This is a genomic window from Pseudomonas sp. TREG-RG-20F-10-E-6-01 (assembly GCF_022662455.1).
Taxonomy (GTDB): Bacteria; Pseudomonadota; Gammaproteobacteria; order Pseudomonadales; family Pseudomonadaceae; genus Aquipseudomonas.
This window is the reverse complement of sequence record NZ_JAKNQP010000002.1, coordinates 110,555-339,993: the sequence shown is the minus strand read 5'-3', so window position 1 is coordinate 339,993 and position 229,439 is coordinate 110,555. Positions and strand designations below refer to the sequence as shown.

Below are 229,439 nucleotides of genomic sequence, written 5' to 3'. Positions count from 1 at the left end.
ACAGCGCCAAGGAAGACGACCAGGCCATGACCCGCGTTCTGGCGATGAGCTGATTGGCGCGTTACTGACCGACTACTAATTTTGCAGCGCAGCGCCAACAAACAGGCGCACGAAGGAGAACAGCATGCTTCCGGCTCTATGGGTTGCCAAAACCGGTTTGTCCGCCCAGGACACCAACCTGACCACCATTTCCAACAACTTGGCGAACGTGTCGACCACGGGCTTCAAACGTGACCGCGCCGAGTTCCAGGACTTGCTCTATCAGATCAAGAAGCAGCCGGGCGCCCAATCGACCCAGGACAGCGAATTGCCGTCGGGCCTGCAACTGGGTACCGGTGTGCAGATCGTTGGCACGCAGAAGAACTTCAGCGCCGGTAACCTGCAGCAAACCGGTCAGCCATTGGACATGGCCATCAACGGGCGCGGCTTCTTCCAGATCCTGCAACCCGATGGCACCACGTCCTACACCCGTGACGGCACGTTCCACCTTGACTCCAATGGCCAGATCGTCACGGCCAACGGTTTCGCCCTGGAGCCGGCTGTTGTGGTTCCCGCGGACGCCAAGACCTTTACCGTCGGCAACGACGGCACCGTGTCGATCACCGTGGCCGGCAACCCGGCGTCGCAAGTGATCGGCAACCTGCAAACCGCCGACTTCATCAACCCGGCCGGCCTGCAAGCGATGGGTAACAACCTGTTCCTGGAAACCGCCTCCAGCGGCGCGCCGCAAATCGGCACCCCTGGCCTGAACGGGTTTGGCACCACGCTGCAAAGCACCCTGGAAACTTCCAACGTCAGCACGGTTGAGGAGATGGTCAACATGATCACCACTCAGCGCGCCTACGAGATGAACTCCAAGGTGATTTCCACCGCCGACCAGATGCTTTCGTTCGTAACGCAGAATCTGTAATCAAGTCTATGGGGCGCCATCGACGGCGCCTGCAACACCGTGAGGTAAGGGTCATGAATCGCTATGTTTCTGTTCTGGCATTGAGTGGGATCGCCGTGCTCGCGGGCTGTGTCGCCCCGACGCCAAAACCCAATGACCCGTACTACGCGCCGGTGTTGCCGCGCACGCCGTTGCCGGCGGCGGCCAACAATGGCTCGATCTACCAGGCCGGTTTCGAACAGAACCTGTACAGCGACCGCAAGGCGTTCCGCGTGGGTGACATCATCACCATCACCCTGAACGAGAAAACCCAGGCCAGCAAAAACGCCAACTCGCAGATCGGCAAGACCAGCAAGACCAGCATTGGCCTGACGTCGCTGTTCGGTGGCGTGCCCAACACCAATAACCCGCTGGGCAGCGGTGACCTGAGCCTGGACGCCGGCTATAGCGGCGACCGCGCCACCAACGGCAAGAGTGCGGCGGGGCAGGGCAACAGCCTGACCGGTTCGATCACCGTGACCGTCGCCGATGTACTGCCCAACGGCATCATCGCCGTACGCGGTGAAAAGTGGATGACTCTCAACACCGGCGACGAGCTGGTGCGCATTGCGGGCATGGTCCGCGCCGATGATATTTCCACCGACAACACCGTGCCGTCGACGCGGATTGCCGATGCGCGCATTACCTACTCGGGTACGGGTTCGTTTGCTGATGCGAGTCAGCCGGGCTGGTTCGACCGTTTCTTCCTTAGCCCGCTGTTCCCTTTCTAGGTGGCCACTTTGAAACTCAAACAGCTGATGGCTGCCGCGTTGTTGCTGGCCTTGAGCACAGGGGCCTTTGCTGAGCGGTTGAAAGACATCGCCAGTATTTCCGGCGTGCGCTCCAACCAACTGATCGGCTACGGCCTGGTGGTGGGGCTTAACGGCACGGGTGACCAGACCACCCAAACCCCGTTCACCCTGCAGACCTTCAACAACATGCTCTCGCAGTTTGGCATCAAGGTGCCGGCGGGTTCGGGCAACGTGCAACTGAAAAACGTTGCGGCCGTGTCCATCAGTGCCGATCTGCCGGCGTTCGCCAAGCCGGGTCAGGTGGTGGACATCACCGTCTCGTCCATCGGTAACTCCAAAAGCCTGCGCGGCGGCACGTTGCTGATGACGCCGCTCAAGGGTATCGACGGCAATGTCTACGCCATCGCCCAGGGCAACCTGGTGGTCGGTGGTTTTGACGCCGAGGGCCGTGACGGTTCGAAGATCACCGTTAACGTGCCGTCTGCCGGACGAATTCCAGGTGGCGCCATGGTGGAACGCACCGTGCCCAGCGGCTTCAACCAGGGCAACAGCCTGACCTTGAACCTCAACCGTTCGGACTTCACCACCGCCAAGCGCGTGGTCGACAAGATCAACGACATGCTCGGCCCTGGCGTCGCCCAGGCCATTGACGGCGGCTCGATCCGCGTCACCGCGCCACTGGACCCAAGCCAGCGCGTCGATTACCTGTCGATCCTGGAAAACCTTGAGGTCGATCCAGGCCAGGCGGTGGCCAAGGTCATCATCAATTCGCGTACCGGCACGATCGTGATCGGTCAGAACGTCAAGGTATCGCCGGCGGCCGTGACCCACGGCAGCCTGACCGTGACCATCACCGAAGACCCGATCGTCAGTCAGCCTGGGCCCTTGTCCAATGGCCAGACGGCGGTGGTGCCGCGGTCGCGGGTGAATGCTCAGCAAGAAGCCAAGCCGATGTTCAAGTTCGGCCCCGGCACCACGCTGGACGAGATTGTCCGCGCGGTGAACCAGGTGGGCGCAGCCCCAGGCGACTTGATGGCGATCCTCGAAGCGCTGAAACAGGCCGGCGCCTTGCAAGCCGACCTGATAGTGATCTGAGCCATGGTCATGGATATGCGCCAGAGCGGGATCAGCAGCACGGCGGATTCGGGGTCTTACTCCGACCTGAACCGGCTTAACCAGCTCAAGGTCGGCGCCGACAAGAACAGCGAAGGCAACATGCGCAAAGTCGCGCAGGAGTTCGAGTCGCTGTTTCTCAGCGAGATGCTCAAGTCCATGCGCTCGGCCACGGAAGCGCTGGGCAAGGACAACCCGCTGAATACGCCGGCGGCCAAGCAATACCAGGAAATGTACGACCAGCAGTTGGCGGTTTCGATGTCCCGCGAAGGCGGTGGTATTGGCCTGGCCGACGTGCTGATGCGCCAGATGCAGAAGAACAAGCCGGTGGACGCCCAGGCGGCCACGTTGCAGGGCCCGGAGGCGGCGCAAGCGCCGGCGAAGAAGGTCGATGTGCCGACTGAAATCGCCGCAGGCACCCAGGCCGCAGGGCCGTTGGGCCGCTCCAACGGTCAGCGTCCGCTGTGGGCTTATCGCGTGGCCGTGCCTGAAGGCGCGAGCACGCACGCCAACGACATGGAGCTGATGAACCAGCGCCGTATCGCCTTGCCGAGCAAGCTGACTGACCGTCTGTTGGCCGGTATCGTGCCGAACGCGCCGGTCGCCATCGATGCCAAGAGCGCGCCGCTGCGTAACAGCGCCGCCGCCGACAACGTGGTCAACAGCAGCGCGCGCAGCATTGCCGTACCGAGCGGGCGCATGCAGGTGTATGGCCGCGCCATCGCTCAGCCACCGCTGGCGCCGGCGAAGAAAGCCTTCAGCTCGCAGGATGAATTTGTCGCCACCATGCTGCCGATGGCCAAGGCGGCCGCCGCGCGCATCGGTGTCGATCCCAAGTACCTGGTGGCCCAGGCCGCGCTGGAAACCGGTTGGGGCAAATCAGTGATGCGCGCCGAGGACGGCAGCAGCAGTCACAACCTGTTCGGCATCAAGGCCGGGCAGAGTTGGCAGGGCGGCCAGGCGCGTGCAATTACCAGCGAGTTTCGTGATGGGTCGATGGTCAAGGAAACGGCGCAGTTCCGTTCCTACAACTCCTATCAGGACAGCTTCCACGATCTGGTGACATTGCTGCAAAGCAATGATCGCTATAAAGAAGTTGTGAAATCAGCCGACAACCCGGAACAGTTTGTGCGCGAGTTGCAAAAAGCCGGATATGCAACCGACCCGGACTACGCCAGCAAGATTTCGCAGATCGCCAAAACGATGAACAGTTACCAGGATTACGCTGCCGCGGGCGCCTCCACTCATTTATAAGGTCTGAATCATGAGTTTGCTCAATATCGGGATGTCGGGGCTCAACGCCGCTCAAGGATCGTTGTCGGTCCTGAGTAACAACATTGCCAACGTCAACACCCCGGGATACTCGCGTCAGCAGACCACCCAGAACGCCAGCGCCAGCAATCAGTACGGTGGCGTGTACATCGGCAGCGGCACGACCCTGGCGGATGTGCGCCGCATCTATAACGATTTCTTGGGCGCCGCTTACCAGAGCAGCACGGCCCTCAACAGCGACGCCACCGCCTACGCGGGCCAGGCGGCTGCGATTGACAAGACCCTGTCTGACAAGTCCACCGGCATGTCTGCCGTGCTCAGCGCGTTTTTCGCGTCCCTGCAGACCGCGGCAGCGACCCCCAGCGACGTGTCCGCGCGCCAGCTGCTGGTGACCAGCGCCCAGACCTTGAGCGACCGCTTCAACGCGATCTCCACCCAACTGACCCAGCAAAAAGAAAGCATCAACAGTCAGCTGAGCACCATGAGTGATCAGGTCAATAAGCTGACGTCGTCGATTGCCTCGCTGAACACGCAAATTTCAACCGCCCAGGGCTCGTCGACCAGTGCGCCGGCCAACCTGCTGGATGCGCGTAACGAGGCAGTGCGTTCGCTCAACGAGCTGATCGGCGTAACGGCCACCGAGAAGAACGGCCAGTTCAGCATCACCACCGGCACCGGCCAGTCGCTGGTCGAAGGCGGTGTGGCCAACACGATTTCGGCGGTGCCGAGCAAAACCGACAACAGCCAGTACACCATTCAGCTCAACATGGGCGACACGCCGATGGACATCGGCAACGTGGTGTCCGGCGGCAGCATCGGCGGCCTGTTGCGTTATCGCAGTGATGCGCTGATGCCGGCCATCAATGACCTGGGCCGCATTGCCATTGCCACCGCTGACAGCGTCAACAGCCAGTTGGGCCAGGGCCTGGACCTGAACAGCGATTTCGGTTCTTCGTTGTTCAGCGACATCAACAGCGCCGCGGCCATCACCCAGCGTAGCCAGGCAGCCTCGGGCAACAGCGCAGGCTCGGGCAACCTGAATGTGACGATTGCCGACAGCAGCAAGCTCTCGACCTTCGACTACAAAGTCACCTTCACCAGCGGCAACCAGTACAACGTGGTGCGCTCCGACGGCAAAGCCATGGGCTCGTTCGACACCACCACCACGCCGCCGCCCGTGATCGACGGCTTCACCCTGGCACTGGATGGCAAGGGGCCGATGGCTGCCGGTGACAGCTTCAAGGTCAGCCCGACGGCGACCGGGGCCAGCAACATCAGTGTCGACCTCAAGGACCCGAACAAGCTCGCGTTCGCGGCACCACTGGCCGGTAATTCCAGCACTACCAACACCGGCACCGGCACGTTCACACCACCGACATTGACGCTGCCGATCGATATCAATGGTGGCGCCGCCAGCGCGCAATTGCGCACCGGGATCGAAAACTCGATGCCAGTGAAGATGGTGTTTGGCAAGCCTGCGGCAGACGGCACCCAGTCCTACACAGTGAGCGATGCCCAGGGCAACTCGATCGGCACCGGCAGCATCATTCCGGGCCAGGGCAACAAGGTCTCTATCAGTGTGCCAATGCGTGATGCCAGCGGTACGTTGATTCCAGGCAAGAGCTTCAGTTTCGACACCACGGTGGCGGGCGCACCCGCCAACGGCGACAGCACGACCTTTTCGTTCAACAGCGGCGCCACTTCCGATGGCCGCAACGCTCAGCAATTGCTGGGTTTGCAGACCAAGGCGACGGTCGGCGCGGTGGATGGCAATGCGGGCGTGAGCTTGGTCAGCGCCAACAGCCGGCTGGTGTCCCAAGTCGGTTCCAAGGCTGCCCAGGCCAACACCGACAGCACCGCCACCGGCGCATTGCTGGCCGCGAACAAGGCGGCCAGCGACTCCGTGTCCCAGGTCAACCTGGACGAGGAGGCGGGCGACATGATCAAGTTCCAGCAGTACTACACCGCGTCGTCGCAGATCATCAAGGCCGCGCAAGAAACCTTCAGCACACTGATCAACGCCCTTTAAAGGAGTCTGGAACGATGCGTATCTCTACACAGCAGTATTTCGACACCAGCTCCGCCAAATATCAGGATAACTATTCGGGTGTGGTGAAGGCTCAGGACCAGGCCAGCTCCGGCGTGCGCGTGCAGACCGCTTCGGATGATCCGGTAGCCGCCGCGCAATTGCTGATGCTGCAACAGCAGAAAGATATGCTGGGCCAGTACAACGGCAACATCACCAGCCTGCAAAACTCGCTGACCAACGAGGAAAGCGTGTTGTCGAGCATCAACACGGCCATGCAAACCGCCAGCGGCCTGGCGTTGCAGGCGGGTAACCTCAAGCTCAGCAATGACGACCGCAAGGCTATCGCCGCTCAGGTCGGCGCGCTCGAAGACCAGGTGTTGGGTTTGCTCAACACCAAGGATTCCAGCGGCAACTACATGTTTTCCGGGGCCAAGACCGACACGCCGCCCTACAGCCGTAACAACGATGGCACCTACACCTACCAGGGTGATGAGACGCCGCTGAGCCTGCAAGTGTCGAGCAACTTGACGGTTGCCGCGGGCGATACCGGCAAGACGCTGCTGGAAAGCTCCGGCAACACCGGTCGCACTCAGGCGACGATTTTGCCGCCGGCGGTCAACGACGGCAAAATCGCGATTTCGGCGGGCCTGGTCACCTCGGGCACCGCTTACACGAAGAATTTTGCCGATGGCCAGCCGTACAAGCTGACCTTCTCCAGCAGTACCCAATACAGCGTGACCGACAAGGACGGCAACGACGTTACGTCCGAGATCTCCGGTAACGGCACATTTGATTCCACCAAGGAAGGCGCGTCCAGCGTCAACCTGCGCGGGGTCAAGTTCGACATCAGCCTGAACCTTGGGTCTGATGTGGCCTCGGGCGCGCCGTCTGACGCGCTGGTGGCGGGCAAGGCCTTTACGCTGGAGAGCAAGCCGGACACGTTCAGCAGTTCGCGTACAGCCAGTAATCCGTCTACGGCGCAGTTGACCGGTGGCCGGGTCACCGACCAGGCAGCCTACGCCAGCACCTTTCCGAACTCGGGCGCGGTGATCAAGTTCACCAGCGGCAATGACTATGAGGTGTACGCCCAGCCGTACTCGGCTAACAGCAAGTCGATTGCCACGGGCACCATGGCGACCGGCGCGACGTCGATCACGGCTGCCGGGGTGACCTTCGATGTAAGCGGCGCGCCGGGGGCGGGTGATCAGTTTTCGGTGAATGCCACCAGCAACAAGAACATGAACGCCCTGGACACGCTGGGCCAACTGCGCAAGGCGCTGGAAACCCCGGCAGATGGCGACCCGGTGGCCATGAACAATCTCAAGGACGTGATCAATACCTCCATCGGTAACCTGGCCAACGCTTCGGCGCAGATCGACCAGGTGCGTGGCTCGATTGGTGCCCGCCAGAACGCCCTGGATATCCAGAGCCAGGAAAACACCAGCCTGGGGCTGGCCAACACCTCCACCATGTCATCGCTGGCGAACGTTGACATGGGCCAGGCGGCCATTGACCTGACATTGCAGCAGACCATGCTGCAGGCTTCGCAGCTGGCGTTTGTGAAGATCTCCCAGTTGAGCCTGTTCAGCCGCATGTAACCGGCGAGCGTACAAGCGGCCCACCCTGGCAACAGGGTGGGCCGTTGTCGTTTCTGGGGCCGAGAATGTTGCAGGGTTTTGCACAAAGCGCACAAAATTGAGTGACCTGTGAGTCATAAAGCGCATCTTCACTGTATCGTGTGAAAAGGATAAGTCGTCGCAGGGTCTTTGCGCGGGGGCTTTCAGCGATATTTTTACGGGGTTATCCCCTTTATTGTCAGCGCTCCCGGCGTAGCCCGAGGGGTGTTATCCAGCTATTTAGTATTGGGAAGCCACAATGATTGGCATAAAAAGCATCGCCAGTTACGTGCCGGCAGACGGGGTCGATAACTACGCCCAGGGCGCCAAATTCGCCAAGGATGAGGACTTCATCATTGGCAAGATCGGTTCGGCGTTCCTGCCGCGCAAGGATGCTGCGCAGGAAACCTCCGACCTGTGCGTCGAGGCGGTCAACGCCTTGTTTGCCAACAACCCTGATTTGAAGCGCGAGTCGATCGACGCGCTGATCGTCGTGACCCAAAACGGCGATGAGGAAGGCTTGCCCCACACGGCCGCCATCGTCCAGGACAAACTGGGCCTGCCGACCCATGTGGCGGCGTTTGATATCTCGCTGGGTTGCTCGGGCTATGTCTACGGCATCTACGCGATGAAAGGCTTCATGGAAGCCACCGGCCTGAAAAACGGCCTGCTGATCACCGCCGACCCGTATTCCAAGATCGTTGACCCGGAAGACCGCAACACCACCATGCTCTTCGGCGATGCCGCCACTGCCACCTGGATGGGTGAAGATGCCCCGTGGTTGCTCGGCAAGTCGAAGTTCGGTACTGACGGTTCCGGCGCGCCGCACCTGAAGGTCAGCGATGGCGTGTTTTTCATGAATGGCCGCCAGGTGTTCAACTTTGCCCTGCTCAAAGTGCCGGCGCATCTGCATGAGCTGCTCAACGAATCGCAGCTCAAGGCTGACGAAATCGATGCCTTCTGCATTCACCAGGGCAGTGCGGCGATTGTCGACGCCGTGGCGCGGCGTTTTGAAGACGCCCCGGTGGAGAAATTCATCAAGGACATGGTCGAGACCGGCAATACCGTGTCTTCCAGCATTCCGCTGCTGCTTGAAAAGCACATGATGGACGGCGACTGGAAGCGTGTCGCAATCAGCGGATTTGGGGTTGGCTTGTCGTGGGGTTCAGCGATTCTCTATCGTCCGTGATGCCCTGATAGCGCTGCACACAAAAACGCCCAGGCTTGTAAAAGCCTGGGCGTTTTTTATTTGGCGCCAGAAAACCCAGCATTTGCGGGCGTTTGGGCTATCGTAAATGCTTGAATTACAAAGGATGGCCCGTTGCTAGTAAAAAAAATCAAAAAAGTCCTCAAGCAACCTGCATTCACGACGATAACTATTACGAAGGTTCTCTAGGCCACACCCGGCGGTTGCCAGGGCCGGAAGCCGCAGTACACCACCCACGAGGATTTCGTCATGGCTTTAACAGTAAACACTAACCTTGCTTCGTTGAACGTTCAGAACAACCTGAACAAGGCTTCCGGCGCCCTGCAAACTTCCATGCAGCGTCTGTCCTCCGGCCTGCGTATCAACAGCGCCAAAGACGACGCGGCCGGCCTGCAAATCTCCAACCGTCTGACCAGCCAGATCAACGGCCTGGGCGTTGCAATCAAAAACGCCAACGACGGTAGCTCGATTGCTCAGACCGCTGAAGGCGCAATGCAGCAGTCCACCAACATCCTGCAAAGCATGCGTACCCTGGCTCTGCAATCTGCCAACGGCTCGCCAAGCGCTGAAGACCGTAAGTCGAACCAGGCTCAATACGCAGCGCTGACTGCTGAATTGACCCGTATCGCTACCACCACTACCTTCGGTGGCAAGAACCTGCTGGACGGTTCTTTCGGTACTACTTCGTTCCAGGTCGGCGCCAACGCCAACCAGACCATCGACATGAGCATCGGTAACGTTGCAGCCAACAACATTGGTTCGCAGCAGCTGAAAACTCAAGGCGTAGCGCCAAGTGCAACCGGCGTTGCCGGCGGCGCAATCACCGTTACCGGTGGCGGCCAGTCGACCAACCTGACCATCGCTGCCGGCGCTTCCGCCAAGCAGATCGCTGCTCAAATGAACGGCGCTGTCGGCGGCCTGGCTGCTACTGCCAGCACCGTTGCCCAGTTCTCCGTTGACTCCACTGCCATTGCTGCTGCCAGCCCTGCCAGCGCCAACTTCACCCTGAAAGTCGGCAGCGGTACTGCTGTCCAGTTCACTGGCGTGACCAGCACTTCGGACCTGGCTGACCAGCTGAAGTCCAACGCTGCCAAACTGGGCATCACCGTTAACTACGATTCGACCACCAACGCTCTGTCGGTCAAGTCCGATACCGGTGAGAACCTGACCTTCAACGCTGGCGATGCCGGTGCTGTTGCAGGCGTCAAGGTTGCTACTCAGGACGGCAGCGGTGCATTCGGCACAGCCGTTGCACTGGACGCTGGCCCGATCGTCGCTACTGGCGCAGTGTCGCTGAACTCCTCCAGCAGCTACTCGCTGAGCGGCGCCGGTGTGACCGGTCTGTTCGCAGCTACTGGTACTGCTGCCAACTCCACCAAAACCACCGTCAACAACACTGACATCACCACTGCTGCCAACGCACAGAACTCGATCGACGTGATCACCCAGGCGATCTCGGACATCGACTCCCAGCGTGCCGGTCTCGGTGCTGTACAAAACCGTTTCGACAACACCGTTGCCAACCTGCAGAGCATCTCGGACAACTCCAGCGCCGCTCGCGGTCAGATCCAGGACGTTGACTACGCTGCAGAAACTGCTCAGCTGACCAAGCAACAAACCCTGCAACAGGCTTCCACTGCGATCCTGTCCCAGGCCAACCAACTGCCTTCCGCTGTACTGAAGCTGCTTCAGTAATAGCCATCGGTAGATGAATGACGGAAGGGCGCGTTTACGTGCCCTTTTGTCTTTTGCGTGATGAGGAGATTGGGCATGGACATGAGCGTGAAGTTGAACCTGTCTTATCCGGCAGTGGCGCCACAGAGCGCTCCTGCTCCCGTGAACAACGACCCGCAGAAAACCAAGGTTGATCCTTTGGCTGCCACGGTCCAACCCAAGCAGGGCTCGAAGCCGTCCGACCTTGAACAGGCGGTCACGGATATTCGCAAATTCGTCCAGGCTGCCCAGCGCAACCTGGACTTTTCCATTGATGACTCCACCCATCAGGTAGTCGTCAAGGTCATAGCGACCGAAAGCGGCGAGGTCATTCGTCAGATCCCATCGGAAACGGCATTGAAACTCGCACAAAGCCTTCATGACGCCAGCAGCGTATTGTTTGACGCCAAAGTCTGAGCTGGCATGAATTTTGTTGCTGTAGCTGCTTTAGGCGTCGTCCGTCAATAAAGCGCCAGCCCCGGATCAGGAGAAGAATCATGGGTGATATATCAGTTAGCGGCCCCGTTACGGGCATTGATACCCAGCAGATCGTGACGGCATTGGTGAACGCGGAACAGGCGCCGAAGCAATCGCAGATCAACAAGCAGACGCAAACGTCGACTGCCCAGCTGTCCTCGATCGGCAAGATTCAAGCCGCGCTGGATGCCTTCCGTGGTGCCATGGACAACATGACCAAGGACGCCAGTATCGGCGGCCTGACGGCGACGACGTCGGATGCCAACGTGTCCACCGTGACCTTGGGTGCCGGTGCCTCTGCGGGCAGTTATCAGCTGATCGTCAACCAGTTGGCGACCGCCTCGAAGGTTGCTACTCAGAATTATTCAACCGGCGCGAAAACCGTCGTCAATACCGGCACCACCGCGACGACCCTGGAAATTTCCCAGTCTGGTCAGAGTTACGGGGTCAGTGTTCCGCCAGGCGCGACGCTGCAACAAGTGCGTGACTCGATCAACGCGCAATACAGCAGTGTTGGCCTGAGTGCCAACATCCTGACTGACGCCACCGGTTCTCGCCTGGTCATGACCTCGACCAATACCGGCGCCGGCACGGACATTACCCTGGGGGGTAACTCCGGCCTGGAAGCGGGTTCGTCGGTTGTGGGTGATCCACCGCAAAACGCTAAATACACCATTGACGGCACGGCTCAGGAATCCAAGAGCAATACCCTGACCGAGGCGATCAGTGGTGTGAGCATCAAGTTGACGGCGGTGTCGCCTCTGCCTGCCGGGGTCACGGGGACGCTCCCTGACGGCGTTACGCGCGTGTCATCGACCATCACGGTCACCCGCAGCAACGACACCCTCAAAAGTTCGGTGAAGGGTTTTGTCGACACCTACAACGCGTTGATGACGGCCATGAACACCGAGACCGCGGTCACCACCAACGCGGACGGTTCCACCACGCGCGCTGCGCTGACAGGCGATGCCACCATGCGCTCCCTGCAGACCGCGTTGCGTAGCGAGCTGAACGCAATGACGGGCACGGGCACGTTGAAGTCCCTGGCGCAATTTGGCGTGAACACGGACTCCGGCACCGGCAAGTTGAGTATCGACGACAAGGTGTTCGGTGCAGCGATTGCCACCAACCCCACCGACATCGGCGGCATTTTCAACGGTGACAATGGCTTGCTGGCGCGCATGAAAAGCGCGACCGACAGCTATGCACTGAGCAACACCGGCGTGCTGGCCACGCGTTCGTCGACGCTGTCGGACGATCTCAAGGACCTGCAGAACCAGCAGGACACCCTGACCGCGCGTATGGCTGCCCTGAAGACCAGCCTGACCGCCAAGTACACGACGATGAACAACCTGGTGGCCCAGCTCACCAGTCAGCGTTCCAGTGTCATGAGCACGCTCAACGCGCTGAACAAGACGTCTTCGGACAGTTGATCCCGATGAAGCCGCCCGCTGGTGATTACCGCCATCGGGCGCCGCCTTCAGCCGACTTGCGGTTAAAGTTTTTTGCGACCCAGTCGACATATTAGTCAGAGCCCATCCTATTTAGCTGTTGCCTGTCACGAGGTAGAAACATGAATCCCATGAGAGCCCTTCGCCAATACCAGAAGGTCAATTCCCATGCCCAGATCTCCGAAGCCAGCCCGCACCGTCTGGTCCAGATGCTGATGGAAGGCGCGTTGGATCGCATGGCTCAGGCCAAAGGCGCCATGGCTCGTGGTGATATCGCGCAAAAAGGTTTGCTGCTGGGCAAGGCGATCGACATCCTGATCGGCTTGCGTGATGGCCTTAATCCGGAAAAAACCGATGATCCGGCCGCGTTGCAGCAGTTGGACAATCTGTATGCCTACATGACCACGCGCCTGCTGGAAGCCAACAGCAAGAGCGATGTCGCCATGATCGACGAAGTAGCCGGCCTGATGATTACGCTCAAGGAAGGCTGGGACGGTATTGCAACACTGTAGGCCTGTTGGCCTGAGGATGATGTCATGAGCCACGCCCTGCAACGGATTGACGAGACCCGCGAAGCCTTGGTTGACGCACTGGCCCACCGTAACTGGGACGCTATCGGCGAACTGGATATGGGGTGTCGTGCGGTGATCGATGAGGCGCTCAACAATGCGCCGGTGGACGAGGATGCCCTGCGGGAAAAGCTGCAAAGCTTGCTGGCGGTGTATCAGCAGTTGCTTGAGGTGACGACTGGCGAACGCCAGGCGATTTTCGAAGAGATGTCGCAGATCAACCGAGCGGAAAGCGCGTCAAAGGTTTACCATCTGTTCGGCTGAATGGGCTCAGTTAATCCGAACGGCGCGTCATATATTTGACTGTGCCAGCATTTTTGACTTAACTAGTGCTGTTTTCAGATTTCAGACGTCTAGTAGGGTAAGAAATCTTACAAACGTCTAGATTGCCCTCACTCTGGGGCAGAGCGTTTTACTAGGGAAGTTGCTATTGCATGTGGCGTGAAACCAAAATTCTGCTGATTGATGACGATAGCGTCCGCCGCCGCGATTTAGCGGTAATTTTGAATTTTCTTGGTGAAGAAAATTTGCCCTGCGGTAGCCATGACTGGCAGCAGGCGGTCAGCTCTTTGTCGTCGAGCCGCGAAGTCATCTGTGTGTTGATCGGGACGGTCAACGCTCCTGGCGCAGTTCTGGGCTTGTTAAAGACACTGTCTACCTGGGATGAGTTCCTTCCGGTGTTGCTGATGGGCGATATTTCTTCCGTGGACCTTCCGGAAGACCAGCGCCGCCGCGTGCTTTCCACCCTGGAAATGCCGCCCAGCTACAGCAAATTGCTCGACTCCCTGCACCGTGCCCAGGTCTACCGCGAGATGTATGACCAGGCCCGCGAGCGCGGTCGTCATCGCGAACCCAACCTGTTTCGCAGCCTCGTCGGCACCAGCCGTGCGATCCAGCACGTGCGCCAGATGATGCAGCAAGTGGCCGATACCGACGCCAGCGTATTGATCCTCGGCGAGTCCGGTACCGGCAAGGAAGTGGTCGCACGCAACCTGCACTACCACTCCAAGCGCCGCGACGGGCCTTTCGTGCCGGTCAACTGCGGGGCGATCCCGGCAGAGTTGCTCGAAAGCGAACTGTTCGGCCACGAGAAGGGCGCCTTTACCGGGGCGATCACCAGCCGTGCCGGGCGTTTCGAATTGGCCAATGGCGGCACCCTGTTTCTGGACGAAATCGGCGACATGCCGCTGCCGATGCAGGTCAAGCTGTTGCGCGTGTTGCAGGAGCGCACCTTCGAGCGCGTGGGCAGCAACAAGACCCAGAGCGTCGATGTGCGCATCATCGCGGCCACGCACAAAAACCTCGAAAGCATGATCGAGGTCGGCAGCTTCCGCGAAGACCTGTACTACCGCCTCAACGTATTCCCTATCGAGATGGCCCCGCTGCGTGAGCGCGTGGAAGACATCCCGCTGCTGATGAACGAACTGATCTCGCGCATGGAACACGAAAAGCGCGGCTCGATTCGCTTCAACTCCGCCGCGATCATGTCCCTGTGCCGTCACGGCTGGCCGGGCAACGTCCGTGAGCTGGCCAACCTGGTCGAGCGCATGGCCATCATGCACCCGTACGGTGTGATTGGCGTGGTCGAGCTGCCGAAGAAATTCCGCTACGTCGACGACGAAGACGAGCAGCTGGTAGACAGCCTGCGCAGTGACCTGGAAGAGCGCGTGGCCATCAACGGCCATACGCCGGACTTCGGTTCCACCGCCATGCTGCCGCCCGAAGGCCTGGACTTGAAGGACTACCTCGGTAGCCTCGAACAAGGCCTGATCCAGCAGGCGCTGGACGATGCCAATGGCATTGTTGCGCGCGCCGCTGAGCGCCTGCGCATCCGTCGCACCACCTTGGTGGAGAAGATGCGCAAGTACGGCATGAGCCGTCGCGAAGGTGACGAACAGGCGGATGATTGACGCCTGTTTTTTAACTGACTGATAGATAGGTCTATTTTTTTCGGCACGGGTATTGCTACAGCCCTCGCAACGTTCCGTTTAACTGACGGTCAGCCAGCGAGAGAGCATGATGCCCCACGCCGCCAAACTTTCTACAGCCCCTGCTATTCCTGGGCTGGTTCCGTGCGCAGAGCCGCTGACCCGGCAGGGTCTTGAACAGGCGTTCTCGCAGTTCAACCAGATGTCGAGCCAACTGACCGACTCCTACAGTCTGCTGGAAGCGCGGGTTTCCGAGCTTAAAGGCGAGCTGGCAGTGGTCAGCGCCCAGCGCATGCAAGAGCTGGCCGAGAAAGAGCGTCTGGCCAACCGTCTGCAAAACCTCCTCGACCTGTTGCCCGGCGGCGTAATCGTCATCGATGAAATGGGCCGTGTCCGCGAAGCCAACCCGGCCGCGCGTGACTTGCTGGGCGAGCCGCTGGAAGGCGAGCTGTGGCGCCAGGTGATTACACGCTGCTTTGCGCCGCGCGAAGACGACGGCCATGAAATCTCCCTCAAAGACGGTCGGCGTCTGTCCATCGCCACCCGTTCCCTGGACGCCGAGCCCGGCCAGTTGGTGTTGCTCAACGACCTGACTGAAACCCGTCACTTGCAAGACCAGTTGGCGCGCCATGAGCGTTTGTCGTCGCTGGGGCGGATGGTCGCTTCGTTGGCGCATCAGATCCGCACGCCGTTGTCGGCCGCGTTGATCTACGCCAGTCATTTGACTGATGAGCAATTGCCAGCCGCCACCCACCAGCGATTTGCCGGTCGCCTCAAGGAACGCCTGCATGAATTGGAGCACCAGGTGCGCGACATGCTGGTGTTTGCCCGCGGCGAATTGCCGCTGACCGACCGCGTCACGCCATCCGCGCTGATGCAGTCGCTGCAAGCGGCAGCCGCCACGCATATCCAGGACGTCAACGTGCGCTGGCAGTGCGACAGCCACTTGGGCGAGTTGTTGTGCAACCGTGACACCCTGGTCGGCGCGTTGCTCAACCTGATCGAAAACGCCACCCAGGCCAGCGGCCCGGGTGCGCGGCTCAAAGTGCACCTCTACACCCGCGACCAAACCCTGCGCCTGTGCATCAGCGACAGCGGCAGCGGCATCGACCCGGTCGTGCTGCAGCGCCTGGGCGAACCGTTTTTTACCACCAAGACCAACGGCACGGGCCTGGGCCTGACCGTGGTCAAGGCAGTGGCGCGTGCACATCAGGGAGAATTGCAGCTGCACTCCCGGTTGGGGCGTGGCACCTGTGCATTGATGACCTTGCCGCTGTTTTCCAGCGCGGCAAGCGCGGAGTAAAAGGACTATGGCTATCAAGGTTTTATTGGTCGAAGACGATCGCGCCCTGCGTGAAGCATTGGCTGACACGCTGCTGTTGGCGGGCCATGACTACCGGGCGGTCGGTTCTGCCGAGGATGCCTTGGAGGCCGTTGAGCAAGAGTCCTTCAGCCTGGTGGTCAGTGACGTAAACATGCCCGGCATGGACGGCCACCAGTTGCTCGGCCTGTTGCGCGCGCGCCAGCCGCAACTGCCGGTGTTGCTGATGACAGCCCATGGCGCTGTCGAGCGGGCGGTGGACGCCATGCGCCAGGGGGCGGCGGATTACCTGGTCAAACCCTTCGAGCCCAAGGCGCTGATCGAGCTGGTCGCCCGGCATGCGCTGGGCGTGGTGTCGAATGCCGAGGGTGAAGGCCCGATTGCCTTCGAGCCGGCCAGCGCTCAGTTGCTGGAGCTGGCAGCCCGGGTGGCGCGCAGCGATTCAACCGTGTTGATTTCCGGCGAGTCCGGCACCGGTAAAGAGGTGTTGGCGCGTTACATTCACCAGCAGTCGGGCCGCGCCAAACAACCGTTTATTGCGATCAACTGCGCGGCGATTCCCGACAACATGCTCGAAGCCACGCTGTTCGGCCATGAAAAGGGCTCGTTCACCGGCGCCATTGCCGCGCAGGCCGGCAAGTTCGAACAGGCCGACGGCGGCACCATCCTGCTCGACGAAATTTCGGAAATGCCCCTGGGCCTGCAAGCCAAGCTGCTGCGGGTGCTGCAGGAGCGGGAGGTGGAGCGCGTCGGCGCGCGCAAGCCCATCCAGCTGGACATTCGCGTGGTCGCCACCACCAACCGCGACCTGGCGGGCGAAGTGGCGGCGGGGCGCTTTCGTGAAGACTTGTTCTATCGGCTCTCGGTGTTCCCGCTGGCCTGGCGCCCGCTGCGTGAGCGCCCGGCGGACATCATTCCGCTGGCCGAGCGCCTGTTGAACAACCACGTCAAAAAAATGAAGCATGCCCAGGCGCGGCTGTCGGCCGAGGCCCAGGCCTGCCTGATCAGCTACCCATGGCCCGGCAATGTGCGGGAACTGGACAATGCCATCCAGCGCGCGCTGATTTTGCAGCAGGGCGGGTTGATCCAGCCGCAGGACTTCTGCCTGGCCATGGGCAGTGGCGCGGCGCCGTTGCCGAGCCTGGCGCCGGCACCGGTGGTCGTGGCCGACGCCGAGTCTGGCGGCGCCCTGGGCGACGACCTGCGTCGCCGCGAATTCCAGATGATCATCGACACCCTGCGTGCCGAGCGCGGCCGCCGCAAGGAAGCCGCCGAGCGCCTGGGCATCAGCCCGCGCACCTTGCGCTACAAGCTGGCGCAGATGCGCGACGCGGGGATGGATGTCGAAGCCTACCTGTTCGCGACCTGACAAATCGCCGTCTTGGAAATACTCAGGCTGACAGGGTTTGTCGCCTTTTCTTACGAATAGCCACGGAGCTGGCACCCTTGTTGCTACCACCCCTAGTAACCGCTGCGTAGTGTCAAAAAATTGCGGGTCGTCGGAGAGAGAAGGTCATGAGCCAGGGTATTGAGTTCAATCGGTTGATGTTGGATATGCGCTCCATGCAAATGGATGCCATGGCTCAACCGAAATCCGTCGCGCCTGCGCCGGAATTGGGCCAAAGCAGTTTTGCCGACATGCTCGGTCAGGCAATCAACAAAGTCAGTGATACCCAGCAAGCCTCTAATCAGTTGGCTACCGCCTTCGAGATCGGCAAAAGCGGCGTGGACCTCACCGATGTGATGGTCGCTTCGCAAAAGGCCAGCGTTTCCTTTCAGGCCTTGACCCAAGTGCGTAACAAGTTGGTTCAGGCTTATCAAGACATCATGCAGATGCCGGTTTAAGGACGAGATTTAAGTCATGGCAGAAGCAGTCGTGGACAACGTACCCGCCAAGGCAGACGGCAAGCCGCCGCTGTTTGGCCTGTCGTTCCTGGAAAACCTTTCCGAAATGACCATGTTGCGTCAGGTGGGCCTGATGGTCGGCCTGGCTGCCAGCGTGGCGATTGGTTTTGCCGTGGTGCTGTGGTCGCAGCAACCTGATTACCGCCCGCTGTACGGCAGCCTGGCCGGGATGGATTCCAAGCAGATCATGGAAACCCTGGCCGCCGCCGACATCGCCTACACCGTGGAGCCCAATTCCGGGGCCTTGCTGGTCAAGGCCGATGACGTGGCGCGTGCGCGCATGAAGCTGGCGGCCGCCGGCGTCACGCCGTCCGACAGCAATATCGGTTTTGAAATTCTCGACAAGGACCAGGGCCTGGGCACCAGCCAGTTCATGGAGGCCACGCGCTACCGTCGTGGCCTGGAAGGCGAACTGGCACGCACCATCTCAAGCTTGAATAACGTCAAGGGCGCCCGCGTGCACCTGGCGATTCCGAAAAGCTCGGTGTTCGTGCGCGACGAGCGCAAGCCAAGCGCCTCGGTATTGGTCGAATTGTTTTCCGGCCGCTCCCTGGAGCCTGGCCAGGTCCTGGCGATCATCAACCTGGTGGCCACCAGCGTTCCTGAATTGAGCAAGTCGCAAATCACCGTGGTGGACCAGAAGGGCAACCTGCTGTCCGACCAGGCCGAGAACTCCGCGCTGACCCAGGCCGGCAAGCAGTTCGACTACAGCCGCCGCATGGAAAGCATGCTCACTCAGCGTGTGCACAACATTCTGCAGCCGGTGCTGGGCAACGACCGCTATAAAGCTGAAGTGTCTGCCGACGTGGACTTCAGTGCTGTCGAGTCGACCTCCGAGCAGTTCAACCCGGACCAGCCGGCGCTGCGCAGCGAGCAATCGACCAGCGAACAACGCACCGCCAGCAATGGCCCGCAAGGTGTGCCGGGTGCCCTGAGCAACCAGCCACCGGCCCCGGCCACTGCACCGCAAACCACCGGTGGCGCCGCCGCGACAGCGGGCGCGATTCAGCCTGGTCAGCCACTGTTGGACGCCAACGGCCAGCAGATCATGGACCCGGCCACCGGCCAGCCGATGCTCGCGCCGTACCCGGCGGACAAGCGTAACCAGTCGACCAAGAACTTCGAACTCGACCGTTCCATCAGCCACACCAAGCAGCAGCAGGGCAAGATCAATCGCCTGTCGGTGTCGGTAGTGGTCGATGATCAGGTCAAGGTCAACCCGGCTGACGGCGCCGTCACCCGTGCGCCTTGGAGCACCGATGAATTGGCCCGTTTCACGCGCCTGGTGCAGGACGCCGTCGGCTTCGACGCCAGCCGTGGTGACAGCGTCAGCGTGATCAACATGCCGTTCTCCGCTGAGCGCGCCGAAGTGATCGCCGACCCGGCGTTCTATACGCAGCCGTGGTTCTGGGACATCGTTAAACAAGTGCTGGGTGTGTTGTTCATTCTGGTGCTGGTGTTTGGCGTGTTGCGCCCGGTGCTCAACAATATTACGGGCAACGGCAAAAAACAGCTGGCGTTGGCCGGTGGCGACGTCGAGTTGGGTGGCATGGGCGGCCTGGACGGCGAACTGGCCAACGACCGCGTCAGCCTCGGCGGCCCGCAAAGTATCCTGTTGCCAAGCCCGAGCGAAGGCTATGACGCTCAGCTGAATGCAATCAAGAGTCTGGTAGCAGAAGACCCGGGCCGTGTGGCCCAGGTCGTGAAAGAGTGGATCAACGCAGATGAGTGATAATCGAGCCGCTGTTGCCAAGCTCACCAAGGTCGACAAAGCCGCAGTCCTGTTGCTGTCCCTGGGTGAAACCGACGCTGCCCAAGTGCTGCGCCACATGGGGCCTAAAGAGGTCCAGCGCGTGGGCGTGGCCATGGCGCAGATGCGCAATGTGCACCGCGAGCAAGTCGAGCAGGTGATGAGTGAGTTCGTCGAGATCGTCGGCGACCAGACCAGCCTGGGCGTCGGCTCCGACAGCTATATCCGCAAGATGCTCACCTCGGCACTCGGTGAAGACAAGGCCAATGGCCTGATCGACCGCATCCTGCTGGGTGGTAACACCAGTGGCTTGGACAGCCTCAAGTGGATGGAGCCGCGCGCGGTGGCCGACGTGATCCGCTACGAGCACCCGCAGATCCAGGCAATCGTCGTCGCTTACCTCGACCCGGACCAGGCCGGTGAAGTGCTCGGCCACTTCGACCATAAAGTACGCCTGGATATCATCCTGCGCGTGTCGTCGCTGAACACCGTGCAGCCGGCAGCCCTGAAAGAACTCAACACAATTCTGGAAAAGCAGTTCTCTGGCAACTCGAACGCTTCGCGCACCACCTTGGGCGGCATCAAGCGTGCGGCCGACATCATGAACTTCCTCGACAGCTCGGTCGAAGGCCAGTTGATGGACTCGATCCGCGAGATCGACGACACCCTGTCCGGCCAGATCGAAGACCTCATGTTCGTGTTCAACAACCTCTCCGATGTCGATGACCGTGGCATCCAGGCGTTGCTGCGCGAAGTCTCCTCCGACGTGCTGGTGCTGGCCCTCAAGGGTTCGGACGAAAACGTCAAAGAGAAGATTTTCAAGAACATGTCCAAGCGTGCTTCCGAGTTGTTGCGCGACGACCTCGAAGCCAAAGGCCCGGTGCGCGTCAGCGACGTCGAAACCGCGCAGAAAGAAATCCTCACCATTGCCCGCCGTATGGCCGAAGCCGGAGAAATCGTTCTCGGTGGGAAGGGCGGCGAAGAAATGATCTAAGGCGCGTCCCATGTCGAACAAAGATGAGACGCCCAGCGATCTGATTCGCGCGCGGGATGTCGGCGGGTTCGACATCTGGTCGCTGCCCAGCTTCGATCCGCATGTGCCGGAACCTGAACCGGAGCCGGTGGTTGAAACGCCGGCCGAAATGGAAGAAGTGCCGCTCGATGAAGTCCAGCCACTGACCCTTGAAGAATTGGAAGCCATCCGCCAGGAGGCCTACAACGAGGGCTTCGCGGCGGGTGAAAAAGACGGTTTTCGTAGCACCACCCTCAAAGTTCGCCAAGAGGCCGAGGAGGCGCTGAGCGTCAAGCTGGCCAGCCTTGAGCGCTTGATGGGCAACCTGTTCGACCCGATCGCCGAACAGGATTCGCAGCTGGAAAAATCCATGGTCGGGCTGGTCGAGCACATCGCGCGCCAAGTGATCCAGCGCGAGCTGGTGCTCGATTCCAGCCACATCGAAAGCGTGATGCGCGAAGCCCTCAAGCTGCTGCCATTGGGCGTCGGCAATGTGCGGCTGTACATCAACCCGCAGGATTTCGAACAGGTCAAAGCCCTGCGCGAGCGCCATGAAGAAACCTGGCGCATCGTCGAGGACGCGGCGCTGCTGCCCGGTGGCTGCCGCGTCGAAACCGAGCACAGCCGCATCGATGCCACGGTGGAAACCCGCATCAGCCAGATCATGGCGAAAATGTTCGATCAATTGCATGAACAGTCCCTGCACCCGGCCGAGCCTGATATGAGTGTGGACCTGGACGCCGCCGATGCGCCTTGAACGCACCAGCTTCGCCAAGCGCCTGAGCGGCTACGCCGAGGCCACTGAGTTGCCCGGCCAGCCGATCCTCGAAGGGCGCCTGCTGCGCATGGTCGGCCTGACCCTCGAAGCCGAAGGCCTGCGTGCCGCCATGGGCAGCCGCTGCCTGGTGATCAACGACGACAGCTACCACCCGGTGCAGGTCGAAGCCGAAGTGATGGGCTTTTCCGGCAGCAAGATTTTCCTGATGCCGGTCGGCAGCCTGGCGGGCATCGCCCCCGGTGCGCGCGTGGTGCCACTGGCCGATACCGGCCGCCTGCCGATGGGCATGAGCATGCTCGGCCGCGTGCTCGACGGCGCCGGTCGCGCGTTGGACGGCAAGGGCGGCATGAAGGCCGAAGACTGGGTGCCGATGGACGGCCCGACCATTAACCCGCTCAACCGCAACCCGATCAGCGTGCCGCTGGACGTGGGCATTCGCAGCATCAACGGTTTATTGACGGTCGGCCGCGGCCAGCGTCTGGGCCTGTTTGCCGGTACCGGCGTGGGTAAGTCGGTGTTGCTTGGCATGATGACGCGCTTTACCGAGGCCGACATCATCGTGGTCGGGCTGATCGGTGAGCGGGGCCGTGAAGTGAAGGAATTCATCGAGCACAGCCTCGGTGAAGAAGGCCTCAAGCGTTCGGTGGTCGTCGCATCCCCGGCCGATGATGCGCCGCTGATGCGTTTGCGCGCGGCCATGTACTGCACGCGCATCGCCGAATATTTTCGCGACAAGGGCAAGAACGTCCTGTTGCTGATGGACTCGCTCACGCGTTTCGCCCAGGCCCAGCGGGAAATCGCCCTGGCCATCGGCGAACCGCCGGCCACCAAAGGCTACCCGCCTTCAGTGTTCGCCAAGCTGCCCAAGCTGGTTGAGCGTGCCGGTAATGCCGAGGCCGGCGGCGGTTCGATCACGGCGTTCTACACCGTGCTGTCCGAAGGCGATGACCAGCAAGACCCGATTGCCGACTCGGCGCGTGGCGTGCTCGACGGTCACATCGTGCTGTCGCGGCGTTTGGCCGAAGAAGGGCACTACCCGGCCATCGATATCGAAGCGTCGATCAGCCGGGTGATGCCGGCGGTGGTCACGCCGGAGCACATGGCCCGCGCCCAGCATTTCAAGCAACTGTGGTCGCGCTATCAGCAGAGCCGCGACTTGATCAGCGTGGGTGCCTACGTGGCCGGCGGTGATCGCGAAACCGACCTGGCGATTGCCCTGCAACCGCAGCTGGTGACCTACCTGCGCCAGGGCCTCAACGACAAGATCAGCATGGGCGAAAGCGAAGCGCATCTGGGCTCGATCTTCGCCCCGGCGCCAGGCGGTTAAGCCATGGCCAGCACCCGTTCCTCGCGCCTGGCCCCAGTGGTGGACATGGCGGAGAAGGCCGAAAAAACCGCCGCGCAACGCCTGGGCTACTTTCAGGGGCAGGTGCGCCTGGCGGAAAGCAAGCTCGGCGACCTGGAGCGCTTTCGCGGCGAATACCAGCAGCAATGGATCGAGCGCGGCAGCAAGGGTGTTTCCGGCCAATGGCTGATGGGTTACCAGGGCTTCCTCAACCAGTTGGAAACCGCCGTAGGCCAACAGCGCCAGAGCCTGGCCTGGCACCAGAACAACCTCGATAAAGCCCGCGAGGCGTGGCAGGCGGCGTTTGCCCGGGTCGAAGGTTTGCGCAAGCTGGTGCAGCGCTACATCGATGAAGCGCGGGCGATTGAAGACAAGCGCGAACAAAAGCTGCTCGACGAGCTGTCACAGCGACTACCGCGCCAATCACAGTACTAACGGCCACCACCGGCCCACTGTGGGAGCCGGGCTTGCCCGCGAGGCAGGCACCGAGGTGGATCAGGCATACCGCAGTGATGCTATCGCAGGCAAGCCAGCCCCCCCACATTTGATTGGCTGTGTTGCCCATACCCCGATCACCTGCTAAACCTTGTTGCACATTGCCAATGACAAGGAAGCAGTCGCATGTCAGTCGTGTCAGAAGTATCCCTGGATGGGAAAAAATTGACGATTACCGTCAAAGGGCGATTCGATTTCGGTAGCCATCAGGCCTTTCGTGATGCCTACGAGCGGTTCTACAAGGTGCCCGAGGTCTACGTGGTGGACCTCAAAGACACCACCTACATGGACAGCTCGGCCCTGGGCATGTTGCTGCTGTTGCGTGACCATGCCGGTGGCGACAATGCCGAAGTCCAGGTGATCAACAGCAACTCCGATGTGCGCAAGATCCTCGCCATTTCCAACTTTGACAAACTGTTCGATCTCAGTTGAGCAGCCTGGCCCCGGTCCTTGAACCGCTGACGATCCTGATCGCCGAAGACAGCGCCGCCGATTTGCTGTTGCTGTCGACCATCATTCGGCGTCAGGGGCACCAAGTACTTACCGCCACCAACGGCGCGCAGGCGGTCGAGGTGTTTACCCGCGAGCGCCCGCAACTGGTGTTGATGGACGCGCTGATGCCGGTGATGGACGGCTTTGAAGCCGCGCGGCGCATCAAGCAGCTCGCCGGTGAGGCGCTGGTTCCGATCATCTTTCTGACCTCGCTGCGCGAAAGCGAGGCGCTGGCCCAGTGCCTGGACGCGGGCGGCGATGACTTCCTCCCCAAGCCCTACAACCAGTTGATCCTGGCGGCGAAAATCAACGCCATGGACCGCCTGCGCCGGCTGCAGGCCACGGTCTTGCAGCAGCGTGACCTGATCGCCAGGCACCACGACTACCTGCTGCACGAGCAGCGCGCGGCCAAGGCAGTGTTCGATAAGGTGGCGCATTCGGGCTGTATCAATGCGGCGCCGAACATTCGTTACCTGCAATCGCCCTATGCCCTGTTCAATGGCGACCTGCTGCTGGCGGCGTACACACCCTCCGGCGACATGCATGTTTTGCTCGGCGACTTCACCGGCCATGGCCTGCCGGCCGCCGTGGGGGCCATGCCCCTGGCGGAAGTGTTCTACGGCATGACCGCCAAGGGCTACGGCCTGGCGCAGACCCTGCGCGAGATGAACGCCAAGCTCAAACGCATCCTGCCGGTGGACATGTTCTGCTGCGCCACGCTGATGTGCCTGAGCGCTCAGCGGCGCGTGGTGGAGGTGTGGAACGGCGGGATGCCCGAAGGCTATGTGCATGAAGTCGCCACGGGCAAGCGCACGCCATTGGTGTCGCGGCACCTGCCACTGGGTGTGTTGTCGGCGCAGGCGTTCGATGACGGCACCGAGGTCTGGCCCATGGCGCTGGGCGACCGGGTGTTTTTGCTCTCCGACGGTGTGCTCGACACGGCTGACGCCAATGACCAGCTGTTCGGCGCCGAGCGCTTGCAGCAGGTGTTCGCGGCCAACCGCGAGCCCGACCGGTTATTCGAAGACATCGAGCGGGCGCTGGCGGCGTTTCGTGGCCAGGCGCGCGATGACGTCAGCATGGTGGAAATCACCCTGCAGGCCGGCCAGCCGTTGCGCGCGGCCGAGCCCGTCTACGCCGACAGCGGGCAGTCGTGCCCGCTGGATTGGTCGGTGAGTTTCGAATTCCGTGCGCAGACCCTCAAAAGCTACAACCCGTTACCGTATCTGCTGCAGTTGCTGCTGGAGATTCAGGGGCTGCGGGGGCAGAGCGGGGCACTTTACAGTGTGATGGCCGAGTTGTATTCCAACGCGCTGGAGCATGGTGTGCTGGGGTTGGATTCGCGCCTCAAGCGTGATGCCCAGGGGTTCGCCGACTACTACCGCCAGCGCAATGAGCGGCTGGGGCAGTTGAACAGCGGTTACGTGCGGGTGCATGTGCAGGTGGTGCCGACCGCCACGGGCGGCAACATGACGCTGCGCATTGAGGACAGCGGCCCGGGGTTTGACGTGGAGCAGGTGCTGGCGCGGCCGATGGATGTCGACCGTCTGTCTGGCCGCGGCTTGAGCCTGGTGCGCCAGTTGAGCAGCGATGTACGCTGGTCCGATGGCGGGCGCAGTGTGTGCGTGGAGTTTTGCTGGGGGGCTCTGGCATAATCCGCCGATTCTTGATCAAGGAGCGAACAAGTGGCTGAGATTCATCTGGACCCCGATGTGTTGTCGGGTTTGCAGGAAGTGATGGAAGGCGAGTACCCGAAACTGCTGGATACCTTCCTTGACGATTCGCAGAAGCGCGTCGAAGCGTTGCGCAAGGCTCGCGACGATGCCAAGGCGCTGGGACGGATCGCGCATAGCTTCAAGGGCAGCAGCGGTAACCTGGGGGCGGTGCGGTTGGCAGAACTTTGCCGCCGGCTCGAAGACGGCTCTGCGCAGCTGACACGCGTGGACCTGGATGAACTGGTCGACGAAATCGACCAGGAATTCGCGCTGGTTCGGCCGTTGTACGAACACGAGCGTCAGCGTTTTCAGCTGTGATTGAGGGCTCGAGGTAAACCTGGCCCAACTCTTGCTCTACCTCTGGATACTGCATCCCCGATCCCAGTGCAGTGGAGACCCTTACCTATGCCAGTCGCCCCCAATTCGCTTCTTCAGGCTGCCGCTGCGGCCAAGCCTCAAGCGCCGGCCGCCACCCCCTCGGTAGCGGCTGCGGACCCACGAGGCAAGGGCCCTGGCTTCGCGCAAGTGTTTGCAAACCAAAGCCCGAAACCGACGCTCAAGAGCGACGAGGCCTCGGCCAAAGTCACGCGTGACAAGCCCTCGGACACCCCCTCCAAGCCGGCTGCAGGCGACGATAAGCCTGCCGCCAGCAAGCCGGCCGTTGCCGATAGCGGCAATCCCTTGCCTGCCAAGCCGCCGGCTAAATCCGACGACAGCGCCAGCAATGACGACGACAAAACCGCCGACCCGGCGGTGGCGCAGCAGCCTCCGGTTGATCCCGTGGTTGACCCGGCAGTGGTTGCCGCGGTCACACCGGTCCCCGTGCCCGTCCCGGTAGAAACGCCGGCACCTGTAGCCGCCAAAGACGACAAGGCCCAGCCAGTCGTCGCGCCCGCTGTGGCTGCCACCGATGACGCCAAGCAGCCGGCGTTCGACCCGCAAGCGGATCCGCTGGACTCGATGCCCGCCGTGCGCCTGGCGATGGAGCAGGGCGGTCACGTTTCGGCCAGTAGCCAGACGCCGCAGAAAGCCGCACCGACCACCACGCAGGATCAGCCGACCGCTGCGCAAAGCTTTGCTGCGGGCCTGGCGACTATGGTCGATCAGCAAACCACCAAGGACAGCACCGACCAGGGCGGCGACAAAGCCTTCAGCGGGCTGATCGAAGGTGGCCTCAAGGATTTGAAAGACGCCAGCAGCGACACCCGCGTGGATGATTTCGCCAACCGCCTCGCCGCATTGACCCAGGCCGCCACGCCGAAAACCGCGAATGCCTTGCCACCGGTTGCGAATGCGCCGCTGGCCATGCACCAGAGCGGCTGGACCGAGGAAGTGGTCAACCGCGTGATGTACCTGTCCAGTGCCAACCTCAAGTCGGCAGAAATTCAATTGCAGCCGGCAGAGTTGGGGCGCCTGGACATCAAGGTCAACATGACCGCGGACCAGCAGGCCCAAGTCACGTTCATGAGCGGTCACGCCGTGGTGCGTGAAGCACTGGAAACCCAGTCCGGCCGTCTGCGGGAGATGTTTGCCCAGCAAGGCATGGGGCAGGTCGACGTCAACGTCTCCGACCAGTCGCGTGGGTGGCAGGGCCAGGGCCAGGGCCAGGATCAACAGCAGCAGAACCAGGCGCGCGGCGTGAGTGGCAGCGGCGGGCGGGGTGATGGCGGGGATGCCGGTGATCACGCTGAGGTGGCGGCAGCGGTCGCGCCCGTGACCCAGACAGTGATCGGCTCCAGCGCCGTTGATTACTACGCCTGACACCTGTTGAAACCCGGTCAATGTGGGAGCTGGCTTGCCTGCGATGGCGGTGTATCAGTCACACAGATGTGAGCTGAGCCACCGCCATCGCAGGCAAGCCAGCTCCCACATTTGATATGTGGTGTTCGCGCTTACCGGGTTACCAGACAACTCTGGCATAACACTTGCTCTTGCCTTTCCGTAGATCTATGAATTCCAGAATAGTGACGGATTATTGGCATGGCGAAGAGCGACGACGCAGCAACTCCCCCCGCAGGCAAAGGCAAAGGCAAGCTTAAGCTTATCCTGCTGATCGTGCTGGGCCTGCTCCTGGCCATCGGCGCCTCGATTGGCGGCACCTGGTTCATCATGCACAGCAGTGCAAGCAAACCGGCACCCGCCGCCGAAACCGCCAGTAACGTCAAGCAACCGGCAATCTTCGAACCGATGCTGCCGGCCTTTGTGGCCAACTTCAATCAGAACGGCCGTCAACGCTACCTGCAGGTGAGCATCACCTTGCTGGCGCGTAACCAGGCGGACCTGGATGCGCTCAAAGTGCACATGCCGGTGATCCGCAACAACCTGGTGATGCTGTTCTCCGGGCAGAGCTTCGACAGCCTGGCCACGCCGGTAGGCCAGGAAATGCTGCGCCAGAAGGTCACTGCCAGCGTGCAGGAAGTGGCCCAGAAAGAGCTTGGCAAAGTCGTGGTCGAGCAGGCGCTCTTCACTAACTTCGTATTGCAGTAGGATCACGACATGGCCGTGCAAGACCTGCTGTCCCAGGATGAAATCGACGCGCTGTTGCATGGCGTCGACGATGGTCTGGTACAGACCGAAATGGCTGCCGAACCCGGCAGCGTCAAAAGTTATGACCTCACCAGCCAAGATCGCATCGTCCGTGGACGCATGCCGACGCTGGAAATGATCAACGAACGTTTCGCCCGCTACACCCGTATCAGCATGTTCAACATGCTGCGCCGTTCGGCGGACGTGGCGGTGGGCGGCGTGCAGGTGATGAAGTTCGGCGAGTACGTGCACTCGCTGTACGTGCCCACCAGCCTCAACCTGGTCAAGATCAAGCCATTGCGCGGCACCGCGCTGTTCATCCTCGACGCCAAGCTGGTGTTCAAGCTGGTGGACAACTTCTTCGGCGGCGACGGCCGTCACGCCAAGATCGAAGGCCGTGAATTCACCCCGACCGAACTGCGCGTGGTGCGCATGGTGCTTGAGCAGGCCTTCATCGACTTGAAGGAAGCCTGGCAGGCGATCATGGAAGTCAACTTCGAGTACATCAACTCGGAAGTGAACCCGGCCATGGCCAACATCGTCGGCCCCAGCGAAGCCATTGTGGTCTCCACCTTCCACATCGAACTCGATGGCGGTGGCGGCGACCTGCACGTGACCATGCCGTACTCGATGATCGAGCCGGTGCGCGAAATGCTCGACGCCGGTTTCCAGTCCGACCTGGACGACCAGGACGAGCGCTGGGTCAAGGCCCTGCGCGAAGACCTACTGGACGTCGACGTACCGCTGAGCGCCACCGTGGCCCGTCGCCAGCTGCGTCTGCGCGATATTTTGCACATGCAGCCGGGGGACGTGATTCCCGTGGAATTGCCGGAAGAACTGATCATGCGTGCCAACGGCGTGCCGTCGTTCAAGGTCAAGCTGGGTTCGCACAAAGGCAACCTGGCGTTGCAAGTGATCGAACCGATCAACCGCCGCTGATCACCAATTATTTTTGCTTCGCCGAGGACATGTAATGGCTACCGAACACGAAAACACTTCCGCCGAAGACCAGGCCCTGGCTGACGAGTGGGCTGCAGCGCTGGAAGAAACCGGCGATGTCGGCCAGGACGACATCGACGCGCTGCTGGCCGCCGACGCCGCCACCGCGCCGGCCGGCAAGCGCCTGCCAATGGAAGAATTCGGCAGCGTGCCGAAGAACAACGACCCGGTGACCCTCGACGGCCCGAACCTGGATGTGATCCTCGACATCCCGGTGTCGATTTCCATGGAAGTGGGCAGCACCGAAATCAACATCCGCAACCTGTTGCAGCTCAACCAGGGTTCGGTGATCGAACTCGACCGCCTGGCCGGCGAGCCGCTGGACGTGCTGGTCAACGGCACCCTGATCGCCCATGGCGAGGTGGTGGTGGTCAACGAGAAGTTCGGCATCCGCCTGACGGACGTGATCAGCCCAAGCGAACGCATCAAGAAGTTGCGCTGATATGAAGTATTCGATGGCGGGACTGTTTCTGGCGCTGCCATTGAGCGCCCTGGCGGCTGAGCCGGTTGCGCAAGCGGCGGCTGCGGCGCCCGTGGTCAGCAGCGGCATCGGCGGGCAATTGACCCAGCTGGTGCTGGGCCTGTTGCTGGTGGTCGGTCTGATTTTCGTGCTGGCCTGGTTGATGCGCCGCGTGCAGCGCATCGGCCCGGGCAATGGCCAGGTCATCGAGATGATCGGCTCGCGCGCCCTCGGCCCGCGTGATCGTCTGGTGCTGGTGCAAGTCGGCGAAGAGCAGATTCTGCTCGGCATCACGCCCGGCCGTATCACCCCGCTGCATGTGCTCAAGTCGCCGGTGGAAGTGGCCAGGACCGAGGCCGCCACGCCAGAATTCGCCCAGCGCCTGATGGAGTTGCTGGGCAAGGATCAGAAGGATAAGAAGTAATGCGCGTTTTATTGACGCTCATGCTGTTGCTGGCCGCGCCGCTGGCGTTTGCGGCCGACCCGTTGTCGATCCCGGCGATCACGCTGGGCACCAACGCCGCCGGCGCCCAGGAATACTCGGTCAGCCTGCAGATCCTGCTGATCATGACCGCGCTGAGTTTTATCCCGGCGTTTGTCATGCTGATGACCAGCTTTACGCGGATCATCATCGTCTTTTCGATTTTGCGTCAGGCCCTGGGCCTGCAGCAGACGCCGTCGAACCAGATCCTCACCGGCATGGCGCTGTTCTTGACGCTGTTCATCATGGCGCCGGTGTTCGACAAGGTGAACCAGCAAGCCCTGCAACCCTATCTGGCGGAAAAACTCAGTGCCCAGGATGCGATCGACAAGGCCCAGGGCCCGATCAAGGACTTCATGCTGTCGCAAACCCGCTCCAGCGACCTTGAGCTGTTCATGCGCTTGTCCAAGCGCACCGACATCGCCACGCCCGATCAGGCGCCGCTGACCATTCTGGTACCAGCCTTCGTCACCTCCGAATTGAAGACCGCGTTCCAGATCGGCTTCATGATCTTCATCCCGTTCCTGATCATCGACCTGGTGGTGGCGAGCGTGCTGATGGCCATGGGCATGATGATGCTCTCGCCACTGATTATTTCGTTGCCGTTCAAGATCATGCTGTTTGTGCTGGTGGACGGCTGGGCGCTGATTATCGGCACGCTGGCCAGCAGTTTCGGCGGAGTGTAGCGCCATGACCCCAGAAGTAGCGGTCGACCTGTTCCGTGAAGCGCTGTGGCTGACCACCATGATGGTTGCCGTGCTGGTGGTGCCGAGCCTGTTGGTCGGCCTGCTGGTGGCGATGTTCCAGGCGGCGACGCAGATCAACGAACAGACCTTGAGCTTCCTCCCGCGGTTGCTGGTGATGCTAATCACCTTGATCGTCGCCGGCCCGTGGCTGGTGCAAACTTTCATGGAATACATCCTGCAGCTGTACGGCAGTATTCCGCAGTTGATCGGCTGACCCCATGCAATCTGTGCTGGCACTGACCGACACCCAGATCAGCACCTGGGTGGCGTCTTTCATCTTGCCGATGTTCCGCGTCACGGCGGTGCTGATGACCATGCCGGTGTTCGGCACCACCCTGGTTCCGCGGCGTATCCGCCTGTATTTCGCCTTTGCCATTACCGTCGTGATCGTGCCCGGCCTGCCGCCGATGCCGCCGGTGAACGCGCTGGACCTGAGTGCCTTGCTGCTGATCGCCGAGCAAATATTGATTGGCGCGCTGCTGGGCTTTTCGCTGACATTGTTCTTCCAGGCGTTTGTGATCGCCGGGCAAATCATTTCGATCCAGATGGGCATGGGCTTTGCGTCCATGGTCGACCCCACCAACGGCGTGTCGGTGGCGGTGATCGGGCAATTCCTGACCATGCTGGTGACCTTGCTGTTTCTGGCCATGAACGGCCACCTGGTGGTGTTTGAGGTCATGACCGAAAGCTTCACCACCTTGCCGGTGGGCTCGGGGTTGGTGGTCAGTCACTTCTGGGAACTGGTGGGGCGCCTGAGCTGGGTGTTGGGCGCGTCGCTGTTGCTGGTGTTGCCGGCGATCACCGCGCTGCTGGTGGTCAATATCGCGTTCGGCGTGATGACGCGCGCGGCGCCGCAACTGAACATTTTCTCGATTGGTTTCCCGCTGACCCTGGTGTTGGGCATGGGGATTTTCTGGATCGGCATGGCCGACATTCTCAATCAGTATCAACCGCTGGCGACCGACGCCTTGCAGTTCTTACGTGATCTGGCACGGGCGCGTTGAGCCATGGCCGAGAGCGAGAGTGGTCAGGACAAAACAGAAGACCCCACGGACAAACGCAAAAAGGATTCCAGGGAAAAGGGTGAGATTGCCCGCTCCAAAGAACTCAATACCCTCGCCGTCATGCTGGCCGGCGCCGGTGGCCTGCTGATTTACGGCGGCGGTCTGGCGCTGGACATGATGGAGTTGATGAAACTCAACTTCTCGCTGCCGCGCGAAGTGCTGCTCAGCCCCGGCGCCATGGGCCAGTACCTGCTGCACTCGGGCAAAATCGCGATCCTGGCGGTGCAGCCGGTGCTTATCACCTTGTTGCTGGCCGCGTTGATCGGCCCGGTGTCCCTGGGCGGCTGGCTGTTTGCCGCTGGCAGCATGGCGCCCAAGTTCAGCCGGATGAACCCCGCGGCTGGGCTCAAGCGTATGTTTTCCAGCAAGGCGCTGGTGGAACTGCTCAAGGCGTTGGCGAAGTTCATCCTGATCCTGTTTGTGGCGCTGACGGTGTTGTCGTCCGACATCGACGACTTGCTGCGCATCGCCCATGAGCCGCTGGAGTCGGCGATCATCCACAGCGTGCAGGTGGTGGGCTGGAGCGCGCTGTGGATGGCCTGCGGGTTGATCATCATCGCCGCCGTGGATGCGCCGATCCAGCTGTGGGAAAGCCACAAGAAGCTGCTGATGACCAAGCAGGAAGTGCGCGACGAGCACAAAGACCAGGAAGGTCGCCCCGAGGTCAAGCAGCGCATTCGCCAGCTGCAGCGCGAAATGTCCCAGCGCAAGATGATGGCGGCAGTGCCGGATGCCGACGTGGTCATCACCAACCCGACTCACTACGCCGTGGCCCTCAAGTACGACCCGGAGAAGGGCGGCGCGCCGATGCTGTTGGCCAAGGGCAGCGACTTTACCGCGCTGAAAATCCGCGAAATCGCCGTGGCCAACGACATTCTGTTGCTGGAGTCGCCGGAGTTGGCGCGGTCGATCTTCTACTCCACCGACCTCGACCAGGAAATCCCGGCGGGCTTGTACCTGGCCGTGGCGCAGGTGTTGGCCTATGTCTATCAGATCCGCCAATACCGCGCGGGCAAGGGCAAGCGGCCTGAGCCGCTCAAGGATCTGCCGATTCCGCCGGATTTGCGCCGCGATTCCTGATCCTGAATTGGTCGCGAGCTGGTTCTTGTGGTGAGCGGGCTTGCCCCGCGTTGGGCTGCGCAGCAGCCCCAATAGGCCCACCGCGTTCTCTCAGACCCACCGCAGCGTTCGGTTTTAGGGCCGCTTCGCAGCCCAGCGCGGGGCAAGCCCGCTCGCCACAAAATCTTCTGCTCGCCACGGTACTTGCGCCGGCCCGTCCGCTACCACTCGTCGTTAACCCCTGTCTACCTGTCAACTCTGACAGTAGCCAGCGCCGCCTGCTCGCGGTTCCATGGCAGCACACTGCACACAGGTCGTCGTAGAGATGCAGAGGGAGCGGTAATGGAAGCGGTAACGGGCACGATCAAATCCTATAGCCGGAAAACCGGGGAAGGCTTGATTGCACTGGATGGCGGCGATGAGCCGGTGCAGGTGGATCTCAAAAGTTCGTGCGGGGTTTGGTTGAAAACGGGCCTGCGCGTGCAATTCGCGAGGATCCATCGGCCCAAGGGCATCTTCGCGTCGCATATCAAGATTATCTAGCGACCCGTGCGGGTCATGGAACCCGATGTAAGGAGAGCGGCAATGGCAACAGGCACAGTGAAGTGGTTTAACGCGGAGAAGGGGTTTGGTTTCATTACTCAGGATGGGGGCGGGTCTGACGTGTTCGTTCACTTTTCAGCCATCGTCAGTGAAGGGTTCAAGACCCTTGAAGAAGGTAAAAAAGTAAAGTTCGACGTCGCTCAGGGCGCGAAAGGGCCACAGGCCGAAAAGGTCGAAGTTCTCTAGGCAGTTTATTGCTCGCCCCTGCGCAAGAGCGCAGGGGCGAGCAGTGCAGTCCAGCACGCGCTCGGCCCTTAACCGTCCGACCTCATTCAACTGCGCAATACCCGGCGCGCCTTCTCGTTGTGACCCTTCCAGACCAAAAGCGAAATCGCAGGGGCAACCCCAAATATTGTCGGAATTGCCTCGTTAGCAGCAGAGGCACACAGATCCAACTGTGGGAGCGGGCTTGCTCGCGAAAGCGGTGGTTCAGCTGGACTATCGCTGACTGACACACCGCCTTCGCGAGCAAGCCCGCTCCCACAGTTGAACCGATTTACACCCGGTAGGCGCGGTCGTTTGTTCGGTGATCTGAGCCTCAATGCAAAAGTTGGAAGGCTTCTTGCAATACCGCCTCCAGGACGCGCTTCAGCGTCAAAACTTTGCTTCAAGGAACACGAGGAATACCGGTGGTAGATCGCTCTCAAATGCTCAACACGGCCCGTGGCACCCTGACTGATCTGTCGCGGGGCAACCTGGGTGTGCCGTTGTTGTTGCTGGTGATGCTGGCAATGATGATGTTGCCGATGCCGCCGTTCCTGCTCGACGTGTTTTTTACCTTCAACATTGCCCTGTCCGTCGTCGTGCTGCTGGTCTGCGTGTACGCCCTGCGGCCGCTGGATTTCGCGGTATTCCCCACCATCCTGCTGATCGCGACCCTGCTGCGCCTGGCGCTGAACGTGGCGTCCACGCGGGTGGTGATGCTCCACGGCCAGGACGGCCACGCCGCCGCCGGTAAGGTGATCCAGGCGTTCGGTGAAGTGGTGATCGGCGGTAACTACGTGGTCGGTATCGTGGTGTTCGCGATCCTGATGATCATCAACTTCGTGGTGGTGACCAAGGGCGCCGGGCGGATCTCCGAGGTGAGCGCGCGCTTTACCCTCGACGCCATGCCCGGCAAACAAATGGCGATCGACGCCGACCTCAACGCCGGCCTGATCGACCAGGGCCAGGCCAAGGCCCGCCGTCTGGAAGTGGCCCAGGAAGCCGAGTTCTACGGTTCCATGGACGGTGCGAGCAAGTTCGTGCGCGGTGACGCCATCGCCGGCCTGTTGATTCTGTTCATCAACCTGATCGGCGGCATGGCGGTTGGTATCTTCCAGCACGGCATGACCTTCGGCGATGCGGGCAAGGTCTACGCCTTGCTGACCATCGGTGACGGTTTAGTGGCGCAATTGCCATCACTGTTGTTATCCACAGCCGCCGCGATCATGGTGACCCGTGCTTCGGGCTCCGAAGACATGGGCAAGCAGATCAGCCGCCAGATGTTTGCCTCGCCCAAGGCGCTGGCCGTGGCCGCCGGCATCATGGCGATCATGGGCATCGTGCCGGGCATGCCGCACATCTCGTTCCTGAGCATGGCGGCCATGGCCGCCGGCGGTGCGTACCTGTTCTGGCGCAAGCAAAACCAGGTCAAGGTCCTGGCCCAGCAGGAAATCGCCCGCCAGCAGGACCTGCTGCCGTCGCCGGCTCGTGCCCAGGAAACCAAGGAGCTTGGCTGGGATGACGTGACCCCGATCGACATGATCGGCCTGGAAGTCGGCTACCGCCTGATTCCGCTGGTGGACCGCAACCAGGGCGGCCAATTGCTGGCGCGGATCAAGGGCGTGCGCAAGAAGCTGTCCCAGGACCTGGGCTTCCTGATGCCGACCGTGCACATCCGCGACAACCTCGACCTGGCCCCCAGCGCCTACCGCCTGACCCTGATGGGCGTGATCCTCGCCGAAGCCGAGATTTACCCCGACCGCGAACTGGCGATCAACCCCGGCCAGGTGTTCGGCACGCTCAACGGCATAACCGCCAAAGATCCGGCTTTTGGCCTGGAAGCGGTGTGGATCGAAGTCAGCCAGCGCAGCCAGGCGCAATCGCTGGGTTACACCGTGGTAGACGCCAGTACGGTGGTCGCCACGCACCTCAATCAGATCCTGTACAAGCACTCCCACGAGCTGATCGGCCACGAGGAAGTCCAGCAATTGATGGGTTTGCTGGCCAAGGCCTCGCCAAAACTGGCCGAAGAACTGGTGCCGGGCGTGCTCTCGCTGTCGCAATTGCTCAAGGTGTTGCAGGCCTTGCTCGCCGAACAGGTGCCGGTGCGCGACATTCGCAGCATCGCCGAGGCCATCGCGAACAACGCCGCCAAGAGTCAAGATACCGCCGCGCTGGTGGCGGCGGTGCGGGTCGGATTGTCCCGTGCAATCGTGCAAAGCATTGTAGGGATTGAGTCTGAGCTGCCTGTGATCACCTTGGAGCCAAGGTTGGAACAAATATTGCTCAATAGTATTCAGAAGGCGGGACAAGGCCAGGAAGAGGGCGTTCTGCTGGAGCCAAGCATGGCGGAAAAACTGCAGCGTTCTTTGATTGAGGCCGCGCAGCGCCAGGAAATGGCGGGTCACCCGGTAATTCTGCTGGTGGCGGGCCCGGTCCGCGCGATGTTGTCGCGGTTTGGACGTCTGGCAGTGCCGAATTTGCACGTTTTGGCTTATCAGGAAATTCCTGACAACAAGCAAGTGACTATTGTCGCGACAGTAGGGCCCAACGGCTGAGGTAGTGGGTTATGCAAGTTAAGCGTTTTTTCGCCGCCGATATGCGTCAGGCCATGAAACTGGTACGTGATGAGCTGGGCGCCGATGCCGCGATTATCGGAAACCGTCGTATTGCCGGCGGTGTCGAGCTGACGGCTGCCCTGGATTACACCCCCTCGGCGCTGGCGCCGCGTGTGCCGAACATGGAGCTCGAAGACGAGCTGCGCAAGACGGCCTCGCGGATTGTCTCGGCCCAGGCTGAATTGAGCATGCGTGGCGACAGCGATGCCAGCACCAACCGCCAGTTGTTCGCCGGCCTGCCGCTGACCGCTGCCGAGCCGCTGGTTGAACCGACATTCAAAGAACCGCCACGTCCTGCAGCGCCGGCCCCGGCTGCCGCAGTTGACCAGCGCGTGTTCGACTCGATGCGCTTTGAGCTCAACGGCCTGCGTGAGCTGCTCGAAGTGCAGTTGGGCTCGCTGGCGTGGAACCAGTTGCAAGGCAGCAAACCGCAACAAGCCAACCTGTGGCGTCGCCTGCAACGCATCGGCCTGTCTGGCCCGTTGTCCCGCGACCTGCTGGCGCTGACCGCCGAAGTTGAAGAACCACGCCAGGCCTGGCGCATGTTGCTGGCGCACTTGGCACGCATGATCGTCACCCCGGAAATCGAACCCCTGGAAGAGGGCGGTGTGATTGCCATGGTCGGCCCAGCCGGCATGGGCAAGACCACCACCCTGGCCAAACTGGCAGCGCGTTATGTGCTCAAGTACGGCGCGCAGAATATCGCGCTGGTGAGCATGGACAGCTACCGCATTGGCGCCCAGGAGCAGCTCAAGACCCTGGGCCGCATCCTCAATGTGACGGTGACCCACGTTGACCCGGGCCAGTCGCTGGCCAACGCCCTCGACCCGCTGCTGCGCAAGCGCGTGGTGCTGATCGACACCGCTGGCCTGCAAGCCAGTGACCCGGCGCTGCGCATGCAGCTCGAAAGCCTGGCCGGGCGTGGCATCAAGTCAAAAAATTACCTGGTGCTTGCAACCACCAGCCAGAAACAGGTTCTTACCGCTGCATATCACAGCTACAAGCGTTGCGGCCTGGCCGGTTGCATCCTCACCAAGCTCGATGAAACCGCGAGCCTGGGTGAAGTGCTGAGCCTGGCCATCAGTCATGAATTACCGGTCGCCTACCTGACCGACGGGCCGCGGATCCCGGATGATCTCCATCTGCCGCGCCGTCATCAGTTGGTCAGCCGTGCCGTCAGCGTGCAAATGCAAGAAGAGCCTAGCGAGGAAGCGATGGCCGATATGTTCGCCGACCTTTACCACAACCCCGCCAAGCGGGTCGGTTAAGGCCAGGATGAACACCATGAAATGTATCTACATCGATGGTCTGCAAGCGATTCACGCGGCCAAGCCATGTAGCCTGCGTCTAAGCAAGACAAGGTAAAGAAATAAAATGGGCAGCATGCATCCCGTACAGGTGATCGCGGTGACCGGCGGCAAAGGTGGCGTCGGGAAAACTAACGTGTCAGTGAATTTGTCCCTGGCCCTGGCAGAGCTTGGCCGTCGCGTCATGCTGCTGGATGCTGACCTGGGCCTGGCGAACGTCGACGTTCTGCTGGGGCTGACACCCAAACACACCCTTGCCGATGTGATCGAGGGCCGCTGCGAGCTGCGCGATGTGCTGCTGCAAGGCCCCGGTGGCATTCGCATCGTGCCGGCCGCCTCGGGCACCCAGAGTATGGTGCACCTGAGCCCGGCGCAGCACGCCGGCCTGATCCAGGCGTTCAGCGATATCGGCGACAACCTCGACGTGCTGGTGATCGACACCGCCGCCGGCATCGGCGAGTCCGTGGTCAGCTTCGTGCGCGCCGCCCAGGAAGTGCTGCTGGTGGTCTGCGACGAACCCACCTCGATCACCGACGCCTACGCCCTGATCAAACTGCTTAACCGTGACTACGGCATGAACCGCTTCCGCGTGCTGGCCAACATGGCCCAAAGCCCGCAGGAAGGACGCAACCTGTTCGCCAAGTTGACCAAGGTCACGGATCGCTTCCTGGATGTCGCCTTACAATACGTAGGCGCAGTTCCCTATGACGAGTGTGTACGCAAGGCTGTGCAAAAGCAGCGTGCGGTCTACGAAGCGTTCCCTCGTTCGAAGTGCGCACTGGCGTTCAAGGCTATTGCCCAGAAGGTCGATACTTGGCCGTTGCCCGCCAACCCTCGGGGGCATCTGGAGTTTTTCGTCGAGCGATTGGTGCATCAGACGAGCGCGGGACCTGTGCTATGACATCCAGCGGCTACAACCTTTACAAAAAGTCGGCGCGTGACAGCCAGGGCGAATTGATCGAGCGCTATGCGCCCCTGGTCAAGCGCATTGCCTATCACTTGCTGGCACGCCTGCCGGCCAGCGTACAGGTCGAAGACCTGATCCAGGCCGGCATGATCGGTCTGCTCGAAGTGTCGACCAAATACGACGCGAGCAAAGGCGCGAGTTTCGAGACGTATGCGGGTATCCGTATCCGTGGCGCGATGCTCGATGAGGTGCGTAAAGGGGATTGGGCGCCGCGCTCGGTACACCGCAACACGCGAATGGTCAGTGACGCAATTCGCGCAATTGAAGCAAAAACCGGTCGTGACGCTAAAGATCATGAAGTTGCGGCCGAACTCCAATTGAGTCTCGACGATTACTACGGGATTTTGAACGATACCTTGGGCAGCCGCCTGTTCAGTTTCGACGACCTGTTGCAGGACGGCGAACACGAAGGGCTGCACGAGGACGGCGCGAGTGCTCATCTCGAACCGTCACGCGACCTGGAGGACGAACGTTTCCAGGGCGCGCTGGCGGAAGCGATTGCCAATTTGCCGGAGCGTGAGCGACTGGTGTTGGCGCTGTACTACGACGAAGAGCTGAACCTCAAGGAAATCGGTGAGGTCCTGGGGGTCAGCGAATCGCGTGTCAGCCAGTTGCACAGCCAGTGCGCAGCCCGCTTGCGGGGGCGATTGGGAGAGTGGCGCGCGCGCTGACAGGCAGTGTGGGGACACTGCAGACGCTACCGCGAAGGCTTCATGCCTTCGCGGGTTCGTACCGTGGTGCCCTGGGCAGTCCTTTTTGTGTAACGCCTGTTGATTGAAATGGCGCGTCCAGGTGCTGGGCGCGTTTAAGACTGCTTGGAGGTCGAATTGGACAAGAACATGAAAATCCTCATCGTTGATGACTTCTCAACGATGCGGCGGATCATAAAAAACCTGTTGCGTGACCTTGGGTTCACCAACACGGTCGAGGCGGATGACGGCATTACGGCGATTCCGATCCTCAACAGCGGGAGCATCGACTTTCTGGTAACCGACTGGAACATGCCGGGCATGACCGGTATCGACCTGCTGCGTCACGTGCGCGCCGATGAAAAACTGCGCAGCCTGCCTGTGTTGATGGTGACCGCCGAAGCCAAGCGTGAACAGATCATCGAAGCCGCCCAAGCCGGGGTAAACGGCTACGTGGTCAAGCCATTCACTGCACTGGCCTTGAAAGAGAAGATTGAAAAAATCTTCGAACGCATCGGTCATTGATGCTGCCACGGGGGCGCTATGGAGCATAAAGAAACGTCGCAGGGAGACTTTGAGTCGACCCTGAAAAAGCATGCTCACCAGTTGGTCGAAAGCCTTGAAAAAGGCCACTTCGGCGACGCGGTGCAGTTGATCCATGAGCTTAACCAGACCCGTGACCGCGGCCTGTATCAGGAAGTGGGCAAGCTCACGCGCGAGCTGCACAGTGCGATCGTCAATTTTCAGATTGACCCGCACATGCCCCAGGCCGAAGAAATTTCGCAAATCACCGATGCCACCGAACGCCTGTCCTATGTGGTCAGGCTGACTGAGGCGGCTGCCAACCGCACCATGGACCTGGTGGAAAACGCCACGCCGCTGGTCAATGGCATGGCCACCGACGCTCAGGCGCTCAGCGTTGACTGGGGCCGCTTCATGCGTCGTGAAGTGGGGGCTGAAGAGTTTCGTGAATTGGCGCGTCGGGTTGACGCTTTTCTGTCACGCAGCGAGCAGGAAAACCGCACGGTTTCCAGCAACCTCAATGACATTCTGCTGGCCCAGGATTACCAGGACCTCACCGGTCAGGTGATCAAGCGCGTGACCCAATTGGTCACCGAAGTGGAAAGCAACCTGCTCAAACTGGTGCTCATGGCCGGCCAGGTAGACCGTTTTGCCGGTATCGAACATGACCGCGAAGCGATCCTCTCGGAAAAAGATCCAAAAAAACATCTCGCCAAGGGTGAAGGTCCGCAGATTCATGCCGATAAACGTGAAGACGTTATGTCAGGTCAGGATGACGTAGATGACCTGTTATCCAGTTTAGGCTTCTAAGGAGCACCCACATGAGCTTCGGCGCCGATGAAGAAATCCTTCAGGATTTCCTTGTAGAGGCCGGCGAAATTTTAGAGCAACTGTCCGAGCAACTGGTCGAGCTGGAAAGCCGACCGGATGATGCGAACCTGCTCAATGCAATTTTTCGCGGTTTTCACACTGTAAAAGGGGGCGCCGGCTTCCTCCAGCTCCATGAGCTGGTGGAGTGCTGTCACATCGCCGAGAACGTGTTCGACATCCTGCGCAAGGGTGAGCGGCACGTCGACTCGGAACTGATGGACGTGATTCTCGAAGCACTGGATGCGGTCAACGGCATGTTCAGCGAAGTGCGCGAACGTGCACCGATCACTGCGGCCACGCCGGAACTGCTGGCCGCCCTGGCACGCCTGGCAGAACCGGCCACGTCGGCGGCACCTGTGGCAGCGGCGCCTGAGCCGGTTGTCGAGGCTGAGCCGGATGTGACCGACAGCGAGTTCGAGCAGTTGCTCAACTCCCTCAGTGCGGTGAAAGCCGAAGCTGAAGCACCGCAAGCGCCCACTGCGCCTGCAGCGCCGACCAGCGAAGACATTACCGACGCCGAGTTCGAATCGCTGCTCGACCAATTGCATGGCAAAGGCCAGTTCGCCGCCGACGCCGTGGCACCTGCCGCTGCGCCGCAGGCCCCGGCGGCGTCTGCCAACACCGACATTACCGACGACGAATTCGAAGCGTTGCTCGACCAGTTGCATGGCAAAGGCACCTTTGCGGCCGAAGCCTTGCCGGAAGTCGCCGCCACCGCCGCCGCGCCTGCCGCCACGGCAGAACCGGCAGAGCCGGCTGGCGACGGGCTGATCTCCGATCACGAATTCGAAGCCTTGCTGGATGAATTGCACGGCAAAGGCAAGTTCACCGAAGTGGCCCCGGCCGCCGCGGCGACCGCCACCCCGGTAGCGGCGAAACCCGCGCCAGCCAAAGCCGCCGCACCGGCCGCCGCCAAACCCGCTCCAGCCGCCCCGGCGCCTGCACGGGCTGGTGCGGCGCCGGTGGCCGAGAAGCCTGCCAGTGAAGCCGAAACCACCGTACGGGTTGATACCGCACGCCTGGACGACATCATGAACATGGTCGGCGAACTGGTGCTGGTGCGTAACCGTCTGGTGCGCCTGGGCCTGAACAGCGGTGATGAAGCCATGCAGAAGGCCGTGTCGAACCTCGACGTGGTCACCGCTGACTTGCAGACCGCCGTGATGAAAACGCGGATGCAGCCGATCAAGAAAGTCTTCGGTCGCTTCCCGCGCCTGGTTCGCGACCTGGCGCGCCAGCTCAAGAAAGAAATCAACCTGGAACTGGTGGGTGAAGAAACCGACCTCGACAAAAACCTGGTCGAGGCCCTGGCCGACCCGCTGGTCCACTTGGTGCGCAACGCCGTCGACCACGGCGTCGAAACCCCGGAAGAACGCGAAGCCTCGGGCAAGTCCCGCAACGGCAAGGTGATCCTGGCGGCCGAGCAAGAAGGCGACCATATCCTGCTGTCGATCACCGATGACGGCAAAGGCATGGACCCGACGATTCTGCGCAATATCGCGGTCAAGCGTGGCGTGATGGACAAGGACGCCGCCGACCGCCTGACCGACACCGAGTGCTACAACCTGATCTTCGCCCCGGGCTTCTCGACCAAGACCGAGATTTCCGACGTGTCTGGCCGTGGCGTGGGTATGGACGTGGTGAAGACCAAGATCAGCCAGCTCAATGGCTCGATCAACATTTACTCGACCAAGGGCCAAGGCTCGAAAATCGTCATCAAGGTGCCGTTGACCCTGGCGATCATGCCGACCCTGATGGTGATGCTGGGCAACCAGGCGTTCGCCTTCCCGCTGGTCAACGTCAACGAGATCTTCCACCTCGACCTGTCGCGCACCAACGTGGTGGACGGCCAGGAAGTGGTGATCGTGCGCGACAAGGCGTTGCCCCTGTTCTACCTCAAGCGCTGGCTGGTGGCTTCGGCCAAGCATGAAGAGCAGCGCGAAGGCCATGTGGTGATCTTGTCCGTGGGCACCCAGCGTATCGGCTTTGTGGTCGATCAACTGGTTGGCCAGGAAGAAGTGGTCATCAAGCCGTTGGGCAAAATGCTGCAGGGAACCCCGGGCATGTCGGGTGCGACCATCACCGGTGACGGTCGGATCGCGCTGATTCTCGATGTTCCGAGCATGCTCAAGCGTTACGCCGCACGGCGTATTTGATTCTGGTGGGGCTTGGGCGGTAATGCCCGCCCCGCCTAACGGAGTGTTTATGGCAGTCAAGGTCCTGGTGGTGGACGATTCGGGTTTCTTCCGCCGCCGCGTCTCGGAAATTCTTTCCGCCGATCCAACGATCCAGGTGGTCGGCACGGCCACCAACGGCAAAGAAGCGATTGATCAAGCCATTGCGTTGAAGCCGGACGTGATCACCATGGACTACGAGATGCCGATGATGGATGGCATCACGGCTGTTCGGCACATCATGCAGCGCTGCCCGACTCCGGTGTTGATGTTCTCCTCGCTCACGCACGAAGGCGCCCGGGTCACCCTGGATGCGCTGGACGCGGGTGCCGTGGACTTCCTGCCGAAGAATTTCGAAGACATCTCGCGCAACCCCGAGAAGGTCAAGCAGATGCTGTGCGAGAAGGTGCACAGCATTTCGCGCAGTAACCGTCGCAGCCTGTCCAGTGCGCCGGCGCCGGCCCCGGTGGCAGCGCCTGCTGCGCCGACGTCGTCGTTTGCGCGCCCGGCACCTGCGCCCGTGGCACGTCCTGCGGCGGCGCCGGTACGCGCCGCTGCTCCGAGCGCGCATTCGCCTGCGCCCAAGCGCAAAGCCTACAAGCTTGTCGCTATCGGCACCTCTACCGGCGGCCCGGTGGCCTTGCAGCGGGTATTGACCCAACTGCCGGCCAACTTCCCTGCGCCGATTGTGCTGATCCAGCACATGCCCGCGGCCTTTACCAAAGCGTTCGCCGAGCGCCTGGACAAGCTGTGCCGCATCAGCGTCAAGGAAGCCGAGGATGGCGACATCCTGCGTCCTGGCCTGGCGCTGCTGGCCCCGGGCGGCAAGCAGATGATGGTCGATGGCCGTGGCGCGATCAAAATCCTGCCGGGCGACGAGCGCCTCAACTACAAGCCGTGCGTGGACATCACCTTCGGTTCGGCGGCCAAGTCCTACGGCGACAAAGTTCTGGCGGTGGTGCTCACCGGCATGGGCGCCGACGGCCGTGAAGGCGCGCGCCTGCTCAAGCAGGGCGGCAGCGCCATTTGGGCCCAGGACGAAGCCAGCTGCGTGATCTATGGCATGCCCATGGCCATCGTCAAGGCTGACCTGGCCGACGCTGTCTACAGCCTGGACGACATCGGCAAGCATCTGGTGGAGGCCTGCCTCTGATGGATGTCTTGAGCCTGATTGGCATCACCATGGCGTTTGTCGCGATTATCGGCGGCAACTACCTTGAAGGCGGCCACCTTGGCGCCTTGGCCAACGGCCCGGCGGCACTGATCGTAATCGGCGGCACCGTGGGCGCCGCGTTGCTGCAATCGCCCCTGAGTTCGTTCAAGCGCGCCATGCAGATTCTGGTGTGGATCATTTTCCCGCCACGCGTCGACCTGCCAGGCGGCATCGACCGCGTGGTCAACTGGAGCCTCACCGCCCGCAAGGAAGGCCTGCTGGGCCTGGAAGGCGTGGCCGATGCCGAGCCCGACAGCTACGCGCGCAAAGGCCTGCAATTGCTGGTGGACGGCGCCGAACCGGAGGCGATCCGCAGCATCCTCGAGGTGGATTTCTACACCCAGGAAAGCCGCGACATCAACGCCGCCAAAGTCTTTGAAAGCATGGGCGGCTACGCGCCGACCATCGGCATCATCGGTGCGGTGATGGGCTTGATCCACGTGATGGGCAACCTGGCCGACCCGTCGCAGCTGGGCAGCGGCATTGCCGTGGCGTTTGTCGCCACCATCTACGGCGTGGCGAGTGCCAACCTGGTGTTGCTGCCGGTGGCGAGCAAGCTCAAGTCGATTGCCATGCGCCAGTCGCGTTACCGCGAAATGTTGCTGGAAGGCATCTTGTCGATTGCCGAGGGTGAAAACCCGCGCTCCATCGAATTGAAGCTCCAGGGCTTCATGGATTGATGGGCATGCTTTGTGTAGGAGGGAGTTTGTGAGCCGTCGCCGCCGCGAGCCTGAAGAGCACGTCAACCATGAACGCTGGCTGGTGTCCTACGCCGACTTCATTACCTTGCTGTTCGCGTTTTTTGTGGTGATGTACTCCATCTCGTCGATCAACGAAGGCAAGTACAAAGTCATTTCCCAGGCGCTGATCGGCGTGTTCAACGACGCCGACCGTGCCCTCAAGCCGATCCCCATTGGCGAAGAGCGGCCCAAGACCGTGACCCCGGCCAAGCCGCTGGTCAACGACAGCGACGAAACCGCCGCCGGCATCGGTGGCACCAGCGACCCGCTCAAAAGCATTGCCGATGACATCAGCGCTGCGTTTGGCGACCTGATCAAATCCAACCAGATGACTGTGCGCGGCAACGAGTTGTGGGTGGAAATCGAACTGAACTCCAGCCTGCTGTTCGCCAGCGCCGATGCGATGCCGAGCGATCAGGCGTTCACCATCATCGACAAGGTGGCGGCGATCCTCAAACCGTTTGAAAACCCGATCCACGTGGAAGGCTTTACCGACAATTTCCCGATTGCGACTGCGCAGTATCCGACCAACTGGGAACTGTCGTCGGCGCGCGCCGCAAGCATCGTGCGCATGCTCGCAATGCAGGGCGTGAACCCTGGTCGGCTGGCGTCGGTGGGCTACGGCGAATTCCAGCCGGTGGCCAATAACGCCACCGCCGAAGGCCGCGCGCGCAACCGTCGCGTGGTGCTGGTGGTGTCGCGCAACCTGGATGTACGCCGCAGCCTGACCGGCACCGGCACGGCCAATGCAACACCGGATGCGGCACTGAAGCGGGCTGGCACACAAACTGCTACGCCAACCGTTAAGCCGTCGGTTCGTCAGAACGCCGTCAATTCTCCGTCACCGGCTCAATAACTTATGCAATGTCTCGGTCGCGCCATCGCCTGCCGGGAGGAACCAACCGAATGAGAGTCTGGGCAGTTGCCAATCAAAAGGGTGGAGTCGGCAAGACCACCACCTCCATCGCTTTAGCCGGCTTGCTGGCCGAGGCGGGCAAGCGTGTGGTCGTGGTCGACCTCGACCCGCATGGCTCGATGACCAGCTATTTCGGCTACGACCCGGATGCGCTGGAACACAGCTGCTACGACCTGTTCCTGCACAAAGGCAGCGTGCCTGCCGACTTGCCGGGGCAATTGCTGCTGCCCACCAGTAACGAAAGCATTTCCCTGCTGCCCTCCAGCACTGCGCTGGCGACCCTGGAGCGTCAGTCGCCGGGGCAGAGCGGTTTGGGCCTGGTGATCGCCAAGACCCTGGCGCAGCTGTGGCAGGACTTCGACTACGCGATCATCGACAGCCCGCCGCTGCTGGGCGTGCTGATGGTCAACGCCTTGGCGGCCAGCCAGCAGTTGGTGATCCCGGTGCAGACCGAGCACCTGGCGGTCAAAGGTCTGGAGCGCATGGTCAGCACGCTGGCGATGATTAACCGTTCGCGCAAGCAGGCGCTGCCGTTCAGCATCGTGCCGACGTTGTTCGACCGTCGTACCCAGGCGTCCCTTGGCACCTTGCGGGTATTGCGCGATGCCTACCCGGACACCATCTGGAATGGCTACATCCCGGTCGACACGCGCCTGCGTGACGCCAGCCGCGCAGGCCTGACGCCTTCGCAGTTCGATGGCAAAAGCCGTGGCGTACTGGCGTACCGCGCGTTGCTCAAGCATTTGCTGTCGCAACAGCTTGTGGCGCAGGTGGCGTGATGAACCGTCCCGTTGAATTCAAGACCCGGCCGCAACTGGCGCTGGAATCCTACCTGGATGCCCTGCTGCAGGAGTCGACCGAAGAGGAGCTGCCGGAACCGATTCTGCTGCTTGAACCGGTTGTAGAGGCCGAAAGCACGCTGGATGAGTTCCAGTTGGCAGTGCTCGAAGAACAAGCCCGCGATGCGCACCTCGTGCCGGTGGTTGAGCCGATAGCGCCGATTGCGCCGACGGTCGTGGCGCCCGTGGTGGTCGAGCCGGTGGTGGAAGTCCACCTGCCGCCGAGCATCACGCCGCCGCCAGTCACCGCGGATGGTCGCCCGGCGTGGGCCGCCGAGCCGTTCGAATGCCTGTTGTTCGACGTCGCCGGGTTGACCCTGGCGGTGCCGCTGGTGTGCCTGGGCTCGATCTATTCGCTGGAAGGTCAGGAGCTGACGCCGCTGTTCGGGCAACCGGAGTGGTTTCTCGGCATCCTGCCAAGCCAGGCCGGCAACCTCAAGGTGCTGGACACCGCACGCTGGGTCATGCCCGACCGTTACCGCGATGACTTCCGCCAGGGTTTGCAGTACGTGATTTCGGTTCAGGGCTACGAGTGGGGGCTGGCGGTGCATCAAGTCAGCCGCTCGTTGCGCCTGGACCCCAATGAAATCAAATGGCGCAGCCACCGGGGCCAACGGCCGTGGTTGGCCGGCACCGTGATTGAACACATGTGCGCGTTGCTCGATGTCGCCGAGCTGGCTGAGTTGATCGCCAGCGGCGCGGTAAAAGCGATGCCACAGAACAAACGCAGTTGATTGAACAATAAGGCCCGCATGCAAGTGCGGTCAGCGAAGTACATACGCCGTGAAAACGGTATTTGAAGGGGTCCGAGGAATGAACAAGTCAGCATCCGCACAAGGTTTGGTCGATGATCCAATCCTGCAATGGGTAACCTTCAAACTGGACAACGAGTCCTACGGCATCAACGTGATGCGCGTGCAGGAAGTGTTGCGCTACACCGAGATCGCGCCGGTACCGGGTGCGCCGAGCTACGTGCTGGGCATCATCAACCTGCGCGGCAACGTGGTGACCGTGATCGACACCCGCCAGCGTTTTGGCCTGGTGCCGACCGAGGTTAACGACAACACGCGTATCGTCATCATCGAAGCCGACAAGCAGGTGGTCGGGATCATGGTCGACAGCGTGGCCGAAGTGGTTTACCTGCGCCAATCGGAAGTGGAAACCGCGCCGAACGTGGGCAACGAAGAATCGGCCAAGTTCATCCAGGGCGTGTGCAACAAGAACGGCGAACTGCTGATTCTGGTTGAGCTGGACAAGATGATGAGCGAAGAAGAATGGCAGGACCTGGAGAACATCTGATTGTTTTTTGAAGCGGCGGTGATTGTCCTGGCCCTGTTGTGGGCCGGGACCGTGGCGTTCCTGCTGCGCTATATGCGCCAGCAACGCGAATTGGCCCAGCAACAGGCCGAGCGCGATGCCGTGCGTGACCGGCGCATTCTTGACCTGGTCAAGCGCGTGGATCACTTCCAGCAGACTGCGGTAAAGGTCGGGGACGAGGTGCATGAACTGCGCGCGATTCTCGGGCCGCTGCCGGACAAGCTGGCGCAGATCGAACAACGCGACCCTTCGAGCCTGTCGTTCGCCCAGGCGGCGAAGCTGGTGGGCATGGGCGCGACCGTGGATGAGCTGACGCAGTCGTGTGGCTTGACCCAGGCTGAAGCGCAATTGATGAGTAAGTTGCACAAAAGCTGACGTAGGGTGCTGCACCTGTCCGACGTTGCGGGCTGGCTTTCCTGTGGGAGCTGGCTTGCCTGCGATGCGGACACCTCGGTACACCGGGCGCACTCGATAGGTGCCGCCTGACATTTGCGCCGCGGCCTGGGACGGATTACAGGGTGCAGGCGAGCATTTACGCCGACTGTTCAATCCAGCTGCATGAGCTGTCTGCCGACGGCAAGCGATGGGATGGCGTAGATCCTGTGCCCAACGGCAAGGTATCGATGTGCAAGGCGATGGATAACTTCCAGGCGACCAATAAATTTGCGTCCCCGATGGCTTTTTTCTCTCCGGCCAATGTCCACATCCTTCAAGCACCTTTGAACCCAGGAGAATCCCCGCATGACCACCCCCAAGGCACTGTTGATCCTGCACGGCAAGCAAGCCCTCAACGAGGATGTGCGCGCCGCCGTGCAGGCCCGTCGTGAGCAGGGCTGGGAGCTGGCGGTGCGGGTCACTTGGGAGGGCGGCGACGCCCAGCGCATCGTCAATGAGGCCCTGGCCGACGGCTATACCCACTTGATCGCCGGCGGCGGCGACGGCACTTTGCGTGATGTGGCCGAAGCCATGGCGCTGGCCAAGACCGACGCCAGCCTGGTGCTGATGCCGTTGGGCACCGCCAATGATTTTGCCCGCGCCGCCGGCGTTCCGCTGCAGCCTGCGCACGCGCTGGCGCTGCTGGACGTACCGCCCAGGGCCATCGACCTCGGCCAGGCCGGCGGGCAAATGTTCCTCAATATGGCCACCGGCGGGTTTGGCAGCCAGGTCACGGCCAATACCTCCGAAGACCTGAAAAAAGTCCTCGGCGGCGCGGCCTACTTGTTCACCGGGTTGACGCGTTTCAGTGAACTGAAGGCCGCCTATGGCGAGCTGGAAGGGCCGGGCTTCCATTGGAAGGGCGACCTGCTCGCGCTGGGGATCGGCAACGGTCGCCAGGCGGGCGGCGGCCATGTGCTTTGCCCTGGCGCGTTGGCCGACGACGGCTTGCTGGATATCAGCATTCTGCCGGCACCTCAGGAGGTGGTTGGCACGCTGATGACCCTGATGAGCGACGGCTGGGGCCTGGACAACATGTTTGTGCGCGCGCGCCTGCCGTGGGTCGAGATCAAGGTGGCCGAAGGGCTGTACATCAACCTGGACGGTGAACCGTTAAAAGGCGATGACCTGCGGTTCTCTGCACTGCCCAAGGCCTTGCGTGTGCACCTGCCGCTGAATTCGCCGCTAATCGTCCAGGCTGATGATCTGCTCGCGAACGGCGAATAGCACCAGGCCCGCCACGTCGAATATCTGCAGGCGCTTCATGATTTGCGAGCGATGCGCCTCCACGGTCTTGATGCTCAGGCCCAGGCCGTGGGCGATCTCCCGGGTGGATTTGCCGCGCACGATCAGGCGCAGGATTTCCAGCTGGCGCGCCGTGAGGTTGTGGCTGTGGGCGACGGGGGACGTCGGCCCCTGGCTGCGGATCAGCGCCTGATTGATCACGGTGTGGGCAATCGCCGGGCTCAGGTAGCGTTCGTTGTTGCGCAGGGCGAGCAGGGCGTGTTCCAGCTCGTTGGCGGTGGTGTCCTTGAGCAGGTAGCCATGGGCGCCGGACTCCAGCGCCCGCATGATCAGCTCCGGGTCGGTGTGCATCGACAGGATCAGCACTTTGCTTTTGGGGTAGGCCGCCTTGAGTTGCTGCAATGCGTCCAGGCCGCCGACGTGCTTCATCGACAGGTCCAGCAGCACGATATCCGGCTGCAGTGCGCTGAATTTTTCCAGTAACTGCGCACCATCATTGGCTTCACCGATCACGGTGTAGCCGGGAATATCCTGGATCAGCGCGCGTACGCCGGCCCGAATCAGTGCGTGGTCATCCACCAGAAGTAAATTGCAGGTCACTCGAGAACCTTAGGGGAACTGGCCCGTTCGAGGGCGCGCGGCGCCCAGGGGAAAAGTGCGTCGATCCGGGTCCCTTTGCCAGGCTGGCTGTTGACGGACAAAGTGCCCCCTAACTGATCTATCCGCTCGGACATGCCGGCCATGCCCCGTTGGCCTTCCAGGCCGGGGTTGATGGCAGGCGAGAAGCCCTGGCCGTCATCGCAGATCATCAGCGACAGGCCTTCGGGCAGGCGTTGCAGGCGCACCAGCAAGTTGTGCGCCTGGGCATGGCGAAGCATGTTGGTCACCGCTTCCTGGGTGATCCGAAAGGCCGCCACGGCCATCTCTTCGGGAATACCGGTCAGCCGTTGCTGGCATTCCAGGCTCCAGTGCACCGGGGTGTTTTCCAGGGTCTTGAGCAGGTGCGCGCGCAGGCTGGCTTCCAACCCCAGGCTGGCCAGCTGCCTGGGGTTAAGAATGGCCGAGACGTCGCGCACTTTGGCCAGGGTTTCATTCAAGGTGTTGCACAGCACCGTGCACTGGCTTTGCAGGTCTGGCGGCAAGCGGCGCTTGAGCCATTCGCTTTGCAGCTTGGCGGCAGTGAGCAACTGGCCGATATCGTCATGCAATTCGCGGCTGAGGCGATGCCGTTCGTTTTCCTGTACTTGCAGCAAGCGATCGGCCAATTCCTGCGGCTGGAATTTTATCGATTTGCGCGAGCGCCACTGTTGCACGCCCACCACCAGCAACGTGGCCAGGTTGAGCAAAGGGATCAATAACGGCAACGGCGCGGAACGGGCATAGGCCCACAGGCTGACCAGCAATGAGCAAAGGCACAGGGCGAGAACGATGCGGCGGGCATTGCTGCGGGACACGGATCTTGCGATGAGTGACTTTAAGCTGGCGTACATAGCGGATGGAGCCAATGAAGGTTCGCTGCGGGAAGACCGGTCACGGCGGCTGACGGGGCTTTGTTTGATATGCGGTGCCGAAACATCTTTTATACATCATGAAGTTGATTCACTTCGAGCGGGGCATAGTACCACCACTATTACCGTTGGTCGCCTGGCGACTCGCCTGAGGGGTTAACAACCACGCATAAATACTCAGGGCCCTAGTCTGCGCGTTAGAGGGTCCCGGAGTTGAAACAGCAGGCCGTAGTATTAATGAAGTGGGTGTGCAGAGTTATAGCGCTGATGGCTAATTGATATGTTGCTGTCGTTATTAGATAACTCACTGATTAAATACGACCTCTCACCCCTTCATGAGGTGTGATGTAAGCGTTGCTGCGGTTTATAACCGAAGTTTTTTTGCGGGATCTGCAAGGTGACTGTCGCAATCAATTTAGTTTGCTCGCTTTCATCCAGGGCCAGTTCGCCGGTGCGGGTGTCGATCAACTCCAGTTGCCAGGCCAGTAATGTCAGGCAGTCATGCAAGGCCTTCAGCGCCTGGTCATGCAGTTCCATGGGGCAGGCGGCATTGGCAATCAGGTTTTGAATATGCCGAGAGAATTCGCTGATCGCCTGCAGGGCCAGGCCTTCGGCCTTTTCAGCCAGCTTGCTCAAACTGATTTTCATGCAGTCGATGGCATCGCTGTCGTTGCGAATCAGGTGCAAGTGGTTCAAGCACTCTTGCGACTTGGCCAGGAGCATCTCGGCCTCAAGCAAGAATTCGGGAAGTGCAGTTTGCCATTCGTTTGCGTTATTCATCATGCATGTCTCCGCAACATAAGCTCGGGTGATGAGATGCCGCACCGGGTGAATGGCGTAAACCTACCGCTGAAATATGACTGAAATCTGTAGCCCGCTTCCGAAATTCGAGTAGGACCGTTATTAGAATGATCACGGTCGCCGTGAGTGGCCCTGGTCATTCGGGTCGCTTGCACAACTTTGGATGCCGCCACGGCAATCTCTGAAAGACCCGTGGGCCGAGGGCTTGGGATGGCAAACAAAAGCCTGACTCCATTCATGCAATGAGAATGGCGTCACATTAATGGCTATTAGATATCGCGAATATCAGGTTGGGCCTGATTGTGTATAGGGGATTCCCTTACGCAGCGGAACCTCACGTCGATTTGAAGGTCGCGCGACGTTGCTGCAGTGCCATTTGAAGAGGCCGTTGCAGTAAACCATGATGTCAGTGTGACATCAATGAATTTACGTGGCATTTTACCGGGGTCAAGCTCTGGCGATCGCCGCCGATAACGAGCATAGACGCAAGCATGCTCGCGAAGAATTCAAAGACGGCGCGTTGGTCGGCAGGGTCGCGATACCCGACCCGCTGAACCGGCCGCACACACACCACATCAGGAGCTTTTAATGGCCGGCATTCTCGACACGGTAGATCAACGCACGCAACTGGTGGGTGAGAATCGCCTGGAGATTCTCATGTTTCGCCTGGCCGGGCGGCAGCTGTTCGCGATCAACGTGTTCAAGGTGCAGGAAGTCCTGCAGTTGCCCAAGCTGACCCTGATGCCCCAGCGTCATCCGTTTGTGTGTGGCGTGGTCAACCTGCGCGGCCAGACCCTGCCGGTGATCGACCTGTCGCAGGCGATTGGCATGCGTCCGCTGGTGCCGGGGCCCAACAGCACGATTATCGTCACCGAGTACAACCGCTCGGTGCAGGCGTTCCTGGTGGGCGGTGTGGACCGCATCGTCAACATGAACTGGGAAGCCATCCTGCCGCCACCGGCCAGCGCCGGTCGCCAGCATTACCTCACCGCCATCAGCAAGGTCGATGACCAGTTGGTGGAAATCATCGACGTGGAAAAAGTCCTCGCCGAAATCGTGCCGTACAACGCCAAGGTCTCCCGCGAGAAACTCGAAGACCCGGTGCTGGAGCGCGCCCGTGGCCGCGAAGTGCTGCTGGTGGACGACTCCAATGTGGCCCTGTCGCAACTGCGCGACACCCTTGGCCAGCTTGGGGTGAAAATGCACATCGCCAGTGATGGCCTCAAGGCGCTGAACATGCTCAAGGGCTGGGCCGACAGCGGCCAGGTGATGACCGACAAACTGCTGATGATCTTTACCGACGCCGAGATGCCGGAGATGGACGGCTACCGCCTGACCACTGAAATCCGCAACGATCCGCGCCTGCGTGGGCTTTACGTGGTGCTGCACACCTCGCTGTCGGGCAGTTTCAACGACTCGATGGTGAAAAAAGTCGGTTGCGATAACTTCCTGTCCAAATTCCAGCCCGACAAGCTGGTGGATGTGGTGCGCCAACGCCTGATGCTGGATGAAGTGCCGGCCTGATTGTCTTTAAGGGGAAGCTGTAGTTGGGCGAGTTGGCTCTTTGTGGCGAGCGGGCTTGCCCTGCGTTGGGCTGCGCAGCGGCCCCGTAAGGACGCTGCGGTGTCTCAGTAGAACTGCGGTGTCTGGTTGTGGGGCTGCTTCGCAGCCCAACGCGGGGCAAGCCCGCTCGCCACAGTAAGCCCGCTCGCCATAATAATTCTGCTGCCACGCTGAGTCTGCGCGTTGCACCTGCTTGTTGGCTGTGGGGGCGTCGTCCTTTGATTCCGGGGGCTGCCTGCTATAGGGTGGCGCTTTGTCCCCTCAGGAACGCAGGCTCATGCTTCGTCTCAGCGCGTTGTACCGTTATCCCTTGAAGTCCGGCAAGGCCGAAGCCTTGCAGCAGGTCGGTCTGGATCAACTTGGGCTGGACGGGGATCGACGCTGGATGTTGGTGGACGCAGCCAGCGGGCGATTTCTGACGCAGCGGGCGGTGGCGAAGATGAGCCAGTTGTCGGCGTTGTGGAACAGCGCCGGTGGCTTGACCCTGAGCACGCCAGGCATGGCGCCGCTGGAGGTGGCCTTGCCCGGCGGCGACGCCGAACTGCGCGGGGTGACGATCTGGCGCGATACCCTGCGTGTGCCGGATGCCGGCGATGCGGCGGCGGCTTGGGTCAGTGACTTTATCGGCAAAGCCACGCGGCTGGTGCAGATGCCACTGGCCCGTGCACGCAGCACCGAGGCCGGTTTCGGCAAAGATAACGACCAAGTGGCGTTTGCCGACGGGTACCCGCTGTTGTTGATCGGTCAGGCGTCCGTGGACGACCTTTCCCGGCAGGTCGGCCGGCCTATGGAAATGCTGCGTTTTCGTCCCAATCTGGTGATCGAAGGCAGTCAAGCGTACACCGAAGACGGCTGGAAACGCCTGCGTATCGGCGACGTTGAGTTCCGAGTGGTCAAGCCCTGCGCACGTTGCATCCTCACCACGATCGACCCGGCGACCGGCGAACGCAGCGCCGATCGCGAACCCTTCGCCACGCTCGATGCCTATCGCAAGACGGAACACGGCGCCCTGTTCGGCCAGAACCTGGTCAACGATGACTTGGGCCGTCTGGAAGTGGGCATGCCGGTGACCGTCATCGAGTAACACGTTCGCGCATAAAAAATGCCCGTCTCCTGCGAGACGGGCATTTTTTTGACCGGTGCAACCCTTAGCCGCGGTATTCGCACAGGTAAGCAGTGTCTACCGCGACCTTCAGCTGGAACTTGCTGTTGGCCGGTACGTTGAACTGGCTGCCGGCAGCGAAGGTTTCCCAGTCGGCGTCGGGCAGTTTCACGGTCAGGGCGCCGGACACCACGTGCATGATTTCACGCTGGGCGGTGCCGAATTCGTATTCACCCGGTGCCATTACGCCGATGGTCGCCGGACCTTCTGCGGTGCCGAAAGCGATCGACTTGACGGTGCCGTCGAAGTATTCGTTGACTTTGAACATGGGTGAATCCTCGAAAAGTGGATTAAGGCTTGTTGCTCTGTATGGACGTGCGCTTGTCGGCGATGAGGCCCTTGGGCCTGGCTTCGCTCAGGCGCACGCCATCACCGGCACGCCGGCTCCTACAGAACAGCAGGATATTGGAAAAGGCCGGCCAGTATGCCCAAGCCTTTGCGCGCTGCCTAGACCGGCAAAATCAATGGCAGCAGGCGCGCGGTGTTGCGCGCATCTTCCAGCGCCCGGTGTTGCTGACCCTGAAACTGCATCCCCGCCAATTGCAGCGCGCCGTTGAGACCCAGCGGCTTATCCAGGCGCCGGGCCTTGGCAAAGCGCTGCTTGAGGTTCACATGCGGCGTTTGTGCGAGCGCGCTGGCCAGGCCATGGCGTTGCCATTCGAGTTCAAGCTGCTTGCGATCGTAGTCGCCCCAACTGGCCCAGCCTTCCAGGCGCGTGTGATGTTGGCCCAGCCAGCGTTCGAAGAGTGGCCACACGTCGGTCATCGGCGCAGCGGCGTCGATGTTGGCCTGGGTGATGTGGGTGAGCTGTCGGCAGAACGGCGTCAGCAACGGCCGACGCAGCGGCCGCACAAAGCGCTGGAAGTGATCCAGTTCACGGCCTTGGCGGTTTACCAGGCTCGCGCCGATCTCGATGACTTCCATCTCCGTCACGGGCCAGCCGCCTTCATCCGTTGTGGCTTCAAGGTCAATAATCAGCCAATGAGGCATCGCGCAGGTTCCCGTACTCGTCCCTTCCTGATGGGGATAGAGCGTAGCCGGGCCTTGTAGTTCCGCCTAGGGCTTTTCGATCTCCAGTAAAACCTGGCGGTTGCGCACCTGAGCGCCTGCAATCACCTGCACGCTTTTGATCACGCCGTCGATGCCGGCCGTCAGCGGATGCTCCATCTTCATCGCTTCGAGCACCAGCAGCAGCTGGCCCTGGCTGACACGCTGACCGGCGCTGACCCGAATATCGACAATGGCACCGTCCATCGGCGCCTTGACGGTGCCGCTGCCGGCATCGGCCTGGCGGCTGGCGACCTGCTGGGTACGGTTGATCACCCGCACGCCGGGCAGCCAGAGCTGGGTATCGTCGAGGTGATAGGCGACGCGGCGGCGCACGCCGTTGATCTCCAGCGTGGCCCGACGGCCGTCGGTACTGAGGTTGCGAATGTCGATGCCGTTGGCCTGCAGGTGATTGGCGTGCAAAACGCTCACGGCGACCTCGCGGGGTGCGTCGTTAATATCCAGCCGATAAGTCCAAGGCACGCTGGCGTTGTTGCGCCAGCCCGTTAAACCTGGGGGGTGGGTACCGGCGCTGTGTTGATAAAACAGCGCGGCGGCCAGGGCGATCTGTTCATCCGTGGCTGCCTGGCGGGGAATTTCGCTGAAGTGCGCGGCGATGAATCCGGTGCTGAAATCGCCGGCGATAAAGTCCGGGTGTTCAAGCAGATCGGCGAGCAATCGCTGGTTGGTCGTTACGCCCAGCAATACCGTGTCTTGGACTGCTCGCAGCAATTTGCGCCGGGCTTCTTCACGGGTGGCGCCGTGCGCGATGATCTTGCCGAGCATGGCGTCGTAGAACGGGCTGATGCGCTGGCCTTCGAGTACGCCGTGGTCGGTCCGCACGCCGACGGCAGGCTCCCAGCGCAGCACGTCACCGGTTTGCGGCACAAAGCCCTGGGCCGGGTCTTCGGCGTACAGGCGCACTTCCAGGGCGTGGCCGCTCAGGGTTACGTCGGCCTGTGTGAGTGGCAGCGGTTCACCGGCGGCGATTTGCAGTTGCCAGGCCACCAGGTCGAGGCCGGTGATCAGCTCGGTAACGGGGTGCTCCACTTGCAGGCGCGTGTTCATTTCCAGGAAATAGAATTGGCCGTCGCGGTCGAGCAGGAATTCCACGGTACCGGCGCCCACGTAATTGACCGCCCGCCCGGCCTTCAGGGCAGCTTCGCCCATGGCGTGGCGCAGCTGCGGAGTCATCACGGGGCAGGGGGCTTCCTCGATGACTTTCTGGTGGCGGCGCTGGATCGAGCAATCGCGTTCGCCCAGGTAGATGAGCTGGCCGTGGCTGTCGCCGAACAGTTGAATTTCGACATGGCGCGGGTCGATCAGCGCGCGCTCGAGGATCAGTTCGTCGCTGCCGAAGGCGTTCATCGCTTCCGAGCGGGCGGTGCGCAGTGCGTCGAGCAGTTGGCTGGCGTCGTGCACCAGGCGCATGCCGCGCCCGCCGCCGCCGGCGCTGGCCTTGATCATCAGGGGGTAGCCAATGCGCTTGGCTTGCTCTTGCAGGCTGGCGTCGTCTTGGCGGTTGCCTTGGTAACCGGGTATGCACGGCACGCCGGCCTCGAGCATGGCCAGTTTGGACAGGCGCTTGCTGCCCATCAGTTCGATGGCCTCAACGCTTGGGCCGATGAAGGTGATGTTCGCGTGTTGGCAGGCGCGGGCGAAGTCGGCGTTTTCGGAGAGAAAGCCATAGCCGGGGTGGATGGCGTCGGCGCCAGTGATGTTGGCTGCGTTGAGAATGGCGGCGATGTTGAGGTACGACTGCTGGACGGGCGCCGGGCCGATGTTGACGGCTTCGTCGGCCATCTGCACGTGCAGGGCCTGGGCGTCGGCATCGCTGTAGACCGCCACGGTGCGGTAGCCCAGGGCCTGGGCGGTGCGCTGGATGCGACAGGCAATTTCGCCGCGGTTGGCGATCAGGATTTTGCTGAATGGCGGCATTGGTTTATCCCTAGGTAATCGGGTGTTTGTTCTGGCCCCATCGCAGGCAAGCCAGCTCCCACCTTGAAAGGCGTTTCAACGGTGGGAGCTGGGTTGCCTGCGATGGCGTCATTTGCACCAACCTGGCTTACGCTTCTGCACAAAAGCCTGCGTCCCCTCTATTCCTTCCACGCCCGTCACCGCCTCGGCAAACCACTGCGCCCCGCGATCCAGCACCGCCTCAAGCGGCTCGTCGGCACTGGCCAGCAACAGCGCTTTAGTCCGCGCATTCGCGCCCGGCGCACACTGCAGCACGTGTCCCAACACTTCATCCAGGCGCTGCGCCAATGCCTGCGCATCGCTCTCGGCAAAATGCACCACGCCCAAGCGCTGCGCCTCAAGCCCATCAAACCGCGCCGCGGTCAGCGCCAGCCGGCGCGCCTGGGTCAGGCCAATCCGCTTGACCACAAACGGCGCAATCTGCGCTGGCAACAAGCCTAAGCTGGTTTCCGGCAAGCCGAATCGCGCCTGGTGATCGGCGATCGCAATGTCACTCACACACGCCAGCCCAAACCCGCCCCCCAGCACGGCGCCTTGCAGCACCACGATCACCACTTGCGGCACCGCCTCAACTTCTTGCAGCAAGGTGCCAAACGCGCGGTTCAGCGCCTGCAACTGCGCCGTGCCGCCGGCGGTGACCATGTCTTTCACATCCGCCCCCGCGCAGAAATGCCCGCCCGCGCCGCTGATCACCAGCGCGCGCACCTGGCTGTCGAGCTGCGCCAACACCGCCCGCAGTTCGTTGACCATCTCCAGGCTCATGGCATTGCGATGCGCCGGGCGATTGAGGGTGATGTGCAGCACGCCGTTATGCGGTTCGAGCAGCAGGGTATTCATGATTTTTTCCCAGGCAGGGTGCCCATCAGTTTGCAGATGATGCCCAGCATGATTTCGTCAGCGCCGCCGCCAATCGACACCAGCCGCACGTCGCGGTAGGCGCGGGCCACCGGGTTGTCCCACATAAAACCCATGCCGCCCCAGTATTGCAGGCAGCTGTCGCTGACCTCGCGGCCCAGGCGCCCGGCCTTGAGCTTGGCCATGGACGCCAGGCGGGTCACTTCCTGGCCTTTGATGTACTGCTCGGTGGCCTGGTAGACCAGCGCGCGCAGGCATTCGATTTCAGTGGCCAGTTCGGCCAGGCGAAAGTGAATGACCTGGTTGTCGATCAGCGCTTTGCCGAAGGTCTGGCGTTCTTTGCAGTACTCAATGGTGCTGTCGATGCAGTATTCCAGGCCCTTGATCATGTTGGCCGCGCCAAACAGGCGTTCTTCCTGGAACTGCAGCATTTGCATCATGAAGCCCGCCCCTTCGTGGCCGATGCGATTGCGCTGCGGCACGCGCACACCGTCGAAGAACACCTGGGCAGTCTCGGAGCTGTGCATGCCGAGTTTTTCCAGCGGTGGGCTGACGCTGATGCCCGGCGTGTTCATCGGCACCATGATCAGCGACTTGTTGATGTGCGGCTTGTCGTCGGAGGTGTTGGCCAGCAGGCAAATGAAGTCGGCGCTGGGCGAGTTGGTGATCCACATTTTGCTGCCGTTGATCACGTAGTCGTCGCCGTCTTTGCGTGCATGGGTTTTCAGCCCGGCGACATCGGAACCGGCGCCGGTTTCCGAGACGCCGATGCAGCCGACCTGCTCGCCGCTGATGGCCGGGCGCAGGAACTCGTCGCGCAGTTCATCGCTGCCAAAGCGGGCGAGGGCGGGGGTGCACATGTCGGTCTGCACGCCGATGGACATCGGGATGCCGCCGCAGCGGATGGTGCCGAACTCTTCCGCCGCAACAATGGAGTAACTGTAATCCAGGCCCATGCCGCCGAATGACTCCGGCTTGGAAATGCCCAGCAGGCCGAGGTCACCGGCCTTGCGAAAGATCTCGTGAATGGGGAAGCGCCCGGCTTTTTCCCATTCGTCCACATGCGGGTTGATCTCGTGATCGACGAAGGCGCGCACGGTGCGGCGCAGTTCCTGATGTTCCTGGGTAAAAATCATTGTTGTTGTTCTCCTTTAGAAACGCGCCACACCGAAACTGTTGGGCTGCAACTGCCGCCTCTGGGCCTCATGGCAAATATCCAGCAGGTAACCCAGCAGCGTGCGGGTATCGCGTGGGTCGATCAGCCCGTCGTCCCACAGATTCGCGCTGCCATAGAGCGCGGTGGACTGGCTGTCGAGCTTCTGCGCGGTGACCTGTTCGAGCATGTCCAGCACCTTGGGGTCGGGCACCAAACCCTCCTTCAATTGCTTGGCCTCGGTGACGATGCGCAGCACTTTGCCCGCCTGCGCGCCGCCCATCACCGCCGTGCGGCTGTTGGGCCAGGCGAAGATAAAGCGCGGGTCCAGGCCGCGGCCGCACATGGCGTAGTTGCCGGCGCCGTAGGAGCCGCCGACCACCACCGTGAGTTTAGGCACCCGCGCATTGGCCACTGCCTGAATCATCTTCGCGCCGTGCTTGATCACGCCGTGTTGCTCTGACTCGGTGCCCACCATGAAACCGGTGGTGTTGTGCAGGAACAGCAGCGGCGTGCGGCTCTGGTCGCACAGCTGGATAAATTGCGCGGCCTTGCTCGCGCCTTTGGGCGTGATCGGGCCGTTATTGCCGATCACGCCGACGGCGCGGCCCTGGATGTGCAAATGGCCGCAGACGGTGTGGGCGTCGAACTCGCCCTTGAATTCGAGGAAGTTGGAACCGTCGGCCAGGCGCGCGAGGATTTCGCGCACGTCGTAGGGTTTTTTCGGGTCGTCGGGGATCAGCCCCAGCAGCTCTTCGATGGGGTACAGCGGTTCTGTGTAACTGCGTGTTGGCGCACGCGGCAGGCGCTCATCCCAAGGCAACAGGCTGACGATTTCGCGCACGATGCGCACGCCGTCCGCGTCGTTTTCGGCCAGGTATTCGGCGGTGCCGGCGGTTTGCGCGTGCATCTGGGCGCCGCCGAGTTCCTCATCGGTGGCCACTTCGCCGGTGGCGGCCTTGAGCAGCGGCGGTCCGGCGAGAAACAGCTTGGCCTTGCCGCGCACCACCACCACGTAATCCGACAGCCCCGGCTGATATGCACCGCCGGCCGTGGCCGAGCCGTGCACCACGGTGATTTGCGGCAGGCCCATGGCCGACATGCGCGCCTGGTTGGCAAAGCTGCGGGCGCCCTCGACGAAAATCTCGGCGGCGTAGTTGAGGTTGGCACCGCCGCTTTCGGCAAGCGTCACCACCGGCAGTTTGTTTTCCATGGCGATCTGTTGCAGGCGCAGGGATTTTTTCAGCCCCGTGGGGGAAATGGTGCCGCCCTTGATTGCGCTGTTGTTGGCCACCACCAACATGCGCACGCCACTGACGTAGCCGATGCCGGCGATCAAACCGCCGCCGGCCGCGCTGCCGTCTTTGTCGTCGTGAAGTTTGTAGCCGGCCAGGCTGGCCAGTTCCAGGAACGGTGCGCCGGGGTCCAGCAGCAGGTTGAGGCGCTCGCGGGGCAGCAGTTGGCCGCGCGTGTCGAACTTGGCTTTGGCTTCCTGCGCCTGGCTGAGCAGGGCGTGCTCCAGTTGGCGCAACTGCGCGATGGCGGCCAGCATCGCCTCGCGGTTTTGCGCGAACTGCGGGCTATGGGCGTCGATCAAGCTTTCAATCACCGGCATGGTTTAGTGCTCCGCCTTGAGCACATCGGGCAGGTAGGCGCGGTGGAAACCATTGAACGGCTCGCTCGGCGGTTGCGCCTTGGGCAGCGGCCAGGCGCGGCTGCCCAGGCTGGCGGCGCCGTCGATGCGCAAGGTGCTGCCGCTGATGAACGCGGCGGCGGGGCTGAGCAGGAACACGATGGCCGCGCTGACCTCCGATTCGGTGCCGATCCGCTTGAGCGGCACGTGCTCGCGCAGGGTCGGGATCACCGCCTTGAAGGCGCCTTCGTAGGTGTCCATGCCGCTGGAGGCAATCCAGCCCGGCGCCACGGCGTTGACGCGCACCCCGGCGTAGCCCCATTCGAACGCAGCGGTTTTGGTGAAGTTGTCCATGCCCGACCTGGCTGCGCCCGAGTGGCCCATGCCGGGCATGCCGCCCCACATGTCGGCGAGCATGTTGACGACGGCGCCGCCGTGCTTGCTCATGGATTGATTGAACACTTCCCGCGCCATCAGGAAACCGCCGACCAGGTTGGTGCGCAGCACGGTTTCAAAGCCCTTTTGATTGATCGAGGCCAGGGGCGACGGGTATTGGCCGCCAGCGTTGTTCACCAGCCCGTGAATCGGCCCGTGTGCGTGGATAATCTGCGTGACCAGCGCCTTCACCGCGTCTTCATCGCGAATATCGCAAGCCTGCCAATGGGCCGTGCCGCCGTCTTCGGCAATTTCCGCGGCCACCGTTTGCAGTTTTTCCGGTTTGCGCCCCACCAGAATCACTTGAGCGCCCAGGGCCGCGAGTTCATGCGCGGTGCAGCGGCCAATGCCACTGCCGCCACCGGTGACGATCACGGTTTGCCCGTGGAACAGGTCGGCTTTGAAGATTGAGTCGAAGGCCACGGCAACGCTCCTTTTATTTGAGTTGATCGGCGATGTGTTGCGGCACGGCGATGGGAATTTCCAGCAATTGCTGGGCGAAGGCTTTGCCCTGCGGGTCGATGCGCAGGCTGGCGATACCGCCGCCGCCCAAGGCGTTTTCCAGCAGGAAATTCAGGCTGTGGCTGCCGGGCAAGTACCAGCGTTCGACGCGGCCGTGGAAGGGGTCGAGCACGTGGCTCATCCAGTCGACGATCACTTGCGGGGTCAGCACTTCGGCGATCCACGGCAAGTAGTCGGGATGGCGGGCGATCACGCCGATATTGCTGTGGTTGCCCTTGTCGCCGGAGCGCGCGACGGCCAGTTTCACCAGCGGCACGCTGGCGTCGGCGCGGCCCTGGGGCTTGGGCGGGTCGATCGGCTCAGCCGGGGTGACCAGTGGCGCAGAGGCGGGCAGTTCAATGGCGTGGCGCTGGCCTTGGAAGTCGATCACCAGCTCGCAGGATGATTTATCGATCAGGAACGAAAACAGCCGAATCAATGGGTACACCGTCGGCCGCCCACCAACAATTCCGGTTAACCCCGGCGCCATGCCGGTGGCTGCCTGGGCGATCTCGCGGGCGAACAGCACCAGCGCCTGTTTGCTCGGGTGCCGCACTGCCAGCTTGACCACCACTTCGCGGCAATCCTGACGCTGGGCGTGCGCGCCGTAGGTGGCTTCGCTGCCGAGCAGTTCGATGTTGACCTCGGTGTAAGGCGCCCAGCCGCGCTGGCTGAACAGTTCCGAAGTCTTGTTGATGAGCGCCTGGCTGACACGCTCGGCCTTGGCCACCGCGTCGATCCCGGCGATCAGGCAGCTGGCGGTGCAACGAAAACCGTCCGGGTAGGTGGCGCTGACTTTGTACTGATCGGTGGGCGGCAAACCTTTGGCGCCGTGCAGGCGCACTTGGTTTTTGCCTTGCTGCTGCAGTTTGACCTGGCTGAAATCGCAGATCACATCGGGCAGCAGGTAGGCGCGCGGGTCGCCGATTTCATACAGCAACTGTTCGGCCACGCTGAGTTCGCTGATCAGCCCGCCCGTGCCGTCGACTTTATTGACGGTGAACTGGCCGTCGGCGCTGACCTCGACGATGGGAAAACCAATGTGCTCGTAGTCCGGCACGTCACGCCAATCGGTGAAGTTGCCGCCCGTGCATTGCGCGCCGCATTCGATGATGTGCCCGGCGAGGGCAGCTTGGGCGAGGCGGTCATAGTCCTGCCATGACCAGTTGAATTCGTGCACCAATGCGGCGCTGACCACGGCGCTGTCGACCACGCGGCCGGTGATCACGATGTCGGCGCCCAGCGCAAGTGCCTGGGCAATGCCCGGCGCGCCGAGGTAGGCGTTGGCCGACACGCACATCGGCGGCAGCGGCGCGCCGTTGAACATATCGCTGACGCCGTGCAGGTGCTTGAGCTGCGGTTGCAGGTCATCGCCCAGCAGCACGGCGATTTTCAGCGGGATTTGCGCCTTGTCGCAGGCCGCTTGCAGGGCGGCGGCGCACGCTTGCGGGTTGATCCCGCCGGCATTGCTGATCACGCGGATGCCCTGGCGCTGGATGTCGCCCAGCAGCGGCGTGAGCACTTCGACGAAATCCGTGGCGTAGCCGGCCTGAGGGTCTTTCATCCGTGCGCCGGCAAGGATCGACAGGGTGACTTCCGCCAAATAGTCGAACACCAGGTAATCCAGCGCGCCGCCGTGTACCAGCTGGGCGGCGGCGGTGCAGGTGTCACCCCAGAAGGCGCTGGCGCAGCCGATACGTACCGTCTTGCTCATGAGAAATCCGTCCTCGAATGGCTGGCGTCGAGACTACCAAGCAAGCGCTTGGTTTGTAAACTCTGTACACAAGTTTTGCCCAAGCGCTTGCTTGGGTGGCGGCCACGGCCTAAATTGCCGCCCACGACGTCAGCACACGTGAAGGAGAGAGGCATGGATGAGCAAAAAGCCCTGAGGGTGATGCGCACCATGGTCGATGCCGGCCAATTGACCGACCCCGACAGTGCCCGGGGCAAATTGCTGCAAACTGCAGCTCACCTGTTTCGCAACAAAGGCTTTGAGCGCACCACCGTGCGTGACCTGGCCAGCGCGGTGGGCATTCAGTCCGGCAGCATCTTTCATCACTTCAAGAGCAAGGACGAGATCCTGCGTGCGGTGATGGAGGAAACCATCCACTACAACACCGCGATGATGCGCGCCTCACTTGAGGAAGCGAACAGCGTGCGTGAACGCGTGTTGGCGCTGATTCGCTGTGAGTTGCAGTCGATCATGGGCGGCAGCGGCGAGGCCATGGCGGTGCTGGTCTACGAATGGCGTTCGCTGTCGGCCGATGGCCAGGCTCAGGTGCTGGCGCTGCGGGATGTGTACGAAGACATCTGGTTGCAGGTGCTGGGCGAGGCCAAGGCCGCCGGATACATCAGGGGCGATGTATTTATCACCCGGCGTTTCCTCACCGGCGCGTTGTCCTGGACCACCACGTGGTTCCGCGCCCAAGGCAGCCTGACCCTGGAGCAATTGGCCGACGAAGCCCTACTGATGGTGCTGAAGGCCGATTGAGGCGCAAGCCATTAATTTGCCGATGGAAAGTTGTCTCACCTGACAAAAACGCCTAGCTTATCGCCATCAGAGTATTAAACGGTGTGTGCCTCAATGTTTTCGCCATGGCGGCTGGCTGCAGGACTAACTTTATGGGCACTGGGCACAGCGGGGTGGATGCCGGCTTCGGCTGCGCAATTGGTGAGGATCGGCGCCGCGCATTTTCCGCCCTACACCGTACGCCCCGAGCAAGGCGCCGACACCGGTTTACTGCCGCAACTGGTCGAGGCGCTGAACGCCTCGCAAACCGACTACCAGTTTGTACTGGTGCCGACGTCGATCCCACGGCGTTTTCGCGATTTCGAGCAAGGCCGGGTCGACATGGCGATCTTCGAAAACCCCGACTGGGGCTGGCAGAACATTGACCACACTGCCGTGGACATGGGGCTTGAGGACGCGGAAATTTTCGTCGCCCAGCGTGAGCCCGGTCGCGATCAGCGTTATTTCGCCGACCTCAACGGCAAGCGTCTGGCCGTGTTCAGCGGTTATCACTACGCCTTTGCCAACTTCAACCCCGACCCCAAGTACATGACCGAGCATTTCAACGCCACGTTGACCTATTCCCATGACAGCAACTTGCTGATGGTGGCGCGCGGGCGTGCGGACATTGCGCTGGTCACGCGTTCGTACTTGAGTGATTTCATGGTGCGCAACGCGGACATGGCCGGGCAGTTCCTGGTCTCGGAGCGGATTGACCAGGTGTACCACCACTACGCGTTGCTGCGGCCACAGGCACCGATTACCGGAGCGGCGTTTGCCGAGATGCTCAAGCGCCTGCGCGATAACGGGCAGCTGTTGAAGATCTTCGAGCCGTATCGCATTGATGTGACAGCGGTGCACTGACCGCGGATCAGGCCTGTTGTGGCGAGCAGGCTTGCCCTGCGTTGGGCTGCGAAGCGGCCCCAATAAAGCCACCGCATGTTTTCAGTCAGACCGCAGTGTCTGTTTTCAGGGCTGCTGCGCAGCCCGACGCGGGGCAAGCCCGCTCGCCACAGCAACCCTGCCCACCACAACAAGCCCTTTCCCCACACTCAGACTCGCCGTGCAAACGTATCGCTGTGGCTGCCCGACACTTTGCGGCAATGCACCAGCGCATCACGAATCATGAAGTTCACCAGGGTCGGCGAGACGCCGAGTTCCTTGGCGATGTCCTTTTGCGGCACGCCGTGCAGGCGATACATCTCGAACGCGTAACGGGTGCGTTGGGGCAATTGCGTCAGGGCGTCGGCGATGTTTTCCAGGGTGTTGAAGTTGATGTGCGAGGTTTCCGGTGAAGCGCCGTGAATGACCACATTCAAGCCTTCCTCTTCGGTTCCGGAGTATTTGAGTTCCAGTGCCTGCTTGCGATAGTGATCGATCGCCAGGTTGCGCACGATCTGGAACAGATAACTCAGTTGGGCCTTGAACGATGAGGTGATCGTCGGCGCCGATTGCAGTCGGAAGTAGGCGTCCTGCACCACGTCTTCGGCGCGCGAGCGGCAGCCGGTAATGCGTGCCGCGATCTTCACCAGAATCAAACGATTGTCGACGAATGCCTGGAGAAGCGGTGAGTCGCACCTGCCTGTGAATACTTGTTCCGTCATGGAAATCACCTTGTCGCAAAAGAGGTTAGGGGAGGGCGTCCGTGCTGAGGCCTCCTACACATCGGGCAACAAATTATGCTTAATGATAATGATTGTCAAATGAGAAGACGAACTAATCTTATGCCTTCCTGAAAGGTGTGAACCAGGTCTCGCGCTTGCCCGCAGACTAATTATTTGCCGGCACCGTCCGTTCTCATGGGTGACAGGTCCGTTAACAAACGGCCAAGGATCAGCGCCCGCAGGAGGACGACATGGGTTTGTACGGTGCATACAGCGTGTTTCAGTTTGGAGCCTTTAGCCTATCGGGCGCCCTCAGCCTGATGAGAGCGCTCAGCCGATGAGTGCCGCCACGCGACTGCGCCTGTTTTGCCTGCCCTATTCGGGGGCCAGCGCCATGGTCTATGCGCGTTGGCGTCGGGCTCTGCCGGATTGGTTGCAAGTGTGCCCACTGGAATTGCCGGGGCGCGGCATGCGCATGGATGAGCCGTTGCAGCGCGACATCAAGGCCTTGGCAGCGCAGCTGGCGGATGAAATCAGCCGCGACCTGAACGGCCCGTATGCCCTGTTCGGCCACAGCCTCGGCGGCCTGCTCGCCTTCGAATTGGCCCACGCCCTGCGCGAGCGCGGTGCGCCTGAGCCGCTGGCGTTGTTTGCCTCTGGCACCGCCGGCCCGGCGCGTCGTGATGTGAGCGACTACGCCATTGAAAAGACTGACCAACAACTGATCGCCCGCCTGCGCGAATTGCAGGGCACCGCCGAAGAGGCCCTGGCCAACCCCGAATTGATGCAGTTGATGCTGCCGATCCTGCGCGCCGACTTCCTGCTCTGCGGCAGCTTCACCTACGGCCAGCGCGAACCGCTGGGCATGCCGATCCACGTGTTTGGCGGCAAGCAAGACAGCGTGCGCGCCGACCAGTTGCTTGACTGGCAGGCCGACGCCGCCAGCGGCTTTTCCCTGGACATGTTCGACGGCCACCACTTCTTTCTCGTGCAGCACGAAAGCGCCGTGCTGCGTTGCCTGCGGCGCTACGCCGACGAGCACCTCGCACGCTGGCGCAGTGACGCGGCGCGGCAGCTGGCCGCCGTCTGAACGCTCTCTATTTCTCGATTTTCCCGTAAGCCGATTTCAGGCAGGAACCCCATGATGGACGCCTTCGAACTTCCCCGCACTCTGGTCCAGTCCCTTCAACGTCGCGCCGCACAGACCCCAGACCAGGTGGCGCTGCGCTTCCTCGCCGACTCTGCCGAGCAAAACGTTGTGCTCAGCTACCGTGACCTGGACCTGCGCGCCCGCGCCATCGCCGCCGCCTTGCAGGCCAATGCGGCGTTGGGCGAGCGCGCGGTGCTGTTGTTCCCCAGCGGCCCGGACTACGTCGCGGCGTTCTTTGGCTGCCTGTACGCCGGGGTCATCGCAGTGCCGGCGTATCCGCCAGAGTCCACGCGCCGGCATCATCAGGAGCGCCTGCTGTCGATCATCAGTGACGCCGAACCGCGCTTGCTGCTGACGATTGCCAGTCTCGGCGACGGCCTGGCGCAGATCGAAAACGCACCCCCGGTGCTGAGCGTCGACACCCTGGATGCACAGCTCGCCGAGCGCTGGGTCGAACCCGAACTGCACGCCGACGACATCGCCTTCCTGCAATACACCTCCGGCTCCACCGCATTGCCCAAAGGCGTGCAAGTCAGCCACGGCAACCTGGTGGCCAACGAAGTGCTGATCCGCCGTGGTTTTGGCATCGACCTCAACCCGGATGACGTGATCGTCAGCTGGCTGCCGCTGTACCACGACATGGGCCTGATCGGCGGCCTGCTGCAACCGATCTTCAGCGGTGTGCCGTGCGTATTGATGTCGCCGGCGTACTTCCTTGGCCGGCCGCTGCGCTGGCTGGAGGCGATCAGTGAATACCGCGGCACCATCAGCGGTGGGCCGGACTTCGCCTACCGCCTGTGCAGCGAGCGGGTCAGCGAATCAGCCCTGGAGCGCCTCGACTTGAGCACCTGGCGCGTGGCCTATTCGGGCTCTGAACCGATCCGCCTCGACACCCTGGAGCGCTTCGCCGAGAAGTTTGCGACGTGTGGCTTCACCCCGAACAATTTCTTCGCCTCCTACGGCCTGGCCGAGGCGACCCTGTTCGTCGCTGGCGGCACCCGCGGCCACGGCATCCCGGCCTTGCGCCTGGATGAACAGGCGTTGGCCGCCAACCGCGCCGAACCGGGGCAGGGCAACGCGATCATGAGTTGCGGCACCAGCCAGCCGGAGCACGCGGTGTTGATCGCCGACCCGCACACGCTGAGCGAACTGCCGGATAACCACGTCGGCGAACTGTGGGCCAGCGGCCCGAGCATCGCCCACGGCTACTGGCGCAACCCGCAAGCGTCGGCCAAGACGTTTGTACAGCACGCCGGCCGCACCTGGCTGCGCACCGGCGACCTGGGTTTTATCCGCGAGGGCCAGGTGTACATCACCGGTCGCCTGAAAGACCTGCTGATCGTGCGCGGCCATAACCTGTATCCCCAGGACATCGAACAAACCATCGAGCGCGAAGTGGAAGTGGTGCGCAAGGGCCGCGTTGCCGCTTTTGCAGTGAATGACCAGGGCCTGGAAGGCATCGGCATCGCCGCCGAAATCAGCCGCAGCGTGCAGAAAATCCTGCCGCCCGAGGCGCTGATCAAAGCCATCCGCCAAGCCGTGGCCGAGGCGTATCAAGAAGCCCCGAGCGTGGTGGTGCTGCTCAACCCCGGCGCCTTGCCGAAGACCTCCAGCGGTAAGGTGCAGCGCTCGGCCTGTGCCCTTCGCCACGCCGATGGCAGCCTCGACAGCTACGCGCAGTTCCCCGACCTGCAAGCGCAAGCGAGCGATGCGGCGTTGGAATCCGATCTGCAAAACCAGATCGCCGCCATCTGGTGCGAGCAGTTGCAGGTCGCAACCGTTGCGGCCGATGACCACTTTTTCCTGCTCGGCGGTAACTCCATCACCGCCACCCAAGTGGTCGCCCGCCTGCGCGAAACCCTGGGGCTGGAGCTGAACCTGCGCATGCTGTTCGAAGCGCCGACCCTGGCGAGCTTTGCCGCAAGCGTTGCGCAATTGCAGCAGGACGGCGGCGTTGCTCAAGGCGCGATTCATGCCTTGTCGCGCCAGGACGACCTGCCGCAATCGCTGGCGCAAAACCGCCTGTGGATCACCTGGCAACTTGACCCGCAGAGCAGCGCCTACACCATCCCCGGCGCCTTGCGTTTGCGCGGCGAGTTGGACGAAGACGCGGTGCGCGCCAGCTTCCAGCACTTGATCGAGCGTCACGAAGCCCTGCGCACGCGCTTCTACGAGCGCGACGGCCAGGCCTTCCAGCGTGTGCAGGCAAGCGCCGAATTCGACCTGCAAATTATCGACCTCAGCGACCTGCCGGGCGCCGAGCGTGAGGCACGCGCGCAGCAGATCCGCGAAGACGAAGCGCGCACCCAGTTCGACCTGGAAAAAGGCCCGCTGCTGTGGGTGACCCTGGTGCGCCTGGACGATGAAGACCACCAATTGCTGGTGACGCTGCACCACATCATTGCCGACGGTTGGTCGCTGAATATCCTCATCGACGAATTCTCGCGCCTGTATGCCGCCGCGACGCAAGGCCAGCCCCTGGCGTTGCCGCCACTGGCCCTGCAATACGCCGACTACGGCAGTTGGCAGCGCCAATGGCTGGCCGAAGGCGAAGGCCAGCGGCAACTGGCGTACTGGAAAACCCAGCTGGGCGAGGAACATCCGAGCCTGAGCCTGGCCACCGACCATCCGCGCTCGGCGCAACAACGCCACAGCGCGTCGCGCCATAGCGTGCGCCTGGAGGCCGGCCTCAGTGCAGCGATTCGCAAGACCGCCCAAGACAACCAAGCCACCCCGTTCATGCTGCTGCTGGCGGCGTTCCAAAGCCTGCTCTACCGCTACAGCGGCCAGCGCGATATCCGCATCGGCGTGCCGAATGCCAACCGCCCGCGCCAGGAAACCCAAGGCCTGATCGGCTTCTTCATCAACACCCTGGTGCTGCGCGCCGAGCTGGATGGCCGTCTGCCGTTCGATCAATTGTTGGCGGCCACCCGTCAGGCTGCGTTGGGCGCCCAGGCGCATCAGGACCTGCCGTTCGAGCAACTGCTGGAAGCCTTCCCGCACGCCCGCGAACAGGGCCTGTTCCAGGTCATGTTCAACCACCAGCAACGCGACCTGAGTGCCTTGCGCCGCCTGCCGGGCATGCTCGCCGATGAGTTGCCGTGGCACAGCCGCGAGGCCAAGTTCGACCTGCAACTGCACAGCGAAGAAGACCGCAACGGGCGCCTGAGCCTGTCGTTCGACTACGCCGACGAATTGTTCGACAGCGCAACCATTCAGCGTCTCGCCGAGCACTTCATCAACTTGCTACACGCCGTGTGCGAGCAACCGCAACAGGCCATCGGCGACTTGCCGTTGATGCACGCCGACGAACAACAGCCGTGGAGTGAAGCGCCGTGCACGCCGGCGCAGCAGTGGCTGCCCGAGCTGCTCAGCCAACACACCGCGGACAACACCGCGCTGGTCTGGCAGGACGGCAACCTGACCTTCGCCCAACTGCACACCCAGGCCAACCGCCTGGCCCATTACCTGCGTGACAAGGGCGTTGGCCCGGATGTGTGCGTGGCCATCGCCGCCGAACGCTCGCCGCAACTGTTGATCGGCTTGCTGGCGATCATCAAGGCCGGTGGCGCCTATGTGCCGCTCGACCCGGATTACCCCGCCGACCGCCTGGCCTACATGCTCCAGGACAGCGGGGTGCACCTGCTGTTGACCCAAACCTCACTGCTCGATCTGCTACCGGCACCCGAAGGCGTGTGCGTGATCGCCATGGACAGCCTGCACCTCGACAGCTGGCCGACCCAAGCACCGGGTTTGCACCTGCATGGCGACAACCTCGCCTACGTGATTTACACCTCCGGCTCCACCGGCCAGCCCAAGGGCGTGGGCAATACCCATGCGGCGCTGGCCGAGCGTTTGCAGTGGATGCAAGCCACGTATCAACTCAACGACACCGATGTGCTGATGCAAAAAGCACCGATCAGTTTCGACGTGTCGGTGTGGGAGTGCTTCTGGCCATTGATCACCGGTTGCCGCCTGGTGCTGGCAGGCCCCGGCGAGCATCGCGACCCGCACCGCATTGCGCAGTTGGTGCAGGAACACGGCGTAACCACCCTGCACTTTGTGCCGCCGCTGTTGCAGCTGTTTATCGATGAGCCGCGGGTGGCCGAATGCACCAGCCTGCGCCGCCTGTTCTCCGGCGGTGAAGCCTTGCCCGCCGAACTGCGCAACCGCGTCTTGGCACAGTTGCCGGCGGTGCAATTGCACAACCGTTATGGCCCGACGGAAACCGCGATCAACGTCACCCACTGGCAGTGCCAGGCCGAAGACGGCGAGCGCTCGCCGATTGGCCGGCCGCTGGGCAATGTGATCTGTCGCGTGCTGGACGAACACCTCAACCCATTGCCGGCCGGTGTGCCGGGCGAATTGTGCATCGGCGGCATCGGCCTGGCGCGCGGTTACCTCGGCCGCGCCGGGCTGACCGCCGAACGTTTCGTCGCCGACCCCTTGGGCGAGGCGGGCACACGCCTGTACCGCACCGGTGACCGTGTGCGCTGGAGCGCTGACGGCGTACTCGACTACCTCGGCCGGCTCGATCAGCAGGTCAAACTGCGTGGCTTTCGCGTGGAACCGGAAGAAATCGAAGCACGCCTGTTGGCCATGGACGGCATCGCCCAAGCCGTGGTGCTGGTGCGTGACCAGCAACTGATCGGCTACTACACCGCCAGCACCGCGCTGGACGAGCAGCAGGTAAAAAGCGCCCTGGCCGCCGAGCTGCCGGAATACATGGTGCCCGCGCAACTGCTGCGTCTGGAGGCGATGCCGCTGAGCCCCAGCGGCAAACTGGACCGCCGTGCCTTGCCGGCGCCGGTGTGGCAAACCCGTGAACACATCGAACCCCAAACTCCGTTGCAGCAGCAGATTGCCGCGATCTGGCGCGAAGTCCTCGGCCTGCCTCGCATTGGCCTGGGCGACGACTTCTTCGCCCTCGGTGGCCACTCGTTGCTGGCCACGCAAATCATCTCGCGCACCCGCCAGGCCTGCGACGTCGAGCTGCCGCTGCGCACCTTGTTCGAAGCCAGCGAGCTGGGCGCGTTTGCCGAGCAAGTCGAGCTGATCCAGGCCTCGGGCCAGCGCAACCAGCAAACCGCTATCGCCAAGGTCGACCGCAGCGCGCCGGTGCCGCTGTCCTATTCCCAGCAGCGCATGTGGTTCCTCTGGCAGATGGAGCCGGACAGCCCGGCCTATAACGTCGGCGGCATGGCGCGCCTGCGTGGCGTGCTGGACGTGGGGCGTTTTGAGGCAGCGTTGCAAGCCTTGATCATGCGTCACGAAACCCTGCGCACCACCTTCCCGAGCCTCGACGGCGTGGCCCAGCAAAAGGTCGCGCCGCAAACCGGACTGCGCATGGACTGGCAGGATTTCTCGGCGCTCACTGAAGCCGAGCGTCAGCTGCGCCTGCAACAACTGGCCGACCACGAAGCCCATACACCTTTCAACCTGGAAACCGGGCCATTGCTGCGCGCGTGCCTGGTCAAGGCCGGCGAGCAGGAACACTACCTGGTGCTGACCCTGCACCACATCGTCACCGAAGGCTGGGCGATGGACATCTTCGCGCGTGAACTCAGCGCGCTGTACGAGGCTTTTATCGACGAGCGCGATTCGCCGCTGGCGCCGTTGCCGGTGCAGTACCTCGACTACAGCGTGTGGCAGCGCCAATGGCTGGAGTCCGGCGAGCGTCAGCGCCAACTCGACTACTGGATCGGGCAGCTTGGGCATGAGCATCCACTGCTCGAACTGCCCGGCGACCGCCCGCGTCCGCCGGTGCAAAGCCATCAGGGCGAGCTGTACCGCTTTGACCTGAGCGATGAACTGGCCGCCCGCGTGCGCGCCTTCAATGCCGAACGCGGCCTGACCCTGTTCATGACCATGACCGCCACCCTGGCCGTGTTGCTCTACCGCTACAGCGGCCAGACCGACCTGCGCATCGGCGCGCCGGTGGCCAACCGCATTCGCCCTGAAAGCGAGGGCCTGATCGGCGCATTCCTCAACACCCAGGTGCTGCGTTGCCAGCTCACTGGGCAGATGAAGGTGGGCGAGTTGTTCGAGCAGGTGCGCCACACCGTGATTGAAGGCCAGTCCCATCAGGACCTGCCGTTCGATCATTTGGTGGAAGCCCTGCAACCCCCACGCAGCGCGGCCTACAACCCGCTGTTCCAGGTGATGTGCAACGTGCAGCGCTGGGAATTTCAGCAGAGCCGCCAACTGGCTGGCATGACCGTCGAGTACCTGGCCAACGACGCGCGTGCGACCAAGTTCGACCTCAACCTGGAAGTCACCGACCTCGACCACCGCCTGGGTTGCTGCCTGACCTACAGCACCGACCTGTTCGACGAACCGCGTATTGCGCGCATGGCTGAGCATTGGCGCAACTTGCTGGAGGCACTGATCGCCAACCCGCAGCAGCGCCTCAGCGAATTGCCGTTGCTGACCGCCGTCGAGCAGCGCGCGTTGCAGGACAGCCTCGGTATGGAAGCGGGCGAGCATCGCCTCGATCAGTGCATTCATCAGTTGTTCAGTCAGCAGGCGAGCAAGCGTGCCGATGCGCCGGCACTGACCTTTGCCGGTGAAACCCTTACCTACCGCGAACTGGACGACCGCGCCAACCGCCTGGCGTGGATGCTGCGCGAGCGCGGCGTGGGCCCACAGGTGCGCGTCGGCCTGGCGTTGCCGCGTTCTCTGGAAATGGTGATTGGCTTGTTGGCGATTCTCAAGGCCGGTGGCGCCTATGTGCCGCTCGACCCGGAATACCCGCTGGACCGCTTGCACTACATGATCGAAGACAGCGGCATAGGCCTGCTGCTCAGTGACGCGGCACTGTTCGAAGCCCTCGGTGAACTGCCGGCGACGGTGGCGTGCTGGTGCCTGGAAGATGACCTGCCGATGCTCGCCAATTACCCGGCCGACGAGCTGCCCTTTATCAGCTTGCCGCAACATCAGGCGTACTTGATCTACACCTCAGGTTCCACCGGCAAGCCCAAAGGCGTGGTGGTGTCCCACGGTGAAATCGCCATGCATTGCCAGGCGGTGATCAAGCGCTTTGGCATGCGTGCGGACGATTGCGAACTGCACTTTTATTCGATCAATTTCGACGCCGCCACCGAGCGTTTGCTGGTGCCGCTGCTCAGCGGCGCGCAGGTGGTGTTGCGCGCCCAGGGCCAGTGGGATGCCGAAGAAATCTGCGCGCTGATTCGCACCCATCGCATCAATATCCTCGGCTTCACCCCAAGCTATGGCAGCCAGTTGGCGCAGTGGCTGGCGACTCAGCAGCAAACCTTGCCGGTGCGCATGTGCATCACCGGCGGTGAGGCGCTGACCGGCGAACACTTGCAGCGTATCCGCGCAGCGTTTCAGCCCGAGGTGTTTTTCAACGCCTACGGCCCGACTGAAACCGTGGTCATGCCGCTGGCCAGTCTGGCGCCCGAGCACGTGGAGGAGGGCGCTGGCAGCGTGCCGATCGGCAGCATCATTGGCGACCGCGTGGCCTACATTCTCGACGCCGACCTGGCGCTGGTGCCGCAAGGTGCGACCGGCGAGTTGTATGTCGGCGGGGCCGGTCTGGCCCAGGGTTACCACCAGCGCCCGGGCATGACCGCAGAGCGTTTTGTCGCCGACCCGTTTGCTACCAATGGCGGGCGTTTGTACCGCACCGGCGACCTGGTCCGCCAACGCGCCGATGGCCTGGTGGAGTACCTGGGCCGTATCGACCATCAGGTGAAAATTCGCGGTTTCCGCATTGAACTGGGTGAAATCGAAACCCGCCTGCTGGAACACCCAGCGGTGCGTGAGGCGGTGGTGCTGGCGCTGGATTCGCCGAGTGGCAAACAGTTGGTGGCTTATCTGGTCAGCGACGCCGACCACGGCACACTGCGCGACGCGCTCAAGGCACACCTTAAGGCGCAACTGCCGGACTACATGGTGCCTGCGCACCTGATCGTGCTGGACAGCATGCCGCTGACCGCCAACGGCAAGCTCGACCGCCGCGCCTTGCCGCAACCGGACCCGGAGGCGAACCGCCAAGACTACGTGGCGCCACGCAACGAACTGGAGCACACCCTGGCCGCGATCTGGTGCGCCGTATTGAACGTGCAGCAGGTCGGCATGGACGATAATTTCTTTGAACTGGGCGGCGACTCGATTCTGTCGATCCAGGTGGTCAGCCGTGCGCGGCAGGCCGGGATTCACTTCAGCCCGCGCGACCTGTTCCAGCATCAAACCGTGCAAACCCTGGCGGCCGTGGCCACGCGGTCCGAGCGGGTCAGCGCCGAACAAGGGGTGCTGACGGGCAGCTCGGGCCTGACGCCGATCCAGCATTGGTTCTTCGATACGGCGATTCCGAATCGTCAGCACTGGAACCAGGCGTTGCTGCTCAAACCGCTGCAACTGCTCGACCCTCATCGCCTGGAGCAAGCGCTGCTGGCCGTGCTGGAACACCACGACGCCCTGCGCCTGAGCTTTACGCCGCGCGACGCCCAATGGCACGCCGAGCACTTGGCCGTGCCGCACGGCGGCGTGCTGATGCAGGCGCAAGTGCGCGATATGGCGCAGTGCACCGCGCTGTTCACCGATACCCAACGCAGCCTCGACCTCGAACACGGTCCGCTGCTGCGCGCCTTGCTGGTGGATGGCCCGCAGGGTCAGCAACGCCTGCTGATCGCGATTCATCACCTGGTGGTGGATGGCGTGTCGTGGCGCGTATTGCTTGAGGACATGCAAACGGTCTACCGCCAACTGAGCGACGGCCAATCGGTCAGCCTGCCGGCCAAGACCAGCGCCTTGCGTGATTGGGCTGCGCGTTTGCAGGCCTATGCGAGCAGTGAATCCCTGCGTGAAGAGTTGAGCCTTTGGCAAGACCGGTTGGCCGGTGCTGCGGCGGTATTGCCGGTGGATCGCCCACACGGTTCGCTGCTCACTCGGGATGCCGACACAGTCAGCGTGCGCCTGGACGCGCAACACACCCGCCAGTTGCTGCAACAGGCGCCAAGCGCCTATCGCACTCAGGTCAACGACCTGCTGCTGACGGCGTTGGCCCGTGTGCTGTGCCGCTGGAGTGGTCACGATTCAGCGCTGGTCCAGCTGGAAGGCCATGGCCGTGAAACCTTGTTTGATGACATCGACCTGACCCGCAGCGTCGGCTGGTTTACCAGCGCTTACCCATTGCGCTTGACCCCGCAAGTTGAGCAGGGCGCGTCGATCAAGGCGATCAAAGAGCAACTGCGCGGCGTGCCGCACAAAGGTTTGGGCTATGGCGTGCTGCGTTACCTGGCGGACGATCTGTGCAAGCAGACCATGGCCGCACTGCCAAGCGCCGACATCACCTTCAACTACCTCGGCCAGTTCGACCAGAGCTTCGGCGCCGATGCGCTGTTCCACCCGCTGGATGAGCCAGCCGGCCTGGCGCATGACCCGCAGGCGCCGTTGCCCAATGAGCTGAGCGTCGACAGCCAGGTGTACGGCGGCGAACTGGTGCTGCGCTGGACCTTCAGCCGCGAGCGCCACGATCAACAGACCATCCGCGAACTGGCCGAGGCCTACCTGGGCGAACTGCAAAGCCTGATCGCGCATTGCCTGAGCGACGCTGCCGGCGGCCTCACGCCGTCGGACTTCCCGCTGGCGCACCTGACCCAGCCACAACTCGACAGCCTGCCGGTGCCGGCCAGCGCCATCGAAGACGTGTACCCGCTGACGCCGATGCAGGAAGGCCTGCTGCTGCACACTTTGCTGGAACCGGGCACGGGCCTCTACTACATGCAGGACCGCTACCGCATCAACAGCGCGCTCGACCCGCAGCGGTTTGCCCAAGCCTGGCAGGCGGTGATCGCCCGTCACGAAGCCTTGCGCGCGTCGTTCTGCTGGAACGTCGGCGAAGACATGCTGCAAGTGATCCACAAGCCGGGCAGCACGCCGATCGAGTACCTGGACTGGAGCGCCGAACCGGAAAGTGAACAGGAACCCCGCCTGCAAGCCTTGCTCAAGGCCGAGCGTGAAGCCGGTTTCGATCTGCTTAACCAGGCGCCGTTTCACCTGCGCCTGATCCGCGTCGGTGAAGCGCGCTACTGGTTCATGATGAGCAACCACCACATCCTCATCGATGCCTGGTGCCGTTCGCTGTTGATGAATGACTTCTTTGAGATCTACATGGCCCTGGGCGAAGGCCGCGAAGCACAGTTGGCCACACCGCCGCGCTACCGCGATTACATTGCCTGGCTGCAACGCCAGAACCTCGCCGAAGCACGCCAGTGGTGGCAGCACAACCTGCAAGGTTTCGAGCGCACCACACCGATCCCGAGCGACCGGCCGTTCCTGCGTGAACATGCGGGCCATAGCGGCGGCATGGTGGTGGGCGACTGCTACACCCGCCTTGAGGCACGCGACGGTGCGCAACTGCGTGAACTGGCGCAGGCCCATCAACTGACCGTCAACACCTTCGCCCAGGCGGCATGGGCGTTGGTGCTGCGTCGCTTGAGCGGCGAGCGTGACGTGTTGTTCGGCGTTACCGTGGCCGGGCGCCCGGTGGACATGCCCGAGATGCAACGCACTGTCGGCCTGTTCATCAACAGCATCGCGCTGCGGGTGAAACTGCCTGAAGACGGTCAGCGCTGCAGCGTGCGCCAGTGGTTGAGCGGCTTGCTTGACAGCAACATGCAGCTGCGCGAGTACGAGTACCTGCCGCTGGTGACCATTCAGGAACACAGCGAATTGCCCAAGGGACAACCGCTGTTCGACAGCCTGTTCGTGTTCGAGAACGCGCCGGTGGAGGTCTCGGTGCTGGACCACGCGCAAAGCCTGAACGCCACCTCGGATTCCGGCCGCACCCACACCAATTTCCCGTTGACCGCGGTGTGCTACCCGGGCGATGACCTCGGTTTGCACCTGTCCTACGACCAGCGTTACTTCGACGAAAGCACCGTGCAGGGCATGCTCGGCGAGTTCAAGCGCCTGCTGCTGGCGCTGGTGCAGGGTTTCCATGGCGACATGGCCGACCTGCCGTTGATTGGCGCGCAGGAACGTGAATTCCTGCTCGACGGCTGCAACCAGAGCGAGCACGTCTACCCGTTGGAGCGCAGCTATGTCGAGCTGTTCGAGGCGCAGGTGGCCGAGCATCCCCAGCGCATCGCCGCCAGCTGCCTCGACCAGCAATGGAGTTACGACGAATTGAATCGGCGCAGCAACGGTTTGGGTCACGCGCTGATCGCAGCAGGCGTTGGCCTGGACCAGCCGGTGGCATTGCTGGCCGAGCGCAACCTCGACTTGCTGGGCATGATCATCGGCAGCTTCAAGGCCGGCGCCGGTTATCTGCCGCTGGACCCAGGCCTGCCAAGCCAGCGCCTGAGCCGGATTATCGACTTGAGCCGCACGCCGTTGCTGGTGTGCACCGAGGCGTGTCGCGAGCAGGCGATTGAATTGCTGGAAGGTACCGACTGCCAACTGTTGGTCTGGGAGGAAGTGCCGGGCCGTGGGGAAAATCCAGGTGTCTACAGCGGCCCGGACAACCTCGCCTACGTGATCTACACCTCGGGCTCCACCGGCCTGCCCAAAGGCGTGATGGTCGAACAGCGCGGCATGCTGAATAACCAGTTGAGCAAAGTGCCTTATCTGGACCTGAGCCCGGCGGATGTAATCGCCCAAACTGCGTCGCAAAGTTTCGATATTTCCGTGTGGCAATTCCTCGCTGCGCCGCTGTTTGGCGCGCGGGTGGATATTGTGCCGAACACCCTTGCCCATGATCCGCAAGGTTTGCTGGCGCATGTGCAGGCCCAGGGCATTACTGTGCTGGAAAGCGTGCCGTCCCTGATCCAGGGCATGCTCGCCCAGGAACGCATGAGCCTGGACGGCCTGCGCTGGATGCTGCCGACGGGCGAAGCGATGCCGCCGGAGCTGGCGCATCAGTGGTTGCTGCGGTATCCAGACATTGGCCTGGTCAACGCTTATGGCCCGGCGGAATGTTCGGATGACGTGGCGTTCTTCCGCGTCGATCTGGCGTCAACCCAAGGCACTTATTTGCCGATTGGCACCCCGACCGACAACAACCGGTTGTATGTGCTCGATGGCGCACTGGCGTTGGTGCCCCAGGGCGCGGTTGGCGAGCTGTGTGTGGCGGGGACTGGTGTGGGCCGTGGTTACGTCAGCGATCCGTTGCGCACGGCGCAGGTGTTTGTGCCCAACCCGTTTGGCGCACCCGGCGAGCGTCTCTACCGCACCGGCGACCTGGCACGTCGGCGCAGCGATGGCGTGTTGGAATATGTGGGGCGTATCGACCACCAGGTGAAGATTCGCGGCTATCGCATCGAGCTGGGTGAAATCGAAGCGCGCCTGCATGAACAGCCGCAGGTGCGTGACGCCGCGGTGGGTGTACAAGAGGGCGTCAACGGCAAGCACTTGGTGGGTTACCTGGTGGCGGCGGATGAACGCCTCAACCCGAGCGAGCGCCTGGACCGCATCAAGCAACGCCTGCGCGCAGAGCTGCCGGAATACATGGTGCCACTGCACTGGTTATGGCTCGAGCGCCTGCCGCTGAACGCCAACGGCAAACTCGACCGCAAGGCCCTGCCGTCGCTGGAGATCGGCCAGTCGCACAGCCAGGACTACCTGGCGCCGCGCAACGAACTGGAAACGACGTTGGCGGCTATCTGGGCCGAGGTACTGAAAGTCGACAGGGTGGGCGTACAGGACAACTTCTTCGAGCTGGGCGGGCATTCGTTGCTGGCCACACAGATTGCCTCCCGCGTGCAGAAAACCCTGCAACGCGATGTGCCACTGCGGGCGATGTTCGAGTGCAGCACGGTGGCGGAGTTGGCCGAGTACATCGAGGGTTTGGCGGTGAATGAAATCAGCGCCGAGAAGGTCGATCGGTTGAGTGATTTGATGGCGGAGTTGGAGGGGCTTTAAGGAAAACTGGAACAACTGGCGGTGAGAGAAATTGTGCTTATTTCCGCCTTTGTTTGTAGGATATCGACCTCGAGTGGCGTAGGTGGTTTCCATAATGCTGTTTTTATATACAGTGTTTTAAGGGCTGTTGCCTGATGGGAAGCAAATGAGTGAAAAACGGGCCTGTGGCAAAAAAAGGCAACTCCGTTAGGTTGAGGTTCTCTCCTTCAGGAAGGGAGAGTTCTTAATCACTATCAATGGAGTCACACATGAATAAACCACAAACCCAGACACCTCTTCGCCATGGTCGTGTCACGTCCCCTTCCAGCCGTGGCGCAGTCGCCGTGGATCTCGGCCTGCTGGCTACCTGGCAGGTCAATGAAATGGAGGGCGGCAAGAACTTTCCGGCACTGATTGCCGGTCCGTTCCCGGCGCCTTATCAAACCGACAGTGACAGCGTCACCCCACCCGCCGACGGCTTCATCCTCAGCGGCGGCAAGACCGATGCCCGTGACTGCATCAACTTCACCAACGAGGAAATGGCCAAGAAACTCAACCGTGCTTTCACCTGGCCGCTGCTCAATGTCGACCCGGGTCAGACCTTCAAGGTCACCTGGGAATACACCGCGCCGCACACCACCCGTGGCTATCGCTGGCTGATCACCAAGGATGGCTGGGATCCGAAACAGCGCATCACCCGTGCACAGCTGGAAACCCAGCCGTTCGCCGAAGACTTCTATACCCAGGTGCCGTACTTCAGCCATGCAGGTGAACTGAAGGCCAAGGTCAATCACGAAGTGAAACTGCCGGCCAACAAAAAGGGCAAGCATGTGATCGTATTGATGTGGATCGTCGCCAACACCGGCAACGCCTTCTATCAAGCCTTCGACGTGGACTTCAAATAAGCCCGCGCCGTTAAACCCATACGTTCTGAAGGATTAGAACATGACAAATATTGACTTCACCTCACTGAAATCGCCGCTGAACGATGTCGCTTCGCTGATGCCGAGCATTGCCGGCAAAAAGATCCTCATGGGCTTCTGGCACAACTGGCCTGCCGGCGCGAGCGACGGTTACCAGCGTGGCCAATTCGCCAATATGAACCTGGCGGACGTGCCGAAGGATTACAACGTGGTGGCCGTGGCCTTCATGAAAGGCAACGGTATCCCAACGTTCAAGCCGTACAACCTTTCCGACGCCGAGTTCCGCCGTCAGGTGGGCGTGCTAAACAGCCAGGGCAGGGCGGTGCTGATTTCCCTTGGCGGCGCCGATGCGCACATCGAGCTGCATAAAGGCAACGAACAGCCACTGGCCAACGAGATTATCCGCCTGGTGGAAACCTATGGCTTTGATGGCCTGGACATCGATCTTGAACAGAGCGCGATTGATTTCGCCGACAACAAGACTGTCCTGCCCGCCGCGTTGAAACTGGTCAAGGACCATTACGCCGGTGAAGGCAAACACTTCATTATCAGCATGGCGCCGGAGTTTCCTTACCTGACCACCGCCGGCAAATACGTCGGTTACATCCAGGCGCTGGAAGGCTATTACGACTTCATTGCCCCGCAGTATTACAACCAGGGGGGCGACGGGATCTGGGTGCAGGAGGCCAACAACGGCAACGGTGCCTGGATTGCCCAGAACAACGACGCGATGAAAGAGGATTTCCTGTTTTACCTGACCGAAAGTCTGGTGAGCGGAACGCGAGGGTTTACCAAAATCCCGGCGGACAAGTTCGTCATTGGTCTGCCGGCCAACGTCGACGCAGCCGCCACCGGTTATGTGATCAACCCCGCAGCCGTGACCAATGCATTCAAGCGTTTGGACGCCAAAGGGTTGTCGATCAAGGGCCTGATGACATGGTCGGTGAATTGGGACAACGGGATCAGCAAAGACCACGTGCCCTACAACTGGGAATTCAGCCGCCGCTATGGGCCGTTGATCACAGGCACTCATCTGTCTGGCCTCGGTGAGGATGAGGCGGATCTCGACGTCGCCAATCGGCAGTAGCGCAAAGAGACATCGGGCAGACGTGCCTGATCTCAAACAGCTATGTTTATGAGCTGATCGTTGGCTTTATCAAATAGAATCCGATGCCCTCTTTGGGCATCGGATTTTCTGCGTCAGGCTCAAGTTTTCATCCGGTTTTTATGAACTTGCTTTGCTCGTTTTCTGTTGCGCAAGCCCGAAACAGTCTTAGGGAAACGTCGATTACTTGGGTCCCAGAATCTTCGCCAGCTTGTCCGGCGACGGCGCGCCTTGCTGTTGCTGCAACCCGCCCTTGTCATCCAGATAGAAAATCGCCGGCGTCGCCGACAATTCCAGCTCTTCCATCAACTTCATGTTGGCATCGAGCTTGGCTTCGATGTCCGCCGGGATCTTGTCCAGCGCCTGCAATTTGCTGCCTTTGCCGGCGGCTTCGTGTTCTTCCAGGGCTTTTTGCGGGTCTTTGGCGGCGAACAGCGCAGCCGACTTGCCTGGGCTGTCCTCGCGGATAATGCCCACCATGATATGGCGCAACTGCACCTTGCCGGCTTTTACCCACGGCCGTGCCTGTTCCCAGAACATGTTGCAGTACGGGCAGTTGGGGTCGCTGAACAGGTAGACGATACGTGGCGCGTTTTTATCGCCGTCCTGAATCCAGTTGCTGTGTTCCATCTTGGCCCAGACCTCCTTGGCCATCGGCGCATACACCAGTTTTTCCAGGGGCGCGCTGCTCAGGTCTTTACCTTCGGCGTCGTACAGGTTGCCGGCAATCACACTTTTGCCGTCGGCGGTCAGGTACAGCGCCATGCCACGGTTCTGGTACTGCGCGGCGTAGCCGGTGAGGCCGCTGGGCGCATCGAACTTGCCGAGGATCTTGGCGCCTTTGGCTTCGATCTGTTTGATCGGTGCCGGCCAGTCTTCGGCCTGGGCCAGGGTGGCCGCGAGCGTCAGCGGCAGCAGGGTCAGCAGGTGGCGGAGGCTTGGCATGTCGGTTTCCTTTCAGGGGCGGTGTCGAAGGGTTCCATGGCACGGGCCAGGCTGGCTTGGGACAGCTCACCGAGGTGGCTGTTGATCAGGCGCCCATCGGCTTGGTAGAACAGCGTGGTCGGCAAGGCCATGGAGCCCACGGCCTGGCCGAGTCGGCCGCTGGCGTCAAACAATACGTTATCGAGGGTCAGGCCTTGGGTCGCGAGGAAGGTGCTGACGCTTTGCATGCTTTCGGCCTGGTTGACGAACAGGAAGGTCACGTCGGGGCGCTGGTGCTGGGCGCGCTCCAGTACCGGCATTTCCCGGCGGCACGGTGGGCACCAGGTGGCCCAGAGGTTGATCACCAGCGGGCCGCCTTTGTAGTCGGCCAGTTGCACCACGTCGCCATTGGCGTTGCGCAAGGTGATGTCCGGCAGTTGCGCGCCTTTGTCGTACAGGCTCAGCGATAAACTGGTCAGGCCCCAGAACACCAAGCCCGTGACCACCCCGGCGCTCAACGGTTTGCGCAGGGCAGGGCGGCGCCAGCCGTACAACAGTGCGCCGAGTACCAGTGCAATCACGCCGGGCCAGGCGAGGAAACCGCCGTCGCGCAGGTCGACCATCTGCAGGGGATCGCGGCTGTAATCGCTCCAGTACATCACGACAAAGCTGACGCGCGCGGCCAACATGCCCAACAGGAACAGGGTGAACAGCACCGATTCGGGGTTTTCGCCGCCACGTTTGGCCACCCGCCAGCCCACCAGGGTGGCGAGAATCAACGCGCTGATCAGCAGGATGTGATTCAGGGCGATGGCGAAGGTGCCGATGGTCAGGGTCAGCATCAGCGTGCGTCTCGGGTTTGCGTCCAGCGTTGCAGGAAGGCGGCGGCATCCACTTCGCCGGTGATGCGTTGGGCGCGACGTTCTTCACCGTTGGGGCCGATCCACACAAAGCTCGGTGGCCCCGGCACCTTGTAGCGACCCAGCAGCTCACGGCTGGCAGCGTTGTCGGCGGTGACGTCGAGGCGCAGCAGGCGCACATCTTTAAGGGCGTCCATCACCTCCGATTTGCCGAATACCTGTTTTTCCATGATCTTGCACGACACGCACCAGTCGGCGTAGTAATCCACCAGCACCCATTGGCCCTGGGCCTTGGCACTGTCGAGCTGGGTTTGCAGCACGGCCGGGTCATTGATGGTCATGAACGCGTCATGGGCGCTCGGTGCGGCGGCAGCCCGCGAGCCACCGTAGACTTTCAGCGGTTGCCAGAGGTCGTCGCTGCCACCGGCCGCGCCCACCACCAGTACTGCGCCCCACAGGCCCAGCACCAGGGAGCCTGCGCCAAACACTTTGGCCGCCAGCCCGTATTCGCGCGCCAGGCCCCAGCCGCAGTAAGCCATCACCAGGGCCAATACGCCCCACAGGCCGAGCCACAGGCTTTCGCCGACCACCGGGCGAATCATCAGCACTGCGGTGCCCAGGAACAGGAAGCCGAAGACGCCCTTGAGCACGTTCATCCAGGTGCCCGGTTTCGGCAGGAAGCGGTTGCCCACCGTCACCAGCAGCAACAGCGGGATGCCGATGCCGATGCCCATGGCGAAGAGAATCAAGCCACCGTGCAGCGCATTGCCGCTCTGGGCGATATACAGCAGCGCGCCGGCCAGTGGCGCAGTCATGCACGGCCCCACCAGCAAGCCGGAGAGCGCACCGAGCACGCCGGCGCCTACCAGGCTGCCGCCGCTTTGCTGACGGCTGACGTTGTCCAGGCGATCACGCAGGAAGGCCGGCAATTGCAGTTCAAAGAAACCAAACATTGGCAGGGCGAGGATCACAAACAGCGCGGCGAAACTGCCAAGAATCCACGGCGTTTGCAGCCATGCTGCGAGGTTGCCGCCGAGCAGCGCGGCCAGTACGCCCAGCGCTGCATATACCAGCGCCATGCATATCACGTAGCTGCTGGCCAGGGCGAAACCACGACGCGGGCTCGCGCCACTGCCGACCACCAGGCCTGCGAGAATCGGCAGCATCGGCAGCGAACACGGGGCAAATGCCAGCAGCAGGCCCAGACCAAAGAACACCAGCAGGCTCCAGCCCAGGCTGCGCTGTTGCAGGCCGCTGGCCAGGCTCTGGTCCTGGGCTTGTGCGGTGGCGGCGACGGCGGGGTTGCCGCCCAGGTCCACGGTGATCGACTGCGGCGGGTAGCACAGGCCGGCATCGGCACAACCCTGCCAGCCGAGTTTGACCTGGCCGGTAGCGCCGGCCGGAATCTTCACTTCCAGGCCCTGGCGATACACTTGCTGCTCACCGAAGAACTCGTCGCTGTGGGCTTCACCCTGCGGCAATACCGGCTTTTCGGCCAGGCCGTCGAACTTCATGCGTTGCTGGTACAGGTAGTAACCGTCGGCAATCTGCCAATACAGCTGGGTCTCGCCAGACTCCAGGCGTTCGGAGGTAAAGGTGAAGGCTTTGCCCACCGGGAGGAAATCGGGTTTGCTTTCAAAAGGGTTGCCCGGCGCGGCCTGGGCGAATCCCGCGAACATTACCAGTAGAAAGGTAAACAGATGCCGCATGGTCAAGCCTTAGTTTGGTGCAAGTTAGGGACACAATGTGTGGCGTTGATTAACCGATGATTAACCGGGGGCTATTCTAAAGTGAAGGGCGTGTCTGAGCGCGCCTCTTTTCACGGCATAATCGGCGCTTAATCCGCTGCACCTTTAATTCTCCCCATCTTTCATGAAGGGTTCACCATGCACGTATTGGTCTGTGAAGACGACGAACTGATCGCCAGCGGCATCGTGGCCGGCCTCGGCGCTCAGGGCTTTACCGTCGAACGCGTGGCCACGGCCGCGGCTGCACGGGCGATGCTCAAGGCGGCCACGTTCGACATCATGGTGCTCGACCTCGGTTTGCCCGACGAAGACGGCCTCAAGCTGCTGCAACAACAGCGCAGCCAGGGACTGGAGATTCCGGTGCTGATTCTGACGGCGCGCGATTCTGTGACCAACCGTGTCGACGGCCTGCAAGCCGGTGCCGACGATTACCTGCTCAAGCCCTTCGACCTGCGCGAGCTTGCCGCCCGCCTGCAAACCCTGCTGCGGCGGGTGGCGGGGCGCCGGGTCAACCTGATCGAACACGGCCGCCTCGCCTACGACCCCAGCAGCCGGGAAACCTTCCTGGGCGGCGAGCCGGTGGATCTTTCCCGTCGCGAACAAGCGTTGTTGCAGGCCTTGTTGCATAACAAAGGCCGGGTGCTGTCCAGCGAACAACTCAAGGACAGCGTCTACGGTTTCAACGACGAACTGGAAAGCAACGCCCTCAACGTGCATATCCATCACCTGCGGCGCAAATTGGGCAACGGCATCGTCGAGACCGTGCGCGGCCTCGGTTATCGCCTGGGCACGGCCGATGGTGGCGTGGCCGATGATGGAGAACACGCCTCGTGATGAGCCTGCGCCTGCGCCTGACATTCAAGCTGGGCGCTGCTTTCGTGCTGATCTGGCTGCTGGCGGCGGCCTGGATGCTCAACGATCTGCGCAACCAGATGATGTTCTCCCTCGACCAGCGTCTGGTGGCGTCGGCGCGCATGGTCGCGGGGCTGACCGAGCAGATGCCGGGCCTGGCCAGCGTGAGCGGCGGTACGCACCTGCGCACCGAGCAACTGAATGTGCCGGGTGGCATGGCCTGCCAGGTCAGCTCCCTGCGTGGGGAAATTCTGGCGCGCAGCCACATGACCCCGGATGAAGGCCTGGAGTCGCGCAAGAGTGGCTTTCGCGATCAAGTCATCGACGGCGTCGGCTGGCGCAGTTTCACCCTGTCCCGGGGTGACTTGTTGATCACCACGGCCGACCGCCAGGTGGAGCGCGAGGCGCTGAACCTGTCGATTCTGCTGGCGGCTTCGGTGCCGGTCGGCGTGGCCTTGCTGGGTTGCCTGTGCCTGCTGTGGCTGGGCATCGGCCAGAGCCTGCTGCCGCTCAACCGCATGCGTGACGCGTTGATGCGCCGCAGCGCCGATTCGCTCGAACCCTTGCAGATTCACCCTCTGCCCAGCGAGCTTAAACCGCTGCTCGACACCCAGAACCAACTGTTGCAACGCATCGCCAAGACCATCGAGCGTGAGCGCCGCCTCACCGGTGATGCCGCGCATGAGTTGCGCAGCCCGCTGACGGCGATCAAGACCCACCTGCAAGTGGCGCGCATGACCGACGGCGCCGCGCGCGACCAGTCCCTGGCCCACGCCGAGGAGGGCGCTGACCGCCTGCATCGCACCCTTGAGCAATTGCTGCTGTTGGCGCGGGTGGAAGGCAGCCTGTCGTTCGATGACGGCCTGCAATCGAGCGCCGAACAGGTCGCGCGGCTGGCGATCCAGGATGCCAACGCCGGCGACAACCGGCGTATCGACCTGATCCTTTCGGCCAACCTCACCGATACGCCGGTGGAAATGCCGGTGGCCCTGGCGGTCGCGGCCTTGCGCAACCTGCTGGATAACGCGCTGCGCCATACGCCGGGTGATACCCGGGTGGAGCTGAGTGTGTTCACCACTGCCGACACGGTGGTGTTCCGCGTGCGTGATCATGGCAAGCAGATTTCCAGTGAGGACCTGCAATACCTGACCCAACGCTTCTGGCGCAATGGCAGCAGCGAGGGCTGTGGGCTGGGTCTGGCGATTGTGCAGGCGATCGTGCAGCGCTGCTCCTGCTCGCTGAAATTCGACAGTCAGGCAGATGGCTTGCGGGTCGATCTGGGGATGCCGTTGCGGCGCTGAGCACTTTTCTTCAAGCACCAAATAGTTACCGCCCGCCTGACATTCTTCCCTTCAGGATGGCGGTAATTTTTTTGCGCTTGAGCGGGCTGAATGACTCGGCCTGTACTGAAAAGGACGGTTCTTATGTTGGTGGTCGATAGCAGTTTCCCCGCCAGGGGTTTCAATGAACGTAACGCTGAGCCCGTGCGGCAGGTGGTTTTGCATTACACCGCGGCGCCTTTTGCTTCATCCCTGCGTACGCTCACGCAAGAGGGTGTCAGCGCTCACTACTTGCTGCCCGATCCGGATGACCCTGGCTACCGCGCCACCGGCCATGACGAATTGCGCGTGTTTCGGCTGGTGGACGAGGATAAGCGTGCGTGGCATGCCGGGGTCAGTCATTGGGGTGGGCGGGATGATCTCAATAGCCGGTCGATTGGTGTCGAGATTGTTAATTTGGCGCGGGATGAGGGCGGCGTGTTTACGTTTCCAGCGTATGGCGAAGAACAGATTGATGTGTTGATTGCGTTGGTTCGCGATGTGCTTGGGCGCTATCCGCAGATTGGGCCTGCCGATGTGCTTGGGCATTCGGATGTTGCCTATTGGCGCAAGAGCGATCCGGGGCCTCGGTTGCCTTGGCGGTGTTTGTTCGAGGCAGGGGTTGGGGCCTGGTTTGATGAGGCGACGCGGGGCATGTATCAGCGGCGGTTTTGTCTTGGGTTGCCGCCGGAGGTTGAGGTAGAGCGGGCGTTTCAGCGGTATGGGTATAAGCCGGCCCAGAATCGCCGGGCGTTTGAGCTGCGGACGCGGGCGTTTCAGATGCACTTTCGGAGTCGGGATTATGGTGGGGTTTTGGATGGGGAGACGTGTGCGATTTTGTATGCGTTGAATGATCGGTATCGGGGGATTTGAGCGCTTTATTTGGGGGGGCATATCCGTTGCTGCGGTAACGGCCACTGGCGGTTCCGCTCTTACAGCGGGTCACTTTTGGCAAACGCCCGGAATGCCGGCCCAGCCAAAAGTAACCAAAAGGTCTTTGCCCCACCACTCGGTGCCTCGCTTAGGCTCGGCATGCCTGCGTTCGGCCAGCGTGGTTGACGGGGCCTGTCAGATCAAAAGCAAAAGCACGGCGGCCTGGTGCCGACCTGAGTGGTAGAAGCAAAAGCACAGCAACACACCTCTATCTGATGCACAGAGATCCAAATGTGGGAGCGAGTACAGACCACCAGCACCGCACTGCTTTGCTTTTCTGTGGGAGCTGGCTTGCCTGCGATGCAGGCACCTCGGTCCATCAGGTACACCGGGTTGATGCCATCGCAGGCAAGCCAGCTCCCACCTTTGATTGAGTCCCAGCTTCCAGAATCAGGCCGCCTCGCTTTCGCTTTTGATCTAACCACTAGGCCGCCGTAAGGGCGAAACCCCTGCCCGCCATCACCAAAAAACCGGATATGCCCCACCTCAAAAAACCACAACAAGCCTAAATCCCCCACCGCCTGGTGCGTCTCCAGAACATGAAATCCGCGCGCGCGCGGATCGCCAGTTTGGTCACCCCACCCGCGTATTGAGGGATCGAGAGATGTCAGTCGCTACCAGCCGTATCGGAGACGCCCCGGTGCACGCCAGCCCGGCGTGCGCAGAAACACTCTACCAATTTGAAGAAACCCCGATACTGGCCCGCCAACGCCAGCAGGAATCCAACGCCCGCAGCTATCCTCGGCGTATCCCCCTGGCGCTCAAGCGTGCCAAGGGCATCTATGTGGAAGACGTTGAAGGCCGTCGTTTCATCGACTGCCTGGCCGGCGCTGGCACCCTGGCGTTGGGCCACAACCACCCGGTGGTGATCGAAGCCATTCAGCAGGTTCTGAGCGACGAACTGCCGCTGCACACCCTCGACCTGACCACTCCGGTGAAAGACCAGTTCGTGCAGGACCTGTTCGGCCTGCTGCCGACCGCACTGGCACGTGAAGCGAAAATTCAGTTCTGCGGCCCCACCGGCACCGATGCCGTCGAAGCCGCACTGAAGCTGGTGCGCACCGCCACCGGGCGCAGCACCGTGTTGTCTTTCCAGGGCGGTTATCACGGCATGAGCCAAGGCGCGCTGAGCCTGATGGGCAGCCTGGGGCCGAAAAAGCCCTTGGGTGCTTTGCTCGGCAATGGCGTGCAATTTCTGCCTTACCCTTACGACTACCGTTGCCCCTTCGGCCTGGGCGGCGCCGAAGGCGTGCGGGTCAACCTGCATTACCTGGAAAACCTGCTCAATGACCCGGAAGCCGGCGTGTTGTTGCCGGCGGCAGTGATTGTCGAAGTGGTGCAGGGCGAAGGTGGCGTGATCCCGGCCGATCTCGACTGGCTGCGCGGCCTGCGCCGCATCACCGAGCAAGCCGGTGTGGCGCTGATCGTCGATGAGATCCAGAGCGGCTTCGGGCGCACCGGCAAGATGTTTGCCTTCGAGCACGCCGGCATCATCCCGGATGTGGTGGTGATGTCCAAAGCCATCGGCGGCAGCTTGCCGCTGGCGGTGGTGGTGTATCGCGACTGGCTCGACACTTGGTTGCCGGGCGCACATGCCGGAACATTCCGTGGCAACCAGATGGCGATGGCGGCGGGCTCGGCGGTGATGCGCTACCTCAAGCAACACGACCTGGCCGGCCACGCCGCCGTCATGGGCGAACGCCTTGGCGAGCACCTGCGCATTCTGCAGCGCGACTTCCCGCAGTTGGGGGATATTCGTGGACGTGGGCTGATGCTCGGCGTGGAACTGGTCGACCCGAGCGGCGCCGTCGATATCCAGGGCCATCCGCCTGTACATCGCCAACTGGCGCCGCTGGTGCAGCGCGAATGCCTCAAGCGTGGCCTGATTCTGGAGCTGGGCGGCCGGCACGGCAGTGTGGTGCGCTTCCTGCCGCCGCTGGTGATCACCGCTGCCGAAATCGACCGCGTTGCCGAGATCTTCGGCCGCGCCCTGGCGGCAGCGGTCGCCAACCTCTAATTTTTCGCACGCTTGGTACGTTTCTACAGATATCAGCGCTGCGCGTGGTGCGCAGCCAGTTCTATGAGCGATGGAGAACAGCAATGACCTCAGTATTTGACCGCGACGACATCCTGTTTCAGGTAGTGGTCAACCACGAAGAGCAGTATTCCATCTGGCCCGACTACAAGGCCGTGCCGGAAGGCTGGCGCACCGTGGGCAAGAGCGGCATGAAAAAAGACTGCCTGGCTTACATCGAGGAAGTCTGGACCGACATGCGCCCGCTGAGCCTGCGCCAGAAGATGGATGGCGCTACGCTGGCGGGCTGACACGCTGCAATCCAATGTGGGAGCGGGCTTGCTCGCGAATGCGGTGTATCAGCTAGCCCATTCAGTGACTGGCGTACCGCATTCGCGAGCAAGCCCGCTCCCACATACAGCCTTACTGCGGCGTATGGGTGTACAGATAATCCGTCGCCAACGAAGCCAGCGTCCGCACGCCCACCACCAGCGCCGACTCATCCACAAAGAAGCCCGGATTATGATTCGGCGCCGCTTTGCTCATGTCCTGATCCCTTGGCGTCACCCCCAGAAACACAAACAACCCCGGCGCTTGCTTGGCATAGAACGAAAAGTCCTCCGCGCCGCCCACCAATGGGGCCTGCACCACATCATCCTTGGCCGCCCAGCGCAGGCTAGGCAGCATGCTCTCGGTCAGCGCCGGGTTATTGATGGTCGGGTCGTACTTCTCGATGATCGTGACTTCGGCCTTGGCGCCGCCACTCTCGGCGATTTTCTCTACCGTCTGGCGCACGTCGGCGTGCAGCTTCTGACGAATGCCGTAGTCGTAGGAGCGAATGGTGCCGCTCATGTCCACCGACTCGGGAATGATGTTGTAGCGCGTGCCGCCGTTGATGGTGCCAATGCTCACCACCGATGGAAATGACGAGATGTCGGTGCGACGGCTGACCACGGTTTGCAGGCCGACAATGGTCTGCGCGCCGACGGTGATCGGGTCGATGCCGTCCCAAGGGCGGCCGGCGTGGGTCTGTTTGCCAAGGATCTTGATGCGCAGGTCATCGGAGCTGGCCAGGGTCGGGCCCGGGCGGTAGGCGATTTGCCCGGCAGGCACGCCGGCCCACACATGCAGGCCGAATACGGCGTCGGGCTTGGGCGCTTGCATCACGCCTTCCTGAACCATCATCTTCGCGCCCCAGGTGTTTTTGCCGTCGGGGATAAAGTCACTCGGGCCTTCTTCGGCCGGCTGGAAGTAAAACACCACCGTGCCCGGCAGACGGTCGCGCATGCCGGTGAGAATCTTCGCCGTGCTCAGCAGGATCGCGGTGTGGGCGTCGTGGCCGCAGGCGTGCATCACGTCGACTTCCTTGCCCAGGTAGGTGCCCTTGGCTGTGGAGGCGAACGGCAAGTCCGAGACTTCCTTGACCGGTAACGCATCCATGTCCGCGCGCAGGGCCACGGTGGGGCCGGGCAGTGCACCTTTGAGAACGGCGACGACGCCGGTGCGGGCCACGCCGGTTTTCACCTCAAGGCCCAGGTCGCGCAGTTGCCTGGCAACCAGTTCGGCCGTGCGCGTTTCGGTGTTGCCCAGTTCGGGGTGGGCGTGGATATCGCGGCGGGTTTCCAGTAACGCCGGTTCAAGGATTTTTGCCTGCGCGGCGATTTCCTCCCGGGCGCTCTCCTGGCCGCTGCTGGCGGCAATCACTGCACTGCTGGCTAGCCCGCAGAGCATTCCGAAAACCCATGGGTGTGTCAGACCGTTCAAACGCATAAGTACCTCTCCCTCTTTATTGTTGTGGTTCTTTCTCCTGCACGGTGCCGGCAGTGACCACCTGCACACTCAAGCGCGGCGTCGCCAGGTCGAGTCCGGCTTCATCCAGCTGACGCTTGAGCGCCAGGTTGAACGCCCGCGACACTTCCCACTGCTTGATCGGCGCGGTCTTGAACCGCGCCCGCAGGATCGCACTGCCGGACTCAAAGCTTTCCACGCCCTGAATCTCCAGCGGCGACCAGATGTTGCGGCGTTGCAGTGGGTCGTTGCGCATTTTCTGGCCGACGTCGCGCATCAACTTGATCGCGTCGTCGATTTCCATGTTGTAGGGGATCGCCACGCGGAAGATCGCGTAGCCAAATTCCCGCGAGTAGTTCTTGATGCTCTTGATCTCGCTGAACGGAATGGTGTGCACAATGCCGTCGATGTCACGCAGGCGCACGGTGCGGATGGTCAGGCCTTCGACCGTGCCGAGGTGGCCGCCGACGTCCACGTAGTCGTCGATGGCCAGCGAGTCTTCGATGATGATGAACAGGCCGGTGATCAAGTCCGCCACCAGCGACTGTGCACCAAAACCGATGGCAATACCGATCACACCGGCACCGGCCAGCAGCGGCGTAACGTTCATGCCCATGTTCGCCAGCGCCACGATGGCGGCGATGATGAAAATGGTCACAAACAGCACGTTGCGGATCAACGGCATCATCGTCTGCGCACGCGCGTTCGCGAGGCCTTTGCGCGAGCGGGTCAGGGCGTGGTGGATGGCGGTGTCGCTGAGGATCCAGATCAGCCAGGCAAACAACAGCGTGCCGCCAAGGCCAAACAGCTTGACGCTGATTTCATGGCCGTCGCCTTCGGTAAAGCGAATCATCGACAGGCCCCATACGCGCAGGCCGAGTTCGATAAACACCAGCCACACCACTAAGTGAGCCAGGGTATACACGAAGCTTTTCAGGCGATCGGAGTACAGCGCGTGGCGCTTGTGCCCGCGTTGTGGCTTGAGCGCATGGCGGCGCACCAGGCCGTTGATGACCATGCACAACACCAGCAACACCGTGCACAGCAATGACTGGCGCAAGGCGGTGCTGGTGTCGCCGGCGGACAGGAAGGTGGCGAACAGTGAAATGCCCACCAGCAACAATGCCGGCAAGTACCAGAAGGTGCCGATGATCGACAGGGTATCGGTGAGGGCACGGCGCGTAAGGCGCCGCGACAGCGGCTGGTTGCGGATCAGGTGCGCGATCGGCCGGCGAAAACGCAGGATAAACACGCCGGTGGACAGCGCCGCCATCACATTGGCGACCGTCGCCGCCGTGTGGGCCAGATGCTGGCCCAGGGCCGTTACCAGCCGTGGGTCGCTCAGGGCTTCGCCAAAGGCGGCGAAACTGCCGATCCACCACAATGGACGGAAGGCTTGGTGACGCAGGATATACAGCGCCCGGTGGCGGTGCGGGCCGTCGAGTACGGAGAAGGCAATCACGCAGATGGCCGAGAAGCAGGTGCCGACCACCAACGCGTAAGCCAGCACCATCGCCAGGGATTTGCCCAGCGAAGAAGGCAGGGCGTAACTCAGGTACACCGTGATCACCAGCGCGATCAGCCACGGCCCCAACTTGCGCAGGGCGAAGCGCAGCATGTCCCAGGTGCGCGGGTGTTGCGGCAGTTCTTCGGGCAGGCCGAAACGTTCGCGTAGACGGTGGCTGAGCCAGATCAGCGCGGCGGCCAGCAGGCTCCACACGGCCAGGATCACGGCAAAACCGAAGATGATCGGCAGCCATTCACTGGCGGGCAGCATCAGGGCGCCCAGTTCATCCTTGGCCAGTTCGACTTCGTTGGACCAGCGTTGCACCGGGCTGTCGGCGCCGGAGAACTGCTGTTCGAGGTCGGACAGCGTGCTGCCGATCAACCCGAGCACGCCTTGTTCGGCAGCGGGTTGGGCTTTTTGCGTGGCTTCGCGCAGTTTCTTCAGGTCGCTCAACAGCTGTGTGCGCTGCTGGTCGTTTTCGAGGGTCTTGATCACCTCGTCCAGCGACTGCCCCAGCGGCACATCGGCCTGGGGTTGGGTCTTGTTGGCGCTGCCGAGCAGGCCGGGCAAGCTCACGGCTTGGGCAGGCGCTATCGGCAGCAACATCAGCAGGGCAATCAAGCAGTAGCAGGGCAGAGCAAAAAGACGCGAGAGCACGAGGCGGTCAACCTTGAAAACGACGAATTGACCGAGTGTACGAGGCCGTTATGCCCAATGCGAGTGCATTTGTCATTCCGCCAGTTTGGCGAGGATCTTGTAAACCACGGTGCCGAGGATCAGCAGCATGCCAATCCACATGCCAAACACGCCGACCGGCTTGTCGCGAAAGTTGAAGCCGACGGCCAGCAGGATCATGCCGATGAGGATCGGGATGAGCATGGCGTGGAAGGAGGACATGGAGATCATGGGGCGACGGCCTTGTCGGAGTGGGAATACTGACAAGTCTAGGTCGGATTATGGAAAGTGCAGATGATGCAGGTCATGTGTACCCACAACTGAATGTGGGAGGGGGCTTGCCCCCGAATATGCGGTGTCAGTGACTGAATCTGCCCACTGATGGACCGCCTTCGCGGGCAAGCCCGCTCCCACATTTGACTGTATTTACAGATCAAGTGGGGCGCGGGTTGCCTGCGATGGTCGCGCCCTGACATCAGGGCAGATCGTGGCTCGCGTAAAACGCACCGAGTACCTTCACCAAATGCGCCAGGTCGTGGCTGCCGCACAGCTCACGGATCGAGTGCATGGCAAACGTCGGCAGGCCGATGTCCACCGTGCGCACGCCCAGGTGGCTGGCGGTGATCGGGCCGATGGTCGAGCCGCAGCCCATGTCGCTGCGCACCACGAAGCTCTGCACCGGCACTTCCTGGGCCATGCACAGGTGGCGGAAGAAGCCGGCGGTTTCGCTGTTGGTGGCGTAGCGCTGGTTGCTGTTGACCTTGATCACCGGGCCCGCGTTGAGTTTCGGGCCGTGGTTGGCGTCGTGTTTCTCGGCATAGTTGGGGTGCACGCCGTGAGCATTGTCCGCCGACACCAAGAGTGATTTCTGAATGGTGCGTACGAATTCATCACCCTCAGGCAACAGGCGGCGCAATGTCTGTTCCAGCATCGGGCCATCGGCACCGCACGCCGAGCAGGAGCCGACTTCTTCATGGTCGTTGCACACCAGCACACAGGTTTCGTCGGTTTCGCTGGTGAGCAAGGCTTGCAGGCCGGCGTAGCACGACAGCAGGTTGTCCAGGCGCGCACCGGCGATGAAGTCACCATTGAGGCCAATCACCGCGGCGCTTTGGGTGTCGTAGAAGCTCAACTCGTAGTCGAGCACCACGTCGGCGTTCAAACCATGTTCACGCGCCAGTTGCTCGGTGAGCACGGCGCGAAAGTCCACGCGTTCGTCACCGGCAAATTGCGCGAGGATCGGCGGCAGCTCGGTCTGCGCATTGATCGCCCAGCCCTGGTTGGCTTCACGGTTCAGGTGAATGGCCAGGTTGGGGATGATCGCGATGGGCAGCTTGAAGTCGATCAGTTGGCTTTCGACTTTGCCGTCACGGCGGAAGGTCACGCGGCCGGCCAGCGACAGGTCGCGGTCGAACCACGGCGCCAGCAGCGCGCCGCCGTAGACTTCCACGCCCAACTGCCAGAAGCCCTGGCGTTGCAGCTCCGGCTGGGGCTTGACGCGCAGGCACGGGCTGTCGGTGTGGGCGCCGACCAGGCGAATCCCGCCTTGCAGCGGCGAGTGGCGGCCGAGCTTGAAGGCGATGATCGACGAATCGTTACGGGTCACGTAGTAACGACCGTTGGCCTCGGTGGTCCAGGTTTCGCGCTCGTCGAGACGCTGGTAACCGGCCGCTTCCAGGCGCTGGGCGAGGGCGGCAGTGGCATGAAAAGGAGTAGGGGAGGCCTTGAGGAAGTCGATCAGGCCTTGATTCAACGCTTCGCGCATAAATAGCTCCAGACAGCAATGCGCGGAGTTTACCGTTCGATGGCAAGAAGTGCACAGAACAAATGTGGGAGCGGGCTTGCTCGCGAATGCGGTGGATCAGCCAGCCTATCTATGACTGACACACCGCATTCGCGAGCAAGCCCGCTCCCACATTTTTGATCTCATTGCCCACTCAGAACGGCGCAGGGCACTCGAAGCGCAGCCGCTCGCCGCTTTGCGGGTGGGTGAAGCTCAGCATGCTCGCGTGCAGGCACAGGCGTGGCCAGGCGGCCAGGGCTTGTTCATGGGCGTACAGGCCGTCACCCAACAGTGGATGCCCGATTGACAGCATGTGCACGCGCAATTGATGCGAACGCCCGGTGATCGGTGTCAGCTCGACGCGACACCAGTCGCCGCAACGCTCCAATACCTTCCAGAAGGTCAGCGCGTGTTTGCCGAACTCGTGGTCGACCACATGGCGTGGCTTGGTCGGCGGGTCGTAGCGCAGGGGCAGGTCGATGCTGCCGCTGTCCAGTGCCGGCTGGCCCCACGCCAGGGCGGTGTAGGCTTTTTCGGTTTCGCGGTCGTGAAACTGGCGCGACAGCTCGCGGTGGCTATCGGCGTCCCGCGCAAGCAGGATGATCCCTGAGGTTTCCCAGTCCAGGCGATGGACTATGCGGGCTTCGGGGTAGCCGTTTTCCTGCAGGCGGGTGATCAGGCAGTCCTTGTTGTCATCGGCGCGGCCGGGCACCGAGAGCAGCAGGGTCGGCTTGTTCACCACCAGGACAGCGTCGTCCTGGTGCAGGATATGGATAGTGGACAGCGGCATTAAACAGCCTCGTAACAAACACCAACGGCGGCTCGCCCACCCGGTTCCCCAACAGGGATCAAGGTGACCGAGCCGCCGTGGCGGCCGCCTTTTCGATTAACGATCAGGCAGGGTGATATTGAGTTCCAGAATCGAGCAGCTGCCGTCGTTTTCCAGGGCGACATGCACGTCATCGTTGCCGATATTGACGTACTTGCGGATCACCTCGACCAGTTCCTTCTGCAAGGCTGGCAGGTAGTCCGGGGTACTGCGTTGGCCGCGTTCGTGCGCCACGATGATCTGTAGACGCTCTTTCGCTACCGACGCGGTACTTGGCTTTTTGTTGGCGCGAAAGAAGTCGAGAAATTTCATTGTTTAGTTGCCTCCAAAGATACGCTCGAAGAATCCCTTCTTCTTAACATCGAGGAAGCGATGTTCCACGGTCTTGCCCAGCAAGCGATCAACGGCATCGCTGTACGCCTGGCCGGCGTCGCTCTGGTCGTCAAGAATCACCGGAACGCCCTGGTTGGAAGCCTTCAGGACGGCCTGGGATTCCGGGATCACGCCCAGCAGGGTCACTGCGAGGATTTCCTTCACGTCTTCAACGCCAAGCATTTCGCCGTTGCTGACGCGCTCAGGGTTGTAGCGGGTGAGCAGCAAGTGCTCCTTGATCGGGTCCTGGCCTTCTTCGGCGCGCTTGGACTTGCTGGCCAACAGGCCCAGCATGCGGTCCGAGTCACGTACCGAGGAGACTTCCGGGTTGGTCACCACGATGGCTTCATCGGCGAAGTACATTGCCAGGTGAGCACCGGTTTCGATACCGGCCGGCGAGTCACACACCACGTATTCGAAGGTTTCTTTCAGCTCGGCGAGAACTTTGCCTACGCCTTCTTTGGTCAGCGCGTCTTTGTCGCGGGTCTGGCTGGCGGCCAGTACGTACAGGTTCTCAAGGCGCTTGTCCTTGATCAGGGCCTGTTGCAGGTTGGCTTCGCCGTTCACCACGTTGACGAAGTCGTACACCACGCGGCGTTCGCAGCCCATGATCAGGTCGAGGTTACGCAAACCGACGTCGAAGTCGACGATGACTGTCTTGTGGCCGCGCAAAGCGAGGCCGGTACCGATAGCGGCGCTGGTGGTGGTCTTACCCACACCACCCTTGCCGGATGTAACCACGAGAATCTTGGCCAAGGTGTTTCACCCCTAAGGAAAAAGGACTTTTCAGCCCCTGAAAAACATCTCTTGGAACTCGCTGCAGGCGGACAGCCTTTGTAGGAAAAGATGTGGTTTCCCAAGGGGAAACGCCAACTTCGAATATTCCTACGTAAATCTTGCCGGTTTCGCTGTGCTATCAGAGTCTAGAGATGCTTGGAAAATGCGGCAGTATCCGTTAAAGACGGATGATGTTCAACACATCGCCCGACAGGCTGACTTGTACCCCGGCCCCCCACAGCGGATCACGGCGCAAATCTTCTGAAACCTTGTACTGGCCTGCGATGGACACTAGCTCAGCGGTCAACTGCTGGCAAAAAATACGGGCCTTGGTATCACCCTTGATGCCGGCGAGGGCACGTCCGCGCATCGGGCCGTATACATGGATGTTGCCATCGGCAAGAAGTTCCGCACCCGGACTGACGGGAGCGATCACCACCAGGTCGCCGCCCTGGGCGTAAATCTGCTGCCCGCCGCGTACGGGGGAGGTGATGATCTTTGTAGGCTTGACGGTGGGCTCCGGCGGTTTCTCCGGTTTTTTCTTCACTTCACCTTCGCTCGGGTCCAGCGGTCGCTCGCGGGCACCCGACGGTGGCAGTACTGGCAGTTCAATAGCGATTGCCGCAGCGATGTCTTCAATACGGCTGGCGCGAATCGCCAGGGTGCGCAAACCATGCGAGCGGCAAACGCGCATCAGCCCGGGCAAATCAATCGCGCCCTGGCCGGCCGGGAGTTTGTCCAGGGCCAACACCAGCGGGGCATTGTTGAAGAAGTTCGGCGCCAGGGCGACCTTGGCGGCCAGTTGGCGGTCCAGGGCATCGAGGTCATTGCGGGCCAGTTCCAGCACGGTGATGGCGAGCATGCTGCCTTTCAGCTGGAACACGGGATCTTGGTCTAGCGGTTCGGTTTGGCTCATGGTCGGCAAAAGCGGCTTGTCACGAAAAGTGTCGAGACTTATAACGAGAACATCCACGGGCCGCAAGCCGAGTCGAACGTTGTAGAATGCGCGGCCCTGTCTCTACCGGAATCTGTAATGGATCGCCCGCGTTTTCGAGCTGTATTTTTTCACCCGCGTTTTTGGCTGCTATGGCTGGGACTCGGCCTGCTGTGGCTGATCACCCAGTTGCCATACCGTGCGTTGTTGACCATTGGTCGTTTATTAGGCGCGGGCATGTACCGCGTGGCTGGCGAGCGCCGCCGAATCGCCGCGCGCAACCTGGAACTGTGCTTCCCGGAAAAATCCGCCAAAGCGCGCAAGAAGCTGCTCAAGGAAAATTTCGCTTCCACCGGCATCGCGTTTTTCGAGATGGCCATGAGCTGGTGGTGGTCGCGTCAACGCCTGGCACGCCTGGCCCATGTCGAAGGGCTGGAGCACCTCAAGCAGGCGCAGCTCGATGGCAAGGGTGTCATTCTTATGGCCCTGCACTTCACCACGTTGGAAATCGGCGCGGCGCTGCTCGGCCAGAAACACACCATCGATGGCATGTACCGCGAGCACGGCAACCCGCTGTTCGACTTCGTTCAGCGCCGTGGCCGCGAGCGGCATAACCTCGATTCCCTAGCGGTAGAGCGCGAAGACGTGCGCGGCATGCTCAAGTTGCTGCGCGCCGGCCGCGCCATCTGGTACGCACCGGACCAGGACTACGGCGCCAAGCAAAGTATCTTTGTGCCGCTGTTCGGCATTCAGGCCGCCACCGTCACCGCCACCAGCAAATTTGCCCGCTTGGGCAAGGCGCTGGTGGTGCCGTTCACCCAGGAACGCCTGGCCGATGGCAGTGGTTACCGCCTGGTGATCCACCCGCCGTTGACCGACTTCCCGGGCGAAACCGATGAGGTCGACTGCCTGCGCATCAACCAGTGGGTCGAGGCGTCGGTTCGCGAATGCCCGGAGCAATACCTGTGGACCCATCGGCGTTTCAAGAGCCGGCCACCGGGTGAGCCCAAGCTGTACGAAAAACGCCGTCGATAACGTTTCTGCCCCACATGGAGTGATGCGATGCGCCCAACTGAACCGGTCACAGGCTTGATTCTTTCCGGCGGCGGGGCGCGAGCGGCGTATCAGGTGGGGGTCTTGGCAGCGATTGCCGAATTGCTGCCGCCAGGGGCGCCCAATCCTTTTCCGGTGATCGTCGGCACGTCAGCGGGGGCGATCAATGCGGTGAGTCTTGCCAGCGGCGCGACTGATTTCACTGCTGCCATCGAGCGCCTCACGGCGTTCTGGCAAGGCTTTCGCAGCCATCGGGTGCTGCGCAGCGACTGGCCTGGAGTTATCCGCCAGGCCAGTCGTTTCTTGATCCACAGCTTGCTCGGCCTGGGGGCTCAGGTGCCGGTCGCGTTGCTCGACAGCACACCGCTGCGCGCATTGCTCAAAGACAAGCTGCACCTGGACGGCATCGATGCGGCCATCCGTAACAACCACCTGCACGCGGTCGCGGTCACGGCTTTCGGCTATGAGTCCGGGCAGGCAGTGACGTTTTATCAGGGCGGCGGCACTATCGATGCGTGGCTGCGCCATCGGCGTATTGGCATGCCCACCCAACTGACGGTTGAACACTTGCTGGCCAGTTCGGCGATCCCCTTGCTGTTTGCTCCGGTCAAACTTGGCCAGGAGTATTTCGGCGATGGCGCGGTGCGCCAATCCGCGCCGATCAGCCCGGCCTTGCACCTGGGCGCCAGTCGGGTGCTGGTGGTGGGCGTGAGTGGCAATCCGCGCGGCAATGAGCCTTCCACACAACGCACCTACACCGGCCAGGAACCCACCCTGGCGCAGATCGGCGGGCACATGCTCAACAGCACGTTCATCGACAGCCTGGAGAGTGATATCGAATTGCTCGAGCGTCTGAACCAGTTCAGCCACGTGTTGCCGGCGGATGCGGCGATCCAGGGCCTGGCCCCGGTGGAGGTGTTGGTGATTGCGCCGAGCCAGCCGATTGATGAAATCGCCGCGCGGCATCGCCAGGAGTTGCCCGCAGCGTTGCGCCTGTTTTTGCGCGGGCCGGGCGCGACCAAAACCAGCGGGGCCGGGGTGCTGAGTTACTTGCTGTTCGAGGCGGGGTATTGCAGCGAGTTGATTGAGTTGGGCAGGAAGGATGCGTTGGCCAAGCGCGAGGAATTGTCCAGATTTCTTGGGCTGACGGTGAACTAAATGTGGGAGCGGGCTTGCTCGCGAAGGCGGTGGATCAGTCAGCAGATTCAGTGACTGACACACCGCATTCGCGAGCAAGCCCGCTCCCACATTTGTTTTGCAGTGTTATTTAGAAATGGTACTTGACCAGGAAGCTCGCCGTGTCCTGGTTGGTCTTGAACGCGCCGGAATCTTCAATCCCGTACTTGTTCTTCCAGTAGTCGTATTCAAAACCCACATACAACTGCTTCTCGCCCCAGTGCAGCGCCTTGCCCAAGTCATATTTAACCTGCGGGTTGAAGTGCAGGTTGGCGTGGTAAGTGCCACGGGCGTTCTTGTCGTTGTCCACGACCCAGTCCATGAAACCGTCGATCAACACGTTGGAGTTGCCCACGGGGATGGTGTAAGACCAGACCGGGGTGATTTGCCATACGCCGTCACCCGGCCGATTGCCTTCGGTCTGGCGCTCATAGAAGTTCAGCTGGAAGTAGTCGAAACCCGGGATGTTCAAGTCAAAACCCGGGCCCAACAGGTACGACTCGTTATCGCCTTCGCCGAACTCGTAAGTGAAGGCCAGCAATACATCTTTGATCGGGCCGAATGACAAGTCTTTGTCGAAAATCTTGCCGAACGACAAACGCGGGCTGAACTCGCCGTAGTAGGTACTTGGGCCGACGTTGCCGTCTTCCTTGCCGTTGTAAAAGATGCGGTCGACGAAAAAGAAGTTGTCGCCGTACTTCCAGGCATCGGCATGTTCAAACGTGACGGTCTGCTGAATCTGCGGGTTGACGGTGAAGTTCTTGCCCCATAGATACGTCAGGCTGTTGTTTTGCCACTGCAACAGATCGCCCGCGACGGCTTGGCCACCGGCCAGCAGGGATCCTGCCAGCATCAGGCCTTTCAACATAGGTTTCATTCGGTTGCTCCCGAGTCAAAGTTTTATGGTTGTTTTTCTACGCAGGCGCTCTGGTGTGGCGCCTTTTGGTTCGCTGAAAAAATCGTCTGTATGGTCAGCTTTAATGCTTTTAGCAAGAGCTGCGCCAAGGTGTTCAAAAAGCCAAAAAATCCCCGTCGGCTGCACAAACTGCAGTCGAATTCAGGGGGCTTTTGCGCACTTTGGCAGCCACTGCGGGGTCGGAATAAGTTGGCCCTGCAGTCAGCTTTTACATTCGCTTTTTTTTTTGAGTCGATTCGAGCGGGCGCGGAGAATACTGGCTCCCAGGCCTTGGCTCAAGTGCGCTGTTAGAGAGCGCGAGGGGCAAGAATAGGGCGCGGCGGGTGGCCGGCCCTGGGTGGATGGCGTGCATGTGCGTGTTTCCTGTTGTTTATTATTTTTGTTGTTTTTAAAAACAGGTGGAATCAGTGCGTGTGGGCGACAACGGGGCGTTCAGCACCTCCCAGAATGTTGAACAGCACATTCAGCGACAACGCGCTGAGGGTGGCCATGGCAATTCCGCTGTGGGTAATCGGGCTCATCCATAAGGGCAATTGCGCGAAGAACTCCGGACGCACCACCGGGATCAGGCCCATGCCGATGCTCACCGCCACCAGCAACTGGTTGCGCCGGTCGGCGATATCGGCCTCCTGCAGGATCTTGATCCCGGTCGCCGCGACCATGCCGAACATGGCAATTGCCGCGCCGCCGAGTACCGCCGGTGGAATCGAGGCCACCAGAAAGGCGGCTTTGGGCAACAGGCTGAGCACAATCAAAAACGCGCCGGCCATGATCGTCACCGAGCGGCAACGCACCCCCGTCATCTGCACCAGGCCAATGTTCTGCGCGAACGAGGAATGGGTAAACGTATTGAAGAAGCCGGCAAAAAACGATGCGCCGGCATCACACAGCAGGCCACGGCGCAGCATCTTTGGGGAGACGTCCTGGCCGGTGATTTTGCCCAGGGCGAGGAACATGCCGGTGGACTCGACGAAGATGATGACCACCACCAGGCACATCGACAGGATCGGCGCCAACTCGAACCTGGGCATGCCGAAATGCAGTGGCGTCACCACCTGCACCCACGGCGCCTGCGCCAGGCCGCTGAGGTCAACCATGCCAAGCATGCCGCACAGGCCATAGCCGAGCGCCATGCCGATCAGCACCGAGATGTTCACCCAGAAGCCGCGCATGAAACGGTTGATCAGCAGGATGGTGCCCAGTACCAGTGCGGCAATCGCCAGGTAGACCGGCGAGCCGAACGTGGCGGCGGCGCTGCCTCCACCGGCCCAGTTCACGGCCACCGGAAACAGCGACAGGCCGATGGCGGTGATCACGGTGCCGGTCACCAACGGCGGGAAAAAACGCACTACCTTGGACATGAACGGCGCGATCAGCAGGCCGAAGAACCCGGCGGCGATGGTTGCGCCGAAGATCCCCTGCAAGCCGATACCGGGCATGCCGGCCATCGCCACCATGCTGCCGACGGCGGCAAAACTGGCGCCCATCATCACCGGCATGCGGATGCCCACCGGGCCGATGCCGAACGACTGCACCATGGTGGCGATACCGGCTACCAGCAGGTCGGCGTTGATCAGAAAGGCGATTTCTTCACGGCTCAAACCGGCGGCTTGGCCAATGATCAGGGGCACGGCGACGGCGCCGCCGTACATCAGCAAGACGTGTTGCAGGCCTACCAGAATCAGTTGCAAGAGGGGCAGCCGCACCATGGCGGGCGCGGCAGGAGTCTGCGGTTCTAACTGGGACATGCAACACCTCGAATCTTTTTATTTTTGTGTTGTTTGGCATTCAATTGCCGGGTGGAACTCGATCTTCAAAACGACGCCGATCCCAATTGTGAGAGCTGGCTTGCCTGCGATGGCGGTGGGTCATCCCACCCTTTCGGTGCCTGATACACCGCTATCGCAGGCAAGCCAGCTCCCACATGGGTTCTGTATGAATCAGTTAATTGGTGCGGGCTCCTTGATTGATCCAGGTGCCGATCAGGTCGCGCTCCTGCTGAGTCATCTGGGTGATGTTGCCCAGCGGCATGATCTGGCTGGCCACGGCCTGCGCCTGAATGCGCGGAGCCAATTGCTGGATCTGCTGCGGCGTATCAAACATCACGCCCGCCGGCGCGGTACTGAACAGGGGGCTGGTCGGCTTGGCCGAATGGCACACGGCGCAGCGTTCCTGAATCACCCCATGCACCTTGTCAAAATCAATCGATGCCTGGGCCGGTGCTGCTTCGGCGGGGGCCGGTGCGGGTGCCGCTGGCGCAGCCGGTTTGAGCCCGCCACCCAGTGCCGTTTCCGGCAGCGGCTGGTACTCGATGGCAGCCGGAGCCTTGGCCACATCTGGAGCCGTCGACACCGGTTTCGGACCGGTCACGTACGCCAGGCAAATCATCGCCAGTGCGCCAACCGGCAAGGTCCACGCGTACTTCTGGCTGTTATGACGGGTGTTGAAGTAGTGCCGTACCAACACGGCTGCCACCGCAATACCGGCCAGGATCAGCCAGTTGTATTGGCTGCCGTAGGTGCTCGGGAAGTGGTTGCTGATCATGATGAACAGCACCGGCAGGGTGAAGTAGTTGTTGTGCCGTGAGCGCAGCAAGCCTTTGGCGGGCAGCGCCGGGTCCGGCGTGCGGTTCTCGGCAATGGCCGCTACCAGTGCACGCTGGGCGGGCATGATGATGCGGAACACGTTGCCGACCATGATGGTGCCGATCACCGCACCCACATGCAGGTAGGCACCACGCCCGCTGAACACTTTGCTGAAGCCGTACGCGGCAGCAATCAACAGCACGAACAGGATCAAACCGAGCAGGGCAGGGCGTTTGCCCAGGGCCGAGTCGCACAGAAAGGAGTAGATGAACCAGCCGGCCAGCAGCGAGCCGAGGCCCAGCAACACACCTTCCGGACCACTGAGGCTGCTGCCCGGGGCCAGCAGGTACAAGGTCGGGTTGGCGTAGAACACCACGCACAGCAGCGCGATGCCGGACATCCAGGTGAAATAGGCTTCCCATTTGAACCAGTGCAGGTTGTCCGGCATGGTCGGCGGGGCCAGTTTGTATTTTTCCAGGTGGTAGATACCGCCACCGTGGATCGCCCACAAGTCACCGGCCAGGCCGTCCTTGGGGTTGACGCGATTGAGGTTGTTTTCCAGCCAGACGAAGTAGAACGAAGCGCCGATCCAGGCGACGCCGGTGATCATGTGAACCCAGCGCACGCTCAGGTTCAGCCATTCCATCAAATGTGCTTCCACAGTCTTTACCTCTCGCCTGTCACTCTGTTGTCGAGTGATCAGACCTTCTCTTATTGGTGGGGGGCGAGGATCAACCGCTCATCCTCTTTGAAAAAATGCTCATCGCAGTTATTGCCTGTGCCACTGCGATCAACCACCAGGAAGTCATCCCGCTTTTCGATCGTCAGCACCGGGTGGTGCCAGACGCCGCGATGGTAATTAATGCCCTGCCTGCCGTTGGTGACGAAGGCGCGGACCAAGCCCGATACAGGTGCATCGCCAAGTGGCGCGACCACGATCAGAAAGGGGTTGCCGAGCAGCGGAATGAAAGCCTGGCTGCCCAGCGGGTGTCTCTCCAGCATGCACACGGTCAGCGGCATGTCCTGCGCGTCGGCGCGGAAGATGCTGATGATCGCGTTGTCTTCAGGCTGCGCGGTTTCTACCGTTGCCAGCTTGTGAAAGCGCATGGTCGACCCGTTGTTGATCATGAAGTGATCGCTGCCGTCGGTTTCGATAACGTCTCCGAAAGGGGCGAAGGCTTCTTTGGTCAGGGGTTCGATCACTAGTGTGCGCATGGCTGTCTCTTATCCGAGGTCTGTGTTGTTTGTTCTATTGCTATCGCGGGCAAGCCCGGCTCCCACATTTTGATTTGCGAATACATTCAAATGTGGGAGCTGGCTTGCCTGCGATGGGCTCACCGCTTATTTAGCTACTTTGCCCAAGACCCGCAGGCGGCTCACGCCACCATCGGGGAACACATTCAGGCGGATGTGAGTGATCGGGCCCAGCGCCTTGATCTGCTCGGCGAAGGTGTGTTCGGCGTGCATTTCCAGTTTCTGCGCCGGCAGCAGTTCGCGCCAGAACAGCGATTGGGTTTCGATCTGGCTGTCGGTGCCGCCTTTGACGAACGCGCCCTGGATGGAGCACGTGTCCGGGTAGTTGCCCTTGAAGTGCAGGGTGTCGACGATGATTTTCTCGATCTCGCCCGGGTGACCCAGCGCGACGATCACCCAGTCATTGCCTGGCGTACGACGACGTGCGGTTTCCCAGCCGTCGCCCATGTTGATGCCACGGCCCGGGTTGAGGATGTTGCTCATGCGGCCGAAGTGTTCATCGGAGCAGGCCAGCGCGCGACCACCGTTCAAGGCGGCGGCCAGGTCGACTTGTTCGTTGTCGCCCACCGACGACCAGTCGCGGAACGGCACGCCATACACGCGCAGACGGGCTACGCCGCCATCCGGGTAGATGTTGAAACGCAGGTGGCTGAACGCCTGGTCGTTGCTGATTTCGTGGTAGTGGTGGCTGTTGCCTTGCAGCTCGACGGCCGACAGCACCTCCACCCACTGGGTGTTTTCATCAGGATCGCCCGAGGCCAGGAAGCACGCCTCCAGGGACGCCGACGGCGGGAAGTTGCCGGTGAAGAATGAAGTGTCGATGTCCACGCCCTTGATCGAGCCGGGTACGCCCAGGCGGATCACCGCGCTGTCGTAGCCTTCGAAGCGCTTGCGGCGCGACTCCCAGCCGTCCATCCACTTGCCGTTGTCATCGAAAACGCCCTCCTTCCACACGGCGGGTGTCGGCTGGAACAGGCGGTTGGCGTCAGCGAACCAGTCATCGGTCACCGAAAGGATCTTGGTGCCCAGACGGGCGTCGGCCAAGTTGACGAACTTCTCGAAAGGTACGGCGTAAGCTTTCATTCTTCTTGTCTGCCTTAAATAAAGTGGCTTGGGATGCTCGCCAGGCCCTGGGCGTCATGAGCGCTCGGGCCAGGTCTGCTAAAGGGTCAGTAATCGGAACAACGCGATTTTGTTGATCTCGGCCAGGGCGCATTTGAACTCGGCTTCCACCGAATTGTGAATGCGCGTTTCGAACGCGGCGAGGATTTGGTGCCGGTTGCTGCCTTTTACCGCCATGATGAAGGGAAACTTGAACTTGGCCTTGTAGGCATCGTTCAGCTCGGTGAAGCGAGAAAACTCCTCGCTCGAGCATTGGTGAATACCGGCGCCAGCCTGTTCATTCGTGCTGGCTTCGGTCAACTGGCCCTGGACGGCAGCTTTGCCCGCCAGGTCCGGGTGAGCGTTGATCAGGGCCAGCTGGCTGGCATGATCGGCGCTCAACAGGATGTCGCTCATGCGCTGGTGCAGGGTTTCGATCTGGTCGATCGATGCGTCCTGGCCCAGGTCGAAGGCCTTTTCGGCCACCCATGGCGAATGTTCGTAGATGTCGGCGAAGGCTGTCACGAATGCATCGCGGCTCAGGCTCGACGGTTTCAAGGTTTGGAACGCAGTCATTTCGCCGCTCCCGTGTACGGGTGGGTTTCGTGCCAGTGGCGGGCAATGTCGACGCGGCGGGTGAACCAGACGTGTTCATGGCCCTTGGCGTATTCGATAAAACGCTTGAGGGCGGCGAGGCGCGCCGGGCGGCCGATCAGGCGGCAATGCAGGCCGATGGAAAGCATCTTCGGTGCGTCAGCGCCTTCGGCATACAGCACGTCGAAGGCATCCTTGAGGTACTCGAAAAAGTCATCGCCCTTGTTGAAACCCTGCACCTGGGTAAAACGCATGTCGTTGGTGTCCAGGGTGTAAGGGATCACCAGGTGCGGCTTGCCGGTGGGGTTGTTGGGTTCCCAGTAGGGCAGGTCGTCGTCATAGGTGTCGCAGTCGTACAGAAAGCCGCCTTCCTCCATCACCAGCCGCCGGGTGTTGGGGCCGGTGCGACCGGTGTACCAGCCCAACGGGCGCTCGCCGGTCAGCTCGGTGAGGATGCGGATGGCTTCGAGCATGTGCTCGCGCTCCTGGGCCTCGTCCATGTACTGGTAGTCGATCCAGCGATAGCCGTGGCTGCAGATCTCATGGCCGGCGGCGACCATCGCGCGGATCACATCCGGGTGGCGCTGGGCGGCCATGGCCACGGCGAAGATGGTCAGCGGGATATCGAATTCTTTGAACAATTTGAGGATGCGCCACACGCCAGCACGGCTGCCGTATTCATACAGCGACTCCATGCTCATGTTGCGCTCGCCTTGCAGCGGTTGGGCCGAGACCATCTCCGAAAGGAATGCCTCGGACTCTTTGTCGCCGTGCAATATGTTGCGCTCGCCGCCTTCTTCGTAGTTGAGTACGAAAGACAGCGCGATGCGTGCCTTGCCCGGCCAGTGGGGGTGAGGAGGGTTACTGCCGTAACCGATCAGGTCGCGTGGGTAGTCAGCGCTCACTGCAGTCTTCCTTCTTGTTCGTCGTAGTAGCGATGAGTGATTGTATACAACTTATCGCCGACTTTGTAAGCCCGCATTTCTGCATTTTTTCTCAACGGCGCGCACTCAAGCTACTGCAAGAAACCTGCCTGACTGGTCAGCTAAACGCTAAAAAGTTTTTCGCGGATGTCCAGCGGTAGGCGCTGGCTGGCCGACGATCGCCTCAGTGGGTTTTATCAGGTGCACCGCGGTGGTCGGCGAACCGGTGGCTGCGAGGTGCGGGATATTTGTTGAATTTATTGTGTACAATTTTTTTAGAAAGTGTCTTAATCAGCCATCGCCGGCTTTTTCACTGCCCTGAAAGAGTGCGGATCACTTTTCTACTGCCTACGGGAGGCGCAAAGACGCCATGGGACGCTTGACCACACACGTTTTGGACGCCGCACATGGCTGCCCCGGCAGCGCGATCAAGGTTGAACTGTACCGCGTCGAAGGCGCGCAACTGGAACTGGTCGCCACCGCCGTGACCAACAGCGACGGCCGTTGCGACGCGCCGTTGCTGCAAGGTGATGATTACCGCAGCGGTGTGTACCAGGTGCAATTCAGTGCCGGCGATTATTACCGGGCCCGCGGTGTGCAGCTTCCCGAGCCGGCTTTCCTGGATGTGGTGGTGCTGCGTTTTGGCATCAGCGCCGAACAGGACCATTACCATGTGCCCCTGCTGATTTCGCCTTACAGCTACTCCACCTATCGCGGTAGCTGAGCGTCACCTCGCTTCACACCCCCAAAGCTCTTCGTTGGTTTTTCGCCCGCCCACACTGCGGGCTTTTTTTTGCCTGTTGCGCGTTCAACTATCTAGCACCTCTTGAGTGTCGGTGATGCCTAGGCTGGGTGTTTTCCTCAGAAGAAAACACCCATGGCCTCGTCCCCAGATCACCCAGGCGTTTTGCCCCCTTTCAGTTCCGTGCCCGAAGACGTTGACGCTGTCGTCGCTGCCCAAGCCGATTTGCAGGCCATTCGAGATCAACTGACCCGGCGGATCAACCGGTTTACCCATCCCAGCCGCCTGATCAATCAGCTCGCTCTTGCCGATTGGCGCTGCGGCGAATCGGTACGCGCACTGGCACAGCTGATAGGGCGCTCGCCCTAAATCCTGCGAGTGATCCGTGCTCAACTGCGCAAAGCATTTGAGATGGAACCGGACACTCTGCTGTTTACCGAGACCAAGCGCCCAGGCGCACCGCAGATCATCAACAGCTTGAACGAGCGGGCCCTGTCGCTGCTGGCACGGCCCTCGGTGCCTATCAATGTCAATCAATTCACCACGCTCAGCATAAAAGGGCAGCCAAGCCGTCGGTTGCCCTATACCCCTTTGCAAGCCTTGCAGCGCGTCATTGCGATGCGGCTTTTTGAGCGGCTGGTGCAGGCGGCAGACCACTATTGGGACACCTTGGCGCGGGGCTCATGGCTCACACGCCGCGAGCGCTGGGTTGAGCTGCACACTGAACTGTTCGCTGACCGGGCCTTCATGGCACGGCAACTGGATGAGCTGTCACCGGCGGGCATGAGCCTGGTGCAGGCCGTGATCGATGCCCCGACCGCGACGGCACGCCAACGTGCAGGCGGGGATTGGGCCAGCGTACGGGTGGGCCTGCTGATGTGGCCCGGAACACCCGCGGTGGTGATGCCAGGCGTATTGCACTTTTATCGTGAGGGTGATCCCGCGCAGGCGCCGCAGGTGGTGTACCTGCCGGGTGTGGCCCGCACGTTCTACGAGTACCCGTCTTTTGCCGCCCTGCAGGAAGGCCTGTTGCCGCTGGACCGAGCGCAGCTGGACATGCTCTGGCAGGGGTTGGTGGCAAGTCGTCGCACTGGGTTATGCCCGCCCGCGCAGTTGTCTGCGGCGGGCGGTTTTGTGCGCGGCCTGGAGGTGCTCGACGACGCGTTGGCGCTGAGCGCGCAAGCGTTGTTGCGCGGGCAATGGAATACCGAATTGGCGTGTGCCGTGAGGGTCGATCCTCCCTTTGTTGCTGCACAACCGCCTCGGCCGGTGGCTGTCGCCGCGTTACTCGCGCAGGTGGAAGGGGCGCGAGAGCAGTGGGTTGGCAGCGCTCGGCTTGGCGCTCTTGCTGACCCGCTGCTCAAATGGGACCAGCAACGACGCAGCGCAGAAATAATCTTTGCCAGTACCTCACCCGGCTTGGCCTTGCGCACTGCGCAGCAGCAGGTCAAGCGTTACGAAAAAGGTCTGCTGGCCTTGCTGGATCCGTATGAGCCCGGCATCGAGACCCTCGCTTATCAGCAATTCACAGCGCTGAAGGCGCAGCTCGCGGCCCATGCCCAGGCGCTGAATTCGTTGCTGCAGGGTGCAGAGCACCGGCTGCTCGATCTGAAGTTCTGGACCGAGCGCCCCGGTGGCGCGCAAACGCCCAGGCGTACTTCGTTGTTCATGCATGCCCAAGCCGAGGCACTGCGCTGCGAGGTTCAGCTGCAACACCGTCTCAAACTGCTGGGCACGGCCCACCGCGACCTGATTATCGACGTGCTGGACCCGCCTTCGCCCGCGGCGCGGCCGGGCAGCCAAACCCAGGTGCTTTCAATCGCCGTGGGCAGTGAGCCCGATGCTTTTTATCCCCTGCATAATGTGTGGCTGGTGACCACCGCGGCCGCGCTGAGGGTGCCGGCCCGCCAGCTTCCGGTGGTGTTCTACGCCTTTGGGGAAGAGGGCGGGGTGCTGGGTTTTGCCGGGCTGGATGCCTTGACCCGAAGCGTCAAGGCGAGCCTCGGCAGCCGGGACGGCTCGGTGCTGTGGGGCGGTATCGAGCATGACAAGCGCAGCGATTTGCGCGCACATGCGCTGCGTGAAACCTTGGCTGTGCGCTACGTCCCCATCGACGGCAAGCCTGCATTGGCCGCGTTGAAAAAACTGCTCGGTTGCTACGATCGCCTGCACAAAAGCACTGAAGACATCACGCGTATATTCAGCGAAGTGACGCAGGTCGGGCTCAGTCGCGCGCTGCTGCTGGCGGGGCTGGCGCAACAGCTCAAGGTTCCGGCCAATAGTGCCCTGAGCCAGGCTCAGGCGAACATCGAGTTACTGCGCAAGGCCGCGTCTGAAGCGCAAAAAATGCCGGCGGGCTGGGTGGGCGCCACGCGTGCCCAGCGTAAACGCTTCAAACGTTCGCAGCGTTTTTACCTCAGCAGCGCCTTCGCCTTCCAGACGCGGCTTGAGCAGCACCTGCCCGATTTGGACACGTTTGCCCGCCGTGCCTTGACGGCCCGTTTGCAGCAGGACGGCGTCCCTGCGTCGTGGCTGATCGACCAGCCCTTTATTGAGATGCCTGATGATGTTCATGGCCAATTTTGTGGGTGGGCGAGCGGCTGCACTGTCGGTGATCGCACCATCGTCCTCACCCCGACCGCTACGCGTACCTCCTTCAGTCTGCTGCAACTGGCGCTGCACAACCTCGACCCGCTGGCGCCCTGGACGCAATGGCGATTGAACCGCGCCCGCTTTCTGCAACCTGAATGGCGACACCGGCTCAATGCCGGGTATTTGATCCAGATGGTCGCTTCGCTGGATATCGGCGGGCGGTACGACGCATTGATCAACCGCGCTTTTTATCCGCCTGCCGGCACCGATCGCGCCCTCAGCGAAGGACGCATTTCGCCCTTATTGAATCGCGCGTTGCACGCAGGCGTTGACCACCACCTGTTCCTGGCGCGGCAAGGCGGGCTGTCGGCGAACGCGCAAAGTGTGTTTAGCACCGCCATGGCGGCCCGCATGCCGCCAGACCTGCTGAACAACCCGCATGAGTTGCAACTGCACGTGGTGCACCTGGTGGGCCATACGATGCAGCACGACCGCTATGTCGCAGGCATTGTGGTGGTGCACGACAAGCGCTCCGGGTGTTGCGTGGTCTACTGGCCCGATGCCCCGCAAGCCTGGGTTCTCACCGAGTACAGCGACCTGCAACAGGCCCTTGCTGCATTGAACCGTATCGGCGCATCGGCCGATAACGCCAAAGTGCTCGCGCGACAGGTCGCACCTGGCTGGGCATTTGAGGCAATCACCCACCATCCGGACCGCGCCGATAGCCCAGGTCACCTGTTCAGCACGCTTGATCTGCCGCCTGCATTTTTTATGGTGAAGGGGATTTGGCGGGGGCTTGGCTTTATTCGCTCCTTTAACATCAAGCACCTGGAGCCGACGGCGTTGCTGGATGAGATCCAGGCCCTCACCCTTGAGCAGATTGCCAGTGATCCGCAGGGCTGGCTGGCGATTGTCGCCACCTCTCACAGCGACGCCGGGGCATTGCTCTACCACGCCAGCGTGCTCGAGCTGCAGCGCCGCACTCAAGCCGCCAGCCATTCTGGCAAGGCGCTGCAGGCCTACCGCGCGCGCCGCCTTGGTGAGCAAAGCGAGACACGTACGCGGGCGCTGGTGGGTTTTTTCTGCCCGATGTACGGGGTTTTCAATCAATTCCATGAACTGCTGCTTATGGCGCGGCGTTATCACCGCTTTGGCGACGCTCACACGGCGGTCGATGTGGGTTTTATGAGCGCGTTTCTGGCGATCGATTTGTTACTTAACTTTATTCCCGGCCCCGCCAGGGTGCCGGTTGCGGCGGCTCGTATGGCGCGGCCCGCCGCGCGGGCTGTGCTGGGGCGTATCCATCGTCTGCGCATGAGGGCCAGCGGGCTTGACCGCCTGGCGCCGCCGCCGGTGGCTCAACTCAAGGACCTGGAGCGTTTCAAAATCAAGGGGGTGCCTCAAGGGGCTGTGGCGTTGAAAGGTGTTGGTGAAAAAGGCGTGTATGTCAAAGATGGCGAGCTGTTCGTGGCGGATGACTCACACCATTACCCGCTTTATCGGCGCGGCAACGAACACGCGTTGCGCCTGAAAAACCGGCAGGCGCCTGGGCAAGACGAACTGATAGTGAACGTGCACCAGCCCGGGGAGTGGTTACTGGGCGCGGATGCGCCTCAGCCGGTGGCGGGGACGAGTTCGACGCTGCTCAGCCCGTGGCGTGCGCCAGTGCAGGCCCCCCCGGACTGGCAGCCACCGACGGTGCGCGCCGCCACGCACAACCGCATCTATCGGTCACCGGCGCCGGACCCCTATTGGTTCGAATGGCGTGTTCCGGATGCGACGGGGCAGGTGTCCGGCCTCTCGGCGTTCGGCACGTTTCATGTGCACATGGAGCCGCCGGGATTTCCCTACGATGCCGTCTACATCGGGCCCCGGTATGACAGCCTCGCCGCTTCGGGGGCGGGTTATTACAGAGTGCTTCACCAGGGCGACAATGCGCCCTGGAATGGCATCGCGTTTATCACCCGCAATGAGCCGCTGGTCTCGCTTGCCCGTGTTGATATTGAACGTTGGACGAGCACTGCGATGGGGGGACAGCCCATTCCGATATCACGCGGCGTATCGGGTGAGTGGCAGGTGCATGCACCGTTGTTTGACCGGCCACTGGAGCAGTCCGTGGGGCAGGCGTTCCCCAGCATGACCCGCCGCAGCCAGGCATTGGCAGCCGCAAGGCTGATTGAACTGGCCGATTCTTCGCGCTCGGCGACGGCCACGCACCTGCTCAATATCCGCTCGACGCTGGACAATTGGCTGATGTCGACTCCCAACGGGCCGGGTCAGACAGATGATTTGCTGAGAATGTTACGGCCCACTGAAAGGACGGGCAGGGCGCTGCACATCGGTTACGAGGGCAAGGCCCCCGGTTTCACGCGTGTCGACTTCCGGGCCGTCGGGTTAGACCCTGCGTTGCAATCCGGCGGTGGTGAGGTCAAGCCTCAGCGGATCATCGCGCAGCGCGCCGCAGTCAAGCACGCGCTGGAGCAGCAAGGGTTCAACGTGCAGGAACTGCAGCTCAGGCACGGGCGCAAGCCCACGCATGAGTTGATCGCGACCCATCCTTCTTCCCCTTCAAACACGCTGTACTACGTGTCCATCCATTGGATCGAGAGAGGCACGGTGAGGCTGGAAACCCGGCTGACGGACCGGTGGTTTGACGCCGCAATCAATACGCATCCCCGGTCGGTTGCGTTGATGGGCGTCAAGAGCGCCATGAACGAAAATCGCCTGGCTCGGATCGTTGCCGGCATTCAATGGCCTACGACGCAGGCGGCCCGCCCGAGCGTCTACTTTGTCAAAGTGAGCCCGTCCTCGCCTTGATCAGCGACACCATGCCCGCGGCGCCGAACAGTGCGGCGCTGACGCGATTGAACCAGCTCTGGCCACTGCCGCTGCGCAGGTAGCGCGCTGCCCCATGGGCGCCCAGGCCGTAGGCCAGCTTGCACAGCAAGTCGAGTACGGTCCAGGTGGCAATCATGATCAGTAATTGCGGCAGGAACGCGTGCTCGCTGCTGAGAAACTGCGGCAAGAAGGCGGCAAAGAACAGGATGTCCTTGGGGTTGCTGGCGCCCAGCACAAATGCGCGACCGAACAAGGCGCGAAAACGCGGTGTGGCCACGGCCTGGGGCACCACGGCGCCCTGGGCCGGTTGGCGCGATTGCTGCCAGCTCTGCCAGGCGAGGTAAAACAGGTACAGCGCACCGACGACCTTCAGGGCGCTGAACAACTGCTCCGAGGCCAGCAGCAATGCGCCCAGCCCCAATGCCGAGGCACTCAACAGGCAGATCGAGGCGAACACGCCGCCCAGAAACGCCGGGTAGGAACGGCGCAGGCCGTAGTTCAGGCTGTTGCTGATCATCAACAGCGACAGCGGGCCGGGGATCAGGATCACGATCAATGCAGCGCCACTGAACAGCAGCCAGGTTTCCAGGGTCATTTATAGTCCTCCATTCGTACAAAAGCCCCACCCGAAGGTGAGGCGGTTTTCGGCCGTTTCCTGCGAACTACAGGAAGATGAACTTCGCGATGAAAATCGCGCACAGCACCCACAGGCTGATGGAAATCTCGCGGTACTTGCCGGTGCCGGCCTTGAGCGCCACATACGTGATGAAGCCCAGGGCGATGCCGTCGGCAACCGAGAACGTCAGCGGCATCATGATCGCGGTCACGATGGCCGGGATGCTGTCGGTGGCCTCATCCCAATTGATATGGGCCATGCTCGCCATCATCAGCATTGCTACGTAAATCAGCGCACCGGCGGTGGCATAGGCAGGAATCATGCCCGCCAAGGGCGCGAAAAACATTGCTGCCACAAACAGCACGCCCACGGTCACGGCGGTCAACCCGGTGCGACCGCCCGCGGCGACACCGGCGGCACTTTCTACATAACTGGTCACCGGCGGCACACCGACCATGGCGCCAAACACGCTGGAGGCACTGTCGGCTTTCAGCGCGCGGGACAGGTTATGAATCTTGCCATCGGCGCCCACCAGCCCGGCGCGTTGCGCAACGCCCATCAGTGTACCGGCAGTGTCGAACATGTGTACAAAAAGAAACGCAAATACAACGCTGATCATGCTGACATTGAATACACCCTTCACGTCCATGGCCATCCAGGTCGGCGCCAGGCTGGGCGGGGTGGAGAGAATGCCGTTGTAGTGCACCAGGTCCAGGCTCCAACCGGCCAGGGTGACCGCGATGATGCTGATGAGGATTGCGCCGAACACCCGGTGATAGCTGAGGATCGCGATCAGCAAAAAGCACACCGCCGCCAGCAGGGGCGCAGGCTCGTGCAGCGACCCCAGCTTGATCAGCGTGGCCGGGCTGTCGACGATGATGCCGGCGGTTTTCAGGCCGATCACCCCCAGAAACAGGCCGACACCCGCGCCCATGGCGTGGCGCAGGCTGACGGGAATACTGTTGAGCAGCCACTCACGTACACGGGACAGGGTCAGGCCCATGAACAACACCCCGGAAACAAACACCGCGCCCAGCGCCGTTTCCCAGTGATAGCCCATGGTGCCGACCACGGTGTAGGTGAAAAACGCGTTCAAGCCCATGCCGGGCGCCAGGCCCACGGGCCAGTTGGCGTAAAGGCCCATCAGCAGGCAACCGAGCGCAGCGGCGATGCACGTGGCGACAAACGCCGCACCGTGATCTATGCCCGCATCGGCCATGATGTTCGGGTTGACGAAGATGATGTAGGCCATGGTGATGAACGTGGTGAGGCCGGCGATCAGTTCGGTCTTCACTGTGGTGCCATGCAAACGCAGTTTGAACAGGCGTTCCAGCCAACCGCCTTGCGGCGCGGAGAGGTCCAGCGTTGGGGCTTCGGATTTGCGGCTTTCCACAGCGAGTACTCCTCAAGAGTTTTATTGTTATTTCCAGCGCCGGTCACAGGTGTGGGCAACAGCGCTTTGAGGTACTGGCGGGTTTTTGTTGACCAATAGGTCAGGAACTCGCACGAAGCGAATTATGCTTTTGTATACAAATAAAGCAAATAATGTTTTCGATTATGTGTTCGAAACAAGATGAAAGGCTAATTCACGGCACTCAGCGCCTGATTCACCGCCAGCCATCCCGCCACCGCGTCTTCGCCGGCTTCGCTGAAGGCGCGCTGCAGCAGCTTCACCTGTTCGCGGCGCAGGGACTGCTCGAAACGCTGGCCCTCGTCGCTCAATTCCAACAGGCGTTTACGCTTGTCGGTCTCGGACGCCACGCTGTTTACCAAGTGCATTTCCTGCAGCTGTCGCAACGGTATGTTCAACGCCTGCTTGCTCACGCCGAGCAACTCCAGCAGTTGCTTCACGCTCAAGGCGGGGTAGCGCGCGATAAAAAACACGATGCGCTGGTGCACACGGCTCAGGCCTCGGCGTTCGAGCATCTCGTCGGCCTTGGCGGTAAAGGCCTGGTAGCCGAAAAAGAACGCTTCCATGGCTTGTTGCTGGCTGCTCTGGGTTTTAAGGTCAAGCATATTGACGTATCTACTCAAGTCGGCGTAATTTCGGTCAAGCAGTTTGACGTATTTTCCATGCGCTTTGCCACCGGTGACCTTATGGCCTTCTCTGAACGTGTTACGCGCCTCAAAAGCTCCTTGATCCGTGAAATCCTTGCCGCAGCCCAGCGCCCGGAAGTGATGTCGTTCGCCGGCGGCCTGCCGGCCGAAGCCATGCTGCCGGCACTGAACTGGGACGGCATGCCGCTCACCCTCGGCCAATATGGCATGAGCGAAGGCGAACCGCAGTTGCGCGAAATGCTCGCCGCCCAGGCCCGCGCGTTGGGCGTACCGTGCCAGGCGAGCCAGGTGCTGGTGGTCAGCGGGTCCCAGCAAACCCTGGACCTGGCAGCCAAACTGTATATCGACAAGGGCACCAAGGTTCTGCTGGAAGGCCCGACTTACCTGGCGGCGTTGCAGATCTTCCAACTGTTCGGCGCCGATTGCCTGACTGTGCAACTGGAGGCCGACGGTCCCAACCTCGCCACCTTGCGCAGCCTCCTTGAACACCATCGCCCGGCGTTCATCTACCTGATCCCGACGTTCCAGAACCCTTCGGCCGTACGCTACAGCGAGGCCAAGCGCGCGGCCGTCGCCGCTTTGCTCGATGAGTTCGGCGTCACCCTGATCGAAGACGAACCCTACCGCGAACTGAGCTTCGACGGCGCCAGTGCACAGCCCATCGCCGGCCGCCTGAAAAAAGCCAGCTGGATCTACACCGGCACCGTCTCCAAGACCCTGCTGCCGGGCCTGCGCATCGGCTACCTGATCGCCAGCCCGGATCTGTTCCCGCATTTGCTCAAGCTCAAGCAATCGGCGGACCTGCACACCAACCGCGTCGGCCAGTGGCAGGCCATGCAGTGGATCGGCACCCAGAAATACCAGCAGCACCTGGCGCAACTGCGCCGCTTTTACCGCGAGCGCCGCGACGCATTTCAGGCCGCGCTGGAGCGTCATTTTGGCGATCTGGCTGACTGGCAGACGCCTGAGGGCGGATTATTCTTCTGGCTGACCTTGAAACAACCGCTCGACACCCGCACCTTGTTGGCGCAAGCATTGGATCAGGACGTCGCGTTCATGCCCGGTGAACCGTTCTTTTCCGAGCCCGATCAACACCTCGGCTCGTTGCGCCTCAATTTCAGCCATATCGACCCGGCCCGTCTGGACGAAGGTCTCAAGCGCCTGGCCGCGGTGGTCCGTCAAGCACAGCACGCGCAAGCGGCATAAGGGGAGCCCCATGTACAAGGTTTATGGCGATTACAAGTCGGGCAACTGTTACAAGGTCAAATTGATGCTCAATCTGTTGGGCATCGAGTACCAATGGATCGATGTCGATATTCTCAAGGGCGACACCCAGACCGCCGAATTCCTGGCCAAGAACCCCAACGGCAAGATCCCGGTGCTGGAACTGGAAGATGGCACCTGCCTGTGGGAGTCCAACGCGATCCTGAACTTCCTGGCGGACGGCAGCGAGTTTCTGCCGGCTGAGCCACGCCTGCGTACCCAAGTGCTGCAATGGCAGTTTTTCGAGCAATACAGCCATGAGCCCTATATCGCGGTGGCGCGGTTTATCCAGTTCTACCTGAACATGCCGCAAGACCGACTGGAGGAATACAAAAACACCCATAAGGGCGGCTACAAGGCGTTGAGGGTGATGGAGCGTCAGTTGCAAGCCACGCCCTACCTGGTAGGCGAGCAATATTCGATTGCCGATATCGCGCTGTACGCCTACACCCACGTGGCTCATGAAGGGGGTTTTGACCTGACGCCGTACCCGGCGGTGCAGGCGTGGCTCAAGCGTGTGGCCAGCCATCCCAAACATGTGGCGATGCTGGACTGAACACAGGTCCAAACGTGGGGGCGGGCTTGCTCGCCAAGGGTGGGCAGTCACTGATGATTCGACTGATCCACCGCTTTCGCGAGCAAGCCCGCTCCCACCTTTAGCTGTCTGTTGTGGCAGACAGTTGATCCTTCAGCAATTCAAGACAGCGCTGCGCCGCCGGGCTCAAACCCGTGCAGCCGCCGATTCCGGCAACTGCCTGGGCTTGGCCTTGTTGGATATCGAATTGGCAACGCCGAACTAATGTGGGAGCTGGCTTGCCTGCGATAGCGTCACCTCGGTGTCACTGATAAATCGAGGTGTCTGCATCGCAGGCAAGCCCGCTCCCACACTGACAGCGGTGTTTATCAGACTGCGGCGAACCGCTTGTCGAGGTACTCAATGATCACCTTGGAGTCATACATCCAAGTGGTCTGGCCATTTTCTTCAATGCGCAGGCACGGCACTTTGATCTTGCCGCCTTGCTCCAGCAGGGTCTGGCGATCTTGCGCATTGTTCTTCGCGTCCTTCAACGCCACCGGCACATTCAGACGGTGCAACGTACGACGGGTCTTCACGCAGAACGGGCAGGCGTGGAACTGATACAGGGTCAGGTCCTTGGCCGCAGCGTTCACCTGCGCCTGTTGTTCGGCGGGGCGCTGCTTTTTGCGTGGGCGGGTAATGAAGTCGCCCGCGATGATGACGTGGCCGAGGCCCACTCGAAGTGCTTTGACGAACATGGCTGAAAACCTCTTGCCCATGAAGAAGGGGCCGCAGCTTACCTGAAATTTGTAGGCGAAAAAAAACCGGCGATGAACGCCGGTTTTTTCCTGCACAGCCTGTTACTTGATCAGGCTGAGAAACTCGCTGCGCGTGGCCGCGTTTTCGCGGAACTCACCCAGCATCACCGAGGTGATCATCGAAGAATTCTGTTTCTCTACACCGCGCATCATCATGCACATGTGCTTGGCTTCGATCACCACGGCCACGCCCAGCGCGCCGGTGACTTGCATCACGGCATCGGCGATCTGGCGGCTGAGGTTTTCCTGGATCTGCAGGCGGCGCGCATACATGTCGACAATCCGCGCCACTTTCGACAGGCCCAGCACTTTGCCGCTCGGGATATACGCGACGTGAGCCTTACCGATAAACGGCAGCAGGTGGTGTTCGCACAGCGAGTACAGCTCGATGTCCTTGACCAGCACCATTTCGCTGTTGTCGGAGCTGAACAAGGCACCGTTGGTGACTTCTTCGAGTGTCTGTTCATAGCCGCGGCAAAGGTACTGCATCGCCTTGGCGGCACGCTTTGGCGTGTCGAGCAGGCCCTCGCGGGAAACGTCCTCGCCGAGTTGGCCGAGGATCGCGGTGTAATTCTGTTCCAGGGACATGAAACTACCTGTGGGATTTTCGCAAAGCGCAAGGTTACGGTGGCGGACACATCGCTGCAAGCCTGTCGATGGCACTTGTTACTCGTCGCGCCCCTCCATCATGGTGCGCTTGAGCATCACATACACCGCGCCCGCGCCGCCGTGGCGGGCCTGGCAAGAGGTAAAACCGAGCACTTGGGCATGCTGGCGCAGCCAAGTGTTGACGTGGCTCTTGATCATCGGCCGCTTGCCATCCAACCGCACGGCCTTGCCGTGGGTGACGCGCACGCAGCGGATTTCGAATTTGGTCGCTTCGGCCAGGAAGGCCCAGAGGGTTTCGCGGGCTTTTTCGACGTTCATGCCGTGCAGGTCAAGGCTGCCCTCTAACGGGATCTGGCCGATCTTGAGCTTGCGCATCTGGCTTTCCTGCACGCCGTCGCGGGCCCACATCAACTCGTCTTCGGGGCCTACGTCGATTACGAACTGGTCCGACAGGCCATCCACGGTGGTGGCATCGGTGCGCACGGTCGCGGCCTGGCGCAGCGTGGCGATCTGCGCCCGGTCGGTCTTGGGTTTGCCGGTGTCGGCACGGTCGTGCTTGATCGGCTTGACGCCGCGCAGCTCGTTTTTGAACAGGGAAAAATCGTCGTCTTGCATGTCAGCCTCCGCGAAGGGCGGGCAGTTTACCTAAATCGCGGCGGCCGGGGCGCAGGAAACGCTATCCAAGCGCCATCAGTCGTGCTTTTTCATCAGGTGTGAGGCGATGTTCAGCGACAGCGGCTGGCGCATCCGCCGACGGCTGCGACGCCATAACCAGACGCCCAGCCAGAGCACCAACAGGCCGATCACCAACAAAATTGCCGAGCCGCCCGGGCTGGCATTCAGTTCGCCGAGTGCCGGCGAATGACCAAACAAACCGGCGCCACCGGCACCAGCCAGCAGCAAACCTACAATGGCCAGCAGCGCGGCAAAGCCGGCCACCAGGCGCAGACGCCAGTTGCTCGGGCCCTTGGGGCGCAAGCGACGAGCGTCAAAACCATCGGATATCTTCATTCCGACCTTTCCTCCAGGGTATCGGCCCTTCGACCGGAAGATACACAGGTTGTTCCTGTACCAGAGGCAATTGCAGAAAATGAAAAGGTTTTGCGGATGAGCGGGGCAATAAACACGCCGCGCCGCTCATCAGAAGGTCAATCAGGTCAGATCTTTGGTCAACGCGAGGGTCGCGAAGTTATCGGCCATGATGGCCATTTCGGTCTGTTGCACATGTTCAGCGCTAAGGATGCCGCCTTTGTAAGGCAGGTCGCGCGTGGCGCAGGCGTCTTCCACCAGGGTGCAGCGAAAGCCCAGGTTCTTGGCGGCGCGCACGGTTGTGCTGACGCTGGAATGGCTCATGAAGCCACAGACGATAAGGTCCAGAGAGCCGAGATCCTGCAGGTGTTTTTCCAGCCCGGTGCCGTGAAACGCGCTCGGCAGCAGTTTGCCGATGATGGTTTCGTCACCGAGTGGTTCCAGGCCGGGAATGAATTCACCGCGCTCGCCCTGCGGGTCGAACAGGCCACCGACGGTGCCAAGGTGACGTACATGCACGATCGGACGCCCGGCATTGCGCGCGGCAGCAACCAACTGCTTGATGTTTTCGACCGCCGCGTCCATGCCCGAGAGGGCGAGTGGACCGCTGAGGTATTCCTTTTGGGCGTCGATGATCACGAGGGTCGCATGGTTCAGGTTGGCTGCTGCGTAACCGCGACCGCTGAGTTGAAACATCGTCTTTGGAACGGACATTCTGGGGCTCCTGTGAGGGGGGCTTTTGTGACATTGTCCACTGGCTGAGCGGTTCTGTGAATCGCTACCATCGTAAGGTACGCCGTTGTTGACGTGCAGCCATGTCAAGTGGGCGGCTTGTTTAAGCCCGCGATGGCAAATTGGATGAAATCCGACGGATGGCGAAGGGGTTTCGTACATCGTCGGTACAGGCGAAGGCTGTTAGAATCGCCAGTCGTTTTTTCCAGGAGCTTGTCCCCGTGATCACATCCCGCCTGCGCACACTGCGCGACCATATCCGTTGGGCTGTCAGCCGTTTCCATGGGGAAGACCTGTTTTTCGGCCATGGTACCGACAATGCCTGGGACGAAGCCCGGCAATTGGTGCTCGGTGCCTTGCACCTGCCTTGGGAAATTGCCGACAGCTACCTGGACTGCAACCTGGAAGAAGAGGAAATTTCCCACGTTCAGCGCTTGCTGCACCGCCGTATCCATGAGCGTGTACCCACCGCTTACCTGTTGAAGGAAGCCTGGTTCTGCGGCATGTCGTTTATCGTCGACGAGCGTGTGCTGATCCCGCGTTCACCGATTGGCGAACTGATCGAAAACCGCTTCGAACCCTGGCTGGCCCAGCCACCGGCGCGCATTCTCGACCTGTGCACCGGCTCCGGTTGCATTGGTATCGCGTGCGCCTACGAGTTCCAGGACGCCGAAGTGGTGCTGGGCGACCTGTCCTTCGAAGCGCTGGAGGTGGCCAACCAGAACATCGAGCGCCATGGCGTCGACGAGCGCGTCTACACCGTGCAGGGCGACGGCTTCGACGGTTTGCCGGGTCAGCGGTTTGATCTGATCGTGTCCAACCCGCCGTACGTGGATGCCGAAGACTTCGCCGACATGCCTGACGAATACCAGCACGAGCCGGAGTTGGGCCTGGCCTGCGGCGATGATGGCTTGAACCTGGTGCGCCGGATGTTGGCTGAGGCCGCAGACCACCTCACCGAGAAAGGCTTGTTGATTGTCGAGGTTGGCAACAGCCAGGTGCACGTTGAGGCGCTATACCCGGAAGTCGACTTTGCCTGGCTGGAGTTCCAGCGCGGCGGGCATGGTGTGTTCATGCTGACGGCCGAGCAGTGCCGCGCGCATCAAGCGGTATTTGCTGCTCGGGTTTAAACCCACCCAACTGTAGAAACCGACCCTGAATGTGGGAGCGGGCTTGCCCGCGAAAGCGGTGTATCAGTCACTGATAAGTTGACTGTCATACCGCTTTCGCGAGCAAGCCCGCTCCCACATTTCAATTGCGTTCCAACGTGCTACCGGTGCGTGGCAATCCAGATCAGCAACCCCGCCTGAAACACCGTAAACGCCACCAAACAGGTGATGGTAAAGCGCAGCCCGCTGTCCTCACGCTTGAACTTGGTGACCTTTTCCTCTTCTTTGCGCAGTTTCACTTCTTGCTCGGCCAGGTTCTGCTCGGCCTGTTGCAGCATCTGCGCGGCTTCGAGGATTTCCACGAACTGCACCTTCTCGGTGTTCCAGCTGTCCAGCACGTCGCTGACCTTGCCCGGCTGCACGTTGCCTTTGAGGTGTTGCACATCGGCGTAGGCCACATCAAAGCCCTGGATACGCAGGAAGTGATCGCGACGCAGGCGCGTGGCTTCGTTCAGCGCGTCTTTATTGGCCAGGTCTACGCCGTCGACGCGGTAGTGTGACCACTTCTTTTTCGCCCACGCCGCGCCTTGAGCGACGAGGAAGCGGCCGATCCCGCGGTTGGCCGGTTCGATTTCCAGGCTGTTGCCCGGGCCGAAGTGCACGCGGTGCTTATCGTGATCGACCCAGATATCCAAGTGGTTCTGCTCGCGGCGCACTCGCTGGCCTGGCAACTGGATGACCATGCGCAACAGGCTGTGGTGTTTGTCATTGCGTTCGGCATAGCCGAACTGCACGAACCGCAACGGCCGCGCGCCGGTGGCACGGTCGGTGGCCAGGGGCGCCAGGCGCAGCATCTTGAAATGTTCGGCCTGCACGTCCGCCCACGGCAGGGCCGCTGCCTCGACGGCCTCGGTTTTTTCAGCCGCGGTGTCGGCAATAGGTTCTGGTGTAGCTTCTGTGGTTGTCATGCGGCGCGATCCTGTCCAAGCCCTGCAGGTCGACAGTCTTTTTACTGTCGACCCTGGGCTTATCGGCCGTTTTTCTCAGGACTGGAGGTAAATAGTCGCTTAACGGGGTTGAAGTCCGTCGATAAAGCGCACGATGCGCTCACCCAGCTCGGCGGCAAGCGGCAGTTTCGGGTCGTTGTAGGAGGCCAGTTGCTCTTTCACGTCCTTGGGCACAATGCGCATGACATGGTTCATGCCTTCGATCACCGTCAAGTGCGCGTCGGGCTTGGCGTTTTTCAGTTGCCGGGCATCTGCGACGCCCACCTGAATATCGTTGGTGCCCTGGATGATCAAGGCCGGCATGGTCAGCTTGGCGAACGCGGCTGACGGGTCGGCGCGAAACAGGCTGATCAGATAAGGCTGCACGCTGGGTCGGAAAATACCTTCCAGCGGGCCGGGCACATCGGCATCCACTTGGCCGGCCTTGAGGTGGTCGAGGATCTCGTTGCTGCGCAGCAACAGGGCAGGGGGCAGGTGATCGGCCAACTGCTGGCGGATCACCTGATCCACCGGCCGCGCACTGCCAGACAGAGAAATAACGCCGGCCGGATTCAGTTGCGGTGCGGCGAGCGCGGCAACCAGCGCGCCCTCGCTGTGGCCCAGGACGATCAGCGGGCCCATGCGGCTGTCGGCCTTGAGCAGCTTGCCCCAGGCCACGGCATCGGATACGTAGGCGTCCAGGGTCAGGTTGCGTTCATCCGGCGTGGCCGCCAGGCTGGCGGCCACGCCGCGCTTGTCGTAGCGCACGCTGGCAATGTTGTGTCGGGCAAGCACCCAGGCCAGGCGCTTGAGGCTGTCGTTGCGTGCGCCGTCGGCACTGTTGCCGTTACGGTCGGTAGGCCCTGAGCCGGCAATGATCAACACCACCGGCACTGGTTTGTCGGATTGGGGCAGTAAAAGCGAGCCAAACAGCTCGCCGTTGCCGGTGTCCAGGCTGATCGGCCGTTGCAGCACGACAGGGGAGGCGGCGAAGCCCAGGCTGGAAAACAGGGTGAGGGTTAAAAGCAGAACTCGCAGCATCATCGCGCCATCATCAGGAAGGTGCCGGTTGGACCAACGTCTACCGGTAAGGTTTCGAGGATGAACTAGTCGGTTAGCCTGCGTATACTGGCCGCCTTAAGTTATTACGGTTGACTTGATTCAACTGATTTCACGGAGCGCCCTGCATGTCCGGCAATACCTTCGGCAAGCTGTTCACTGTCACCACCGCGGGCGAAAGCCATGGCCCGGCATTGGTCGCCATTGTCGACGGCTGCCCGCCAGGCCTCGAGCTGTCTCTGGACGACCTGCAGCGCGAGCTCGACCGCCGCAAGCCCGGCACCAGCCGCCACACCACCCAGCGCCAGGAGCCCGACGAAGTCGAAATCCTCTCCGGCGTGTTCGAAGGCCGCACCACCGGTTGCGCCATCGGCCTGCTGATTCGCAACACCGACCAGAAGTCCAAGGACTATTCGGCGATCAAGGACCTGTTCCGCCCGGCCCACGCCGACTACACCTACCATCACAAATACGGCGAACGCGACTACCGTGGCGGTGGCCGCAGCTCGGCGCGCGAAACCGCGATGCGCGTGGCTGCCGGTGCCATCGCCAAGAAATACCTGGCCACTCAGGGCATCGTGATCCGCGGCTACATGAGCCAGCTGGGTCCGATCGAGATCCCGTTCAAGACCTGGGACAGCGTCGACGACAACGCTTTCTTCAGCCCCGACCCGGACAAAGTGCCGGAACTGGAAGCCTACATGGACCAGTTGCGCCGCGACCAGGACTCCGTCGGCGCGAAGATCACCGTGGTTGCCGAAGGCGTCAAACCTGGCTTGGGCGAGCCGATCTTCGACCGCCTCGACGCCGAGCTGGCCCATGCGCTGATGAGCATCAACGCGGTGAAGGGCGTGGAAATCGGCGCCGGTTTCGCCTGTGTGTCCCAGCGCGGCACCGAGCACCGCGATGAGCTGACCCCGCAGGGTTTCCTCAGCAACAACGCGGGCGGCATCCTCGGCGGTATTTCCTCGGGCCAACCGATCGTTGCGCACCTGGCCCTCAAGGCCACATCGAGCATCACCACGCCAGGCCGCTCGATTGATGTGCACGGCAACCCGGTGGATGTGATCACCAAGGGCCGCCATGACCCATGCGTCGGCATCCGTGCCACGCCGATTGCCGAAGCCATGATGGCCATCGTGTTGATGGACCACCTGCTGCGCAACCGCGGGCAAAATGCCGATGTGCACGTGAATACGCCGGTGCTGGGCCAGCTGTGACAGCCGGTGGCGGGCGGGCTTGCTCAGGCAGGTCCGCGAAGCGGCCCCGTGCATGGTGAGCCCGACCCTCCCGTACTGGCGCCTGTCCAGCTTCTACCTGTTCTACTTCGCCCTGCTCGGGGCAACGGCGCCGTTCCTGGCCCTGTACTTCGATCATCTTGGGTTCTCCAGCGCACGCATTGGTGAGTTGGTGGCTATCCCCATGCTGATGCGCTGCGTGGCGCCCAACCTGTGGGGCTGGCTCGGCGATTACACCGGGCGGCGCCTGGCCATCGTCCGGTTTGGCGCGGTGTGTACGCTGGCCAGCTTTTCATTGATTTTCTTCAGCAAGACCTACGCCTGGCTCGCGCTGGTGATGGCCCTGCATGCGTTCTTCTGGCACGCCGTGTTGCCGCAGTTTGAAGTGATCACCCTGGCCCACCTGCAAAAGCAGACCTCGCGCTACAGCCAGATCCGCCTGTGGGGCTCGATTGGTTTCATCCTCACCGTGGTGATCATGGGCCGCCTGTTCGACTGGCTGAGCCTGGACATTTACCCGGTGGTGGTCGTGGTGATCATGGCCGGCATCATCGGTGCCAGCCTGTGGGTACCGAATGCGCAACCCGCGATCCACGACAATCGCCTGGCCGGTGACGGTTTTCTCAAGCAATTGCGCAGCCCTGGGGTGCTGGCGTTTTATGCCTGCGTGGCGCTGATGCAAATGAGCCACGGCCCGTATTACACCTTTCTCACCCTGCACCTCGAACATCTGGGCTACAGCCGTGGCGTGATCGGCATGCTCTGGGCCTTGGGCGTGGTCGCAGAAGTGCTGATGTTTCTGGCCATGAGCCGCATCCTCACGCGCTTTTCGGTGCGACGGGTGCTGCTGGCAAGTTTCCTGTTGGCGGCCGTGCGCTGGTTGTTGCTGGGCTCATTCGCCGAATTTTTCTGGGTGCTGCTGCTTGCGCAAGTGATGCACGCGGCCACCTTTGGCAGTTTTCACGCGGCGGCGATTGCCTTTGTGCAACGCAGCTTCGGCGCTCGCCAGCAAGGCCAGGGCCAGGCGCTGTATGCCGCACTGGCCGGCACTGGCGGCGCATTGGGCGCGCTGTATGCCGGTTATAGCTGGAACCTGTTGGGGCCGACCCTGACCTTCAGCATCGCCAGTGTTGCGGCCCTGGCCGCCGCCCTAATCATTGGCTTTCGATTGCAAGAGCCGAATAAAGGAACCGTGCAATGAGTTATGTCGCTGTTTACCCGCTCGCCACACCCGATACCCCGAACAAGGTGTTGACCCACTTCGACGATATCGTCTCGACCCTGGTTGAGCACGGCGTGGGTTTTGACCGCTGGCAGCCCAGCCCCGTCGAAAAGGGCGCCAGTGACGCTGAAATGATCGCGGCGTACCAGTCGCAGATCGATGCCCTCGGCTACGGCTCTGCTCAGGTATTGAGCGTAACGGGCGACCATCCGCAGCGCGCCGAATTGCGCGCTGAGGGCCTCAAGGCGCGTCGCTACAGTGCAGACAACGTGCATTTTTTCATCGCGGGCCAAGGCTTGTTCTGCCTGCTCGTGGGCGAGTACGTCTACGCCGTGCGTTGTGAGAAGAATGATGTGCTGGTGGTTCCGGCCGGAATGCCGCATTGGCTCGACGTGGGCGAGAATCCGCACTGTGTGGCGCTACGTTTATTCCATACAGCCGAAGGGTGTGTGCCTCAGTTCACCGAAGAGCACAGTGCCGCTGGTTTTCCAGGCTTGGACGATTAAGCGCGAATAGTTGAATGTTCAACCCCGGCAGGTTGGAAGTTGTTGTGGGAAGGAACTTATATAAATGTAAGACGTAGCTGTTTATGCGGCGCGTTATGCTTTCAATCTATTCGTTATGTAACTCTCCCGACTCAATGTTTATATCACCTGTCAATTGCAGGAATCCGAAAGGTGGTATGGCATCCACTGATACAGGAGAGAGAGTGATGAGTGGCCCAGAGCAGCCGTGTCGCGCGCTTGCCGTGCCGAGCGCCGTTGGAAAACGCCTGAGCCTGTGCGGCAAAGCCCTGACGCCGACAGAGCTGGAAATCCTGCGCTGGGCCTCGGAAGGCAAGACCGTCTGGGAAATCAGCCAGATTCGCGCCACCTCCCAAGCCACGGTTAAATTCCATCTGCGTAACATCTACCTCAAGCTGCAAGTCACTAACCGCGTGCAGGCGATGAACGCAGCAGCCCGCCTGGGGCTTTGCTGAAGGCACAAAAAAAGGCCGCGACGCTCAACGGCGTCGCGGCCTTTTTTGCTCAGATGACTCAGGCCGAATGGTAGGTCGGCAGGGCAAAGCGATTCTGGCTTTGCAGCATCGAGATCTGTGGCAGCTCGCTGGCTTGTTCGGCCAGGTCGCGGCGAATGGCGCTGATGACCCAGGTCAGTTGGTCAGCGGTGTGCAGTTGTTGGTACGAAATCGAACGCTTGACCTGTTTGCCTTCGCTGTTGCGCAGGGTCAACAGGATCCCGCCGTCTGGGCGTGGCTGAGTGGTGACGTCGTATTGGGAAAATACAGAAGCGAATTTATCTTGGATCAGGCTCATGTCTATCAGCTCCGTTGGCTCAAGTTGGCAAGCATGGAGTGATAGGTGCAGTGATTGTGCCAGTATTGGATTGTCTAAAAAAACGTTATAAATCAACAAGTTAAAATTTTATAGATTTTTCACTTTCGTGCAATTTGCATGAAAGGCCATCGTGCATCCTGCATTTTGCGTTACCGGGGCCGGGCATTTCGCTCCCCGTCACAGTTAATGACCGCATCGGCGCCGCGCAATTCCCTATTTCATGCTGGGCGGTACGGGATACAAAACTTTTCAAATCCCGCATGTACAGCCGAAGAATGGCAGGCGTATTTTCCTGCAAGGCATTCGACCTCTTCCTACAGGGCCGATGCGGTGTCTGGATCATACGAAGAATAAGAAGAAGGACGTTCCGCCATGCGCCATCCGCAAGACGACATGATCACTTGGGGCAAGCTGTTGCGTAAGGTGCCGGCGATAGTTCGGGCCCTGCCACGCGTGGTACGCGGCATGCGCGCTGCGAATGTCACCGATCCCAGCCAGCCCTGCGGCCTGGGATGGCAATTCGAACAGGCCACCTCTCGTAACCCAGATGGCGCGGCGCTGTTATATGGCGACAGTGTGCTCAGCTACGCCCAAGCCAACCAGCGTGCCAACCGTATCGCCCATCACCTGCACGAGCAGGGCATCAGCAAGGGGGACGTGGTCGCGTTGTTCATCGAAAACCGCCCCGAACTGCTGTTAAGCGTGCTGGCCGTGGCCAAGCTGGGGGGTATCTGCGCAATGCTCAATACTTCGCAAACCCAGGCGGCGCTGGTGCACAGCCTGAATCTGGTGAGCCCGGTGGCAATCGTGGTGGGCGCAGAGTTGGTGGCGGCCTACACGACCGTGCGTGAGCACGTGGCAATCGCGGCCCACAGGACCTGGTTTGTCGCCGATCAGCCGTCAAGCACGCTGCCTGAAGGCTATACCGACCTGATGGCCGCCAGTGCCGACGGCTCGGTGGACAACCCCGCCAGTACCGGACAAGTGTTCTTCAACGACCCCTGTTTCTATATCTACACCTCCGGCACCACGGGCTTGCCCAAGGCCGGCATCATGAAGCACGGGCGCTGGACCAAAACTGCGGTCAGCTTCGGCAGTATCGCGCTGGACATGGGCCCGGATGACGTCCTCTATTGCACCTTGCCGCTGTACCACGCCACTGGCCTGTGCGTGTGCTGGGGCTCGGCGATTGTCGGGGCCTCGGGCTTTGCCATCCGGCGTAAATTCAGTGCCAGCCAGTTCTGGGACGATGCGCGCAAATTCAACGCAACCACCCTGGGCTATGTCGGTGAGTTGTGCCGCTACCTGCTCGATCAGCCCGCCAGCGCCCAGGATCTCGATAACCGCGTGACCAAGATGGTCGGCAATGGCCTGCGTCCCGGCGTGTGGGCGCAGTTCAAGCAACGTTATGGCGTTGAGCATGTTTGCGAACTGTATGCCGCCAGTGACGGCAACATCGGATTCACCAACGTGCTGAATTTCGACAACACCATCGGCTTTTGCCTGCAGCACTGGGCACTGGTGGACTACAGCAACGACAGCGGTGAACCGGTGCGTGGCAGCGACGGCTTCATGCGCAAGGTGCAAACGGGCGGGCAGGGGTTGTTACTCGCCAGGATCGATGAAAAGTCACCGTTCGACGGTTACACCGACCCGGAAAAGAACCGCAAGGTGGTGTTGACCGACGTGTTCGAGAAGGGCGACCGCTATTTCAATACCGGCGACTTGTTGCGCAGCATCGGCTTCGGTCATGCGCAATTTGTCGATCGCCTGGGCGATACCTATCGCTGGAAGGGCGAAAACGTCTCGACCACCGAAGTGGAGAACGTGCTGCTGCAACATCCGCAGATCGCCGAAGTGGTCGCTTACGGCGTCGAGATCGAAAACACCAATGGCCGCGCCGGCATGGTCGCCATCACGCCAAGTGAATCCCTGGCCTCGCTGGACATGCGTGAATTGCTGCAATTCGCCCACGGCCAGTTGCCGCATTACGCGGTGCCGTTGTTCCTGCGGATCAAGGTGAAGATGGAAACCACCGGAACCTTCAAGTATCAGAAAGTGCGTCTCAAGGAGGAGGCCTTCGACCCGGGCAAGGCCGGCAACGACCCGGTGTATGCATGGCTGCCGGGCTCGGATTGCTATGTGCCGGTCACCGGCGACTTGTTGGCGCAGATTCAGGGCGGGCATTTCCGTTATTGAAAGCAGCGCTATTGATTCTGCCTATGAGCGCTTTTGGCAAAAAAGCCATGACAGTGGGGAACTCCATCGCGACACTGGGCGCCTATAAAGCAACCAGACAAGGAGCCCCACATGTCAGACCAGCCTAAACAAATGACCGAAGACGAAGCCGCTGAATTTGCCGAGCAGGTCTTCGACGTGGCCCGCAAAGGCGATGCCGCCATGCTCGCCGCACTGCTGGCCAAAGGCTTGCCGCCTAACCTGCGTAATCACAATGGCGACACCTTGCTCATGCTCGCGGCCTATCACGGTCACGCCGACGCGGTGAAAGTGCTGCTGGAGTTCAAGGCCGACCCGCTGATCGCCAACGACAAGAACCAACTGCCGATGGCCGGTGCGGCGTTCAAGGGCAACCTGCCCGTGGTCAAGGCGCTGATCGACGGCGGCGCGCCGGTGGACGGCGCCTCCTCGGATGGCCGCACGGCGTTGATGATGGCCGCGATGTTCAACCGTGTCGAAATGCTTGAGTACCTGCTCGGCCAGGGTGCCAACCCCAAGGCCACCGATGCTCAGGGTGCGACCGCACTGGCGGCGGCGCACACCATGGGCGCGGCGGATACGGCGGCGCAGTTGCAAAAACTGGTGTAGGCTACGCGCCCTCAAAAACCAGCTCGCCACAGGACCTTCCCATGCAAACCGCCCTCGTCGAACTCATCAGCAAAATCAGCGCCGGCGTCATGGGCGAGGACGAAGTGGCACGCATTGCCGAGGAAGCGGCCCAGGCCTACGCGGACCCTGCTGCTTTTCTGGCGGCCAACCCGGATATCAACTACGACGACACTTTCCCGATTCCGCTGGGTGAGTGGGTCGTGGTCGGTAGCTTGCCGGACACTGTGCTGTTTCAAGCCGACACCTATGGCGACCTGTTTGCACACATCGTCGCGTCGTTCGGCCCGGGCGTGGCGTTCAATCTCAAGCCCAAGCAGTTGGCCAAGACCGAAGACCTGACGGCGCTGAACCGCATCCAGATCCAGATGAGCGCCCTGAGCCCGGAGGACGGTGGCTATGTGCTGCTCAACTTTAGTCAGTTGCTGGATGACGAGATTCAGGCGGTGCTGGTCTACGGCAACGACCTGCCGCGCGTGCTGGAACTGTGCGCTGAAGTCGGCATCAAGGCCGAGCCATCCCTGGAAGCCCTGCGCGTTGCCGTCCACGTCTGAAATAAAACGGAACCCCTGCCAGGGCTGACTATCCTACAAGTGCATGCCCTCACTTAGGAGCGACACCATGGGTTCCACTTTTAATGGCTTGATTGGCCTGATCATCCTGGCGCTGGATATCTGGGCGATCATCAACGTGTTCAAAAGCGGCGCCAGCACCGGTGCCAAGGTGCTGTGGATTTTGCTGATCCTGTTGCTGCCTGTCTTGGGCCTGATCATCTGGGCAATCGCCGGGCCACGCGGTAACGTGCGGATCTGACGACACCTGGGCCCGCTCTGATCCTGAGTGGGCCCTGTCAATGTGGGAGCGGGCTTGCCCGCGATAACGGTTTATCAGCCACAGTTGTGCGGGCTGACACATCGCTATCGCGGGCAAGCCCGCTCCCACATTCGTTTCCAGCGTATTCAGAGTTTTGTGTGTCGAAAGTATTCGCTGTACGAAATTTTCACATCTTTTCCAAGACAATTCGCCGGCTTTATCACGCTGCCAAGGCTCTATCTCGAGTGCCGTTAAAGGCACAAGCGCGGCGCACGTTCAGTAATTAATAGCGTTGATGCCATTGATCGGGCACCATTTGCGCCACCGCGTTAACCGCCTGCCCCAGCCAGCCTGGGCGAGGGACGGACGCCACTGCATTTTTTCGCAACTTAAACTTCCAATGGGTCCTGAAACGACATGGCAAACCCGGACGCCCTGAGTCAGCAGCGAGCTTCAAATCGCCTGCTGCAACCGACCGTCAAATCCCATCTGGCGTACACGCTGCTCTGCGCATTGGTCATGATGGTGATGTTCTCCCTGCTGCGCCTGGCGCTGCTGGTCTACAACCGCGAGATGATCCTCGACACGCCGGCCTCGACCTTCCTGGAAGCGTTCGCCAACGGGCTGCGTTTTGACATACGGCTGGTGATGTACGTGCTGGTCCCGCTGCTGCTGGCCTTGTTCAGCGTACGCGCGATGGCGGCACGCGGGTTCTTCCGTTTGTGGCTGACCGTCGCGTCCAGCATTGCCCTGTTCCTGGGGCTGATGGAAATGGACTTCTACCGCGAATTCCACCAGCGCCTCAACGGCCTGGTCTTCCAGTACGTAAAGGAAGACCCGAAAACCGTGATGAGCATGCTCTGGTACGGTTTCCCGGTGGTGCGTTACCTGCTGGCCTGGGCCGTGGGCACGCTGATCCTGAGCATGGCCTTCAAAGGTGCCGACCGTGCAACGCGCCCCCGCGGCCCGTTCAGCGGCGGCAGCATCGGTACCCGCCAAGTGGCGCCGTGGTACAGCCGCATCGCCGTGTTTGTGGTCTGCCTGTTGATCGCCGTAGTCGCCATCCGTGGCACCTTGCGTCAAGGCCCGCCGCTGCGTTGGGGTGATGTCTACACTACCGAATCGAACTTCGCCAACCAGTTGGGCCTCAACGGCACGCTGTCGCTGATCGCTGCGGCCAAGGCGCGCTTCTCCGAGGAACGCTCCAACATCTGGAAGGCCACCCTGGACCAGCCGCTGGCCACCCAGACCGTGCGCGACATGCTGGTGCTGCCGCAAGAGAAACTGGTGGATACCGACACCGCCGCCGTGCGTCGTGACTACACGCCACCGGCCGAGAAGACTCTGCCGATCAAGAACGTCGTGGTCATCCTGATGGAAAGCTTCGCCGGTCACTCGGTGGGCGCCCTGGGGCGCCCGGGCAACATCACGCCGTACTTCGACAAGTTGTCCAAGGAAGGCCTGCTGTTCGATCGCTTCTTCTCCAATGGCACGCACACCCACCAGGGCATGTTTGCCACCATGGCGTGCTTCCCGAACCTGCCGGGTTTCGAATACCTGATGCAGACCCCGGAAGGCAGCCACAAGCTGTCGGGCCTGCCGCAGTTGCTCAGCGCGCGCAAATTTGACGACGTGTATGTCTACAACGGCGATTTCGCCTGGGACAACCAGTCGGGCTTCTTCAGCAACCAAGGCATGACCAACTTCATCGGGCGTAATGACTTCGTCAACCCGGTGTTCTCCGACCCGACGTGGGGCGTGTCCGACCAGGACATGTTCAACCGTGGCCTGGAAGAGTTGAAAGCCCGCGAAGGCGGCAAGCCGTTCTACGCACTGCTGCAAACCCTGTCCAACCACACGCCGTACGCGTTGCCGACGCCATTGCCGGTCGAGAAAGTCACCGACCGTGGCAGCCTCAACGAGCATTTGACGGCCATGCGTTACTCCGACTGGGCCCTGGGCCAGTTCTTTGAAAAAGCCCGCAAAGAGCCGTACTTCAAGGAAACCCTGTTCGTGATCGTGGGCGACCATGGCTTTGGTAACGAACAGCAGATCACCGAAATGGACCTGGGCCGCTTCAACGTGCCGATGCTGATGATTGCACCGGGCATGCAGGAGAAGTTCGGCGAGCGTGACCACACCGTGGGCACTCAGATCGACATCGTGCCGACCATCATGGGCCGCCTCGGTGGCGACACCCTTCACCAGTGCTGGGGCCGTGACCTGCTGAACCTGCCGGAAGGCGACAAGGGCTTTGGCGTGATCAAACCGTCTGGCAGCGATCAGACGGTGGCGCTGGTTACCGCAGACCGCATTCTGGTACTGCCCAAGGAGATGCCGCCCAAGCTGTGGGAATATGAACTGGGCGCGAACCCGACCGGTAAAGTGATTCCCGAGTCACCGGACGAAGCGGCGCTGAAGCAGAAACTCGAGTCGTTCCTGCAGACGGCCACCAAGAGCCTGTTGGATAACACTGCCGGCGTGATTGACGGCAAGCCGGATTAATTAACCGGGCATAAAAAAAGAGGCCTCATTGAGGCCTCTTTTTTTTGTGCGGAATTTATATCCGACCGAGCAGCAACAGTACCACCAGCACTACCAGGACAACGCCCAGAATACCCGACGGGCCATAGCCCCAGTTACGCGAGTGCGGGAACACCGGCAGGCCGCCGACCAACAGCAGGATCAAGATAATGATCAGAATGAGGCTCATGGTTTTTTTCCTTATAGGGCCTTCTGAAAAGACCGGTTATTAACGACAGGCCCGTGGGTTTATTTACGGACGCCTTAATAACTCCGACTCTGTCACTTCAAAGAAAATTCCCTGCTTTTTTAAAGCATTTTGCAAAGTTGCTTATTTCTTTTAATGCGTTCGCAATCAGGTGCGCTTAGTTGAAATTTATTGAACTTACGCTATAAACCATCCTCGCACCGGGCCTCAGGTTTGCCCAAGGCATTCATCAATTGGATGGTGCGTGGGTGTCGCAAAAACCTTCGCTACACTGCCGGTCACTTCCTACGTGAACCACAAGGCTTATTTCCTATGCAAAATCGCATGATGATCACCGGCGCCGGGTCCGGCCTGGGCCGCGAAATCGCGCTGCGCTGGGCCCGTGAGGGTTGGCAGCTGGCCTTGTCGGATGTCAGCGAGCCGGGCCTGCAGGAAACACTCAAGCTGGTGCGCGAGGCGGGTGGCGATGGGTTTGTGCAGCGCTGCGATGTGCGTGATTACAGCCAGCTCACCGCCTTTGCACAGGCGTGCGAGGTGAAATTGGGCGGTATCGATGTGATCGTCAACAATGCCGGTGTGGCGTCGGGGGGCTTCTTTGCCGAGTTGTCGCTGGAGGATTGGGACTGGCAGATCGCGATTAACCTGATGGGCGTGGTCAAGGGCTGCAAGGCGTTCCTGCCGTTGTTGGAGAAGAGCAGGGGCCGGATCATCAATATTGCGTCGATGGCGGCCTTGATGCAGGGGCCGGCCATGAGTAATTACAACGTGGCCAAGGCCGGGGTGGTGGCGTTGTCGGAGAGCTTGCTGGTCGAGCTCAAGCATCAGGAAATTGGCGTGCACGTGGTGTGCCCGTCGTTTTTCCAGACCAACTTGCTGGATTCGTTTCGTGGGCCGACGCCGGCGATGAAGGCGCAGGTGGGCAAGTTGCTGGAGAGTTCGCCCATTTCGGCGGCTGACATTGCCGACTATATCTACCAGCGCGTGGCACAGGGTGAATTCATGATTTTGCCGCACGAGCAAGGGCGCATAGCCTGGGCGTTGAAGCAGAAAAATCCGCAGCTGCTGTATGACGAGATGACCAGCATGGCAGACAAGATGCGGGCCAAGGCCCAGGCGGTCAAGGCCTGAGGTGTTGGGCGTGTACCTATGCGTTATTCCGGTAGCGGCGCAGCTGGATTGCGCCTTACCCGGCGACACCCCGGTAACGGATAGGTACCCGACTGGCCCAATGAGGCCGATGTCTGTCAGGCAAATTACCAGCTCGCGTAGGTCTCGCCTGATTTAGTGGCAAGCCATTGTCGCACCCCCTCCGAGCGCGCATGGTCAAGGTCCTGTCACTCCAAAAGGACAACCGCCATGCTGGTCTTAAGCCGCGCCGTAGGCGAAATCATTTCCATCGGCGATGACATCGCCTTGCATATCCTCGAGCTGAACGGAACCCAGGTGAAATTCGGCATCCAGGCACCGGTAGGGGTCAACGTGCACCGCGCCGAGGTGTATCAGAAAATCCTCGAACGCCAAGCCACCCAACCTGAAACCAACCCCTAGCACCTCCTCAATCGAACAGATGCTTGGGCACGTCGTGCTTGAGCATCAACTGGCATTGCTCGCTTTCAGGGTCGAACACAATCAGCGCCTGCCCTTTGGTCAGCGCCTGGCGCACGCGCAGCACGCGGGTCTCCAAGGGCGTTTCATCGCCATTGTCAGTACCGTCGCGGGTGACGAAGTCTTCGATGAGCCGGGTCAGGGTGTCGACTTCAAGTGCGTCGTAGGGAATCAGCATAAAAGCCTCAGAGGTAGAATCCCGGCGATGCTACTGCGCCGGGACCCGTCTTGCCAGTAGCAGGTTGCCAGCCTCAGGACTTCTGTCCTACCAGGCTGTCGACCGATGGCACTCGTGTATCGCTCTCCATCTGCGTTTCGTGTTCGATCTGATGACTGAAGCGGTCGAGCGAACCCTGGGCCGGTTGCGCATCGCTGGCAAATACCGGCGGGCTGAGGATGTACGCGCTCAGCAGGCGACTCAACGCAGCCAGGCTGTCGATGTGCGTGCGCTCGTAGCCGTGGGTTGCATCGCAACCGAACGCCAGCAGCGCAGTGCGAATGTCGTGCCCGGCGGTGACCGCCGAATGCGCATCGCTGAAGTAGTAGCGGAACAGGTCGCGACGCACGGGCAGGTCGTTTTCCGAGGCCAGGCGCAACAAATGCCGGGACAGGTGATAGTCGTACGGCCCACCGGAATCCTGCATCGCCACACTCACGGCGTGTTCACTCGAATGCTGGCCGGGCGCGACCGGTGCGATGTCGATGCCGACAAATTCACTCACATCCCAAGGCAATGCCGCGGCGGCGCCGCTGCCGGTTTCCTCGGTGATGGTAAACAGCGGGTGACAGTCGATCAGCAACGGTTCCCCGCTGTCGATGATCGCCTTGAGCGCGGCGAGCAGGGCAGCCACGCCGGCTTTATCGTCCAGATGGCGCGCGCTGATGTGGCCGCTTTCGGTGAACTCGGGCAGTGGGTCAAACGCCACGTAGTCGCCAATGCTGATGCCCAGCGAATCGCAGTCGGCGCGGGTAGCGCAGTAGGCGTCCAGGCGCAGTTCGACATGGTCCCAACTCACCGGCATTTCATCCACGGCGGTGTTGAAGGCATGCCCGGAGGCCATCAGCGGCAGCACGCTGCCACGGATCACGCCATTGTCGGTGAACAGGCTGACGCGACTGCCTTCGGCAAAACGGCTGGACCAGCAACCGACGGGCGCCAGGGTCAGGCGGCCGTTGTCCTTGATCGCCCGCACGGCCGCGCCGATGGTGTCCAAGTGGGCCGAGACGGCGCGGTCGGGGCTGTTTTTCTGGCCCTTGAGGGTGGCGCGAATCGTGCCGCGCCGGGTCATCTCAAAGGGAATCCCCAGCTCTTCCAGGCGCTCGGCGACGTAGCGCACGATGGTGTCGGTGAAGCCGGTAGGGCTGGGAATGGCGAGCATTTCCAGCAGCACCTTCTGCAGGTAGTTGAGATCCGGTTCGGGGATGGTTCGGCTCATAAAGACTCCTGATGAATGGGGGCGAGCGGATTTTGTGTGGCGAACGGGCCTGTTGTGGCGAGCGGGCTTGTTGTGGCAAGTGTGCCTGTTGTGGCAAGTGGGCTTGCTGTGGCGAGCGGGCTTGCCCCGCGTTGGGCTGCGAAGCAGCCCCAAAACCTGCCAACGCGTTCTGGCTGAAAGACTGCGGTGCCAGGGTCAGGGCCGCTTCGCGCCCCAACGCGGGGCAAGCCCGCTCGCCACAACAAGCCCGCTAGCTACGACGGGCCCTCGCCACAGGTTATTGGGCGGTCGGCTGACTGTGCGGAAACAGCAAATCCACAAACTTCTCCGCCGTCGGTTGCGGCTCATGGTTGGCCAGCCCGGCCCGTTCGTTGGCTTCGATAAACACATACTCAGGTTGATCGGCGGCAGGCACCAGCAGGTCCAGGCCGACCATGGGAATGTCCAGCGCACGCGCCGCGCGCACGGCAGCGTCCACCAATGTGGGGTGCAAAATCGCCGTGACGTCTTCCAGGCAGCCGCCGGTGTGCAGGTTGGCGGTACGGCGCACGGCCAGAGTCTGGCCACGCGGCAGGATGCTGCTGTAGTCAAAACCGGCGGCATGCAGGGTGCGTTGGGTTTCGTCGTCCAGCGGGATCTTGCTTTCACCGTCAGTGGCCGCCTGGCGACGACGGCTTTGGGCTTCGATCAGGGCGCCGATGGAATGCTGGCCGTCGCCGGTCACCTCGGCCGGGCGCCGAATCGCGGCGGCAACCACTTCAAAACCGATCACCAGAATGCGCAGGTCGAGGCCTTCATGGAAGCTCTCGAGCAGCACGCGGCTGTCGAACTGGCGCGCTGTTTCGATGGCTTTCTGCACGTCCTCGATGGTCTGCAAATCCACCGCCACGCCCTGGCCTTGCTCGCCATCCAGCGGCTTGACCACGATGCGCTGGTGTTCGTCGAGGAACTCCAGGTTGTCGTCGGCACTGCCCGCCAATTGCTGCGACGGCAGGTTCAAGCCGGCGGCTTTGAGCACTTTGTGGGTCAGGCTTTTGTCCTGGCACAAGGTCATGCTGATGGCACTGGTCAGGTCGCTCAATGATTCACGGCAACGCACGCGGCGCCCGCCATGGCTGAGGGTGAACAGGCCGGCATCGGCATCATCCACGTGCACATCGATGCCACGTCGGTGGGCCTCTTCGACAATGATGCGCGCATAGGGATTGAACCCGGCCTGCGGGCCCGGGCCCAGAAACAGCGGCTGGTTGATGCCGTTCTTGCGTTTGATCGCAAAGGTGGTCAGCGCGCGAAAACCCAGCTTGGCGTAGAGGCTCTTGGCCTGACGGTTATCGTGCAGCACCGACAGGTCGAGGTAGCTCAAGCCGCGGCTCATGAAGTGCTCCACCAAGTGGCGCACCAGCACTTCACCCACGCCGGGGCGCGTGCACTGCGGGTCAACCGCCAGGCACCACAGGCTGCAGCCGTTTTCCGGGTCGTGAAAGGCTTTCTGATGGTTCAGGCCCATCACGCTGCCGATCACCGCGCCGCTGTCTTCGTCTTCGGCCAGCCAATACACCGGGCCGCCTTGATGGCGTGGGGTCAGGCGTTCAGCGTCGACCGGCAACATGCCGCGCCCCTGGTAGAGCACGTTGACCGCCGCCCAATCGGCTTCGGTCTGTACCCGGCGAATACGAAAACCGCGAAACACGCGGGTAGCGGGGCGATAGTCGCTGAACCACAGGCGCAGGGTGTCGGACGGGTCAAGGAACAACTGCTGCGGATCGATCCCCAGAATCTGCTGGGGCGCTGCCACATACAGGGCGATGTCGCGCTCGCCAGGCTGTTCCTTGAGCAGTTCCTGGGCCAGGCTCGCCGGGTCCGGGAACGTATGGCCGATCAACAATCGGCCCCAACCACAATGCACGGCAATCGGTTCGGCGCCCAACGGGCTGCCATCTTCAGCCAGGCGGGCTTGCAGGCGCTCGTAGGTCGGCGCCTGGCCCTTCAGCAAGCGTTGGCTGTAAGCCGCTGCAAGAGGTTTCATCAATCAGATTCCTTGTTCGCTGAGCCACAGGTTCAGCGCCGCCAGTTGCCACAGCTTTGAACCGCGCAGCGGCGTCAGTTGGCCTTGCGGGTCTGTCAGCAGGCGATCGAGCATGGCCGGGTTGAACAGGCCGCGATCCTGGCTCGGGTCCAGCAGCAGTTCACGCACCCAGTTCAGGGTGTCGCCCTGCAAGTGCTTGAGGCCCGGCACCGGGAAGTAGCCTTTTTTGCGGTCGATGACCTCACTCGGGATCACGCGGCGCGCGGCTTCTTTCAAGACTTGCTTGCCACCGTCGGGCAATTTGAATTTGCCGGGCACACGGGCTGACAATTCGACGAGGCGGTAGTCCAGAAACGGCGTGCGTGCTTCCAGGCCCCAGGCCATGGTCATGTTGTCGACGCGTTTGACCGGGTCGTCCACCAGCATCACCGTACTGTCCAGGCGCAGCGCCTTGTCCACGGCGGCGTCGGCGCCCGGCATGGCGAAATGCTCGCGCACGAAGTCACCGGCAGCATCGTTGGCGGTCAGCCATTTGGGGGCAACGGTGGCCGCGTAGTCGTCGTAGCTGCGGTCGAAAAAGGCGTCACGGTAGGCGGCATAGGGATCGCTGGCGCCATCCACTTGCGGGTACCAGTGGTAACCGGCGAAGAGTTCATCGGCGCCCTGGCCGCTTTGCACCACTTTGCAATGCTTGGCCACTTCCCGCGACAGCAGGTAGAAGGCGATGCAGTCGTGGCTGACCATCGGCTCGCTCATGGCACGGAACGCGGCGGGCAGTTGCTCGATGATCTCGCTTTCGGCGATGCGCAGTTGATGGTGACGGGTGCCGTAGTGCTTGGCGATCAGATCCGAATACTGGAATTCGTCGCCGCGCTCGCCGCCGGCGTCTTCAAAGCCGATGGAGAAGGTCGACAGGTCCTGCACGCCAACTTCACGCAGCAGGCCCACGAGCATGCTCGAATCGACACCGCCGGAGAGCAGCACGCCGACATCCACGGCGGCGCGTTGGCGAATGGCCACGGCTTCGCGGGTGCTGTCGAGCACGCGGTCGGTCCAGTCTTCCAGGGTCAGGTTTTTTTCATCGTCATGGGGGCCGTAGGGCAGGGTCCACCAGGTTTTCTGTTCGGTCTTGCCGTTGGCGTCGATGCGCATCCAGCTGGCCGGCGGCAGTTTTTCAACGCCTGCCAGCAACGTGCGCGGTGCCGGTACCACGGCGTGGAAGTTCAGGTAGTGATTAAGCGCGACCGGATCGAGCATCGGGTTGATATCACCGCCCTTGAGCAACGCCGGCAGTGCCGAGGCAAAGCGCAGGCGCTGGCCGGTGCGCGACAGGTACAAAGGTTTTACACCCAGGCGGTCGCGGGCGATGAACAGGCGCTGCGCGTCGCGCTCCCAGATGGCAAACGCAAACATGCCATTGAGCTTGGGCAGCAGTGCTTCGCCCCAGGCGTGGTAGCCCTTGAGCAGCACTTCGGTGTCACCACCGGAATAGAAGGCGTAGCCCAGGGCTTCCAGCTCTTGACGCAATTCCGGGAAGTTGTAGATCGCGCCGTTGAAGGCCAGGGACAGCCCCAGTTGGGCGTCGACCATCGGTTGGGCCGAGCCGTCCGACAGGTCCATGATTTTCAGGCGTCGATGGCCCAGGGCAATCGGCCCTTGGGCATGGAAGCCCCACGCGTCAGGACCGCGTGGTGCTAAATGATGGGTGATCCGCTCCACCGCTGCCAGGTCGGCAGGTTGGTGATCAAAACGTAACTCGCCAGCTAATCCGCACATATATTCCTTACCGGTTTTTCCGTTGGGGACAGACAAAAAAGGCACCGCACCAAAAGGGTGGGTACCCAGAGACTGACCCGGGCAGATTCACGGAGTTTTAGAACAATACGTTATAAGGCAAAGAGCCTTGAGTGGCCGCAAGCCACGTCGCGCGCCAGCGGGGCGCCCGTCAAGGGTCGGTAGATAGGTCAATCACGGATGCAAAAAGTGGGGGGATGCGCCGCGTTATCCACCGACTATTTGAACCCTTCAGCGCCGGTGCGAGGGCTATTGTCCGGGTCATTATCCAACGCAATAAGGACTGTTGCCGATGACCCATCAACCGGCTGTAAGCCAGGCCGCTGCGCCTGTCTCTCAGGAGAAAATAACCGCTGCGCTGCTGGAAATCACTGGCGACCTGGACAAGGCCAACGTGCTGCAGCGTACGCTGCCTCCGTGGCTGGTAAGTGCCGCCGCCCCAACGCGCCAGGCGCTCGAAGCGGCGCATGCCAGCAGTCAGCAACCCCGCGAGCGGGCCGCGAGCCTGTTGCGCCGTGTAATGCCGCTCAGGTCATTTTGTGCCGAGCGACTCAAAGCGCTCCTGGTAACAAAAGGGCATGCAGGGCTGAATGTCGAACGTGACTGGCTGGAGTTGCCCAACCGGCACTTCGCCGCGTTGACCTTCGGCCGTGGCGTACGGCTGCAGACGATGTCCCTGGACAAGCACAACCTGCTGCAGGCGGCCATGCAAAATTTTACCCAGGACCAGGCCGAGGCGAAGGGGCTGCCCGTAGGCGCGGTGATTCGAACGGGAGCGGCGGGCCAACACGTGTCAACGCTGAGCGTTGGAGCCTTTGCGCGGTACTGCCGCGAACTGGACCTGGGCGCGGCCTATCAGCGGCACCTGCGTGAGGTGTTCAACCTCGCGGGAAGCGACGACGAGGACGGCGCTGAACGGGCCTACAACCCGGTGGTCGGCGAGGTCGGCCAGTGCAAGATCAAGGACATGCAAATCGACTTGCAGATTGCCCATGCCAAGGGCGATATCAGTGAGTCCGGCCATACCGCGTTGCAAGCCCTGCTCAATACACGCTTGCCCGCGCGGAACCTGCAGCATGTGCTGTTCCATGAAAGGCCGCTGGTGTGGCAAGGGATCAATGTGCATGGGGCATGCCTGTGGAGCGTGCTGGTGTTCGGCCATGCTTCCACGCACGGCTTTGCCGAGGGGCCCTTGCTGGTGTACATGCCAGGCGAGCCCGTGCGCCCGTGGTACGAATACCCCACGCTGGGGGATCTGACCGTCTACCTGACGCTCAAGCTTCAGGTGCCGGCCTATCGCAGCTTCTTCATTCGCTACCTGGATGAGGCCGAGCGGTTCGGTTTTTTCCAGCGTTTTGACAAGCGCAGGACACTCGAACACGTGGAGCCCGTGGAGGTGGACACTGGCCTGGAGCCGTTCTTTTTCGGCGCCTTGACCCGCAAGATCCAGCTGGACGCCGTTGCATTGGCCGTGCCGACGGCGCAAGTGGATGAGCAGGCGCGCCAGAAACGCCTTCAAGGCTATCAGGAGGCGGGCCTGAATATGCTGAACATCGCCGGCCTGATGGTGCCGGTGCTCGGGCAATTGATGTTGGGCGTGGCCGTCGGCGAGATGCTCGCCGAGGTCTTCGAGGGCGTGGATGATTGGACGCATAGCGACCAGGCCGAAGGCTTGGAACACTTGGTCAATGTGGCCGAAAACCTCGCGGCCATGGCCCTGTTTGCGAACGGTGTGAAGGTGGCGGGCAAGGTGTTCAGGGCGTTCAAGTCCAATCCCGCGGAGTTCTTTGAGGCGGTCGAAGCCGTGCAGCTGCCTGATGCCGGTCCTCGCTTGTGGCGTCGGCGGCTCAAGCCTTACGGCCGGACGCTGGATGTCGACGCCCTGACGGTGGCCAATAGCCGTGGGATCTACCAGGCCGGCGGTCATTCATATGTCAGGATCAAGGGCGCGGTGTATTCGGTGGCCTACGATGCGCGGTCGGGTTACTGGCATGTGCTTCACCCGACGCGGACCACGGCCTATCGTCCGCGCCTGCTGCACAACCGCCAGGGCGGTTGGCGGTTTGCGTTCGAACACACTCAGGAGTGGGTGCCCCCGTCCTACATCCTCACTCGGCTCAACCCGCGCCTGGCCGCGCTGCCCCCCGAGCAATTGAAATATGTGGCGAGCATTGTCGACATGGGCCCCTCCCGCCTGCACGCCCTGGCCCTGCAAAATAGGCCGCTGCCGGAGCGCTTCAATGATTGTGTGGCGCGTTTCGCCTTGAACCAGCAAGTCCGCGATCTGATCTGGCAGCTGGAACATCAGCCAAGCCCGGATGCAAGCACCGCGCGCGTTCAGTTGCTGGCGTTGCCGCTGATGCCAGGTTGGCCGCAGGGACGGTTTTTCGAGGTGCTGGACCGCCAAGGGGCGCGGCTCGAACGTTTTCCCGGCAGCGCAACCTTCGAGCATGGACACTTGAGCATCCACATCACTGAACAGGCGCTCAAAGACGGCGCAGTGATGGCGACTCTGCTCGACGTGCTGCCGCCGGACGAGATCGACACCTTGCTGGGCGGCTCGGTACCGCCAGACGAGCAGGGCGCGGTGCTTGCGCGCCAGTTACTGGCCTCGCTCAAGCGCACCCACCGAGAGGTTTTCCAGCAGCTGTATCAGGAAGCGGATGGCATTACCCATTCAGATCACGGGTTGCTCAAGGCGCATTTCCCGCTCTTGCCCAATCGCATCGCCTGGGAGTTGTTGTCCAAAACGCCAACCGTGCATCGCTGGCAACTGCGCAGCACCCGGCGCGTGCCGCTGTCGCTCGCACAACGGGTACGCGAAGCGTTGGCGGTGCAGGAAGAAGACCAGGCGCTGATCGGCCTGTATCTGCCGGAGCTGGCGACAGCCCCCTCGCGACAGCTGGCCGTTCACCTGCTGGCGAAGGTCGCGGGGTGGCCGCAGGATTTGCACGTGCAGGTACGCCGGGACAGTTTGATCGGCGACCTGCTAGGCACCTCTGGCAGCCAGCATGCACGGTGGCAGCGCACACTGGTCGAGACTGGCGATGGGGTCCAGGCGTTCGACGACAAAGGTGCGCCACTGGGCGAAAAGGCCTCAGGCCCGGACGGGTTTTACCAGGCTCTGCTCGCCACCTTGTCGCCTGCGCAATTGGCAGCGCTGAACCTGTCGGGGGCAGAGCGTGCCAGTCGATTGCGCGATGCGATCCAGGCGTGCGCCGAGGACGAACGCCACGTGTTTTCACGCCATCTATGGCCCGAGCGTGCACTCCCTGAACCGGCGCCGGTGCCGTGCGTTCAGGCCATGGTGCGCTCGACGCGGCACCCGGCGGCGCTGGTGCGCAAAGTCAACAGGCTGTATCCCGGTTTTGACGAGCGGCAGGTGGCGACGTTCCTGGACGGGCAAGGCCCCGATCACTTGGCGCGCGCCCAGTCCGTGGAGGCGCTGGAGCGACAGTTCGAGGCCCTGCATCGGGCACTCAAGGCGTGGCGCAATGACGAGACGTCCCTCGCCGGTTTACCCCATCCCCAGGCGGATTACCGCTTGGGCCGTCATCAGGCGATGCAGGCCATCGAGGAGGGCTGGCGACAGACGCTCCTGTTGCCCGATGCCAGCGGGGTAAAGGTGCCAAGCCTGGTACTCGATGGCCTGGTCGTGGGCCGACTGCCCACCTTGCCGGCGCAGGTCAGCTTTGCCCACGTCCGGCAGTTGTCGTTGAACAGAATGGGGCTCGACGATGACGTGGCGTATTTTCTCAAGCACTTCAAGCAGCTCGAGGCGTTGGAGCTGCGCAGCAACGAGGTGACACGCCTGCCGGAAGTACTGTCACAGATGCCCGCGCTCAAACACCTGTACCTCAACGACAACCACCTGCAACTCACCGAACACACCCGCGCCAAGCTGGCTGACCTGCGCGGCCTGCAGGTCTTGAACCTGAGCAACAACCCGTTGATTGACCCGCCTGCCATCGGCCACATGTTCGAGTTGCGTGAGCTGATGCTGCGTCATTGTCGTCTGCGCGTGTTTCCCGGTGGTGTACCGCGCCTGCCTTACCTGCATTACCTCGACCTGCGCGACAACGAAATCCCGGCCGTGCCTGGCTGGTTGTTCAACGCGCCACGCCCTGTGGCTGAAGCCATCAACCTGCGCCACAACCCGCTGGATGAAGCCAGCCGAAAGACCCTGGCCGATTATCGTAGCCGAACCGGCGTCGGCATGGGCTTCCTGGAAGATGACATCGCTCGCCTCAACGAGCAGAAAGCCCGGGAATTATGGCTGGCCGACAGCGCGGTTGCGCGGTACACACAAAAAGAGGCGGTTTGGACGGGACTTCAGCAAGAGCCAGAGTCTGAGAGCCTGTTCCGGTTATTGGCCGAACTGGGTGGCACCGGCGATGCTCAACTGGTGCGGGAGGACCTGGAACGACGCGTCTGGCGGGTGCTGGAGGCGGCCGGAACTGACACGCAGCTACGCGATGAAATTTTTGACCGGGCCGCCACGCCACTCAATTGCGATGACAGTGCGGCGCTGAACTTCAGCAACCTTGAGGTGCTGGTGGAGATCCACGAAGCTGCCAAAGGGGTCGAAGGTGGCAAGTTGACCGCCAAGCCGCTGCTGAAGTTGGCCAAGGGCCTGTTTCGTCTGGATCAGTTGGACAGCTACGCACGATCGCACAGTCAGGCGCACCCGGAGGCTGACCCGCTGGAAGTCAGCCTGGCCTACCGAACAGGGCTGGCCAGCAAGTTTCATTTGCCGGGTCAGCCGCTGCACATGCGCTTTGCCCGCCTGGGCGGCGTCACGGTCGAAGCGCTGAACACTGCCGAAGAACAACTCCGGGCGGCGGAGCGCTCACCCAAGCTCTTGAACTACCTGGTGGAGCTGCCGTTATGGGACAGTCACTTGAAAGTCGCCTTCAGCCGATCGTTCGAGGCGTTGAACGAGCCCTTTGACCAACGCCTGCAGGCGGTCTTTGAAAAAAGCACCGCGCTCAACGACGCCGACTACCTTGACCAGATGAACCAGATCCTGCGCGAACAGCAGGCGGCGCATAAGGGCGAAGCTGAGCGCCTGACCAAGGAGGCGCTGAAACTCGGCGACCTGTCGCCCTGTGTGATCCCGTGATTCAGCCAGGTCTAAGGCTTGCCGGCGTTGCTGCGGATCAGCGCGCGCAAGGCAAAACGGTTGGGGTGGCAAGCTTCGGCCACGCTGCTGGGCAAGGGCAATGGTTCGGCGTCCAGCCAGGCTGCCAGCAGTTCGGCACACAGCGGCGCGGTGACCAGGCCACGCGAGCCATGGCCGCTGTTGATGTAAACGCCGTCCAGCCATGGGCAGGGTGTGGGCGGCACGTGGCGAGCGTCCTTGCGCAGGACCGCGTAGGCCTGGTCGAACGCCTCGCGTTCGGCCAGCGGCCCGACAATCGGCAGGTAGTCGGGGCTGGTGCAGCGGAAGGCGGCGCGGCCTTCCAGGTGCTCGGCAGAGCAGGCATCGGCGCCGAGACGGTCGGCCAGGTCGAGGGAGATTTCCCGCAGCATCTCCAGATTACCGGCGTGCTCGGCGGCTGTGGGCGTCAGGTCGTCGCTCTTGAAGTCGAAGCTGGCGCCCAGGGTGTGTTCACCCAGGCGCGCAGGGGCGACATAGCCTTCGGCGCACACCACGGTGGCCAGCGCCTGGCTCGCCGTCGTTTCTGCCAGCCGTGTGATCTGCCCGCGAATGCGTTTGAGCGGCAGGTCGGCACTGAACGCAAACCGCTTGATCTCGGCGGCACCTGCCAGCACCACCACGCTCGCGCTCGCCAGCAGGCTGTCGCCGGCCAGGGCTTGCCATTGACCGTCAACGCGCTGCAACTCGAGGGCTTCGTGATGCGGCAGCACGTCGATCAACGGGTGCTGCGCTTGCCATTGGCATAATGCTGGCGGGTGCACCCAGCCGCCCTCGGGGTAAAACAGCCCGCCGTGTTCGAGCGCCACGCCGGCGCGCGCCTGCGCTTGAGTCTGGTCAAGCAGGTGCAGCAGGCCCGGCGCAAACGCGGCGGCCAGTTGGGCCTGGCGCTCGGCTTCCTTGGCGTTGAAGGCCAGTTGCAGCACGCCGCAACCGTCCCAATCGACGCCGCGGTGCAGGTGCTCAAGCAAGCGCCGCGTGTGGCCGAAACCGCTGAGGATCAGCTGCGAAAGCGCCGTGCCATGAGCCGAGAGCTTGAGGTAAAGCACGCCTTGCGGGTTGCCCGACGCTTCCTGTGCCAGGGCGCCGTGGCGCTCCAGCAGGCTCACGCGCCAGCCACGTGCCGCCAGGCTGGCCGCGGTGGCGCACCCGGCCAGGCCGCCGCCGATCACCAGGGCGCTGCGCTCACCAGGCACCGGCGCCGGGCGGGCGAACCACGGTTTGCTGTGGGCCGGTGGCGGCGTTTCGACCGGCCAACCGAGGAATTCACCGCGCAGGATCTCCCACTTATGCCCGATGCCTGGCGTGCGTTTCATCTTGAACCCGGCGGCGTTGATCAGCCGGCGTACCCAGCCGGTGCTGGTGAAGGTGCTGATGGTCGAGCCGGGTGCCGCCAGGCGGGCCAGTTCGGCAAACAGTTCGGCGGTCCACATGTCGGGATTTTTTGCCGGGGCGAAGCCGTCGAGAAACCACGCATCGACCTGGGCATCCAGTTGCGGCAACTGCTCCAGGGCATCGCCGATCAACAGGGTCAGCGTCACGCGGCCGTTATCCAGCACCAGCCGCTGGAAGCCTGGGTGGATGGCAATGTAGTGCGCCAGCAGTTGCTCGGCGAAGGGCGCAAGCTCTGGCCAGAGGGCGAGGGCGCGTTGCAGGTCGGCGTGGCTCAGCGGGTACTTTTCCACGCTGACAAAATGCAGGCGCGCGCCCGCCACCGCGTGCTGTTCGAACAGCTGCCAGGCGCACAGAAAATTCAAGCCGGTGCCAAACCCTGTTTCGCCGATCACCAGCCGCCCGTTCACCGGCAGGGCAGCAAAGCGCGCCTGCAAACGGTTCTGTTCGAGGAACACGTAGCGGGTTTCTTCAAGACCCGACTGGTCGGAAAAATACACATCGTCGAACACCCGCGAGTGCGGGCGACCTTGGTCGTCCCAGTCGAGCTGGGCGTGGGTGATGGGGGTCATGGGCGGCTCATAAAATAACAGCGGGCAACAGCAAGGCGGCCATTCTAGCTGATCAATGGGCTTTGAATTGACCCACGGCACGTTGGCGTGGAATTTCCTCCCGCGCGTTGTTGCCCAATCCGCTAGTCTTGATCCATCTTGAAACGGAGCTGCCCATGTTCGAATCCGCCGAAATCGGTCACGCCATCGACAAAGACACCTATGAGGCCGAAGTGCCGGCCCTGCGCGAAGCGTTGCTGGAAGTGCAGTACGAGCTGCAGCAGCAGAAGCGCTTCCCGGTGATTATCTTGATCAACGGCATTGAGGGCGCCGGCAAGGGCGAGACCGTCAAGCTGCTCAACGAATGGATGGACCCGCGCCTGATCGAAGTGCGCACCTTTGACCAGCAGACCGACGAAGAGCTGGCGCGCCCACCGGCCTGGCGCTACTGGCGGCAATTGCCGGCCAAAGGCCGCATGGGCATTTTTTTCGGCAATTGGTACAGCCAGATGCTGCAAAGCCGCGTGCACGGCGAGATCAAGGACGCACGCCTGGACCAGGCTATCGCCGGTGCCGAGCGCCTGGAAAAGATGCTCTGCGACGAAGGCGCGTTGATCTTCAAGTTCTGGTTCCACCTGTCCAAGAAACAGATGAAAGCGCGGCTCAAGGCGTTGGCCGATGACCCGCTGCACAGCTGGCGCATCAGCCCGCTGGACTGGCAGCAGTCCCAGACCTACGACAAATTTGTGCATTTTGGTGAGCGCATCCTGCGCCGCACCAGCCGCGACTATGCGCCGTGGCATGTGATCGAAGGCGTTGACGCGCACTACCGCAGCCTCACCGTGGGCAAGATCCTGCTCGAAAGCCTGCAAAATGCGCTGAAGTTGCCCAAGGGCAAGGCCAGCGGCATGAACCCGGCGCCGTTGTTGGCCTCGGTGGATCAGAAGAGCCTGCTCGACAGCCTCGACATGACTTTGAGCCTGGACAAGGACGATTACGAAGAACAGCTGATCACCGAGCAGGCGCGTTTCTCCGGCCTGATGCGTGACAAGCGCATGCGCAAGCACGCGCTGGTTACCGTGTTCGAAGGCAACGATGCGGCGGGCAAGGGCGGGGCGATCCGGCGTGTGGCGGCGGCGCTGGACCCGCGTCAGTACCACATCGTGCCGATTGCCGCGCCGAGTGAAGACGAGCGTGCCCAACCGTACCTGTGGCGGTTCTGGCAGAAGATTCCGGCGCGCGGCATGTTCACGGTGTTCGACCGCTCGTGGTACGGGCGGGTGCTGGTGGAGCGCATCGAAGGTTTCTGCACCCCGGCGGACTGGATGCGCGCCTATGGCGAGATCAATGACTTTGAAGAGCAGCTGCGCGACGCCGGTGTGATCGTGGTCAAGTTCTGGCTGGCGATTGACAAGGACACCCAGCTGGAGCGCTTCCAGGCCCGCGAGAATATCCCGTTCAAGCGCTTCAAGATCACCGAAGACGACTGGCGCAACCGCGACAAGTGGGACGCCTACCGTGCCGCCGTGGGCGATATGGTCGACCGTACCAGCACTGAAGTCTCGCCCTGGACGCTGGTGGAAGCCAACGACAAGCGCTGGGCGCGGGTCAAGGTATTGCGCACCATCAACCGCGCGCTGGAAGAGGCGTTCGACAAAACCGACAAGCACGACAAGAAGAAAAAGAAAAAATAGCGTTGGCGGGCGCTGACCTGTGGCAGGCAGGCTTTTTGTGGTGAGCAGGCTCTTTGTGGTGAGAAGGCTTGCCCTGCGTTGGGCTGCGAAGCGGCCCCATCGTCGGTTAATGCGTTCTAAATGAAAGAACGCGGCGTCTGGATCAGGGCCGCTTCGCGCCCCAACGCAGGGCAAGCCTGCTCGTCACAACCAGCGTGTCCGCCACAACATCCCACTTGGCAGAACCAGCCTGCTCATTGCCATGCTTTTGTATAGGCGGGGTGAATGATCATCGCGGTGGGGAGGGCCTGGATTTATCCTCGGTTGATCTCCCAACAACGACAAGATCGAGGTAGCCCATGCGTGAAGTAGTGATCGTCGACAGTGTGCGAACCGGCCTGGCCAAATCCTTTCGTGGCAAGTTCAACCAGACCCGTCCCGACGACATGGCGGCCCATTGCGTGAATGCACTGCTGAGCCGCAATGGCATCGACCCGGCGATGGTCGAGGATTGCATCGTCGGTGCCGGTTCCAATGAAGGCGCGCAGGGCTACAACATCGGGCGCAATGTGGCAGTGCTCTCGCAATTGGGCACAGGCACGGCAGGCATGACCCTCAACCGGTTCTGTTCCTCGGGCTTGCAGGCGATCGCGATCGCGGCCAACCAGATTGCCTCGGGTTGCAGCGACATCATCGTCGCCGGTGGCGTCGAATCGATCAGCCTGACCCTCAAAAGCGTCAACACCGACAACCTGATCAACCCGCTGCTGAAAGAGCAGGTGCCGGGCATTTACTTTCCGATGGGCCAGACCGCCGAAATCGTCGCGCGTCGCTATAACGTCAGCCGCGAAGCGCAGGACCGTTACGCCTTGCAGAGCCAGCAGCGCACCGCGCAGGCTCAGGCTGACGGTTTGTTCGACGATGAAATCGTGCCGATGCCGGTCACCTACAAGGTTGAGGACAAGCACACCGGCGCGGTGCAGATCCTTGAAAGCGTGGTGGATCGCGATGACTGCAACCGCCCGGACACCACGCTGGCCAGCCTGCAGGGGTTGAGCCCGGTGTTTGCCGAAGACGGTTCGGTGACGGCTGGCAACTCCTCGCAGCTTTCCGATGGCGCGTCGATGACACTGGTGATGAGCCTGGAAAAAGCCCTGGCACTGGGGCTCAAGCCCAAGGCGTTTTTCCGTGGGTTTACCGTGGCCGGTTGCGAGCCGGACGAGATGGGCATTGGCCCGGTGTTCTCGGTGCCCAAGTTGCTCAAGGCCAAGGGCTTGCAGGTCGCGGATATCGACCTGTGGGAACTCAACGAGGCGTTTGCCTCGCAGTGCCTGTATGCGCGTGACCGCCTGGAGATCGACAACGCCAAATACAACGTCAATGGCGGCTCGATTTCCATCGGGCATCCGTTCGGCATGACCGGTTCACGACAAGTCGGGCATTTGGTGCGCGAGCTGCAACGGCGCAACCTGCGTTACGGCATCGTCACCATGTGCGTGGGCGGCGGCATGGGCGCCACCGGGCTCTTCGAAGCCGTACGCTAGATCCCACTGAAGAAACCCGGCTTAAAAATGTGGGAGCGGGCTTGCCCGCTCCCACATTTGAATTGTGTCGTATCCCAATTCGTGCGCTTGCCCCTAGAATGCCCGTTCCAATTCCTCAGGCATTCGGGGCACTCATGCACATCTCTTCCGGCCGCTGGGTCTATGGCTTTGGCTTGACCCTGCTGACCGCGTTCCTGTGGGGCATCCTGCCGATCAAACTCAAACAAGTGCTGCGGGTGATGGACCCGGTCACCGTCACCTGGTTTCGCCTGGTTGTCGCCGGTAGCTGCTTGTTTATCTACTTGGCCCTCACCCAGCGCCTGCCCAGCCGCAAAGTGCTCGGCCCCAAGGGCGGTTGGCTGGTAGCCATGGCGGTGTGCGGGCTGGTGGGCAATTACGTGTTGTACCTGGTAGGCCTGAAGATGCTCAGCCCCGGCACGGCCCAGTTGGTGGTGCAGATGGGGCCGATCTTTCTGATGGTCGCCAGCGTGTTTGTGTTCAAGGAGCGTTTCAGCCTGGGGCAGGGTGTAGGCCTGGTGGTGTTGATCATCGGCTTCGGGCTGTTCTTCAACCAACGCCTGGTGGAAATGCTCACGTCCCTGGGCACCTACACCGCCGGGGTGCTGACGATTCTGCTCGCCACTACCACCTGGGTGTTTTACGCCTTGGGCCAGAAGCAGTTGCTGACGGTATGGAATTCGCTGCAGGTGATGATGGTGATCTACCTGTCGTGCGCCGCGCTGCTCACGCCGTGGGCGCATCCGCTGGAGGCGCTGCAGTTGAGCCCGCTGCAAGGCTGGCTGTTGCTGGCGTGCTGCATGAATACGCTGGTGGCTTACGGCGCGTTTGCCGAGGCGTTGGCGCATTGGGAGGCCTCGCGGGTCAGTGCGACGTTGGCGCTGACGCCGTTGGTGACGTTTGTGGCAGTGGCGTTGGCAGCGTGGTTATGGCCGGCGTTCGTGCAGGCCGAAGAGATCAACGCCTTGGGCTATGTCGGGGCGCTGGTGGTGGTGCTGGGGTCGGCGACGGTGGCGCTGGCGCCGTCGTTGCTGGCGGGGCTCAGGGCTCGGCGGGTGCGGCTGGCGTCTTGATGCCTGGCGTGGCGGCCGGGTCGTCGCCGCGGCTTTAGGGGGGAAAGCGGTGTAAATGTGGGAGCTGGCTTGCCTGCGATGGCGGCCTCTGGGGCAACCCGATCTCGCTGACGCAACACTATTAACTGTGGGAGCGGGCTTGCTCGCGAAGGCGGCATGTCAGTTGGCTGGGATATCTAGTCGGCGTACATATCCATTTCTGCGGTAACGGCTGCTATTGGTTCCGCTCTTACAGCGGCTCACTTTTGGAAGGACCGGAATGCCGGCCCAGCCAAAAGTAAGCAAAAGGTCCTCGCCCCACCACTCGGCACCTCGCCTAGGCTCGGCGTGCGGCCAGCGTGGTTAACGGGGCGCCTTAGATCAAACGCAGATCAAAAACCTGAGGTTAGTGGCCGGCTTCGAGCATGTTTTCCGGGCGTACCCACTGGTCGAACTCTTCATCAGTCAAGAAGCCCAGCGCCAGCGCGGCTTCACGTAGCGTCAGGCCCTCGGCATACGCCTTCTTGGCGATCTGCGCCGACTTGTCGTAGCCAATGTGCGGGTTGAGTGCGGTCACCAGCATCAGGCCGCGTTCCAGGTGTTCGGCCATTTGTTCTGCATCCGGCTCAAGGCCGGCAATGCAGTGTTCCTGGAAGTTGTTGCAACCGTCGGCCAGCAGGCGGATCGATTCCAGCAGATTGTGGATGATCACCGGCTTGTACACGTTCAACTGCAAGTGCCCCTGGCTGGCGGCAATGCCGATGGTCACGTCATTGCCCAGCACCTGGCAGGCCAGCATCGACAGCGCTTCGCATTGGGTCGGGTTGACCTTGCCCGGCATGATCGAACTGCCCGGCTCGTTGGCTGGCAACTTGACCTCGGCCAACCCGGCGCGCGGGCCGGAGCCGAGCAGGCGCAGGTCGTTGGCGATTTTCATCAGCGCCACGGCCAGGGTTTTCAGCGCGCCGTGCAGGGTTACCAGCGGCTCGTGGCCGGAGAGGGCGGCGAATTTGTTCGGGGCGGTCACAAAGGGCAGCCCCGACAAGGCGGCCAACTCGGCGGCAATCGCCTCGCCAAAGCCGTGGGGCGAGTTGAGCCCGGTGCCGACGGCGGTGCCGCCCTGGGCCAGTTCGCACACCGGGGGCAGGGCGCTGCGGATCGCGCGTTCGGCGTAGTCGAGCTGGGCGATAAACGCCGAGACTTCCTGGCCAAAAGTGATTGGCGTGGCGTCCATCATGTGGGTGCGGCCGGTCTTGACCAGTTTCATGTGCCGCGCCGACAGTTCCGCCAGCCCACCCGAGAGGTTGGTGATCGCCGGCAGCAGTTGCGTGTTGATCGCCTGCACCGTCGCGATGCTCATGGCGGTGGGGAAGCAGTCGTTGGAGCTTTGGGAGCGGTTGACATGATCGTTCGGGTGCACCGGGCTTTTGCCGCCGCGGGTCTGGCCCGACAGTTCGTTGGCGCGGCCGGCGATCACTTCGTTGGCGTTCATGTTGCTCTGGGTGCCGCTGCCGGTCTGCCAGACCACCAGTGGGAACTGATCGTCATGCTGACCGTCGAGCACTTCATCGGCGGCCTGTTCGATCAGGCGGGCGATATCGGCAGGCAAGTCGCCGTTGCGGTCGTTGACCCGCGCCGCTGCCTTCTTGATCAGGGCCAGGGCATGCAGCACGGCCAAAGGCATGCGTTGCTCGCCGATGGCGAAATTCACCAGCGAGCGTTGGGTCTGCGCGCCCCAGTAAGCGTCATCCGGGACATGCACTTCTCCCAGGCTGTCGGTTTCGATACGGCTCATCGGGCACACTCCTTCAGGTTCGTTTGCGCAGTTTAGGCCGTGATGGGCCTTGGGGGTTCCATAAAAGACTTTTCATCGCAGGCAAGTCCTGCAAATCCAGGCCGAACAAGGCCTGGGGTTGAGCCGCGAGGTTTTTTAGGCGCAGAATGGTCGCCCTTGGGGTCTTACCTCGCCTGCTAGAAAAGGAAACTCGATGACTCGTCTTCGTGCCATCTGTACCGCGGTTGCTCTGGTTTGCGCCAGCGGCCAAGTTTTTGCCGATACCGCCAGCCATAACGCCAGTGCCGAAGCCTTCCTTACCCTGGCCCACGCTGACAAGCTGGGTACCCCGGTGTACATGCAAGTGCAGCAAATGTTCGCCCAGCGTTTCGAACAGACCAAGGCGCCTGCCGCCAAGCAGTCCGTACTGGACAGCTACCAGGCCAAGGCCAACGCCGCGCTGGACCAAGCCATCGGCTGGCCGAAGCTGAAACCGGACATGGTCAAGCTCTACACCACCAACTTCAGCGAATCCGAACTCAAGGACCTGGTTGCCTTCTACCAGTCGCCACTGGGTAAAAAAGTCCTGGAAAAAATGCCGCAACTGACCCAGCAATCGGCCCAGATGACCCAGGCCAAGCTGGAAAGCGCTGTGCCGGTAGTCAACAAGCTGTTGGAAGACATGACCAACGAGCTGGCGCCAAAAGCCGCCGCACCGGCCAAGAAGAAGTAAGCAGGAATGACCATGCAACAGCGTATCGAAACGGCGTTCGCCGCCCTGAGCCCGCAACACGTGAGCGTGCTGGACGAAAGCCATATGCACAGCCGTGGGTTGCAGACCCACTTCAAGGCCGTGGTGGTCAGCCAGCAGTTCGAAGGGCTTAACCGCGTCAAGCGCCATCAGACGGTCTACGCCACGCTGGGTGACCTGATGAGCGAGTTTCATGCGTTGGCGCTGCATACCTACACGCCTGAAGAATGGGCGAAAATCGACGCAGCCCCGGCCTCGCCGACCTGCGCCGGAGGGCATTGAAGCAGCCACAAGTTGTCAGCTGCACGCGACAAGATTAGAGCCCTCGCAGCTGCCTTCTTGCTACAATCCCCAACGCGCCGCCTAGTCGGCGCGTTTTTTTTGCTTTTACTTGCAGCTTGCGGCTAAAAAACCCAGCTGCCGTTATCCGGTTCACCCCTTACGAGGGTAGCCACCTGGAGAGAACACCCATGACTCAACCGATTGTCGTGGCGGCACTGTATAAGTTCGTCACCCTCGAAGATTACGTCGCCCTGCGCGAGCCACTGCTGCAGGCGATGGTCGACAACGGCATCAAAGGCACGTTGCTGATCGCCGAAGAAGGCATCAACGGCACCGTTTCCGGCAGCCGCGAAGGCATCGATGGCCTGATGGCGTGGCTGAAGAACGACCCACGCATGGACGACATCGACCACAAAGAGTCGTACTGCGATGAGCAGCCGTTCTACCGCACCAAGGTCAAGCTCAAGAAAGAGATCGTGACCCTGGGCGTCGAAGGCGTCGACCCGAACAAAAAAGTCGGCACCTATGTCGACCCGCAGGACTGGAACGCGCTGATCAGCGACCCGGAAGTGCTGTTGATCGACACCCGTAACGATTACGAAGTGTCCATTGGCACCTTTGAAGGCGCGATTGACCCGAAAACCACCAGTTTTCGCGAATTTCCCGACTACATCAAAGCCAACTTCGACCCGGCCAAGCACAAGAAAGTCGCCATGTTCTGCACCGGCGGCATTCGCTGTGAAAAGGCTTCGAGCTACATGCTCAGCGAAGGCTTTGATGAGGTCTACCACCTCAAGGGCGGCATTCTGAAGTACCTCGAAGAGGTGCCGCAGGCAGAGACCAAATGGCAGGGCGACTGCTTTGTGTTCGACAACCGCGTGACCGTGCGCCACGACTTGAGCGAAGGCGACTACGATCAATGTCATGCCTGCCGTACACCGGTGAGCGTCGAAGACCGCGCGTCCGAGCACTATGTGGCTGGCATCAGCTGCCCGCATTGCTGGGATAAGCTGCCGGAGAAGACCCGTCGCAGCGCGATTGACCGGCAAAAGCAGATCGAGCTGGCCAAGGCCCGCAATATGCCGCACCCGATTGGCTTCAACTATAAGCAAACCCCTTCCGAGGCCTGACCCATGCCCGCGCGCCTGCTCTATGTGATGGACCCGATGTGTTCCTGGTGCTGGGGCTTTGCCCCGGTGGCCGAAGCGTTGGTCGAGCAGGCCCAGGCCGCGGGCGTGGAGCTGCACCTGGTGGTGGGTGGTTTGCGGACCGGCAGCGGCGCGGCGTTGGAGCCGACCACCCGGCGCTACATCCTTGAGCACTGGCAGGCGGTCACCGAAGCCACCGGTCAGCCGTTCACACGTGAAGGCGCGTTGCCCGATGGTTTTGTCTATGACACCGAGCCCGCGTGCCGCGCCATCGTCACGGCGCGCAGCCTGGCGCCGGATTGCGCGTGGAAGCTGCTGGGGCTGATCCAGCGCGCGTTTTACGTCGAGGGCCGCGATGTGACCCTGGCCAGCGTGCTGGTCGAACTGGCCGAGGAGGCGGGCATCCCGCGTATCGAGTTTGCCGGCGCGTTCGACCGCGCCGAGCAGCACGCCGCGACGGCCGCTGATTTCACCTGGGTGCAGGATCTGGGCATTGCCGGTTTTCCGACCCTTCTGGCGGAGCGTAACGGTCAGTTGGCCTTGTTGACCAACGGCTACCAGCCGCTGTCCGAGCTGTCGCCATTGCTCGCCCGCTGGTTGGAGCGAGCCACCTGTGCATGACCAGCCCGACCGGACCGACCGACTGACCTGGGCGGAAATTCGCCGTCTGGCCCTGCGCCACAAAAAATCGCTGTGGATTGCCAATGGCGTCGCTGTGCTGGCGACGTTGTGCAGCGTGCCGATTCCCTTGCTGTTGCCTCTGCTGGTCGACGAAGTGTTGCTGGGCCGTGGCGATGCCGCGCTCAAGGTGATGAACAACGCGTTGCCCCTGGGCTGGCAGAAGGCTGCCGGTTATATCGGCCTGATGCTGTTGGTGACGCTGTGCCTGCGTTGCGGCGCACTGGTGTTCAACGTGGTGCAGGCGCGGCTGTTTGCGCGGCTGGCGAAGGACATTGTCTATCGCATTCGCGTGCGCCTGATCGAGCGGCTCAAGCGTATTTCCCTTGGCGAATACGAAAGCCTGGGCAGTGGCACGGTCACCACGCACCTGGTCACCGACCTGGATACGCTGGACAAATTTGTCGGCGAGACCCTCAGCCGCTTCCTGGTGGCCATGCTCACGCTGGTCGGCACGTCGGCGATTCTGGTGTGGATGCACTGGCAGCTGGCGCTGCTGATCCTGCTGTTCAATCCGCTGGTGATCTACGCCACGGTACAGCTGGGCAAACGCGTCAAACACTTGAAGAAGCTTGAAAACGATAGCACGTCGCGCTTCACCCAGGCGTTGACCGAAACCCTCGACGCGATCCAGGAAGTGCGTGCGGGCAACCGCCAGGGCTTTTTCCTCGGGCGCCTTGGCCAGCGCGCCCAGGAAGTGCGCGACTACGCGATCCACTCCCAATGGAAAACCGACGCCTCCAGCCGTGCCAGTGGCTTGTTGTTTCAGTTTGGCATCGACATCTTCCGCGCAGCGGCGATGCTCACCGTGCTGTTTTCCGACCTGTCCATCGGCCAGATGCTCGCGGTGTTCAGCTACCTGTGGTTCATGATCGGGCCGGTGGAGCAGCTGTTGAACCTGCAATACGCTTACTACGCGGCGGGCGGGGCGCTGACGCGGATCAACGAGCTGCTGGCGCGCGCCGACGAGCCTCAGTATGCCGGCGGCGCAGACCCGTTTACCGGGCGTGAGACCGTCGGCATCGAGGTGCGCGGCCTGGATTTCGGCTACGGCGACGAGCTGGTGCTCGACCAGTTGAACCTGGCCATTGCGCCGGGTGAGAAGGTCGCGATTGTCGGCGCCAGTGGCGGCGGCAAAAGTACTCTGGTGCAACTGCTGCTGGGGCTGTATACGCCGCAAGCCGGTAGCATTCGCTTCGGCGGGGCCACCCAGCAGGAAATCGGGCTTGCGACCATCCGCGAAAACGTCGCCGTGGTGCTGCAACACCCGGCGTTGTTCAACGACACCGTGCGTGCCAACCTGACCATGGGGCGCACCCGCAGCGACCAGGCCTGTTGGCAGGCACTGGAAATCGCCCAGTTGGATGCTACCGTCAAGGCACTGCCGTTGGGGCTGGACAGCGTAGTGGGGCGCTCCGGCGTACGCTTTTCCGGCGGTCAGCGTCAACGCCTGGCCATTGCGCGAATGGTGTTGGCCGAGCCCAAAGTGGTGGTTCTGGATGAGGCCACGTCCGCCCTGGACGCCGCCACCGAATACAACCTGCACCAGGCGCTGGCGCGGTTTCTCAGTGGGCGTACTACACTGATCATCGCGCACCGGCTTTCAGCGGTGAAACAGGCTGACCGGGTACTGGTGTTTGATGGTGGGCACATCGCCGAGGATGGCGATCATCAGCAGTTGATCGCTGACGGTGGCCTGTACGCCAAGCTCTACGGACATTTGCAGCAAGTTAGGTGATGTTGGGTTTGCAATGATTGACTCTGGCAGGCACAAGAGTCTCCCCAGGAAATAGCGGCTTTCCTGCGCCGTTCAAGGTTCAGGCGCTGAATCGAGCCGGCGCCCTTGAGCGGATCGAGCGAATTTAGCCAAGATTGTGCTGTCAGGAGCGTTAATCACTCGCCTGTTTTTGGTAGTGCTTGTGCAAGGGACCTCATGAAGCAAAAGCGCACTCTCGGAACGACGTTAAGTACGCCTCGGTTGTTGGGCATCGTCTGGCCGTTTATCGCGGTGGTACTGTTCCAGGCATTGCTGGGTTGCGTCAGCCTTTACATGCTCTCGGCGGTACGCGGGTATGTGGCCGGTGAAAGCCTGTGGTCCAAGGGCCAGAAAGATGCGATCTACTACCTGACCCTTTACGCCGACAACCGCGATCCGGCCACTTACCTCAAATACCAGCAAGCCATCTCAGTGCCCCAAGGCGGGCATGAATTGCGCATTGCCCTCGACCGGCCCACCCCCGACCTGACGGCCGCGCGCCTGGGTATCCTCAAGGGCGGCAACCACCCTGATGACGTTTCCAGCCTGATCTGGCTGTACCTCAACTTCCGCCATTTCAGTTATCTGGAAAAGGCCATCGAGCTGTGGACCGTGGGCGACGGTTACCTGGTGCAACTGGATGACCTGGCGCGCGCCATGCATCGGGCGATCAGCGCTGACCAGGCCAGCAGCACCGACGTGCACGCCTGGAAAACGCGCATCACCGCCATCAACGACGGCGTTACGCCGGCTGCCAAGGCCTTCAGTGATGCCCTGGGCGAGGGCTCGCGGGTCATCCTGCGCCTGCTGTTGATCACTAACCTGGCCACCGCACTGGGCCTGATCGTGCTGGCCCTGCTGCGCACCCACAAGTTGCTGACCCAGCGCCATGCCTTCGCCGATGCCCTGCAGGTGGAGAAGGAGCGAGCGCAGATCACCCTTGAGTCGATCGGCGACGGCGTGATCACCACCGACGTCGACGGCGCCATTGCCTACATGAACCCTGCGGCGGAGGCACTGACTCACTGGCGCTCGGCGCAGGCCCAAGGGCTGCCCCTGGCGGCGCTGTTCAAGCTGCTGGACGAGAACGCCGAGCCGGACGGTTTTACGCTGCTGGAGCACATTATCAAGGGCCAGCTCAGTGGCGGCAGCGAACATTCGAAGCTGATCCAGCGCCTGGACGGCAGTACCGTGTCAGTGACGCTGGTGGGCGCGCCGATTCGCAGTGCAGGCAAGGTCAGCGGCGCGGTGCTGGTGCTGCACGACATGACTCAGGAGCGTCAATACATTGCCAACCTCTCCTGGCAAGCGACCCACGATGCGTTGACCGGCCTGGCCAACCGCCGCGAATTCGAGTATCGCCTTGAGCAAGTGCTGCACCCTGCGGGGCGCCAGCAAAGCGGGCGGCATGCGCTGATGTTCCTCGACCTTGACCAGTTCAAACTGGTCAACGACACCTGCGGTCATGCAGCGGGGGACGAATTGCTGCGTCACATCTGCGCACTGCTGCAATCGGACCTGCGTGAGGGCGACACGCTGGCGCGGCTGGGCGGGGACGAGTTTGGCATTCTGCTGGAGAACTGCCCGGTAACTGTGGCGGAAAAGATCGCCGAGAGCCTGCGCCATACCGTGCAAAGCCTGCATTTTGTGTGGAAGGGGCGGCCCTTCATGACCACCGTCAGTATTGGCCTGGTGCACATTTCGCAAACCCCGACCACGCTGGAAGCCTCGTTACGAGCCGCCGACATGGCGTGCTACATGGCCAAGGAAAAGGGGCGCAACCGTGTGCAGGTCTACCACGCGGATGACTCGGAGTTGTCCGTGCGTTTTGGCGAGATGGCTTGGGTGCAGCGCCTGCACATGGCATTGGAGGAGAATCGCTTTTGCCTCTACGCGCAGGAAATCTCCCCGCTGGGCCAAACAGATGGCGGCAATGGCCATATCGAAATCCTGCTGCGCCTGCACGACGAGGCGGGCCGGATCATCCTTCCCGACAGTTTTATCCCGGCCGCCGAACGTTACGGTTTAATGACTTCACTGGACCGCTGGGTGGTAGAGAACGTATTCAAGATCATTGCCCGTTGCATGCACGAGCGTGCGGGCCGACCTATGGCCATGTGTGCGATAAATCTGTCAGGGATAACTATTGGAGATGACGATTTTCTTGGGTTTTTACGTGAGAAATTCGAGGCTTACAGCATTCCGCCTGAAATGATTTGTTTTGAAATAACCGAAACCAGCGCTATAGCGAATTTGGGCAGTGCAATTCGGTTTATTAATGAACTCAAAGCCTTAGGTTGCCATTTTTCGCTCGACGATTTTTGCGCCGGAATGTCCTCATTCGCCTATCTGAAACATTTACCTGTAGACTTCCTGAAGATCGATGGAAGTTTCGTAAAGGATATGCTGGACGACCCGATTAACCGCGCTATGGTCGAAGTGATCAACCACATCGGCCATGTCATGGGTAAGCGCACAATTGCCGAGTTTGTTGAAACACCGCAAATCGAACAGGCGTTACTGGAGATAGGTGTGGATTACGCTCAGGGCTACCTGATTGAACGCCCGCAATTGTTTACCTTTGACAGCTTGCAGTGTCGACCTGTGCGGCCGCAGCCTCTGTTATTCAAAGCGCCCGGCACATTCCGCTGAAACTTTGCTGGTCTGTACAATCACACTTAAAAAGGAGCCTTACAGTGATCGACACATTCAACAGAACCGGCCCGCTTATGGAAGCCTCGAGTTACCCCGCCTGGGCGCAGCAATTGATCCAGGACTGTAGCGAGAGCAAGCGCCGAGTTGTCGAGCACGAACTGTATCAGCGCATGCGTGACAACACGCTCAGCGCCAAGACCCTGCGTCACTACCTGATCGGTGGCTGGCCAGTGGTTGAACAGTTTGCCTTGTACATGGCACAAAACCTCACCAAGACCAAGTTTGCCCGTCATCCTGGGGAGGATATGGCGCGCCGGTGGTTGATGCGCAATATTCGCGTGGAGCTCAACCACGCCGACTATTGGGTGCATTGGGCCCGTGCCCACGGCGTCAGCCTGGAAGAACTGCAAGCGCAGAACGTACCGCCTGAACTGCACGCACTGAGCCATTGGTGCTGGCATACCAGCTCGGCCGATTCGTTGATTGTCGCGATTGCCGCCACCAACTACGCGATCGAAGGCGCAACCGGTGAGTGGTCGGCGGTGGTGTGCTCGACCGGTGTGTACGCGGCAGCCTTCCCTGAGGAAGACCGCAAGCGCGCCATGAAGTGGTTGAAGATGCACGCGCAGTATGACGACGCCCACCCATGGGAAGCGCTGGAAATCATCTGCACCCTGGCCGGGATGAACCCCAGCAAAGCCCTGCAGGTAGAGCTGCGTCAGGCGGTGTGCAAGAGCTACGACTACATGTACCTGTTCTTGGAAAGCTGCATGCGGTTGGAGAACGAAAAAGCAAAGGCGCCTGCGGCCACTCGCGAACGTCAGGTTCGCGTCGCCAGCGAGGCGTGATGTAAGCGTGATGGCGGGGTGTTTACCCCGCCATTGCCAAGCGGTTGCGACCTTCACGCTTGGCCACGTACAAGGCGTTGTCCGCACGACGCAACAGGCTTTCGGCAGACTCGGCGGCCAACAGCGTCGAACATCCCAGGCTCACCGTCAGCTCGACCCGTGTGGTCTCCGCCCAATAGTCCTGAGCTTGTGCCGCTTTGCGCAGGCGCTCGCCGACCATCCCTGCCGCGTCCCGGCCGGTGTTGGAGAGCAGGATCAGAAACTCTTCCCCGCCAAATCGAAACACCATGTCGACATTGCGCAGCTGGCTCTTGATCGCCCCGGCCACCGCGCGCAGGACGGTGTCGCCGGTTGCATGGCCGTGAGTGTCGTTGATCTTCTTGAAGTGGTCGATGTCCAGCATCAGCAGGGACAACGGGTTCATGTGCCGCCGGGCCATGTCGATTTCGCGTTGCAGGGTCTGGTCCATGGCCACGCGATTACCGGTTTCGGTCAACGGGTCGCGCAGAGCGCTGCGAGTGGCGGCGCGGTAGAGCAGGGCATTGCGCATCGGATAAAGCAAGGTTGCCAGCAGCGCTTCAAGCTGGACCAGTTCGTCTTCCAGCAAGCGTTGATTGCGTCGAAATACCAGCTCGCCCAAGTGCTCACCTTCATGGCTCAAGGCATAGTTCACCGAGTGGTGGCCGCGATGACCAAATTCCAGGCGCAGGTCGCTGGCTTCGTGGCGATACTGCAATGCGTCCAGGGGCACCAGGCGCTGAATCTCGCGAAAGAACAGGCCAAGGATGCGCTGGGGCTCCAGACTGACTTGCAATTGTTGGCTCAATTGCTGACGAAGCTGGGCAAACGACGTCGGTCGACGGGGTGGCAGGAGAGATGGCTGACCAAAACCCAGGCGTTGCAATTTGGCACTGTCGAAGTCAATTGCGTGAGTCTGGGTCGGTGTTTTCATAAGCTATCTGCCTCTAAGCACTTAACTGTCTTACAGGCTGCGTGAGAGTGGCGAGTGCCAAGCTTCTTACTGTTCCTTCAGTTCCGTAAAACATTGGTAACAGTTTAAACCGCTTTACCACGGGTTATAACCCCTGGATACCGCCGCACGTCTTGTCATCGCCTAACCTGCTTGAAAGGGATTAGAGCGAGATTCATGCCATTTCGTTTAACTTATTAAAACTTCTTATAAATCAACGACCGTTTTACAGAGTAAAAACAGTCGTTGGGTAATGACGTCAGTTATTTGGCTGATTGAACCAGCGTAGTGCTGTCAATCTGGTCAATCGACGTCACGCCGGTCAGCGTCATGGCCACGCGCATCTCCTTGGCGAAGATGTCCAGCAGGTTTTCAACGCCGTGCTGGCCATCGGCGGCCAGCGCGTAGGCCGTCGCGCGTCCCAGCAGGCAGGCCTTGGCACCCAGTGCGAGCATGCGCACCACATCCAGCCCGGAACGGATGCCCGAGTCGACCAGTACCGTCAGGTCATCGCCAACCACATCAGCAATCGGCGGCAAGGCTCTGGCGGTGGAGAGCACGCCATCGAGCTGACGGCCGCCGTGGTTGGAGACCACGATACCGTCGGCGCCGAAACTCAGCGCATCCTTGGCATCCTGCGGGTCGAGAATGCCTTTGATGATCATCGGACCTTTCCAGAATTCACGGATCCACTCCAGGTCTTTCCAACTGATGGACGGGTCGAAGTTGTTCGCCAACCAACCGATGTAATCTTCCAGATGAGTAGGCTTGCCGAGGTATTTTGAGATATTGCCCAGGTCGTGCGGGCGGCCCATCAGGCCGACGTCGAAGGCCCATTGCGGTTTGGTGACCGCTTGCAGCATGCGTCGCGATGCCGCGAACGGCCCGGACATGCCGGAGTGCGCATCGCGGTAACGCGCGCCAGGCGTCGGCATGTCCACGGTGAATACCAGTGTGGTGACCCCGGCAGCCTGCGCACGCTCCAGCGCATTGCGCATGAACCCACGGTCCTTGAGCACGTAGAGCTGGAACCAGATCGACTGCGGACTCTGCGACGCCACTTCTTCAATTGAACACACCGACACCGTCGACAAACAAAACGGAATGCCCTGATTCGCCGCTGCCTTTGCCGCTTGCACCTCACCGCGCCGCGCGTACATGCCGGTAAGCCCCACCGGGCTCAGGATCACGGGCATGGCCAGTTCCTGGCCGAACAGGTGGGTCTTGAGGCTCAGGTTGTCGACATTGCGCAGGATGCGCTGGCGCAGGCTGATCTCGGCCAAATCCGAACTGTTGGCGCGCATCGTGTGTTCGGCGTAGGCGCCGCCGTCGATGTAGTCGAACAGAAACCGCGGCAGTTTGCGCTTTGCGGCTGCGCGGTAATCGGAAGCGGACGAGATGATCATCAACAGGGTCTCCACAAGGCAAGGTGGGTTCAGCATAAGGAAATATCTGGCATGATAAAAACAACTTTTATCGCTAGCAGCCAGTCGCTAAAGGAATACCGATGAACCTCAGAACATTGCGCGCCTTTGTCGAAGTGGTGCGCCAGGGCGGTTTCTCCCAGGCGGCCCAGGTGGTGTCCCTGACTCAGTCCACCGTGAGCAAGGCGGTCAAGACGCTGGAAGATGAGTTGGGTACGCCGCTGCTCAATCGCCTCGGCCACAGGAACGAACTGACCGCCGCTGGCGAAATTGCCTACCGCCGCGCGCTGGTGTTGCTCGCTGAACGCAACGACTTGGTGGCCGAGATCAACGACCTGCGCGGGCTCAAGCGCGGCGTATTGCGCATTGGCTTGCCGCCCGTGGGCTGCGGCGTGTTGTTTGCGGCGATGTTCGCCGCTTACCGCAGGCGGTATCCGGACATCGATATCGAGCTGACCGAGTATGGCAGCAAGAAATTGCGTGAATGCCTGGAAGCCGGCGAGGTCGATCTGGCGGCGCTGCTGTTGCCCATGGATGAAGATTTCGACTACCAGTCGGTGCGCAACGAACCCCTGATGGCCGTGCTGCCCATGAGCCATCCACTGGCCCAACGTACGCGCATTGATTTCAACGACCTGGCGGATTCGCCGTTTATCCTGTTCGAAGCGGGTTTCGCCTTGAATGCCAAGATCCTTGCGGCCTGTGAACGCAAGGGCGTGACGCCGAGGGTAACGGCACGCAGCGGCCAGATCGACTTTATCGTCGACTTGGTGGCGGCGGGGCTAGGCGTCGCTTTTCTGCCGCGCATGCTTGCGCACAAGCATCAACAACCCGGCATCGCCCTGATTGCGCTGGACGAGGCGCACACTGATTGGCACATCGCCTTGGCGTGGCGCGCCAGTGCACACCTGCCGCCAGCCGCCCGCGCTTGGCTGGACCTGGCCAAAGAAATGGCCAGCCCGGTATAGACGTTTGCAGTGGTTATCCGAGGGAATTCTGGAAAATATGCCTCAGTGCTTGACTTCTTCTTTTTAATCAGTAACATACGGCGCATTCCGCGATAGCTCAGTTGGTAGAGCAAATGACTGTTAATCATTGGGTCCCTGGTTCGAGTCCAGGTCGTGGAGCCAGATAGAGAAAAGCCTGCAGAGATGCAGGCTTTTTTTTGCCTTGGATTTGACTAATGGCAGCCACTCCAACCCCTATACAACGCCCACCCCAAAGCCATAAGATGAGAAGCATTATCATTTAATGCGGACCTGACATGCACGACGACAGCATTGCCTCGCCGGTCGCCAAGCTGTATGCGAATCACCATGGCTGGCTTCGAAGCTGGCTGCATCGGCGTTTGGGGCACAGTGCCGATGCCGAAGACCTGGCACACGACACCTTTATCCGCGTGCTGCGCTCCAAGGAAGATGTGCGCGAGCTGCGCCAGCCCATGGCGTTTCTTGCCACGATCGCCAATGGTTTGCTGATCAATCGCTGGCGTCGCCAAGCGATCGAGCGGGCGTACCTGGAAGCGCTGGCGGCGCGGCCGGTGGCCGAGGAGCCGTCGCCGGAGGAGCGCCACTTGATGATCGAGACGTTGTTGCAGCTCGATTCGCTGCTGGTCGGGTTGTCGGCGCGGGTTCGGCAGATTTTCTTTTTGTCCCAGCTCGATGGGCTGACCTATCCACAGATCGCCGCGCAGTTGAGCCTGACCGTGGCCCAGGTGCAGCGCGCCATGGGCAAGGCGTTCAGTGTTTGCTACGCGAGCCGGTTCGAATGAGTGGCGCCGCGGTTGATCCTCGCGTGCGGGACGTTGCCATCGATTGGCTGGTGCGGATGCAATCCGGGTTGATGAGTGCTGGCGAGCATCAGGCCTTGCAGTTATGGCGCCAGGCCAGTGCCGAGCATGAGCATGCGTGGCAGCGGGTAAGCAGCTTGCCCCTGCTGCTTCAGCCGGGCGCCAATCTATTAGCCGATGCCACGGCGCGCCGGGCGTTGCAGGCGGCCGGGGCTGATCCGCAGCGTCGTCGCCAGGTGCTCAAGTGTTTGCTGGCGTTGGGGCTGCTGGGTGGGATCTCCTGGCAAACGGCGGATTCCACCTTGGTGCGTTCGGCATTGGCGAGCTATCGCACGCGCGTTGGCGAGCGGCGCCACTGGGCCCTGGCGGATGGCTATTCGCTGTGGCTGAACACCGCCAGTGCGGTGAACCTGGACATGAGCGCGGGGCGGCGCAGCGTGCAGTTGGTCGAGGGCGAATTGGCCCTGGATACTCCGGCAAGTTCCGCGTCGTTGGAGCTGCTGACCCCAAACGCGGTGCTCTACAGCCATGGCGCCCACCTGCTGGTGCGCCATGATGGCCATGGCACGCAAGTGACGGTCTTGCGCGGTCTGGCGCAAGTGAGCACGCGGCATCAGCCAGCACCTGTACCGTTGCAGGCTGGCTGGCAACTACGGGTTGATGAGCACGGAGCGGGGCACCCGACCGCTATCGACGTGTTGCTGGCCCAGGCCTGGATGCGCGGCATCCTGCCCGCCGAGCGCATGCGCCTGGATCAATTGCTGGCTGAACTCTCGCGCTATCGCCAAGGCTTCTTGCGTTGCAGCGAAGCAGTGGCGGGCCTGCGTATAACCGGCAGTTTCCAGCTGGACGATACCGACGCAGCGCTGGCGCTGGTCGTCAATACCTTGCCGGTGCGCATCGAACGAAGAACGCGTTATTGGGTGACGGTGGTGCCCGCGTAAAATTTTTTTCAGCGGCGCGATAGTTTTTTCGATCTGGCTTGGCCTTTAGGTATTACCCACCGGCACAGGTGGGTGTCGATCCTTAGGAGCCTTGCATGATTGCCCCCGCTCGTGTCTTGCGTACCCATACGTTCAGCCTGCTGTTTCTCAGCCTCCAGCCGCTCTATGGCGAGTTGGTTTTTGCGGCCGGTGAACGCCCCTACAGCATCAGTGCCGGCCCGTTGGACAAAGTGCTGTCGAGCTTTGGTGCCGAGGCTGGGATCAGCATGGCGGGCAGTTCGCTGATCACTGCCGGCAAGACCAGCCAGGGCCTGCAGGGCGATTTCAATACCGAGGCGGGCCTGACTCAGCTGCTGTCGGGCACGGGCCTGGGCTATCAGCGCCAGGCGGACGGTGGCTATGTCTTGCGCCCGCACCAACAGGCAATTTCCCTGCCGACACAAAAGGTGATCGGCGAAAATTTCGATGAGGAAGAGGTCTACCCTGCGCCGCGTTCGTCGGTGTATATCTCCGGCGAAGACATGCAGCGCTTCGGCGTGGTCTCGGTGGGCGATGTTCTCAAGGGCCAGCCTGGCGTGCAGGTCGGCGACAGCCGTAATGGCGGCGGCCTGGATGTGAATATCCGTGGCATCCAGGGCCAAAGCCGCGTGGCCGTCACGGTAGACGGTTCGCAGCAGGCATTGGATGTTTATCGCGGTTACGCCGGTACCCAGCAGCGCAGTTACATCGACCCGGACCTGATCAGCGACATCACGATCGACAAGGGCCCAAGCCTGACCTCCAGCGCCATCGGCGGCACGGTGAAGATGCGTACCCTCACTGTCGACGACATCCTCAAAGACGGCCAGAACATCGGCCTGCGCCTCAAGGGCGACCTGTGGAACAACGGCGTCGCCCCAGCCTCCCGAGATCCGCATTCCAAAACCCAGGAGCTGTACTCAGAACCGCACCAGAGTCGCGGTGGGTTGTTTGGCTCAGAGGCGCAGGCTGGCAGTGCGGCGTTTGCCTATACCCATGAGTTTTTCAACGTCGTGGCGGCCTATGCCAAGCGCGATCAAGGCAACTATTTTGCCGGCAAGAAGGGGCAGGATCGCTACCGTACTTACGACCGCTGGGGCGATGAGCAGAGCAGTGTGGCCACCGCCTACAACGCCGGCGAAGAAGTGCTGAATTCCTCGTCGAGCACCGAATCGTTCCTGCTCAAGACCACCCTGCGCCCGGCGGACGGGCATACCTTCGACCTGGGCTATCGCCGTTATGACGGACGCATCGGCGAAATCATGCCTTCGGATATCTTCCGCTTCGGCACCGGCGGCATCTATCAGTACCCGCTGGGTCACACCAAGATCGACACCTACACAGCGCGTTACAACTACTTGCCTTCGGGTAACCCGTTGATGGACCTGACTGCCGACCTGTGGCTGACCGACGCGCAAACCAGCCAGCTCACCTCGGTCAAGGCGCCGGCGTCCCAGGCCTATCGCTCGGACCGCGCCTGGAGCCGTCAGGCTAACCAACGCATTGGCGGCGGCCTGGCCAATACCTCGCGCTGGGCCACCGACTACGGCGACTTGAAGCTGGACTTGGGCGGCTCGTTCCAGCTCGAAGCACTGCGCCCGCAAAAAGGTGTGGTCACCAACCAGGACGATATCAACGCCAACCGTATGTTGCGCGAAGGGTCGCGGCAGGAGTTCAGCTTCAATGGCAAGCTGGAATACAAGCCTGTGGACAGGCTCACGTTATGGGGCGGCGGACGTTACACCCACTATCGCAGCAAAGACCACATCGCCAATGCCACGGCACGGCGTGAGGAGCGAGACCTGCGCTACCTGCGCGTCTACAACGGCGGCAATTCCGGCAACATGATGTGGTTCCCTGATCAGAACGGCGATTACACCGACGCCACCGATCCACGCCTGAACAATGGCATTGTCTTCCAGAACACTAACTTTCCTTTCGAGGGCGTTCGGTACAACAACTTTGGCGTGGTTGATTCCACGGTCTATCCGTCCCAGGTCGGGGAGGTGGTTACTGGTTATGACTATTCTGCCAAGGCGAGCAACAGCGGCGGCGCCTTTGCCCCCGCGGTGGGCATCAATATCGAGGTGCTGCCGGACACCTTTGTGTATGCCTCTTACACCCAAGGCTTTCGTATGCCTTCGCTGTTTGAAACCAGCCAGGGCGTGTTGCAGACTATGCCCGGCAAAGGCCTGAAGCCCGAGCGTTCGAGCAATTGGGAGATCGGCGCCAGCACGCTGCAAAAGGGGCTGTTGTTCGATGACGACTCGGCGGCGATCAAGCTGGCCTACTTCAACAACACCATCAAAAACTACATCACCCGCTACTACGATCCCAGCCCTGTCCTGTGGGGCTTGATGCGCTTCAGCAATACCGACAGCTACAAAACCAGCGGCCTGGAGTTCCAAACCCGCTACGATACCGGACGCGTATTTGCCGACCTGTCGTCCACCTACTACCTGAAGACCGAAACCTGCGATTCGGCCTTCGCCGCCACACTGCGCGCCACCAGTGACCTTTATCAGCAAACCGGTAATACGCCGAACTGCACGCCGGGCAGCTTCATGGGTTCTTACACCAACACCCAGAACCCACCACGCTTCGCCGGCAACCTCACCACAGGCCTGCGTTTCTTCGATCAGAGCCTTACGCTCGGTACGCGCATCACCTACACCTCAGGCCCCACCGTCACCGCCGACAAACCCTGGCAGACTGGCGCCACCACGCCGCAATTGAATTACCGCGAAGTGGCCTTGGTCGATCTGTTCCTTAACTACAAGTTGCAAGAACACGCTGGCCTGAACGTGTCACTGCAGAACCTGACCGATCGCTACTACCTGGACCCGCTGGCGCAGAGTTTCATGCCGGCACCGGGGCGCACACTGCGAGTGGGAGTGCAGGCGAAGTTCTAAAGGGGAGGGTGGAGATCCTCGCGCGGCGGTGCATCAGCCCGTCACGCGAGAATCGGCAAGGTGGGGTTACAGCGTCTGCACAATAATCTGGCTTTTCAGGTCGTTGACCATACTTTCAATCGCCGGCTTCATGGCGACGAAATCCTGTGGGCTGCACACCACGTCGGGGTGGTTAAACGCGTAGCTGCGGGTGATCAGTACGCTGTTGCCTTCCTTGACGTAAGTGGTCTGATAGTTGAATCCGCCGGTGTTCAGGGCGACGGCCTTGGGCACCGCCAGGTACCAGCTCGACATCGAGCACAAAACTGCCGTCGGCATTCACTACGTAAGACTGGTTATTTTTTTCGATAGTCAGCGAGCGGTCGGTGTAATCGGCACTTGCCTGCGCGCTGAACAGCCCGCAGATGCCCACCGCCAGTGCACCGAACAGGCGCGTCGGCAAGAGAGTTGCGCTTTGCATAGAGATCCTTCTAAACGATGACGCGCACCGTCTGGAGGAGGGTGCACGTTCCTTGGTAAACCGCCAAATGCGAAGCGTTACTATAAAGAGGTGGCGATGAGCCTGCAGATTTTTGTAGCTTAAAGAGGTGTAGGAGCGTTCTGGGTATCGCTCTGTAAAGCCCTACCGATACGGCCGGCAGAGCGCCCGGTGGCGTTTATTGCTTGATCGCAGAGGGTTGCCGTAAGTTTGCTCGCTTTGTTCAGGAGCAACCTCTGTATGACTCGCACGCCGTCTAAAAAAACCTCTCAGCGACGCAGCCATTGGGAGCTGCTGCAAATCAAGGTGGGGGTGGTTGCCAGCCTGCTCTCCCTTGTCGGCCTGTTGTGCGTGGGCGGCTGGACGGTCTGGGTGACTTACTACGTTAAGCAGGACTCACAACTGAGCGCGCTCCTGATCAAGGAATTGCAGTTGAAAACCGAATTGAGCGCGCATGTAGGGGCAACCTTGGCGACTCACCTGAAGCCTACCGAAGGGGGTTCCAGCTTGTTGGAAGTAGGCGTCACGCTGTCCAACAGTGGCAACGACATTGCCAGGCTGAACCTTGATCGGCGGGTTTTATCGATCATCAAAGTCCAGCGTTTCGAGGCAGGCCTGCCGGTTTATGGGCCCGCCTGGGACGTAGCAACGGCCCGGTACGATGGTCTGAGCTCGACGTTGTGGGTCTTTCCTTACCTGGATATCGGCCCGTCTGAGTCCTATGAACTCAAGTACGTCGTTAAACTCGATGAGCCAGGTTTGTACCTGGTGCGCTTTCTTTCGCGGATGAAAAGCGACCATATCGAACGGCATAAACTCAAAATGAGTACACCGTCGATCATTGAGTATTCAACCGGAGCCGACGCATTTATCACAGTGCCCAAGGGGGCATGAGATTCTTGTATTTAAGGCCGAGAGACTGGTAAGTATGGCGTCGACTATTTTGGCGGCGCGGCGACCTTGCTGCAAACAGCCCTCGCGGACGCGGCGGGTGACGGCGCAGACGTGGCGCTGTCGCTGAACGTGGTGGCATGGAACAGCGCGATTGCCGGCAGTGGCGTGGTGGGCGGCGTACTGCTCGATACCTGGGGCGTTGCCTCATTTCCCTGGGCGATGGCGTTGTTGGTCGCGCTGTCGTTTGCGATTGCCTGGCGCGCGCGGACCCATGCGTTCAAGCCAGGCGCGCGCGGGGCGGGCAAGCCCGCCGTGGAGGGGCATTGACAGGGTTGCTGAAAAACGCGTGAAGCGGCCGCACTAAAATGCCTTGCGAGGGTCAATAAACCTCGCAAGATCATCCACTTGGCTCCGCCAGCGGAGCCTGCCGCTTACTCCCTTTCAAAGAAGTCATGCATGCACCTGCGCAAAATTGCAGTCGGGCTGTCAGCCCTTGTTTTGCTTTCCACCGGGGCAGATGCCCGTGGTTTGTTCGACCTTATCAAGCCACCCGCCCAGGCACACACCTCACGCGCAGGCTCGACCAGCCAGCGCGCGGCCCTCGACCTCTATTCCAGCAAGCAACAGCAACCCACGTTCGCCAGCTGCGCCGATCTGTTCCCCGGTGCCACACCGATCAACACCGCCACCGTGCCCAGCACCATGAAACCCATGGCGTTGTGTTCCGATAATTTTGCGGTGCTCTACTCGCAAACGAGCAAGACGCCGCTGGTGGTGGTCGAGCGCTTGAACGCCGCGCAGCTCAGGAACGCCAAAGGCGAGGAACGCACCAACCAGTTCTACGCAGACCCGCGCATCCCCAAAGGCGCTCGCGCCGAGTTGAGCGACTACCGCAGTCAGCACCCGGCCGTGGACCGTGGTCATCAGTCCCCGGCAGCCGACGCGCCGAGCGCGAATGCCATGGCGCAATCCTTCGCGCTGTCGAACATGGTGCCGCAAGACCCTACCAACAACCGCAAGATCTGGAGCAAGGTCGAGGCGGATGTGCGCAAGTTTGCCGTGCGTGCCGGCGGCGATGTGTTTGTGTTCACCGGCCCGTTGTTCGACGCGGGCTACAGCACCATCGGCGACAACAAGGTCTGGGTGCCGACGCGCCTGTTCAAGCTGGTGTACGACGCCTCGTCGAAACGTGCCTGGGCCTATGTGCTGCCCAACGCTGAAACGCGCATCCAGAAGCCGATAGACTACGAGACGTTTGTGAAGAGCACTGGCCTCAAGCTGCTGGGCAATCTGCCGGTCACGGGGTCGGTGGGTCGGACTTGATCACCTGCGGCCGATCCAGCTGGCGCTTGATTGTGTAGAGCGCCACGCCCACCGCCAGGATGCCTGACACCGCGCCGACCACCAGCGCCCAGCGCGGGCCCAAGTGGTCGGCGACCCAACCGACGATGGGCGCGCCAATTGGCGTGCCGCCCAAGGCGACGGCGACGCGCAGGGCGATTACCCGGCCACGCATCGCGGGCTCGGTGGTCAGTTGCATCAGGCTGTTGGTGGTGTTGCTGAAGGTCATGGCGCCCACGCCGATGACCACCAGCGCAATCGCGAACGTCCAGTAATTGGGCGCCAGGGCTGCCAGCATGCAGCCAAATCCAAACACTGCCGCACCGGTCAGCAGAGACTTGAACCGGGGTCGCTCGCTGCCCGCGGCAATCAGCGCACCGGCGATGGTGCCGATGGCTAGGGTCGAGGTCAGCAGCCCGTAGCCGCGCGCGTCGGCATGGAACACGGTGACGGCCATGGTCGAGATGAAAATCGGGAAGTTCATGCCGAAGGTGCCGATCAGAAACAGCATCAGCAGGATCGCCTTCAGGTCCGGCCGTGCCCACACGTAACGCATGCCTTCGGTGAGGCTGCCTTTGGTACGCAGCGCGCGCACCTTGGTGTGTTGAGTTGAGACGCGCAGGAAAAACAGCGACGCCAGCACCGCAAAAAAGCTCGATCCATTGAGCAGGAACGCCCAGCCAGTGCCCACTGACGCGATGGTCACGCCGGCCACGGCCGGGCCGATCATGCGCGCCATGTTGAACGAGGTGGAGTTGAGTGCGATGGCGTTGGACAAGTCCTTCTCGCCCACCAGTTCCGCGACGAAAATCTGCCGCACCGGCGCATCGAATGCCGAGGCGCAGCCGGATAAAAATGCAAACACGTACACATGCCACAGCTGCACGAAGCCGGTGATGGTGAAGACGCCCAGCGTCAGCGCCAGCAGGCCCATCACCGCCTGAGTGAAGATCAACAGTTTGCGCTGGTCGTAGTGATCGGCGGCAAACCCGGTCCACGGCAGCAACAACAGTTGCGGCCCGAACTGCAGCGCCATCACGATACCCACCGCGGCGGCGTTGTGCGGCGTGAGCTGAGTCAGCACCAGCCAGTCCTGGGCGGTGCGTTGCATCCAGGTGCCGACGTTGGACACCAGCGCGCCGGCGGCCCAGATGCGGTAGTTGGGGCTGCGCAGGGAACGGAACGTGCCGAGGAAACTCATGACGGCTTCAGTTCCCCCGGTTGTCGAGCAACTCGATGATGGCTTGCGCCGTGCCCGATTCGCCCAGCTTGGGGAACACGTGCTGCAGGCTGTAGGCGTGGGCCTCGGGGCTGACGTCGGTCATGGCATCGATGGCCAGGGTCACGTTGAAGCCGAATTCATACGCCTGCCGCGCGGTGGCCTCGACGCCGGTGCCGGTGACAACGCCAGTGATCACCACTTGCGTGACATTGAGCGCCTTCAACTGCGCTTCAAGGTCCGTGTTGGCGAAGGCGCCCCAACTGCGTTTGGTCACCAGAATGTCGCTGGGCTGCTGGCCGAGTTGCGCAATCAAATCGGCCCAATCGGCTGGCAGCTCAGTGCTGCGACGCGGCCGCTCGGTGCGTCCCGGCGCAAAGCCGCTGACATTCACCAGCACCACCGGCAGCCCGCGTTCGCGGAAGGCGTCAAGCAGTGCACGCGACCGCTCTATCACCTCGCCAATGGGATGAATAAAAGGGTAACCCACGATGCCGTGTTGCAGGTCCACGATGATCAGGGCGGTTGTTGCATCCAGCGAGGTGACAGCCATGCTATTTCCTCAATCGGGTGATTCAAAAGTCGGCGAGGCGCTCCAGCAGTTTCACCGCAGCGGCGAGTTCATGTTGTTCCTGGGGTGACAGCTGTTCTTGCAGCGCGTGCAGCAGCCAATCGTCTTTGGCGGCGCGGCTTTGGGTCAGGTGTTTGCGCAAGGTGGGCGTCAGTTCGATCAGCGTCTGCCGGCCATCGGATGGGTCCGGCTTGCCGCTGACGGCTTGCATTGCCTCAAGCCCGGCCACGGTGATGCGCATCGACTGCGGCCGCACACTTTCAGCGCGGGCGAGGGCGGACACGGTCGTCGGGCCATCGCGGTCCAGGCGCAGCAACACCGACTTTTGCGCGGTGGTGAAATCATCGGGGTGAGTCTGTTCGCGCAGGCGGCGGATCAGCTTGCCCAGTGAGATGCGCAGTTCGGCGGCCAGGGTGGCGGTGCCAGGAGAAGAGTCGGTCATGCCTTAACCGTAGCACCCGTGCAGGAAAACTCTACAGTTTAGCTGTATAAATTTTTCTTCATAAAGGCTACTTGTTGTGGCGAGCGGGCTTCCTGTGGCGAGCGGGCTTGCCCCGCGTTGGGCTGCGAAGCAGCCCCAGTTCGGTTAACGCGATTTTCCATTAAGACCTCGCTGGCAGGTTTTAGGGCCGCTTCGCGCCCCAGCGCGGGGCAAGCCCGCTCGTCACAGGAAGCCCGCTGGCCAAAATAAGCGAGCGCACCACACCACGGCCCTCGGTTTATACTCGCCCCCATTGCAAACCTTCAAACTCAAACAACCCGAGATCCCCGATGAGTACCTCTCTCTCCCTTGCCCCCGCGCGCAAACCCATCGCGCCGCTGCTGGCGTTTATCATCCTGGTGGCGGGCGCGGTGTTCCTGCAAAGCAGTGTCGGCTCACGCCAGGTGCTGTTGCTGGTGGTCGGCGCGGCACTGGGTTTGACCCTGTATCACGCCGCCTTTGGCTTTACCTCGGCCTGGCGCGTGTTCATCAATGATCGGCGTGGCGCCGGCTTGCGAGCGCAGATGGTGATGCTGGCGGTGGCGGTCGTGCTGTTTTTCCCGGCGCTGGGGGCAGGCACGCTGTTGGGTCAGCCGGTGGTCGGGCTGGTGGCGCCGGCCGGCGTGTCGGTGGTGTTTGGCGCGTTTATCTTCGGCATCGGCATGCAGCTGGGCGGCGGTTGTGCCTCGGGCACGTTGTTCACGGTGGGCGGCGGCAATGCGCGCATGTTGGTGACGTTGTTCTTCTTCATTTGCGGGTCGTTGATCGCCACCCACCATGTTGATTGGTGGTTTGCACTGCCGGCGTTTCCGGCGGTGTCCATCGTCAAAAGCTTCGGCGTCGTACCAGCGCTGCTCTTGAGCCTGGCGGTGTTCGCGATCATTGCAGCCGTCACCGTGCGCCTGGAGAAGGACCGTCATGGCCAACTGGAAGAAGGCGTGACCAGCGAGCACACCGGCCTGCGCCGTTTCCTGCGCGGGCCGTGGCCCTTGGTATGGGGCGCGATTGGTTTGGCGCTGCTCAACTACGCCACCCTGGCGCTGGCCGGGCGGCCGTGGGGCATTACCTCGGCGTTCGCGCTGTGGGGCGCCAAGGTCGCCAGCGGTTTGGGTGTGGACGTGGCCAGCTGGGTGTTCTGGCAGGTGCCGGGCAATGCCAAGGCCCTGGCCGCACCGGTGTGGGAAGACATCACCAGCGTGATGGACATCGGCATCGTCCTCGGTGCGCTGCTGGCGGCCGGCCTGGCCGGGCGTTTTGCGCCAAGCCTGAAAATCCCCGCGCGCTCGCTGGTGGCGGCGGTGATCGGTGGCTTGTTGCTGGGTTACGGTTCGCGCCTGGCGTACGGTTGCAATATCGGCGCGTACTTCAGCGGCATCGCCTCAGGCAGCCTGCATGGCTGGGTATGGTTGGTGGCGGCGTTTATCGGTAACGGCGTGGGCGTGCGGTTGCGTCCCTTCTTCTTTGCGGGCGAGCGGCCGCAGGTGGCGTTGAGCGGCTGCTGAGCGAACCAGTGAGGTATGCGGCATGATTCGAGAACTGAGGACCTTCGTCAGCGCCGCGCGGCGCGGCACTTTTGCCGCTGCCGGCCAGCAGGTGGGGCTGACGCAATCGGCCGTGAGCGCGCAGATCAAGCACCTTGAAGACGCGCTGGGGGTGAAGCTGTTCGACCGCACCGGCCGCTCGGCCACCCTCAACTCGGCAGGGCAGCGTGCGGTGCCACTGGCGGAGGAAATCCTCGATATTTTCTCGCGCATGGGCACGCCCGACAGGGCCAACAACTTCCACGGTTCGTTGCGCATCGGCGCCATCGGCAGTGTGCAGACCGGCATCCTGCCCAAGGCACTGGTGGCCCTCAAACAGCGTGCGCCGTTCATTGAAGTCAACCTGGTGCCGGGGGTTTCGCTGAACCTGCTCAGCCAGGTCGATGCCGGTGAACTGGACCTGGCGATCATGATTCGCCCGCCGTTCAACCTGCCAAAGGAGCTGAATGTCGAGGTCATCGCCCGCGAGCCTTTTGTGCTGATCACCGCCAAGGACGTGCCGGGCGATGACCCGTTGCAGATCCTGCGCGAGCAGCCGTTTGTGCGATACGACCGGGGCTCGTTCGGTGGCCGCCAGGTCACGCAGTTTCTCAAGGAGCAAAAGATCCAGACGCAGCAGGCGCTGGAGCTTGATGAGTTGGACGCCATCGTCAAGATGGTCCGCAGCGGCCTCGGCGTGTCCCTGGTGCCACTGGCCGGCTTGTGGCTGGAACACGGCAGCGACGTGCGGGTTTTGCGATTGGACGAGCTGACTTTCCATCGCGAAATCGTCTTGCTCACCAAGTACACCCAGCGCCAACTGCCGCTCTTCGCGTTATTCAGGGCGTGCATCATGGAAGTGCTCGGTGCGCCGAAGTAGGGCGCGAGCATCGAAAAAATTGAGGCTCAGGACGAAAGATATGCGCTTTATCGCACGGTCTTTCTGGTGAAGAATCGGGTTCTGAATAACAGAACCCGCAGGTAGCCACCGTGAGCCTTTCGCCCTTTCATTTAGCTATTCCCGTCTACGACCTCGCCGCCGCCCGCCACTTCTACGGCGACGTGTTTGGCCTTCGCGAAGGTCGCTCCAGCGCGCAGTGGGTCGATTTCGACTTTTACGGTCACCAGTTGGTCATCCACGAACACCCCAAGACTCAATCCCAGGAGTCGGTGCACTCCAACCCTGTCGATGGTCACGACGTACCGGTCCCGCATTTCGGCATCATCCTGCACTGGGACCAATGGGAAGCCCTGGCCGATCGGCTCAGAGCGCGTGAAACCCGGTTTGTGATCGAACCCTACATCCGCTTTCAGGGCCAGGTCGGCGAGCAAGCCACCATGTTCCTGTTTGACCCGTGCGGCAACGCGCTGGAGTTCAAGGCGTTCAAGGACATGAGCCAGTTGTTCGCCAAGTAGTTGTCATCCGCGCGACCGTCGCCACCCGAGCGACGGCGTCAATAAGACGTGAAGCTGCATGCCTGCCGCATGAGAGAAGTGACGTGATGTCTGACGTTGACTGTGATTTTCGGCCTGTGCGTGCCGAACGGCACTGGCAGTTCGAGCCGTGTGGCGACAGCTGCATCGTGGTGGTGTTTGCAACGCTGTTCAGCGCGCAGGCCAACCGCCGTGCCGTGGCGTTCAGTGCCACGCTGCATGACCTGTTGGCGCGTGGGCTGCTTGGCGGCGTGACCGATGTGATCCCGGCGATGGTGTCCGTGGGCGTGCATTATGCCCCGCCTATCATCGCCAGGCTGTACCCCGGATCAGTGCCCTACGACGCAATTGCCCAGGTGTTGGAAAACGCCCTGACTCAACAGCACCACCTGGCGCGCATCACGCCAAAGCGCCTGGAAATCCCGGTGTGCTATGAGGGCGACTACGCGCCGGATCTGCTGGACATCGCCAACGCCTGCGCCATCACACCCAGCGAAGTCATCGCCGCACACAGCGGGCAGTGGGTCGATGTGCTGATGGTCGGTTTCGCACCGGGCCATCCCTATATCGGCATGCACGAGCCTGCGCTGAAACTGGCGCGCCGCGCCGTACCGCGCACGCTAGTCACGCGCGGCAGTGTCGGCCTGGCCAATTGTCAAAGCGTGATTTACCCCGCTGATTTGCCGGGTGGCTGGAGCATTGTGGGCCGCACACCGTTGCCGATGTTTTCGCCGGTCAATCAGCCGCCTTGCCTGTTGAGCGGTGGCGATCAGGTGCGCTTCGTGCCCATCACCGCCCGTGAATTTGAACAACTGGCCGGAGCGCAGCGATGACCATCAAAGTGATCAGGCCCGGTCTGTTTTCCACCTTTCAAGACACCGGCCGCGTGGGCTTCCAGCATTGGGGCGTGCCGGTCAACGGCGCCATGGACCAGGACGCGCATGCGCTGGCCAACCTGTTGGTGGGCAACCCGACCACTGCTGCAACCCTGGAAATCACCCTTCAAGGCCCGGTCTTGTGCTTTCAGGCACAGGCGCTGATCGCCCTGGCCGGGGCTGACCTGGGCGCGCGCCTGGACGGTGTTGCGCTGCAACCCGGGCACGCCGTGCGCGTCAAACCGGGCGCGATGCTTGGCTTCGAGAAGCGTGAGTACGGCGCGCGGGCCTATCTGGCCGTGGCCGGCGGTTATCTGCTCACGCCGGTGATGAACAGCGCCAGCACGTATAGCCGGGGAGGGTTTGGCGGGCTGTCGGGGCGCGCACTGCAAGCCGGCGATGTGATCCCCATTTGCTCATCGTTCGCAAACCCCGTGCGGTTGAATATTCCTGCGGGCTGGCGGCTTGGCGCGCCGACACGTCCAGCTTCCATTCGGGTGCTGCCGGGGCGCGAATGGGCCGACTTCACCGAAACGGCTCGCCATGACTTCCTGCATGAGCCCTATCAGCTGACCGCTGCCTCGGATCGCATGGGGTATCGATTGGACGGCGCTGCGCTGGACCTGACGCAGCCCCGTCAGCTGCTGTCCGAAAGCGTGGCATTCGGCACCGTGCAAGTGCCCGCCGGCGGTCAGCCGATTGTGCTGATGGCCGACCGGCAAACCACCGGTGGCTACCCGCGTATCGCCCAGGTGGCCAGTGTGGATTTACCCAAGCTGGCGCAACTGTTGCCCGGCGATGACATTCGATTCTCGCTGATTGATTTACCCACGGCTCAAGCGTTGTTCGTGGCGCGTGCACACGCGCTGCAACGACTGGAGGCCGCCCACTGAGCAAAAGCCGTCGCTACCCATAATAAAAACAGGAGCGCTAGATGATTAAGCCCACGTTCAAACTTTTAACTGTCGAGCATTAAAACCCCTCGCAACCTGACGGGTTTACTTCTGGGTGGAACTGTCCACCTCAATAACTCAAATGACCAACGGTCAGAGTGGAAGGTGTTTATGTCTCGCGTGATCGCTACTCCCATCCCATCGCCGCGTTTGGGCGAATTCGACAAGACCGCTGACAGCAGCGCCACCAGGATCGCCAAGCGGGCAGCCATCGCTGCCGCGACGGGCACTGCGGTGGAGTATTACGAGTTCGGTGTGTACGGCTTTATGGCGACGATTATCGCGCCGTTGTTTTTTCCCAGTGATAACGCCGCCGCCGCGCTGCTGGCCACGTTGGCGGTGTTTGGCAGTGCGTTCTTGATCCGGCCTTTGGGCGGCATTCTGCTCGGGCGGCTGGCGGACCGCATCGGTCGGCGCAAAGTATTGCTGAGCACCGTCATCGGAATGGGCACCGCGACCGCGATGATCGGGCTGTTGCCGACGGCGGCCCACGTGGGGATTGCTGCGCCGATCCTGCTGGTGCTGATCCGGCTGGCGCAGGGCTTTTTCGCCGGCGGTGAGGTGATCGGCGCTGCGGCCTTTCTGGCCGAGTCTTCACCCAAGGGCCGCCGTGGCTTCTACGGTGCCTTCACGCCGGTGGGTGTTGCGATTGGCGGGTCGATGGCAGCGATCATCTGCGGCATCACCACCGGCCTGGTCGATGCACAGCAGCTGCAAGCCTGGGCCTGGCGTATCCCGTTTTTCCTGGCGATTCCGTTGGTGATCTTCTCGTGCATCATGCGCCACAACGTCGAGGAGACGCCTGAGTTCAAAGCCTTTCTCGCCGTGGAAAAGCCGCCCACCGCGCCGGTCAAGGAGGTGCTCACGCAGAACCTGCCGGCGGTGCTGCGCGTGGTGGTGTTCGCCTTTGCACAGAACGCCGGCTACTACATCGGCCTGGTGTTCATGAACATCTACCTGACCACCTACTTGCATTTCGAGAAGTCCAAGATCTACTGGGTCATCGCTGGCGTCAGCCTGTGCATGGCCGCGCTGATGCCGTTCTGGGGCGGGCTGTCGGATCGCATCGGGCGCAAGAAAGCCCTGGCCATCGGCTTTGTCGGTTATGCGGTGCTGGTTATTCCGATGATGGTGTTGATGAACAACAGCAGCCTGTTCATCGCGGTCCTGGCGTTTTTTGTGGCGACGCTGCCGATGCCGGTGATCCAGTCGGTGGGCTACCCGACCTATGCCGAGCAGTTTCCCACTCGGGTTCGTTACACCGGCATGGCCATCAGCATCAATCTGGGCGCCATCCTGGGCGGCGGGATCACGCCTTATATCGTCACATCACTGATCGGCTCGACCGGCAATTTGCTGATCCCGGGGTTTTTCATGGCCGGCGCGGCGGTCTGTGCGTTGATTGCCCTGACCACCCTGCGTGAAACCTCGCAAGGTGCTTTGCGTCGCTGACAATGGATGTCCGAATACGTCCTCAAGTGGTCCGGCACGTGCCTGTTGCTCACCTGCCGCACTGCCTAGTATGGCTGCATCATTCATTGAACTGCACGCCAACAGGACACCTCATGAGCCGCAAAGCCCTTATTGTTATTGATGCCCAGCATTCGTTCCGCCATTCAAGCTACTGGTCCGAAAATGACCTGCCGGGTTACTTGGAAAAGCAGCAGGCCCTCATTGATGGGTGTGTTCAACAGGGCATCCCGGTGATACAAGTCTTCCATGTGGAAGACCAGGGGCATTTTTCGCTGGCCTCGGGCAATGTTCGGGCATTGGGCGAATTGTCGATCAACCCTGACCGGGTCATTCACAAGCGCTTTCACAGCGCCTTCGCCGGCACGCCCTTGGCGGCGTGGCTCACGGAAATGGGAGTGACCACAGTGATCATCAGCGGCATTCGCACCGAACAGTGCTGTGAAACCACCACGCGGCAGGCGTCGGACAGTGGCCTGGGTGTGGATTTTGTCAGCGAAGCGACGTTGACCTTCCCGATGACCCACGCGCGCAGCGGCCGGGTCTATACCGCAGCCGAAATACGCGAGCGTACGGAGTTGGTGCTGGAAGGCCGCTTTGCGCGCATCGTCACGGTTGCCCAGGCATTGGAGAATTGACCCCGTGAGCGTGCCGGTGCTGTTTGTGCTACTGCCCAACGTGCTGATGCTGGACCTGGCCGGTCCCGCCGAAGTGCTGCGCCTGGCCGCTCAGGTCGAGGACTCGACGGCCGTTGAGTTCGACTTGAAGTACGTCAGCCCGGTTGAAACGCTGCAAACGTCCATCGGCTTGCCCCTGACCGGGTTGGCGCCGCTTCCGCCAACCCTGGCGCCGGGCACGCTGGTGGTATTGGTGGGCTCCACGTCGAAGGTCAGCAAGGCGGGTCTGCAGGCATTTGACTCGGCCAGCAGCGTGCTGACCCAGTGGCTGCAAGCGGTGTTCGCGCCGTCTGGCGAGAAACTGGTCTGCGTCTGTGCGGGCGCCTTGAGCGCCGCCCGCGCCGGGCTGCTGGACGGACGCCAATGCACCACGCACCACGCGCTGTGCGCCTCTTTGCAAACCCTGGCGCCCAAGGCTCGAGTATTGGAAAACCGCTTGTACGTCACCGATGGCAACATCAGTTGCAGCGCTGGCGTCACTGCCGGCATCGACCTGATGCTGCATTGGGTTGCAGAGCTGGCCGGGCCGCGACTGGCCTGCGCGGTTGCGCGGGACATGGTGGTGTACATGCGCCGCAGCGGTGCCGATCCACAGCTGTCGGCCTGGATCGCCGGGCGCAATCACCTGCATCCCGCCGTGCATCGGGTGCAGGACGCCGTCGCCGCAGCCCCGTGTGAGCCGTGGACCGTCACGCGTATGGCCAGCCTGGCCTGCACCAGCAGCCGGCACCTGGCGCGACTGTTTCACGAACACGTCGGCATCAGTCCGCTGGATTATCTGCACACCCTGCGTTTAACCGTGGCGCGTGAATTACTGGTCGAGTCGACCCTGGACATGGAAACCGTCGCCGAGCGCGCGGGCTTTGGTTCGGCGCGGCACCTGCGACGTATCTGGGGCAAATATGAAGCGGGGACGCCTTCAGCTGGGCGTGTCGGTGGCGGTGGTTGACGCTTGATCGGCCTGCGCTTCGAGTTTGGCGCGGTCGGCTTTGCTGATGTATTTATCTTTGCTCTTGGGGGCCAATTTGGCGCTGGCCTTTTTCGCTTTGGCCTTGAAGAGCTGCTGCAGTTTTTTCTGGCGGTTCATGGTGTGCTACTCAGCGGCTAATTGATCGCATGATATCAGCTTGAGGCAGTGCGTCAGGCCCCGGCCTTGTGGAGTCAACATATGCTCAGGTTCATCGTTGGCGTTGCCAGTCTGGTGTTGTTATCGGTGCTACCGGCCGCCCACGCCGGCGACGCCTTCTACATCAATCCCGAATCGAACGCTGCCCAGTGGGTAAAACACAACCCGCAGGCGCCCGACGCGGCAACCATCCGTGTGGCCATTGCCCAGGTGCCGAGTGCCCTGTGGCTGACCGGAAGCAGCCAGGGCAGCGATCAACTCGAGCCGCGTGTGCACCGCTACGTATCCGCCGCCGCCACGGCCCGCGCCACACCGATTCTGGTCGCCTACAACCTGCCGCACCGTGACTGCAGCGGCGGCGCCTCTGCAGGCGGCGCGGCCGATGCGGCAGCGTATCGCGCCTGGATCGACCACCTGATCAACGGCGTTGGCCGCAAACCGGCGATCATCGTCCTGGAACCCGACGCCTTGCCGGACATGCAGTGCCTCAGCCAATCTCAGCGAGACGAGCGCCTGGCGCTGTTCAACTACGCAGTCTCAGGTTTCAAGCAACGCGCGCCCCAGGCGGATGTGTACCTGGACGCCGGTAACGCGCACTGGAAGCCCGCCGCGCAGATGGCCGATGCCCTGCATGCGGCCGGGGTAAAAAACGCGCGCGGTTTTGCGCTGAACGTCTCCAATTTCTACACGCTCGATCAATCCCGTGACTACGCCGACCGGATCAACGCCAGGCTCTTTGCCAATCACGCCTACACAAAGGCCGTGGTTGTCGACACCAGCCGCAACGGCAACGGCGCCGTCCGTGGCGACTGGTGCAACCCGCCTGCGCGCAAGCTGGGCATGCTGCCGCGCGTCGTCACGCCCAACCTGCTGGCGCTGTGGATCAAGCTGCCGGGCAACTCGGACGGCGCCTCTTCGCCCATCGCCGACTGCCATGGTGGGCCGGCGGCCGGCACGTTCAGCGCGCCGTTGGCGCTGCGGTTGATCGAGGGCAAATAAACCCCTCTGCGTGACCCCGGTGCTGTTGGCGAACGCGCAACGGCCCTCGCCACAACGGAACGTCTTGGCATCTGGGTCGCTTTTCAGCGCCGATCTGTGCATTGAATCACCGGGTGTTTTGCCAATAATCAGGCCGGGTATTCAGCGCAAACGGAAGCCATTTGATGAGCACGCATACCCGCACCCAACGCACCACCGTCCCGCAACTGGTCGCGATGAAAGGCCAGCAGAAAATCGTCTCCCTGACGGCGTACTCCAGCACCATCGCCAAGCTGATCGACCCGTTGGTCGACTTCATTCTGGTCGGTGATTCCACGGCCATGGTCGGCTATGGCCGGCCTTCAACCTTGAGCATGCAGCTCGAAGAAATCATCGGCCACACTCGCACAGTGGTCGATAGCACGCGCCTGGCCTGTGTCATCGCCGACATGCCGTTTGGCAGCTACCAGGAATCCCACGCGCAGGCGTTTCGCAACTGCGCCCAGGTGTTGGCGCGCACCGGCTGCGATGCGGTCAAGCTGGAAGCCAACCAGGCCCTGGCCAGCACGGTTGAGTTTCTGGTGGCGCGCGGCATTCCGGTGATGGCCCATGCGGGGCTGATGCCGCAGTTTGTGAATGTGATGGGCGGCTTCAAGGCGCAGGGCCTCACGATTCAAACCGCTGCGGTGATCGCTGAAGATGCGCATGCCAACCTGGAGGCGGGCGCTTTCAGCCTGCTGCTGGAAGGCGTGGCTGAAGGTGTGGCCCGGCAGATCACCCAGGACGCGAAAATGCCGACGATCGGCATCGGCGCCTCGCCCGCCTGCGACGGCCAGGTGTTGGTCACCGAAGACGTGCTGGGCCTGGGCGGTGAGCACCTGCCACGTTTCGTCAAACAGTACGCGGATGTCGGCGCGGTGATTCGCGATGCCTGCGAGCGCTTTACCGATGACGTACGCCACGGGCGATTCCCCGAGGCGCGGCATTGCTACGGGCTTTGACGCATCGCCTGGGCCAACAGATTTACGGCCTGGGCGATATCCTTGCCCCAGTCGAGGGTGTAGCTCAGGCGTAGGTGATGGCGCCAGGCACCTTGCTGACTGAACAGCTCGCCTGGCGCAATGACGATGCGCTCGGCGCGCAGACGCTCGAATACCCTGCGCATGTCGACGGCGGGCGAAGCCTCAAGCCAGAAACTCGCGCCGCCGTGGGGGCGGCGTACCTGCCACTGATCGTGTTCGCTCAGCAGCGCGCCGAGTTGGGTCATGCGCTCCCGCAGCAGCGCCCGCAGCGCTTTCAAATGTGGGTCGATGCGCTTGGACGTGAACAGTTTGGTGATCGCCTTCTGACGGATAGGCGACAGGCGGAACCCGCGCTTGAGAAACTCTCGCTGCAACTGCGGGCCTTGCCCGCGACTCAGGACGTACCCATAGGGCGCTTCCGAGCCGATGACTTTGTCGAAGGTCGAAAACACCAACAGCTTCTGCGGGTCGGCAAAGTCGCGATAGCGCGCCGGTTGCGGCTCGAAGCCACCGTGCCGGCGAGGTCCAGCGCGTTGAGCGCTGCGTCCAACACCGCGTGCAAGTCCGCGCCGATAAACACATGGTCGGCCTGCCAGTAACGGTCGGTGGACTGGGTGTAGCGCTCGGCCAGTGCGGCACGCAATTCGGGCTCGCCGAACGGCAGGTACAGCGGCGCCAGCGAGCGCGGGTGTTGGCGAGTGAGTTCACGCTCGAGCATCAGCAGCGGGTTTTCCAGCGACAGCAGCATCGCCGGGGCATCGCTGCTCAGCGCCAGCATCCCGGGCTGGCGGGCCGTGGCAAACACCTGGTCGAGCAGGCTTGATGTGCCTTCAGTCAATAACGGCGCAGGTAGCGATCGGGTGAAGTAGCCGAATTTGGCTTTGGCGTAGATCCGCCCTTGATCTTCAAGCAGCGCGTAGGCGTACTTGGTGGTCGACACCGACACACCCAGGCGCTCGGCCAGTTGGCGCAGAGACGGCAGTTTGCGTTCGCCGTCTGGCGGGCCGGCGTCGATCAACTCGACCAGGTAGCGGTACACCGCCTGATAGGCGAAAGCGCTGTGTTTAGTTCTATCCATGACCACTCGCGCTACTCGACTAGGTTAAACGGGGAATACATCGGGGTTGGGGCCGGTCCAGTATTACTCAAGGCGATGTGATACGGAACTCAACGGCAGCCCCCATGATCAAGCTGTACACCCTTAAGGTTCCTGACGAGCGCGCGCGCGCCGCTGTGCTTATCGGATTGCCAGATTTGAGCCGAAGCAGGAAATCATGGATGCTGCTGTCGGTTCGTTCACGGGCCGTACGATGCGTTCGGGCCTGATACTTTCATGTCGACCAGGAAAACCACACCATGCAAACCACGCCGCCCGATGGATTACCTGTTTACCGGCTACTGACGGGCAAGGATGACGCCGCGTTTTGTCACCGTGTCTCTGAAGCCCTTGCGCTGGGTTATCAGTTATATGGCTCGCCAGCGGCCACCTTCAACGGCGAGTACGTCGTGGTGGCTCAGGCCATTGTTTGGGGGCCTGGTAAGTAGGCACGTTTGCCCTGTCAGGTCAGCCCCTCGGCGACGTCCCTGGCCAACGCCAAAAACGCCCGCGCCGCCGCCGGCTGATAACCCCCTTTGCGCTGCATCAACACGGCGGTGCGCTGCAACCGCTGCGGCCCCAGCTCAATCGCCACCAACTGCGGGTGCGCCCGTGCAATCGCCGCCGGCAACAGTGTCGACAGCGTGGTCCGGCGTACCACCTCAATCAGCGCGCCAATCACATTGGCCTCCATCACCACGCGTGGGCGAATGCCGTGCGTGCTGCAATAGCGGTCAATCTGCTCGCGGGTGGCGAATTCCTTGCCCAGCAAAATCAGTGATTCGCCATTCAACGCCTCCAGCCCAATAACCCGTTCCTTAGCCCGCGGGTGCTGCTTGCCGACGACCAGCGCAAGGGTTTCGACCAGCAGGGGCGTGGCGTCGATGTCGGGCGCGTGCACCTCATCAAACGCAATCCCCACATCCAGTTCGTCCGCCAGCAGGAGGTTTTCCATCTGTTCCTGGGCGACCTCACGCACATTCAGCGTGATGTTTGGATAGCGGGCGTGAAAGGCCTCCACCAGCGGCCCCACCAGGTAGGTGGTGAACGTCGGCGTGACGGCAATCCGCAACGTCCCGCGGCTCAGATCGCCCACGTCATGGATCGCGCGCTTGCCTTGCTGCAGTTCCTGAGCCGCCCGCAGCGCATAGCGCAGGTACACCTCACCGGCATCGGTCAGGCGCGTCTGGCGGCCGGATCGATCAAACAACTGGGCACCGAGGCTCTCCTCCAACTGCCGCACTTGCTGGGACAGCGCCGGTTGCGAGACATGCAGGGCCGCCGCCGCTTTGGTAAAGCCTTGGTGTTCTGCGACGGCCAAGAAGTACTGGATATGGCGTGCCAGCATGTTTGTACTCATAAGATTATCTAATGTGCTGGATCATATATGAGACTTTTACCTTATTGCACGGGCTCCGTAACCTTTGCTCCATCGCATCGCGATTCAAAGGAGTTACCCATGCAAGACATCATCGACGGTTTCCTGAAATTCCAGCGCAGTGCCTTCCCCGAGCGCGCCGGCCTGTTCAAAGACCTGGCCAACCAGCAGAGCCCACGGGCGCTTTTTATCTCCTGCTCCGACAGCCGCCTGGTGCCCGAGCTGGTCACGCAGCGTGAGCCGGGCGAGCTGTTTGTCATCCGCAATGCCGGCAATATCGTGCCGTCTTACGGCCCGGAGCCGGGCGGTGTGTCGGCGTCAGTGGAGTACGCCGTGGCGGCCTTGCAGGTCCGCGACATCGTGATCTGCGGGCATTCCGATTGCGGCGCCATGACCGCCATCGCCACCTGCAAATGCCTGGACCACATGCCCGCCGTGGCCAGCTGGCTGCGCTACGCCGACTCCGGCCGGGTGGTCAACGAGGCTCGCCAGCATGTCGACCAGCACGCCAAAGTCGCCTCCATGGTCCGCGAAAATGTGATCGCGCAATTGGCCAATATCCAGACGCACCCCTCGGTACGCCTGGCCCTCGAAGAGAAGCGCGTGACCCTGCATGGCTGGGTCTACGACATCGAAAGCGGCTGCATCCAGGCCTTCGATAGCCGCACCGGCACCTTTGTGCCACTGGCCGATTACCCTGCCTGATACACCGAGGTGTCTGCATCGCAGCGGTGCGTCGATCCGACAAGCCAGCTCGCACAGTTGATTGTTGGCGCTTTCCTCATCAGCCGTTTCACCCACAGTTTTAACCACGGAGATAACCCCATGATCCAGTCACAAATCAGCCAGAACACTCGCCTTGCCCTGACCGACGTCATCCTGCTGGCCAAGGCCCGCAAAGACCTGTCGTTCGCCCAGATCGCCGAAGGCACCGGCCTGCACGAAGCCTTTGTCACCGCCGCCTTGCTCGGCCAACACCCACTGCCGGCCGACGCCGCCCAAACCGTTGCCGACACCCTGGGCCTCGACGCGGACGCTGTGCTGCTGCTGCAAACCATCCCCGTGCGCGGCAGCATCGGCAACGGCGTCCCGACCGACCCGACCATCTACCGCTTCTACGAAATGATTCAGGTCTACGGCACCACGCTCAAGGCACTGGTTCACGAGAAGTTTGGCGACGGCATCATCAGCGCGATCAACTTCAAGCTGGACGTCAAAAAAGTCGAAGACCCAGACGGTGGCTCGCGCGCGGTGATTACCCTGGATGGTAAGTACTTGCCGACCAAACCGTTCTGATCACGCTTCACATGGCCCGGCGCTGCGAGGTGACCGGGCCACGGCTGTTGCATAGGTTGGGCCAGTGCACCACGCCTAGGTGTTGAGATAAGGCGCGACGGTGTCTTCAAGCAGCTCCATCAGTTCAGGGTCCATGTAGCGAAAGTCATCCGGAATATCCAGGCAGTAAAGCGGCTTGTGTTCAAGCAACCGCGCGTAGTCTGCCTGCAGGCGATGCAGGTGTTTACGCTCCATGACGAAGATCACATCTGCCCATCGAATATCCGCGGCGCCGATGGTTTTGCGCGCATTCGGGCTGGTGCCCGCCGAGCGCGCATTGAAGCCGGGGCGACGGCGCCAGATGGCCTCTGCGGTAGGGCTACGCCACTGGTTGCGGCTGCACACGAAGAGCAGATTGATTGGGCTATTCATTGCCTGTCCACACGTCTTGGTTAAGGGTGAATGGGCCGTGCCAGAAACCCAGTAATCAGCGCCACCACCTGCTGCTGAATCACCGCCCGTGGCCGCGCGTCTTCGCCATCCCGGCAAATCATGCCATCGCCCGGCGAGCTTTCTTCTATCAATGCCATGCCACCCGGCTTGCAGATCGGCATAAAGCTGAAGTGCGTGGCGTCGCTGATCTCCACGTACTGCGTGGAGGGTGTTGGCATGCGCTTGACCATGTCGGCGGATTCCAATTCGGGCGACATGTCCTCGGTTGGCACGCCCCCGGCGATCACCAGCGCTGGCACCGGCAGTGCGGCCAGGCTGGCGCGGGTGAAGCCTCGCGACAAGCCCAGGTCCAGTGACACAACTGCGGTGATGCGTTTGTCGCTCAAGTCAGCGGCCAACTGGGCCTTGCCGGCGGGCGTGGCGGCGGGGTTAATTTGCTGGTAGCCGATGCAGCCGCCCAACTTCGAGTGTTCGGCGCAGTCGCGGCTGAACAGGTCGGGGTCGAAGCGTGCCCCGGCGATTTCCATCACGGTCCAGCCGCCGAGGGAGTGGCCCACCGCAGCAATCCGGGTAGGCGCGACCGCGCCAAATTGCTGCGGCTGAGCCAAGACCGCGTCGATAGCGCGGCTCAGGTCGGCCGGGCGCTGCCACAGTTGCGCGGCGGCTTGCGGGCTGCGGTCTTTGGTGGTGGTGCCGGGGTGATTGACCGCAGCCACGATATAACCCTGGTGCGCCAAGGCACTGGCCAGCCACACCTGTTTACCCCAATTGCCGCCGTAGCCGTGGGACAGCACCACCAACGGATGCTTGCCGGCAGCCGGTGGCGCGTCGGGCACGGCGAGGGCGCCGATGAACACCGCGTTGTCGGCGATCAGCTCGGGTTGGGCTGTGGTGGCGGCGGGGTACCAGACCACCAGTTCCAGCGGGCGCTGGTGTGTGGCATCGGGCAGCGTGGCGGTCTTGAAACCCACCGGGCTTTCGGCCGCGAAGGCGGGCGTGGATAGGCACAGCAGGAACAGGGCGCGCAGCGCGGTTTTCATTGTTTTTATCGTCCTTGATTTGGGTGGCGCATCATTACCTGAAATGCCCTCGCAATGCATCCCCTGCCGGGTCACCTGCAACGCTTGAAACGCGCTTCTACGGCGCTTCGAAACCCTCGTAATCCAGGGAGATCTCATCGTCTTTCGGGTAGCTGACGTACACCACCACCGCGTCGCTGCTGTCGACCAACGCGTAAGGCCATTTACCGTTGGCCTTGCGCATGTGCTCATACAACGGCAGGAAAAAATCCTTGGTCTGACCGCGTGGGTCGTAGGGCGCTTGTACCTGGAAAATCGGGTAACGACCGCCGTTGCATAGCTGGATGCGTTCGAGCTGAAAGTTGTTCTTCTCCAGTAACGTGCGGGTGGGGTGCTGCCACGTGGCCAGGTTGACGTCCTCGCAGTTGTGGGCGGTGGTGGTGTAGAGCGTGGTGTCTTTCAGGGCGGGGAGGGCGTGGGCCAGGCTGGGTAGAAGCAAGAGCAGAAGGGGGAGAAGGCGCGGCATGGCGAGGTTCCGAGAAAGATGGGGTTTGGTTGGCGTGTTTTTACCAGCTTTATAGACGTGAAGCGTTTGGTATCTGGTCGTGAAGAATAGGGTCAGACCACTATTATAAAAGGTGGTCTGACCCCGGTTTTACGTTTTTAACCCGTTTTTACTCTTCGTTTTTACTGGGAGCAGCGCTTCACCCATTTCATGGGGGCGGCAGCAAAACCTGATTTGCGCAGACCCAGACCCGCACGGATGGTTATGATGCTTCGCTGATCAACAGCCCTCACCCACCCTCCTGTGCAGGAAATGCAAAATGAGCATTGATTGGATCAACTTCACGCCTTGGACTTCACTAGGCGCAGGCGCCTTGATCGGGCTGTCCGTCAGCGTGTTTGTTCTCGCCAATGGCCGAGTCGCAGGTATCAGCGGCTTGCTGGGAAGCGTGATGCGGTTTGGCAGTGAGGGCTGGGGCGAGAAAGCGTTGTTTCTTCTTGGCCTGGTGATTGCGCCATTGCTGTGGGAGCTGTTTAGCGTGTTGCCACAGATCGAGATCACGGCACAGTGGCCGGCCTTGTTGATGGCGGGCCTGCTCGTCGGCTTGGGAACCCGGTACGGCTCCGGCTGTACCAGTGGTCACGGCGTGTGTGGGATCTCTCGATTGTCACCCCGCTCCCTGGTGGCGACTGTGTGCTTTATGGCCGCCGGCTTTGCAACGGTGTACCTCATCCGTCATGTGCTGGGGGTTTGAAGCTGATGCTCAAGTTGACCGCATTTCTCGCCGGGCTGATCTTTGGCCTGGGCCTGCTCTTGGGCGGCATGGCCAACCCCGCCAAGGTGTTGGCGTTTCTCGATGTGGCCGGGGCCTGGGACCCGTCACTCGCCTTGGTGATGGTCGGGGCCATCGCCGTGGCGGTTATCCCTATGAGTTGGGCACGCAAGAACAAGCTGTCCTTACTCGCGGCGCCCATGCAGTTACCTGTTAACCGGGAGTTGGACGTGCGCTTGATAGGGGGCAGCGTGGTGTTCGGTATTGGCTGGGGAATGGCGGGTATCTGCCCTGGGCCAGCGGTTGCCATTCTGTTTACCGGGCACTGGCAAATTCTCATCTTCGTAGTGGCGATGCTGGTGGGTATGTATGTGTTTTCCAGCCTGGAAGGCCGGCGCATGTCTTGATGGGGGTTGACCCCGATTTTTAGGGAAGCTTTCTTGGCAGGGGTACACCGCACCCGGTAGTCGATCTTGAGCAACTGACTGATTTGCTGGAATTTCTCGATAAAAAAATAACTCAGATATCTGCGAGTAAGAGCATGGATAGCATCTACACAACGAAACGCCCCACCATTGCGGCAGAGGTTGCCAGAGCAATTAAAGTTGAGAGTGGTCATTGCTGCGCAATTAATCAGTGTACTGAGCACACTTACCTGGAAATTCACCATATCGATCACAACCGTGAGAATAATGATCCAAGCAACCTAATCGTTCTCTGCGACAAACATCATAAAATGGCGCACGCGGACATCATTGATCGAAAAGCGTTGAGGCTTTACAAACAACTGCTTGCAGCTTCAATCTTGAACCCTGTGCCAAAGCATCTGGTGGATACTGCTCCGGGTCTCAAGATTGTTGATTTGTATGAAGTTGAAAGCTGTAGCGGCGAAAACGACGACTACATCACCTCTTTAGAGGTGAAGCTGGTCAATCGCGGTACGCAAGTCACTTTTATAAAAGAAGTTAGGGCAACCACGCTCAAGCACTGGGAAACGTTGACTAATCACCACCATAGTCTTGTACCTATCTCGGCAACGTACGACCTGAAGATATACAAAGAGGAAGGGGCAGTTTCGCGCATAAAGGTCCACCACGAAGTAAAGCCTCAGGAGACGGAGCGAGTAACATTCCGCCTGGAGACTGACTATGACTCAGATCCTAATGGGCTATCTCTTTTCTTGATCAAGCTTGAGGTTCTCCACGACGAGACCAATAGCGTCGTGATCGCGCCACTCATCGTAGTGAACATCCGTCCTCGCTTTGCAAGCGCAGGGTCTTACTTTCCAGGCTACCAGCTCGGAACTATCCCTCAAAACAAGGCTGTCGCTTCAGAAGTGCTGTGCCTCGTGGACAATGGCACCCTTGTCAGCCAAGACGTGATCAATGCTCTTGAATCCTGGAAAAATGCCCCTGAGGAAAGCGAGTATTTTGCTGGCGCAAGTTGAGGTCTCACTGACTGGCAGAAGTCGGCCAAAAACAGCCCTTCGACGCAACTACAAAACCAGCTGCGGTTTACTCAAACCGCAGAGGCGGCCAACCCCAGCTTCAACAGTTCCTTGCGTAGCAGCGCGGGCTCAAGCACCGCCATTGCGGCCTGCCATTCAATCGACAGCAAATGGCTCAACTTTTGTTGGCTGACCAAGGGCTCAGCCAGAAAGTAGCTTTTGCACTCGCGGATGCTGATGACGTTCAACAGCCAGTCTCCACCCTGCGCCGCCAGCCAGTCACCGATCGCTGCACGATGCGTTCGGATGAGCGCACTGGCATCCCATACCGCCAGCTGCGCGAAAACCTGCGGCAGGTTGCTCTCGGCTTTCAGCCGCTTCACATCAACCGCCAACGCGCCAATCAGGTCTGACTCGACAGTGGCTTGGCACTCGGAGAAATACCGCTCGGGCCAGTCGGCCTCCAGCTTCGCCCGCTCTGCGAGGACTTCATACGCCCGGATATCCGCTTGGGTGGTCAACTGCCCGGTGAAATTCAGGGTATTGTCCAAAATGGCCGTGGCCAGCAGCGCAGCACTTTTTTCGCTGATCAGCGGCAACAGCTCTGCCGCTTCCCAACGCTGAAAAATCAGCGTTGCCGCTGCGCCGATCGGCAGGATGTCTGCCGCAGGTCCGAGCTTCTGCGCCCAATAGTTTTCAAAGCCTGGGTGATGGTCAATGACTTCCACCACCTGCTCAAGCACCACCAGCGGGTCGAAATGGTGGTAGTCGGAGACATCCACCAACACGAACTCATCACCCGCTCTCGGCCGATAATCGTCCAGAGATGATTGCCAGCCGAGCACGGTCCTGCAGATGCTGACATTGAGCGGGGCGCTACTGACGGCCCGTGCATCAACGCCCTGGTGATTCAACAGCTCGGCGTACGCAATGCAACAGGCATACGCGTCGATGTCCAGGTACGCCGAGCCTGAGGTCACCACCCTCATGACACGTGGGTCACAGTGTGAGCTGCCGGGACAGTCGAAGACAGCTTCAGCGCTTGGGCGATACCCTCCAGAATCCGCTCATAGGCGAATTGACAATGTGCTTCGTCGATGGAAATGCGCACCGTGGCCCCGGCGACCCGGTCGGGATATCCCAGTTGTGTAACCGTGTTGGACAGGCTCAGTTTCTTGTCCGAGCATGCCGACCCACCGGTGATGTAGATCGACTGCGTGTTCAAGGCCCACTGCAGTTTTTTTGTATTGACCCCTGGCAATGCAACAAAACTCACACAAGGCACACGCGGTGCTTGCTGACCGATCACGACCACTTCGCCCAGCATCGCTTGCAGCGTACGTTCAAACGTTTCCCGGCTCTGTTGTACCGCGACTTTGCCGGTGCCGTAGGTGTGCTGTTTCTCCTGCAACGCGGTTTCAATCGAAAGAATGCCCGGATAGTTCTGAGTACCCCCGCGCAACCCACCTTCCTGGCCGCCGCCAACAATCAATGGCGACAACCCGTAGCGGCTTCTGGCGTACAGAAAACCGGCACCGGGCAACGCCCCGAACTTGTGTCCTGACGCAATGGCGAAATCAACGCCGGATGCGTGCAGGTCCACAGGGATTTTGCCGATGGCCTGGGTCATGTCCGAAAACAGCAAGCCACCTCCAGCCTTCACTTGTCGGGCGATGTCTTCGATCGGTTGAATCACGCCGGTTTCGTTATGCACGGCCATAACGCAAACCAGGGTCGGACGACCTGCATGGGCACGCAGCAGCTGCTCCAATTGGTCGGTGTCGAGCAGTCCGTTCATTTGATGCCCGATCGCTATGGCTTGCAGGCCTTCCAGACCGTAGCGGTTTATGTTCTGCAGGGTGCAGGCGTGTTCGATCGCTGAGTACAACACCAAGGGTTGCTCATGCTTGTAGCGTTCGAAAAAACCATGAAACACCTGGGCACAGCCCTCACTGGAGCCGCTATTGAAAATCAGGCAGTCGGCGTCCACGTTCAAAAGGCTGGCGATGCTGCCACGCGCCCGTTCGACGCGTTCGAGCAACGCAACGCCCAGGGCATGATTGGCATTGGGGTTGGCGCATTGGCGGGTCGAAAACAATGCCTGAAGCATGTTGCTCACACCCATTGAAACCGGAGCCGACCCACAGACGTCGGCATAAACTGCATCCACAGCAATATCCATATCAAACACTTCCAGGTTTTCTTTTTTATGTCATTCAGGATGCTGCTCGTAGGTGCGAACAGAGACTCACAGGTCAAATAAGCACGCGCAGCATGAGTTGGAGCGAGCACAGCAAAACGAAAGCATTCAGCGCCTGTTTCAGGTGCCGCGAGTCCAGCCGATGAGAAAGCATGGCTCCAAGGAAACCACCCACCAATATCCCCAGTACCAACTCACCGGTGTAGCCGAGAAAGTCCATGGTTGAACCCACTCTGCCGAACAACGCCCCACTTGCGCCGATGATGCCGATCAGCGCCGAGGTCGAAATGGCCTGCTTTATCTGCAGACCAAACAAGCTGATCAGCACAGGCAAGTAGATAAACCCGCCGCCCTGTCCAACCAGGCCGCACAATACGCCCAGCACCAGCCCTATCAGTGGCAACGACAGCGATTGATGGTTGCACAACAGGGCCACCGGTTTACGGAACAGGTACGTGACCAACAACGACATCAACCCCAGCAGGCCGAAGACGAACAGGATGAAGTTTTCGCTGAAAGCATCAGCATTCAGCGAGGCAAAAAAGTTGGCGACAGCCATCGGTACGGCAAAGCTTCTGATCACTCGCCAATCGGGCTGAAACTTGATGCGGTGCAGCGCGAACGACACGAGGGACGAAAAGAAGCCCTGTGCGGAAGACAGCCCCGTCACGACTTCAATCGGCAGTTTCTGACCGGACAATATCGGGTAAATCAGCACCAACAGGGGCGTCACGATGATGCCCCCACCGATACCGAACAGACCTGACATAAAACCCGCCATCACGCCCACACCGACCATCACCGGGTAGATTGTCACGGCTACCATCTCAGCAGACCTTGATCTTGCCGGTCCCTTCCTTCATCCGACCAATAACAATCAGATCAGGGCAAAGCGCCTGCCACGCTCGACGGTTCGTTTCAAACCCTTCGGCACTCACCGTGAACAGCAAACCGCCATTCGTTTGCGGGTCATGCAACAGAAACTTTCTAGCCAAGGGAAGATCAGCCAGGTACTCCACGTTCTGCGCGTACTTTTTTAGGTTAGAAAAAATACCGCTGTCAGCCGACGTCACCGCCACCGCCAATGACTCTGTACCGTCATAAAAAACCAGGCCGCTCGTGTCCAGGTCAACATCCAGTTGCCCCAGCCCGACCATCTCACTGATATGGCCGATCAGGCCGAACCCGGTGATATCAGTCAAACTGCTGACTTCAGGACTTTCGCTCAGCGTGCGGCCAAACGCGTTGTCGCCGGTGATCTGGGCAAGCGTCGACGCGGCAATATCCTCTTGCTCAATCACGCCGGTCTTCAGGGCATTGGCGAGGATGCCGACACCGATCGGACGCGTCATGACCAGCAAATCTCCGGCCCTGGCGGTGTTGTTTTTCTTCAGCCGGTGTTTTTCCACCTCACCAATGATCGAGAAACCGTACAAGGGCTGGCTGTTCTTGATCGTATGGCCACCGACGATGCTCACATTGAACTTGTTCATCACCGACTGGGCGCCCAGGATCATCTGCGTTACCTGCTCGGCCGAAATCAGTTCCGGGTCGAACGCCATGATCGAGTTGGCAATCAGCGGACTTCCGCCTGAAGCAAAGATATCGCTGACAGCATTGCTGGCTGCCAATTGGCCGAAGACATAAGGATCGTTGACTATCGGGGAGAAAAAATCGGTGGTGAATAAAAGGTATTTTTCACCTGCGTCATAGACGGCGCAATCGTCAGAAGACTCAAAGCCCAATACCACTTTGTCATCCGACACCGTATTGGCTGCTGCAGTTTGCGACAGAATTTTCGTTAACACGCTGGATGGGATCTTGCACCCGCACCCACCACTCTCAGATTTATCCATAATCTGACAAAACATCGACATCGGCTTTCCTTAAAGTCCATTTTCCATAATTAAAACAGCGGCTTAGCGTGCTAGAGCTGGCTGTTATGTCCTATTTCCGCCGACAAAAATCGCATGGTTTCATTGCAGAAATATGACGCCATGGCGGCATTTTGAAGTCATGCGGATGTCAGCGCGCAGGGGTGTATGAGCCATTGCCTCACTGCTGCGCAGCGCTGTGCGGCCATTTTGCTGGCCGGGAATTTTATGAGTGAGGCGAGCGCGACCCGACGTTCACCCTTGCTATTGCCCAGCGCAGCCCCATAACTATCCCGGTACTCATTCAGCACAAGGGCAGACCATGACCAACCACACCGAAACCGCGATCCTCGCCGGCGGCTGCTTCTGGGGCATGCAGGACCTGTTGCGGCGCTACCCCGGCGTCCTCAGCACGCGAGTCGGCTACACCGGCGGCGATGTGCCGAATGCCACTTATCGCAACCACGGCAATCATGCTGAAGCGATTGAGATCGTGTTTGATCCTGCGGTGATCACGTACCGGCAGATTCTCGAGTTCTTTTTCCAGATCCACGACCCCAGCACGCCTAACCGCCAGGGCAATGACCTTGGGCCAAGCTATCGTTCAGCGATTTATTACCTGAGTGAACAGCAACGCGACATCGCCGAAGACACTGCTGCCGACGTGGATGCCTCCAAGTTTTGGCCAGGCCGTGTGGTGACTGAGATAGAACCCGCAGGGCCGTTTTGGGAAGCGGAGCCGGAGCATCAGGATTATCTGGAGCGCATACCCAATGGCTATACCTGCCACTTCATCCGGCCGAACTGGAAGTTGCCCAAGCGCGCCTGAGCCTGAGGTGCGCTTGAAAAAAACAAGGTAGACCACGCTTCGGGAAACCGTATAAACGTGGTCTTACTCCTGCGCCTATATAGAGTGCAACGTCATGCCCATCACACGCGATCAAAACGCCCCCGTCAGGTTAGTCCTCGCTCAACCCAGCGACGTGGACGATTTGGTTGCCATTCGAATCGAGGCGATGCGCGACAGCCTGGAGCGTGTCGGGCGGTTTGATCCGGTGCGGGCGCGTGAGCGCTTTGTCAGCGGCTTCGAAGCCCACAACACCCGTTACATCGAGGTCGCTGGAGATCGGGTCGGCTTTGTCGTGGTCAAGCACGACCCCGATCAACTCGTGCTCGACCACCTGTACGTGAGGCCGAGTGCGCAAGGGGCAGGGGTAGGTGCTGCGGTGCTTGCTCAGATTTTCAAAGAAGCGGACGCGGCTGCACTGGCGATCAAAGTGGGTGCTCTCAAAGAAAGCGCCTCGAACCGGTTTTATACCCGCCATGGTTTCCAATTCGTCGAAAGCAGTGAATTCGACAATTATTACGTCCGTCAGCACCTTACGGCGCGCGGCGTAACTGGCCCGTAGTGTGAATGGATGGCACGAGGGGCTGTGCATCGCAAAATCGTCATCGACGCCGGCTTACGCTAACCCCTTGATATCCGAACAAGGAACGCTTCGATGATTCGTCACGCCTCACCCGCAGACGCCAGGGCGATTGCCCAGGTGCACATCAGCAGTTGGCAGGACGCCTATCGCGAGCTGATGCCCGCCGACTACTTGGGTGCGTTGAGCTCGACGTTGGCCCGGCGCGAGTCATTTTGGATGGCCTCGATTGAATCGGGCGAATCAAAAGTCTGGGTGGCGCAGGTGAACAAGCAGGTAGTCGGCTGGGTGTCCGTCGGCGCCAGCCGTGATGAGGATGCTGCTGCGCAGAACGTAGGCGAGGTGATGGCCATCTACGTGGTCGCTGAGCACTGGCACACGGGCGTCGGGCTGGCGTTGTGGAACGCGGGCTTACAGTATTTGGCTGAGCAAGGGTTTGAACAGGTAACGCTGTGGGTGTTGGCCCGTAATGAAAGGGCTGTCCGGTTTTATCGCCGGGCAGGCTGCGTTGAGGAGGCGGGCAGTGAGCGCACGCTTGAGAGGGGCGGTGTGCAGCTGGTCGAGGTGCGGTATCGGTTGCCGCGTATTCGGTTGCGTTAGACAGAACAGGCGGCAGGCCACGCCTTTAACGGTGGCCTGTTCCCCACTACCGATCAGTCAAGCGCAGAACCCCCTGTGGGAGCGGGCTTGCCCGCGAAAGCGGCGGGTCAGTCGACATCAATATTTGCCGGCCCGACATGTTCGCGAGTAAGCCCGGTTGTTTATTCGGGTCATGCAGTTGAAAGCTCAGCTACCCGCTACAGCAGCCTCCCGCTCCATCAGCCTGTCCATCAACAAAACCCCCAGCTCACTCAACTGGTGAATCGCCAGCGCCACATCGCGCTGTTTCCCGGTCAGGTCCTCCGACAGGTCAAGCAGCAAGGCGGTCACTGAGGAGAAGGTTTCGTAGCTGTTGGTGATCAGGGTTTCGTTGCTGGCGTCGGCGGCAACGCAGAACAAGCCTGGCGGCGATGGTGAGTCAGTTTCTGGATTGAGATAGCGATCAATCGCGCGATGCGCCGCCTGGTTCAGCTTCAGGTCCGGCTCGTTCGGAGGGTTGGGTGTGACTTTGAACATATCTTGGAATTTCCCACTTTAGGGCCGTCACCTCTGAGCTACTAAACAAAGGGGTGGCAGCTGTGCGCAGGTTAGTAGACCGGGGAATTCCAAGAAAGCCGGCGCGCCCGAGGACGCCCTGCACACAGCCACCATCGAGCACGGACTAGACCGTCCGACAGATGAAGCTTGTGCGCTGACTGGAATAACCCCGAGCTACTAAACCCGATCACTGAGTATTCAGCGACCGAGCAACCTTAGAGACGCCCACCCAAGCGCACAAGCCGGCGGATTCTGACGCAAGCGTAGGCAACGGAGCAAGGCGCTGTCGCCTCGGACTTTGCTGTTTCAGGGCTTGGTGTAGGACATGTACTCATTCTGCAAAACAATATGGTCGGCCACGTACTTCGCGTCGTGCCAAACCCCGTAGATAAACGACGACGCGCGGTTCACCAGATTGGGCAGGCCGAGGAAGTAAATCCCGCTCTGCGCCGAAATCCCACGCTTGTGAAACGGCTCGCCTTTTTCGTCAAACGCATCGACCTTCAACCAGCTGAAATCAAACTTGAAGCCCGTCGCCCAGAGGATGGTGGTCACGCCGGCCTCGGCCAGGTCCAGGCTGAGGGTCGGGTTAACCAGGCATTCCGGGTCGGGCAGCAATTTCCAGGCGTCGGGCTCCAATGGGAACGGCAACCCGTTGGCCTCGATGTAGGCGTCGGCGTTGCGCAGTACATCAAAGTAGGCGCGGTCACCTTCGGCCACGTTGTCGGCCAGGCCCGGTTCGAAGGTCATCACGCCCTCGTTCCACGCGCGCGTGACGCCGACCAGGTGGATGCCCTGGTGCGCCAGGCGGCGGAAGTCCACGGTCTTACCGCCCTCGTAGCCGCTGACGGCAAAGGCCACGTGCTTTTTCTTCGGCTGAATTTTGACTTCGTCCCACAGGCCCAGCGCGCCGAGCCACCAGCAGTAGTCGCGGCCGCGGTACGCGCGGGGCGGGCGGTAGTGTTCGCCCACCGAGAGGTACACGGTTTTGCCGGCCTTTTGCAGCTCTTCGGCAATTTGCGAGCCGGAGGCGCCGGCGCCTACCACCAGCACGGCGCCTTCGGGCAATTGCGCAGGGTTTTTGTAGGTGGAAGAGTGCAGTTGGTGCACGGGCGCGGTGGCCGGGACGATGGTGGGGATCGATGGGCGCTGGAACGGGCCGGTGGCGGCCACCACATTGGCGGCTTCGATGATGCCCGCGGAGGTGGTGACTTTGAAGCCGGGGCGGCCCACATGGCGTTCCACGCGCTGGACTTCCACGCCGGTGCGCACGGGTGCCTGTAACTTCTCGACGTAGGCTTCGAAGTAGTCGGCCATGCGCTCTTTCGGCGGGAAGGCCTCGGGGGAAATGCCCTCGAATTTCAGCCCGGGAAAGCGGTCATGCCAGGCCGGGCCGTTGGCGACCAGCGAGTCCCAGCGCTCCGAGCGCCAGCGTTCGGCGATGCGGCTGCGCTCCAGCACCAGGTGCGGCACACCCATCAGGGAAAGGTGCTCGCTCATGGCGACGCCGGCCTGGCCTGCGCCCACTACCAGGGTGTTGATTGTTTCCACTGACATGTGCGTTTCCTAAAAGTGAACGACCTCGGTCGGTTTGGGCGACGCGCAAGCATCGACAGCCTCAGTGTGATCACGCAGTGGAAGGAGCGAAATTATGCTTTTTGAAGGCAGAGGTTAGGAAAATCCAAACCCCATGGGGCAGTCGCCAGCAGGGTCATTATCGATGCATCACTGATGCACCCTGGATACACTCTTTTTCAGCCTGATTTTTTCGACGGGTGGCTGCGTCTGCCAGTTTTTGATGCAGGTGCACGGGTAATCAGATGCACTGCGGTGATCCCTTCGCAGCCTCGCTAAAGCTCGACAGCTGCCACAGTTGATCTGCGGTGAGGCGGTTCATTGGGTTTTCAGCAACGTGGCCACCGCCGTAAGCGCCAGCTCATAACCCAACGCCCCAAGCCCTGCGATGACGCCTGTAGCCGCCTTGGACACGTAAGAGTGATGCCGAAAGCTCTCGCGCTTCCAGATGTTGCTCATGTGCGCTTCGATGATCGGGCCGTCGAAGGCCAGCAGCGCGTCGAGGATCGGTACCGAGCTGTAGGTGAGCCCGGCGGCATTGATCACGATGGCGTCAGCGTTCGATCGCGCCTCTTGAATCCAGTCCACCAGCACGCCTTCATGGTTGCTCTGACGAAAGTCCAGGGTCAGGCCCAGCTCAGCGGCGTGGCGTTGGCAGCGTGCTTCGATACTGGCGAAGCTTTCGCTGCCATAGGTGCCGTTTTTGTCCAGCCCGTATAGGTTGGCGTTAGGGCCATTGAGGAAAAACACGCGGTGGTGCATGGCTTGCGCTCCAGTTATTGCGCGACGGTCAGCACGACTTTGCCGACGTTGGCGTTGGCCTCCAGCAGGCGATGGGCCTCGGCGGCGTGCAGCAGGGGCAGCTGCGTGTGGATCTGCGGGCGTACCAGGCCCGAGGCGAGCCAGGGTAAAAAACGCGAGCGAATGCACACCGCCAAACGGGCTTTTTCGGCGTGGCTTTTAGGGCGCAGAGTGGACGAGGTGAGGCTGAGGTTTTTACGCATCAAGACCTGTAAATCCAGCTCGATTTTCGCGCCTTGCAGGAAGGACAAACTCACATGCCGCCCGCCCATCGCCATGGCGGCGAGGTTGCGCGCGACATAAGGGCCGCCGATGTTATCCAGCACCACGTCCACGCCGCGCCCTTCGGTGCAGTCGTTCACTACCTCGACGAAATCTTCAACGTGGCGATCCACCGCGCGCCACACGCCAAGCGCTTGCAGCATCGCGACTTTCTGCGCGCCGCCGGCGGTGGCAATCACCCGCGCCCCGGCGGCATGCGCGCACTGCACGGCAAAGCTGCCAACGCCACTGGCGGCGCCGTGGATCAGCACGCTGTCGCCGCTGCGCAGGCGGCCCAGTTCAAACAGGTTGTGCCACACGGTGAACGCCGCTTCCGGCACGCCTGCGGCATCCTGAAGTGATAACCCCGCCGGCACCGGCAGGCAGTGCGCCGCCTGTGCCACGCAGTACTCGGCGTAGCCGCCGCCGTTGAGCAGCGCCATCACGCGGTCGCCAGGGGCAAACTCGTCTACGCCAGGGCCTGTCGCGACCACAATGCCCGCCGCTTCCAGGCCGAGCACGTCGGTGACGCCAGGCGGAATCGGTGCGCCGCTGCGTTGCATCAGGTCCGGGCGATTGACGCCTGCGGCGGCCACGCGAATCAACACCTCGCCTGCCTCGGGCGTTGGCACCGGGCGCTCTACGCAGTGCAGCACCTCAGGCCCGCCCGGCTCACGGGCAATCACCGCCCTCATACGGTCCAGTCATCCGGCACAACGGCGATCACGTCGATTTCCATCAGCCATTCCGGCTGGCCCAGGCCGGAAATCACCAGCCCGGTGGAGATCGGGAACACGCCTTTGAGCCACTTGCCCACCTCTTGATACACCGGCTCGCGGTAACGCGGGTCGATCAGGTACGTGGTGGTCTTGACGATGTGCGACAGGTCGGAGCCGGCCTCTTCAAGCAGTTGCTTGACGTTTTTCATCGCCTGCTCGGCTTGCGCGCGCGGGTCGCCGAGGCCGACCAGGTTGCCGTCGAAATCGGTGCCGATCTGGCCGCGCACATAGATGGTGTTGCCGGCGCGCACGGCTTGGCACAAGTCGTTGTCCAGCGCCTGGTTGGGGTAGGTCTGTTTGGTGTTGAACATGCGGATGCGGGTGTGGGTCGGCATGGCGGGCAACTCATCGGAAGCGGGATACAACAAGCTTCACATCGCCCCCGAACTCGCGAAACCAGCATTTGTGCGCGGTAGTGCTTAGGAAAAACCGAAGCCCGTGCAGGTCATCGGTTCGCGCCTGACCCGGCACGAACCCTGCAACACCCCGCGTACAGTCATTGTTGAGGGGCAGGCGTAATGCTCAGTCGTATTACTCAGCGTCAACTGGAGTATTTCGTGGCGTCAGGAGAGGCGGGCAGCATCAGTGCTGCGGCTGAACGCATTCATGTGTCGTCGCCGTCGATCTCGGCCGCCATCACCCATATGGAAGCGGAGCTGGGCATCCAGCTGTTTATCCGCCATCACGCCCAGGGCATTTCGCTCACGGCGGTGGGGCGCCAGGTGATGCAGGAAGCCAAGCTGATTCTGGAGCAGATGACCAACCTCTACACCATCGCCTCGGAGTCGTTGAACACTGTGCGCGGGCCTTTGCGGGTGGGTTGCCTGGAGTCGCTGGCGCCGATGATCACCCCCGAACTGGTGTTTGGTTTTGGCCGCGCCTTCCCCGGCGTGCGGCTGACCCAGGCCGAAGGCAACCACGAGGAATTGCTGGAAAAACTGCGCAGCGGCGAGCTGGATATCGCCCTGACCTACGACCTGGTGACCAGCCCCGACATCGACTTCCAAGCCCTGGCGCACCTGCCGCCGTATGTGATGGTCGGCGAGTATCACCCGCTGGCGAGCTTGCCGGCGGTGAGCATGCAAGACCTTGAAGCGTATCCGGTGGTGCTGCTCGACACGCCCTGGAGCCGCGACTATTTCCTCAGCCTGTTCATGCAGGCGGGCACCACGCCCAACATCATCATGCGCTCCACCAACCTCGAAACGGTGCGCGCGATGGTCGGCAACGGCATTGGCTATTCCTTCGCGAATGCGCGGCCCAAATCCAATGTGTCCCAGGATGGCAAACGCGTGATTCGCCTGCGCCTGGCGGGCTCGCACCGGCCGATGCGGCTGGGCTACGCCACGGCGAGCAACACCCAGCTGTCGCGTGTGGTGTCGGCGTTCGCCGAGCGCTGCCGGATGTTTGTGTCCGACCAGTACATCCCCGGTATGGCGCCGCCGAGCTTTTTTGACCCGCACGCGGTGCGGGTCTTGAGTGGTGTGAGCTGAGATCGCACCAGAAAGTGGCGCGGGCTGCGCCACTCGCTCGGCGGTGCACTCTTTTGGCCTGACCCTGCGACCTCAAGGACAAAATCAATCAAATGTGGGAGCTGGCTTGCCTGCGAAAGCGGTCTGTCTGTGCCTGATGTGCCAGCTGATGCACCGCAATCGCAGGCAAGCCAGCTCCCACAGTGGAGTTTTGGTGTTTTTGGGTTGCATAGGTTCTGCCTACCCAGTGGGCCGGGTTTTACGAATTGACCCTGCACCCCCGTCCCCACGACTCTCATCCCATCGATGCAGATCAATTTCTTTTCAGCAAGGCACCGCGACGATGACATTCGACTGGCACTACATGTTTGGTTTGCTCGCCGATCCCGAGTTCTGGCGGGCGACGTGGACGGTAATCAAGCTCAGCACCCTGACCTGGGTCCTGAGTATTGCCCTGGGCTTTCTGCTGGCGCTGGCCAAACAATCCAAACATGGGCTGCTCAGCGTCCCGGCCCGAGGCTATATCTGGTTGTTCCGCAGCCTGCCGCTGCTGGTGCTGCTGATCTTTATCTACAACCTGCCCCAGGCGCTGCCCGGCACCTCGGCCGTGCTGGCCGACCCGTTCTGGTCCGGCCTGCTGGCGTTGGTGATCTGCGAGACGGCGTACGTGGCCGAAATCCACCGTGGTGGTTTGCTCTCGATTCCCAAAGGGCAGGGCGAAGCGGCGCGGGCGTTGGGCTTAAAGTTCTTTGGCACCCAGTGGCGCGTGGTGATCCCCCAGGCGTTGCGCGTGGCGTTGCCGTCGCTGGCCAACGAGTACATCTCCATCGTCAAGCTCACCTCGCTGGTGTCGGTGATCTCGCTGACCGAGATTTTGATGGTCGGCCAGCGCCTGTATTCGCAGAACTTCCTGGTGATTGAAACCATGGCGGCGGTGGCGTTTTTCTACGTGTTTATCGTCACCGTGTTCGACTTCCTGCTCAAACGCCTGGAGCGCTTTCTCGACGTCAACCAGCGCAACGTGTCTCGCGTGCCGGATGCGGCGGTGCTGGCATTGGCCACCCAACAACGCACGGCGCCGGAGCGCCCGGCCAACACTGGCGTCGCCGCGCTGCAAGCCGCCCGCTTGCATAAGGCTTACAACGACATTGAAGTGCTGGGCTCGGTCAACCTGCAGGTGCAGCCGGGTGAGGTGGTGTCGGTGATCGGGCCGTCCGGGTCGGGTAAAACCACGCTGATCCGCCTGCTCAACGGCCTGGAGCAACTGGACAACGGCGAGATTCATATCAACGGCCTGCCGTTCATTCACTTGCACAAAGTCGGCGCGCAGAAACCTCAATTTATTGAGCACGCCGAGCACCGCCTGAACATCGGCATGGTGTTCCAGAGCTTCAACCTGTTCCCGCACTTGAGCGTGCTCGACAACCTGCTGATGGCGCCGAAATACCATCGCCTGGGGCGCACCGATGAACTCAAGCAACAGGCCTACGCGCTGCTGCACAAGGTCGGCATGCTCGACCACGCCTGGAAGTACCCGCACCAGTTGTCCGGCGGCCAGCAGCAACGTGTGGCCATTGCCCGCGCCTTGATGATGCGCCCGCAGATCATGCTGTTCGACGAGCCCACCTCGGCGCTCGACCCCGAGAAAGTCAACGAAGTGCTGCAGGTCATCGAAGCCCTGGCCGGGGAGGGCATCACCATGGTGATCGTCACCCACGAGATGAACTTCGCCTTCAAGGTTTCCGACCGCATCGTGTTCATGGAAAAGGGCCGCGTGGTCTGCGAAGACACGCCCCAGGCCCTGCGCAGCGGCCACAACCCACGCGTGGAGGCGTTCCTCAAGGACGTCTCGCTGGCGTGATCTCGTTAATGTTCAGGACTCACACAAAATGATCGAGCAAGCTCAAATCGAACAATTCCAGCGCGACGGCTTCCTGGTGGTGGAGGGCGTGTTGTCGCTGGACGAAGTGGCCGCGTTGCAACACGACTTCGACCAGTGGGTGGAAGAGAGCCGCAGCCACGACCAGGGCTGGGGTGCCACCGTGGATGGCCGCGCGCGCTTCGACCTGGAAGGCGATCATCGCGCCGATCACCCGTCGTTGCGCCGGGTAAGTTCGCCCACCGAGATTTCCCCGGCGTATGAGCGCGTGGCACTGCACTCGCGGATGGCGGCGATTTCCGCGCAGTTGGTGGGCGCTGGCGGCGCACGTTTTCACCACAGCAAGATCAACTCCAAACTGCCGCACACCGCGACGCAGGTGAAGTGGCACCAGGACTTTCTGTTCACGCCGCACAGCAACGACGACATCGTCACTGCCTTGCTGATGGTCAGCGAAGTGACCCCGCAAAACGGCCCACTGAATGTGATCCCCGGCAGCCACAAAGGCCCGTTGTGGTCGCACTGGCAGAACCAGCGTTTTACCGGCTCGGTGGACGATGCCGTGGTTCAAGAACATTGCCAGCAACCGGTCGCCTGCTACGGCCCGGCCGGTTCCGTGTGCTTTATGCACACGCGCCTTCTACATGCTTCCAGCCCTAACGAGACCGAACTGCCGCGCACCCTGTTCATCAGCGTCTACGCCGCTGAAGACGCGCTGCCATTCGGCGAAAACCCGCTGCCCAGTGCACACGCCGGCCTGCTGGTGGCCGGTGAAGAAAGTGGCTTGGTGCGTTCCACCGACAACCACCTGCGCTTGCCGCAGAAACCCCGTGGCGCATCGTTCTTTGTGCAACAGGCCGGCCAAGACTCCGCGACTGCCTAACCCCCTAAAACCCTTGCAGGTAATGACCATGACAGCGTCTCAAAAAAGTCTTCGCCCTCTTGCCGTGTGCCTGTTGGGCGCCGCGGTTGCACTGACCTCGTTGGCGGCTTCGGCGTTCCAGCAGGAAGGCAAGATCATCGCCGGTTCCGACGTGACCTTCTTCCCGTACGAGTACATGGATAACAACACGCCGGCAGGCTTTGATATCGAGTTCATGGACGGCCTGGGCAAGGTCATGGGGCGCAAGGTCGAAACCCTCGACACGCGCTTCCCCAACCTGATCACCGGCCTGCAGGCCGGGCGGTTCGATGTGACCAACTCGTCGATGTACATCACGGCGGAGCGGGTCAAAGTCATCGACATGATCCCTTACCTGAAAAGCGGTGAGTCGATCCTGACCCTCAAGGACAGTGCGTTCCAACCCAAGAAACCGGAAGAGTTCTGCGGCCACAAGATCGGCTCCATGGGCGCCACGTCCTGGCTGGCGCAGATGCACAAACTGTCGGATGAGTACTGCGTGGCCAAGGGCTTGAAACCGATTGCGATCAGTGAATACAGCACCGACCCGCAAACCACCCAGGCCTTGCTGGCCCACGCCGTTGAAGCGCAGATCACCGATGCCGCCGTGGCGCGGGGTGTGGTCGACAAGCTCGGCAGCCGCGTGGTGATTTCGTCCGACACGCTGATCTACCCGGTTCTCAACGGCTTCGGCGTGAAAAAGGGCAACGACGAGGTGAAAAAAGCCCTGCTCGACGGGCTGCAAAAGTACCGCGCGACCCCGCAATACGCGGCCTTGCTCAAGAAGTACAACTTTGAAGCGCCGACCGATGCCGACATCGCCGCGTTGATGCCCAAGTAAGCCTATTGCGCGGCCGCAGCCTTGCGGTCGCGCCTTGCGGAGACAGATACATGGCGTTATCCCTTGAAGAACAGGCGCGCATCGACCTGGCGGCAACCTTCCGCATCATTGCCCACTTGGGCATGCACGAGGCGGTGGCCAACCATTTCAGCGCGGCGGTATCGGCCGACGGCAAACAGTTTTTGCTTAACCCGAAGTGGAAGCATTTTTCGCGCATTCGCGCCAGCGACCTGTTGCTGTTGAACGCCGACGACCCGGCCTGCGCCGACCACCCGCATGTGGACGCCACCGCCTGGTCGATCCACGGGCAGATCCACCGACTGCTGCCGCAAACCCGCGCCGTGCTGCACTTGCACCCGGTCTACACCACGGCGGTGGCGTGCCTGGCCAAACCGCACATTCCGGCGATTGACCAGAACACCGCGCGCTATTTCAACCGCGTGGCCGTGGACGAACTGTACGGCGGCATGGCTGACACCGAAGCCGAAGGCGCGCGCCTGGCCGCGCTGCTCGACGGCAAGAGCCGCCTGCTGATGGGCAACCATGGGGTGATGGTCACGGCTGCGTCCATTGGTGAGGCCTTTGACGATATCTGGACCCTGGAGCGTGCCTGCCAGATCCTGGTGACGGCGTGGTCCACCGGGCAGCCGTTGCGGGTGTTGTCGGATGACGTGGCTGAGAAAACCGCACGCGGCTGGGAAGGTATCGCGGACTTTTCGCGGCAGCACTTTGAAGAAATGAAGCAGTTGATGATCGACGCCGACCCTTCGGTGCTCGACTGAGGGCTTTTTATGACGTTTTCCGTTGTCGCTCGCTGTGCCGAAACCGGCCAGTTGGGCATTGCGATCAGCTCTTCAAGCATTGCCGTTGGCGCCCGTTGCCCATGGCTGCGACCCGGCGTGGGCGCGGTGGCGTCGCAGAACATCACCTTGCCGAGTTTGGGGCCGCATATCCTGGATAGGCTAGGGCAGGGCCTGGCGCCGAGTGAGGCGCTGGAAAGGGTGCTGGCCGGCCAGGATCACAGCCAGTATCGCCAGGTAACGGTGATCGATAACAAAGGCCGCACGGCGCATTTCAGCGGCGCGCAGACCCTTGGCATTCATGCGGCGTTGAGTGGTGAGCAATGCGTGGCGGCGGGGAATATGCTCGCCCATCCCGGCGTGATCGAGGCCATGGTGCGGGCGTTCGAAAACGCCTCCGGGCACCTGGCCGACCGATTGCTTGCCGCGATGCAGGCGGGCCAGGCCAAAGGCGGTGAAGCCGGCCCGGTGCATTCAGCCGCCCTTGTGGTGGTCGATGACCTGCTGTGGCCCATCGTCAATTTGCGCGTGGACTGGGCCGATGACGATCCGATCGGCGCCCTCGACCAATTGTGGCAGGCCTATCGCAGCCAACTGCAGGACTACATTGATCGCGCCATCAACCCACACCAGGCACCGGGCTATGCGGTACCGGGAGATGACCGATGAGCAACAGCCGCGACCTGCTGGCGCAACTGGTGCGTTTCGACACCACCAGCCGTGAATCCAACCTGGCCTTGATCGACTTTGTGCGCACGTATTTGCAAGGCCACGGCGTGGCCTGCGAGTTGGTGTTCAACGCGCAAAAGAGCAAGGCCAATCTGCTGGCAACCCTTGGCCCGGCCGGCGTGCCGGGGATTGTGTTGTCCGGGCACACCGATGTGGTGCCGGTGGACGGTCAGCGCTGGACGGTGGCGCCGTTTGACCTGACGGAAAAAGACGGCAAGTTGTACGGGCGTGGCACGGCGGACATGAAGGGCTACATCGCCTGTGTGTTGGCCTGCGTGCCGGCACTGGTGCAGGCGCCGCTGCGCATGCCGGTGCATATCGCGCTGTCCTATGACGAAGAGGTCGGCTGCCTCGGCGTGCGCTCGCTGATCGAAAGGTTTCACGCGCAACCGGTCAAGCCGCTGCTGTGCGTGATTGGCGAGCCCACCGAGCTCAAGCCGGTGCTGGGCCACAAGGGCAAGCTGGGCATGCGCTGCCAAATCCATGGCGCGGCGTGCCATTCGGCCTATGCGCCGTCCGGCGTAAACGCCATCGAATACGCTGCGCGGTTGATCAGTGAGCTGGTGCGACTCGGTGAAACGCTCAAGGCTGAGCAGCACCTTGATGCGCGATTTGACCCGCCATTTTCCACCGTGCAAACCGGTGTGATAAGCGGCGGGAAGGCGTTGAACATCGTGCCGCAGGATTGCAGTTTTGACTTTGAAGTGCGCTCGTTGCCGACCCAGAACCCCTGGCAGGTTGCGGACCAGTTACGCGGCTACGCCGAACACACGTTGCTGCCGGCAATGCAGGCAGTGAGCGCGCAGTGCGCGATCAGCTTCAGCGAGTTATCCAGCTACCCGGGCCTGGCGACGTCGCTGGAGAGCCAGGCGGCTGAGTGGGTTGCGCAATTCTGCGGCTCGCGCGACTACGGCACTGTGGCTTTCGGGACTGAGGGCGGGCTGTTTGACCAGGCAGGCATCCCCACCGTGGTGTGCGGGCCTGGAAGCATGGAGCAGGGCCACAAGCCCGACGAGTTCATCAGCCTGGAACAATTGGCGGCGTGTGACCGGATGCTGGCGCGGGTGGTGGCGTTTGTGAGCCAGTAAGAACCCCCCTATCCAATGTGGGAGCGGGCTTGCCCGCGATGCAGGCGCCCCCGGTCTTGCCGTTAAACCGAGGTGATGCCATCGCAGGCAAGCCAGCTCCCACACAAGCCAGTTCCCACATTTGCTCTGTGTTGTTTGATCAGGCTTTGGCCACCCCCACGCGCCACTGCGCCGGTGGCAGCAAGCCATTCACCAGGTAATTGCCCACAATCCGCGACTTGTACACGCGCGGGTTATGGTTCGCCAACGTGCGCGCATTGCGCCACAGCCGGTCCAGCGCTTTGTTGCTGGCCGTGGCGCTGGCGCCCAGCGCGTCAAACAGTGCGGTGGTCGCCGCAAGTGTGGCATCCACTACCGGGTTGACTGCCAGGCACACTTCCAGCTCCGCCAATGCCACGTGTGGGTCATCGTCGTGCAGCACTTGCTTGTGGGCGATCACAGACTGCGCTGTCTGCTCCAGGCGCTGCGCCGCTTGCTGGGTGATGGCGTGCGCGGCGTAGGCCTGGCTGGCGACTTCGCCGATGACTTGCAGCAACTGCACGTCTTGCGCTGCGGTGTCGGCGTTGCCGGTGGTGAAGGTCCTGGCGCGCTGGCTGAGTTCTTGTGCACCGCTCAGCGCCGCACGGCGAGCAATGCCGGCGAGGGTGCTGAGGTGGTAGATCTGGTAGAACGACTGGCCGTAGCCGAAGCGTTGGTGGGTAGGGCGCAGGTCGTCCTCCACCGGGGCATTCTCGAAAATACAGGTGCCGCTGGCGGTGAGGCGTTGGCCGAAACCATTCCAGTCATCGACGATGTGCACGCCGGGGGCCTTGAGGTCGACGACGACGGAATACACCGTGCCGTCCTCACCCGTGGCGACGGTGTTGATCAGGTCGCTGTAGAGCGCGCCGGTGGTGTAGAACTTTCTGCCGCTGATGCGCAGGGTGCCGTCGGCATCGCGGTGCAGACGGGTTTCGAAGTCGCCGCGGGTCTGGTTGCCGACTTCGGTGCTGCCGGGAGAGAGCAGCGCGCCCTGGCCGAGCCGGTCCAGCCATTTGGCGCGCCAGTCGAGGTCTTTGGCACAGAGGACGTCCTCGCAAAAACCAAAATGCCCGCGCAGGGCCTGGGTAATGTTGGAGTCGGCGGCGGACAGTTCGGTGAGCAACGCAAGCAGTTCGGCAAAGGTCGCGCCCTGGCCACCGTGGCTCACGGGCAAGCGCCAGCGGGGCAGTCCCAGTTCGTTGAGTTGGCGGATAACAATCGCCAGGCTGGCGCGTGTCTGATCGGCCTCTGCGGCTTGCGCAAGGATCTGCGCAAAGAGCGGGCGAAACGGTGCAGCCAGTTGTTCGTAACGGGAGGAGGGCGCAGCGCCCCAAATATTCAACGCAGAAATCGACATGCAATGGACCTTGCAGAAAGTGGCTCAGGTGCTGGGGTCCAGTGGTCTGGTGCCGTCACCCTAACCCACGGTTCGCAAAGTTTTTAATACGGAAAATAGCTATCAAGCTGTGCGGCGGTTCTATCGATAGTGCGCAACAGTATTAAACCCCGTGATTTTATTGCGTTAGCTTCTACTGGCGCCGTACTTGGCGACCTTCCAATCCCTTTTCTCATCACCAGACTGCACGCCCACAGATGGTTGAGTCAGCCCTCACGTGTGTGGAGTGCGTTCATGATCAATCGTCGACACTTGCTTGCCCTGCTCGGCCTGGCCGTTCTTACGCTGCACGGTCCCTCCGTCGAGGCGGCAGAGCCCCTGACGCTCACCGTGGGCGATCAGTTTTTCTCCAACCGCATTGTTCTGGAGCTGTCAGGCGAGTTGAAGGACTTGCCCTACAAGATCGACTTCAAGCGCTTCAATACCGGCTCCCGTGTGGCCTCGGCGGTTGCCAGCGGCGCGCTGGACGTGGGGATTGTAGGTGACACGCCGGTGATCAGCCTGGCGGCCAATGGCGCGCCGGTGAAAGTGGTCGCCAGCACCCAGACCAGCCTTGACGGCGTCGGCATCGTGGCGCGCAAAGGCATCCAGTCGGTGGCCGATCTGAAAGGCAAAACCATCGCAATCTGGAACGGTTCGTGGAGCCAGCAACTGGCCTACAAAGCCCTCGACGAAGCCGGCGTGCCGCGCAACAGCGTGACTTTCAAATACCTGCTGCCGGCCGAGGCCAGTCTGGCGTTGACCCAGGGCGACATCGACGCGTTCGGCACCTGGGAACCCTGCGTGTCGCTGCAGGAGAAAGAGGGCAGCAGCCTGATTCGCAACGCCAAGGGCTTGATGAGCGCGCCGACCTACATCGTTGCGTATGAGCCGGCGCTGGCGCAGAAAGGCGCAATCATCAAAGACTTTGTCGCACGCCTTACCCGCGCTCGTGTGTGGAGCAACAGCCATGTCGACGAGTACGCCGAGGCCTGGTCGAAAGCCAACCAGTCTGCGCCGCAGATCGCCAAGGTGTGGTTCAAGCGTGACGCAATCAAGGTGCTGCCGATTTCGCCGACGATAGTCAGCGAGGCGCAGGCCACGGCGGATTTCCTGGTGGATGCGCAGATGCTGAAGCAGCGCTATGACGTGACGCCGCTGTTCGATCGGGCGCTTTAAACATAAAGGACATAAGCGCTAACAGTATCGACAGTCTGATTATGCGTGGGCTGAGCTAGGTTTTTTGTTCCGGATCGCGCCGGAACAAAAAATTAACTAGCATCGGCAAGGAGTAGCCAGTAGGCTACATGTGAATCTGTGACTAACTTGATCGGCAGGACGCCGGAGTTCGATACATGGCTCGACGGTATGAAGGATATCTGGGGGAAAACGGCTGTTCTGACGCGCTTGGACCGCGCCGAAGACAACAATTTTGGCGACTGCGAGCCAGTCGGCGAAGGCCTGAGTGAAATGCGTGTTTTCGTCGGGCCTGGTTACAGGATTTATTTTGTAAGGACGGGGATCACCGCTTACCTGATGTTATGGGGCAGCGATAAAACCGATCAGAAGCGGGGAATCAAACGGGCAAAAGAGATACTCGATGCCCTGAGAGGTCAATGAAATGAGTGAATCGAAATTCAAACCCGAGGACATGCCGATCCTCGATCTTGATACGTCCGGCACCCAGGTTTATGAGGCGTCGCGCTTTCTCGACAGCCCACAAGTTATCAGTGCTTATCTGGCGCAAAGCATGAAGTCGCAAGACCCGCAGGTGTTCATGAAGGCGCTTGCCGAGGTTGCCAAAGCCCAGGGCGTGAACAAGGTGGCTGAGGCGGCCGGGGTCAACCGCGAGAGTTTGTATAAAACCCTGAAGGGCGGCTCGAAGACCCGCTATGAAACGATCCACAAGCTGATGCTGGCGTTAGGCGTTGAGCTGACTGTGCAGCCGATTGCGCTCAATCAGGCGACAAGCGCTAAGCCGGTGGTCGCCGGTAAGCCCTGATGGCTTAACGGCGTCCACATTGACCTGTTTTGCGCTGAGGCTCAGCGCACCAGGCACGGCTGCTTGTTGTTGAAGCGCCAGCCCGGAATCAAGAACTGCATCGCCACGCTGTCATCCCGCGCCCCAAGGCCCATGCCTTTGTACAGCTCGTGGGCCTTGGCCACTGCATCCATGTCGATCTCCACGCCCAAGCCAGGCTGGGTGGGCACTTTGACGTAGCCGCCTTCGATTTTCAGTGGCGCCTTGGTCAGGTGCTGGCCGTCCTGCCAGATCCAGTGGGTGTCGATGGCGGTGATGTCTCCCGGTGCGGCGGCGGCCACTTGGGTAAACATCGCCAGGGAAATATCGAAGTGGTTGTTGGAATGCGAACCCCAGGTCAGGCCCCATTCATTGCACATCTGCGCCACACGCACCGAGCCTTGCATCGTCCAGAAGTGCGGGTCGGCCAGCGGGATGTCGACTGATTGCAGCTGGATCGCGTGGCCCATTTCGCGCCAGTCGGTGGCGATCATGTTGGTCGCGGTTTTAAGCCCGGTGGCACGGCGGAATTCAGCCATGACTTCGCGACCCGAGTAGCCGTTTTCTGCGCCGCAGGGGTCTTCGGCGTAGGCGAGCACGTGGTGTTGGTCGCGGCACAGGCGGATGGCTTCTTTGAGTGACCACGCGCCGTTGGGGTCAAGGGTGATGCGCGCATCGGGAAAGCGTTCGGCCAGGGCGGTGACGGCTTCGATTTCTTCATCGCCACTCAGGACGCCGCCTTTGAGCTTGAAGTCGTTGAAGCCGTATTTGGCCTTGGCGGCTTCGGCCAGGCGCACCACCGACTCGGCGGTCATGGCTTGCTCATGACGCAGGCGGAACCAATCATCATCGGCGTCCGCCTCGTTGCGGTAGGCCAGAGAGGTGGTCGTGCGGTCGCCGACATAAAACAGGTAGCCGAGCATTTTTACCGCATCACGTTGCTGTCCTTCACCCAGCAGCGCCGCCACCGGCACTTCCAGGAACTGGCCCAACAGGTCGAGCAGCGCCGCTTCCATGGCGGTGACGGCGTGAATGGTGATGCGCAGGTCAAAGGTCTGCAGGCCGCGGCCGGCGGCGTCGCGAGCGGCAAAGGTGCTGCGCATCTGGTTAAGGACGCGTTGGTATTGGCCAATTGGCTGGCCGACCACCAGGCTGCGCGCATCTTCCAGGGTTTCACGGATGCGCTCGCCACCGGGCACCTCGCCGACGCCCGTGTTGCCGGCGCTGTCTTTGATAATCACGATATTGCGGGTAAAGAATGGCCCGTGGGCGCCGCTCAGATTGAGCAGCATGCTGTCGTGGCCTGCCACCGGGATAACTTGCAAATGGGTGACTACGGGAGTGTTCATGGCAATGTCCTAAGTAAGCTTAAAGAGGTTTGCTGATGGCGGCGCCGGTTGGCGCAGCGCTGGCAGAGGTCAGTACGGGCGAGGGCGACGTCTTGGCGAAAAACACCAGGATCGCGGCAAGCACTGAGGTGCCGGCCAGGCCGTAGAGGCCGCCCTGGATCGAGCCGGTGGTTTGTTCCAGAAAACCAAACGTGGTCGGGGCCACGAAACCGCCCAGGTTGCCGATGGAGTTGATCAACGCGATCACGGCCGCGGCGATGCGCACATCCAGATAGCCTTGGGGAATCGGCCAGAACAGCGACGAGGCGGACTTGAACCCGATCGCCGCGAAGCAGATCGCCACAAAGGCAAAGATTGGCCCGCCGGTGGTGGACATGAACATGCCCGCAGCGGCAATCAACAGCGCGGCGGCGACCCAGGCTTGCTGGAACTTGAACTTGCCCGACAGCGAGGCGAAGGCGTACATGGCGATGATCGAGATCAGCCACGGGATCGAGTTGAAGAACCCGACCTGTATGTCGCTCAGGTCACCCATTTTTTTGATGATGCTCGGCAGCCAGAAGGTCGCCGCGTAGATCGTCAGCTGGATACAGAAGTACAGGGCGCAGAACAGCAGGATCTGGCGGTCCTTGAGCAGTTTGCCGATGGTCGGTTTGACCGTGGTCAGCGCTTCCCGCTCACGTTGTTCCTGGTCGATGGCGCCGACCAGTGTGTCCTGCTCTTCGCGGGTCAGCCATTTGGCGTCGTGGGGCTTGGAGTCCAGCCAGAACCACACGAAGAACCCCAGCGCCACGGACGCCAGGCCTTCGATGGCGAACATCCATTGCCAGCCGTGAAAGCCGAAGCCTTCGATTTGCAACAGTGCGCCCGACAAGGGGCCGGAAATCAGCGAAGCGACCGCCGAACCGCTGAGGAAGATTGCGATGGCCTTACCGCGCTCCACACCCGGCAACCAGCGAGTGAAGTAGTAGATCACCCCAGGGAAAAACCCGGCTTCGGCCACGCCCAGTAGAAAGCGCAGGATGTAGAACTGTGTTTCGTTCTGGATGAACGCCATTAGCGTGGCAACGATGCCCCAGGTGAACATGATGCGCGTCAGCCAGATCCGCGCACCGACCTTTTGCAGCAGCATGTTGGAGGGCACTTCAAACAGCGCATAGCCAATAAAGAACAGCCCGGCGCCCAGGCCATAGGCGGCCGCGCCGATGCCCAGGTCATGCTCCATGTGCGTGCGCACGAAGCCGATATTGACCCGGTCGATGTAGTTGAGGATGAACATGATCACGAACAGTGGGAGCACATGGCCCTTCACTTTGCTCACGGCGCGCGTGAGTACTGAGTCGCTGGGTGAAGCGGCAGATACATGGTTTGAATTGGTCACAATTCAAAACTCCCCTGATTTATTTTTATGCGGGTTTGTGTGTCTTGTTGATAGACATCATACAAGTGCATTTCTTTTTTTCGCAATGCGGCGTGGGGTGTATTTGTTCTTATAAGCGCAGCGGTGGAATAGGTATTTTGGTTATTTGCCCAGCTTTACTGGGTTTTTATATCGTTTCGCGTGTGTCGGGGAGGTGTAAGCGTGACCCGCTAAGCGACACTGACGCGCTTTGGGTTAAGCGCTATAAAGTTTGGTTGTCATACAAGTATGGCATTTTTTGAATCAACTCAGCGTCGCCGCCAGGCGGGGTGTTAAGCTCCGTCCAGCCCAACCCCGTGGACCCTAGCGATGCCCATTGAAAACGGAACCCTGGTCCGTAGACGTTCCAATAACCTGGCCCAAGGCGTGGTTGATGCGCTGACCCAGCGCATCCTGCTCGGCCAGCTCAAGCCCGGTGAAAAATTGCCGTCCGAATCCACCATCGTGCTTGAGCATGGGGTGAGTCGCACGGTGGTGCGCGAAGCCATTTCCAAGTTGCAGGCCTCAGGCCTGGTAGAGACCCGCCACGGCATCGGCACCTTTGTACTGGAGCAGCAGGCGCAACAGGGCTTGCGCCTGCATGTGGACACCGTCGCCAGCGTGCGCAATATGCTCGAGCTGCGCCTGGGCCTGGAGGTGCAAGCGGTGGCGCTGGCCGCTGTGCGCAGAAGTGACGAGCAACTCGTGCGCATGCGCGAAGCGCTGGATGACTACCAGGCTTCGCTGGCCAACAACGACAGTTGCGTGGAGGAGGACAAGCGCTTTCACCAACTGATCGCCGAGGCCACCGGCAATACCTTCTTCACTGAAATCATGCTGCACCTGGGCAATGCGATGATCCCGCGCACCCAGGTCAAGGGCGCCGAGCGCGGCGGCGCCGATTTTGCCAAGCTCGGTCAGTTGGCAAACCTGGAGCACGAAGCGATCTTCAATGCCATCAAGCGCCAGGACCCGGACGCCGCGCGCGCGGCCATGGTGCTGCACCTGACCAACAGCCGGGATCGGTTTTCGGGTGTGTAATGTCGTGCTGATAAGGAACAACCGTTGAACGAACACACATTGTCCATGCGCCTGGAGCGCGTGGCGGCAAACGTGCCGGCGGGTGCGCGCCTGGCCGATATTGGCTCGGACCACGGCTACCTGCCGGTAGCCTTGATGCGTCGCGGCGTGATCGCGGCGGCGGTGGCGGGGGAAGTGGCGGCCACGCCTTTTCACGCGGCCGAACGTACGGTACGCGACAACGCCCTGCAGCAGCACATCAGCGTACGGCTGGCTGATGGTTTGGCGGCCATTGAACCGGCGGACGCAATCACCGCGATCACCCTGTGCGGCATGGGTGGCGAAACCATCCGCGACATCCTCGACAGCGGCAGGGCGCACCTGAGCGGCCAGGAGCGCCTGATCCTGCAACCCAATGGCGGCGAACAACCCTTGCGCCAATGGCTGATGGATAACGGCTACCAGATCGTGCGCGAGGAGCTGTTGCAGGAGAACCGGTTTTACTACGAAATCATCGTCGCCGAACGCGCTGAGCCGCTGATCTACACGGCGCAACAGCTGTACTTCGGCCCGCTGCAAATGCAAGCGCGCAGCCCGGAGTTCCTGGGCAAGTGGCAACGCATGTTGCGTCAGAAGCACAAGACCCTGGCCAGCTTCGAGCAGGCCCGGCAGACGGTGCCCCAGCACAAGGTGCAGGAGATTGAACAGCAGGCGCGCTGGATCACCCAACTGCTGGCTTGAACTGGCAACAGTGAACAGGGTCACACATCCCAGACCGGCGCTTTACCCGGTCTCTTGCGCCGCCCATGATGGACGGCTCGCACCCATGGAGGACGCTGCGCATGTTCGGTTCCCTGCTCGACAAACTGTTCAATCGCCCGCTGACCCAAGACGCATTCGCCGAGAAAGTCATCAAGGCGGCTCGCGAAGCGGGTTTCAGCGAGCCTCTTGAGTACGTGCCCAAAGAGTTCCGCCTCAAACATGGCGACGTTAGCTACTTCAACCTGCATAACGCGTTCAATGACTATCAGAACGCCGAAAAAGCGCACAAATCTGACGTATTGAAAGGGTATGTATCGACATTGCTCGGCTACAAAAAGCCAGCCCCGCCCACCTTCGAAGGCGTCAGGCCGCTGTTGCGGCCGGTGATTCGTAACCTGGCGATGCTCGAAGAAGTGCGCCTTTATCACGTACGCAACAAGGGCTGGGATGCGCCTTACACCGCCGTTCACAAAGCGCTGGGCACCGACTGCGTGACCCTGCTGGCGGTGGACTACCCCGAGACCACGTCCACCCTGACTGAGGGGCCTGATCCACAGTGGGGCGTGAGCCTGGACGAGGCATTGGCGGTGGCGGTGAGCAATCTGCGTGAAGCGACCCAGGACGCGTTTGACGAAATTGTGCCCGGCCTCTACCTCGGCCGCTGGAATGACGGCTATGACACCAGCCGCGTGCTGCTGCCGGATGTCCTGCAGCGTGCGGCCATCAAGGGCCGCCCTGTGTTCATGATCCCGACCCGCGACATCCTGATGGTGACCGGTGACAAGGATGAAGAGGGCATTCGGCACATGGTCGAGGTCAGCTTCAAGGCCATGGAAAGCGGGCGTGCGGTGTCCAGCCAGGTCTACACCTATGACGATCAACGGATCGTGCCTTTCATCAGTCAGGATGAAGCGCTCAAGGCTCGCATGGCGAGCCTGGAACACATGCTGCTGCAGGGCAACTACCACGCGCAGAAAGAGCAGCTCGACACCCTGCACGATGAGCAGAAGATCGACGTGTTTGTCGCGACCTACACGTTATTCGAGTTGAAGGACAGTCACGGCAAGACCTTCTCGATCTGTAGCTGGACAGAAACCGTCGACACCCTGCTGCCCAAGACCGACCGCGTGGCGCTGGTGCAGATCCAGCCCGATGGCACCGCCCAGACCCAGGTGGTCGAATGGGCTGAGCTTGAGGCCAAGGTGGGTGACCTGCTGGCGCCGGCGAGCCTGTACCCGGCGCGCTATCGCACGCTGGGTTTTCCGACGCCTGCGCAATTGAGTCAGCTGACGCCGCTGGTTTAACGCCGGCTTGTCACGCCTCACCCACCTGTGCAAGGATCGCCCATGACTGAATTTTCGCAAAGCAACCGCCATCACCCCCACGGACCTTGCCCAAGGTGCCGCGGTTGCTTGCGCTCACTGACTGACCAGAACCTCTGATCACTCAATGAACCACCACCCAAGGCGCCCACGGCGCCTTTTTTATTGCTTGTAAAAAGGGAGATTCAAAGGATGACAATGCTACGTGGTACCCGAATAGTGACTGGTAAAGAAGCCGCGACGATGCGTGAGATCGAGGCGCGTTTTCGGAGCTATCTTCATCGACGCGGGCGCTGAAGAAGCCATCGTGCCGGCCCTGTGGGGCCAGGACACGTTTATCGAAAAAGCCGGCGGCAGTGAAATCATCGGGCAGATGTGGGCCTTCGATGACAAGGCGGGACGTCAGTGTTGCCTGATCCCGGAAGCCACGGCGCTGTTCCAGGAACGCAACACGCAATTGCTTGGCACGCGCGAGGAGGCGATGTTTTTCTACGTGGCGCGGTGTTACCGGTATGAGCGGCCGCAAGCTGGGCGCTACCGGGAGTTCACTCAGTTGGGGCTGGAAATTCTCAGCCCTGAGCCCGCGCTGGCGTTGCAGCGCAGCCAAGCGCTGTGCACCGGTTTTCTCGACACGCTGGGCCTTGACTATGAGCTTAACCTGGCCGTCAAACGCGGGTTGAGTTACTACCTGCAAGGCAATGGCTTCGAGGTGCGTTGCCCCGCGTTGGGGGCTCAGCAACAAGTGGTGGGCGGCGGCGCATACCGCGAAGGTGCCGGGTTCGGCATCGGGCTTGAGCGTCTGGTGCTTGCGTTGGCGTGACGTGCAAGGACGCCTCCACCCGGAGGCGTCTCCTATCCGGCCGCTGGATATGCTCCAATAGCCGCCATCATTTGCTCACCCGGGAACCCCGCCATGGCCGACACCACCGACCAAGCCTTCTACGACCGTGCCGACGCACACATCGAACTGTCGAACGAACAACTCAAAACCTGTGAAAACCTCGGCGAGGTCAGCGCCTCGATGATGTTCGGCACCACGCGCTTCAATGCCTGGGCCAGTGCACGCAACTTCAAGTCCGGCGCCGAAATGGCCGAGGCGCGGGAAGCGATGCTGAAGTATTTCTGTGACCAGTACCGGATGATGCTTGAGGACAATCTGGATGATCACATCAATAATTTCAGTCAGTACATGTTGGTCAAATAGCTCGCCGGCACCGATTCCACTTGCTCTTGTACGTTGAGTTGTCTTTTCTTCAGTAGCCGTTGGATGTCCATGGCGGCTTCAGATGTCCTTGCACGCTAGGTCGGGCAGGTCAGTGCCGAGGGCACTCCAGGGCACGCCAGCCTCTCTGGAAAGCCGGGTTACCGTTCCACTCTGCGCACTGAGTGCTTTTGCCCCATTTTCGCGCATGCCATCGCGCTGTCACCTCGGCAAGCCGCCTATTTGGCGACCCGCCACCAACGGCCCGTATCTTGCTAGTACCTTCCCAATCAATGACATGGCATTTTGCTTCTAGTCATATCCAGGTTGTTTGGGGGAGTGGGTCGGCCATGCACAGTCTTTTATCACCGGGTATCCGCCTGCTTGGCCGTTTCGGTTTTGCGCGCAAGTTTCAGATTCTGTTTTTCCTGTTCATGCTGCCCCTGGCTGGCAGTCTGTGGCTGATCGGCCAGGACTATCGCGACAAATTAGCGGTGATCTCCAGCGAGCAGTCCGGCGTGCGCCAACTGCTGGCCCTGGACACCCTGGATGGGCAGTTGACTGCACAACGCAACCTGGCTGCCCGCTGGAAAGCGCTGGATATTCTGCACACCCCAACCCCCGCCGCGCAGGCCGCGATGGACAACGTCGATGCCGGCAACCCCGCCATTGTGCAAAGCCTGCAAGCCTTGGGCGATGCGCTCAAGACCCACAACGCCAGCGCCGACACCTTGGCCCGTTTTGAGGCCTTGCAGGCGACGGTCAAGGGCATGGACACCCAATCGCTGCGCACCGTGGGCTGGTGGCCGGACGGTTATGACCGCTTCACCGCCGCCCTGACCGCGATGCAAACCTTGCGCGAGCAGATCACCCTGGAATCCGGCCTGATCCTCGACCCCTGGCTGGAGACCTACTTGCTGATGCAGATTTCCACCCAGCACACGCCGGACCTGATCGAGCGTATCGGCCGCACCGCGAGCGTCGGGCAGTCCTCGATTGCCTCCGGGCAATTCACCTTGCAAAGCCGCTTGCAGATGCGCGACCTGCGCGGCCGAATCGGCGATGCACGCGACCAGTTGGTCAAGGCTGCCGCGTCGCTCAAAGCCAAGCAATACGCCGGGATGGAACCGTGGACGGCGCAATACGACACCAGCCTGCAATTGCTTGATAACGAACTCAAAGGCCTGGACGACGGCGTGTTTGGCGGCACCATCAAGCTCGACACCGCAGGCTTTGATCGCAGTGTCGACAGCATCCTCGGCGCGTTGGGCGCACTGCGCAGCCAGTCGCTGCACTCGCTGGATGAGCGTTTGAGTTATTACCGTGACCGCTCGCTCAGGGAGTTTATTCCGGTGGTGGCCACGTTCAGCCTGCTGGTCTTGGCCGCGTTGTACTTGTTCATTTGCCTGCAGGCTTCGATTCGTCGCAGTGCCAGTGGCATCACCACGCTCGCCGAGTCTCTGCGTGACGGCAACCTGTGCGTCGAAGTGGCGGTGGAAGGTCGCGATGAACTGGCGGCGATCAGCACCGCGCTCAACGTCGCCGTGGTGCAGCTGCGCACCAGCCTGCTGGGCGTCAACCACGAGACCCAGCAACTGGGCTCGGCGGTGCTCACCCTCAACGCGCAATCGGGCAGCACCCTGACCGACGTCGAAGACCAGCAACACCAGATCAGCCAGATCGCCGCCGCTGCCACGCAACTGGCGGCGACCTCGATGGGCGTCGCCAAAAGCTGCGAACAGGCTTCGGGCAGCGCCCAGCAGACCCGGCGTATCGCCGAAGACAGCAGCCGCGACAGCCAGCGCACCACGGCGAGTATCCAGCAACTCAACCAGCGCCTGACCGACACGGCCAATGCGCTGGAACAAGTCAGCCAGCAGGGCCAGCAGATTCAGTCGGTGGTCGACACCATTCGCGGCATTGCCGAACAGACCAACCTGCTCGCACTGAACGCCGCCATCGAAGCGGCCCGCGCAGGCGAGCAAGGCCGCGGGTTTGCCGTGGTGGCGGACGAGGTGCGCAGCCTGTCGCAACGCACCCAGGCCTCGACGGCGCAGATCGCCGGCACGGTGGACAGCCTGCGCGCGACGGTGAGCCAGGCGGTCACGCTGATGGGCGCCGCGTGTGACCAGGCGCTGACTGACGCCGAGTCCGTCACCGGCCTGGGCACACGCCTGGGCGAGATTGCCGGCGCGGTGCAAAACGTCACCGACACCCTGGCGCAGATCGCGGCGGCGGTAGAAGAACAGGCGACGACGGCGGATGAAGTCAGCGGCAACATCCAGCAAGTCGATCAGGCCGCAGGACGCTTGCTCGACGGCGCGCGCGCGGTCAACCAGGCGGCCGACACCTTAAGCAAAGGCAGCCGCGCCCTGAGTGAAAACACCGCGCGCTTTCGCCTGGACCGATAATGCCCCCCTGTGGCGAGCGGGCTTGCCCCGCGTTGGGCCGCGAAGCGACCCCAAACCCAGACAACGAGGTCTATCAGAAAACCCCCATCGCTCCAATCGATCCTGCTGCGCCCCCCAACACAATGCGCCCTGAGTAAAAGCACCACGCGCTTTCGCCTGTGCTGATGATGCCCCCCTGTGGCGAGCGGGCTTGCCCCGCGTTGGGCCGCGAAGCGGCCCCAAACCCAGACAACGAGGTCTATCAGAAAACCCCATCGCTCTAATCGATCCTGCTGCGCCCCCAACACAGTGCACTCTGAGCAAAAGCACCACGCGTTAGATGAACCTTCAGCGCCAACAGGGCTCACTTATCAAGTCGCCCTGTTCCATTGCCGAAAGGAATCCGCATGCCTTCGACCCCGCCATCACCCGACCTGACCGCCCCCGTGGAACGCGAACTCAGCCTGCGCGCGGTGATTACCGGGATCGTGCTGGGCATCCTGCTTACGCCCTCGAATGTGTACGCGGGGCTCAAGATCGGCTGGTCGTTCAACATGTCGATCATCGCCTTGCTGGTCGGCTACGCCATCTGGCAGGGCCTGGCCAGGCGCAGCCCCGGGCAACTGCCGTGGACACTTCACGAAAGCAACATCAACCAGACCGTTGCCTCGGCCGCCGCCTCGATTATCTCCGGCGGGCTGGTGGCGCCGATCCCGGCCTACACCTTGTTGACCGGCCACACGCTGGACGCCTTGCCGATGATCGCCTGGGTGTTCTCGGTGAGCTTTCTCGGGATCTGGATCGCCTGGTACCTGCGGCCCTCGCTGCTCAACGACAACGCGCTGAAATTCCCCGAAGGCATGGCCACCCTGGAAACCCTGCTGCACATCTACAACCACGGCCGCGAAGCCGCCACGCGCTTGAAGGTGCTGCTCGGCGCCGCGTTGCTGTCCGGGCTGGTCAAGTGGGTGGATACGTTTATGTGGGCCTTGCCGCGCTGGTCGCCCAGCGCGGCGTTGGAGCGCCTGACGTTTACCGCCGACCCTTCGCTGCTGTTGCTGGGCTTTGGCGGCATCATCGGTATTCGCGTGGGCCTGACCCTGCTGCTTGGCGCCTTGCTCGCCTGGGGCGGGCTGGGGCCGTGGCTGTTGGCGCAAGGCCTGGTCAGCCTGCCGGCAGATAGCAGCGGCCCGCAATTTGCCGCGCTGGTGGAGTGGTTGTTGTGGCCCGGCGTGAGCCTGATGGTGTGTTCGACGCTGGCCTCGCTGGCGATCCGCCTGTGGGCCTTGCACACGTCCACCAAAGCCGGCGGCGGCACGCCCTGGGCGATCCCCAACGCTGGGCCTGCCGCCGGTTTTGCACTGGCGATTGTGCTGGTGGTGAGCCTGCAGGCGCTGTTGTTCGGCATCAACCTGTGGATGGCCTTGCTGACCATTCCCCTGGCGATTTGCCTGGCCGCCGTGGCGGCGCGCGTGGTCGGCGCCACCGGCATTCCGCCGATTGGCGCCATCGGGCAATTGTCCCAGCTGAGCTTCGGCATCGTTGCGCCGGGGCAAGTGCCGATCAACTTGATGAGTGCCAACACCGCCGGCGGCTCGGCCGGGCAATGCACGGACTTGATGAACGATTTCAAGGTTGGCAAGGCGATTGGCGCCACGCCGCGCAAGCAAGTGATCGCGCAGATTCTGGGGATTTTTGTGGGCAGCATCGTCGGTGTGTTTGCCTACCTGGCGTTGATCCCTGACCCGCAAAGCATGCTGCTCACCGAAGAGTGGCCGGCGCCTGCGGTCGCCACCTGGAAAGCCGTGGCGCAAACCCTGACCCATGGCCTGGATTCATTGTCGGTGAGCATTCGTTGGGCGATTGGCCTGGCAGGCGCGGTCGGCGTGTTGCTGGGCATTCTCGACAGCACTTTGTCGGCCCGACGCGCCCGGTATCTGCCCAGCGCCGCGGCCTTAGGCCTGGCCTTCGTGCTGCCGGCTTCGGTATCGCTGATGATGTCCCTCGGCGCGGTGTTGACGTGGTTGGCGAGCTGCCGCTGGCCGAGTCTCACCGAACGTTTTGCGATTACCGCGGCGGCCGGGTTGATCGCCGGGGAGAGCATCACCGGGGTCGGCGCGTCGTTGTGGGCGATGGTTGCGAATTAATCCATGGCACTCCACCGCGACAGCGTAGTCTCTTACCTGGATACCCACTCTCGTTCAGCGGAGCCCTTATGATCACTGTCCACCACCTCAACAACTCGCGTTCGCAACGCATTCTGTGGCTGCTCGAAGAACTCGGCCTGCCTTACCAGATCAAGCGCTACCAGCGCGACCCGAAAACCAACCTTGCCCCGCCCGAACTCAAGGCCATCAACCCGCTGGGCAAATCCCCGGTGATCGAAGACGGCGACCTTGTGCTGATCGAATCCGCCGCGATCATCGACTACCTGATCCGCCGTCATGGCCAGGGCCGCCTGCAGCCCGATCCGGCCACGGCCACCTACGACAAATACGTGCAATGGCTGCACTTCGCCGAAGGCTCGGCGATGCTGCCGCTGATGCTCAACCTCTACGTCGGTCGCCTGGGTGAAGCGGGCGCACCGTTGCATCCGCGCATCGAATCGGAGTTGGCCAACTACCTGGGCTACCTGAACGACGTGCTGGCGGACACGCCATACCTGGTGGGTGACGAGCTGAGCGGCGCGGATATCCAGATGAGCTTCATCGGCGAAATCGCCAAGGCCCAAGGCAAGTTGCAGGCCTACCCGAACCTGGCCGCGTGGGTGCAACGCTTCCAGGCGCGCCCGGCGTACCGCAAGGCAGTGGAGCAGGGCGGCGAGTACGCCTTCGCCAAATAAAAGGCTCAGCAGGCGCGCGTAACCCTCGTGGCGAGCGGGCTCGGTGTGGCAAGCGGGCCTGATGTGG

The 229,439-nt window shown here is 61.4% G+C and carries 207 protein-coding genes, 1 tRNA gene and 3 pseudogenes (1 of these 211 cut by a window edge); 139 read left to right on the top strand and 72 right to left on the bottom strand.

Translation table 11 applies throughout. The annotated features are described in order from the left end of the window. The 51 genes from L8K08_RS07960 to yegS form a co-directional block, all read left to right on the top strand. Window positions 1-53: the final stretch of a flagellar basal body rod protein FlgF gene (locus L8K08_RS07960; protein ID WP_242195642.1), read on the top strand. Its footprint begins 688 nt before the window's first position; 53 of the gene's 741 nt are visible here — the last part of the coding sequence; the start codon falls outside the window, past its left edge; the stop codon is at window positions 51-53. 71 nt (window positions 54-124) lie between these two features. Next, window positions 125-910 carry a flagellar basal-body rod protein FlgG gene (flgG, locus tag L8K08_RS07955; protein ID WP_005790105.1) on the top strand — a complete coding sequence of 262 codons (786 nt, stop codon included), beginning with the start codon at window positions 125-127 and terminating at the stop codon, window positions 908-910. A 53-nt stretch (window positions 911-963) separates the two neighbouring features. Next, window positions 964-1,659: a flagellar basal body L-ring protein FlgH gene (gene flgH, locus L8K08_RS07950; RefSeq protein ID WP_003214607.1), complete on the top strand. Its 696-nt coding sequence runs from the start codon at window positions 964-966 to the stop codon at window positions 1,657-1,659. 27 nt (window positions 1,660-1,686) lie between these two features. Continuing rightward, window positions 1,687-2,775: a flagellar basal body P-ring protein FlgI gene (locus L8K08_RS07945; protein WP_145159575.1), complete on the top strand. Its 1,089-nt coding sequence runs from the start codon at window positions 1,687-1,689 to the stop codon at window positions 2,773-2,775. Between the two features lie 3 nt (window positions 2,776-2,778). Next, window positions 2,779-4,047 carry a flagellar assembly peptidoglycan hydrolase FlgJ gene (flgJ, locus tag L8K08_RS07940; protein WP_242195639.1) on the top strand — a complete coding sequence of 423 codons (1,269 nt, stop codon included), beginning with the start codon at window positions 2,779-2,781 and terminating at the stop codon, window positions 4,045-4,047. Window positions 4,048-4,057: 10 nt separating this feature from the next. After that, window positions 4,058-6,094, top strand: a complete 2,037-nt coding sequence (gene flgK, locus L8K08_RS07935) for a flagellar hook-associated protein FlgK (protein WP_242195637.1) — start codon at window positions 4,058-4,060, stop codon at window positions 6,092-6,094. A gap of 14 nt (window positions 6,095-6,108) precedes the next feature. Beyond that, window positions 6,109-7,692 (top strand): flagellar hook-associated protein 3, encoded by a 1,584-nt coding sequence (locus L8K08_RS07930; RefSeq protein WP_145158896.1) that lies wholly within the window; start codon window positions 6,109-6,111, stop codon window positions 7,690-7,692. A gap of 277 nt (window positions 7,693-7,969) precedes the next feature. Beyond that, a complete protein-coding gene (locus L8K08_RS07925; protein WP_145158895.1) occupies window positions 7,970-8,899 on the top strand; it encodes a ketoacyl-ACP synthase III in 930 nt (309 codons plus the stop codon). Between the two features lie 267 nt (window positions 8,900-9,166). After that, window positions 9,167-10,612 (top strand): flagellin, encoded by a 1,446-nt coding sequence (locus L8K08_RS07920; RefSeq protein ID WP_145158893.1) that lies wholly within the window; start codon window positions 9,167-9,169, stop codon window positions 10,610-10,612. Between the two features lie 75 nt (window positions 10,613-10,687). After that, window positions 10,688-11,047 (top strand): flagellar protein FlaG, encoded by a 360-nt coding sequence (locus tag L8K08_RS07915; protein ID WP_242195632.1) that lies wholly within the window; start codon window positions 10,688-10,690, stop codon window positions 11,045-11,047. 80 nt (window positions 11,048-11,127) lie between these two features. Further along, entirely contained in the window at window positions 11,128-12,540 is a 1,413-nt protein-coding gene (gene fliD, locus L8K08_RS07910; RefSeq protein WP_242195629.1) for a flagellar filament capping protein FliD, read from the top strand. A 140-nt stretch (window positions 12,541-12,680) separates the two neighbouring features. Further along, window positions 12,681-13,070, top strand: coding sequence for a flagellar export chaperone FliS (fliS, locus tag L8K08_RS07905; RefSeq protein ID WP_106576450.1), 390 nt, complete (start codon window positions 12,681-12,683; stop codon window positions 13,068-13,070). A 24-nt stretch (window positions 13,071-13,094) separates the two neighbouring features. Then, the gene (locus tag L8K08_RS07900; RefSeq protein WP_145158887.1) at window positions 13,095-13,391 is read left to right on the top strand and encodes a flagellar protein FliT; all 297 of its coding nucleotides are present in this window, start codon (window positions 13,095-13,097) and stop codon (window positions 13,389-13,391) included. A 170-nt stretch (window positions 13,392-13,561) separates the two neighbouring features. Then, on the top strand, window positions 13,562-15,037 hold the full coding sequence (locus L8K08_RS07895) for a sigma-54 dependent transcriptional regulator (protein WP_071483261.1): 1,476 nt from the start codon (window positions 13,562-13,564) through the stop codon (window positions 15,035-15,037). Between the two features lie 109 nt (window positions 15,038-15,146). Continuing rightward, the gene (locus L8K08_RS07890) at window positions 15,147-16,358 is read left to right on the top strand and encodes an ATP-binding protein (RefSeq protein ID WP_242196384.1); all 1,212 of its coding nucleotides are present in this window, start codon (window positions 15,147-15,149) and stop codon (window positions 16,356-16,358) included. 7 nt (window positions 16,359-16,365) lie between these two features. Beyond that, on the top strand, window positions 16,366-17,745 hold the full coding sequence (locus tag L8K08_RS07885; protein ID WP_242195626.1) for a sigma-54 dependent transcriptional regulator: 1,380 nt from the start codon (window positions 16,366-16,368) through the stop codon (window positions 17,743-17,745). Between the two features lie 146 nt (window positions 17,746-17,891). Continuing rightward, entirely contained in the window at window positions 17,892-18,221 is a 330-nt protein-coding gene (fliE, locus tag L8K08_RS07880) for a flagellar hook-basal body complex protein FliE (protein ID WP_016972029.1), read from the top strand. A gap of 16 nt (window positions 18,222-18,237) precedes the next feature. After that, on the top strand, window positions 18,238-20,013 hold the full coding sequence (gene fliF, locus L8K08_RS07875) for a flagellar basal-body MS-ring/collar protein FliF (protein WP_242195623.1): 1,776 nt from the start codon (window positions 18,238-18,240) through the stop codon (window positions 20,011-20,013). Continuing rightward, window positions 20,006-21,025, top strand: a complete 1,020-nt coding sequence (fliG, locus tag L8K08_RS07870; RefSeq protein ID WP_010208743.1) for a flagellar motor switch protein FliG — start codon at window positions 20,006-20,008, stop codon at window positions 21,023-21,025. Before fliF ends, fliG begins: the two co-directional genes overlap by 8 nt. Window positions 21,026-21,035: 10 nt before the next feature. Beyond that, window positions 21,036-21,800, top strand: coding sequence for a flagellar assembly protein FliH (fliH, locus tag L8K08_RS07865; RefSeq protein WP_145158881.1), 765 nt, complete (start codon window positions 21,036-21,038; stop codon window positions 21,798-21,800). Further along, entirely contained in the window at window positions 21,790-23,148 is a 1,359-nt protein-coding gene (gene fliI / locus L8K08_RS07860) for a flagellar protein export ATPase FliI (RefSeq protein WP_145158879.1), read from the top strand. Before fliH ends, fliI begins: the two co-directional genes overlap by 11 nt. Before the next feature lie 3 nt (window positions 23,149-23,151). Beyond that, entirely contained in the window at window positions 23,152-23,601 is a 450-nt protein-coding gene (fliJ, locus tag L8K08_RS07855; protein WP_106576458.1) for a flagellar export protein FliJ, read from the top strand. A gap of 186 nt (window positions 23,602-23,787) precedes the next feature. After that, the gene (locus L8K08_RS07850) at window positions 23,788-24,093 is read left to right on the top strand and encodes an STAS domain-containing protein (RefSeq protein WP_106576459.1); all 306 of its coding nucleotides are present in this window, start codon (window positions 23,788-23,790) and stop codon (window positions 24,091-24,093) included. After that, on the top strand, window positions 24,090-25,808 hold the full coding sequence (locus tag L8K08_RS07845) for a fused response regulator/phosphatase (RefSeq protein WP_242195620.1): 1,719 nt from the start codon (window positions 24,090-24,092) through the stop codon (window positions 25,806-25,808). The genes L8K08_RS07850 and L8K08_RS07845 overlap by 4 nt, the downstream gene beginning before the upstream one ends. Window positions 25,809-25,838: 30 nt before the next feature. After that, window positions 25,839-26,186 (top strand): Hpt domain-containing protein, encoded by a 348-nt coding sequence (locus L8K08_RS07840; protein ID WP_106576461.1) that lies wholly within the window; start codon window positions 25,839-25,841, stop codon window positions 26,184-26,186. Between the two features lie 87 nt (window positions 26,187-26,273). Then, complete coding sequence (locus tag L8K08_RS07835; RefSeq protein ID WP_242195617.1) at window positions 26,274-27,629, top strand: flagellar hook-length control protein FliK; 1,356 nt, start codon at window positions 26,274-26,276, stop codon at window positions 27,627-27,629. Between the two features lie 219 nt (window positions 27,630-27,848). Continuing rightward, a complete protein-coding gene (fliL, locus tag L8K08_RS07830; RefSeq protein WP_145158871.1) occupies window positions 27,849-28,355 on the top strand; it encodes a flagellar basal body-associated protein FliL in 507 nt (168 codons plus the stop codon). Window positions 28,356-28,364: 9 nt separating this feature from the next. Further along, on the top strand, window positions 28,365-29,333 hold the full coding sequence (gene fliM / locus L8K08_RS07825) for a flagellar motor switch protein FliM (protein ID WP_010166091.1): 969 nt from the start codon (window positions 28,365-28,367) through the stop codon (window positions 29,331-29,333). A 34-nt stretch (window positions 29,334-29,367) separates the two neighbouring features. Then, window positions 29,368-29,835: a flagellar motor switch protein FliN gene (gene fliN, locus L8K08_RS07820; RefSeq protein WP_057700902.1), complete on the top strand. Its 468-nt coding sequence runs from the start codon at window positions 29,368-29,370 to the stop codon at window positions 29,833-29,835. 1 nt (window position 29,836) lies between these two features. Continuing rightward, the gene (gene fliO / locus L8K08_RS07815; protein ID WP_064453452.1) at window positions 29,837-30,277 is read left to right on the top strand and encodes a flagellar biosynthetic protein FliO; all 441 of its coding nucleotides are present in this window, start codon (window positions 29,837-29,839) and stop codon (window positions 30,275-30,277) included. Continuing rightward, window positions 30,277-31,020, top strand: coding sequence for a flagellar type III secretion system pore protein FliP (gene fliP / locus L8K08_RS07810; protein ID WP_106576465.1), 744 nt, complete (start codon window positions 30,277-30,279; stop codon window positions 31,018-31,020). Before fliO ends, fliP begins: the two co-directional genes overlap by 1 nt. A 4-nt stretch (window positions 31,021-31,024) precedes the next feature. Next, complete coding sequence (fliQ, locus tag L8K08_RS07805) at window positions 31,025-31,294, top strand: flagellar biosynthesis protein FliQ (RefSeq protein WP_003214552.1); 270 nt, start codon at window positions 31,025-31,027, stop codon at window positions 31,292-31,294. Between the two features lie 4 nt (window positions 31,295-31,298). Beyond that, window positions 31,299-32,084 (top strand): flagellar biosynthetic protein FliR, encoded by a 786-nt coding sequence (fliR, locus tag L8K08_RS07800; protein WP_064453451.1) that lies wholly within the window; start codon window positions 31,299-31,301, stop codon window positions 32,082-32,084. A gap of 3 nt (window positions 32,085-32,087) precedes the next feature. Then, window positions 32,088-33,224, top strand: coding sequence for a flagellar biosynthesis protein FlhB (flhB, locus tag L8K08_RS07795; protein ID WP_145158867.1), 1,137 nt, complete (start codon window positions 32,088-32,090; stop codon window positions 33,222-33,224). A 321-nt stretch (window positions 33,225-33,545) separates the two neighbouring features. After that, complete coding sequence (locus L8K08_RS07790) at window positions 33,546-33,746, top strand: cold shock domain-containing protein (RefSeq protein ID WP_145158865.1); 201 nt, start codon at window positions 33,546-33,548, stop codon at window positions 33,744-33,746. 42 nt (window positions 33,747-33,788) lie between these two features. Beyond that, window positions 33,789-33,992 (top strand): cold-shock protein, encoded by a 204-nt coding sequence (locus L8K08_RS07785; RefSeq protein WP_145158863.1) that lies wholly within the window; start codon window positions 33,789-33,791, stop codon window positions 33,990-33,992. 461 nt (window positions 33,993-34,453) lie between these two features. Next, window positions 34,454-36,568 (top strand): flagellar biosynthesis protein FlhA, encoded by a 2,115-nt coding sequence (flhA, locus tag L8K08_RS07780; protein WP_197629768.1) that lies wholly within the window; start codon window positions 34,454-34,456, stop codon window positions 36,566-36,568. A gap of 11 nt (window positions 36,569-36,579) precedes the next feature. Continuing rightward, window positions 36,580-37,896, top strand: coding sequence for a flagellar biosynthesis protein FlhF (flhF, locus tag L8K08_RS07775; RefSeq protein WP_106576470.1), 1,317 nt, complete (start codon window positions 36,580-36,582; stop codon window positions 37,894-37,896). 106 nt (window positions 37,897-38,002) lie between these two features. Next, the gene (gene fleN, locus L8K08_RS07770) at window positions 38,003-38,836 is read left to right on the top strand and encodes a flagellar synthesis regulator FleN (protein ID WP_003192912.1); all 834 of its coding nucleotides are present in this window, start codon (window positions 38,003-38,005) and stop codon (window positions 38,834-38,836) included. After that, a complete protein-coding gene (gene fliA / locus L8K08_RS07765) occupies window positions 38,833-39,573 on the top strand; it encodes an RNA polymerase sigma factor FliA (protein WP_016973417.1) in 741 nt (246 codons plus the stop codon). The genes fleN and fliA overlap by 4 nt, the downstream gene beginning before the upstream one ends. Before the next feature lie 168 nt (window positions 39,574-39,741). Next, window positions 39,742-40,116, top strand: coding sequence for a chemotaxis response regulator CheY (locus tag L8K08_RS07760; protein ID WP_005790040.1), 375 nt, complete (start codon window positions 39,742-39,744; stop codon window positions 40,114-40,116). 18 nt (window positions 40,117-40,134) lie between these two features. Then, on the top strand, window positions 40,135-40,923 hold the full coding sequence (locus tag L8K08_RS07755) for a protein phosphatase CheZ (RefSeq protein ID WP_145158861.1): 789 nt from the start codon (window positions 40,135-40,137) through the stop codon (window positions 40,921-40,923). An 11-nt stretch (window positions 40,924-40,934) separates the two neighbouring features. After that, entirely contained in the window at window positions 40,935-43,139 is a 2,205-nt protein-coding gene (locus L8K08_RS07750; RefSeq protein WP_242195614.1) for a chemotaxis protein CheA, read from the top strand. A gap of 49 nt (window positions 43,140-43,188) precedes the next feature. Then, window positions 43,189-44,310: a chemotaxis response regulator protein-glutamate methylesterase gene (locus L8K08_RS07745; RefSeq protein ID WP_242195611.1), complete on the top strand. Its 1,122-nt coding sequence runs from the start codon at window positions 43,189-43,191 to the stop codon at window positions 44,308-44,310. After that, on the top strand, window positions 44,310-45,050 hold the full coding sequence (locus tag L8K08_RS07740; protein WP_005790033.1) for a flagellar motor protein: 741 nt from the start codon (window positions 44,310-44,312) through the stop codon (window positions 45,048-45,050). The genes L8K08_RS07745 and L8K08_RS07740 overlap by 1 nt, the downstream gene beginning before the upstream one ends. A gap of 28 nt (window positions 45,051-45,078) precedes the next feature. Then, the gene (gene motD / locus L8K08_RS07735) at window positions 45,079-45,966 is read left to right on the top strand and encodes a flagellar motor protein MotD (RefSeq protein ID WP_242195606.1); all 888 of its coding nucleotides are present in this window, start codon (window positions 45,079-45,081) and stop codon (window positions 45,964-45,966) included. 50 nt (window positions 45,967-46,016) lie between these two features. Beyond that, window positions 46,017-46,805 carry a ParA family protein gene (locus L8K08_RS07730; protein WP_014719332.1) on the top strand — a complete coding sequence of 263 codons (789 nt, stop codon included), beginning with the start codon at window positions 46,017-46,019 and terminating at the stop codon, window positions 46,803-46,805. Next, the gene (locus L8K08_RS07725; protein WP_242195603.1) at window positions 46,805-47,599 is read left to right on the top strand and encodes a CheW domain-containing protein; all 795 of its coding nucleotides are present in this window, start codon (window positions 46,805-46,807) and stop codon (window positions 47,597-47,599) included. The genes L8K08_RS07730 and L8K08_RS07725 overlap by 1 nt, the downstream gene beginning before the upstream one ends. 79 nt (window positions 47,600-47,678) lie before the next feature. Next, window positions 47,679-48,164, top strand: coding sequence for a chemotaxis protein CheW (locus tag L8K08_RS07720; protein ID WP_106576477.1), 486 nt, complete (start codon window positions 47,679-47,681; stop codon window positions 48,162-48,164). Next, entirely contained in the window at window positions 48,165-48,557 is a 393-nt protein-coding gene (locus L8K08_RS07715; RefSeq protein WP_145158849.1) for a DUF2802 domain-containing protein, read from the top strand. 366 nt (window positions 48,558-48,923) lie between these two features. Beyond that, window positions 48,924-49,844 (top strand): lipid kinase YegS, encoded by a 921-nt coding sequence (gene yegS, locus L8K08_RS07710; RefSeq protein WP_106576480.1) that lies wholly within the window; start codon window positions 48,924-48,926, stop codon window positions 49,842-49,844. On the opposite strand, the gene L8K08_RS07705 is transcribed toward yegS, so the two are convergent. The 3 genes from L8K08_RS07705 to L8K08_RS07695 form a co-directional block, all read right to left on the bottom strand. Beyond that, complete coding sequence (locus L8K08_RS07705) at window positions 49,803-50,462, bottom strand: response regulator transcription factor (protein WP_242195599.1); 660 nt, start codon at window positions 50,460-50,462, stop codon at window positions 49,803-49,805. The genes yegS and L8K08_RS07705 overlap by 42 nt on opposite strands. After that, window positions 50,459-51,352 (bottom strand): sensor histidine kinase, encoded by an 894-nt coding sequence (locus L8K08_RS07700; RefSeq protein WP_242195596.1) that lies wholly within the window; start codon window positions 51,350-51,352, stop codon window positions 50,459-50,461. Before L8K08_RS07700 ends, L8K08_RS07705 begins: the two co-directional genes overlap by 4 nt. A gap of 351 nt (window positions 51,353-51,703) precedes the next feature. Beyond that, on the bottom strand, window positions 51,704-52,153 hold the full coding sequence (locus L8K08_RS07695; protein WP_178119654.1) for a hypothetical protein: 450 nt from the start codon (window positions 52,151-52,153) through the stop codon (window positions 51,704-51,706). A 606-nt stretch (window positions 52,154-52,759) separates the two neighbouring features. On the opposite strand from L8K08_RS07695, the gene L8K08_RS07690 reads away from it, so the two are divergent. Both L8K08_RS07690 and L8K08_RS07685 read left to right on the top strand, forming a co-directional pair. Beyond that, the gene (locus L8K08_RS07690) at window positions 52,760-53,695 is read left to right on the top strand and encodes a chemotaxis protein CheV (protein ID WP_056861075.1); all 936 of its coding nucleotides are present in this window, start codon (window positions 52,760-52,762) and stop codon (window positions 53,693-53,695) included. A gap of 316 nt (window positions 53,696-54,011) precedes the next feature. Then, the gene (locus tag L8K08_RS07685) at window positions 54,012-54,818 is read left to right on the top strand and encodes an MOSC domain-containing protein (RefSeq protein WP_242195593.1); all 807 of its coding nucleotides are present in this window, start codon (window positions 54,012-54,014) and stop codon (window positions 54,816-54,818) included. A gap of 64 nt (window positions 54,819-54,882) precedes the next feature. Here the strand turns inward: L8K08_RS07685 and L8K08_RS07680 are convergent, their stop codons facing one another. From L8K08_RS07680 to L8K08_RS07645, 8 genes are all read right to left on the bottom strand, one after another. Continuing rightward, complete coding sequence (locus L8K08_RS07680; RefSeq protein WP_106576484.1) at window positions 54,883-55,164, bottom strand: pyrimidine/purine nucleoside phosphorylase; 282 nt, start codon at window positions 55,162-55,164, stop codon at window positions 54,883-54,885. A 179-nt stretch (window positions 55,165-55,343) separates the two neighbouring features. Continuing rightward, complete coding sequence (locus L8K08_RS07675; RefSeq protein ID WP_119742324.1) at window positions 55,344-55,886, bottom strand: exonuclease domain-containing protein; 543 nt, start codon at window positions 55,884-55,886, stop codon at window positions 55,344-55,346. Between the two features lie 66 nt (window positions 55,887-55,952). After that, a complete protein-coding gene (locus L8K08_RS07670) occupies window positions 55,953-57,881 on the bottom strand; it encodes an acetyl/propionyl/methylcrotonyl-CoA carboxylase subunit alpha (RefSeq protein WP_242195590.1) in 1,929 nt (642 codons plus the stop codon). Window positions 57,882-57,989: 108 nt separating this feature from the next. Further along, window positions 57,990-58,757 carry an enoyl-CoA hydratase-related protein gene (locus L8K08_RS07665; protein WP_145158839.1) on the bottom strand — a complete coding sequence of 256 codons (768 nt, stop codon included), beginning with the start codon at window positions 58,755-58,757 and terminating at the stop codon, window positions 57,990-57,992. After that, window positions 58,754-59,911, bottom strand: coding sequence for a citronellyl-CoA dehydrogenase (atuD, locus tag L8K08_RS07660; RefSeq protein WP_242195587.1), 1,158 nt, complete (start codon window positions 59,909-59,911; stop codon window positions 58,754-58,756). The genes L8K08_RS07665 and atuD overlap by 4 nt, the downstream gene beginning before the upstream one ends. A 15-nt stretch (window positions 59,912-59,926) precedes the next feature. After that, window positions 59,927-61,543 (bottom strand): acyl-CoA carboxylase subunit beta, encoded by a 1,617-nt coding sequence (gene atuC / locus L8K08_RS07655; RefSeq protein ID WP_242195584.1) that lies wholly within the window; start codon window positions 61,541-61,543, stop codon window positions 59,927-59,929. Window positions 61,544-61,546: 3 nt separating this feature from the next. Continuing rightward, a complete protein-coding gene (locus tag L8K08_RS07650) occupies window positions 61,547-62,419 on the bottom strand; it encodes an SDR family oxidoreductase (protein ID WP_242195581.1) in 873 nt (290 codons plus the stop codon). A gap of 13 nt (window positions 62,420-62,432) precedes the next feature. Further along, entirely contained in the window at window positions 62,433-64,211 is a 1,779-nt protein-coding gene (locus L8K08_RS07645) for an acyclic terpene utilization AtuA family protein (protein WP_242195580.1), read from the bottom strand. Window positions 64,212-64,364: 153 nt separating this feature from the next. Here L8K08_RS07645 and L8K08_RS07640 point away from each other — a divergent pair, with 153 nt between their 5' ends. Together L8K08_RS07640 and L8K08_RS07635 are read left to right on the top strand one after the other, a co-directional pair. Next, complete coding sequence (locus L8K08_RS07640) at window positions 64,365-64,988, top strand: TetR/AcrR family transcriptional regulator (protein WP_242195577.1); 624 nt, start codon at window positions 64,365-64,367, stop codon at window positions 64,986-64,988. Window positions 64,989-65,081: 93 nt separating this feature from the next. Next, window positions 65,082-65,870 carry a transporter substrate-binding domain-containing protein gene (locus L8K08_RS07635; protein ID WP_242195574.1) on the top strand — a complete coding sequence of 263 codons (789 nt, stop codon included), beginning with the start codon at window positions 65,082-65,084 and terminating at the stop codon, window positions 65,868-65,870. A 188-nt stretch (window positions 65,871-66,058) separates the two neighbouring features. Here the strand turns inward: L8K08_RS07635 and L8K08_RS07630 are convergent, their stop codons facing one another. Next, window positions 66,059-66,610 (bottom strand): RNA polymerase factor sigma-70, encoded by a 552-nt coding sequence (locus L8K08_RS07630; protein WP_145158825.1) that lies wholly within the window; start codon window positions 66,608-66,610, stop codon window positions 66,059-66,061. A gap of 337 nt (window positions 66,611-66,947) precedes the next feature. Between L8K08_RS07630 and L8K08_RS07625 the strand changes: the two genes are divergently transcribed. The 4 genes and pseudogenes from L8K08_RS07625 to L8K08_RS07610 form a co-directional block, all read left to right on the top strand. Continuing rightward, window positions 66,948-67,700, top strand: a complete 753-nt coding sequence (locus tag L8K08_RS07625) for a thioesterase domain-containing protein (RefSeq protein ID WP_242195571.1) — start codon at window positions 66,948-66,950, stop codon at window positions 67,698-67,700. A gap of 51 nt (window positions 67,701-67,751) precedes the next feature. Further along, window positions 67,752-80,648: a non-ribosomal peptide synthetase gene (locus L8K08_RS07620; RefSeq protein WP_242195568.1), complete on the top strand. Its 12,897-nt coding sequence runs from the start codon at window positions 67,752-67,754 to the stop codon at window positions 80,646-80,648. Window positions 80,649-80,896: 248 nt separating this feature from the next. Then, the gene (locus L8K08_RS07615; protein ID WP_145158819.1) at window positions 80,897-81,532 is read left to right on the top strand and encodes a lytic polysaccharide monooxygenase auxiliary activity family 9 protein; all 636 of its coding nucleotides are present in this window, start codon (window positions 80,897-80,899) and stop codon (window positions 81,530-81,532) included. A 40-nt stretch (window positions 81,533-81,572) separates the two neighbouring features. Continuing rightward, window positions 81,573-82,571, top strand: a pseudogene (locus L8K08_RS07610) (chitinase); the annotation flags it as partial. A 267-nt stretch (window positions 82,572-82,838) separates the two neighbouring features. Here L8K08_RS07610 and dsbG read toward each other — a convergent pair. From dsbG to dsbD, 3 genes are read right to left on the bottom strand one after another with little or no spacing between them, the layout of a single operon-like run. After that, the gene (gene dsbG / locus L8K08_RS07605) at window positions 82,839-83,600 is read right to left on the bottom strand and encodes a thiol:disulfide interchange protein DsbG (protein WP_106576498.1); all 762 of its coding nucleotides are present in this window, start codon (window positions 83,598-83,600) and stop codon (window positions 82,839-82,841) included. Further along, the gene (locus tag L8K08_RS07600) at window positions 83,576-84,421 is read right to left on the bottom strand and encodes a TlpA disulfide reductase family protein (RefSeq protein ID WP_106576499.1); all 846 of its coding nucleotides are present in this window, start codon (window positions 84,419-84,421) and stop codon (window positions 83,576-83,578) included. Before L8K08_RS07600 ends, dsbG begins: the two co-directional genes overlap by 25 nt. Further along, complete coding sequence (gene dsbD, locus L8K08_RS07595; protein ID WP_242195564.1) at window positions 84,421-86,148, bottom strand: protein-disulfide reductase DsbD; 1,728 nt, start codon at window positions 86,146-86,148, stop codon at window positions 84,421-84,423. Before dsbD ends, L8K08_RS07600 begins: the two co-directional genes overlap by 1 nt. Before the next feature lie 177 nt (window positions 86,149-86,325). Between dsbD and L8K08_RS07590 the strand changes: the two genes are divergently transcribed. The 5 genes from L8K08_RS07590 to L8K08_RS07570 all read left to right on the top strand — a co-directional run bounded on the left by L8K08_RS07590 (window position 86,326) and on the right by L8K08_RS07570 (window position 91,616). Then, window positions 86,326-87,021, top strand: coding sequence for a response regulator transcription factor (locus L8K08_RS07590; protein WP_106576501.1), 696 nt, complete (start codon window positions 86,326-86,328; stop codon window positions 87,019-87,021). Continuing rightward, window positions 87,021-88,340 (top strand): ATP-binding protein, encoded by a 1,320-nt coding sequence (locus L8K08_RS07585; protein WP_242195561.1) that lies wholly within the window; start codon window positions 87,021-87,023, stop codon window positions 88,338-88,340. The genes L8K08_RS07590 and L8K08_RS07585 overlap by 1 nt, the downstream gene beginning before the upstream one ends. Before the next feature lie 123 nt (window positions 88,341-88,463). Continuing rightward, on the top strand, window positions 88,464-89,231 hold the full coding sequence (locus tag L8K08_RS07580; protein WP_242195558.1) for an N-acetylmuramoyl-L-alanine amidase: 768 nt from the start codon (window positions 88,464-88,466) through the stop codon (window positions 89,229-89,231). Window positions 89,232-89,895: 664 nt separating this feature from the next. Continuing rightward, a complete protein-coding gene (locus L8K08_RS07575; protein WP_242195556.1) occupies window positions 89,896-91,308 on the top strand; it encodes an aspartate aminotransferase family protein in 1,413 nt (470 codons plus the stop codon). Between the two features lie 83 nt (window positions 91,309-91,391). Next, window positions 91,392-91,616, top strand: a complete 225-nt coding sequence (locus tag L8K08_RS07570; protein WP_242195553.1) for an MbtH family protein — start codon at window positions 91,392-91,394, stop codon at window positions 91,614-91,616. A 112-nt stretch (window positions 91,617-91,728) separates the two neighbouring features. Here the strand turns inward: L8K08_RS07570 and L8K08_RS07565 are convergent, their stop codons facing one another. The 8 genes from L8K08_RS07565 to minC all read right to left on the bottom strand — a co-directional run bounded on the left by L8K08_RS07565 (window position 91,729) and on the right by minC (window position 99,952). Further along, a complete protein-coding gene (locus tag L8K08_RS07565; protein ID WP_242195550.1) occupies window positions 91,729-93,075 on the bottom strand; it encodes an amidohydrolase in 1,347 nt (448 codons plus the stop codon). 16 nt (window positions 93,076-93,091) lie between these two features. Further along, a complete protein-coding gene (locus tag L8K08_RS07560; RefSeq protein ID WP_145158801.1) occupies window positions 93,092-95,257 on the bottom strand; it encodes a mechanosensitive ion channel family protein in 2,166 nt (721 codons plus the stop codon). Window positions 95,258-95,329: 72 nt separating this feature from the next. Further along, the gene (locus L8K08_RS07555) at window positions 95,330-95,506 is read right to left on the bottom strand and encodes a hypothetical protein (RefSeq protein ID WP_178119653.1); all 177 of its coding nucleotides are present in this window, start codon (window positions 95,504-95,506) and stop codon (window positions 95,330-95,332) included. 244 nt (window positions 95,507-95,750) lie between these two features. Beyond that, complete coding sequence (locus L8K08_RS07550) at window positions 95,751-97,040, bottom strand: M18 family aminopeptidase (protein ID WP_145158799.1); 1,290 nt, start codon at window positions 97,038-97,040, stop codon at window positions 95,751-95,753. 172 nt (window positions 97,041-97,212) lie between these two features. Next, entirely contained in the window at window positions 97,213-97,848 is a 636-nt protein-coding gene (locus tag L8K08_RS07545; protein ID WP_106576508.1) for an RluA family pseudouridine synthase, read from the bottom strand. 96 nt (window positions 97,849-97,944) lie between these two features. Further along, complete coding sequence (gene minE, locus L8K08_RS07540; protein ID WP_003175252.1) at window positions 97,945-98,199, bottom strand: cell division topological specificity factor MinE; 255 nt, start codon at window positions 98,197-98,199, stop codon at window positions 97,945-97,947. Window positions 98,200-98,202: 3 nt separating this feature from the next. Further along, entirely contained in the window at window positions 98,203-99,015 is an 813-nt protein-coding gene (minD, locus tag L8K08_RS07535; RefSeq protein WP_003175251.1) for a septum site-determining protein MinD, read from the bottom strand. Window positions 99,016-99,214: 199 nt separating this feature from the next. After that, window positions 99,215-99,952, bottom strand: coding sequence for a septum site-determining protein MinC (gene minC, locus L8K08_RS07530; protein WP_106576509.1), 738 nt, complete (start codon window positions 99,950-99,952; stop codon window positions 99,215-99,217). Window positions 99,953-100,069: 117 nt separating this feature from the next. On the opposite strand from minC, the gene L8K08_RS07525 reads away from it, so the two are divergent. Both L8K08_RS07525 and L8K08_RS07520 read left to right on the top strand, forming a co-directional pair. Then, window positions 100,070-101,005, top strand: coding sequence for a lipid A biosynthesis lauroyl acyltransferase (locus L8K08_RS07525; RefSeq protein ID WP_242195546.1), 936 nt, complete (start codon window positions 100,070-100,072; stop codon window positions 101,003-101,005). A 27-nt stretch (window positions 101,006-101,032) separates the two neighbouring features. After that, window positions 101,033-102,181, top strand: a complete 1,149-nt coding sequence (locus L8K08_RS07520) for a patatin-like phospholipase family protein (protein WP_242195542.1) — start codon at window positions 101,033-101,035, stop codon at window positions 102,179-102,181. A gap of 109 nt (window positions 102,182-102,290) precedes the next feature. Here the strand turns inward: L8K08_RS07520 and L8K08_RS07515 are convergent, their stop codons facing one another. The 7 genes from L8K08_RS07515 to puuE all read right to left on the bottom strand — a co-directional run bounded on the left by L8K08_RS07515 (window position 102,291) and on the right by puuE (window position 109,554). Next, window positions 102,291-103,076 (bottom strand): outer membrane protein OmpK, encoded by a 786-nt coding sequence (locus L8K08_RS07515; protein WP_242195539.1) that lies wholly within the window; start codon window positions 103,074-103,076, stop codon window positions 102,291-102,293. A 443-nt stretch (window positions 103,077-103,519) separates the two neighbouring features. Next, window positions 103,520-104,863 carry a nucleobase:cation symporter-2 family protein gene (locus L8K08_RS07510; RefSeq protein ID WP_145158791.1) on the bottom strand — a complete coding sequence of 448 codons (1,344 nt, stop codon included), beginning with the start codon at window positions 104,861-104,863 and terminating at the stop codon, window positions 103,520-103,522. A 196-nt stretch (window positions 104,864-105,059) separates the two neighbouring features. Next, on the bottom strand, window positions 105,060-106,361 hold the full coding sequence (locus L8K08_RS07505) for a urate hydroxylase PuuD (protein ID WP_242195536.1): 1,302 nt from the start codon (window positions 106,359-106,361) through the stop codon (window positions 105,060-105,062). Window positions 106,362-106,411: 50 nt separating this feature from the next. Further along, window positions 106,412-106,915 (bottom strand): ureidoglycolate lyase, encoded by a 504-nt coding sequence (locus L8K08_RS07500; RefSeq protein WP_106576515.1) that lies wholly within the window; start codon window positions 106,913-106,915, stop codon window positions 106,412-106,414. 126 nt (window positions 106,916-107,041) lie between these two features. After that, on the bottom strand, window positions 107,042-108,037 hold the full coding sequence (gene alc, locus L8K08_RS07495; RefSeq protein ID WP_242195532.1) for an allantoicase: 996 nt from the start codon (window positions 108,035-108,037) through the stop codon (window positions 107,042-107,044). A gap of 78 nt (window positions 108,038-108,115) precedes the next feature. Further along, window positions 108,116-108,631, bottom strand: coding sequence for a 2-oxo-4-hydroxy-4-carboxy-5-ureidoimidazoline decarboxylase (gene uraD / locus L8K08_RS07490; protein ID WP_145158786.1), 516 nt, complete (start codon window positions 108,629-108,631; stop codon window positions 108,116-108,118). After that, window positions 108,628-109,554, bottom strand: a complete 927-nt coding sequence (gene puuE / locus L8K08_RS07485) for an allantoinase PuuE (protein WP_145158784.1) — start codon at window positions 109,552-109,554, stop codon at window positions 108,628-108,630. The genes uraD and puuE overlap by 4 nt, the downstream gene beginning before the upstream one ends. 388 nt (window positions 109,555-109,942) lie before the next feature. On the opposite strand from puuE, the gene uraH reads away from it, so the two are divergent. From uraH to L8K08_RS07470, 3 genes are all read left to right on the top strand, one after another. Continuing rightward, the gene (uraH, locus tag L8K08_RS07480; RefSeq protein ID WP_106576519.1) at window positions 109,943-110,296 is read left to right on the top strand and encodes a hydroxyisourate hydrolase; all 354 of its coding nucleotides are present in this window, start codon (window positions 109,943-109,945) and stop codon (window positions 110,294-110,296) included. A 153-nt stretch (window positions 110,297-110,449) separates the two neighbouring features. After that, on the top strand, window positions 110,450-110,683 hold the full coding sequence (locus L8K08_RS07475) for a hypothetical protein (protein ID WP_242195529.1): 234 nt from the start codon (window positions 110,450-110,452) through the stop codon (window positions 110,681-110,683). 42 nt (window positions 110,684-110,725) lie between these two features. After that, on the top strand, window positions 110,726-115,723 hold the full coding sequence (locus tag L8K08_RS07470; RefSeq protein WP_242195526.1) for a DUF6543 domain-containing protein: 4,998 nt from the start codon (window positions 110,726-110,728) through the stop codon (window positions 115,721-115,723). Here L8K08_RS07470 and L8K08_RS07465 read toward each other — a convergent pair. From L8K08_RS07465 to L8K08_RS07455, 3 genes are all read right to left on the bottom strand, one after another. Beyond that, window positions 115,698-116,339, bottom strand: a complete 642-nt coding sequence (locus tag L8K08_RS07465; protein WP_169367315.1) for a LysE family translocator — start codon at window positions 116,337-116,339, stop codon at window positions 115,698-115,700. The genes L8K08_RS07470 and L8K08_RS07465 overlap by 26 nt on opposite strands. 67 nt (window positions 116,340-116,406) lie before the next feature. After that, complete coding sequence (locus L8K08_RS07460) at window positions 116,407-117,753, bottom strand: NCS2 family permease (RefSeq protein ID WP_242195524.1); 1,347 nt, start codon at window positions 117,751-117,753, stop codon at window positions 116,407-116,409. 188 nt (window positions 117,754-117,941) lie between these two features. Continuing rightward, window positions 117,942-118,376 (bottom strand): MarR family transcriptional regulator, encoded by a 435-nt coding sequence (locus tag L8K08_RS07455; protein WP_145158776.1) that lies wholly within the window; start codon window positions 118,374-118,376, stop codon window positions 117,942-117,944. Window positions 118,377-118,457: 81 nt separating this feature from the next. On the opposite strand from L8K08_RS07455, the gene L8K08_RS07450 reads away from it, so the two are divergent. Continuing rightward, window positions 118,458-119,624 carry a PLP-dependent aminotransferase family protein gene (locus L8K08_RS07450; RefSeq protein WP_242195522.1) on the top strand — a complete coding sequence of 389 codons (1,167 nt, stop codon included), beginning with the start codon at window positions 118,458-118,460 and terminating at the stop codon, window positions 119,622-119,624. 10 nt (window positions 119,625-119,634) lie between these two features. Next, window positions 119,635-120,237 (top strand): glutathione S-transferase family protein, encoded by a 603-nt coding sequence (locus L8K08_RS07445; protein WP_145158772.1) that lies wholly within the window; start codon window positions 119,635-119,637, stop codon window positions 120,235-120,237. Between the two features lie 347 nt (window positions 120,238-120,584). Here L8K08_RS07445 and L8K08_RS07440 read toward each other — a convergent pair whose 3' ends face one another. The 5 genes from L8K08_RS07440 to L8K08_RS07420 all read right to left on the bottom strand — a co-directional run bounded on the left by L8K08_RS07440 (window position 120,585) and on the right by L8K08_RS07420 (window position 123,368). Then, entirely contained in the window at window positions 120,585-120,956 is a 372-nt protein-coding gene (locus L8K08_RS07440) for a glutathione S-transferase N-terminal domain-containing protein (protein ID WP_242195519.1), read from the bottom strand. Between the two features lie 102 nt (window positions 120,957-121,058). Next, entirely contained in the window at window positions 121,059-121,604 is a 546-nt protein-coding gene (gene folE / locus L8K08_RS07435) for a GTP cyclohydrolase I FolE (protein ID WP_003442011.1), read from the bottom strand. Window positions 121,605-121,682: 78 nt separating this feature from the next. Continuing rightward, on the bottom strand, window positions 121,683-122,240 hold the full coding sequence (locus tag L8K08_RS07430; protein ID WP_242195516.1) for a Smr/MutS family protein: 558 nt from the start codon (window positions 122,238-122,240) through the stop codon (window positions 121,683-121,685). A 75-nt stretch (window positions 122,241-122,315) separates the two neighbouring features. Next, on the bottom strand, window positions 122,316-122,636 hold the full coding sequence (locus L8K08_RS07425; protein WP_053257227.1) for a hypothetical protein: 321 nt from the start codon (window positions 122,634-122,636) through the stop codon (window positions 122,316-122,318). Between the two features lie 141 nt (window positions 122,637-122,777). Continuing rightward, on the bottom strand, window positions 122,778-123,368 hold the full coding sequence (locus L8K08_RS07420) for a cysteine hydrolase family protein (RefSeq protein ID WP_242195513.1): 591 nt from the start codon (window positions 123,366-123,368) through the stop codon (window positions 122,778-122,780). 239 nt (window positions 123,369-123,607) lie between these two features. Between L8K08_RS07420 and prmB the strand changes: the two genes are divergently transcribed. Further along, window positions 123,608-124,516 (top strand): 50S ribosomal protein L3 N(5)-glutamine methyltransferase, encoded by a 909-nt coding sequence (prmB, locus tag L8K08_RS07415; protein WP_106576533.1) that lies wholly within the window; start codon window positions 123,608-123,610, stop codon window positions 124,514-124,516. Between the two features lie 140 nt (window positions 124,517-124,656). Here the strand turns inward: prmB and L8K08_RS07410 are convergent, their stop codons facing one another. Continuing rightward, on the bottom strand, window positions 124,657-125,463 hold the full coding sequence (locus L8K08_RS07410) for a hypothetical protein (protein ID WP_242195510.1): 807 nt from the start codon (window positions 125,461-125,463) through the stop codon (window positions 124,657-124,659). 99 nt (window positions 125,464-125,562) lie between these two features. After that, complete coding sequence (locus L8K08_RS07405; RefSeq protein WP_242195507.1) at window positions 125,563-126,525, bottom strand: alpha/beta fold hydrolase; 963 nt, start codon at window positions 126,523-126,525, stop codon at window positions 125,563-125,565. Window positions 126,526-126,668: 143 nt separating this feature from the next. On the opposite strand from L8K08_RS07405, the gene aroC reads away from it, so the two are divergent. From aroC to L8K08_RS07385, 4 genes are all read left to right on the top strand, one after another. Then, window positions 126,669-127,760, top strand: coding sequence for a chorismate synthase (gene aroC / locus L8K08_RS07400; RefSeq protein WP_145158765.1), 1,092 nt, complete (start codon window positions 126,669-126,671; stop codon window positions 127,758-127,760). 55 nt (window positions 127,761-127,815) lie between these two features. Further along, on the top strand, window positions 127,816-128,979 hold the full coding sequence (locus tag L8K08_RS07395; RefSeq protein ID WP_242195504.1) for an MFS transporter: 1,164 nt from the start codon (window positions 127,816-127,818) through the stop codon (window positions 128,977-128,979). After that, window positions 128,976-129,506, top strand: coding sequence for an acireductone dioxygenase (locus L8K08_RS07390; protein WP_242195501.1), 531 nt, complete (start codon window positions 128,976-128,978; stop codon window positions 129,504-129,506). The genes L8K08_RS07395 and L8K08_RS07390 overlap by 4 nt, the downstream gene beginning before the upstream one ends. A gap of 206 nt (window positions 129,507-129,712) precedes the next feature. Then, a complete protein-coding gene (locus L8K08_RS07385) occupies window positions 129,713-129,979 on the top strand; it encodes a helix-turn-helix transcriptional regulator (RefSeq protein ID WP_242195498.1) in 267 nt (88 codons plus the stop codon). A gap of 58 nt (window positions 129,980-130,037) precedes the next feature. Here L8K08_RS07385 and L8K08_RS07380 read toward each other — a convergent pair whose 3' ends face one another. Beyond that, window positions 130,038-130,316 (bottom strand): DUF3509 domain-containing protein, encoded by a 279-nt coding sequence (locus L8K08_RS07380; protein ID WP_016970113.1) that lies wholly within the window; start codon window positions 130,314-130,316, stop codon window positions 130,038-130,040. A 393-nt stretch (window positions 130,317-130,709) separates the two neighbouring features. Here L8K08_RS07380 and L8K08_RS07375 point away from each other — a divergent pair, with 393 nt between their 5' ends. The 5 genes from L8K08_RS07375 (at window position 130,710) to L8K08_RS07355 (ending at window position 136,499) form a co-directional block, all read left to right on the top strand. Next, window positions 130,710-132,536, top strand: a complete 1,827-nt coding sequence (locus L8K08_RS07375; RefSeq protein ID WP_242195494.1) for a long-chain-acyl-CoA synthetase — start codon at window positions 130,710-130,712, stop codon at window positions 132,534-132,536. Window positions 132,537-132,647: 111 nt separating this feature from the next. Next, the gene (locus L8K08_RS07370) at window positions 132,648-133,163 is read left to right on the top strand and encodes an ankyrin repeat domain-containing protein (RefSeq protein ID WP_242195491.1); all 516 of its coding nucleotides are present in this window, start codon (window positions 132,648-132,650) and stop codon (window positions 133,161-133,163) included. A gap of 41 nt (window positions 133,164-133,204) precedes the next feature. Then, window positions 133,205-133,735 carry a hypothetical protein gene (locus L8K08_RS07365; protein WP_242195489.1) on the top strand — a complete coding sequence of 177 codons (531 nt, stop codon included), beginning with the start codon at window positions 133,205-133,207 and terminating at the stop codon, window positions 133,733-133,735. A gap of 67 nt (window positions 133,736-133,802) precedes the next feature. After that, entirely contained in the window at window positions 133,803-133,994 is a 192-nt protein-coding gene (locus tag L8K08_RS07360) for a PLDc N-terminal domain-containing protein (protein ID WP_003172956.1), read from the top strand. Window positions 133,995-134,411: 417 nt separating this feature from the next. Then, the gene (locus L8K08_RS07355) at window positions 134,412-136,499 is read left to right on the top strand and encodes an LTA synthase family protein (protein ID WP_106576543.1); all 2,088 of its coding nucleotides are present in this window, start codon (window positions 134,412-134,414) and stop codon (window positions 136,497-136,499) included. Between the two features lie 55 nt (window positions 136,500-136,554). Here L8K08_RS07355 and L8K08_RS07350 read toward each other — a convergent pair whose 3' ends face one another. Continuing rightward, window positions 136,555-136,707, bottom strand: coding sequence for a DUF3309 family protein (locus tag L8K08_RS07350; RefSeq protein WP_003236711.1), 153 nt, complete (start codon window positions 136,705-136,707; stop codon window positions 136,555-136,557). A gap of 330 nt (window positions 136,708-137,037) precedes the next feature. On the opposite strand from L8K08_RS07350, the gene L8K08_RS07345 reads away from it, so the two are divergent. Continuing rightward, window positions 137,038-137,853, top strand: coding sequence for an SDR family oxidoreductase (locus L8K08_RS07345; protein ID WP_242195484.1), 816 nt, complete (start codon window positions 137,038-137,040; stop codon window positions 137,851-137,853). A gap of 228 nt (window positions 137,854-138,081) precedes the next feature. After that, window positions 138,082-138,273, top strand: coding sequence for a carbon storage regulator CsrA (gene csrA / locus L8K08_RS07340; protein WP_106576545.1), 192 nt, complete (start codon window positions 138,082-138,084; stop codon window positions 138,271-138,273). Window positions 138,274-138,280: 7 nt separating this feature from the next. Here csrA and L8K08_RS07335 read toward each other — a convergent pair whose 3' ends face one another. The 4 genes from L8K08_RS07335 to L8K08_RS07320 all read right to left on the bottom strand — a co-directional run bounded on the left by L8K08_RS07335 (window position 138,281) and on the right by L8K08_RS07320 (window position 143,568). Continuing rightward, window positions 138,281-138,508 (bottom strand): YheU family protein, encoded by a 228-nt coding sequence (locus L8K08_RS07335; RefSeq protein WP_064453367.1) that lies wholly within the window; start codon window positions 138,506-138,508, stop codon window positions 138,281-138,283. Between the two features lie 73 nt (window positions 138,509-138,581). Next, on the bottom strand, window positions 138,582-139,766 hold the full coding sequence (locus L8K08_RS07330; RefSeq protein WP_145158752.1) for an osmoprotectant NAGGN system M42 family peptidase: 1,185 nt from the start codon (window positions 139,764-139,766) through the stop codon (window positions 138,582-138,584). 277 nt (window positions 139,767-140,043) lie between these two features. Then, window positions 140,044-141,792, bottom strand: coding sequence for an N-acetylglutaminylglutamine synthetase (gene ngg, locus L8K08_RS07325; RefSeq protein ID WP_242195481.1), 1,749 nt, complete (start codon window positions 141,790-141,792; stop codon window positions 140,044-140,046). A 3-nt stretch (window positions 141,793-141,795) separates the two neighbouring features. Continuing rightward, window positions 141,796-143,568, bottom strand: a complete 1,773-nt coding sequence (locus L8K08_RS07320) for an N-acetylglutaminylglutamine amidotransferase (protein ID WP_145158746.1) — start codon at window positions 143,566-143,568, stop codon at window positions 141,796-141,798. 310 nt (window positions 143,569-143,878) lie between these two features. Here L8K08_RS07320 and L8K08_RS07315 point away from each other — a divergent pair, with 310 nt between their 5' ends. Beyond that, entirely contained in the window at window positions 143,879-148,708 is a 4,830-nt protein-coding gene (locus L8K08_RS07315) for an NEL-type E3 ubiquitin ligase domain-containing protein (protein WP_242195478.1), read from the top strand. Between the two features lie 11 nt (window positions 148,709-148,719). Here the strand turns inward: L8K08_RS07315 and mnmC are convergent, their stop codons facing one another. Then, a complete protein-coding gene (mnmC, locus tag L8K08_RS07310; protein WP_242195473.1) occupies window positions 148,720-150,708 on the bottom strand; it encodes a bifunctional tRNA (5-methylaminomethyl-2-thiouridine)(34)-methyltransferase MnmD/FAD-dependent 5-carboxymethylaminomethyl-2-thiouridine(34) oxidoreductase MnmC in 1,989 nt (662 codons plus the stop codon). Between the two features lie 155 nt (window positions 150,709-150,863). Between mnmC and pap the strand changes: the two genes are divergently transcribed. The 3 genes from pap to L8K08_RS07295 all read left to right on the top strand — a co-directional run bounded on the left by pap (window position 150,864) and on the right by L8K08_RS07295 (window position 154,995). After that, complete coding sequence (gene pap / locus L8K08_RS07305) at window positions 150,864-152,381, top strand: polyphosphate:AMP phosphotransferase (RefSeq protein ID WP_145158741.1); 1,518 nt, start codon at window positions 150,864-150,866, stop codon at window positions 152,379-152,381. Between the two features lie 338 nt (window positions 152,382-152,719). Next, complete coding sequence (locus tag L8K08_RS07300; protein WP_242195470.1) at window positions 152,720-153,904, top strand: thiolase family protein; 1,185 nt, start codon at window positions 152,720-152,722, stop codon at window positions 153,902-153,904. A 134-nt stretch (window positions 153,905-154,038) separates the two neighbouring features. Continuing rightward, window positions 154,039-154,995 carry a DMT family transporter gene (locus tag L8K08_RS07295; protein WP_242195467.1) on the top strand — a complete coding sequence of 319 codons (957 nt, stop codon included), beginning with the start codon at window positions 154,039-154,041 and terminating at the stop codon, window positions 154,993-154,995. Window positions 154,996-155,380: 385 nt separating this feature from the next. Here L8K08_RS07295 and L8K08_RS07290 read toward each other — a convergent pair whose 3' ends face one another. Next, entirely contained in the window at window positions 155,381-156,769 is a 1,389-nt protein-coding gene (locus tag L8K08_RS07290; RefSeq protein ID WP_242195464.1) for a class II fumarate hydratase, read from the bottom strand. 193 nt (window positions 156,770-156,962) lie between these two features. Here L8K08_RS07290 and L8K08_RS07285 point away from each other — a divergent pair, with 193 nt between their 5' ends. From L8K08_RS07285 to L8K08_RS07255, 7 genes are all read left to right on the top strand, one after another. After that, entirely contained in the window at window positions 156,963-157,481 is a 519-nt protein-coding gene (locus L8K08_RS07285; RefSeq protein WP_003175221.1) for a DUF2059 domain-containing protein, read from the top strand. Window positions 157,482-157,487: 6 nt separating this feature from the next. After that, a complete protein-coding gene (locus tag L8K08_RS07280; RefSeq protein ID WP_242195462.1) occupies window positions 157,488-157,781 on the top strand; it encodes a BolA family protein in 294 nt (97 codons plus the stop codon). A 188-nt stretch (window positions 157,782-157,969) separates the two neighbouring features. Beyond that, a complete protein-coding gene (locus tag L8K08_RS07275; RefSeq protein WP_131700399.1) occupies window positions 157,970-158,911 on the top strand; it encodes a rhodanese-related sulfurtransferase in 942 nt (313 codons plus the stop codon). Between the two features lie 36 nt (window positions 158,912-158,947). Next, on the top strand, window positions 158,948-159,550 hold the full coding sequence (locus L8K08_RS07270) for a DsbA family protein (protein WP_177410076.1): 603 nt from the start codon (window positions 158,948-158,950) through the stop codon (window positions 159,548-159,550). Continuing rightward, window positions 159,543-161,345, top strand: coding sequence for an ABC transporter ATP-binding protein (locus L8K08_RS07265; protein ID WP_242195460.1), 1,803 nt, complete (start codon window positions 159,543-159,545; stop codon window positions 161,343-161,345). Before L8K08_RS07270 ends, L8K08_RS07265 begins: the two co-directional genes overlap by 8 nt. Window positions 161,346-161,540: 195 nt before the next feature. Then, complete coding sequence (locus tag L8K08_RS07260; protein ID WP_242195457.1) at window positions 161,541-164,015, top strand: EAL domain-containing protein; 2,475 nt, start codon at window positions 161,541-161,543, stop codon at window positions 164,013-164,015. 44 nt (window positions 164,016-164,059) lie between these two features. Next, complete coding sequence (locus L8K08_RS07255) at window positions 164,060-164,866, top strand: iron-containing redox enzyme family protein (protein WP_242195453.1); 807 nt, start codon at window positions 164,060-164,062, stop codon at window positions 164,864-164,866. Between the two features lie 22 nt (window positions 164,867-164,888). Here L8K08_RS07255 and L8K08_RS07250 read toward each other — a convergent pair whose 3' ends face one another. Beyond that, entirely contained in the window at window positions 164,889-165,818 is a 930-nt protein-coding gene (locus L8K08_RS07250; protein WP_242195450.1) for a GGDEF domain-containing protein, read from the bottom strand. Window positions 165,819-166,099: 281 nt separating this feature from the next. Then, entirely contained in the window at window positions 166,100-167,242 is a 1,143-nt protein-coding gene (gene lldD / locus L8K08_RS07245; protein WP_242195446.1) for an FMN-dependent L-lactate dehydrogenase LldD, read from the bottom strand. 101 nt (window positions 167,243-167,343) lie between these two features. Here lldD and L8K08_RS07240 point away from each other — a divergent pair, with 101 nt between their 5' ends. The 5 genes from L8K08_RS07240 to L8K08_RS07220 all read left to right on the top strand — a co-directional run bounded on the left by L8K08_RS07240 (window position 167,344) and on the right by L8K08_RS07220 (window position 172,923). Then, a complete protein-coding gene (locus L8K08_RS07240; RefSeq protein ID WP_242195443.1) occupies window positions 167,344-168,228 on the top strand; it encodes a LysR family transcriptional regulator in 885 nt (294 codons plus the stop codon). An 86-nt stretch (window positions 168,229-168,314) separates the two neighbouring features. Then, window positions 168,315-168,390, top strand: a tRNA-Asn gene (locus L8K08_RS07235). A gap of 134 nt (window positions 168,391-168,524) precedes the next feature. Next, complete coding sequence (locus L8K08_RS07230) at window positions 168,525-169,031, top strand: sigma-70 family RNA polymerase sigma factor (RefSeq protein ID WP_242195440.1); 507 nt, start codon at window positions 168,525-168,527, stop codon at window positions 169,029-169,031. Continuing rightward, a complete protein-coding gene (locus L8K08_RS07225; protein WP_242195438.1) occupies window positions 169,028-169,993 on the top strand; it encodes a FecR domain-containing protein in 966 nt (321 codons plus the stop codon). The genes L8K08_RS07230 and L8K08_RS07225 overlap by 4 nt, the downstream gene beginning before the upstream one ends. Before the next feature lie 95 nt (window positions 169,994-170,088). Beyond that, window positions 170,089-172,923 (top strand): TonB-dependent receptor, encoded by a 2,835-nt coding sequence (locus tag L8K08_RS07220; protein WP_242195435.1) that lies wholly within the window; start codon window positions 170,089-170,091, stop codon window positions 172,921-172,923. Window positions 172,924-172,989: 66 nt separating this feature from the next. Here L8K08_RS07220 and L8K08_RS07215 read toward each other — a convergent pair whose 3' ends face one another. After that, complete coding sequence (locus tag L8K08_RS07215; RefSeq protein ID WP_242195431.1) at window positions 172,990-173,217, bottom strand: hypothetical protein; 228 nt, start codon at window positions 173,215-173,217, stop codon at window positions 172,990-172,992. A 424-nt stretch (window positions 173,218-173,641) separates the two neighbouring features. Between L8K08_RS07215 and L8K08_RS07210 the strand changes: the two genes are divergently transcribed. The 3 genes and pseudogenes from L8K08_RS07210 (at window position 173,642) to L8K08_RS07200 (ending at window position 175,618) form a co-directional block, all read left to right on the top strand. Continuing rightward, entirely contained in the window at window positions 173,642-174,295 is a 654-nt protein-coding gene (locus L8K08_RS07210; protein ID WP_242195426.1) for a hypothetical protein, read from the top strand. A gap of 48 nt (window positions 174,296-174,343) precedes the next feature. After that, window positions 174,344-174,622: pseudogene (locus L8K08_RS07205) on the top strand (MFS transporter); the annotation flags it as partial. Window positions 174,623-174,751: 129 nt separating this feature from the next. Continuing rightward, a complete protein-coding gene (locus tag L8K08_RS07200; protein WP_242195423.1) occupies window positions 174,752-175,618 on the top strand; it encodes a DNA/RNA non-specific endonuclease in 867 nt (288 codons plus the stop codon). Here the strand turns inward: L8K08_RS07200 and L8K08_RS07195 are convergent. Genes L8K08_RS07195 through L8K08_RS07185 form a run of 3 tightly spaced genes read right to left on the bottom strand, consistent with a single transcriptional unit; the run spans window position 175,593 to window position 177,868 of the window. Then, window positions 175,593-176,837 (bottom strand): MFS transporter, encoded by a 1,245-nt coding sequence (locus L8K08_RS07195; RefSeq protein WP_242195420.1) that lies wholly within the window; start codon window positions 176,835-176,837, stop codon window positions 175,593-175,595. The genes L8K08_RS07200 and L8K08_RS07195 overlap by 26 nt on opposite strands. A gap of 7 nt (window positions 176,838-176,844) precedes the next feature. Then, window positions 176,845-177,408 (bottom strand): isochorismatase family protein, encoded by a 564-nt coding sequence (locus L8K08_RS07190; protein WP_242195415.1) that lies wholly within the window; start codon window positions 177,406-177,408, stop codon window positions 176,845-176,847. A gap of 22 nt (window positions 177,409-177,430) precedes the next feature. Next, window positions 177,431-177,868, bottom strand: coding sequence for a MarR family transcriptional regulator (locus L8K08_RS07185; protein WP_145158711.1), 438 nt, complete (start codon window positions 177,866-177,868; stop codon window positions 177,431-177,433). 329 nt (window positions 177,869-178,197) lie between these two features. Between L8K08_RS07185 and L8K08_RS07180 the strand changes: the two genes are divergently transcribed. The 8 genes from L8K08_RS07180 to L8K08_RS07145 all read left to right on the top strand — a co-directional run bounded on the left by L8K08_RS07180 (window position 178,198) and on the right by L8K08_RS07145 (window position 185,785). Next, entirely contained in the window at window positions 178,198-179,409 is a 1,212-nt protein-coding gene (locus L8K08_RS07180) for a YeeE/YedE family protein (protein ID WP_242195412.1), read from the top strand. Window positions 179,410-179,431: 22 nt separating this feature from the next. Then, the gene (locus L8K08_RS07175; RefSeq protein ID WP_242195409.1) at window positions 179,432-180,307 is read left to right on the top strand and encodes a LysR family transcriptional regulator; all 876 of its coding nucleotides are present in this window, start codon (window positions 179,432-179,434) and stop codon (window positions 180,305-180,307) included. Window positions 180,308-180,417: 110 nt separating this feature from the next. After that, window positions 180,418-180,843: a VOC family protein gene (locus tag L8K08_RS07170; protein ID WP_242195406.1), complete on the top strand. Its 426-nt coding sequence runs from the start codon at window positions 180,418-180,420 to the stop codon at window positions 180,841-180,843. A gap of 86 nt (window positions 180,844-180,929) precedes the next feature. Then, window positions 180,930-181,694 (top strand): allophanate hydrolase subunit 1, encoded by a 765-nt coding sequence (locus tag L8K08_RS07165; protein WP_242195403.1) that lies wholly within the window; start codon window positions 180,930-180,932, stop codon window positions 181,692-181,694. Then, entirely contained in the window at window positions 181,691-182,629 is a 939-nt protein-coding gene (locus tag L8K08_RS07160) for a biotin-dependent carboxyltransferase family protein (protein ID WP_242195401.1), read from the top strand. Before L8K08_RS07165 ends, L8K08_RS07160 begins: the two co-directional genes overlap by 4 nt. Window positions 182,630-182,800: 171 nt before the next feature. Then, a complete protein-coding gene (locus L8K08_RS07155) occupies window positions 182,801-184,141 on the top strand; it encodes an MFS transporter (protein WP_106576583.1) in 1,341 nt (446 codons plus the stop codon). Window positions 184,142-184,254: 113 nt separating this feature from the next. Next, window positions 184,255-184,797 carry an isochorismatase family protein gene (locus L8K08_RS07150; RefSeq protein ID WP_242195398.1) on the top strand — a complete coding sequence of 181 codons (543 nt, stop codon included), beginning with the start codon at window positions 184,255-184,257 and terminating at the stop codon, window positions 184,795-184,797. Between the two features lie 4 nt (window positions 184,798-184,801). Next, a complete protein-coding gene (locus L8K08_RS07145) occupies window positions 184,802-185,785 on the top strand; it encodes a helix-turn-helix domain-containing protein (protein WP_242195396.1) in 984 nt (327 codons plus the stop codon). On the opposite strand, the gene L8K08_RS07140 is transcribed toward L8K08_RS07145, so the two are convergent. Continuing rightward, entirely contained in the window at window positions 185,756-185,923 is a 168-nt protein-coding gene (locus L8K08_RS07140; protein ID WP_145158695.1) for a DUF2986 domain-containing protein, read from the bottom strand. The two genes, L8K08_RS07145 and L8K08_RS07140, sit on opposite strands and share 30 nt — an antisense overlap. An 81-nt stretch (window positions 185,924-186,004) precedes the next feature. Between L8K08_RS07140 and L8K08_RS07135 the strand changes: the two genes are divergently transcribed. Together L8K08_RS07135 and panB are read left to right on the top strand one after the other, a co-directional pair. Then, window positions 186,005-186,961 carry a glycoside hydrolase family 6 protein gene (locus L8K08_RS07135; protein WP_242195395.1) on the top strand — a complete coding sequence of 319 codons (957 nt, stop codon included), beginning with the start codon at window positions 186,005-186,007 and terminating at the stop codon, window positions 186,959-186,961. A gap of 164 nt (window positions 186,962-187,125) precedes the next feature. Then, window positions 187,126-187,941 (top strand): 3-methyl-2-oxobutanoate hydroxymethyltransferase, encoded by an 816-nt coding sequence (gene panB, locus L8K08_RS07130; protein ID WP_242195392.1) that lies wholly within the window; start codon window positions 187,126-187,128, stop codon window positions 187,939-187,941. Here the strand turns inward: panB and L8K08_RS07125 are convergent. Next, window positions 187,929-189,040 (bottom strand): annotated as a pseudogene (locus tag L8K08_RS07125) (GntR family transcriptional regulator). The gene panB and the pseudogene L8K08_RS07125 overlap by 13 nt on opposite strands. A 278-nt stretch (window positions 189,041-189,318) precedes the next feature. On the opposite strand from L8K08_RS07125, the gene L8K08_RS07120 reads away from it, so the two are divergent. Beyond that, window positions 189,319-189,507 carry a DUF1737 domain-containing protein gene (locus tag L8K08_RS07120; RefSeq protein ID WP_242195389.1) on the top strand — a complete coding sequence of 63 codons (189 nt, stop codon included), beginning with the start codon at window positions 189,319-189,321 and terminating at the stop codon, window positions 189,505-189,507. 14 nt (window positions 189,508-189,521) lie between these two features. Here the strand turns inward: L8K08_RS07120 and cynR are convergent, their stop codons facing one another. Further along, on the bottom strand, window positions 189,522-190,406 hold the full coding sequence (cynR, locus tag L8K08_RS07115; protein WP_242195386.1) for a transcriptional regulator CynR: 885 nt from the start codon (window positions 190,404-190,406) through the stop codon (window positions 189,522-189,524). Window positions 190,407-190,517: 111 nt separating this feature from the next. On the opposite strand from cynR, the gene L8K08_RS07110 reads away from it, so the two are divergent. Together L8K08_RS07110 and cynS are read left to right on the top strand one after the other, a co-directional pair. Further along, window positions 190,518-191,141 carry a carbonic anhydrase gene (locus tag L8K08_RS07110; protein WP_242195382.1) on the top strand — a complete coding sequence of 208 codons (624 nt, stop codon included), beginning with the start codon at window positions 190,518-190,520 and terminating at the stop codon, window positions 191,139-191,141. Between the two features lie 120 nt (window positions 191,142-191,261). After that, a complete protein-coding gene (gene cynS / locus L8K08_RS07105) occupies window positions 191,262-191,732 on the top strand; it encodes a cyanase (RefSeq protein ID WP_242195379.1) in 471 nt (156 codons plus the stop codon). A 75-nt stretch (window positions 191,733-191,807) separates the two neighbouring features. On the opposite strand, the gene L8K08_RS07100 is transcribed toward cynS, so the two are convergent. The 3 genes from L8K08_RS07100 to L8K08_RS07090 all read right to left on the bottom strand — a co-directional run bounded on the left by L8K08_RS07100 (window position 191,808) and on the right by L8K08_RS07090 (window position 193,709). Next, on the bottom strand, window positions 191,808-192,143 hold the full coding sequence (locus L8K08_RS07100; RefSeq protein WP_145158679.1) for a phosphotyrosine protein phosphatase: 336 nt from the start codon (window positions 192,141-192,143) through the stop codon (window positions 191,808-191,810). Between the two features lie 20 nt (window positions 192,144-192,163). Continuing rightward, window positions 192,164-193,204 (bottom strand): alpha/beta fold hydrolase, encoded by a 1,041-nt coding sequence (locus L8K08_RS07095; protein WP_242195377.1) that lies wholly within the window; start codon window positions 193,202-193,204, stop codon window positions 192,164-192,166. 97 nt (window positions 193,205-193,301) lie between these two features. Beyond that, window positions 193,302-193,709, bottom strand: coding sequence for a hypothetical protein (locus L8K08_RS07090; protein WP_242195376.1), 408 nt, complete (start codon window positions 193,707-193,709; stop codon window positions 193,302-193,304). A gap of 298 nt (window positions 193,710-194,007) precedes the next feature. On the opposite strand from L8K08_RS07090, the gene L8K08_RS07085 reads away from it, so the two are divergent. The 3 genes from L8K08_RS07085 to L8K08_RS07075 all read left to right on the top strand — a co-directional run bounded on the left by L8K08_RS07085 (window position 194,008) and on the right by L8K08_RS07075 (window position 195,907). Further along, entirely contained in the window at window positions 194,008-194,442 is a 435-nt protein-coding gene (locus L8K08_RS07085; RefSeq protein ID WP_242195375.1) for a YeeE/YedE family protein, read from the top strand. Window positions 194,443-194,447: 5 nt separating this feature from the next. Beyond that, window positions 194,448-194,867 (top strand): DUF6691 family protein, encoded by a 420-nt coding sequence (locus L8K08_RS07080; RefSeq protein WP_242195372.1) that lies wholly within the window; start codon window positions 194,448-194,450, stop codon window positions 194,865-194,867. Between the two features lie 134 nt (window positions 194,868-195,001). Beyond that, on the top strand, window positions 195,002-195,907 hold the full coding sequence (locus L8K08_RS07075; RefSeq protein WP_242195370.1) for an HNH endonuclease: 906 nt from the start codon (window positions 195,002-195,004) through the stop codon (window positions 195,905-195,907). Window positions 195,908-195,978: 71 nt separating this feature from the next. Here the strand turns inward: L8K08_RS07075 and L8K08_RS07070 are convergent, their stop codons facing one another. The 4 genes from L8K08_RS07070 to selD form a co-directional block, all read right to left on the bottom strand. Next, window positions 195,979-196,896, bottom strand: coding sequence for a DHH family phosphoesterase (locus L8K08_RS07070; RefSeq protein ID WP_242195367.1), 918 nt, complete (start codon window positions 196,894-196,896; stop codon window positions 195,979-195,981). Then, complete coding sequence (locus L8K08_RS07065; protein WP_277933566.1) at window positions 196,893-198,089, bottom strand: aminotransferase class V-fold PLP-dependent enzyme; 1,197 nt, start codon at window positions 198,087-198,089, stop codon at window positions 196,893-196,895. The genes L8K08_RS07070 and L8K08_RS07065 overlap by 4 nt, the downstream gene beginning before the upstream one ends. Window positions 198,090-198,162: 73 nt before the next feature. Beyond that, window positions 198,163-198,906, bottom strand: coding sequence for a sulfite exporter TauE/SafE family protein (locus tag L8K08_RS07060; protein ID WP_277933579.1), 744 nt, complete (start codon window positions 198,904-198,906; stop codon window positions 198,163-198,165). 28 nt (window positions 198,907-198,934) lie between these two features. Further along, complete coding sequence (selD, locus tag L8K08_RS07055; protein ID WP_145158651.1) at window positions 198,935-199,984, bottom strand: selenide, water dikinase SelD; 1,050 nt, start codon at window positions 199,982-199,984, stop codon at window positions 198,935-198,937. Between the two features lie 319 nt (window positions 199,985-200,303). On the opposite strand from selD, the gene msrA reads away from it, so the two are divergent. From msrA to L8K08_RS07040, 3 genes are all read left to right on the top strand, one after another. Next, window positions 200,304-200,810, top strand: a complete 507-nt coding sequence (gene msrA / locus L8K08_RS07050; protein ID WP_242195359.1) for a peptide-methionine (S)-S-oxide reductase MsrA — start codon at window positions 200,304-200,306, stop codon at window positions 200,808-200,810. Window positions 200,811-200,904: 94 nt separating this feature from the next. After that, complete coding sequence (locus L8K08_RS07045; RefSeq protein WP_242195357.1) at window positions 200,905-201,390, top strand: GNAT family N-acetyltransferase; 486 nt, start codon at window positions 200,905-200,907, stop codon at window positions 201,388-201,390. 93 nt (window positions 201,391-201,483) lie between these two features. Continuing rightward, window positions 201,484-202,008, top strand: coding sequence for a GNAT family N-acetyltransferase (locus L8K08_RS07040; protein ID WP_242195354.1), 525 nt, complete (start codon window positions 201,484-201,486; stop codon window positions 202,006-202,008). Between the two features lie 186 nt (window positions 202,009-202,194). Here L8K08_RS07040 and L8K08_RS07035 read toward each other — a convergent pair whose 3' ends face one another. From L8K08_RS07035 to L8K08_RS07015, 5 genes are all read right to left on the bottom strand, one after another. Further along, on the bottom strand, window positions 202,195-202,524 hold the full coding sequence (locus L8K08_RS07035; RefSeq protein ID WP_242195351.1) for a DUF6124 family protein: 330 nt from the start codon (window positions 202,522-202,524) through the stop codon (window positions 202,195-202,197). A gap of 327 nt (window positions 202,525-202,851) precedes the next feature. Continuing rightward, window positions 202,852-204,102: an NAD(P)/FAD-dependent oxidoreductase gene (locus L8K08_RS07030; RefSeq protein ID WP_242195348.1), complete on the bottom strand. Its 1,251-nt coding sequence runs from the start codon at window positions 204,100-204,102 to the stop codon at window positions 202,852-202,854. A 336-nt stretch (window positions 204,103-204,438) separates the two neighbouring features. Then, window positions 204,439-204,882 carry a type II 3-dehydroquinate dehydratase gene (locus tag L8K08_RS07025; protein WP_242195346.1) on the bottom strand — a complete coding sequence of 148 codons (444 nt, stop codon included), beginning with the start codon at window positions 204,880-204,882 and terminating at the stop codon, window positions 204,439-204,441. Window positions 204,883-204,896: 14 nt separating this feature from the next. Continuing rightward, window positions 204,897-205,877, bottom strand: a complete 981-nt coding sequence (locus L8K08_RS07020) for an NAD(P)H-quinone oxidoreductase (protein WP_242195343.1) — start codon at window positions 205,875-205,877, stop codon at window positions 204,897-204,899. After that, entirely contained in the window at window positions 205,874-206,296 is a 423-nt protein-coding gene (locus L8K08_RS07015; RefSeq protein ID WP_010567220.1) for a RidA family protein, read from the bottom strand. The genes L8K08_RS07020 and L8K08_RS07015 overlap by 4 nt, the downstream gene beginning before the upstream one ends. 183 nt (window positions 206,297-206,479) lie before the next feature. Here L8K08_RS07015 and L8K08_RS07010 point away from each other — a divergent pair, with 183 nt between their 5' ends. The 7 genes from L8K08_RS07010 to argE all read left to right on the top strand — a co-directional run bounded on the left by L8K08_RS07010 (window position 206,480) and on the right by argE (window position 213,671). Then, window positions 206,480-207,454, top strand: coding sequence for a LysR family transcriptional regulator (locus tag L8K08_RS07010; protein WP_145158627.1), 975 nt, complete (start codon window positions 206,480-206,482; stop codon window positions 207,452-207,454). Window positions 207,455-207,776: 322 nt separating this feature from the next. Continuing rightward, a complete protein-coding gene (locus tag L8K08_RS07005) occupies window positions 207,777-209,294 on the top strand; it encodes an amino acid ABC transporter permease/ATP-binding protein (RefSeq protein ID WP_242195340.1) in 1,518 nt (505 codons plus the stop codon). Between the two features lie 28 nt (window positions 209,295-209,322). After that, window positions 209,323-210,195: a phytanoyl-CoA dioxygenase family protein gene (locus L8K08_RS07000; protein WP_242195337.1), complete on the top strand. Its 873-nt coding sequence runs from the start codon at window positions 209,323-209,325 to the stop codon at window positions 210,193-210,195. A gap of 28 nt (window positions 210,196-210,223) precedes the next feature. Then, on the top strand, window positions 210,224-211,054 hold the full coding sequence (locus tag L8K08_RS06995; protein ID WP_242195335.1) for an ABC transporter substrate-binding protein: 831 nt from the start codon (window positions 210,224-210,226) through the stop codon (window positions 211,052-211,054). 50 nt (window positions 211,055-211,104) lie between these two features. Further along, on the top strand, window positions 211,105-211,836 hold the full coding sequence (locus L8K08_RS06990; RefSeq protein WP_145158619.1) for a class II aldolase and adducin N-terminal domain-containing protein: 732 nt from the start codon (window positions 211,105-211,107) through the stop codon (window positions 211,834-211,836). 9 nt (window positions 211,837-211,845) lie between these two features. Next, the gene (locus tag L8K08_RS06985) at window positions 211,846-212,523 is read left to right on the top strand and encodes a DUF1028 domain-containing protein (protein ID WP_242195332.1); all 678 of its coding nucleotides are present in this window, start codon (window positions 211,846-211,848) and stop codon (window positions 212,521-212,523) included. Then, window positions 212,520-213,671, top strand: coding sequence for an acetylornithine deacetylase (argE, locus tag L8K08_RS06980; RefSeq protein WP_242195329.1), 1,152 nt, complete (start codon window positions 212,520-212,522; stop codon window positions 213,669-213,671). The genes L8K08_RS06985 and argE overlap by 4 nt, the downstream gene beginning before the upstream one ends. A 139-nt stretch (window positions 213,672-213,810) precedes the next feature. On the opposite strand, the gene L8K08_RS06975 is transcribed toward argE, so the two are convergent. Beyond that, a complete protein-coding gene (locus tag L8K08_RS06975) occupies window positions 213,811-215,049 on the bottom strand; it encodes an acyl-CoA dehydrogenase family protein (protein ID WP_242195327.1) in 1,239 nt (412 codons plus the stop codon). A 273-nt stretch (window positions 215,050-215,322) separates the two neighbouring features. Between L8K08_RS06975 and L8K08_RS06970 the strand changes: the two genes are divergently transcribed. From L8K08_RS06970 to L8K08_RS06960, 3 genes are all read left to right on the top strand, one after another. Beyond that, window positions 215,323-216,246: an ABC transporter substrate-binding protein gene (locus tag L8K08_RS06970; protein ID WP_242195322.1), complete on the top strand. Its 924-nt coding sequence runs from the start codon at window positions 215,323-215,325 to the stop codon at window positions 216,244-216,246. A gap of 138 nt (window positions 216,247-216,384) precedes the next feature. After that, window positions 216,385-216,687, top strand: a complete 303-nt coding sequence (locus tag L8K08_RS06965; protein ID WP_242195319.1) for a type II toxin-antitoxin system RelE/ParE family toxin — start codon at window positions 216,385-216,387, stop codon at window positions 216,685-216,687. A 1-nt stretch (window position 216,688) separates the two neighbouring features. After that, window positions 216,689-217,069, top strand: coding sequence for an addiction module antidote protein (locus L8K08_RS06960; protein WP_242195316.1), 381 nt, complete (start codon window positions 216,689-216,691; stop codon window positions 217,067-217,069). Window positions 217,070-217,110: 41 nt separating this feature from the next. Here the strand turns inward: L8K08_RS06960 and gudD are convergent, their stop codons facing one another. Both gudD and L8K08_RS06950 read right to left on the bottom strand, forming a co-directional pair. Further along, window positions 217,111-218,436 (bottom strand): glucarate dehydratase, encoded by a 1,326-nt coding sequence (gene gudD / locus L8K08_RS06955; RefSeq protein WP_242195312.1) that lies wholly within the window; start codon window positions 218,434-218,436, stop codon window positions 217,111-217,113. Window positions 218,437-218,455: 19 nt separating this feature from the next. Further along, window positions 218,456-219,817, bottom strand: coding sequence for an MFS transporter (locus tag L8K08_RS06950; RefSeq protein ID WP_242195309.1), 1,362 nt, complete (start codon window positions 219,815-219,817; stop codon window positions 218,456-218,458). Between the two features lie 348 nt (window positions 219,818-220,165). On the opposite strand from L8K08_RS06950, the gene L8K08_RS06945 reads away from it, so the two are divergent. From L8K08_RS06945 to L8K08_RS06910, 8 genes are all read left to right on the top strand, one after another. Then, the gene (locus L8K08_RS06945) at window positions 220,166-220,876 is read left to right on the top strand and encodes a FadR/GntR family transcriptional regulator (protein ID WP_242195306.1); all 711 of its coding nucleotides are present in this window, start codon (window positions 220,166-220,168) and stop codon (window positions 220,874-220,876) included. 24 nt (window positions 220,877-220,900) lie between these two features. After that, complete coding sequence (locus tag L8K08_RS06940) at window positions 220,901-221,596, top strand: tRNA (adenine(22)-N(1))-methyltransferase TrmK (RefSeq protein WP_242195303.1); 696 nt, start codon at window positions 220,901-220,903, stop codon at window positions 221,594-221,596. A gap of 101 nt (window positions 221,597-221,697) precedes the next feature. Further along, window positions 221,698-222,921: a DUF1444 family protein gene (locus L8K08_RS06935; protein ID WP_242195300.1), complete on the top strand. Its 1,224-nt coding sequence runs from the start codon at window positions 221,698-221,700 to the stop codon at window positions 222,919-222,921. Between the two features lie 265 nt (window positions 222,922-223,186). Next, on the top strand, window positions 223,187-223,759 hold the full coding sequence (locus L8K08_RS06930; protein WP_145158599.1) for an ATP phosphoribosyltransferase regulatory subunit: 573 nt from the start codon (window positions 223,187-223,189) through the stop codon (window positions 223,757-223,759). 93 nt (window positions 223,760-223,852) lie between these two features. Continuing rightward, window positions 223,853-224,143 carry a DUF3144 domain-containing protein gene (locus L8K08_RS06925; protein ID WP_119742530.1) on the top strand — a complete coding sequence of 97 codons (291 nt, stop codon included), beginning with the start codon at window positions 223,853-223,855 and terminating at the stop codon, window positions 224,141-224,143. Window positions 224,144-224,490: 347 nt separating this feature from the next. Beyond that, entirely contained in the window at window positions 224,491-226,551 is a 2,061-nt protein-coding gene (locus L8K08_RS06920) for a methyl-accepting chemotaxis protein (protein ID WP_145158597.1), read from the top strand. A gap of 386 nt (window positions 226,552-226,937) precedes the next feature. After that, entirely contained in the window at window positions 226,938-228,677 is a 1,740-nt protein-coding gene (locus L8K08_RS06915) for an OPT family oligopeptide transporter (protein WP_242195297.1), read from the top strand. A gap of 68 nt (window positions 228,678-228,745) precedes the next feature. Further along, window positions 228,746-229,372, top strand: coding sequence for a glutathione S-transferase (locus L8K08_RS06910; protein ID WP_200624961.1), 627 nt, complete (start codon window positions 228,746-228,748; stop codon window positions 229,370-229,372). Window positions 229,373-229,439: the final 67 nt, after the last annotated feature.

What these genes read in the sequence shown, in the direction of transcription:
- L8K08_RS07740 (WP_005790033.1), top strand. Translation starts at nt 44,310, where the DNA reads ATGGATGTCTTGAGCCTGATTGGCATCACCATGGCGTTTGTCGCGATT.
- L8K08_RS07615 (WP_145158819.1), top strand. Translation starts at nt 80,897, where the DNA reads ATGAATAAACCACAAACCCAGACACCTCTTCGCCATGGTCGTGTCACG.
- L8K08_RS07545 (WP_106576508.1), bottom strand. Translation starts at nt 97,848, where the DNA reads ATGCCGCTGTCCACTATCCATATCCTGCACCAGGACGACGCTGTCCTG.
- L8K08_RS06960 (WP_242195316.1), top strand. Translation starts at nt 216,689, where the DNA reads ATGAGTGAATCGAAATTCAAACCCGAGGACATGCCGATCCTCGATCTT.
- minE (WP_003175252.1), bottom strand. Translation starts at nt 98,199, where the DNA reads ATGAAATTTCTCGACTTCTTTCGCGCCAACAAAAAGCCAAGTACCGCG.
- fliG (WP_010208743.1), top strand. Translation starts at nt 20,006, where the DNA reads ATGAGTGATAATCGAGCCGCTGTTGCCAAGCTCACCAAGGTCGACAAA.
- L8K08_RS07025 (WP_242195346.1), bottom strand. Translation starts at nt 204,882, where the DNA reads ATGCACCACCGCGTGTTTTTCCTCAATGGCCCTAACGCCAACCTATAC.
- L8K08_RS07420 (WP_242195513.1), bottom strand. Translation starts at nt 123,368, where the DNA reads ATGTCCGTTCCAAAGACGATGTTTCAACTCAGCGGTCGCGGTTACGCA.
- L8K08_RS07100 (WP_145158679.1), bottom strand. Translation starts at nt 192,143, where the DNA reads ATGAATAGCCCAATCAATCTGCTCTTCGTGTGCAGCCGCAACCAGTGG.
- fliI (WP_145158879.1), top strand. Translation starts at nt 21,790, where the DNA reads ATGCGCCTTGAACGCACCAGCTTCGCCAAGCGCCTGAGCGGCTACGCC.
- L8K08_RS07150 (WP_242195398.1), top strand. Translation starts at nt 184,255, where the DNA reads ATGAGCCGCAAAGCCCTTATTGTTATTGATGCCCAGCATTCGTTCCGC.
- L8K08_RS06925 (WP_119742530.1), top strand. Translation starts at nt 223,853, where the DNA reads ATGGCCGACACCACCGACCAAGCCTTCTACGACCGTGCCGACGCACAC.
- fliL (WP_145158871.1), top strand. Translation starts at nt 27,849, where the DNA reads ATGGCGAAGAGCGACGACGCAGCAACTCCCCCCGCAGGCAAAGGCAAA.
- L8K08_RS07215 (WP_242195431.1), bottom strand. Translation starts at nt 173,217, where the DNA reads ATGTCGAGCTGGTACCTGGCGGTGCCCAAGGCCGTCGCCCTGAACACC.
- L8K08_RS07175 (WP_242195409.1), top strand. Translation starts at nt 179,432, where the DNA reads ATGATTCGAGAACTGAGGACCTTCGTCAGCGCCGCGCGGCGCGGCACT.
- L8K08_RS07945 (WP_145159575.1), top strand. Translation starts at nt 1,687, where the DNA reads ATGGCTGCCGCGTTGTTGCTGGCCTTGAGCACAGGGGCCTTTGCTGAG.
- L8K08_RS07700 (WP_242195596.1), bottom strand. Translation starts at nt 51,352, where the DNA reads ATGTACGCCAGCTTAAAGTCACTCATCGCAAGATCCGTGTCCCGCAGC.
- fliD (WP_242195629.1), top strand. Translation starts at nt 11,128, where the DNA reads ATGGGTGATATATCAGTTAGCGGCCCCGTTACGGGCATTGATACCCAG.
- fliM (WP_010166091.1), top strand. Translation starts at nt 28,365, where the DNA reads ATGGCCGTGCAAGACCTGCTGTCCCAGGATGAAATCGACGCGCTGTTG.
- msrA (WP_242195359.1), top strand. Translation starts at nt 200,304, where the DNA reads ATGACCAACCACACCGAAACCGCGATCCTCGCCGGCGGCTGCTTCTGG.
- L8K08_RS06995 (WP_242195335.1), top strand. Translation starts at nt 210,224, where the DNA reads ATGACAGCGTCTCAAAAAAGTCTTCGCCCTCTTGCCGTGTGCCTGTTG.
- L8K08_RS07425 (WP_053257227.1), bottom strand. Translation starts at nt 122,636, where the DNA reads ATGAAGATATCCGATGGTTTTGACGCTCGTCGCTTGCGCCCCAAGGGC.
- L8K08_RS07470 (WP_242195526.1), top strand. Translation starts at nt 110,726, where the DNA reads ATGGAACCGGACACTCTGCTGTTTACCGAGACCAAGCGCCCAGGCGCA.
- L8K08_RS07550 (WP_145158799.1), bottom strand. Translation starts at nt 97,040, where the DNA reads ATGCGCGAAGCGTTGAATCAAGGCCTGATCGACTTCCTCAAGGCCTCC.
- L8K08_RS07155 (WP_106576583.1), top strand. Translation starts at nt 182,801, where the DNA reads ATGTCTCGCGTGATCGCTACTCCCATCCCATCGCCGCGTTTGGGCGAA.
- L8K08_RS07930 (WP_145158896.1), top strand. Translation starts at nt 6,109, where the DNA reads ATGCGTATCTCTACACAGCAGTATTTCGACACCAGCTCCGCCAAATAT.
- L8K08_RS07600 (WP_106576499.1), bottom strand. Translation starts at nt 84,421, where the DNA reads ATGCTGACCCTGACCATCGGCACCTTCGCCATCGCCCTGAATCACATC.
- pap (WP_145158741.1), top strand. Translation starts at nt 150,864, where the DNA reads ATGTTCGAATCCGCCGAAATCGGTCACGCCATCGACAAAGACACCTAT.
- L8K08_RS07520 (WP_242195542.1), top strand. Translation starts at nt 101,033, where the DNA reads ATGCGCCCAACTGAACCGGTCACAGGCTTGATTCTTTCCGGCGGCGGG.
- L8K08_RS07410 (WP_242195510.1), bottom strand. Translation starts at nt 125,463, where the DNA reads ATGACAACCACAGAAGCTACACCAGAACCTATTGCCGACACCGCGGCT.
- L8K08_RS07275 (WP_131700399.1), top strand. Translation starts at nt 157,970, where the DNA reads ATGACTCAACCGATTGTCGTGGCGGCACTGTATAAGTTCGTCACCCTC.
- L8K08_RS07790 (WP_145158865.1), top strand. Translation starts at nt 33,546, where the DNA reads ATGGAAGCGGTAACGGGCACGATCAAATCCTATAGCCGGAAAACCGGG.
- dsbG (WP_106576498.1), bottom strand. Translation starts at nt 83,600, where the DNA reads ATGCCAAGCCTCCGCCACCTGCTGACCCTGCTGCCGCTGACGCTCGCG.
- flhA (WP_197629768.1), top strand. Translation starts at nt 34,454, where the DNA reads ATGCTCAACACGGCCCGTGGCACCCTGACTGATCTGTCGCGGGGCAAC.
- L8K08_RS07035 (WP_242195351.1), bottom strand. Translation starts at nt 202,524, where the DNA reads ATGTTCAAAGTCACACCCAACCCTCCGAACGAGCCGGACCTGAAGCTG.
- L8K08_RS07250 (WP_242195450.1), bottom strand. Translation starts at nt 165,818, where the DNA reads ATGAAAACACCGACCCAGACTCACGCAATTGACTTCGACAGTGCCAAA.
- L8K08_RS07885 (WP_242195626.1), top strand. Translation starts at nt 16,366, where the DNA reads ATGGCTATCAAGGTTTTATTGGTCGAAGACGATCGCGCCCTGCGTGAA.
- fliP (WP_106576465.1), top strand. Translation starts at nt 30,277, where the DNA reads ATGCGCGTTTTATTGACGCTCATGCTGTTGCTGGCCGCGCCGCTGGCG.
- lldD (WP_242195446.1), bottom strand. Translation starts at nt 167,242, where the DNA reads ATGATCATCTCGTCCGCTTCCGATTACCGCGCAGCCGCAAAGCGCAAA.
- dsbD (WP_242195564.1), bottom strand. Translation starts at nt 86,148, where the DNA reads ATGCGGCATCTGTTTACCTTTCTACTGGTAATGTTCGCGGGATTCGCC.
- L8K08_RS07755 (WP_145158861.1), top strand. Translation starts at nt 40,135, where the DNA reads ATGGAGCATAAAGAAACGTCGCAGGGAGACTTTGAGTCGACCCTGAAA.
- L8K08_RS07685 (WP_242195593.1), top strand. Translation starts at nt 54,012, where the DNA reads ATGCTTCGTCTCAGCGCGTTGTACCGTTATCCCTTGAAGTCCGGCAAG.
- fliA (WP_016973417.1), top strand. Translation starts at nt 38,833, where the DNA reads ATGACATCCAGCGGCTACAACCTTTACAAAAAGTCGGCGCGTGACAGC.
- L8K08_RS07570 (WP_242195553.1), top strand. Translation starts at nt 91,392, where the DNA reads ATGACCTCAGTATTTGACCGCGACGACATCCTGTTTCAGGTAGTGGTC.
- L8K08_RS07760 (WP_005790040.1), top strand. Translation starts at nt 39,742, where the DNA reads ATGAAAATCCTCATCGTTGATGACTTCTCAACGATGCGGCGGATCATA.
- flhF (WP_106576470.1), top strand. Translation starts at nt 36,580, where the DNA reads ATGCAAGTTAAGCGTTTTTTCGCCGCCGATATGCGTCAGGCCATGAAA.
- L8K08_RS06910 (WP_200624961.1), top strand. Translation starts at nt 228,746, where the DNA reads ATGATCACTGTCCACCACCTCAACAACTCGCGTTCGCAACGCATTCTG.
- L8K08_RS07510 (WP_145158791.1), bottom strand. Translation starts at nt 104,863, where the DNA reads ATGTCCCAGTTAGAACCGCAGACTCCTGCCGCGCCCGCCATGGTGCGG.
- L8K08_RS07195 (WP_242195420.1), bottom strand. Translation starts at nt 176,837, where the DNA reads ATGAGTTTCCTCGGCACGTTCCGTTCCCTGCGCAGCCCCAACTACCGC.
- L8K08_RS07285 (WP_003175221.1), top strand. Translation starts at nt 156,963, where the DNA reads ATGACTCGTCTTCGTGCCATCTGTACCGCGGTTGCTCTGGTTTGCGCC.
- L8K08_RS07120 (WP_242195389.1), top strand. Translation starts at nt 189,319, where the DNA reads ATGCAAACCACGCCGCCCGATGGATTACCTGTTTACCGGCTACTGACG.
- L8K08_RS07720 (WP_106576477.1), top strand. Translation starts at nt 47,679, where the DNA reads ATGAACAAGTCAGCATCCGCACAAGGTTTGGTCGATGATCCAATCCTG.
- L8K08_RS07440 (WP_242195519.1), bottom strand. Translation starts at nt 120,956, where the DNA reads ATGTTCGTCAAAGCACTTCGAGTGGGCCTCGGCCACGTCATCATCGCG.
- L8K08_RS07080 (WP_242195372.1), top strand. Translation starts at nt 194,448, where the DNA reads ATGCTCAAGTTGACCGCATTTCTCGCCGGGCTGATCTTTGGCCTGGGC.
- L8K08_RS07070 (WP_242195367.1), bottom strand. Translation starts at nt 196,896, where the DNA reads ATGAGGGTGGTGACCTCAGGCTCGGCGTACCTGGACATCGACGCGTAT.
- L8K08_RS07015 (WP_010567220.1), bottom strand. Translation starts at nt 206,296, where the DNA reads ATGCCGACCCACACCCGCATCCGCATGTTCAACACCAAACAGACCTAC.
- L8K08_RS07040 (WP_242195354.1), top strand. Translation starts at nt 201,484, where the DNA reads ATGATTCGTCACGCCTCACCCGCAGACGCCAGGGCGATTGCCCAGGTG.
- fleN (WP_003192912.1), top strand. Translation starts at nt 38,003, where the DNA reads ATGGGCAGCATGCATCCCGTACAGGTGATCGCGGTGACCGGCGGCAAA.
- L8K08_RS07835 (WP_242195617.1), top strand. Translation starts at nt 26,274, where the DNA reads ATGCCAGTCGCCCCCAATTCGCTTCTTCAGGCTGCCGCTGCGGCCAAG.
- L8K08_RS07730 (WP_014719332.1), top strand. Translation starts at nt 46,017, where the DNA reads ATGAGAGTCTGGGCAGTTGCCAATCAAAAGGGTGGAGTCGGCAAGACC.
- alc (WP_242195532.1), bottom strand. Translation starts at nt 108,037, where the DNA reads ATGAAAGCTTACGCCGTACCTTTCGAGAAGTTCGTCAACTTGGCCGAC.
- L8K08_RS07580 (WP_242195558.1), top strand. Translation starts at nt 88,464, where the DNA reads ATGTTGGTGGTCGATAGCAGTTTCCCCGCCAGGGGTTTCAATGAACGT.
- atuC (WP_242195584.1), bottom strand. Translation starts at nt 61,543, where the DNA reads ATGCCGGTGATTGAAAGCTTGATCGACGCCCATAGCCCGCAGTTCGCG.
- uraD (WP_145158786.1), bottom strand. Translation starts at nt 108,631, where the DNA reads ATGACTGCGTTCCAAACCTTGAAACCGTCGAGCCTGAGCCGCGATGCA.
- L8K08_RS07270 (WP_177410076.1), top strand. Translation starts at nt 158,948, where the DNA reads ATGTGTTCCTGGTGCTGGGGCTTTGCCCCGGTGGCCGAAGCGTTGGTC.
- L8K08_RS07095 (WP_242195377.1), bottom strand. Translation starts at nt 193,204, where the DNA reads ATGAAAACCGCGCTGCGCGCCCTGTTCCTGCTGTGCCTATCCACGCCC.
- L8K08_RS07190 (WP_242195415.1), bottom strand. Translation starts at nt 177,408, where the DNA reads ATGGCTGTCACCTCGCTGGATGCAACAACCGCCCTGATCATCGTGGAC.
- L8K08_RS07515 (WP_242195539.1), bottom strand. Translation starts at nt 103,076, where the DNA reads ATGAAACCTATGTTGAAAGGCCTGATGCTGGCAGGATCCCTGCTGGCC.
- L8K08_RS07090 (WP_242195376.1), bottom strand. Translation starts at nt 193,709, where the DNA reads ATGCCGCGCCTTCTCCCCCTTCTGCTCTTGCTTCTACCCAGCCTGGCC.
- flhB (WP_145158867.1), top strand. Translation starts at nt 32,088, where the DNA reads ATGGCCGAGAGCGAGAGTGGTCAGGACAAAACAGAAGACCCCACGGAC.
- L8K08_RS07785 (WP_145158863.1), top strand. Translation starts at nt 33,789, where the DNA reads ATGGCAACAGGCACAGTGAAGTGGTTTAACGCGGAGAAGGGGTTTGGT.
- yegS (WP_106576480.1), top strand. Translation starts at nt 48,924, where the DNA reads ATGACCACCCCCAAGGCACTGTTGATCCTGCACGGCAAGCAAGCCCTC.
- flgJ (WP_242195639.1), top strand. Translation starts at nt 2,779, where the DNA reads ATGGTCATGGATATGCGCCAGAGCGGGATCAGCAGCACGGCGGATTCG.
- L8K08_RS07335 (WP_064453367.1), bottom strand. Translation starts at nt 138,508, where the DNA reads ATGCTGATTCCCTACGACGCACTTGAAGTCGACACCCTGACCCGGCTC.
- L8K08_RS07915 (WP_242195632.1), top strand. Translation starts at nt 10,688, where the DNA reads ATGGACATGAGCGTGAAGTTGAACCTGTCTTATCCGGCAGTGGCGCCA.
- L8K08_RS07230 (WP_242195440.1), top strand. Translation starts at nt 168,525, where the DNA reads ATGCACGACGACAGCATTGCCTCGCCGGTCGCCAAGCTGTATGCGAAT.
- L8K08_RS07465 (WP_169367315.1), bottom strand. Translation starts at nt 116,339, where the DNA reads ATGACCCTGGAAACCTGGCTGCTGTTCAGTGGCGCTGCATTGATCGTG.
- L8K08_RS06985 (WP_242195332.1), top strand. Translation starts at nt 211,846, where the DNA reads ATGACGTTTTCCGTTGTCGCTCGCTGTGCCGAAACCGGCCAGTTGGGC.
- L8K08_RS07315 (WP_242195478.1), top strand. Translation starts at nt 143,879, where the DNA reads ATGACCCATCAACCGGCTGTAAGCCAGGCCGCTGCGCCTGTCTCTCAG.
- L8K08_RS07675 (WP_119742324.1), bottom strand. Translation starts at nt 55,886, where the DNA reads ATGCCTCATTGGCTGATTATTGACCTTGAAGCCACAACGGATGAAGGC.
- L8K08_RS07075 (WP_242195370.1), top strand. Translation starts at nt 195,002, where the DNA reads ATGGATAGCATCTACACAACGAAACGCCCCACCATTGCGGCAGAGGTT.
- L8K08_RS07925 (WP_145158895.1), top strand. Translation starts at nt 7,970, where the DNA reads ATGATTGGCATAAAAAGCATCGCCAGTTACGTGCCGGCAGACGGGGTC.
- L8K08_RS06920 (WP_145158597.1), top strand. Translation starts at nt 224,491, where the DNA reads ATGCACAGTCTTTTATCACCGGGTATCCGCCTGCTTGGCCGTTTCGGT.
- gudD (WP_242195312.1), bottom strand. Translation starts at nt 218,436, where the DNA reads ATGAACACTCCCGTAGTCACCCATTTGCAAGTTATCCCGGTGGCAGGC.
- L8K08_RS07185 (WP_145158711.1), bottom strand. Translation starts at nt 177,868, where the DNA reads ATGACCGACTCTTCTCCTGGCACCGCCACCCTGGCCGCCGAACTGCGC.
- L8K08_RS07375 (WP_242195494.1), top strand. Translation starts at nt 130,710, where the DNA reads ATGCGCCATCCGCAAGACGACATGATCACTTGGGGCAAGCTGTTGCGT.
- csrA (WP_106576545.1), top strand. Translation starts at nt 138,082, where the DNA reads ATGCTGGTCTTAAGCCGCGCCGTAGGCGAAATCATTTCCATCGGCGAT.
- L8K08_RS07670 (WP_242195590.1), bottom strand. Translation starts at nt 57,881, where the DNA reads ATGCCGCCATTCAGCAAAATCCTGATCGCCAACCGCGGCGAAATTGCC.
- folE (WP_003442011.1), bottom strand. Translation starts at nt 121,604, where the DNA reads ATGTCCCTGGAACAGAATTACACCGCGATCCTCGGCCAACTCGGCGAG.
- cynS (WP_242195379.1), top strand. Translation starts at nt 191,262, where the DNA reads ATGATCCAGTCACAAATCAGCCAGAACACTCGCCTTGCCCTGACCGAC.
- L8K08_RS07665 (WP_145158839.1), bottom strand. Translation starts at nt 58,757, where the DNA reads ATGAATACCCTGCTGCTCGAACCGCATAACGGCGTGCTGCACATCACC.
- L8K08_RS07000 (WP_242195337.1), top strand. Translation starts at nt 209,323, where the DNA reads ATGATCGAGCAAGCTCAAATCGAACAATTCCAGCGCGACGGCTTCCTG.
- L8K08_RS07365 (WP_242195489.1), top strand. Translation starts at nt 133,205, where the DNA reads ATGCAAACCGCCCTCGTCGAACTCATCAGCAAAATCAGCGCCGGCGTC.
- L8K08_RS06915 (WP_242195297.1), top strand. Translation starts at nt 226,938, where the DNA reads ATGCCTTCGACCCCGCCATCACCCGACCTGACCGCCCCCGTGGAACGC.
- fliQ (WP_003214552.1), top strand. Translation starts at nt 31,025, where the DNA reads ATGACCCCAGAAGTAGCGGTCGACCTGTTCCGTGAAGCGCTGTGGCTG.
- L8K08_RS07635 (WP_242195574.1), top strand. Translation starts at nt 65,082, where the DNA reads ATGTTTTCGCCATGGCGGCTGGCTGCAGGACTAACTTTATGGGCACTG.
- L8K08_RS07450 (WP_242195522.1), top strand. Translation starts at nt 118,458, where the DNA reads ATGGCCTTCTCTGAACGTGTTACGCGCCTCAAAAGCTCCTTGATCCGT.
- L8K08_RS07895 (WP_071483261.1), top strand. Translation starts at nt 13,562, where the DNA reads ATGTGGCGTGAAACCAAAATTCTGCTGATTGATGACGATAGCGTCCGC.
- L8K08_RS07555 (WP_178119653.1), bottom strand. Translation starts at nt 95,506, where the DNA reads ATGATCTCCATGTCCTCCTTCCACGCCATGCTCATCCCGATCCTCATC.
- L8K08_RS06975 (WP_242195327.1), bottom strand. Translation starts at nt 215,049, where the DNA reads ATGTCGATTTCTGCGTTGAATATTTGGGGCGCTGCGCCCTCCTCCCGT.
- L8K08_RS07645 (WP_242195580.1), bottom strand. Translation starts at nt 64,211, where the DNA reads ATGAGCAAGACGGTACGTATCGGCTGCGCCAGCGCCTTCTGGGGTGAC.
- L8K08_RS07165 (WP_242195403.1), top strand. Translation starts at nt 180,930, where the DNA reads ATGTCTGACGTTGACTGTGATTTTCGGCCTGTGCGTGCCGAACGGCAC.
- L8K08_RS07890 (WP_242196384.1), top strand. Translation starts at nt 15,147, where the DNA reads ATGCCCCACGCCGCCAAACTTTCTACAGCCCCTGCTATTCCTGGGCTG.
- L8K08_RS07065 (WP_277933566.1), bottom strand. Translation starts at nt 198,089, where the DNA reads ATGGATATTGCTGTGGATGCAGTTTATGCCGACGTCTGTGGGTCGGCT.
- L8K08_RS07500 (WP_106576515.1), bottom strand. Translation starts at nt 106,915, where the DNA reads ATGCGCACACTAGTGATCGAACCCCTGACCAAAGAAGCCTTCGCCCCT.
- L8K08_RS07010 (WP_145158627.1), top strand. Translation starts at nt 206,480, where the DNA reads ATGCTCAGTCGTATTACTCAGCGTCAACTGGAGTATTTCGTGGCGTCA.
- flgG (WP_005790105.1), top strand. Translation starts at nt 125, where the DNA reads ATGCTTCCGGCTCTATGGGTTGCCAAAACCGGTTTGTCCGCCCAGGAC.
- L8K08_RS07690 (WP_056861075.1), top strand. Translation starts at nt 52,760, where the DNA reads ATGGCCGGCATTCTCGACACGGTAGATCAACGCACGCAACTGGTGGGT.
- L8K08_RS07005 (WP_242195340.1), top strand. Translation starts at nt 207,777, where the DNA reads ATGACATTCGACTGGCACTACATGTTTGGTTTGCTCGCCGATCCCGAG.
- fliR (WP_064453451.1), top strand. Translation starts at nt 31,299, where the DNA reads ATGCAATCTGTGCTGGCACTGACCGACACCCAGATCAGCACCTGGGTG.
- L8K08_RS07725 (WP_242195603.1), top strand. Translation starts at nt 46,805, where the DNA reads ATGAACCGTCCCGTTGAATTCAAGACCCGGCCGCAACTGGCGCTGGAA.
- L8K08_RS07525 (WP_242195546.1), top strand. Translation starts at nt 100,070, where the DNA reads ATGGATCGCCCGCGTTTTCGAGCTGTATTTTTTCACCCGCGTTTTTGG.
- cynR (WP_242195386.1), bottom strand. Translation starts at nt 190,406, where the DNA reads ATGCTGGCACGCCATATCCAGTACTTCTTGGCCGTCGCAGAACACCAA.
- ngg (WP_242195481.1), bottom strand. Translation starts at nt 141,792, where the DNA reads ATGAAACCTCTTGCAGCGGCTTACAGCCAACGCTTGCTGAAGGGCCAG.
- fliH (WP_145158881.1), top strand. Translation starts at nt 21,036, where the DNA reads ATGTCGAACAAAGATGAGACGCCCAGCGATCTGATTCGCGCGCGGGAT.
- L8K08_RS07620 (WP_242195568.1), top strand. Translation starts at nt 67,752, where the DNA reads ATGATGGACGCCTTCGAACTTCCCCGCACTCTGGTCCAGTCCCTTCAA.
- L8K08_RS07330 (WP_145158752.1), bottom strand. Translation starts at nt 139,766, where the DNA reads ATGAGCCGAACCATCCCCGAACCGGATCTCAACTACCTGCAGAAGGTG.
- L8K08_RS07850 (WP_106576459.1), top strand. Translation starts at nt 23,788, where the DNA reads ATGTCAGTCGTGTCAGAAGTATCCCTGGATGGGAAAAAATTGACGATT.
- L8K08_RS07280 (WP_242195462.1), top strand. Translation starts at nt 157,488, where the DNA reads ATGACCATGCAACAGCGTATCGAAACGGCGTTCGCCGCCCTGAGCCCG.
- L8K08_RS07745 (WP_242195611.1), top strand. Translation starts at nt 43,189, where the DNA reads ATGGCAGTCAAGGTCCTGGTGGTGGACGATTCGGGTTTCTTCCGCCGC.
- L8K08_RS07135 (WP_242195395.1), top strand. Translation starts at nt 186,005, where the DNA reads ATGCTCAGGTTCATCGTTGGCGTTGCCAGTCTGGTGTTGTTATCGGTG.
- L8K08_RS07630 (WP_145158825.1), bottom strand. Translation starts at nt 66,610, where the DNA reads ATGACGGAACAAGTATTCACAGGCAGGTGCGACTCACCGCTTCTCCAG.
- fliJ (WP_106576458.1), top strand. Translation starts at nt 23,152, where the DNA reads ATGGCCAGCACCCGTTCCTCGCGCCTGGCCCCAGTGGTGGACATGGCG.
- L8K08_RS07020 (WP_242195343.1), bottom strand. Translation starts at nt 205,877, where the DNA reads ATGAGGGCGGTGATTGCCCGTGAGCCGGGCGGGCCTGAGGTGCTGCAC.
- L8K08_RS07565 (WP_242195550.1), bottom strand. Translation starts at nt 93,075, where the DNA reads ATGCGTTTGAACGGTCTGACACACCCATGGGTTTTCGGAATGCTCTGC.
- L8K08_RS07390 (WP_242195501.1), top strand. Translation starts at nt 128,976, where the DNA reads ATGAGTTATGTCGCTGTTTACCCGCTCGCCACACCCGATACCCCGAAC.
- L8K08_RS07640 (WP_242195577.1), top strand. Translation starts at nt 64,365, where the DNA reads ATGGATGAGCAAAAAGCCCTGAGGGTGATGCGCACCATGGTCGATGCC.
- fliS (WP_106576450.1), top strand. Translation starts at nt 12,681, where the DNA reads ATGAATCCCATGAGAGCCCTTCGCCAATACCAGAAGGTCAATTCCCAT.
- L8K08_RS07295 (WP_242195467.1), top strand. Translation starts at nt 154,039, where the DNA reads ATGCACATCTCTTCCGGCCGCTGGGTCTATGGCTTTGGCTTGACCCTG.
- L8K08_RS07350 (WP_003236711.1), bottom strand. Translation starts at nt 136,707, where the DNA reads ATGAGCCTCATTCTGATCATTATCTTGATCCTGCTGTTGGTCGGCGGC.
- L8K08_RS07920 (WP_145158893.1), top strand. Translation starts at nt 9,167, where the DNA reads ATGGCTTTAACAGTAAACACTAACCTTGCTTCGTTGAACGTTCAGAAC.
- L8K08_RS07750 (WP_242195614.1), top strand. Translation starts at nt 40,935, where the DNA reads ATGAGCTTCGGCGCCGATGAAGAAATCCTTCAGGATTTCCTTGTAGAG.
- L8K08_RS06970 (WP_242195322.1), top strand. Translation starts at nt 215,323, where the DNA reads ATGATCAATCGTCGACACTTGCTTGCCCTGCTCGGCCTGGCCGTTCTT.
- L8K08_RS07475 (WP_242195529.1), top strand. Translation starts at nt 110,450, where the DNA reads ATGGCCTCGTCCCCAGATCACCCAGGCGTTTTGCCCCCTTTCAGTTCC.
- L8K08_RS07370 (WP_242195491.1), top strand. Translation starts at nt 132,648, where the DNA reads ATGTCAGACCAGCCTAAACAAATGACCGAAGACGAAGCCGCTGAATTT.
- L8K08_RS06990 (WP_145158619.1), top strand. Translation starts at nt 211,105, where the DNA reads ATGGCGTTATCCCTTGAAGAACAGGCGCGCATCGACCTGGCGGCAACC.
- L8K08_RS07680 (WP_106576484.1), bottom strand. Translation starts at nt 55,164, where the DNA reads ATGTTCAAAGTCAACGAATACTTCGACGGCACCGTCAAGTCGATCGCT.
- L8K08_RS07240 (WP_242195443.1), top strand. Translation starts at nt 167,344, where the DNA reads ATGAACCTCAGAACATTGCGCGCCTTTGTCGAAGTGGTGCGCCAGGGC.
- L8K08_RS07385 (WP_242195498.1), top strand. Translation starts at nt 129,713, where the DNA reads ATGAGTGGCCCAGAGCAGCCGTGTCGCGCGCTTGCCGTGCCGAGCGCC.
- L8K08_RS07360 (WP_003172956.1), top strand. Translation starts at nt 133,803, where the DNA reads ATGGGTTCCACTTTTAATGGCTTGATTGGCCTGATCATCCTGGCGCTG.
- fliO (WP_064453452.1), top strand. Translation starts at nt 29,837, where the DNA reads ATGAAGTATTCGATGGCGGGACTGTTTCTGGCGCTGCCATTGAGCGCC.
- L8K08_RS07455 (WP_145158776.1), bottom strand. Translation starts at nt 118,376, where the DNA reads ATGCTTGACCTTAAAACCCAGAGCAGCCAGCAACAAGCCATGGAAGCG.
- L8K08_RS07030 (WP_242195348.1), bottom strand. Translation starts at nt 204,102, where the DNA reads ATGTCAGTGGAAACAATCAACACCCTGGTAGTGGGCGCAGGCCAGGCC.
- L8K08_RS07140 (WP_145158695.1), bottom strand. Translation starts at nt 185,923, where the DNA reads ATGAACCGCCAGAAAAAACTGCAGCAGCTCTTCAAGGCCAAAGCGAAA.
- L8K08_RS07180 (WP_242195412.1), top strand. Translation starts at nt 178,198, where the DNA reads ATGAGTACCTCTCTCTCCCTTGCCCCCGCGCGCAAACCCATCGCGCCG.
- L8K08_RS06945 (WP_242195306.1), top strand. Translation starts at nt 220,166, where the DNA reads ATGCCCATTGAAAACGGAACCCTGGTCCGTAGACGTTCCAATAACCTG.
- minC (WP_106576509.1), bottom strand. Translation starts at nt 99,952, where the DNA reads ATGAGCCAAACCGAACCGCTAGACCAAGATCCCGTGTTCCAGCTGAAA.
- L8K08_RS06935 (WP_242195300.1), top strand. Translation starts at nt 221,698, where the DNA reads ATGTTCGGTTCCCTGCTCGACAAACTGTTCAATCGCCCGCTGACCCAA.
- L8K08_RS07220 (WP_242195435.1), top strand. Translation starts at nt 170,089, where the DNA reads ATGATTGCCCCCGCTCGTGTCTTGCGTACCCATACGTTCAGCCTGCTG.
- L8K08_RS07575 (WP_242195556.1), top strand. Translation starts at nt 89,896, where the DNA reads ATGTCAGTCGCTACCAGCCGTATCGGAGACGCCCCGGTGCACGCCAGC.
- L8K08_RS07085 (WP_242195375.1), top strand. Translation starts at nt 194,008, where the DNA reads ATGAGCATTGATTGGATCAACTTCACGCCTTGGACTTCACTAGGCGCA.
- mnmC (WP_242195473.1), bottom strand. Translation starts at nt 150,708, where the DNA reads ATGACCCCCATCACCCACGCCCAGCTCGACTGGGACGACCAAGGTCGC.
- L8K08_RS07290 (WP_242195464.1), bottom strand. Translation starts at nt 156,769, where the DNA reads ATGAGCCGTATCGAAACCGACAGCCTGGGAGAAGTGCATGTCCCGGAT.
- flgH (WP_003214607.1), top strand. Translation starts at nt 964, where the DNA reads ATGAATCGCTATGTTTCTGTTCTGGCATTGAGTGGGATCGCCGTGCTC.
- fliF (WP_242195623.1), top strand. Translation starts at nt 18,238, where the DNA reads ATGGCAGAAGCAGTCGTGGACAACGTACCCGCCAAGGCAGACGGCAAG.
- L8K08_RS07045 (WP_242195357.1), top strand. Translation starts at nt 200,905, where the DNA reads ATGCCCATCACACGCGATCAAAACGCCCCCGTCAGGTTAGTCCTCGCT.
- L8K08_RS07200 (WP_242195423.1), top strand. Translation starts at nt 174,752, where the DNA reads ATGCACCTGCGCAAAATTGCAGTCGGGCTGTCAGCCCTTGTTTTGCTT.
- L8K08_RS07225 (WP_242195438.1), top strand. Translation starts at nt 169,028, where the DNA reads ATGAGTGGCGCCGCGGTTGATCCTCGCGTGCGGGACGTTGCCATCGAT.
- L8K08_RS07300 (WP_242195470.1), top strand. Translation starts at nt 152,720, where the DNA reads ATGCGTGAAGTAGTGATCGTCGACAGTGTGCGAACCGGCCTGGCCAAA.
- L8K08_RS07585 (WP_242195561.1), top strand. Translation starts at nt 87,021, where the DNA reads ATGAGCCTGCGCCTGCGCCTGACATTCAAGCTGGGCGCTGCTTTCGTG.
- L8K08_RS07060 (WP_277933579.1), bottom strand. Translation starts at nt 198,906, where the DNA reads ATGGTCGGTGTGGGCGTGATGGCGGGTTTTATGTCAGGTCTGTTCGGT.
- flgK (WP_242195637.1), top strand. Translation starts at nt 4,058, where the DNA reads ATGAGTTTGCTCAATATCGGGATGTCGGGGCTCAACGCCGCTCAAGGA.
- fliN (WP_057700902.1), top strand. Translation starts at nt 29,368, where the DNA reads ATGGCTACCGAACACGAAAACACTTCCGCCGAAGACCAGGCCCTGGCT.
- L8K08_RS07695 (WP_178119654.1), bottom strand. Translation starts at nt 52,153, where the DNA reads ATGATGAATAACGCAAACGAATGGCAAACTGCACTTCCCGAATTCTTG.
- L8K08_RS07355 (WP_106576543.1), top strand. Translation starts at nt 134,412, where the DNA reads ATGGCAAACCCGGACGCCCTGAGTCAGCAGCGAGCTTCAAATCGCCTG.
- L8K08_RS07590 (WP_106576501.1), top strand. Translation starts at nt 86,326, where the DNA reads ATGCACGTATTGGTCTGTGAAGACGACGAACTGATCGCCAGCGGCATC.
- L8K08_RS07430 (WP_242195516.1), bottom strand. Translation starts at nt 122,240, where the DNA reads ATGCAAGACGACGATTTTTCCCTGTTCAAAAACGAGCTGCGCGGCGTC.
- L8K08_RS07625 (WP_242195571.1), top strand. Translation starts at nt 66,948, where the DNA reads ATGAGTGCCGCCACGCGACTGCGCCTGTTTTGCCTGCCCTATTCGGGG.
- selD (WP_145158651.1), bottom strand. Translation starts at nt 199,984, where the DNA reads ATGTCGATGTTTTGTCAGATTATGGATAAATCTGAGAGTGGTGGGTGC.
- uraH (WP_106576519.1), top strand. Translation starts at nt 109,943, where the DNA reads ATGGGACGCTTGACCACACACGTTTTGGACGCCGCACATGGCTGCCCC.
- L8K08_RS07160 (WP_242195401.1), top strand. Translation starts at nt 181,691, where the DNA reads ATGACCATCAAAGTGATCAGGCCCGGTCTGTTTTCCACCTTTCAAGAC.
- L8K08_RS07900 (WP_145158887.1), top strand. Translation starts at nt 13,095, where the DNA reads ATGAGCCACGCCCTGCAACGGATTGACGAGACCCGCGAAGCCTTGGTT.
- argE (WP_242195329.1), top strand. Translation starts at nt 212,520, where the DNA reads ATGAGCAACAGCCGCGACCTGCTGGCGCAACTGGTGCGTTTCGACACC.
- L8K08_RS07380 (WP_016970113.1), bottom strand. Translation starts at nt 130,316, where the DNA reads ATGAGCCTGATCCAAGATAAATTCGCTTCTGTATTTTCCCAATACGAC.
- aroC (WP_145158765.1), top strand. Translation starts at nt 126,669, where the DNA reads ATGTCCGGCAATACCTTCGGCAAGCTGTTCACTGTCACCACCGCGGGC.
- atuD (WP_242195587.1), bottom strand. Translation starts at nt 59,911, where the DNA reads ATGATTTTTACCCAGGAACATCAGGAACTGCGCCGCACCGTGCGCGCC.
- L8K08_RS07445 (WP_145158772.1), top strand. Translation starts at nt 119,635, where the DNA reads ATGTACAAGGTTTATGGCGATTACAAGTCGGGCAACTGTTACAAGGTC.
- L8K08_RS07405 (WP_242195507.1), bottom strand. Translation starts at nt 126,525, where the DNA reads ATGATGCTGCGAGTTCTGCTTTTAACCCTCACCCTGTTTTCCAGCCTG.
- panB (WP_242195392.1), top strand. Translation starts at nt 187,126, where the DNA reads ATGAGCACGCATACCCGCACCCAACGCACCACCGTCCCGCAACTGGTC.
- L8K08_RS07210 (WP_242195426.1), top strand. Translation starts at nt 173,642, where the DNA reads ATGACTCGCACGCCGTCTAAAAAAACCTCTCAGCGACGCAGCCATTGG.
- L8K08_RS07110 (WP_242195382.1), top strand. Translation starts at nt 190,518, where the DNA reads ATGCAAGACATCATCGACGGTTTCCTGAAATTCCAGCGCAGTGCCTTC.
- L8K08_RS07320 (WP_145158746.1), bottom strand. Translation starts at nt 143,568, where the DNA reads ATGTGCGGATTAGCTGGCGAGTTACGTTTTGATCACCAACCTGCCGAC.
- L8K08_RS07345 (WP_242195484.1), top strand. Translation starts at nt 137,038, where the DNA reads ATGCAAAATCGCATGATGATCACCGGCGCCGGGTCCGGCCTGGGCCGC.
- L8K08_RS07260 (WP_242195457.1), top strand. Translation starts at nt 161,541, where the DNA reads ATGAAGCAAAAGCGCACTCTCGGAACGACGTTAAGTACGCCTCGGTTG.
- fliE (WP_016972029.1), top strand. Translation starts at nt 17,892, where the DNA reads ATGAGCCAGGGTATTGAGTTCAATCGGTTGATGTTGGATATGCGCTCC.